This is a genomic window from Montanilutibacter psychrotolerans, assembly GCF_003719825.1.
Classification (GTDB): domain Bacteria; phylum Pseudomonadota; class Gammaproteobacteria; order Xanthomonadales; family Xanthomonadaceae; genus Montanilutibacter; species Montanilutibacter psychrotolerans.
Genome location: NZ_RIBS01000001.1, coordinates 288,358 through 519,043 on the forward strand (window position 1 = coordinate 288,358; position 230,686 = coordinate 519,043).

Below are 230,686 nucleotides of genomic sequence, written 5' to 3' on the forward strand. Positions count from 1 at the left end.
CGTTGTCGACATGGCTGCCGAACGACTGTCCACCGTCGTAGCGGTTGAACAGCGGCGGAAACACCTTCAGCGGCAGCGCCGCGGACATGAACAACGGGCTGCGTTGCAACGCAGAAAGCACCAGCTCGCCAAGTTGCTGGGCGACCGGTGCGTCCTCGGGAAGTTGCTGGTTGTGCTTGGCCTGCGCCGATTGGTAGCCGGCGGTGATCCGGCCGTCCGCCCAGTCCGCGTCGTCGAGGGCCTGGCGGCAACGGGCGACTTCGTCGCTCGTCAGTACATTCGGAATCTGCAACAGCATCGCGGGCTCCGTGGTTGGGATCGGGAACGGCGATCCTCGCAGTTTCCCGTCGGGTCCGCCGGCTGCCGGGCCGCGGCGACCCGCACGGATCGGACCCGGGCCGGGCCAGCCCCGCACGTCCCTGTGCGGCGGGATGCTCCGATCCTTCGGGGCACCCCGTGACGACGCGGCCTGTCACGAGGACAGAGTGCGTCGCCCTGGCTGGATCAGAAGCTGAAATCGGCGCTCAGCATGAACGTGCGCTCGGCACCCGGGGTGTAGTGGCCACCACCGACGCGGTCGACGTACTGCTTGTTGCTGAGGTTGTAGCCATTGAGGCGCAGCGCCACGGCATCGTTGATGCGGTAGCCCAGCATCGCGTCGAACGTGGTGTAGGCCTTGGCTTCGCGGGTGTTGGCGGTGCTGGTGAAGCGCGAGCCCACGTGCTGCGCGCCGAAGCCGACGTCGAACTTCTCCGTGACCTGGTAGCTGGTCCACAGGTTGGCGCTGCGGCGCGGGGTGTTGGGCAGGTCGTTGCCGACCTCGGCCGGGGTCACGCGGTTCTTGGTGGTCTCACCGTCCAGCCAGGCGACGCCGGCGTTGATGGTCCACGCGTCGGTGATCTGGCCGGCCGCGCTGATCTCGAAGCCGTCCACGCGCTGCTCGCCGTCCAGCACGTACAGCACGTTGCTGGAGGTGTCGGCGTCCAGACGCATGTTGGTCTTCTCGGTGCGGAACAGCGCCGAGGTCAGCATCAGGCGGTTGCCGAACAGGTTCCACTTGGTGCCCAGTTCCAGCGTGCGGCTCTTCTCCGGCTCGACCTTCACCAGCGCGGCGTTGAGGCTCATGCCCTCGGCGGACGGGTTGAACGAGGTGCCGTAGCCCAGGTAGATGCTGCCGTTCTCGACCGGCTTGAACACGGCGCCAACGCGGCCGCTGAGCACTTCGTCGGTGCGCGAGTACGTGGTCCACGCGTTACTGGTGCGGTCGAACACGGTGGCCTCGGCCTTGAAGTGGTCCCAGCGCAGTCCGGCCGACAGCTCCCACTGCGGGTTCAGCACCAGCGTGTCGAACACGTACACGGCGGCCGAGTCGGCGCGGGTGCGGGTGTCGCCCAGGGCATCGCGGATCAGCGGACGGAAGCTGCCGTGCGCGTTGGGGTTGAACAGATCCAGCGTCGGCGTCGCCGGTGCGCTGGCGTCTTCGATGCGCGCACGGTTCGAGGACTTCTCGCGGCTCAGCTCGAGGCCGGCCAGCAGGGTGTGCTCGACCGCACCGGTGTTGAAGACCGCGGTGAGGTCGGTGACGTTGGCGACGATGTCGTCAATGCTGTCGCGGGTCTTCGGGGTCGGGTTGATCGCGGTGCCGTTGTCGTTGGCGAAACGCGGCGCGGTAAGCACCGAGTCGCGCGTGCTGCGGCCCCAACGGGTCACGTTGCCCAGGCGCAGCTTGTCGTTGAAGTCGTGCTGGATCGACACGGTGGCCATGTCGGTCTCGGTCTTCTCGTAGTCGCGGCCCAGCAGGCCGTACCAGTTGCTGCGGTCGACCGGCGAGATGAGATCGCGGCTGGCGGGGATCGCATTGTTGGTGCCCGGCACCCACGGCTGGCCGTAGTCGGGAACGTTGTCCTGCTCGAGGTGGAACAGGCTGAACTGCGCGATGGTGCTGGTGCCCAGGCCCAACGACAGGGTCGGGGCGACGCCCCAGCGCTTGTTCTCGACGTGGTCGCGACCGTTGACCTCGGCGTCGTGGCCCATGAGGTTGACGCGGAACGCGCTGCTGTCGCCCAGGACGTGGTTGAAGTCGGCAGTGGTGCGCAGCAGGCTGTCGTCGCCGACACTGATGCCGACGCGGTTGAACGACTCGTTGGTGGCCGACTTGCTGGACAGGTTGATCGAGCCGCCCGTCGAGCCGCGACCGGAGTGGGTCGAGGCCGGGCCCTTCACGACTTCGATCTGCTCGAGGTTGAACGAATCGCGCGAGTAGCCGCCGAAGTCGCGAATGCCGTCGACGAACAGGTCGGTGCGCGCGCTGAAGCCGCGCAGCGACAGGTTGTCACCCGCCGGAACGCCACCTTCACCGGCCTGCATGCTGATGCCCGGCACGTTGCGCAGCGCGTCGCGCAGCGAGGTCACGCCCTGGTCCTTCATCAGGTCGGCCGACACGATGGTCACCGACTGCGGGGTGTCGAGCAGCGGCTGGGTGATCTTGGCCGAGCGGCTTTCGGCGACGCGCTGGCCCTGTACTTCGACCGAATCGAGATCCTGCGGCGCGCTGCCGGTGGCGGTGCCCGACGGTGCGGCGATGGCGGGAAGCGAGGACAGGGCGAGAGCGAGCGCGCCGGCAAGCGGCGAAAGGGCGAGCTTGAGGTTCGACATGGGAATCCGGTGGGAATGGAACGCGACGTGTCGTCGCAGCGCCGCGTATGTTAGTGAGACTGATTCGCATTTGCAACGAAAAGCGAACGAATGCGGTCGGCTAATCCGCTGCAGCGGGCTTGCAGGGCGTCACCTTGGAGTGGGAGCCGGGTGTCGGCCGTCGGCCGTCGCGCTGCGGACGGTGGAGGCGCCGAGGGTCAGCCGATCGCGCGCCGTTCGACGTGACGTCCGCGGGATGTCGATAGCGGCGCCGATGACGCCCACGGCGCGATCGCAGATCGGGCCAGGTTTGGAGCGGGCTCAAGCCCGGCACATGCGGATCGGCAAGCTCCGCACGGTCGGCCAGGGCCCACCCTACGCGTCGCCGCGGCGAGAAGTTGTAGGGCGGGCTCAAGCCCGGCACATGCGGATCGGCAACCGCTGCACGGTGGGCCAGGGCCCACCCTACGCATCGCCGCGGCGAGAAGTTGTAGGGCGGGCTCAAGCCCGGCACATGCGGATCGGCAAGCTCCGCACGGTGGGCCAGGGCCCACCCTACGCATCGGCGAGAAGTTGTAGGCCGGGCTCAAGCCCGGCACATGCGGATCGGCAAGCTCCGCACGGTGGGCCAGGGCCCACCCTACGCATCGCCGCGGCGAGAAGTTGTAGGGCGGGCTCAAGCCCGCCGCATGGGGGATTGCGTGAGAGCGTTGCGCTCCGACGGGGCGTTCACCGAGCCGGGTTGAGCACGGGCAGGGCGCCCGTGGCGGGGGGCTCAGCGGTCGTCGCGGGTCCAGACGCCCACGTCGTCCACCTTGACCGGGAATTTCACCACCGGCTCGTACGCCGGAGGGCACAGGGGACGGCCATCGCGCACGTCGAACTTCGCGCCATGCAGCACGCACTCCACCGTTGCCTCGTCGCCGTCGAACGTACCGGCCGAAAGCTCGAACTCCTCGTGCGAGCAGCGGTCTTCGAGCGCGTAGAAATCGCCGTCGTAGTTGCAGACCATGATCGCCGTGTCGCCGTCCCAGGCCACCGTCGACTCGCCGGGCAGCAACTGCGAGGTTGCGCAGACGAAGACCCACGACGCATCGGCTGCGCCGTCACCGGCCGTGGTGGTGCCGGCGCCGCTCACAGCGACTTCTCGAGGATCTCGAAGCGCAGGTCGTCGCGCTTGGGCTGGCCGAAGCGCGCATCACCGTACGGGAACGGCTTGAGGATGCCGGTGCGGCGGTAGCCGCGGCGCTCGTAGAACGCGATCAATTCTTCGCGGACGTCGATCACCGTCATGCGCATCACCGTCAGTTTCCAGTCGTCGCGCGCGATGCGCTCGGCCTCGGCCAGGACGGTCTTGCCGATGCCCGATCCCTGCAGGCCGGGGGCGACCGAAAACATGCCGAAATAGCCGGTCGGCGTGCCGTCGTCGGCGTTGTCGACGGCGACATGCGCGCAGGCCAGCAGGTCGCGTGCGCCGCTGTCGAGGTCGCGTTCGGCAATCAGCATCAGGCTCTGCGAACGATCGATGCAGGCGCCGATGTCGTCCGGGCCGGTACGGCGGCCGCCGAGAAGATCGGCTTCGGTGGTCCAACCCTGCTTGCTGGCGTCGCCGCGGTAAGCGGATTCGACCAGGGCGACCAGGGCGTCGGTGTCGGCGTGGGTGGCGGCGCGGAACTGGATGGTCTGGGTCATTGCTTCGGCAGAAAAAATGGCGGTTTTGGAAAGTCGGACGCGGTGGCGACGGCACGGCGTGGCACGGCACGCGGCCGTTGCCGGGCATCGCCGCAACGAGGTTATCCGAGCAAGCGGCGCACTTTGTGGATGGCTGCCACGAAGGCATCCACCTCGTCGAACGTGTTGTAGAACGCCAACGACGCGCGGCAGGTCGCAGGCACGCCGAAATGGTGCATCAGCGGGTGTGCACAGTGGTGGCCGGATCGAATCGCGACGCCTTCGAGATCGAGCAGGGTGGCCAGGTCGTGCGCATGCGCGCCCTCGACGAGGAAGCTGATCACCGCGGCCTTCTCGCGTGGCGTGCCAAGGATGCGCAGGCCGTCGATCGTCGACAGCGCCTGCGTGGCGTACGTCAGCAGCTCCTGTTCGCGCGCCTCGATGTTGGCCATGCCGATCGAAGACAGGTAATCGACCGCGGCGCCAAGGCCGATGAAACCGGCGATGTTGGGCGTACCGGCCTCGAACTTGTGCGGCGCATCGTTGAACACCGTGCCCTCGAAGCGCACTTCCTTGATCATCTCGCCGCCACCGAGGAACGGCGGCATCGCGTCGAGGTGTTCGCGGCGTGCCCACAGCGCACCGGTACCGGTCGGGCCGGCCATCTTGTGTCCGGTGATGGCGTAGAAGTCGCAACCGATTGCGGCGATGTCGAGCGCGCGATGGGGCGCGGCCTGCGAACCATCGACGACGGTGACGATGCCGCGCTTGCGTGCCTGGCGGCAGATCTCCCGCACGGGGTTGACCGTGCCCAGCACGTTGGACACGTGCGTGATGGCGAGCACCTTCACTTCCGGGGTCAGCAGCCCGTACAGCTGCGCGAGGTCGAGCTCGCCGCGGTCATCGAGCTCGGCGACCTTGATCACCGCGCCCGTGCGCTGCGCGACCAGCTGCCACGGCACGATGTTGGCGTGGTGTTCCATGCGCGTCAGGACGATCGCGTCGCCCGGCTGCAGGCGCGGCAGCGCCCACGAGTACGCAACCAGGTTCAGTGCGAAGGTGGTGCCGCTGCACAGCACCAGTTCGTCACCGCGCACATTGAGGAATCGCGCCAGCTTGTCGCGCGCGCCTTCGTAGGCCTCGGTGGCCTCGGTGCCGAGCGCGTGCACGGCACGGCTGACGTTGGCGTTGTGGCGGCGGTAGAAATCGTCGACCGCCTCGATCACCGCGCCCGGCTTCTGGCCGGTGTTGGCCGAGTCGAGGTAGACCAGCGGCTTGCCGTGGACCTGACGTTCGAGCAGCGGGAAATCCGCGCGGACGCGCGCCCAGTCGATGCCGCCGGTGTCTGCAACGGGGAGGTGCGACGGTGGTTGCTGCATGTGGCTCATGCGACCTCCAGGCGTGCCAGCGCGACGTCGAGTCGGGCGGCGAGCGCGCCGCGCGCGAGGTCGTCGTCGATCACCGACAGCGTCTCCCGGCAGAATGCAGCGGTCAGCAACGCGCGCGCCTGCTCGGCCGGCAGTCCGCGCGAGCGCAGGTAGAACAGCGCCGTCGGATCGAGCTGGCCCACCGTCGCGCCGTGCGCGGCCTGCACTTCGTCGGCGTGGATCTCCAGCACCGGCTGGCTGTCGATCTCCGCGCCTTCGGTCAGCAGCAGGTTCTTGTTGGACAGCGTCGCGGAGGTGCCGTCGGCGCCCTCGCGGATCAGGATGCCGCCGTGGAACGCGGCCTTCGAGCGCCCCGCGCCGAGGCCGCGCCAGGTCAGCTCGCACGTGCTGTCGCGACCGACGTGGTCGATGCCAAGGCGCGTGTCCAGGTGGCGCTTGCCGGTTGCCAGCAACACGCCGTTGGCGTGCAGCCGGGCGCCTTCGCCGTGCAGGGCGACGTTGAGTTCGTGGCGCGACAGGCCCGCGCCGAGTTCGAGGTCGATGCGCCGGTACTCGGCCGCGCGCGCAAGCACCGCGTCGGTGCGCGAGATCAGCGTCGCGCTGGTGGCTTCGTCCTGGATGCGCGCGTGTCGCAGCACCGCGTCCGGCCCCAGGTGGACGTGCATCACCGCGTTGGCGAGGTGCGCGTGTGCGGCGTCGCCGAGTTGGTGCTCGACCACGGTCAACGCCGCGCCCTCGCGCAGCTCGATGAGGTGGCGAAGGTGCCAGGCGCGATCGCCCTGGCTGGCGGTGCCGACGAACACCAGCTGCACCGGCACCGTGGCCCGCGCGCCGGCTGCCACGCGCAGCACCACGCCTTCATCGGCGAGCGCGGCGTTGACGCGCGCGAAAATCTCGTCGGCGCGATCGAAACGGCGTGCCAGGAAGTTTGCCTCGCGCGTCTCATCGGCGACCAGCAACTGCGACACCGGCTGCAGCGTCACGCCATCGGGCAGGCCGGCGAAATCACTGTGAGTCGCATCGAAGCGGCCGTTGACGAACACCATGCGCGGCGCGGGAATGCCGGCCAGCAGCGCGGCGTCGACGGAGACCGGCGTGGCGTCTGGCGACGCGAACGCGCGTCGCTCCAGCGAGCGCAGCGGCGTGTACTTCCAGGCCTCGACGCGCGCGTGCGGCATGCCGTCGTGCAACGCCGCAGCCAGTGCAGCGCGGCGGCTGTCGCCAAGGCCGGCGGCATCGCGCGCGGTCAGCGCTTCGAACGAGTTTGCGAAGGAGTCGAGCAGGGCACTCATGTCAGGCCGCCGTGCCCGCAGCGCGCCCGGCGGCTTCGGTGATGCCCGGCGCAATGCGGTCCTTCACCCATGCGTAGCCGTGCGCCTCGAGTTCGAGCGCGAGTTCCGGGCCGCCGCTCTCGACGATGCGGCCATCGGCCAACACGTGCACGACGTCGGGCTTGATGTAGTCGAGCAGGCGCTGGTAGTGGGTGATCAACAGGAACGCCCGGCCGGCCGAACGCAGCGCGTTGACGCCGTCGGCGACGGCCTTGAGTGCGTCGATGTCCAGACCCGAGTCGGTCTCGTCGAGGATGGCGAGCTTGGGTTCAAGCAGGGCCAGCTGGAAGATCTCGTTGCGCTTCTTCTCGCCGCCGCTGAAGCCTTCGTTGACGCCACGGTGCAGCAGCTCGTCCTTGAGGTGCAGCACGGCCAGCTTCTCGCGGACCAGCTTCAGGAACTGCATCGAGTCGAGCTCACTCTCGCCGCGCGCCTTGCGCTGCGCGTTGAGCGCGGCTCGCAGGAAATAGGTGTTGTTCACGCCGGCGATCTCGACCGGGTACTGGAACGCGAGGAACACGCCGGCCGCGGCGCGTTCTTCCGGCTCCAGCGCAAGCAGGTCCGCGCCTTCGAAGCTCACCGAACCCGAGGTGACCTCGTAGCCTTCGCGACCGGCCAGGATGTTGCCGAGCGTCGACTTGCCCGCGCCGTTGGGACCCATGATCGCGTGGACCTGTCCGGGCTGGATGTCCAGCGACAGGCCCTTGAGGATTTCCTTGCCGGCGACGCTGGCGTGGAGGTTTTCGATCTTCAGCATGGTGTTAGTCCAGGAACGGCCGCAGGTCGCCGGGAACCGGCATCGGCTTGAAAGGATTGACGTTGGCACCGCCGGTGTTGCCGGTCGGAACCCAGATCAGGGATTTGGTCAGTGCCGCGACGATGCGCGGCAACTGGCCGAGGATTTCGCGGCGGTCGCGGCGGGTCCACCCCAGCCGCAGCATCCGCCAATGGCTTCGCGCGTGCGCCAAGGTGTCGCGCTGGCCAAGGATGTGCGCGCGCTCCAGATGCGCGAACGCCACGTCCAGCGCGCCGCGCGCCTGCGCGGCATCGGTCAGCGCCAGCTCGTTGCGATAGGCCTGCGCGGTGGCGGGGCGCATCGTCATGCCGGCGGGTCCGGGAATTTCTCGTGGCAGAGCTGGCCGCCCATGGCCCAGTTCTCCTTCTTCACCTCATCGATGACGATGTGGATGCCGGCCTCGGTGCAGCCGCAGATGCGCGACATCTCGCGCGTGAACACCTCGACCAGCTCGCGCTTCTGCTCGAGCGTGCGGCCTTCCCACATTTCCACGCGGACGATGGGCATGGCTCAGCCCACCGAGCCTTCGAGGCTGACTTCGAGCAGCTTCTTGGCCTCGACCGCGAATTCCATCGGCAACTCGCGGAACACCGACTTGCAGAAACCGTCGACGATCATCGACACCGCGTCCTCCTCGCCGATGCCCCGGCTGCGGCAATAGAACAGCTGGTCGTCGCTGATCTTGGACGCGGTGGCTTCGTGCTCGACCGTTGCCGTGGGGTGCCTGACCTCGATGTACGGGAAGGTGTGGGCGCCGCACTTCTTGCCGATCAGCAGGCTGTCGCACTGGGTGTGGTTGCGCGCGCCTTCGGCGCCGCTGCCGACCCGCACCAGGCCGCGGTAGGTGTTCTGGCCACGACCGGCGCTGATGCCCTTGCTGATGATCTTGCTCTTGGTGCGCTTGCCGACGTGGATCATCTTGGTGCCCGTGTCGGCCTGCTGGCAGTGGTGGGTCAGTGCCACCGAATAGAACTCGCCGCTGGAGTCGTCGCCGATCAGCACGCAGCTGGGGTACTTCCAGGTGATCGCCGAACCGGTCTCGACCTGCGTCCAGCTGACCTTGCTGCGTGCGCCGCGGCACTCGGCGCGCTTGGTCACGAAGTTGTAGATGCCGCCGACGCCGTTCTCGTCGCCGGGGTACCAGTTCTGCACGGTCGAGTACTTGATCTGCGCGTCGTCGAGCGCGACCAGCTCCACCACCGCCGCGTGCAGTTGGTTCTCGTCGCGCATGGGCGCGGTGCAGCCTTCAAGGTAGGAAACGTAGCTGCCTTCCTCGGCGATGATCAGCGTGCGCTCGAACTGGCCGGTGTTCATCGCATTGATGCGGAAGTAGGTGCTCAGTTCCATCGGGCAGCGCACGCCCTTGGGGATGAACACGAAGCTGCCGTCGGAAAACACCGCCGAGTTGAGCGCCGCGAAGTAGTTGTCGCCGGTGGGCACCACGCTGCCGAGGTACTGCTTGACCAGCTCGGGGTGGTCGTGGACGGCCTCCGACAGCGAGCAGAAGATCACGCCCTTTTCGGCCAGGTCTTTGCGGAACGTCGTGCCGACGCTGACCGAATCGAACACCGCGTCGACCGCGACGCCGGCCAGCTTGGCGCGCTCGTGCAGCGGCACGCCCAGCTTCTCGTACGTGTCGAGCAGTTCCTGGGGCACTTCGTCGATCGAGGCGTACTTGGCCTTCGGCGCGCTGTAGTAGCTCAGCGCCTGCAGGTCGATCGGGGCGATGTTGAGCTTTGCCCAGTTGGGCATCGGCATGGTGAGGAAGTGCCGGTACGCGGCCAGGCGCCAGTCGGTCATCCACTCCGGCTCGCCCTTCTTGGCCGACAGCGCACGGATGACGTCCTCGTCGAGGCCGGGCGGCAGGCTGTCGGATTCGATGTCGGTGACGAAGCCGGCCGCGTACTTGCGGCCGAGCTGCTCGTGGATTTCGACGTTGGTCGACGGGCTGGTTTCGATGATGTCGGTGGCCATGGGGCTGCCTACTGTCTAGATGCTGGCCAGGTGCAGGTCGATGCGCCTGGCACTGGTGGGGTCGGGGGGCGGGCCGGGTGGTTGGAGCATGTGCGCCAGCGTCACGCCGCGCAGGGCTTCGACCACCACGTCATTGATGCGTCGCCAGTTGGCGCGCACCCCGCAGGACTGCTCGATCCCGCAATTGCCTTCGTGGACGCTGCACTCGGTCATGCCCAGCGGCCCTTCCATGGCCTCGACGATCTCCAGCAGGCCGATCCGGGAGGCGTCCCGGGCCAGCCGGTAGCCGCCGTTGGCGCCACGGAAGCCTTCGACCAGGCCTGCCTGGGCCAGCGGCTTGAGCAGTTTGCTGACCGTGGGCGTCTCCAGCCCCGCGCTTTCGGCAAGCTCCGACGCACTCAGCACCTGGTCGGCGCGAGCGGCGAGGACGGTCAGGACGACCGTCGCGTAATCGGTGAGCTTGGTGACGCGGAGCATGGTCAGCGGTGTTCCGGGTGAATCCGTACCGGAATTGTACGTTTTACCGTGGGCGCGGCCAACCCCGCCGCAATGTCGTTCACGGGCGCGAAGACCGGGACAGCACCCCGGAACCCGGATCCAGCGTCGGGCAGCACCGGCTTCAGCCGCCCCAGGTCCCGCGGCCCCGGTTCAGCGGCCTGGCTCCGAGCGCCTGCGCCGGCCCGCCGCCGCCGCCGCCGTGTCCCGGATGGCCAGCGCCGCGGCTTCCGGCCAGAATGCGCGTCCGCGCTCCCAAGGAAACCGTCGCATGCCGCGCAAGATCGTCGCCCGCCGTTCCGCCATCCACGGCAACGGGGTGTTCGCCATCGCCCCGATCGCCAAGGGCGAACGCGTCATCGAGTACAAGGGGCGCCGCCGCACCCATGCCGAAGTCGACGCCGGTGACACCGGCGATGCCGACTCCGGCCACACCTTCCTGTTCACGCTCAACGACGAGTACGTGATCGATGCCAACCACGAAGGCGGCGTCGCGCGCTGGATCAACCACAGCTGCGCGCCCAACTGCGAGGCGGTGATGGAAGAGCACGACGGCGACGACCGCCGCCGCGACCGCGTGTTCATCGAGGCGACCCGCGATATCGCCCCCGGCGAGGAGCTGTCGTACAACTACGGCATCGTGCTGGCCGAGGCGCACACCGCACGCCTGAAGAAGATCTGGGAGTGCCGCTGCGGCGCCGGCAACTGCACCGGCACGATGCTGCAACCCAAGCGCAAATCGAAGTAACGCCAGGCCGGCCGCGCGACGCGGCCGCCCGGCTCCTGCCGCCACTGCGCAACCGGACCAACGGCCAATGGCCGGCGCGACCGGCTGCGCGCGAGACTGGTTGCGACGCGCCGATAGAATGGCGCGATCCGCCAACGCAGGAGTCCGGCATGAGTTCGATTGAAGGCAAGGTCGCCATCGTCACTGGCGCGGCCAGTGGCATCGGCAGGGAAATTGCGCGGGAACTCGCCCGCGCGGGCGCCGCAGTCGCCATTGCCGACCTCAACATCGATGGCGCCAACGCCGTGGCCGCCGAACTGGTGGCGACTGGCGCGCGGGCGATGGGCATCGCGATGGACGTCACCGACGAGGACGCCGTCAACGCCGGCACGGCGACGGTGGTCGAGGCATTCGGTGGCCTCGACGTCCTGGTGTCCAACGCCGGCATCCAGATCGTCAATCCGATCGAGCACTACGCCTACGCCGACTGGAAAAAAATGCTGGCGATCCACCTCGACGGCGCGTTCCTGACCACCCGGGCCGCGTTGCCGCACATGTACCGCGCAGGGGCCGACGGACGCAGTCGCGGCGGTGTGGTGGTGTACATGGGCTCGGTGCATTCGCACCAGGCCTCGCCGCTGAAATCGGCCTACGTCACGGCCAAGCACGGGTTGCTGGGCCTGTCGCGCACGCTGGCCAAGGAGGGTGCCAAGCACGGCGTACGCAGCCACGTGGTGTGTCCGGGCTTCGTGCGCACGCCGCTCGTGGACAAGCAGATCCCCGAGCAGGCCAGGGAATTGGGCATCAGCGAGGACGAGGTGGTCAGCCGGATCATGCTGGGCAACACGGTCGATGGCATCTTCACCACCGTCGAAGACGTCGCGCAGACGGTGCGCTTCCTGGTCGAGTTCCCGACGGCCGCCCTGACCGGGCAGAGCTTCGTGGTCAGCCACGGCTGGCACATGCAGTAGGCGGACACTGCCGGCACGCTGTCGCGCATTGGCCTACGCCGACCGTCTCGCCGGCACAGCACGGCACAGCACGGCACGCACGCACGCACGCACGCACGCACGCACGCACGCACGCACGCACGCACGCACGCACGCATCGCGCGATGCCGGAGATAGGCAATTGGTTAGCATGACTTCCGACAGTCGGTGACCTGGGGTGTGCGCGACTACGCTTTGCGCACCGACGCCCTGGAGCGACGGGCCCGCATGGATGCGGCTCAATCCGACGGAGCGCCACGTGGCGCCCGCGGTCATCAACGCGTTACCGGAACCCGTCATGCGCGCACCATTGTCATTTGCGATTCTCGCGGCCCTGGCCGCGCCCTCCACCGTGTCCGCGGTCGAGATCGACGGACGTGTCGACCCGGCCGAATGGCAGGGCGCTCAGCACATCACCGACTTCCGCATGGTCACGCCGCTGTCGCGCGAACCTGCCCGCTATCCGACCGAAGGCTGGGTGATGGCGACCCCGGACGGCCTGGCCGTCGCACTGCGCAATACCCAGGCGGCCGACGTGCCGCGCACGCGCCAGCGCGCCCAGCGCGATGTCGGCGGCGCCGCCGATCGCGTCAACCTGTATGTCGATTTCGACGGTGACAACCGCGCCGGCTACAACTTCACGGTGCTGCTGTCGGACAGCATCATCGACACCACTATCACCAACGAGAACCAGTTCAACGACGACTGGGACGGCGACTGGCGCCACGCCACCTCTGAGGATGACCAGGCCTGGTACGTCGAGATGCTGATCCCGTGGCACATCGCGCCGATGCAGGGCGGCAACGGCGACACGCGCACGATCGGCCTGTCGCTGGACCGCGTGATCGGCACCACCGGCGAGCGCATGGCCTGGCCGGCGGTGACGTTCACCGAGCAGAGCTTCATGTCGCGCTTCAGCCGCATCGAGGTGCCCAGGTACAGCCAGTCGCTGCTGGCGATCACGCCGTACGTGGTGGGCGTGTTCGACAACGTCAACCACAAGGGCGATTTCGACGGCGGCGCGGACCTGTTCTGGAAGCCCAACGGGCAGTTCCAGCTCAGCGCCACGCTGAACCCGGATTTCGGCCAGGTCGAGAGCGACGAACTGGTGGTCAACTTTGGCGCCATCGAGAGCTTCTTCAGCGACAAGCGACCGTTCTTCACCGAGAACCAGGCCTTCTTCGACGTGCCGTTCGGGTCGCTCAACACCGCCAACCGGCTGATCTACACCCGCCGTGTCGGGGCCCGTACCGATAATGACGACGGCTCGGGCGACGTCACCGCCGCGGTCAAGGTCAACGGCAGCGTCGGCGGCCTCAACTACGGTGTGTTCGCGGCCACCGAGGCCGACGAGGTCGGGCGCGACTTCTACGCCGTGCGTGCCACCCAGGGCTTCGGCGAGCAGGGACTGGGTGCGATGGTCACCCGAGTCGACCGGCCGTTTCTGGATCGCGTGGCGACCGTCTACGAAGTCGATCACCGCTGGGCGCCGACACCGCAATGGAACATCCGCACCACCGCGGTGGCATCGGATGTCGAACAGGCCGGCGCTCACACCCGTGATTCGGGTGCGCAAATGCGCATCGACCACGAATTGGGCGACGGCTGGCGCCAGCAGCTGTACCTGCTGCACCTGGGCGATGGCCTGCAGCTCAACGATTTCGGCTACCTGGAGCGCAACAACTTCAACTACGGCCGCTACGAGATCGCCCGGCGCATCACCGACCTGCCGGAAGATTCGCCGTACCGATCGCACGAGTGGCGCGGCGCGGTGTCGCGGCGGGTCAACGACGACGGCGTCCACATTGCCGACGCCTGGGCCATCAATCGCCAGAGCAACCGCCGCGATGGCGGCGATCAGTTCTTCGAGATCGCCAGCTGGACGGACGGCCACGACGACCTGATCACGCGCGGCAACGGCGTGGTCAACGTGCCTGCCAAGTACTTCCTGTTCGCCGAGCGATTCCGTCCGCGCAAGGCCCACTGGGCGTTCTACGGCAGTGCGCGCTACGCCGTCGAAGGCCTGAGCGGCGATCTCGACAAGGGCGCCGTCACGCTGGAGCTCGAGCCGACCTACCACGTCAACGACTCGCTCAGCTTCGTCACCGGGCTCGAGCTCAACCACAACCCCGACTGGCTGTTGTGGCGTGGCGGCAACCTGCTGGGCACCTACCGTTCGGACTCGTTGTTCCTCAACGCCGGCGCGGTCTGGCTGATCGACAGCAAGCAGGAGCTGCGGGTCAAGCTGGAGGCGATCGGTCTGGACGCGCGCGCGCAGCAGGCCTGGCGGGTGGCCCCGGACGGGCGCGCGTTGGCGGTGGACGAGGACATCCCGGACTTCTCGCTGCGCAACCTGGGCTTCCAGATCCGTTACCGCTACGAGCTGGCGCCGCTGTCGCACCTGTACATCGCCTACGTGCGCGGCGGCTCGATGTTCGACGAGTTCGAGCACGACAGCGCCAACGGCCAGGGCGTCGACCAGCAGTTCTTCGACGCGTTCGACCTGCGTGACAGCGAACAGCTGCTGGTCAAGCTGGCCTATCGCTTCGAGATCTGAGGCAGGGGGCCGGCGCGCGCTTCGACGGGCATTTCGACGCGCGCTGCCGGTGGACGGCTTGCCGCGGCTACAACCGGTTCACAGCCGCCAGTGGTCGGGCGACAGGATCTCGAACAGGCCGGCGCGACACGTGCGACCGGCCAGCGTCAACAGTTCGGCGTCGCGGCTCAGCAGCCAGCGCGCGCCGCTGTCGAGAGCCAGCTGCAGGAACTTCTGGTCGTCCTGGTCCTTGCAACGCGGGAGCTTCGGCGCGTCCGCGGTCGGCGCGGACGAAGGCAACAACCGCACCAGCGCGTCGAAGTCGGCCAAGGCCGCAGCGCGCGCGGGCGGTGGCAGCGCGAGCCGGGGATAGCCGAGCACGCGGACCCATTCGTCGCGGCATTCGGCGACGGTCACGGCCTCGATGTCGCCGCCCTGCAATGCACGCAACACCTGCGCGCAGCGCGGATCGGCGAACACGAACAGGTCCAGGCAGACGTTGCTGTCGAGCACGATCCTCGGAGCCGGACCAGCGCCGCGGGCGCTGCCGGTAGCGGGCGGGTGTGCGGTCATTCCGTCAGGGGGCGTCGGCGCGCGCAAAGCCGACGGTGAGCTGGTCGACCACCACGCGGGTGCCCAGCATCGGATAGCGGGGGTCGTTGCTCATGAAAATCGTGTCGCCGGACGGAAAGTGCTCGGTCACGGCAACGTGGTCGACGCGAAGGCGCGCGCCCCGGCGCACCGGGTCGCCCTCGCGCGGCGCGAGCCGGCCGCCTTTCCAGTCGGTGATCGTCCCGCCGTAATCCCAGTCGAAACCGCTGAACGCCACCGCAGCGCCATTGAGCGCGACCAGTTCGTGCAGTCTCATGCCGATGTGCACGCCGTTGTCGAACCGCCATCGCGATGTCGGCTCGCGCACCAGCACGGTGTCCAGGCCACGCAGACCGGTCTCGTCGGCGAAGTACAGCAGCGCGCTTCGCTGCGGATCGTCGGGGAACAGGGTCACGCCGTTCGCGGTGGTGCCTTCGGGGCCGTCGATCTGGCCGACCCGCACGTTGGCCGCACCGAACAGTCGGCGCAGCTCGTCCACGCCCGTATCGGCGCGCAATGCGCCGGGCAACAGCAATTGCGCCGATGCCTGGGGCGACGTGGAATCGGCAGCAGCCGACGTTGGCGGCGTGACGGCAGGCGGTGCGACAGGTGTGGCGACCGGTGCGGCATCGCGCTGGCAGGCACCGAGCAATGCCGCCAGGGCCAGTGCGAGCGGTACGGCGACGCGTCGGCCGCGGCGGGTCATGGTGGCGCCTCGCGCAAGTCGGCAGTGGCGATGCGCCACGCACGTTGCTCGGGGCTGGCGCCGTCGACCACGGACCGGCGCAGGGTGAACGAACCGGAATAGCGGCGCACGGTTCCATCGCGCTGGCGCGCGTCCAACGCCACCGGCACCTCGATGTGGCGCGAGCCGGCACCGGCGTCGATGCGACCCGGCGGCAGGATTTCCAGCGAGACGCCGGCGGTGTCGCCGAAGCCGTCGGCGAACTCCTGCGGCGTCTGGCCAGTGGCGCGGCCGCCGTCGGACCACAGCGCGTAGGCGTTGGCGAACCGGCCGCCGTTGATCGCGGCGTAGTAGTCGCGCACAACGGTCAGGGCTTCCTGTGCGGTCGGCTCACCCGGAATGTCGGTCGGCCCGACACCGTCGGTGGCCGGGTCGGTGAGCGACGCATCGGCCGGCAACAGGGGGTTGCCATCGGCATCGAGAAGAGGCTCGGCCGGCACGTCGGCCACGGGAGGGCCGACCGTGCCCGGACCGGGCGAGTCGGGCATGCCGGTGATGCTGCCACCCTTGCTGGTGGGAACCGGCAGCGGACTGTCGTCACCGCCCTGTGCCGTCGGACCGCCGGAGGTGGTGCGTTGCTTGTCGTCACAGCCGGCAAGCAGGGCGGTTGCGAGCAGCAGCGCGATGACGGGAAGTCGGTTCGACACAATCATCCTATTGCCCAAGGTGGACCACGACCTGGCCGTCGTTGATCTCGGTGGAGCCGATCCGACGTGCGCCGAGGCGGTCGAGCAGGCTGTTGTCGAAGCGGTACACCGGCTCGTCGCGCGCGTAGTCGACCAGCCAGGTATTGAGCATCTGGCGTGAGGTGGCGTTCATGACGCCCCCCAGCGCACGCACGTCGACATGTTCGATCGCCGGCTCCTGCAGGTGCAGGCCGCGCGTGGAAGGATCGAAGCGCAATGCGCTGGTCAGCGCGAAACTGCCGGTCGGGCGGGAGCTGTCGCTGCCCAGCGCGCCCAGGCCCAGGTCGAAATCCAGGCGCAGGCGGTGGCTGCCCGGCGGAATCGACAGGCGCGGGTTCATCAGGGTCAGCGACACCAGCCCACCGAGCTTGTCGTAGTGCTTGGGGAAGTTGCGGTTCAACGATTGCTGCAGCTGCAGCTGGCTGAACACCACTTCGTTGCCGAGCAGGGCCGACACCGCATTGAGGGTGGAGCAGCCCGCGATCGTGGCGGTGGCGGCGATGGCGACCGACAGGGCGAGAAAACGGCGACGGTTCATCGGCAGGCTCCGAAGGGCAGGCGCGCACGATACCCGGCTGGCGGTGAACCGGGTATCGCCGCGGCCGGTCGAATCACATCGTGCAGTCGTTCTTGCGCTTCAGGTAGTCCTTGATCAGGTCCTGGAATTCCGCGTCGCCCATCACCGAGCAGTTCCAGGTGACCAGACCCGGGCCGTCGCTGGGGGCGAGGGTGATGCTGGATCCGCTGACGAACGGTTCGCCGAAGCTGACGCGGATGCGGCCGCCCGCGCCCAGGTCGATCTCGTTCGCGCCGCCCTTCCACTGGTCGGCGCTGGTGTGCATCTGGTCGAAGCTGTACGGCCACTCGCTGTTGCTGGCGTAGTAGCTCATCACGCTGTCGCGCAGGTTGAACGCGCGGTCCAGCGGCAGCGCCACGGCATCGGCGAGCTGGTCCTTCCGGATCGCACCTTCGAGATTCTTGCGCGCAATCTCGGTCACGCGCGCGTCGTTGGCCATCGCCTCGCGTTCGAGCGGGCTCACCAGCGAGTCGTCGTTCTGCGCGACCGGTGCCGCTTCGGGAGCGGCCTCGGCCTTGGACGAGGTCAGCCAAAGCACGCCGTTGTAGCCCACCAGCACCACGAACAGCACACCCATCCACACCATCAGGACTCGCGGATTCATCGCAACTTCGACCGGGAAAAGGCCGGCGAATGTACCGCACCGCTCAGCCTCGGCGAAGCCCCGGGGGCAACCGCGCCTCCACCGCATCCCAGTCGGCCTTGCGTTGGGCGGTGAACGCCCACCAGGGTCGGCCGTCGTCGTGGTCGGCGAACGCCACCGCGGCCATGAAGGTGTCCAGCACACAAGGGTCCTGGCGCGCCTGGGTCAGCCGGCACAGGCGCAGGTACAGCTCGACCGGGTCCTTGCCGCGCAGTTGCACCGCGCGCTCGATGCCGAGCGCGCGCAGGTCGTCGGCCAGCGACGGTCCGATGTTGGGGATATCGGTCAGCCGCTTTGCGGCATCGGCGGTCGGGGCCTTGGGCATGACGGCAGCGGACCTGGGTGGGCGTGCAGTCGACTCAGGCGGGGAGCAGCAGCTTGCAGCCGCGGATCTTTGCCTGGGCCTGTGCGGCATTGTCCACAAGGCGGTACTGGTAGCCACTGCTGACCATGCCCATCTGCATTTCCTGCTCGATGTAGACGATCTCGCCGGCGGCCACGTTCACCTGCATTGGCCCGGCGCACTTCTTCGAGCCGGCCAGCTCGTGCGTGCCGGGCGCCACTTCCAGGCGGTAGAAGCAATAGCCGCGGGTCTGGCCGATCAGGCGCTGGTCCAGCAGCAGGTCCCTGCCGACCAGCATGCCGACGTACTGCTTGCGGAACACGTACAGCACGCCCTTGTCGGCAACCGGTGCGAACTGCAAGGCGTCCTGCCGTTGCGCGCTGCTGGCCTTGCGCGTGGCCTGGTTCTTGAAGCCCAGCAGCCAGACGACATACACCGCGAAGGCGACCACGATCAGCAATCCCCCCCAGCTCACGATCGCGTGCAGCGACGATCCGCGTGACACGAAGGACAGGGCGATGCCGACGAAGGTGCCGACGAAGATGAAGGGCAGCATCTTGAGCATGCTGGCGCGACCAAGGTTCATGAATTGCCTCACGGGGTTGGGGGAAGTGGGAGGAGGAGCCGGCGAGCGGGGGCGGGATTGCCGGCCGGCCGCGGGGAACGGGAGACACAGGGGCGCGTCGCTGTCGACGCGTCCCGTCAACGCCGGTGCGTCATCGGCAACCGGCCACGTAACGGGCCAGGTTGTCGTCGCCTTCTGTCGCGCAGCGCCACTCGATCATGCCGTTGGCTTTGGCCACGGGGGTCATGACGATACGGCCGGCGGACGACAACGGCTCGCGCAATGCCAGCGCGATCGTGCCCTGGGGACCGATGGTCACCGCCTTCACCGCGCCACCGGCGAGGTCGGCGGTCGAGCCCAAGCCGGCCGCTGAGGCATCGGCGGGCCATTGGTTGTTGGTCATGTAGAACTCGGTGATCGCGACGCGGGGCATGTTGGCGCGCGCCAGGGCATCGTTGCCCAGTTGCCGCATCTGCTGCTCCCGGCTGGTCTGTTCGATGGCCGCCCGGTTCTCGGCAACGCTGCGCTTGAGGTCGGCGTCGAGCTTTCCGGCAATGGCGTCGGCTTCGCTGCGCGCGCTGTCCAGGTCGAGGGCGGCCGGCTGCGCCGCTGGCCTGGCCTGCAGGTCCGCGATGGTGCGCGCCTGGGTGTCCGCGCGTGGCTTCAGCACCCAGTGGTCGTAGCCCAGCAGGGCAAGGAAACCGCCGATCAGCACGGCGACGAAGGTCAGCAGAAGGTGGAGCGGTCGATCCATGAGCGCGCGGCATCCGTCGGCAGTCAGGCCGACCCGGGCAGGGAGGATACCGGTGTCTGCACCGCGCGCGGCGAATCAGCGTCCGCCGCGCCGCCGCGTCGGCTTGGACGTGGCAGTCGGTGGCGTAGTGGAAGCGGGTGCGACCGCGTCCGGCGTGGTGTCGGTCGGCGCCGCCGCGGGCAGCGGACCCGGCGCCGGCGACCCGGTACTGGCTGCATAGCGCCGGTGCTCCTGGAACAGCGCCAGCATGCTCGGGCTGTCGTCGAGATCGTGCGTGGCACCGCCGGGGTCGCGCAGTTTCAGCACGGCGAACCAATGGTTGGCGCCCGCCAGTTCGCCATCGGCCAATGGGCGGCCTTGGCCGTCGGTGGCGATGACCGACAGTGTCACGGCCTGGGCGACGTTGCCGCCGATGCCGTACAGGCGGTGATGCGCCGGGTCGGACTTGACCACCAGGTCGCAATGCATCGCGCCGGCGCCGTTGTTGCGCACGTCGGCGATCGACCGGTAATGCGATCCCGAGCGCGCGGTGCACAGCAGATCGCCGGGTTCGGGCAGTGTCTCGTCGAGGTTGTAGGCCAGGTAGGCGTGATAGGGGTCCTGGCCGTCGCGCGCGTGCACGGCCGCCCGGACGTACTCGTAGTGCGAGCCGCTGCGCCGGAACGCCTGCTGCGACATCCCCGACTCGCAGGCCAGCCACGACACGAATGCGGCCGACCACGGCACCGCCCAGCCGGCGTCGCGCGATCCCAGGTTGAGCAGCGACTGCACGCGCAGCGCGCCATCGCCACCGCTGGCGGCCCAGTACCCGGCGATCGTCGCGCCGACTTCGGGGTCGTCCTCCATCAGGCCCAGCCGCAGCGCACGCCGCGCCACGCGTGGGCCGATCGCGAAGTTGCGGCGCGTATCGAGGATCTCGAACGGATCGGCCGCGGTGCCGCGCGGGACCGCGGTGACCTCACCCATCGAAAGGTCGAGCACGGGCAGCCCGAACCAGGCCCACTCGGCCACGGCCAGGTCGATCATGCGCGCGCGCGCGTTGCCGCCGGGCACGGGCTGCGACGGGCAGGACAGATTGAGCGCACGCCAGCCCGGCGCGCTGACCGGCACGAAATCACCGTTGGCCGTGCGTCGGTACAGCGGCTCGAACGTCCACGCGTCGCTGGCCAATTGCACCGGCAACGCGTTGCCGCGATCCAGCACCACCCGGCGTGCCGGATCGGCGAATCCCGGCGGACGCGGATAGCGCGGGATGGTGCGGTTGTAGTCGACTGGCGCGGTGTACACGTAGGCGCCCGATTGCGCCGCGGCCGGTGGAGCGGCCATCGGCAGGGCCAGGCACAGCAGCCACACTGCAGTGGATTCCGGTCGCATCGCGTTCCCCTTGCACGGATCGCTGTCGCCGTTGCTCGCATCGCGCCTCTTCCGATGCAGGCGCGCGGCGCGCATGCACCGGGACGAAGTACCGCGTCAGTCGGCCCACGCGATACCCCGGCCGGCCCCGGCACAGGTAAGGGCAACGGCAATGCCGCCGCCCTCCGGTCGCCTGCCTCAATCCTCCTCTTGCCTGGGCTTGTAGGCCTCCATGAGCTTCTGCTGGACGTTCGGAGGCACCGGCTCGTAGTGGCTGAAATCGAGCGAGTAGCGCCCGCGTCCGGCGGTCACCGATTTCAGTTCGGCCGCATAGCCTTCCAGTTCCGACAGCGGCACCTGCGCCTTGACCACGATCTCGTTGCGCACCGTGTCGGTGCCGTTGATGCGCGCGCGCTTGCTGGCCAGTCCGCCACTGATGTCGCCCATGTTCTGCTCGGGGGCGTTGACCTCCAGATCGACGATCGGCTCCAGCACCTGCGGACGTGCCTTGCCGATCGCGTCGAGGAAGGCCTTCTTGCCGGCGGCGACGAACGCGATCTCCTTGCTGTCCACGCTGTGGTGCTTGCCGTCGTAGACGATCACGCGCACGTCCTGCATCGGGTAACCGGCCACCGCGCCGTGGTGCAGCACCTGGCGCACACCCTTCTCGACGGCGGGCAGGAACTGCCCCGGGATCGTGCCGCCCTTCACCGCATCGACGAACTCGAACCCGCCGCCGCGCGGTAGCGGCTCGATGCGCAGGAACACCTCGCCGAACTGTCCCGCGCCGCCGGTCTGCTTCTTGTGGCGATGGTGACCTTCGGCGGGGTTGCTGACGGTCTCGCGGTAGGCGATGCGCGGTGGGCGCGAATGCACGTCGACGCCGTGGCGTTCCTTGAGGCGGTCGAGATTGATGCGCAGATGCAGGTCGGACAGCCCGCGCACCACCGTCTCGTTGGTTTCGGTCTCGTGCTCGACGTGGAAGCACGGATCCTCTTCGGCGAGCTTGTGCAGCGCGGTGGCCAACTTCTGCTCCTGACCCTTGCTGGCCGCCTCGATCGCCAGTCCGAACATCGGCTTGGGGAACTCCATCGGCGCGAGGTGGATCTGGTCCTCGTCGTGGCTGTCGTGCAGCACGGCATCCAGATGCAGCTCGTCGACCTTGGCCACTGCCGCGATGTCGCCGGGGATCGCCTGTTCGATCTCGATGTGCTCCTTGCCGCGCAACTTGAACAGATGGCCGACCTTGAACGGCTTCTTGCCGTCGTCCACGAACAACTGGGTGTCCTTGCGCACCGTGCCCTGGTAGACGCGGAACACGCCGAGCTTTCCGACGAAGGGGTCGTTGACGATGCGGAACACGTCGGCCACCACGTGCGCAGCGGGGTCGGGCATGGCGTCGATCGGCTGCGCGTCGTCGCCGCGACCCTTCATGAAGGCCGGCGGGTTGGCCTCGGTCGGGTTGGGGAACAGCCGCTGCGCAACATCCAGCAGCTCCTTGATGCCCACGCCGCTGCGCGCCGAGCAGAACAGCACCGGCACCAGGTGTCCCTCGCGAAGGCATTGCTCGAAGGCATCGTGCATCTCGGTGCCCGACAGGCCCTCTTCGCCGACATCCAGGTAGTGCTCCATCACCGTCTCGTTGATCTCGACCACCTGGTCGATGATCTTCTGGTGCCAATCGGCAACCGCACCCAGGTCGCTGTCGCCTTCGGGACGCCGGTTGCTGCCGTAGCCGAAGCAGTCGACGACCGCCTTGCCACCATCGGCAGGAAGGTTGAGCGGCAGGCACTCGGGGCCGAAGCTGGTGCGCAACTCGTCGAGCACGCGCGCGTTGTCGGCATCGGCGTGGTCGATCTTGTTGACCACGATGACCCGACACAGGTTGCGCGCCTTGGCGTACTCCATCATGCGCCGCGAGCCGTATTCCACGCCGCCCTCGGCCGACACCACCACCACCACCGTCTCCACCGCCGCCAGCGCGGAAAGCGCCGGGCCGCGGAAGTCGGGGTAGCCGGGAGTGTCGATCAGGTTCAGGTGGATCGGCTGGCCGTCAACGACGTGGTCGATGCTGGCGATGGCGGCATCGAGCGAGTGGCCGCGCTGCTTTTCGATGGAATCGAAGTCGGAGATGGTGCTGCCGCGCTCGATCGTGCCTGCTGTCTGGATTGCGCCGCCGGCGTGCAGCAGGGCTTCGAACAGTGTCGTCTTGCCGGCGGCGGGGTGGCCTGCGAGGGCCGCGTTGCGGATGGATGTTGTGCTGTAGGACATGATCGGACTTCTCCCTGGAACCAAGGGTGGGAAGGCCGTCATGGCTGTCCGCGCTTCGCGCCGGAGCGTGGGCGCTCGGCGGGCGGTCATGGCGGGATGCAGGCATTGCGCCAGCACCGCCAGCGTCCCGCGGCGGGGCGCACGGGTCAAGTCCGGCCGGTCGCGATGCCGCGCTAACAAATGCCTGCGTAGCCTGTCGCCTTTCAAATCAACGGAGACCGCCATGGGTATCTCGCGCCATGCCACTGCTCACTGGGAGGGCGACCTCAAGTCCGGCAAGGGCCAGCTCAGCACCCCGCAGAGCGGGTTGATGGACAACACGCGCTACGGATTCAACAGCCGCTTCGGCGACGAACGGGGCACCAACCCCGAAGAACTGATCGCGGCCGCCCACGCGGGCTGTTTCACCATGGCGTTGTCGGCCAAGCTCACCGAGGCGGGCCACCCGCCGGCCAGCCTGGACACGCGTGCCGATGTCGACCTGTCGATGGAGGGCGGGCCGACGCTCTCGCAGATCCGCTTGAAGGTAGTGGCCGAGGTGCCGGGCATCGATGCCGCGCGGTTCCAGGCCATCGCCGAGGACGCCAAGGCCAACTGCCCGGTGTCCAAGGCGCTGGCAGCGGTGCCGGTGAGTCTGGATGCCACGTTGAAGGGGTGAGTGTCACCGGAGCCGTGGGGTAAGGCTGTCGGCCGGTTGAACGCACCGGCCCCGGGCCGGTGCGGTTCAGGCGCAGTTGCCCGGCGCGGCTCGACGATCCGCCGTACGCCATCCCGGCGTCTGGAGTCCACGATGAAGCGCCTGCTCGTTTCCACCCTTGCCCTGGGCCTCGCGGTAGTGACCAGCGTGGCTTCCGCCCAGACCTACGGACAACCGGACTACGGTTACGACGGCTACCCCCGCACCGGCAACGTGTACCCGGACCGCACCGGCAACGATCGCCATGCCCAGTACGACTACGCGCGCGTCGTGCGTGTCGACCCGGTGATCGACGCGCGCTATGGCCAGTCGACCCCGCGTGGCAGCTACATCAACGATCGTGGTCAGCGCTGCTACGAGAACCGCAGCAACGGGTACGACGACAGCTACCAGGCCAGTTACCCCGACAACGGCTACTACGGCGGCGACTACCGCGATCCGCGCCAGGACGGCTACTACGACCGCAACGGCGATTACCGCCGCAATACCGGCGGCACCGAGACCGGTCGCAACGTCGCCACCATCGTCGGTGGCATCGCCGGCGCGGTGCTGGGCAGCAAGGTGGGCGGCGGCAGCGGCAGCTACGCCACCGCGGCCATCGGCTCGATGGTCGGCGGCATGGCCGGGCGCAGCATCTACAACCAGACCCAGCGCCCGCGCAACCGCGTCGGCACGGTGGTCAGCTGCGACTCGTACCCGGACCGCAACAACTACTACCGGACCGGCGGTTACGACAATGGCGACTACGCCACCGGTGGCTCCGGTGTCAGCGCCTACGACGTCACCTACGAATACGCCGGCCGCCACTACACCACGCGCACCGCCTACCACCCCGGTGAGCGCATCCGCGTGCGCGTGGACGTGCGCCCGGAGTAAGACACCGGTCGGCACGCAGACCAGGGGCGGCTGCTGGGGCGGGCCGTGCCCACACGGATTGACCCCGTCTAGAGACCCTCACGCTTCGACGCGGGGGTCTTTTTTTGGGCCTCGGCGCGCGGGCGCGTCAGGGGCTTTGGCGGCGGGTGCGGCCGCCAGGTCGTCTAGGATCGGGCAGGCCGGGCGTTCGTCGCCGTGGCAGTGTTGCGCGAGATCTTCCAGCGTTCGCTGCATCGCCTGCATCTCTCGCACCTTGTTCGCCAGCTCGTCCGCGTGTGCCTGCGCCAATGCCTTGACCTTGGCGCTGGCGCGACGGGGGTTGCCCCACAGATCCAGCAAGGTCTGGATGTGCTCCAGCGAAAAGCCCAGCGTGCGCGCCCGCTTGATGAAGCGCAGTCGGTGCAGATCGGTGTCGCTGTAGAGCCGGTAATTGGCGAAGGTGCGCGTCGCCGGCGCGATCAGTCCGATGGTTTCGTAGTGCCGGATCATCTTCGCCGACAGGCCGCTGAGCCCGGCGGCTTGGCCGATGTTGTGCAGGCCTTCGCGGCGGGCATCGGCCAGTTCGGGGCGGGGCAGGGAACGGGGCATGGCGGGCTCTCGGCGTCAGTGGCGCGCACGCGGCGCCCAGCGCCGCAGCAGCAAGGTATTGGAGACGACACTCACACTCGACAACGCCATCGCGGCGCCGGCGATGACCGGATTGAGCAGGCCGGCGGCGGCGAGCGGAATGCCAATCAGGTTGTAGATGAACGCCCAGAACAGGTTCTGGTGGATCTTGCGGGTGGTGCGCCGAGAGATGTCGATCGCATCGGCGACCAGGCGCGGATCGGGACGCATCAGCGTGACGCTGGCGGCGTGCATCGCCACATCGGTACCGCTGCCCATCGCGAAGCCAACGTCGGCAGCCGCGAGCGCCGGTGCATCGTTCAGACCATCGCCCACCATGCCCACGAGGCCGTCGTCAGCGAGGCGCCGGACCGCATCGGCCTTGTCGCGGGGCAGCACGTCGGCCTGGACGTCGCTATCGGGTATCCCCACCACCCGCGCGACACCGAGTGCCGCGCCGCGATGGTCACCCGACAGCATCACCGTTCGCAGGCCCATTGCCTGCAGCGCGGCGATGGCTTCGCGAGCTTCCGGCCGCGGCGGGTCGCCAAACGTCAGCAGTGCCTGCGCCTGCCAACCCGTCGCCGTCTGGCGGGCGAGCCAGGACACCGTACGGCCGGCCTCGGCGGCCGCCGTGGCGACGGTTGCCCCGACACCACGATCGACGCCCAGCGCATCCAGCCAGGCCCCGTTGCCGAGCACCCAACGCACGCCGCGGACCCGACCATCGACGCCGCGACCGGCAACGGCAATGACGTCCGTCGCCACCTCCCGCGCTACGCCACGCTGCTGGGCCGCATCGAGCACGGCACGTGCCAGCGGGTGTTCGCTGCCAGCCTGAAGCGCGGCGGCGACGCCCAGCGCCTCGGCATCTGCCAAACCAAACGTTTCCAGCCCGGCCAGGGTCGGCTGCCCCGCGGTCAGCGTGCCGGTCTTGTCGAAGGCAATGGTGCGCAACCGGCGCGTGGTTTCGAGCGCTTCCGCGTCCTTGATCAGGATGCCGGCGCGGGCGGCTACGCCGGTGCCGGCCATGATTGCCGTCGGTGTCGCCAGGCCCAGTGCGCAGGGGCAGGCAATCACGAGCACGGCGACGGCGTGCAGAACGGCTTGGCTCCAGTCGCCGTCCAGCAGGCCCCAGCCCAGCAGGGTCGCGACAGCGATCAGCAGCACGATGGGCACGAACACGGCGCTCACGCGATCGACGATGCGCTGGATCGGCGCCTTGCGCGCCTGCGCGTCCTCGACCAGGCGAATGATGCGCGCCAGCGCCGACTCGGCGCCCACGGCCGTCGTGCGCACGCGCAGCCGGCCTTCGCCATTCACCGCGCCACCGGTGACGCGATCGCCTGGGGCTTTGGGCACCGGCAGGGATTCGCCGCTGATCAGTGATTCGTCGCTGTGGCTGCGTCCTTCGATGATCTCGCCATCCACGGGAAGGCGTTCGCCGGGCAGGACAAGCACGACGTCGCCGGGCGCCACCGCGTCGATCGGAACGTCTTCCTCGTGCTCGCCGCGCTGCACGCGTGCGGTGAGTGGACGCAGCGCCTGCAGCGCGCGAATCGCTTCGGTGGTCTGGCGCTTGGCCTGCGCCTCCAGCCATTTGCCGAGCAGGATCAGCGTGATTACGATCGCCGACGCCTCGAAATACAACGGCGGCGCACCGTGGTGCGGCGGGACAGCCAACAGGTGGTAGACGCTCAGGCCATAGCCGGCGCTGGTACCGAGGGCGACCAGCAGGTCCATGTTGCCGGTTCGCGCCTGCACCGCCTTCCAGCCGGCGCGATAGAAGCGGGCGCCCAGCCAGAACTGCACCGGCGTCGCCAGCAGCCATTGCAGCCAACCCGGCAGTTCCCAGTGCGCACCAAACGGCATCGCCAGCATCGGCAGCGCCAGGGGCAGCGAAAGCAGCGCTGCCAGGACGAGGTGCCGAGCCTCGCGCGACGCGGTGGGCCGCTCGACCTTCGGCGACGACGCTCCGGTCGCCGCAGTTTCGGTGCGAACCCCGTAGCCGGCGTCCACGATGGCCTGCTGCAGCGCCGCCCGCGGGGTGCCGGCGAGAACCTGCACGCGCGCCGTTTCGGTAGCCAGGTTGACCGAAGCCGACTGGACGCCGGGCACCTTCGCCAACGCTCTCTCGACCCGGCCGACGCAGGACGCGCAGGTCATGCCGAGGATGCCCATCGCGATTTCCTCGATGGCGACGCCAAAGCCGGCGGCTTGGATCGCCGCGGCCACCGCCGCCGTGGACACCGAGCCGTCGGTGGTGACCGACGCCATCTCGGTGGCCAGATTCACACTGGCGTCCTGGACGCCCGGCAGCTGCTGCAGGGCGCGCTCGACCCTGCCCACGCAGGACGCGCAGGTCATGCCTGTCACGCCAAAGCGGAACTGGGTGGTGCTGTCGGTTGGTGGAAGTGACAAGGCCATGGCGGTCTCCACAATGATGTGGAGGCCACCATCAAGCTTCCCAAGGTGGGAAGGTCAACACCCTGCCGTGGCCTTGACCGTCAGGCTGGCCAGTCGATCTCGCCGCGCACCACGTTGCAGATGTGGCCGCCGGACCAGACCTCGCCGTCGCCGTCGACCTGCAACTGCAGGCGCGCATCGAAGCCGACCTCGCGTCCCTGACTAACCGTGTAGCGACCATCGCGGCCGGGCAGGGCGTCGTTGTGCCGCAGCCAGGCGGCGAGCGTGGCGTTGGCCGCACCGGACGCGGCGTCCTCGAACTGCGCCGGCGCACCAACGAAGGCGCGCACGACCAGGTCGTAATCGTTGCCGGCATCGGCACGCGCGAACGCACACAGGCCCATGGTCTCGGTGCTCTCTGCCAGGTGGCCGATCGCGGCCCAGTCCGGGTGCGCGCCGCGCAGCGCGGCTTCGTCGGACAGCTCGGCCAACCACCAACGGCGGCCGCCGTCCATCAGCGCCGGCGGCAACGGGCCCAGGGTCAGTCCGGCCAGTGCACCGGCCAGGCGCGCGTCCGCGGCGTCGGCGATCTCGACCACGCGCGCGCGCGGCGTGCGCACCGCGATCGTGCGTGCCGTGCCATCGCCATCGACCGACAACGGCAACAGCCCGGCAACGCCTTCCTGCAGCAGGCGGCCGTCGACGGGCGTGGCCAGTCCGGCTTCCAGCACCACGTGCGCGGTGCCGACGCTGGGGTGCCCGGCAAACGGCACCTCGCGGCGCGGGCTGAACATGCGGATGCGGTAGCTCGCCCCCGGCGCGGCGGGCGGGAACACGAAGGTGGTTTCCGGCAGGCGGGTCCAGCGGGCGATCGCCTGCATCGCCGCGTCATCCAGGCCTTCGGCATCGAGCACCACGGCCAGCGGGTTGCCGGCGCCGGGGCGGTCGGCAAATACATCCAGTTGCAGATAGCGGCGTTTCATCGGGGGGTCGACACGCGGTGGGGAAGGGCCGCGAAGGGCGCGCAGCTTACCAAGCAAGCTGGCCGCGGATCACCGGTTGGACCTGTCCGCCGATCCAGATGCCGCCGTCGGCGTCGACGCGGACGCTGACCCGCCCGTCGCGGCCGATCTCACGCCCCTGGCTGGCGACGTAGCGGCCGTCGCGGCCCGGCAAGCGCCCCGCGGCGGCCAAGGCCGCGGCGGCGCACGCGTTGGCGCTGCCGGTGACCGGGTCCTCGTCCATGCCATCTCCAGGGCAGAACGCGCGCAGAACGAGCTGGTGATCGTCGCCGTCGACCCGGGCGAACACCGCCAGGCCGCCGGTATCTGTGGCGCGGCTGAGCGCGGAAATCGCGGCCATGTCGGGGGTGGCGCCACGCACGGCGTCGGCGTCGGCCAGTTCGACCATCCACCACAGCGGCCCGCCATCCCAGGCCGCCGGGGGCAGCGCGCCGCGCGCGAGGCCACCACAGGCGGCGTTGAGTAACGCCTCGTAGCCGCGCGCATCGAACAGCTCCCGCGGACGAGGCGCGCGCACCGACACCGAACCGTAGTCGTCGACGCGCACCGGCAGCAAGCCGGCCGCGCACTCCTGCACCAGCACGCCGTCGCGGGCGCGGGCCAGGCCCTGGTCGAGCACGGCCCAGGCGGCGCCGACGCTGGGGTGGCCGGCAAACGGGTATTCCTGGTTCGGTGTGAAGATCCGCACCCGGTAGTCGGCCTCGGGCGTGGTCGGGGGCAGCAGGAAGATGGTTTCGGACAGGTTGGTCCAGGCCGCGAACGCCTGCATCGCCGCCTCGTCCAGGTCCTGCGCATCGACCGCGACCGCCAGAGGATTGCCGGCGCCGGGGCGGTCGGCGAACACGTCCAGCTGCAGAAAGCGCCGTGCTGACATCGGTCCGGTCCGGATTGGTAATTGGACTAGAATCATCGGCTATTCGCGCCGGCGACGTGCGCGTGATTCCATCCGAGGTTCATTCGCCCGGGGCTACTCCCGGGTTTCCCCGTGCAACACCTTTCAGAGGACAGCGGTAGTGGCGCAAGCGACGCGTTGGATCGTACTCAAGTTCGGCGGCACTTCGGTGTCCCGTCGCAATCGTTGGGACACCATCGGACGTCTTGCCGCCAAACGCATGGCCGCCGGCGACGACGGTGGCACACGGGTGCTGGTGGTGGTGTCGGCGCTGTCGGGCGTCACCAATGCGTTGCAGGCCATCGCCAGCGCGCCGGTCGGCGAGGACATCGCCGCGCCGTTTGCCGAACTGGTCGAGCGCCACCGCGCGTTCTGCGCCGATCTGGACCTCGATGCCGATGCCGTGGTGGGCCAGCGCCTGGCCGCGCTGCAGGCACTGGCCGTCGACCCGCGCGCAACGCCGCGTGCGCTGGACTGGCAAGCCGAGGTGATGGCGCAAGGTGAGCTGTTGTCCTCGACGATCGGCGTGGCCTACCTGGCCGGGCAAGGGCTCGATGTCGGCTGGTGCGATGCACGGCAGTGGCTCGATGCCGTGTCGTTGCCCAACCAGAGCGCCTGGGCCCAGCGACTGTCGGTGAACTGCCGGCACGAACACGACGCGGCGCTGGTCGAGCGCTTCTCCGCGCAACCCACGCGCGCGTTGATCACCCAGGGCTTCATCGCCCGTCACGCTGACGGCGGGACCGCGGTCCTCGGGCGCGGCGGTTCGGACACTTCGGCGGCGTACTTCGGTGCCCTGCTCAAGGCCGAGCGCGTCGAGATCTGGACCGATGTTCCCGGCATGTTCAGTGCAAACCCGCGCGAGGTGCCCGACGCCCGCCTGCTGGCGCGCCTGGACTATGCCGAAGCCCAGGAAATCGCCACCACCGGGGCCAAGGTGCTGCACCCGCGTTCCATTGCGCCGTGTCGCGATGCACGCGTGCCGATCAGCATCCTCGATACCGAACGCCCGGAATTGCCAGGCACGCGTATCGACGCCTCGGCCGTCACCGTGCCGGGCGTCAAGGCCATCAGCCGGCGCAACGGCGTGGTGCTGGTGGCGATGGAAAGCATCGGCATGTGGCAACAGGTCGGTTTCCTGGCCGACATCTTCGAGCGGTTCAAGCGACACGGGTTGTCGGTCGACCTGATCGGTTCGTCGGAAACCAACGTCACCATCTCGCTGGACCCCAGCGAAAACCTCGTCACCGGCAACGTGCTCGAAGCGCTGGCCGCCGACCTGGCCGAGGTCTGCCGGGTCAAGGTGATCGCGCCGTGCGCGGCGATCACGCTGGTCGGTCGTGGCATGCGCTCGCTGCTGCATCGCCTGTCGGACATCTGGGCGACGTTCGGACGCGAGCGCGTGCACCTGATCTCGCAGTCCTCCAACGACCTCAATCTCACCTTCGTGATCGACGAGGCCGATGCCGACGGATTGCTGCCGCAGCTGCATGCCGAACTGATCCGCGGCGGCGCGATGCCGGTGCGCGACGAGAGCGTGTTCGGGCCGAGCTGGCGCGAGATCGCGCACGGCCGTCCGCAACGCGCGGCGCCCTGGTGGGCCGCGGCGCGCGAGCGCCTGCTGCAGCAGGCACAGGCCGGCACGCCCCGGTATGCCTACGACCTGGCAACGGTGCGCGCGCGCGCGGCCGAGCTCGTCGCCACCACGGCGGTCGACCACTGCTATTTCGCCATCAAGGCCAATCCGCACGCGGACATCCTGCGCACGGTGGTAGAGCAGGGCTTCGGGCTGGAATGCGTTTCGCAGGGCGAGCTCGACCACGTGTTCGCCACCGTGCCGGAACTGTCGCCGCGTCGCGTGCTGTTCACACCCAGCTTCGCGCCGAGGCGTGAGTACGAGGCCGCGTTCGCGCGTGGCGTCACCGTCACGATCGACAACCTCGAAGCGCTGCAGAACTGGCCCGAGTTGTTCCGCGGACGCGAGATATGGCTGCGCCTGGACCTGGGGCACGGCGAAGGCCATCACGAGAAGGTCCGGACCGGCGGCATCGCCGCGAAGTTCGGCCTGCCGACGGCGCGGCTCGATGCGTTTGTCGCCGCCGCGCGCGCGCTCGGCGTGCGCATCACCGGCCTGCACGCGCACCTGGGCAGCGGCATCGACGACCCGCGCCACTGGCGCGAGGTCTATGCGCAGTTGGCAGGACTGGCCGACGCGGTCGACACGGTCGAGACGATCGACATCGGCGGTGGCCTGCCGGTGGCCTACATGCCCGACTCGCCGGTGTTCGACCTGGCCGCATGGCGCGCGGGCATCGAGGAGATCAAGCAGGCCTATCCGCGCTACCGTCTTGCGGTCGAACCCGGACGCTACCTGGTGGCCGAGGCCGGCGTGCTGCTGCTGGCGGTGACCCAGGTCGTGGAGAAGGACGGCGTGCGCCGGATCGGTGCCGATGCCGGCATGAACGCGCTGATGCGCCCGGCGATGTACGAGGCCTGGCACGGCATCCACAACCTCAGCCGCGTGGACGGCGCCACCGTCAGCTTCGACATCGTCGGCCCGATCTGCGAAACCGGCGACGTGCTCGGCCGCGACCGCTTGCTGCCGTCCGCGACCGCCGAGGGCGACGTGCTGCTGATCGCCGACGCCGGCGCCTATGGCATGAGCATGGCCAACACCTACAACCTGCGGGCGATGCCGGCAGAGGACGTACTGAATGACTGAGTGGAAATTCCAGCGCGACGCGATCGCCACGTTCCGGTTCGTGCGCTGCGGCTTCGATGCCGCGACCGGCGTGGCGCACCTGGTGTATGCGTTCGACGACGGCCCGGAGCTGGTGGAGACGGTGACCGTGCCGGGCGCACCGTTCACGCTCGACGCCGATCGCGCGGTCGCGGTCGAACGCGCGCTGCGGCTACTGCACCTGGTCACCGGCGTGAGCTACTACAAGGCCGCGGTGCCACCGCGCATCGTCATCGATTCCTACGCCATCGATGCCGACACGGCCGCGTTGCTGGAAACGATCTACGTCAATGGCCTGGGCGAGTTCGCCTACCGCAATGGCCTGAACCTGCATGGCCGGATCCGCTTTCCGCACGACGCCCCGGACGACACCGTCGCACCTGCACTGGGCCTGCGCGAGCACGCACTGGTGGCCATCGGCGGCGGCAAGGACTCGCTGGTCAGCATCGAGTCGCTGCGTGCGCTGGGCGTCGAACAGACCGTCACCTGGATCGGCGGTTCGCAGCTGATCCGCGCCTGCGCCGAGCGCACCGGCCTGGACACGCTCAACGTCGGCCGCGCGCTGGCGCCGCAGCTGTTCGACTACAACCGCGAAGGCGCCTGGAACGGGCACATTCCGGTGACGGCGGTGAACTCGGCGATCCTGGTGCTGGCCGCGGTGCTGGGCGGGGTCGACCAGGTGGTGTTTTCCAACGAGCGCTCGGCCAGCTACGGCAGCCTGATCGAAGGCACCGGCGAGGTGAACCACCAGTGGTCGAAGGGCTGGGCGTTCGAGTCGGCCTTCGGCGATTACGTGCACAAGCACGTTGCCGCCGACCTGCATTACTACTCGCTGCTGCGCCCGCTCAGCGAACTCGCGGTGGCACGCCAGTTCGCGCGCATCGACCGCTACGACGCGCATTTCAGCAGCTGCAACCGCAACTTCCACATCCTGGGCGAGCGACCGGTCAATCGCTGGTGCGGCGTGTGCCCGAAATGCCACTTCGTGTTCCTGGCACTGGCGCCATTCATGCCCAAGCCGCGCCTGGTGGGAATCTTCGGCCGCAACCTGCTCGACGATGCGGCGCAGACCGCGGGTTTCGACGCGTTGCTGGAGTTCCAGGACCACAAGCCGTTCGAATGCGTCGGCGAAGGGCGCGAATCGCGCGCGGCGATGGCCGCGCTCGCCGCGCGCCCGGAGTGGCGCGAAGACGTGCTGGTCGAACGCTTCGTCGCCGAGATTCAACCGCAGCTGGACGCCGCCGAGCTGGCGGTCGACGCGTTGCTGGTGCTCGACGACGAGCAGCGCATCCCGGCCTCGTTGTGGGAACGCCTGCGTGCGCATCTCAGCGCTTGACGGCCGGCGCGTCGCGCTCTGGGGCTGGGGCAGCGAAGGCCGCGCCGCGTACCGCGCGATCCGCGCACGTTTGCCCGCGCTCGCGCTGACCCTGTTCTGCGGCGACGACGAAAGCGACGACGCGCGCGCGCTCGGCGATCCGCGACTGGTGATCGAAACCGTGGCCAGTGCCGAGCGGTTGTCGGCGTTCGAGATCGTGCTCAAGTCACCCGGCATCAGCCCGTACCGCGCCGAGGCGGTGATCGCCGCCGGGCAGGGCACGCAGTTCATCGGCGGCACCGCGCTGTGGTTTGGCGAGCACGCCGACGCCGATGGCGTTGCCGCGGGTACGGTGTGCGTGACCGGCACCAAGGGCAAGAGCACCACCTCGTCGTTGCTTGCCCACCTGCTGCGCATGGCCGGGCATCGCACCGCGTTGGCGGGCAACATCGGCCTGCCGTTGCTCGCGCTGCCCGAAGCGCCGCCGGCGCCGGCGTACTGGGCCATCGAACTGTCGAGCTACCAGACCGGCGACGTGGCCGCGTCGGGCGTGCGTCCCGATGTGGCGATCGCGCTCAACGTGTTTCCCGAGCACCTGGACTGGCACGGCTCGCAACAGCGCTACGTCGAAGACAAGTTGCGCCTGCTGACCGGCGCGCGACCGCGCATCGCCGTGCTGAACGCCAACGACCAGACGCTGGCCGCGCTGTCGTTGCCTGACAGCGAAGTGCGCTGGTTCGGTCGCGAGGACGGCTGGCACCTGCGTGGCGACGCGCTGTGGCGCGGCAACGAGGAAGTGATGGACACCGCATCGCTGCCGTTGCCCGGTCGCCACAACCGCAGCAACCTGTGCGCGGTGCTGACCGCGATCGAAGCGCTGGGCCTGGACGCTCGCCCGCTGGCCGCGCATGCGGCAGCGTTCCAGCCGCTGCCGCACCGGTTGCAGTGGCTTGGCATGCGGGACGGCATCGGCTTCGTCAACGACTCCATCAGCACCACGCCGCATGCCAGCCTGGCGGCGCTCGACTGCTTCCGCGGCCGGCGCGTGGCGATCCTGATCGGTGGCCACGATCGCGGCATCGACTGGGATGCGTTCGTCGCGGCGATGCGCATTGAGGCACCGGTGGCGATCATCACGATGGGACAGAACGGCCCGCGCATCCTCGAACAACTGGCGCCGATTGCGGCGCAGTCGGGGTTCCTGCTGTCGCCGGCGGTGGATCTTGCCGATGCGATGCGGCAGGGCTGCGAGGCCCTCGCCGGCGAGGTGCTGCCCGGTGCGACCGATGGCGATCCCGCGCGTGCGCCGGTGCTGCTGATGTCGCCCGGCGCGCCCAGCTACGGCCCGTATCGTGGCTTCGTCGAGCGCGGCCGGCACTTCGCGCAACTGGCGGGCTTCGATCCGGACGCCATCAGCTCCATCGCCGGGATCGGCATCGCCTGACGCGTGACAAGACCGCCCGACGCGGCGTTGGCTTCACCCGGCGATGACCGTGGCGACGTAGATTGCCAGACCCCTAGCGGAGGATTTCCCATGCGCACAGGCACATCGTTCCGGTTCCGCCGCTGGCTTGCCGGTGGCGCGTTGCTGTTGTCGGCCGTACCCGCCCTGGCGGCGATGCAGACCCGGCCGGTGACGTGGACGGTCGGCGAGGACGCCTTCCAGGGCGTGCTGGTCTACGACGACGCCGGCAGCGCCAAACGCCCCGGCGTGGTGATGGTGCCCAACTGGATGGGCGTTACCGACCTGGCCGTCGAACGGGCCAAGGACGTCGCGGGCACCGACTACGTGGTGCTGGTTGCCGACGTGTACGGCCGCGACGCCCGTCCGGCCGACAAGACCGAAGCCAGGGCGCAGGTCGCCAAGGCCTACGCCGATGGCGGCACCACGCTGCGGGCGCGTGCCGCCGCGGCACTGGCGGCGCTCAAGGCACAGGCCGACAACGCGCCGCTCGACGTGGCACGAATCAGTGCCATCGGATTCTGTTTTGGTGGCTCGGTCGTGCTGGAGCTGGCGCGCGGCGGCGCCGACCTGGCCGGCGTGGTGAGTTTCCATGGCGGCTTGAAGACGCACCTGCCAATCGCGGGCAACGCGTTGCGCGCGCCGATGCTGGTGCTCAACGGGGCCAATGACACCTCGGTGCCGGATGCCGACGTCCAGGCGTTTGCGCAGGAAATGGAAGCCGCCGGTGCCGACTGGCAATTCGTCGACTTCGGCGGCGCGGTGCATTGCTTCACCCAGCCCGAAGACGCCGGCAGCGATCCGGCCAACAACTGCCGTTACGACGAACGCGCCAGCCGGCGTGCCTTCGCGATGATGCGGGCGTTCTTCACCGAACGCTTCGCCGCGCCTGCACCCTGAGGCGCAGCCCGGCATCCGGGCCGCGCATCGGCAACGGGGCCATCGGGCGTCTGGTTGAACGACGCCCGCTGACGGCCGGGGCCGTCAGTGGTCGCGACTGACGGCGTACCGCGCCAGGCCACGCAGTGCGGCCAGATGCGCGTTGTCGCCCAGGCCCGACAGCGCCTGCTCGGCGGCATCGGCGTACGCGCGCGCGCGCTGGCGGCTGTAGTCGAGGCTGCCACTGGCGTTGATGGCCGCCACCACATCCGGCAGCGCTTCGCTGTCGCCGTGCTCGATGGCCGCGCGCAGGCGCTGCGCGGTGGGCGCGTCGGCGTGCGCGATCGCGTGGATCAACGGCAAGGTGGCCTTGCCCTCTGCCAGGTCGTCGCCGAGGTTCTTGCCCAGCGTGTCGGCATCGGACGCGTAATCGAGCACGTCGTCGGCGATCTGGAAGGCGTAGCCCAGCCACAGGCCGTAGTCGTGCATGGCATCGCAGGTGGCGGCGTCGGCGCCGGCGAGCAGTGCGCCCAGGCGGGTGGCGGCCGCGAACAGCACCGCGGTCTTGCGCTCGATCACGCGCAGGTAGGCCGCTTCGTCGGTGTCCGGATTGCGCACATGCAGCAGCTGCAGCACTTCGCCCTCGGCGATGCGGTTGGTGGTGTCGGCCAGGATCTGCATGACCGGCATGCGGTCCAGCTCGACCATCATCTGGAAGCTGCGCGAGTACAAGAAATCGCCCACCAGCACGCTGGCGGCATTGCCCCAGACGGCGTTGGCGGTCTTGCGCCCGCGGCGCAGGTCCGATTCGTCCACCACGTCGTCGTGCAGCAGCGTGGAGGTGTGGATGAACTCCACCACGGCGGCAAGCTGGTGGGCGTCGGCGCCGACGCGGCGGCCCTCGCCCAGCGCACCGGCCGCCAACAACAGCAACATCGGCCGCAAGCGCTTGCCACCGGCACTGACGATGTATTCGGCCACCTGGTTGATCAGCACCACGTCCGATGCCAGCCGGCGGCGGATCAGCGCGTCGACGGCCGCCATGTCGTCGCGGGCCAGCGCCTGGATCTCATGGAGGTCGAGGGCAGTGGGGTTCTGGACGCTCGCGTGCATGGGACAGCCGTTCGTGGGGGATCACAATTATAGGGGCGAGGCGGACCAACCCTGTTTGCCGTTGGCGGTCCGCGACGCGCCTTGCGCCAGGGCAAGGGCAGGGCACGTCGGGCCCGCCCGGATGGCACGGTGCGACGGAACGGTGCGCCGCGCGGGCTCAGTGGCAGGGGCGTTGGGCACGCGTGGGGCAGGTGAAAGTCCGATTGTCCGCTGCGGCGACTGCCCGGGCAGGGGTTCGGGGAATCCGACCGCACGGTGCGAACCGGGCCTATCGCCGGACCGGGGCGACAGAAAGCTATACTTGCCGGCCAGTCGCCAGCTCCAGGCGACCCGTTCGAGGACCTCAATCCCATGGCACGTGGCGTCAACAAAGTCATCCTGGTCGGCAACCTCGGCAACGACCCCGAAGTCAAGTACACCCAGGGCGGCATGGCCGTGACCACGCTGAGCCTGGCGACCACCAGCGTGCGCAAGGACCGCGACGGCAACCAGCAGGAACGCACCGAGTGGCACCGGGTCAAGCTGTTCGGCAAGCTGGGCGAGATCGCCGGTGAGTACCTGAAGAAGGGCCGCCAGGTCTACATCGAAGGCTCGATCCGCTACGACAAGTTCACCGGCCAGGACGGCGTCGAGAAGTACTTCACCGACATCGTGGCCGACGAGATGCAGATGCTCGGCGGCGGCTCCGAGGGTGGTGGCGGCGGTGGTGGCGGTGGTCGTGAGTTCCGCAGCAGTGGCGGTGGCGGCGGTGGCGATCGCGCCCCGCGTCAGTCCGGTGGCGGTGGCGGTGGTTACGGCGGCGGCGACCGTCAGGAATCGTCCGCGCCGCGTCGCGAGGCGCCGCCGGCCAAGACGGCCAGCTTCGACGACAGCTTCGCCGACGACGACATCCCGTTCTAAGCACCGCGTTCCAAGCGCCGCGTTCCAAGCGCCGCGTTCCAAGCACCCCGTAGGCCGTTGCTTGGCTACGCAGGAAGGCAGGAGACCTCGGGTTTCCTGCCTTTTTTGCGTCAGGCCTGACGCCAGGTCTGACGACAGGCCGTTCGGCCTGGAGAGCTCAGTACGCCAGCCGTACCGCCTTGACCTCGGTGAAATGCGCCAGACCGACGAGCCCGTTCTCCCGACCGTAGCCCGACTGCTTCGTGCCACCGAACGGCAGCGTTGCGCCGCCGCTCCCGCCGCCGTTGACGATCACCTGGCCCGACTCCAGCAGGCCGATCAGGCTGTGCACCGTGCCCAGATCACGCGACCAGAGTTTTGCCGACAGTCCGTAGCGGTTGTCGTTGACCAGCGCGGCGATGGCGTGTGGCGATGCGTCGTCGTCGAAGGCGGTGATCGTCAGCACCGGCGCGAAGATTTCTTCTCGTGACACGCGCATGTCGGCCGTGGCGTCGGTGAGGATCGTGGGTTCGAAGAAGTACCCCTCTCCGGTCCGCGCGCCCCCGCCACGCGCAACGCGGGCGCCTTCGGCACGGCTGTGCTCGATCAGGTCGACGGCCCGGCTGCGTTGCGCGGCCGAGATCATCGGGCCCATGTCGGTCGCCGGGTCATGGCCCGCGCCGATGCGTACGCGATCCATGGCCGCGTGGATGCGCCCCAGCAGTGCGTCGTAGGCGCTGCGTTGCACGAACACGCGCGAACCCGCAGCGCAGTACTGGCCACTCTTGAAGGTAATTTCGGCCGCGATCGCGTTTGCCGCCTTGTCCAGGTCGGTGTCGGCAAACACCACGACCGGCGACTTTCCGCCCAGCTCCAGCACCACCCGCTTGAGATTGCTGTTGGCGGCGGCGGCCATGATGGATCTGCCGACCCGCGTGGAGCCGGTGAAGCTGATCAGGTTGACGTCGGGGTGATCGGCCAATGCCTGTCCGGCGCTCTCGCCGGTGCCGGTGACGATGTTGACCACGCCGGCCGGCAGGCCCACTTCCAGGCACAGGTCGCCAATCCACAGCGCCGACAACGGTGCGAGCTCGGCGGGCTTGATCACCACCGTGCATCCGGCGGCCAGTGCCGCGGCCAGCTTCTGCAGCACCATCAGGAACGGCGCGTTCCACGGCGTGATGATGCCGACGACGCCGATCGGCTCGCGCAGGAAGTACTCCATGCTGGACGGCTGCGCCGCGCCCATCGTGACGTCGCCGGCGAGCTTGGTGGCCAGGCCGGCGTAGTCGCGCAGTGAGCGCAGGCCCAGCGGTAGATCGCCCTTGCGTACCGAGCCGATGGCATGCCCGGCATCGAGCGATTCCAGCAGGGCAAACGTTTCCTGGCGTCTTTCGATGGCGTCGGCCAGGGCGTGCAGCAGCGCCGCGCGTTGAAATGCCGGCATGCGCGGCCAGGGGCCTTCGCGGAAGGCGCGCCGGGCCGCCGTTACGGCCTGATCGATGTCGGCATCGGTGCCGGCAGCAATGCAGGCCAGCGGGCGGCCGGTCGCCGGGTCGTCGACGGCCAGCGTCGACGCCGCGCGGCGCCAGACGCCGTCGATCAGCACCGCGGGTTCGCGCTGGCGCATCTGTTGGCGCAGGCGGGCCAGCGCGTCGTCGTCGGCGTCGGTTGCGTTCGGGATTCCGGTCATGCGAGGCGCTCCTGGGGCCGACAGCACCACGGTCCGGGCGCCTGGCTTCTGTGTTGACAAAGTCAACTATGCGAATCGCAGTTGATAAAGTCAACCGATGTTGCGAGACCGTTTCCCAGTCAGCGCAGCGCCCTGGTCCTGTTCCTGCACCTGCTCGTGCTCCGTCGAAGCGCTCAGCGGCATGCGCTGCAACAGGCCCAGGAGCTGGGTGCGCTCGGCGTCATCCAGACCCTCCACGAGGTCTTTCGCCACGCGCGCCCGCAGCGTCTCGGCCTGGGCGTGTGGCGCCGCCCCGGCGTCGGTGAGTTCCAGGCGCTGGCGCTTCTGGCCGGGCTGATCCGCCAGGCGCGCGACGAAGCCGTGCTCGAGCAATGACTTGATGATCCGGGCGATCTGCGCCTTGTCGCGGCCGCTGGCCACGACGATGTCGTTCTGCGTGCAGCCCGGGTGGCGGGCAATGAAGCGCAACGTTCGCGCCTCCATGGCCGCCAGCCCGATCCGTTCATCGCGAAGCGATCGCTGCATGCGCGCGGTCGCCTGGTGCATGGCGGCGTTGATGAGATCGAGTATCTCGGTTTCCCGGTCAGCTGCCATCGTCGTTTCGCAGAAGGGTCGGGACGAAGTGTAGCGACAGTGCCCGCGGCCGCGACCGCAAGGTGATCTGGCTCAGGACCCGTTTTCGCGCGCGGGGCGACGCTTGCCGCCCGCGGCCGGTGGCGTGCTTGCCGACGCCACGGCCGATCGCGACGCGGGCTCGTGAAGCTGCAGGCGCAGGTCGTCCAGTGTCTCGGCGATGTGTTCGGTCAGCAGGCCGGTGACAAGCGCCGCATCGCGCGCCAGCCAGGCATCCAGGATCGCGCGGTGCTCGCTGTCCGCACGGACATCGCGACCTTCCGGCTCAAGGTGCTTGCGCACGTAACGCTCGGCCAGCACGTGCAGACGCTCGACCAGTTGCGCCGTGACCTGCCGCCCGGCCCCGTGCAGCAGCGCCAGGTGGAAGGCACGGTTGAGCGACACCACCGCGACGGCGTTGCCGTGCGACGCCGCTTCCAGCGACAGCAGCGCCGCGCACGCCGCCTCGCGCTGCGCGTCGCTGGCGTCGAGGCTTGCCGCGGCGGCGGCGTCGGGTTCGATCTTCAATCGCAGCGCGAACACTTCCTCGGCTTCCGCCGCGGTCAGCGCCGGCACGAAATAGCCACGGTTGGCGTTGGATCGCAGCAGGCCCTCCTGCTCCAGCCGTGCCAGCGCCTCGCGCAACGGGATCTTGCTGATGCCCAGTTCTTCGGCCAGGGCCTCCTGGCGTACCGGTATCAGCGGCGGGATCCTCGTGGCGAGGATCCGTTCGCGGATGACTTCGAAGGCCTGGTCCGACAAGGTTCGCGCGACGATCTTCATGCGCGAAGTCTACGCGGGACGTTGATAGGTGGTCCTCATCGTGGTGTAGAACGCCCGCGCCGCGCGGCCCTGCTCACGCGGGCCGTAGCTGGAGCTGCCCATGCCGCCGAACGGTGCGTGGTGATCCACGCCGGCGGTCGGCAGGTTGACCATCAGCATGCCGGCTCGTGCGTCGCGCTTGAATGCCTCGGCGTGCTTGAGCGAGCTGGTGCACAGGCCGGCCGACAGTCCGTGTCGCGAGTTGTTCAGTAGCGCCATGGCGGCGTCGAAATCGCGCACGCGGAACATGCCGGCGACGGGTCCGAAGATCTCTTCCTGGGCCAGCAGGCTGTCGGCGCCGACATGGTCGAACAGCGTCGGCGCGAAGTAGCAATCGTCGTCGTCCGGCACCGTGCCGAACGCGGCGACGCGCCCTTCGTTGCGCACCGCGCTCACCTGCTGCGACACGCGCTGTTTCTGCAGCGGCGAGGCGAGGGGGCCGATGTCGGTCTTCTCCAGGCGCGGATCGCCGATGGCGAACTGCTGCACGCGTGAATGCAGCGCCGACAGGAACGCGTCGGCAATCCCGTCCTCGACGATGATCCGCGAGGTTGCCGTGCAGCGTTGCCCGGCGGCAAAGAACGCGCCAGTGGCGACGCAATCGACCGCGATGTCGAGGTCGGCGTCGGCCAGCACGATGAAGCCGTTCACGCCGCCCATTTCCAGTTGCACGCGCGCGCCGCGCGCGGCCACGATCTCGCGAACGCAGCGACCGACGCCTTCGGAGCCGGTGAACGACACCGCGTCGATGCGCCGTTCGGCGCAGATCGCCTGCCCGGTGGGCCCCGAGCCCAGCACCAGGTTGACGCTGCCGGCGGGCATGCGGGCCTCGGCGATGATACGCATCAGCGCCACCGCGGAAGCCGACGATACTTCCGACGGTTTCCACACGACGGTGTTGCCGAACGCCAGCGCCGGCGCGATCTTCCAGGCGGGAATCGCGATCGGGAAGTTCCACGGCGTGATCAGGCCGACCACGCCCACCGGCGAGTGCATGACCTCGACCATCGCACCCGGCCGGGTCGACTCGAAGCGTTCGCCGGCGTTACGCAATGCTTCGCCGGCGAAGAACTCGAAGATTCGCGATGCGCGCATCGCCTCGCCGCGTGCATCGCGCACGGTCTTGCCGGTTTCGCGGGCGATCAGCATCGCCAGTTCGGTCGCGTTGTTGGCGATGGCGCGGCCGATGCGGTTGAGCGCATCGGAGCGCGCCTCGATGCCGGCCGCGGCGACTGGCCCCAGCGCGTCCTGCGCTGCCTTGGCCGCGGTGGCCACGGTGGCCGCGCCGGCCTCGGGGATGTGCACGATCAGGTCGTCGCGATCGGCCGGATTGCGCTGCTCCATCGCGATGACCGCGGGGATGGTCTGACCGGCGACGCGGTGGGAAAGAATCAAGGTTTCGGACATGGGCATCCTCAAGTCACCACGAAGCCGCGACAGAATGCGTCGGCCTCGTCGATCCAGATCTGGTTGAAGCCGGTGGCGATTGCCGAGCCTTCGATGGAAGGCACGATCGCCGCGTGGTCGCCCAACGTGGTCGCCGCTTCGACGCGTCCGATGAAGCGACTGCCGATGTAGCTTTCGTGGACGAAACTGTCGCCGACCCGCAGGCGGCCCTTGCCGACAAGGTGCGCCATGCGCGCGGACGTGCCGGTGCCGCAAGGGCTGCGATCGATGGCGCGTTCGCCATAGAAGACCGCATTGCGACCGTCGGCGCCGTCCCCGCGCGGGGCATCGGCCCACAGCACGTGGCTGACGCCGCGGATGGTCGGGTCGAGCGGATGGACGGGCTCGAACGCCTCGCGCACCAGGCGTCGCACCTGCGTGCTGAGCTCGATGATGCGCGCCGCGCCCAGCGCGTCCAGGCCGCGGTACGCACCCTGCGGTTCGACGATGGCGTAGTAATTGCCGCCGTAGGCGACGTCCACCGTCAGCGGCCCGAAACCGGGGACATCGATGGCGATGCCCTCGGCGGCCAGGTAGCTGGGCACGTTGCGGATACGAACCGAGCGGACGCGCCCCGCCTCTTCGACATAGTCGACATCGATCACGCCCGCCGGCACCTCCACGCGCAGGCGGCCGGGAGTGCGCGGCCGGATCAGCCCGTTTTCCAGCCCAAACGTGAGGATGCCGATGGTGCCGTGCCCGCACATCGGCAGGCAGCCGCTGGTCTCGATGAACAGCACGCCGATGTCGGCGTCCTCGTGCGTGGGCGGGTAGAGGAACCCGCCGGACATCATGTCGTGGCCGCGCGGTTCGAACATCAGGCCGGTGCGGATCCAGTCATAGCGCGCGAGAAAGTCCTGGCGACGTTCGCTCATCGAGGCGCCTGCCAGCAGCGGCGCACCGCCACTGACCAGGCGGACCGGATTGCCGGCGGTGTGGCCGTCGATGCAGAAGAAGGTGTGGCGCATCGCGCAGGCCTCAGGCCGCGGCGGCCAGCAGCGACGGCCGGTTTGCCGCAGCGGCCTCGACCATCTTCACCACCTGCTCGCGGCGCGCGCCGGCCAACGGCATGCGCGGCATGCGCACGCGCTCGGAGCCTCGGCCCATGATCGCTTCGGCCAGCTTGATCGACTGCACCAGGTCGTGGTCGGCATCCAGGTGCAGCAGCGGCATGAACCAGCGATAGATCGCCAGCGCGTGCGGCAGGTCGCCTCGCTGCAGTGCGTCCCACAGCGCCAGCGACTCCTGCGGGAAGGCGTTGGTGAGGCCGGTGACCCAGCCCTTGGCGCCCAGTAGCAGGCCTTCGAGGGCGACGTCGTCGAGCCCGGCGAACAGCGTGTAGCGATTGCCGAAGGCGTTGAACAGATCGGTGAAACGACGCGGATCGGGCGCGCTCTCCTTGATCGCGACCACGTTGGGGACATCGGCCAGGCCGGCGAGGGTGGCCATGGTCACGCTGACGCGGTACGCGGGCGGGTTGTTGTAGAGCATCACCGGCAACCCGGTGCTCTGCGCCACGGTGCGGAAGTGCGTCAGAAGTTCGGCCTCGGACGGCACGTACACCATCGCCGGCAACACCATCAGTCCCGATGCGCCCGCACGTTCGGCGGCGCGCGCGAAGGCCGTCGCCTTGCCGGTGGTCAGTTCCGAAACGCCGGCGATCACCGGCACGCGGCCAGCGGCCGCTTCCACGGCGGCCGACACCACCGCGATCTTCTCGTCGGCATCCAGCGAGTTGTTCTCGCCAACGGTCCCGATCGCGATCAGGCCGTGCACGCCGTCGCGGATCAGCGCGTCCTGCATGCGCTGCGTGGCCTCGATATCAACCGACAGGTCGGCGTTGAACTGGGTGGTTACGGCCGGGATCACGCCGGCCCAGGTGCAGGAACTGGAAGACATCGAACTCTCCGATTGAGAACGGAATGGATGGAAGCGGATGCGTTGGCAACGCATGCGGGACGAGGGGAGGGGTGGGACTGAGGGTGGCGACAGGTCGAGGTGGGTGATTGAACTCGCGGTAATAAAGTATACGATATACCAAATATCCGATTCGTGTGACAGTTGCCATCGGCATTGGGGAGCAGGCATTTGGGTGTGGGACAGGCTCAATCGGCGGTCGTGATCGGCGCCGGCATCGTGGGATTGACGATCGCCCTTCGCCTTCGCCAGGCCGGCGTGCGCGCGACGCTGGTCGACCCGGCGGCGGTCCCGGCCAGCGCGTCGTATGGAAATGCCGGCCACATCGCGACCGAGCAGGTCGAGCCGCTGGCGTCGTGGGCGACGATCCGCTCGGCACCCCGCCGCCTGTTCGCTTTCGGCGGTGCGCTGGATGTGCGCGACGTCGTTACGTTCGCGCCCTGGATGGCGCGCTTCGCACACGCGGCATCGCCGGCGAAGTTCGCTGCCGGGCGGATGGCCCTGGGCGGCTTGTTGAGCCGGGCGCTGCCGGCCTGGCAGGCGCTGGTCGACGACATCGAGCGCCCAGACCTGCTGCACGCGCGTGGCCACACCGTGCTCTGGCAATCCCCCGACGTGGCACGGCGGCAGCGCGCCGCCTGGATGGCGACCGACATCGGCAACACGCGCGTGCGTGACCTGGCCGCCTCCGAACTGGACGCCTACGACGATCTGCTGTCGCACCGGCCGGCGGGCGGCTTGCGGTTCTCGGCGACCGGGCAGGTCGCCGACGTCGGCGAAGTGATGCAGGCATTGCAGGCGTCGTTCGTCGCTGCCGGTGGCGAGCTGCTGCGCGCACGCGTGGCCACGATGGCCATCGAACGCGGCCGCGCGATAGCGGTGCTCGAGGACGGACAGCGACTGGGCGCGGACATCGTGCTTGTCGCGGCGGGCGTGGCCTCTGCCGATCTGATGGCGGCGTTCGGACCGCGTCCTCCGCTGATCGCCGAACGTGGCTACCACGTGCAATGGCCGCAGCACGACTGGCCTTCGGACATGCCGCCGGTGGTGTTCGAGGAGCGCTCGATGATCGTCACGCGGTTTCGTGGCGGCCTGCGCGCCGCGAGCTTCGTGGAGTTTGCGCGCGCCAGGACGCCGGCCGATCCGCGCAAGTGGGCGGCGCTCCGCCGGCACGTGGCCGCCCTGGGGTTGCCCGTCTGCGGCGACGGCGACACGTGGATGGGCGCGCGCCCGACGCTGCCCGACTACCTGCCGGCGATCGGTCGCAGCCAGGCGGCCTCCAACCTGATGTACGCCTTCGGCCATCAGCACCTGGGGCTGACGCTGGCGCCGGTCACCTCCGAAATCATCGCCGCGCTGGTCACCGGACAGGAGCCGCCGATGTCGTTGGCGGCCTTCGATCTGCAGCGCTTCCATCGCAACCACGGAGCAACGCACGCATGACCCATGGCATCGGCGGATCGACCGCGCTGGCAGAACTGGAATCCCTGAGTCCCTGGCCGAACAAGGCCCCGGCGATACAGCCCGAAGAGCGTGCATCGCGGATTGCGCAGGCGCGCACGTTGATGGCGTCGCTCGGCGTCGACGCCCTGATCGTCACGCCCGGCGCCAGCCTGCGCTACTTCAGCGGCCTGCAGTGGTCGTCGAGCGAGCGCTTGCTGGCGTGGGTGCTGCCGCGCAGCGGCGCGCCGGTGATGGTGTGTCCGGAGTTCGAGCGCGGCTCGGTACTTGCCGGGCTGGCGGGCGATACCGGGCTTCGCACCTGGCAGGAGCACGAGAGCCCGTACCGTCTCGTCGCCGATCTCCTGCGCGAGCACGGTGCCAATCGGGTTTCGCTCGACCCGCAGGCGTCCTTCTTCGTGGCGGAAGGTTTGCGCGATGCGCTGGGCGCCGTGCCGATCGTCACCGCATCGCCCGTCATCGACGGTTGCCGGATGCGCAAGTCGCCGGCGGAGCTGGCGCTGATGCAGCAGGCGATGTCGATGACGCTCGAGGTCCACCGTCGTGCGGCCGCCATCCTGGCGCCCGGTATCACCACCACCCAGGTCCGTCGGTTCATCGACGATGCCCATCGCGCACTGGGCGCGGACGGTGGCAGCACCTTCTGCGCCGTGCAGTTCGCCGAGGCGACCGCGTTTCCGCACGGCGTGCCCGGCGAACAACGGCTGGCGCACGGCGACGTGGTGCTGATCGACACGGGTTGCCAGGTCAGCGGGTACCACTCCGACATCACCCGCACCTACGTGTTCGGCAAGCCCAGCGCGGCACAGTCCGATGTCTGGGACCTGGAGCGCGAGGCACAGCAGGCGGCGTTCGACGCGGTGCGCCCCGGCGTCGCTTGCGAGGCCATCGACCGGGCTGCACGCGCGGTGCTGGAGCGCGCCGGCTACGGGCCCGACTACCTGCTGCCCGGCCTGCCACACCGCACCGGACACGGCATCGGCCTGGCCATCCACGAGCCGGCCTACCTCGTGCGCGGCGACACGACGCCACTCGCGCCGGGCATGTGCTTCAGCGACGAACCGATGATCGTCGTGCCGGGCCGGTTTGGCGTTCGACTGGAGGACCACTTCCACGTCACCGAACACGGTGCGGCGTGGTTCACCACACCGGCCGCTTCGCTGGCCGCGCCATTCGGCTGACGCCGCGGACATAGACACCGCCGCGCGGTGGCTCGCCGCGCATCCGTTGCTTCATCGCGCAAAGGAGTGCACGCCCGGACACCGCCACGGCCGTCCGCACCACGACACCGGGATCGACGCGTGCCGCGACCGAGTCGCGCGGCACGAGCGCGGAAGCCACACCCGTCAAAAAAAATCGCACCCGACACCCGATGCAGGCACTGCATGCGGGCGGTGCGGGTGAACCCGAATCCAGAGCGGCAAGGCGCAGGGGGCCGTTGCCGGCGGCGGTGAGCACCGCCGTAAGTCAACCAGGAGATGTGTGATGTCATCAGCACCATCCAGGAATCCCGTGCGTGCCGTTGTCTTGGGGACGATCGTGGCGGCCGTGGCGTTTCTCAGCTACGCCAGCCAGTCGGAAAGCGGCTTCGTCGGATCGCAAGTGCAGCGAATCCTCGCTGCGGTGACGCCAGCGCCTACGCCGCGGCCTGTCGGCATCGCCGGCACCAGCCCGGGCACCAACGTCGTCAGCACTGCTTCGGCGTCGCCAGCCAGGCAGCTCGCGCGCGCGGCGGCGGTACGCAAGTCGCCCGCCACCGAGACGCAGGTCTTCGGCGCGCACCGGCAACAGGCCGGGCTCGACGCCTCGCGGCGCATGCCGCACCAGGTGCCGATCAGCCGTTTCGTCGAAACCGGCTACGACCACGCAAGCGCGCGCAACAACGCACTCAATCGCCCGTCGATCCGCGCGCAGCTGGCGCGGTCGAAGGTCGCGGCAGCAGCGTGCGACGCCGGCCAGTTCGGCAACCTCAGCGGCGGTGCGCTGGTGGCGGCGGTCAAGGGCGCCACCACTGGCTGCATCAACCAGTTGTTCAGCGTGAGCGGTCCCAACGCCTACAACACCTTCCGCGAAGCGCAGATGGTGACCGTCGCCAACGCCCTGGCCACATCGGCCGCGGGCTACGGCGGCAACAACGCCGACAGCACCCTGCAGCTGGTCCTGTTCCTGCGTGCGGGCTACTTCGTGCAGTTCTACGACAGCAGCGTCGGGGCCTACGGCGCGCCGCTGCGCACCGCGATCCGGCCGGCACTGGACGCGTTCGTCGACAACGCCAACTTCGGCCTGGTCAACGACGTGCACGGCGAAGTGCTGGCCGAGTTCGTCATCCTGCTCGACAGCTCGAACGAGAACGCGCGCTACCTGCCTGTCGTCAAGCGGCTGCTGGACGCCTACACCCCCGGTCACAACGCCTTCGGTTTCATGAGGATGGCGGTGAACAACACCTACCTCGTGACCTTCCGCGGCCACTTCAACGACGACTTCAGGGCACTGGTGCAGGCCGATCCGACCATCGTGGAAACGTTGTACGCCTTCGCCGATCGCAACATCGCGATGCTCGGCCAGCCCAATGACTACCTGGTGACAAACGCCGGTCGCGAACTGGCTCGCTTCCTGCAGTACACCGGTGCGACCAAGGTCGCGGCCCAGACACGCGCCAAGTCATTGCTCGACCGCACCTCGGTGACGGGGCCGACGGCGAAGATGTGGGTCGGCGTGGGCGAGATGGTCGACTACTACGACGGCGCCAACTGCAGCTACTACGACCTGTGCGATTTCAGCGCGCGCGTGGCCGCGGCGGCCTTGCCCATCAGCCACACCTGCAGTGCAACCTTGCGCATCCGTGCCCAGGCGATGTCGGCGTCCGAGCTGAGCAGCACCTGCGCGATCGTCAACGGGCAGGAGGCCTACTTCCACCAGAAGGTGGCCACGGGCAACACGCCGGTCGCCGACGACAACAACGTCTCGCTGGAAATGGTGGTGTTCAACAGCAGCGGCGACTACGGCACGTATGCCGGCGCGATCTACGGCATCGACACCAACAACGGCGGCATGTACCTGGAAGGAAATCCCGCGACGGTCGGCAACCAGGCGCGCTTCATCGCCTACGAGGCCGAGTGGCTGCAGCCCGCGTTCGAGATCTGGAACCTTACCCACGAGTACATCCACTACCTGGATGGCCGCTTCAACATGTACGGCGACTTCGCCGCGGCGATGTCGCAGAAGACCGTCTGGTGGGTTGAAGGCTTCGCCGAGTACATGTCGTACTCGTACCGCAACCTGGTCTACGCCAACGCGCAGACCCAGGCGGGACTGGGTACCTACACGTTGAGCCAGATCCACCAGAACGACTACAACAGCGGCTCGACGCGCGTGTACAGCTGGGGCTACCTGGCCGCGCGCTTCATGTTCGAACAGCGCCGCAGCAGCGTGTCGAGCATCCTTGGCTACCTGCGTCCCGGCAACTACACCGGTTACGCCAGCTACATGTCGAGCCTGGGCACCAGCAACGACGCCGCATTCCGCGACTGGCTGCCCTGCATCGCCAACCCCGGCGCGCCGGGCTGCGACACGCCTGGCAACCAGCCGCCGACGGCGAACTTCAGCGCCACCACCAGCGGCCTCACGGCCACCTTCACCGACGCCTCCTCCGATGTCGACGGCAGCATCGGGTCGCGCTGGTGGAACTTCGGCGACGGCAGCTCGTCCGCCGCGATCAATCCGTCCAGGACCTACCGGGCGGCCGGTACGTACACGGTGACGCTGACGGTGACCGACAACCGCGGCGCGACGGCGACGCGCTCGCAATCGGTGACCGTGAGCGCGGGCGCTCCTGCGCAAGCGCTGGTCAACGGCGTGGCCAAGACCGGCCTGTCGACCCGGACCGATCGGTGGCTGAGCTTCACGATGGACGTGCCAGCCGGTGCCAGCAACCTGCGCTTCGCGATGTCGGGCGGCACCGGTGATGCCGACCTGTACGTGCGCTACGGGTCGGAGCCGACCACCAGCGTGTACGACTGTCGTCCCTTTGCCGGCGGCAACACCGAGACCTGCACCATCGGCAACGTGCAGGCCGGTCGCTACCACGTGATGGTGCGCGCCTATCAGACGTTCTCGGGAGTGAGCCTGACCGGCAGCTTCGACGGCGGCGTCGTGTTGCCCGAGTGCAGTGGTGCCGACACCCGCACGCTGGGCAAGGATTGCGCGCGCAGCAACGTGTCGGCGGCTGCGGGTGACTACGCCTACTTCTACGTGGTCGTGCCGCCAGGTACCAGCCAACTGCGGATCGGCGTTTCCGGCGGCACCGGCAACGCGGACCTGTACGTCAACACGCTGGGCGGCTGGGCCACCACGACGGCGCACAACCACCGTTCCACCAATGCCGGCAACAACGAGGCCCTGGTGGTCGCCAACCCGCCCGCCGGCTACGTCTACATCAGCCTTCATGGCGCGACCGCGTTCAGTGGCGCCAGGGTGACCCTGCAGTACTGACTTGGCGGTTCTTCGATGGAGCGGGTCGCCCTGGCCCGCTCCATCCTTTTTCCGCGACGGGTCTATTTCACAAACGGCCTTTTCCGCAACCCGTTCAACTCCCTCCGGGAAGACAAAGGAACGCCATGGTGGTCATCGTCCTGCTTGCTTCGATCTGCGCTCTCGCGATCGCCTTTCTCGTCGCGCTGCTGCGTGCCGCCCATCGCCGCCGTGCGCTGCGTCCCGACACCGAGGCCATCGCGCTGGGCGCGGTGACCAACTTCTTCGACACGCTGGGCATCGGCTCGTTTGCGCCGACGACGGCCTACCTGAAGCTGCGCGGCCTGGTACCCGACAGTTTCATTCCCGGCACGCTGAACACCGGGCACGCGTTGCCCACGGTGGTGCAGGCGCTGGTCTTCATCCACCTCGTGCGCGTCGACCCACTGTTGCTGGCAGCGTGCATCCTCGCGGCCGTGGGCGGCGCCATCCTCGGCGCGCCCCTGGTCGTGCGCCTGCCGGTCCGCATCGTGCAGGCCATTGTCGGCGTGGCGATGCTGATCGCGGCCGGGCTGTACGCGATGGCCAATCTCGACATGCTGCCCGCGGGCGGCGACGCGTTGGCGTTGCGCGGGCCGCTTCTCGTGGTTGCCGTTGCGGTGCACTTCCTGCTCGGCGCGCTGATGGCGTTCGGCATCGGCCTGTACGCGCCGTCCTTGATCCTGCTGAGCCTGATGGGACTCAACCCGGCGGCAGCGTTCCCGGTGATGATGGGCGCGTGCGCCTTCCTGATGCCGGTCACCGGGATGCGATTCGTGCGCACCGAACGCATCGACCTTCGCGTGGTGCTGGGCCTTGCCGTGGGTGGCATTCCGGCGGTATTGCTGGCGGCCTATGTCGTCAAGTCGTTGCCGTTGGCGACGCTGCGGTGGGGTGTGGTGGTGGTGGTGCTGTACGCAGCCGCGCTGCTGTTGCGCGCCGCTTCCAGGCCGACGCCGTCGCCGACCCTGGCGTCGGACGCCGCCTGACCGGCGTGCCTGCGACGATGAAGGACGCGCCAACCAGCGCGGCATCCACAACCCGACCACCAGAAGCCACATGTCCATGAACATTCGGTCCACCATCGCCACCGTCCTGCTGGCTTGGCTGACATCGGGCGTCGTACCGGCGTCCGCCGGCACACCCGACGCGGCATTGCGGCAGCTGTTCGAAGACGAACGCGCGTTTGTCTGGCGCGAAGACCCGTTGGCGGCCACCGCAGACGGCGTGCACCATCACGACGATCGCCTGCCATCGGTGGACGCCGACGCGCAGCGCCGTCGTCTGCAGGCCGATGCCGGCTTCCTCGAACGCCTGCATGCGATCGACCGCACCGGTCTGCCGGCACAGCAGCAGGTCAGCGCTGAACTGTTCGACTTCCTGGTGTCGCAGCGCCTGGCCTTGGCAGCGCATCGCGAGTGGCGCGCACCGCTCAACAGCGACAGCGGCTTCCATGCCGACGTGCTGTTCATGCACGAGCTGGCCGACCCGCGCACGCGTGCCGACTACGAGAACTACATCGCGCGCCTGCGCGACCTGCCGCGCTATTTCGACGAGAACATCGCCAACATGCGGGTGGGAATGCGCGAGGGATTCACGCTGCCGGCGGTGATCCTGGAGGGGCTGTCGGGCGTGATCGCCGCCGAGCAGTTCGCCCGCGTCGAAGACTGCCCGCTGTACCGTCCGTTCGCGACGTTCCCCGACACCGTGCCGCAGGCCGATCGCGCGGGACTGGCCGCACGCGGTCGCGCGGCCATCGAGGAGGGCGTCATTCCCGCCTACGCGCGGTTCCAGCACTTCTTCGAACGCGAGTACCGGCCGTCCGCGCGGCAGACGATCGCGGCGCATGATCTGCCCGGTGGCCCCGCGTACTACGCCGATCTGGTGCGCTACTACACGACGCTTCCGGACGCGACTCCCGATGGCGTGCACCAGACCGGGCTGGCGGAAGTCCGGCGCATCCGCGGTGAAATGGAGGCGATTGTTCGCGAGGTCGGCTTTCAGGGAAGCTTCGCCGAGTTCCTGGCGTTCCTGCGCAGCGATCCGCAGTTCTATGCCACCACCCCGGAGCAATTGCTGCGCGAGGCGGCGTGGCTGTCCAAGCAGGTCGATGGTCGCCTTCCGGCGTTCTTCGGGCGCCTACCGCGCACGCCGTATGGGGTGCGCGCGGTGCCGGACGAGATCGCGCCCAACTACACCGGCGGACGCTACAACCCGGGAGCATTCGGTGGCGCGGGCGAGTACTGGGTGAATACCTATGCGCTGAACACCCGCCCGCTGTACGTGCTGCCCGCGCTGACCCTGCACGAGGCCGTCCCGGGCCACCACCTGCAGGGAGCACTCGCCCGCGAAATGGTCGACGTGCCGGCATTCCGTCGCAACTTCTACCCGCACGCGTTCGGCGAAGGCTGGGGCCTGTACGCGGAAAAGCTCGGTGAGGAGATCGGACTCTATCGAACGCCCTACCAGCGCTTTGGCCGGCTGACCTACGAGATGTGGCGCGCCTGCCGGCTCGTGGTGGATACGGGCATGCACGCCAAGGGGTGGTCCCGTCAGCAGGCGCTCGATTACCTGGCGTCCAACACCGCGCTTTCCACGCACGAGATCCGAACCGAGGTGGACCGCTACATCGGCTGGCCCGGTCAGGCGCTGGCGTACAAGGTGGGCGAACTCAAGATCATCGAGCTGCGGCGCCGGGCGGAGGCCCGCCTGGGCTCGGATTTCGACATCCGGGCCTTCCACGACACGGTCCTGGCCAACGGCGGCGTCACCTTGCCGGTGCTCGAACGGCAGGTGCAGGCCTACCTCGACGCGGCCAGCGACTCGGCGCCGGACGCGGCGCGGTGACCGTAGGCGCGCGCCAACACGGGGCAGGGCAGCGGGGGCTCGAACCGCCGCCTTGATGCCTGACGTCGACCCGTGCCCCGTCGCCGTGCCATGCAGCCTGCCTCCCTCTTCCGGCGTCGATTGGCACCGTGTTTGGCCTGATCGGCGCCGGCCTGCGTTTGACGGAAGTAGCGCGGGGATCGTGTCCTTGCCGATGGGCGGATCGGGGCAGCAAGCGCATCGTTGACAGGTCGGGGGAATGCCCGTATTGGTGACGACGCTTGGCCTGCGGGCTGGGTCATAGGGCCTAAGGAATGGGGGACCTAGCATGGCGGGGATGGACCGCAAGCCAGGCAGGCGATGCAGCGCCACGGCGCTCGTGCTTGTCCCCACGCTTGCCCTCATGGCATCGGCGATGGCGAACGATGAGCCGCCCGTGGATGCCCTGGCGGAGCTGAGCCTGGAGGAGCTGGGCAATATCCAGGTCACCTCGGTCTCGAAACGTGCCGAACGCCTTTCCGACGCCGCCGCCCCCGTCTTCGTCATCTCCAATGAGGACATCCGCCGTGCAGGCGTGACCAGTCTTCCCGAGGCGCTGCGTCTGGCGCCCAATCTCGAAGTCGCACGCATCACCTCCTACTCGTACTCGATCAGCGCGCGCGGATTCAACAACGCGGCGGGAAACAAGCTGCAGGTCCTCATCGACGGCCGCATCCTGTACACGCCGTTGTTCTCGGGCGTGTTCTGGGATACCCCCGACGTGATGCTCGAGGACGTGGAGCGCATCGAGGTGATCAGCGGCCCCGGCGCGACGCTGTGGGGAACCAACGCCGTCAATGGCGTGATCAACGTCATCACCCGGCGCGCGTCGGCAACGCAAGGCGCGCTGGTCAGCGTCAGCGCTGGGGACTTCGAACGCACCAGCGCGGTACGCGTCGGCGGCCAGGCCGGCACGGCGGCCTACCGGATCTACGGCAAGTTCTTCGAGCGCGATGCAACCCTGCGCGTCGGTGGTGCGAGCCAGCACGACGGCTGGAACCGGGGCGAGGTCGGCTTCCGAGCAGACTGGGGCACGGCCGAGAGCGGCTTCACCCTGCAAGGCGCGGCCTACCGTGGCGTGCTCGATACCGCCCGCCCCGAAGATCTGCGGACCTTTGGCACCCACCTGGCCGCCCACTGGGCGCGCCCGCTGGCGTCGGGTGGCAGCGTCCGGGTGAATGCGTACTTCGACCGGACCGACCGCGACATTCCCGGTTCGATCCGCGAGCGCCTCAAGGTCCACCACGTCGAGTTCCTGCACAACGTCGCCGGAATTGAAGGCCACAACCTGGTCTGGGGCATCAGCCACCGTGGCGCCGACGATCGCGTGACCAACGCGCCGCGCATTGCGTTTCTGCCCGCGCAGCGAACATTGAGCTGGTCGAGCATTTTCGCCCAGGACGAGATCGCGTTGCGCGGCGACGCGTTGAAGTTCATCGGAGGCATTCGCGTGGCGCACAACTCCTACACCGGCATCGAGGTCCTGCCCACGATGCGGTTGGCCTGGAAGCCGAGCGCTTCGCAACTCGCCTGGGTCGCACTGACGCGCGCGGTACGTACCCCGTCGCGCATCGATCGCGAACTGTTCAGTCCCGATCAGCCGCCGTTTGCGGTCGCGGGCGGGCCGGACTTCCGTTCCGAGATCGCCAACGTGCTGGAGGTTGGTTACCGCTCGCAGCCGACACCGCGGATCTCGTACTCGGTGGCGGTGTTCCACCAGGACTACGACCACCTGCGCACGTTCGAACTCAGCCCCACCGGCGTTGCCTTCATCGCCAACGGGATGGAGGGCACCAGCACCGGCATCGAGGCGTGGGGCACCGTGCAGGTGACCAGGAACTGGCGCCTGAGCGCCGGTGCCACGCTGCTGGACATGGACCTGCGGCTGAAGGCGGGCAGCGCCGATTTCACCGGTATCCGCGCGGCTGGCAACGATCCCGAGCAGCAATGGGTCGTGCGCTCGTCGTGGAACCTTCCTTGGCGGATGGAGCTGGACGCCAGCGTCCGCCATGTCGGCCTGTTGCCCGATCCGAAGGTCCCCGCCTACACCGCCGTGGACGCGCGCCTGGGCTGGCGGCCGAACGAACGGTTCGAGCTGTCGTTGACCGGTCAGAACCTGCTCGATGCCCGACACGTCGAATTCGGCAGCGGGCCGGCGGCCAGCGACATCGAACGCGAGTTCCGCGTGGGGGCGAAATGGTCGTTCTGAACGCTGCGCCACCGCGTTCCGCCATCGCGCGCCTTGCTGCGCTGTTGGCGCTGGCACTGCTGATGCTCATTGCATTCCTCGATGCCACCGCGGCCGAGCTGCAAGCCAGCGAATACCGCGTGAAGGCGGCGTTCGTCTACAAGTTTGGCGACTACGTCGAGTGGCCGGCGGAAGCGTTCGCAGGCCCAAGCGCGCCGATCACGATCGGCGTGGTCGGCGCCGATGCATTGGCCGACGAGCTGGCGCGCATCTCGGCTGGTCGCGTTCTGGCCGGACGGCCGGTCGTGGTTCGCAAGCTCAGGCATGGCGACTCGCTGGCCGGCATGCACGTGGTGTTCATCGGCCGGGCGGAAGGCAGGCAACTGGCGACGGCACTGGATGCGACCAAGGGGCGTGCGGCGCTAACCGTCACCGAATCGTCGGAGGGCTTCCGCCTGGGCAGCATGGTCAATTTCGTCGTCGTTGCGGACAAGGTGCGCTTCGACGTAGCGCTTCGCCCGGCGGAGGCCAGTCGATTGAAGATCAGCTCGCGCCTGTTGGCCGTGGCCCGAACCGTGGTGGCGCCGCCATGAAACTCGACTTGTCCAGCTCGCTTCGCCTCAAGTTGATCGGCGTCATCCTGCTGACGACGCTCACCGCGCTCATCGTCGCGCTGGTGGCAATGGTGGTTTACGACCTTCGCGCCTATCACCGCAGCTGGACGGCCGACGTGACCACCCAGGCCGAGCTGCTCGGCCGCATGTCGGCATCGGCCATCGCCTTCGACGATGCGCAGGTTGCCAAGGAAAACCTCGAACTGCTCCGGTTGCGGCCGCACATGCAGGCCGCGGCGATCTACACCGCGCGCGGCGCGATGTTCGCGTCCTACACCCGCGCTGGCGACGCGCGCAGCTTCCCGAAACTGCCCGAGGCCGACGGCATGCGCATCGAGGGCCAGGAGCTGGTCCTGTACAAGCGCATCGTCAACGACAAGGAGATCCTCGGAACGGTCTACCTGCGAACCGACTACGAGATGCTGAACCGCATCTGGGACTACGTCGGCATCGCGCTGGTGGCGACCGTCATCGCGATGCTGGTCGCGCTGTTGATGTCCACGCACCTGCAACGGATCGTGACCAAGCCCGTGCTGGCCATCGCCGGCATCGCGCGCGAGGTCGTGGAGCAGAAGGACTATTCGCGGCGTGCCGAAAAGACCAGCGGCGACGAGGTCGGGCTGCTCGTCCACTCCTTCAACGACATGCTGGGCGAGATCGAGCGTCGGACCGGCGAGCTTGAGGTCAGCAACGACGCGCTGGAACGACAGGTCACCGAGCGCACGCGTGCCGAGCAGGAGATCCTGCGGCTCAACGCCGAACTGGAGGACCGCGTTCGCCAGCGCACCGCGCAGCTCGAAGCGGCCAACCGCGAGCTCGAAGCCTTCTCGTTCTCGGTGTCGCACGACCTGCGCGCGCCGTTGCGCCACATCGATGGCTACGCCCACATGCTGAAGGAGGACGCGGGGCCGCAGCTGGACGACGACATGCGCCGCTACCTGGACACCATCGGGGAGAGCGCGCGCAGGATGGGGGTGCTGATCGACGACCTGCTGGCGTTCTCGCGTCTGGGACGAAACCCGGTGTCACGCGTACCTGTGGACATGAACGCGCTGGCCGAACGTGCGCTGCGGGAAGCCGGGGGGTCGGAAGGCGAGGCGCACGTGTCGGTCGGAACGCTGCCTCCGGCGTTTGCCGATCCACTGCTGCTGCATCAGGTCTGGGTCAACCTGCTGTCGAACGCGCTCAAGTACAGCGCCACCCGCGGCGCCGAAGCGCGGGTCGATGTCAGCGGCGAAGCCGACGGGGCGGTGAGCCGATACGTCGTTAAGGACAACGGCGTCGGCTTCGACATGCGCTATGCCGACAAGCTGTTCGGCGTGTTCCAGCGACTGCACTCGCAGGACGAGTTCGAAGGCACCGGCGTCGGTCTGGCCATCGTGCAGCGGATCGTGAATCGCCACGGTGGCCGCATTTGGGCGCAGGCCGAGCCCGGCCTTGGCGCGACCTTCACCATCGAACTGCCAAACACCGTCACCGCCATGGAGGCCACCGCATGAGCTACCAACCCGTCGACATCCTGCTTGCCGAGGATTCCACCGCGGATGCGGAAATGACCCTGCGCACGCTCAAACGGCGCGGTATCGCCAACAACATCGAATGGGTGCGCGACGGCGTCGAGGCGCTCGACTACCTGCGTTCGGAGGGCATGTACGCGGGTCGACCCAGCGGCTATCCGAAACTGGTGCTGCTGGACCTGAAGATGCCGCGCATGGATGGCCTGCAGGTGCTGCAGAAGATGAAGGCCGACGCGCGCACCAAGGCCATTCCGGTGGTGATGATGACCTCGTCGCGCGAAGAGGGCGATCTGGTCAGCAGCTACCAGTTGGGCGTGAACAGCTACGTGGTGAAGCCGGTCGATTTCACCGAGTTCGCCGAGACCGTGGCCCAGGTCGGGATGTACTGGATGATCGCCAACGAGGCTCCGGATTGACGTGGACGCGCTGTCGCCCCTGAAGGTGCTGCTGGTCGAGGATTCGCCGGCCGACGCCGAGTTGGTCCTGCGCGCACTGCGCGAACTCGCCCGGCCCATCGAGCACAGGCGCGTGGCCAACAAGGCCGGACTGGAGGCGGCGCTGGCGGAGTTCCTTCCGGACATCGTCCTCAGCGACTTTTCCATGCCCGGGTTCGGCGGCAGCGACGCGCTGCAGATCGCGCAGCTGCATGCGCCGTCGATCCCGTTCCTGTTCGTGTCGGGGACGATTGGCGAGGAAGTGGCGATCGAAGCGCTGCAACGCGGCGCCGCGGACTACGTGCTCAAGGACAACCTGCGGCGCCTGCCGTCGGCGGTCGACCGGGCGCTGGGCAGCGCCCGCGAACGCGAGGCGCGCCAGCGCGTCGAACTCGCGTTGCGCGACAGCGAGGAGCGCTTCCGGACCATCGTCGAGAGCAGCCAGGACTGGATCTGGGAGAGTGACCTGGACACCCGCACCGTCTACAGCAACGGCGCGATCGAGAACATCCTGGGCTACCGGCCGGAGGAGCTGATCGGCAATCGGGGCGCCGATCTCATGCTGCCCGAAGATCGCCGCGAACTGGAACGTCGCCTGCCGGTACTGGTCGCGCAAGCTTACGGGTGGCAGCACTGGCGGCTGCGTTGGCGGCATCGCGATGGCAGTGTGCGGGTGCTGGAAAGCACCGCCACGCCAAGGCACGACGTGGACGGCACGCTGATCGGCTTTCGTGGCGTCGACCAGGACGTGACCGAGCGCCTGCAGCAGGAGATCCGCATCCGCCACCTGGTTCGAATCCACGGGGTGCTCAGTTCACTGGGAAAGGTCATCCTGCGCGCCAAGAATCGCGCGGTGCTGCTGCACGACGTCTGCACGGTGGCGGTGGAGAAGGGCGGCTTCAAGGCGGCCTCGATCGCGGAGGTCTCCGACGGCGCGCTGGTCATGGCCAGCGCCTGCGGCGACCCGTGCGTGCTGGCGATGATCGATACCTACAGCGCCGCGCCTTTCGATGACGACGGCACCGCATCGCTGTCCGGCGAGCGCGCGTTGCGGCGGGGCGAGAAGGTGATCCTGCGCGACTTCACCAATGCCGAGAGCGTTCCCGAGCGCGAGCGCAGCGACGCGAGACTGGTCGGCATCGCGGCAACGGCCTCGCTGCCGATCGGCAATCCCGCCTGGGGCGTGCTGAACCTGTTCGCCGGCGAGGTGCAGGGGTTCGACGAGGAGGAGATCGCACTTCTCGACCGGCTGGTGGATGAAATCGATTTCGCCGTCGACTTCATTGCCAAGAGCGAGCGGCTCGAATACCTGGCCTACCACAGCCCCGTGACCGGCCTGCCCAACCGGACGGCGTTCCGCGAGCAGCTGCAACCGATGCTCAAGGCCGGCCCCGTGGTGGTGGCGGTGGTGGACATCCGGCGCTTCTCCTACATCAACGACTCGCGCGGACGCGGGTTCGGCGATGCGCTGCTGCGGGAGTTCGGGCTGCGCCTGGAGGAGTTGGCCACCGACGGATTCGCGGCGCATCTGGAAGCCGATGCGTTCGTTCTGGCCTATCCCGCGCACGCCAGCCTGGAGGTGGAAAGCGAGCGCTTCGATGCCTGCGTGCACGAGGCCGAACAACGCGCGTATGTCGTCGAGGGCGAGGAAATCTACGTCACCGTGCGAGTTGGCATCTCACTGGGCCCGTTGCACGGCAGCGACGGCGAACTCCTGGAACGCAACGCGATGGCGGCGTTGACGGAGGCCGGGAAGCGCGGCGTTCGCACCCACACCTTTGGCGAGCACCTGCGTGGCCTGTCGGCGCAGCGGCTGGAGCTGGAAAGCGACCTGCGTCGCGCGCTCGAGCAAAACGAGTTCGAACTGCACTACCAACCCAAGTTCAACACGCTCAGTCGGCGCCTGGTTGGCGCCGAGGCGTTGCTGCGCTGGCGGCACCCGCGAACCGGGCTGGTGTCGCCCGACTCGTTCATCCCGGCACTGGAAGAAACCGGTTTGATCGTGCCGGTGGGGCGCTGGGTCATGAAGCAGGCACTGGAAACCGCACTGCGTTGGCGCCGCGACCACCATCCCACGCTGCGCATCGCGGTCAACGTGTCCGCGCGGGAGCTGCGTCAGACCGACTTCCTTGCCAACTGCCGGACTCTTCTGGAACCGCACCTGGCCGACCAGCCCATCGACGTCGAACTGACCGAGAGCCAGCTGATGGAAAATGTCGAACACAGCATGCACCTGCTCGAGGGCCTTCGTGACCTGGGCTGCCGCGTGGCGATCGACGATTTCGGCACTGGCTACTCCTCGCTCAACTACCTGGCACGGTTGCCGGTGGACGACATCAAGATCGACAAGTCCTTCATCGCGTTGCTGACGCAGAGCCCGGAGACGATGGGCCTGGTGACCAACATCATCACCCTGGCCCACTCGTTGTCGTTGTCCGTGGTGGCCGAGGGTGTCGAGGAAGAGGAGCAGGCGAAACTGCTGCGGCTGCTGCGCTGCGACACCCTGCAGGGCTACCTGGTCGGCATGCCGCTGAACGCAGAGGCCTTCGAGGCGCAGCTGCTCAGCGTTGCCTGATCCTGATCCGATGGCCATCGGCCCGGCCCGAGGGTCGAGCGGATCGACGCCGTTCGGACACTGATCGGCCCCACGAACGAACCATGCCGACCGCGCCCACGGACCGGCCGCGCGAAGGTCCTGCGCGCACGCCCTGGTTGCGCCGCCGGCGACGCGTTCCGGGACGCCGTGCATTGGCATCGGCGCCGGAAAGGACCAAGATGGCGGGTCTTTGGTGCGCGCAGTTTCGTAAGGTATTGAAATCCAACGCTGGACATTTCCGCGGCACGGTGCCTCTCCGCGACGGGCGTCGCGGGTGGCAGGGCCGTTCGTGGGCGGCCTGCGTGCCCATGGGGCGCCGCGTCGGGGCCCCCGGTCCCAAGGCCCCGGCCCCGGCCCCGTTGCGATGCGCGTCGCGACCCAACAAGACTGACGATGGAGTGAGCGAGTGCCGACCTGGCTGGTAACTGGAGGGGCCGGTTTCATCGGCGCCAATTTCGTTCTCGACGCGATTGCCCGCGGCGTGCGGGTGGTCAATCTCGATGCGCTGACCTACGCCGGCAATCGCGCCAGCCTGGTCTCGGTCGAAGGAAATTCCGCCTACCGCTTCGTGCACGGCGACATCGGCGACGCCGCGCTGGGGGCGCAACTGCTGAGTGAACATCGCCCCGACGCGGTGGTGAATTTCGCTGCCGAGAGCCACGTCGACCGCTCGATCGATGGCCCGGCGGCGTTCGTTCGAACCAATGTCATGGGCACGTTGAACCTGCTCGAGCGCTGCCGTGACCACTGGGCCGGACTCGACGAAGCCGGTCGCGAGGGCTTCCGGTTCCTGCACGTGTCGACCGACGAGGTGTACGGCAGCCTCGGCGCGGAAGGCCGCTTCAGCGAACAGAGCAACTACGCGCCCAACTCGCCCTATGCCGCCTCGAAGGCCGCGTCCGACCACCTGGTGCGGGCGTTTCACCACACCTGGGGCCTGCCGGTGCTGACCACCAACTGCTCGAACAATTACGGGCCGTTGCAGTTCCCCGAGAAATTGATCCCGCTGGTGATCGCCCGCGCGCTCGCCGGCGAGTCACTGCCCGTCTATGGCGATGGTCGTCAGGTGCGCGACTGGCTGTTCGTGGCCGACCACTGTGCCGCGATCCGGCGCGTGCTGGAGGCCGGGCAGGTTGGCGAAACCTACAACGTCGGCGGTGATGCCGAGCGCGAGAACCTCGCGGTGGTGACCACCCTGTGCCGGCTGCTCGACGCGCGCCGTCCGCGCGCCGACGGCAGCGCCCACGAAACGCTGATCCGCTTCGTCGCTGATCGCCCGGGTCACGACCGGCGCTACGCGATCGACGCCGGAAAACTGCGTCGCGAGCTGGACTGGGTGCCGGCGGTGGGGTTCGAACAGGGCGTGGCGTCCACTGTGGACTGGTACCTCGACAACCAGGCCTGGGTGCGTGGCGTGCTTGAAACCGGGCAGCACACCCGCCGCATCGGAACCGGCGCATGAGCCGTTACACGCACGCCGTGGCGCGGACCGGCACCGTCATCCATCCGTTTGTCATTCAACCGCACGTCATCGGGGACTTCCGCGCATGAACCGCAAGGGCATCCTCCTCGCCGGCGGCTCCGGCACCCGGCTGTATCCGATCACGCGTGCCATCAGCAAGCAGCTGCTGCCCGTGTACGACAAGCCGATGGTCTACTACCCGCTCGGCGTGCTGATGCTTGCCCGGATCCGTGAAGTGCTGGTCATCAACACCCCGCACGAGCAGGCGCTGTTCCAGACCCTGCTGGGCGATGGTTCGCAATGGGGCATGCGCATCGAGTACGCGGTGCAGCCCAGCCCCGACGGCATCGCCCAGGCCTGCCTGATCGGTCGCGAATTTGTGGCCGGCCAGCCCAGCTGCCTGGTGCTGGGCGACAACATCTTCCATGGCCCGGGGCTCAGCAGCCTGCTGCGGCGCGCCGACGAGCGAAAGCACGGTGCCACCATCTTCGGCTACCAGGTGCGCGATCCGGAACGCTACGGCGTGGCCGAGTTCGATGCCGACGGACGGGTCGTGGACATCGTCGAAAAGCCGGCGCAACCCCGTTCGCGGCATGCCGTCACCGGGCTGTACTTCTACGACGGCCGGGCCGGTGACTTTGCTGCCAGCCTGCGGCCCTCGTCGCGTGGCGAGCTCGAAATCACCGACCTCAACCGCTGCTACCTGGCCGAAGGCACGCTGCATGCCGAGCAGCTCGGCCGGGGCTATGCCTGGCTGGACACAGGTACGCCCGAGTCGCTGCTGCAGGCCTGCAACTACATCGAGACGATCGAGGCACGGCAGGGAATGCGCGTGTGCTGCCCCGAGGAAATCGCCTGGCGCAACGGCTGGATCGACGACTCGGCGCTGGAGGCACTGGCTGCACCGTTGGCCAGGAACGGTTATGGCCAGTACCTGCTTTCGTTGGCGCAGCAAGGGCGTGGCGCGTGAAACGGATCGAGACCGACCTGCCCGGTTGCCTGGTGTTCGAGCCGGTGGTGCACGAGGACGCGCGCGGCGAGTTCTACGAATCGTTCAACCACGCCGTACTCGCCGGACACGGTCTGCAGCCCAGGTTCGTGCAGGGCAACGTGTCGGTGTCGCGGCGCGGCGTGCTGCGCGGCCTCCATTACCAATGGCCGAACCCGCAGGGCAAGTACCTGTCCGTGCTGGAAGGTGAGGTCTGGGACGTGGCGATCGACATCCGGCGCGGCTCGCCACATTTCGGGCGTTGGACCGCCGTGCTGCTGAGCGGCCAGAACCGCCGACAGTTCTGGATCCCGGAGGGCTTCGCCCACGGATTCGTCGCGCTCAGCGACCGGGTGGTGTTCAACTACCTGTGCACCGCCAGCTACGACCCGGCCGCCGATGCGTCGATCCGCTGGGACGATCCGCAACTGGCGATCGACTGGCCCGTCGCGGCGCCGCAGCTGTCTGCTAAAGATGCCGCCGCGCCAACGCTTGCCGATATCGTCGCCGACCGGCTGCCGTTGTACGAACCGTCACCGCACGCATTGCCGTCAGACGCATCGTGGGATCGGCGATGAAGATCCTGCTGCTCGGCGCCGATGGCCAGCTCGGCACCGAGCTGCGTCGCAGCCTCGCGCCGCTGGGCACGCTGGTGTCGGCGACGTGCGACGGAACGCTCCCTGGTGGCGGGCGCTGCGAGACACTCGACTTCCTGCGTCCGGAATCGATCGCGCCGCTGATCGACAGGATCGGCGCCGACGTGGTGGTCAATGCCGCCGCCTACACCGCCGTCGATCGGGCCGAAGGCGAGCCGGACCTGGCTCATGCGATCAATGCCACCGCACCGGCGAGCATCGCTACGGCGTGCGCCGCCCGCGATGCGCTGCTGCTGCACTATTCGACCGACTACGTGTTCGACGGCAGCGCCACGCGCCCATGGCGGGAGGACGATGCCACGGCGCCACTGGGCGTGTACGGCGCAAGCAAGCTCGCTGGCGAACGGTCGATAGCCGCCAGCGGTGTACGCCACCTGGTGTTGCGCACGGCGTGGCTGTACGCGCTGCACGGCAGCAACTTCCTGCGCACGATGCTGCGCCTGGCCGGCGAGGGCAGGGATGTGCGCGTGGTCGCCGACCAGTTCGGCTCACCCACGCCGGCCTGGCTGGTGGCCGACGTCAGTGCCACCGTCCTGGCCGATGGCGTGAAAACTTCGGGCGTACGCCACCTGGCCGCCGGTGGTCGGGCCAGCTGGCACGATTTCGCCATGGCGATCTTCTCCCAGGCGCAACAACGTGGCCTGATCGCGACAACGCCACGGGTGGACGCCATCGAGTCCGCCGCGTATCCCACCCGGGCGGTACGACCGCGCTACTCCGTGCTCGACAGCCGGCGCCTTCGCGACGAGTACGGGCTGGTCCTGCCGGATTGGCAGGACGCGCTGCGGCGGACGTTCGAGTAGACCCACGCGGGGGGCGGCCCTGTGCAAGCCGCAAGGCCCCATTACGCCTGAATCCCGTGGGGGTCTTGCCGGGCCCGCGGTCCGCCTGCGCGACGTTCTCCTTGCCCCCGCGTCGATCGCCGCACCGCCGCGTCCATCTCGCCTGACCTCGATGCTGGGAACTGGGGGGATCGGGTAGGCTCCGCGTTGGGGTTTCTACAGATGGTTCAAAAAATGGGGATGGTTAAGATGACCAAGTTGCACCGTGCCGCGCTCGCGATTGCGTTGGCCGCAGGTTCCGCGCAGGCAAGCACGCCGACACCGATCGAGGAATTCGTCCGTCATCCGACCTACAGCAGCGCCAAGATCTCGCCCAACGGCGAGTACATGGCGATGACCGTCGACCGCGGTGACCAGGATGTGCTGACGATTCTGCGTACCAGCGATCTCAGCGTCATCAAGATCAACCAGCTGCCCGACAAGAAGAGCGTCGGTCGGTTCGAGTGGACCAGCCCCAATCGCCTGATCTTCAACTCGGTCAAGAAGGTCGGCAGCTACGCGCAGCCGTTTGGCACCGGCGAGTGGTACGGCGTCAACGCCGATGGCACGCAGGCGCGGCCGCTGGTGTTCTACGGCACCCGTGATGCCACCCAGCGCGGCAAGACCGTCGGCAACGAACAGTACGACCTGCTCGACACGCTGCCCGATGACGACGCCAATGTGGTCATGGAGATCAACTACCCGCGTTCCAGCGAAGGCGCCGGCACCGAGGTGGTGCTGTTCGACACGCTCAGCGGACGCAGCCGTTCGCTGGGTCGTGCGCCGCGCGAGAATTGCTCGATCGTGCTCGACGCCGGCAAGCAGCCCCGATTTGCCGTGTGCTTCGACACCAAGGACGCCGAAGGCCAGTTCGACGAAGAGAACGAACTCTATCGCCGCGAAGACGACGGCCGTTGGACGCTGCTGAACAGTTCCAAGTCCAGCGGCAAGATGCTGTCGGTCGTGGGCTCCAGCGCCGATGGCCGGATCTACGCCGAACAGAGCGACGGCAAGGCACCGAACGCGCTGGGCACGATCGACACTGCCACGGGCGCGTTCCATCAGCTGTTCAGCGACCCGGTCTCCGAGCCGTCCAGTTACATCCTGTCGACCGATCGGGAGACCATCCTGGGTGTCGTCACCGAGGCCGGCGCGCCGCGCGTGACGATGATCGACGAGGAGCATCCCGACGCCGAGTTGTACGCCTCGGTGGCCTCTGCGTTCCCCGGCCAGTTCGTCGACTTCACCAGCGCCACCACCGATGGCAAGAAGATCATGGTGTCGGTGCGCAGCGACCGTAATCCCGGCGAGCTGTACCTGTTCGATCGCGACAGCGGCAAGGCACGCTTCCTGATGCAGGGCCGGCAGTGGATCGATCCGGCCAAGTCGGCTTCGATCAAGTCGTTCGCCATCAACGCCCGCGATGGCCTGAAGCTGCACGGCTACCTCACGCTGCCGCACGGTTCGACCGGCAGGAACCTGCCGATGATCGTCAACGTCCACGGCGGCCCGATGGGCCCGCGCGACAACTGGGGCTGGAACTGGGAAACCCAGATGATGGCCAGCCGCGGCTATGCGGTGCTGCAGGTGAACTACCGCGGCTCCGGCGGCTTCGGCAAGGGCTTCCAGGACATGGGCTACGGTACCTGGGCGACCGGGATCATGAACGACATCGTCGACGCGACGAAGTGGGCGGTCCAGCAGGGCTATGCCGATGGCGAGCGGGTGTGCGTCTACGGCGGCAGCTTCGGCGGTTACGCCTCGATGATGGCGCCGGTGTCGGCGCCGGGCCTGTACAAGTGCGCCTTCGGTTATGTCGGCATGTACGACCCGCAGATCCAGATGCGCCTGTCCGATACCAGCGAACGCGACTCCGGTCGCCGCTACATGCAGCGCGCCTTCGGCAGCACCCGTGCGGAACAGGACGCGATGTCGCCGGTGCTGCACGCCGCCGACGTCAAGATCCCGGTGTTCCTCGCCGCTGGCGCGCGTGACCCGCGTTGCCCGCCCGAGCACACCGAGGCGATGCACAAGGCGCTGATCGACGTCGGCAATGCCCCGGAAGGCCTGATCGTCCAGTCCGGCGAAATGCACGGTTTCTACGATGAGGCCAACCGCCTGAAGCTGTACAGCGCGATGCTGGACTTCTTCAATCGTCACATTGGTGGCCAGGTCGACACCTCGACCAACTACCGTCCGGAACCGGCCCCGGCGCAGGCCCCGGCTAGCGAGTAAGCGGCAGCGGCCCACCGGCCGGAACCGCGGTTTCACGTCAACGGCCACCCCACGGGGTGGCCGTTTCCGTATCCAGAGGCCCGATCTGGTGCCGCTTTGCGGGCCGGAGAGCAGGGCGTCGGGGCAGGGTGGTCGGGATTTTTGACCCCGTCGTCGCGGGGTTTTCCGACGCTGGCGGGTGGGGGGAATGCCGGGCGCCTGGGGGCGCCCCGGGTAAACTTGGCCGCCAACCGGGCGTTTGCAAGCCGCGTCCCCGCCTTTTGCGGGGCGTCGTGCGCGGCTCGGCTGAACTATTACCTGGGGATTCCAAATGAAGAAGACCGTGTTCGCGGTGCTTTGCCTCGCCTTGTTTGCCGCACCGGCGCTCCACGCATCCGACGTCGATGTCGGTGCCTACGTCCGCCAGGAAAGCTTTCGCGACATCAAACTGTCGCCGACGGGGGAGTACTACGCCACCAGCGTGCCCCTCGAGGATCGCACCATCCTGGCGATCGTGAAGCGCGCCGATAACAAGGTCGTGGGCCGGTTCGCGCTGGAGCGCAACAACCACGTCTCGAACTTCGACTGGGTCAATCCCGAACGCGTGGTGATCTCGGTGGCGCAGAAATTCGGTCTGCTCGACGAGCCCAGCGCGACCGGCGAGTTGTTCACCCTCAACACCAACGGCAAGTCCGACATCCTGGTGGGCTATCGGGTGCAGAGCGCCGGCCCGGGCACCAAGATCCAGGCCAAGAAGGTCGAAGATGTGTTCGCCAGGTTGGTCGACGACCTGCCGCACGACGACAAGTACGTGATCATCTCAACCAGTCCGTTCAACGCCGAGGCCTACACCCAGGCCGAACGCCTCGATGTCGGCACGGGTCATCGCGTGCGCATCACCAGCGCTCCGGTACGTCGCGCCGAGTTCATTACCGACGCGCAGGGTGTGGTGCGCTTCGCCAGCGGCCGCAACACCGACAACGCCCAGCAGCTGTACTACCGCAATGGCGATGGCGACGAATGGACGTTGATCAACGACGAGAACGTCAGCGGGTCGGTGCAGCTCCCGTTGGGATTCAGCGAAGACGGCAAGGTCGCCTACCTGCAGGTCGAACAGGCCAGTGGTCCGGACAAGGTTGTCGCGCGCGACGTCGCCACCGGCGCGATGACGCCACTGCTCGCCGATGACGACACCGATCCGCAGGTCGTGCTGTACCGCAACGCCAGCAGCGTGCCGGTTGGCCTGAGCTACATGGATGGCAGGCCGCGCACGGCCTTCTTCGACACTGCCTCGCACGAGGCCAAGCTGTACCGTAGTCTCGAGCAGGCATTCGGCGGCGATCCGGTGCGCATCACGTCGAGTACCAGCGACGGCAAGATCGCGCTGGTGCAGACCTGGAGCGACCGCAACCCAGGTGACTTCTTCCTGTTCGACACCGTCGCGATGAAGGCCGAGCACCTGCTCAGCCGCAGCGACTGGGTGGACCCTGAGCGCATGGGCACCACCACGCCGATCAGCCTGCCGTCGCGCGATGGCCTGACCCTGCACGGCTACCTCACCCGACCCGTGGGCGCCACCGGCGCGCTGCCGATGGTGGTGATGCCGCATGGCGGCCCGTTCGGCGTGCGCGACGACTGGGGTTTCGACCGTGACGTTCAGATCCTCGCCAACGCCGGCTACGCGGTGTTGCAGGTGAACTTCCGCGGTTCCACCGGCTACGGGCGTGCCTTTAACCAGGCGGGCGCCAGGCAATGGGGCGGCAAGATGCAGGACGACCTCACCGACGCGACCCGTTGGGCCATCGCCCAGGGCCACACCGTCGCCGACAAGATCTGCATCTACGGCGCGAGCTACGGCGCCTATGCGGCATTGATGGGCGTGGCCAAGGAACCGGGGCTGTACAAGTGCGCGGTGGGCTACGTCGGCCTCTACGATCTGCCGATGCGCCATAGCGCGCTGACCCGGGCATCCGATTCCGGTGCAACCTTCGCCAACCAGTGGATGGGCGATGCGGCATCGCTTGCCGCGGTATCACCCAACCGCATGGCCGATCGCATCAAGGTGCCGGTCTTCCTGGCGGCCGGCGGCGAGGACGAGATCACGCCGATCGCGCACAGCGAGAAGATGGAGGCGGCGCTGCGCGCGGCGGGCGTTCCGGTCGAGACGCTGTACGTGCGGACCGAGGGTCACGGCTTCTACAAGCCCGAGAATCGCCAGAAGTTCTACACCCAGTTGCTGGCGTTCCTGTCGCGCAGCCTGGGCGGCGGGGTGGCCAGTACCTCACCGGCAGGTGGCAACGCCACGGCGCGCTGAGCGCCGGCACGGCGGCTGCACCGCAGCCAGTTCCGAAGACGGCGCCTCCGGGCGCCGTCTTCGTTTGCAGACGTGCCCGATCTCGAACAGGTTCGCCGCGAAACCCGTCGCAGGCCACGACGACCGCGACGGCGCGCTGCCGAGGCTGCCCCGTAGGATGGGTTGAGCGCCGCGATACCCATCGCTCGTCACTCCGACCGCGACGGTGCATCGCCTGGCCCTTGAGCCTCGTAGGATGGGTTGAGCGAAGCGATACCCATCAAGCGCCACCTCGACCCCGTCGCCGCCGCTGTCCCTTGGCTATCCGACACGCAACGGATTACCCCGACGCATCGGCTGTCGCCGCGAACCATCGCCTTCGTGTCCGACCGGACCGCGCTCGATGGGTATCGCTGCGCTCGACCCATCCTACGGCGCTGCTCCAACGGACCACGCACCGAATCAGGCCGACGCTCCGGCAATCGCGGAGAACCATCGCCTTCGGCTCCGCCCGGAGCACGTTCGATGGATACGTTGCGCTCAACCCATCCTACGGCGCTCCGACCGCGACGATGCATCGCCGGACCTTGAGTCTCGTAGGATGGGTTGAGCGTCGCGATACCCATCAAGCGCAACCTCGACCCCGACGCCTCCCGTCGCTTTCCCGTTGCAACCGGACAATCAACGAATCAAGCCGAGGCTCCGGCAATCGCCGAAAGCCATCGCCTTCGTGCGTGGCGAGATCGCGGACGATGGGCATCGCTGCGCTCAACCCATCCTACGGCGCTGCCGCCCTCGGCAATCGGACACGCAACGGATTACCCCGACGCGCCGGCAGTCGCCGCGAGCCATCGCCTTCGTGTCTGTCCGGACGGTGGTCGATGGGTATCGCTTCGCTCGACCCATCCTACGGCGCTCCGTCGCCGTCCTGTTGCACCAGGCCACGCACCGAATCACGCCGACGCGCCGGCCGTCGCGGAGAACCATCGGCTTCGTGTCCGACCGGACCGCGCTCGGTGGGTATCGCTGCGCTCGACCCATCCTACGGCGCTCCGTCGCCGTCCTGTTGCACCAGGCCACGCACCGAATCACGCCGACGCGCCGGCCGTCGCGAAGAACCATCGCCTTCGTATCCGAGCGGACCGCGTTCGATGGGTATCGCTGCGCTCGACCCATCCTACGGCGCTGTTCCAGCGGACCACGCACCGAATCAGGCCGACGCTCCGGCAATCGCGGAGAACCATCGCCTTCGGCTCCGCCCGGAGCACGTTCGATGGATACGCTGCGCTCAACCCATCCTACAGCGACCGTGCGATTGCCTCCGACGTGGCGTGCAACGCATCGCCGGGAACCGCTTCCTGCGCCCCATGCAAACAACAACGGCGCCCTCGGGCGCCGTTGTTGTTTTTTTCAGGCCGCCGCACTCATCAGCCGGAATCACTTCACGCCGTGCATCCAGCGCTTCACCAGCGGGGTCAGCAGCAGGAACAGCACGCCGCTGCCAATGCCCACCCAGGCCATCAGCGTGAACAGTTCGGTGTACTTCGCCGCGGCGGCCGCCATGTCGATCGCGCCACCTTCGGGAATTTCGATGGAGGCGAGCTTGCCGAACTGCGCTGCCAGCACTTCCGAGTACGCGGTGCCCAGCCAGAACGCACCCATCATCAGCCCGACCACGCGCGCCACCGACAGCTGCGTCACCGCCGACAGACCGATCGGGGACAGGCACATCTCGCCGAGTTCCAGGATGAAGTAGGCCAGCACCAACCACCACACGCTGGCCAACTGGCCGCCGCCGGCAAACTGCGCGGCCAGCACCATCGGCACGAACGCCAGGCCCGCGAACGCCAGACCGATGGCCATCTTGGCCGGCTTGCTGGGGTTGAGGCCGCGCTTGTCCAGCCACGGCCACAGCCACGAGAAGATCGGCGCCAGCACGACGATGAAGAACGCACCGAGGAAGGTCAGCGAACCGGCCGTCTGCGGAACCAGCACCACGTCGTGCGCGATCGCGACCGCCAGGCCGATCGCCATCAGCCCCACCATTGCCTTGGCCACGCCGGTGCGGCCGCGGTCGCTGGCCATCAGTGCGGCGATCATCAGCGGCGGGCTGGCCGCCAGCGAGAACACCGCCCAGGGCAGTGCCGGCACGTAGCCGCCCGGCGAAACGCCGAACAGGTCCTTGGTCAACAACCGGTCGGTGAAGGTGACCCACGAGCCGTAGGTCTGCTCGTACAGCGTGAAGAAGATCAGCACGCCAACAATCAGCAGCACCAGCGAGATCATCTGCTGGCGCTGGACCTTGTTGCATTGCGTCACCAGGAACCACACGAACCACGCCAGCAGCGCCACCGCGATCAGGTGCATCGCGCCGTGGACGGTCCAGGTGCGCTGGATCAGCTGCCAGACCACCGCCACGCCGCCCAGGCTTCCCAGGTAGATCCACCACTCGCGCGACAGCCCGGCCACGCGCTGCGCCAGTCGCGCCGGGTCGTTGGGCTCGGCATGGCCGTGCAGGTACTTCTGGCCCCACAGGAACATCACCAGGCCGGCGACCATGCCGATGCCGGCCGCGCCGAAACCGTACTTCCAACCGTAGGTCTCGCCGAGGAAGGCGCAGATCAGCGAGGCGAACAGTGCGCCGACGTTGATGCCGGCGTAGAACAGGGTGAAGCCCGAGTCGCGGCGCGGGTCGTTCTCGGCGTAGAGCTTGCCGACGATGGTCGAGATGTTCGGCTTGAGGAAGCCCACGCCCATGATGATCAGCGCCAGCGACAGGTAGAACACCTGCAGCGCGCCGTCGTCGCGCACGGTGACGCCGTTGACCACGCGCGCCGCCTCGCCCTCGTACGCCATGCCCAGGTGGCCCAGCACCAGCAGCACGCCGCCCAGAACCACCGCCTTGCGCATGCCCAGGTAACGGTCGGCCAGCAGGCCGCCGATCACCGGCACCGCGTACACCAGGCCGCCGTACGCGCCCAGCAGGTCGTAGCCGGCGTCATCGCCGAACAGGTGGTACTTCAGGATGTACAGCAGCAACAGGGCCTTCATGCCGTAGAAGGAGAAGCGCTCCCACATCTCGGTGAAGAAGCAGACAAACAGCCCCTTCGGATGCCCGAGGAACTCGTCGGTCTTGGGTATGGCGGTTGCAGAAGCGGTCACGTCGGCTCCGGGCGTGCAGTTGGCTTGCGAAGGGGCCGAGTATAGCCGCGGCCCCGGGGGGCTCCAGAACGGCCACACCGTGCAAAAACCGGGGTGCCACTTCCATGGCCGTCGACCTTTGCCGTGGCACGCCGCCCCGGCCTACCATCGGCGTTTCGTCCGCCCGCACACCCGGAGCTGCCATGTCCCTGCGCCACGCCGTCCTGCCGCTGCTGATCGCGGCCGCGTTGCCCACCCTCGCCATCGATGCCGTCGCCGCGACACGCGGCCTGCAGGCGCGCGACCTCGCCACCCTGGATCGGGTGTCTTCGCCCATCCTGTCCGCCGACGGCCGTCGCCTGGTGTTCGCCAAGCGCGTGGTCGACTTCGCCGCCAACAAGTCCAGCTCGTCGCTGTGGATCGAGGACCTGTTCGCGCGTGACGCGGCGCCGCCCAAGCGCCTGACGCCGGAAGGCTGGAACGTCAACTCGCCCACCTTCTCCGCCGACGGCACCAGCGTGTACTTCCTCAGCAGCAAATCCGGTACCTCGCAGCTGTACGTGATGCCGGCCGCAGGCGGCACGCCCAAGCAGGTCACTGCCTTCCCGACCGATGTGGGTGGCTATCGCCTGTCGCCGGACGGCAAGCGTGTGGCGTTCAACACCGAGGCGTTCGTCGACTGTGCCAGCGATCTGGCCTGCAACAAGAAGAAGACGGACGAGCGCGGCGCCCGCAAGACCAGCGGCGAGATCTTCGACCGCATGTTCATCCGGCACTGGGACGCCTGGAACGACGGCCGCCTCAACCGCGTCTTCGTCGCCACACTGCCGGCCCCGGGCAAGCAGGTGTCCACCGCGACCCTGGTCGGCGCCGACGTGATCGGCGACGCACCGTCGCGTCCGTTCGGCGACAGCAGCGAGTACGCCTGGGCGCCGGACGGTCGCAGCCTCGTGCTGAGCGTGCGCAAGGCCGACGGCCAGGAGCCCGCATCGACCAACTTCGACCTCTACCGCGTTGCCGCCGACGGTACCGGCACGGCCAGCAACCTCACTGCTGCCAACTCCGCCTGGGACAAGGGCGCGACGTTCAGCGCCGACGGCAACACGCTGTATTACCTCGCCATGAAGCGCCCCGGCTTCGAGGCCGACCGCTTCGCACTGATGGCCCTGGACCTCTCCAGCGGCCACGCGCGCGAGATCGCGCCGGGCTGGGACCGTTCCGCCGATGGCATCACCCTGTCGGCCGACGGCAAGACCATCTACACCACCGCCCAGGACATGGGCGAGCACCCGCTGTTCGCGATCGACATCGCCGATGGGTCGGTGCGCAAGGTGATCGGCGAAGGCAGCGTCTCGGCGTTCGAGATTGCCGGCCCCACCCTGGCGTTCTCCCGCAACAGCCTTACCAGTGGCGACCAGTTGTTCACCGGCGGCATCGACGGCGCGCCGGTGCGCACCATCACGCCCAGTGCCGGCGACATGCTCAAGGACGTCGGCTTCGGCGCCTTCGAGCAGTTCAGCTTCAAGGGCTGGAACAACGACACCGTGCACGGTTACGTGGTCAAGCCCTGGAACTACGAAGAGGGCAAGAAGTACCCGGTCGCGTTCCTGATCCACGGTGGCCCGCAGGGCAGCTTCAGCAACGGCTGGAGCTACCGCTGGAATCCGCAGACCTATGCCGGCCAGGGCTACGCGGTGGTGATGATCGACTTCCACGGTTCCACCGGTTATGGCCAGGCGTTCACCGACGCGATCAGCCAGCACTGGGGTGATCGTCCGCTGGAAGACCTCAAGAAGGGTTGGGCCGCGGCCCAGCAGAAGTACGCCTTCCTCGACGGCGGCAACGCGTGCGCCCTGGGCGCCAGCTACGGCGGCTTCATGGTCAACTGGATCGCCGGCAACTGGCACACGCCGCAGTCCGGTGCGTGGAAGTGCCTGGTCAATCACGACGGCGTGTTCGACCAGCGCGCGATGGGTTATGCGACCGAAGAGCTGTGGTTCACCGAGTGGGAGCAGGGCGGTACGCCCTACGACGTGCCGCGCAACTACGAGAAGTTCAACCCGGTCAACCACGTCCGGAACTGGCGCACGCCGATGCTGGTCGTGCACGGCCAGCAGGACTTCCGCATCCCGGCCGAGCAGGGCATTGCCACGTTCACCGCGCTGCAGCGCCGTGGCATCGAATCGAAGTTCCTCTACTTCCCGGACGAGAACCACTGGGTGCTGAAGCCGCAGAACAGCGTGCAGTGGCACGACACCGTCAACGGCTGGTTGAAGCAGCACCTGGGGCAGTGAGCCCCGCGGCCGCGCGGGGGGCGAATGCCTTCCGCGCGGCCACAATCCGCCATTCCAGGAGCACGCCGCGCATGGCGATCGACACCGGCACGGCATCGGCCGCGCTGATCACAAACGACATCGTCGTGTTCGGCCTGATCGCGGCCACACTCGGCCTGATCTTCTGGACCTCCAGTGGACCCACTCGGTTCTTCCGGCGCTTCTACTCGGTCGTGCCGGCGTTGCTGCTGTGCTACTTCATTCCCGGCATCTACAACACCATCGGCCTCATCGATGGCGCCAACAGCAGTCTGTACAACCCGATCGCCAGCCGCGTGCTGCTGCCCGCGGCGCTGGTGCTGCTCACCCTGACGATCGACCTCAAGGGCGTGCTGCGACTGGGTCCGAAGCTGCTGCTGATGTACGCGGCCGCCTCGTTGAGCGTGATGATCGGCGCGGTGGTGGCGTTCCAGGTCATGGCATGGCTGCATCCGTCGACCGTCGCCGGCGACACGTGGGGCGGCATGGCCGCGCTGGCCGGCAGCTGGATCGGCGGTGGCGCGAACATGGTCGCGATGAAGGAAGTGTTCGGCGTCGACGAAACCACGTTCGGGCAGTTCGTGGTGATCGATGTCGCGGTTGGCTACCTGTGGATGGCGGTGCTGATCTTCCTGGCCGGGCGCGCGCCGGCGATCGACGCGCGCAGCGGCGCCGACACGCGTGCCATCGAGGACCTCAAGCACCGCCTGGCCAGCTACCAGGCGCAGCACGAACGCGTGGCCAGCCTCACCGACCTGATGATGATCCTGGGTGTCGCGTTCGGCGCGGTCGGGTTGTCGCACGCGGTGGCCACGCCCGCGGCGGCGTGGTTTGCGACCAACGTGACGTGGGCGCGGCAAGTCAGCCTGCACGAACCGTTCGTGTGGGTGGTGGTGCTGTCGACGTTCATCGGCCTGGGCCTGAGCTTCACGCGCGCACGCACGCTCGACGGCGCCGGCGCTTCGAAGATCGGCACCTTGCTGCTGTACATCCTGATCGCCTGCATCGGCATGCAGATGGACATCCTGGCGGTCGCCGACAAGCCCTGGCTGCTGGCGCTGGGGCTGATCTGGATCAGCGTGCACATCGTGTTGCTGTGCCTGCTGGGCAAGCTGCTGCGCGTGCCGTTCTTCTACTTCGCCATGGGATCGCAGGCCAACATCGGCGGTCCGGCGTCGGCGCCGGTGGTGGCGTCGGTGTTCCATCCGTCGCTGGCGCCCGTGGGCGCGTTGCTGGGCGCGCTGGGCTACGCCAGTGGCACGGTGCTGGCGTACGTGGTGGGTATCACCCTGCGGGCGATGGCGAGCTGACTACGCGCGCACCACTGTGCGCGCTTAGCTTCAATGCAAGAGCGGCACACGGCGCCGTGCTACGGGGTGACGCAACCACCTGTCCCCTGCGAGCCAGCACCACTCGGCCGGACGAGTCAGCAGCATCGCGAACTGCCGCGGGCGTAGCGTGACTGCATGCGTTCGCGGAAGAACGTGTCGCGGTCCATCGGTTCGCGCCCGCGATGGTGGCGGCGCAGGTGGTCTACGTAGACGTCGTAGTCAGGGATGCCGATGGCCAGCCGCGCGGTCTGCGCGGCCGCGCGCCAACAGCTGCGCAAGGCGCGCGCGACGCCAGCGACCAGAAGCACTGCAATCGCGTGCGCCGACGGGCCGGTCGTGCGACCGGCGGCGGCGTGTTCAGCGGGCGAGCGATTCGAGTGCGACATGACTGCTCTCCCGCGCGGTGGGCAGGCTGCTGCGATGCGCCGCCAACGCCGCGCGCAGGCCGAAGAACACCGTGGCCAGCAGCACGCACACGAACAGCGCGGTCAGTCCGGCATCGACGTAATTGTTGAACACCACGCGCTGCATTTCCTCGATGGATTTCGCCGGCGCCAGCACCTCACCGCGCGCGGCTGCGTCGGCGAACTTGCGCGCGTTGGCGATGAAGCCGATCTTCGGGTCGACGTGGAAAAGCTTCTGCCATCCCGCGACCAGCGTGCAGATCAGCAGCCACGCGGTGGGAATCGCAGGCACCCACAGGTACCGGGCCCGCTTCATCTTGACGATCACCACGCAACAGAACACCAGCGCGATCCCGGCCAGCATCTGGTTGGCGATGCCGAACAGCGGCCACAGCGTGTTGATGCCACCCAGCGGGTCCACCACGCCCTGGTACAGGAACCACCCCCAGCCGGCGACGGCCAATGCGGTGCAGGCGATGTTGGCTCCCCAGCTGTCGGTACGCTGGAACGGCGCATAGGCCAGGCCCAGCAGGTCCTGGATCATGAAGCGCGCCACGCGCGTGCCGGCGTCGATGGTGGTGAGGATGAACAGCGCTTCGAACAGGATCGCGTAGTGGTACCAGAACGCCATCATGCCTTCGCCGCCCACCAGACCGTGCAGGATCTGCGCCATGCCGACCGCAAGCGTCGGCGCACCGCCGGTGCGCGAGAGGATGGTGGACTCGCCGATCTCCTTCGCCGTGGTGGTCAGCACGTCCGGCGTCAGCACGAAGCCCCAGGCCGAGATCGCCGCGGCCGCCGATTCGGGCGTGGTGCCGATCAGTGCCGCCGGTGCGTTCATCGCGAAGTACACGCCCGGTTGAAGCACGCACGCGGCGATCAGCGCCATGATCGCGACGAACGCCTCCATCAGCATGCCGCCGTAGCCGATCAGCGGAATATGCGATTCGTTCGACAGCATCTTGGGCGTGGTGCCGGAGCTGATCAGCGCATGGAACCCAGACACCGATCCGCAGGCGATGGTGATGAACAGGAAGGGAAACAGGCTGCCGGAGAACACCGGCCCGGACCCGTCGATGAAGCGCGTGACGGCCGGCATCTGCAGGTCCGGCATCGCGATGAGGATGGCCAGCGCAAGCACCAGCACCGTGCCGATCTTGAGGAAGGTCGACAGGTAGTCGCGCGGTGCCAGCAGCAGCCACACAGGCAGGACGGCGGCAATGAAGCCATAGCCGATCAGCAGCCACGCCAGGGTGGTGCCTTCCAGGTGGAACACCCCCGACCACTCCGGGTGCGCGGCGACCTTGCCGCCCAGCCAGATTGCCAGCAGCAACAGGACGAAGCCGATCACCGAGACCTCGAGGATGCGGCCGGGCCGAAAGTACCGCAGGTACAACCCCATCAACACCGCGATCGGGATGGTCATCGCCACCGTGAACGTGCCCCACGGGCTGGCGGCAAGCGCCTTGACCACCACCAGCGCCAGCACGGCCAGCAGGATCACCATGATCATCAGGATGCCGATCATTGCGATCACACCCGCTGCCGCGCCCATCTCCGAGCGGATCATCTCGCCCAGCGAGCGACCGTCGCGGCGCGTCGAGAAGAACAGCACCAACATGTCCTGCACCGCGCCGGCCAGCACCACGCCGAACAGGATCCACAACGTGCCAGGCAGGTAACCCATCTGCGCCGCCAGTACTGGTCCCACCAGCGGGCCAGCGCCGGCGATGGCGGCGAAATGGTGCCCGAAAAGCACGCTGCGTTCGGTGGGCACGTAGTCCAGGCCGTCGTTGCGTCGCCATGCCGGTGTCGCGCGCGTGGCATCCACGCGTAGCGCGTTGGTCGCGATGTAGCGGCCGTAGAAGCGATAGCCGATGGTGAACACCGACACCGCTGCGGCCACCAACCACATCGCGCTGATGGTTTCGCCCCGTTGCAGGGCGATCGTGCCAAGGCAGAACGTGGCGAACAGGGCAAGCGCAACCCAGGCCAAGCGGGACAGACCCTTCATGACAACCCTCCAATGGACCGTCCAAGTCTCGCCCGGCGGCCAGGCACGGGTCAATGCGCAATGCGACGGAAGGGATGCGACTTTGGTCTAGCCCGCGCGGCCGCTCACAGCCAGCGCGCGCGCTTGAACATCCGGTACAGCACGCCGCAGACCACCACCACCACGCCGATCAGGATCCAGTAACCGGTTGGCGATTTGGTCTCCGGCATCGATTCGAAGTTCATGCCGTACCAGCTGGCGATCAGTGTGGGCGCCGCCAGCAGCGCCGCCCACGCACCCAGCCGCTTGACCACTTCGCCCTGGTGCACGGTGACCAGCGACAGGTTCACGCCAACCGCTGCGGTCAGCATCTCGCGCAGCGTATCGGTGGCCTCGCTGATGCGCTGCGCGTGGTCGTGCACGTCGCGGAAGTACAGCTGGATCTCGCCGTCAATGAGCCCGCCGCGCACGCGTTCGAGCTGGCTGAGGATGTCCTGCAGCGGCGCCACCGCCATGCGCAGACGGGTCAGCTCGCGCTTGAGTTCGTACAGCTTGCGCACGGTGTCCTTGCGGAACTCCTCGGCGAAGATGTCCTGTTCGAGCATGTTGAGCGTGTGGTTGAACTCGTCGACGATCGGCATGAAGTCGTCGACCACCATGTCCAGTACCGCATACAGCGCGGCGCCCGGCCCGTGCACCAGAAGCTCGGGTTCGCGCTCGATTCGCGCGCGGGCGGCGGCGTAGCTGCTCGACGCGCCGTGGCGCACGGTGACGATATAGCGCGGGCCGATGAACACGTGCGTCTCGCCGAAGCGGATGCGCTGCTCGACGGTGCGTGCGGTGTGCATGGCGATGAACAGCGAATTGCCGTAGCTCTCGACCTTGGGACGCTGGTGGGCGTTCTGCGCGTCTTCGACGGCCAGGTCGTGCAGGCCGAACTCTTCCTGCAGCTTTTCCAGGATGCCGTCGGCCGGCTCGTAGAGGCCGACCCAGACGAAACTGCCGTCGTCGACGGCGAGCACGTCGCTGATGGCATCCAGGCTGATGTCGCGGCGGGCACCATCGCGACCGTAGGCCGCGCAGTTGATCACGCAGACAGGCAGGTCCGGGCGGGGCGAGCGGTTGGCGGATTCGGTCATGCGCGGCATCGTGCCGACGGCAGCGCCGCGCGGCAAGCCACGATTGCCGTTGGATGGTCCGGTTGCCTCCACGTGCCTGCGACAGCGCCGCAGATCACTGCGGCGCGCCAACCCTCGGACCGCCTACGAGGATGCGGGCCCCTCGGCGGTCCCGGTCTCGACGGTGCGGCGCGAGAACGCCCACCACAGACCCGCATGCAACGGCAGCAACAGCACGATCCAATGCCCGTTCTGTTGCGGCACCGCCTGTAGCCAGTGGAAGAACAGGCCCAGCACCGTGCCAATCGCCACCAGCGCGAGCGCGCGGCGGAACCAACGCCCGCCGTCGCGTCCGCGCAGTTCACGCCAGCCGCCCAGCAGCAACCACCAGCACAGCGGCGACATCACCAGCAGGTTCTGGTTGGCCCAGCCGAAACGGTGTTCGGTGCCGAACCAGATGAACAGCATCAGCGCACCCAGCGCGCCGCACAGCCACCAGAACGGCAGCGCCAACGCGGCGAGCCAGCGCCGGTGGCGGCGGCCCAGCGTTGCCGCCGCCAAGCCCAGCACCAGCCCGCACGCCGCCCAGCGCCACCAGCGCAGCGGCGCTTCCTGCGGCTCGGGCTGCAGCATGTGCGGCAGCAGGGTGCGTTCTTCGGTCACCAGTGGCCGCCCGTCGGCAAGGCGCGTCTCGCGCAGCGCAGCCGACAGGCGCATCGGTACGAACGCCTCGGCCCACAACGGCTGCGGTTCGTCCGCGGCCGGGCCCAGGCCGACGTCAAAGCCCAGCCACATCCACGGTGCCGGCGACGCCAGCCGGAGTGCCTCGCTTCGGTAGGTGCTGCCGTGCGAGCGGCCCTCGATCTGCCGACGCAGACCGCCATCGATCGTGCGGTCGATCGCGTCGCGCACGCGCGTAGAGCAGTTGTCGAGGAAGTAGTCGTAACGGTACTGCGCGTTTTCCGGTCGTGCGTTTTCGGCCAGCGCGGCGGCCAGTTCACGGGCGCTGGCTTCGTCGAGGTCGAGCCATTGCAGGCCAACGCCGCGGCCGGCCTTGCGGTAATGCGCCAGGTCCTCTTCGAACGGCAGCGCGACGAGGCGATATCGCATGTCGCCGCGGACGAACCGGCCGATGAAGTCCTCCTCGCCCGGATCGAAGAAGCCGAAGTTGTACGAGGTCGCCTGGCCGCTGGCCGGGTCGAACACCACCAGGGCGTCGTGACCGAATCGCTCCCAGAAGATCTCGCCTGGCAGCATCGTGATGATGCCGATGCGCGGCGCATCGCCGGCGTTGGTGCGCCCGGCCGGCGGCACGATCGATGGCCCGGCGAGGTGCGAGGAGTCCAGCAGGGGCGGTCGCAACGGGCCGGAGACGGCCGTCGAGGCGGCCAACAGCAGGGCGGCGCAGGCCAGGCGGCGGACGAAGCGGGCGATGGGGTTCACGGGAACTGCGGCCTGTACCGACGATCGGGAGCCGGCATTCTAGTGGCCCGTCGCGGACACCGGACGCAGCGGGGCGCCCGTGAGCGCGCGGCGGCGCGGCGAACCGGGCCTGTCGCGTGGCAGGGCGCGGCTGGGCTTCAGCCGAACCACGCCGCACCGTGGCCGGTCAGCCCAGCACCCCGACGTGGAACGCATGCACGCGGCGCGCATCGGCACCCGACACACGGAACACGAAGCGGCCCAGCGTGAGTTCCTCGCCGGCCTCGGGCAGGTGCCCGATCGCAGCGGTGACGAGGCCGCCGATGGTGTCGTACTCGTCCTCGTCGAAGTCGGCGCTGAAGCGTTCGTTGAAGTCCGAGATCGGCGTCAGCGCGTCGACCATGTACTGCCCGTCGGCCTGCGCCGCGATCAGCGCGTCGGGATCCTCGGCGTCATCGTGCTCGTCGTCGATGTCGCCGACGATCTGTTCGAGCACGTCCTCGATGGTGACCAGGCCGGCGACGCCGCCGTGCTCGTCGATGACGATCGCCATGTGGTTGCGCAGCTGGCGGAACTCGCGCAGCAGCACGTCCAGGCGCTTGGATTCAGGGACCAGCACGGCCGGGCGCAGCAGGGCATGGATGGTGCCTGGCCCGTTGTCGGCGACGACGCCACGCAACAGGTCCTTGGCGAGCAGGATGCCAAGGATCTCGTCCTTGTCCTCGCCGTGCACCGGGAAGCGCGAATGGCCGGATTCGACGACCTGCTTCATGAGGTCGAGGAACTTGGCGTCGGCGGGCAGGGCGATCATCTGCGAGCGCGGGATCATGACGTCGCCGACGCTGAGGTCGGACACCGCGATCGCGCCCTCCATCATCATCAGCGTGTCGGCTTCGATCAGGCCGTCGGCCTGCGCGTCGCGCAACAGTTCGACCAGGTCCTCGCGGGTGGTCGGCTCGCCGGTCAGGGCCGAGCTGATACGTTCGAGCCAGCTGCGGCGCTCGTTAGGGTGGTGACTACTGTCGTCCTCGGACATGGTGTTCTGGTATCGACGCCCTTGGGGGGTTGGGCGGCTGAACGAGTCTAGCGCGGATGGGCGGCAGGACGGAAACCGCGACGTGTCGAGACTGCCACCGGGGCGTGCCGACGGTCGCGAGAAGGCGCGATGGACGGCGACCGGATGCGATCGTGGGAGAGGGGACTGAGATGTCATGGGAACGTGCGGGCGGCCTGTTCCGCGGGTCCTGTGGAGGCGATTGCGCGGGCATCGCGCCCGCGCGACGCGTGCCACGCCTGCCGGCTTGCGTCAGATCCCGTTCCGGCGGCGGCGACGGCTGTGACGGCGGCACGTGCCGGTGGCGCGACGGCGACGATTCGGGCTGCGGGGATGCCGGGCCGCGCCAGGTGCCGGGTCGGTAGACCGGCGCGGGTTGGTGGGAGTCCGTGCGGCGGTGCGTTCGTCGTCAGTCCGTGCCGTCGTTGTTCGTGCATCGTCGCCCGTCCGGCGGCGATGTTTCGGCAATCCACGCCGCGCGTGCGGCGCAGTCCGATGCAAGAACGCGGACATCCCTGAGGCGCGATTTCCCGATCGCGGTGGAGCGCACCGCGTCGAACGGCAATGCTGTCGTTGCCGGCCGAATGCGTCATCGCAGCAGCACTGCTCGCCCCGCTTGCATCGGCAGCCACCGCTACCCACACGTGCCCACCCGCGCAAGGACGAACCCATGCCCCGCAGGCTTTTCTGTCGCCTCACCTTCATCCTCGCGCTTGCCGCGCTGTTGTCCTCCCTCCCGGCCTTGGCGCAGTCGGCGTCCACCGCGAAAAGGCACGGCGTCACCGCGCGCGTTGCGCCTTCCGCGGGCATCAACGGTCAGGTGGGTCGCTATACGGATGTCGGCAGTTACCTCGTCGACGAGGCGTCGATCGAAGCCTGGTACACCGCAACGCACCGCCTGCGTGAACAGTTCGACGACATCTGCGGCGACACCTTCTGCGAGGGCGACTACAGCAACCTTCAGGAATTGCGCTACACGTGCTCGGTCGACCGCGTGAGCGGCATTCTGGGCCAATGCGTGTGGGGATTCGCCGGCAGCATCGATGAGGTCGATCCGTACAACGGGCGGGTGCTGGTCGATGCGCGTGCCTGGCAATGCGTGACCCCGCTGGCGCCGCGAACCACCGTCGCGCAACTGATTACGGTGTTTGCGGGTGGCTCGCCCTTGTATGCGCTATTGCCGGGAACCGATCGCTCGATCTACGACGGCCTGGTGGACTGCCTGTAGGGGCTTTCGGCGGCGATTGCGCCGTCGGCGTCGGCGGGAGGCATGCGGGCGTGAGACGGGCTGGCGTTAGAACAGTCGTCGGTCGGCGCGCCAATAACCCCATTGGCAGCACCGGTATGGTGTTCAACGCTGCTCCGGCGCTTCCGACTACCGGCCGGTTGCTGGCGGCCGTTGGCGGCCGTGGCTGCAGCGCGCATGCAGACGAAGATGCAGACCGGCGGGTCGGGCAATGGACGTTGGGGGTGTCGCGTCCAGACGCGCCAGCGGGAGGGCCTCTGGGCGTGAGACGGGCTGGTGGCAGGACAACGGTCGGTCGGTGCTGATCCGACTCAGTACGGATCGGCAATGCCCAGTGACGCCAGGATCTCGCGCTCCAGTTGCTCCATGCACTCGGCGTCGCGTTCGTCTTCGTGATCCCAACCCAGCAGGTGGAGCACGCCGTGCACCGTCAGGTGGGCGTAGTGAGCGGCCAAGGCCTTCTTCTGTTCCTTGGCTTCTCGCGCGACCACCGGTGCGCAGATCACCAGGTCGCCGAGCAACGGCATCTTGACGCCCTTGGGCAGGCCCTCGGGCAAGTCCGCCGGGAAACTCAACACGTTGGTGGCGTAGTCCTTGCCGCGGTAGTGGCGGTTCAACGAACGCCCTTCCTTCGTGTCGACGATACGAATGGCCAGGTCCGCTTCGCGGATGCGGCCGGCAAGCGCGGCCGCGACCCATTTGCGGAAGCTCACCGCGGCGGGAATGCCGGTGCGCGGCAGCGCGTAGTTGATGACGACGTCGAGTCTTGCAGGGCCGATGGTCATGGCGGGGGAACCGGATCCACGGGTTGGTTCAGGCCGCCATGGTAGCCCCGCGCGGCAGTGGTCGGGGAGGTTGCGCACGTCGCGCGCCTCGTCTGCACACTCCTGCACGGATGCAATGTCGTACGGGTCGCCCTGTCATTGGCCACGCGCGTCGCGTGGCGCTGCGTCCCGGGTTGCCCGCAGTGTGCTGCTGCCGGCGCGTTCGGTCGCATCGCCGTCCATCCGGCGGACAGCACTTGAGTCGCCGCTGGAACACGTGCCGGCGTCGCCGGCGTGGCGGAAAGCGCTCGGCTCACTTGGCCGGGCCGCTCGCCACGTCCACCGCATCGCGCGCGTCGTAGGCGTTGACGATCCGCGCGACCAGTGGATGGCGCACCACGTCTCGCGATTCGAAGAACGTGAAGCTGATGCCGTCGACGTTGTGCAACACATCCAATGCGTCCCGGAGACCGGATTTCTGGTGCTTGGGCAGGTCGATCTGGGTGAGATCGCCGGTCACCACCGCGGTGCTTCCGTAACCGATGCGGGTCAGGAACATCTTCATCTGCTCGATGGAGGTGTTCTGCGCCTCGTCGAGAATCACATAGGCATCGTTGAGCGTGCGGCCACGCATGTAGGCCAGCGGCGCAATCTCGATGACGCTTTTCTCGAGCAGCTTGACGACCTTCTCGACGCCGAGCATCTCGTACAGCGCGTCGTACAGCGGACGTAGGTAGGGGTCGACCTTCTGGGTCAGGTCGCCGGGCAGGAAGCCGAGCTTCTCACCGGCTTCGACCGCGGGCCGCACCAGGATCAGCCGCTGCACCCGGCCATCGTTGAGTGCCTCGACGGCGCTGGCCACGGCCAGGAAGGTCTTGCCCGTACCCGCCGGACCGATGCCGAAATTGATGTCGTGGGTGGCGATCGCGTGCAGGTACTTGGCCTGGTTCGGCCCGCGGCCGCGGATGGTGCCGCGCTTGACGCGGATGGCAACTTCCTGCGGTTCGATCTCGGTGCTGGCGACCTGTTCGGCGTCCACGCCGGTGAGGTGCAGGTGGATCGCCGCCTCGCTGAGGGTTTCTTCCCCTGCGTCCTTCCACAACTGGCGCAACAGGGTTTCGGTGGTGTGGACGGCCTTTGGCGGGCCGACCAGGCGAAAGACATTGCCTCGGTTGGCGATCTCGACGCCAAGGCGCAGTTCGATCATGCGCAGATGGCCGTCGAACGGCCCGGCGAGGTTGGCCAGCCGCTCGGCCTCGGGTGGGTCGAGGGTGAACTCTGAAATGGTGCGTGTTGGCATCGGCGAAAAAAGTCGTGTCGAAGGCGCGAGTGTGCCCGGAGGACCCGGTACGGTCGTGTGAGCTTGCGCCGTAGGGGGCGTTTTCGCAAAGTGCCGCCGCCGCGCACGACAGCAACGGTGCAGGCGGATCGAGTGCGCGTCACCGCCGCGCGAGACAGTCCAGGTTGCGGCACGCCTGGGCGCAGCCGTTCAAGCGCCGATCCGTGGCCTGCGCAGATCGCCGCCGGCCAGCCACAGGCCGATCACGGCGGTCAGCGCCCCGCCGAACAGATCCCAGGCGTAATGCTGGCCGGTGGTGACGATGCTCGGTGCCAGCAGGATCACCAGCGGCCAGACCCAACGCCGTGCCTGCGGGTATTGCGCGCAGAATCCGGCGGCAACCACCACCGGGATCGTGATGTGGCCGGAGGGGAAACAGTTGTTGTCGCCGTCCAGCGCGAACAACACCTGCCACGCGCCCTGAGTGAGCGGGTCGAGCCCATCGGGCACTCCGTCCCGTGCGATGCGCGTCGGCCACGCCAGCCACACCACCACGTTGCAGCTGATCGCCAGCAGGTAGGCGCGCAAGGTGGCCAGCAGCAGGTGTCGCTCCCGGATCGCGATGGCCAGCAAGGGGTTGATCAGCAACAGCAGCCAGTACGGCCAGATCGTCCAGGCGTGCCGACCCAGCCAGGCATCGACCGCGGTCTGGGGCAGCAGTTGCGGCGCGCGGATCGGGTGGGCGTTGATGCCCAGGTAGATCACGGTGTTGAGGGTGACCAGCGCCAACACGCACGCGACCCGCCAGGACAGCGATACGCGCTGCGCTGGCGCGGCGGCGCGAGGAAAGGGGCTGGCTTGCTCAAGCATGGGTGGGCAACGCGGCGAACGGAACGCCGAGCATCCCGGAACCGCGTCGGCATTGCCAGTCGCTGTGGCGCCTTGTCGCGCCTTGTCGCCTTGGCACCTCGGTGGCTTGGCGCGTTGGCGAGCATGTGGGGCCGCCGCCGTCGCCCGGATGCGCCCCGGAGTGTCCGGCGTCGCAAGGCAAGTGCCACGTCGACGCCTGCGTGCAAAAGACCCCGGCACGGACATCCCCGCGCAGCCCACCTGACACCGCGACGCGACGCTGCCGGTCCGAATGCATCTCGTTGCGAGTGAGCGGCCACCGCCGGATCGTCAGCGTCGATTCCCACCACGCCATCGCGGCGTTCAGGCACGGTGGGCATACTCGGCGTCGAACAGAACCGAGCCGTGCATGTCCAGCGAAGTCCAGGCGTCCCAACGCACTCACCCAGCTCCCCGCGATCTCGACTGGCGCGTGCGCATCGCCGGGCTCGGGCGGTACCTGCCGCGACGCCGGGTGACCAGTGCCGAAGTCGAGTCCATGGCGGGTCTGCCCCAGGGCTGGGCGCTCGAACACAGCGGCGTCGCGTTCCGCCATTGGGCCGATGACGAGGAGCGCGCCAGCTGGATGGGCGCTCACGCTGCGCGCGATGCGTGCCAGCGGGCCGGCATCGAACCGCGCGAGCTGGATCTCATCGTCAATGCCTCCGGTTCGGTCGAGCGCTCGATTCCCGACGGCGGGCCGATGCTGCAGCGTGAGCTGGGCCTTGGCGCGTCCGGCATCCCGAGCCTGTCGGTGCACGCAACCTGCCTGAGTTTCATCGCCGCGCTCGAGCTTGCCGGCGAACGCATCCACCACGGCCGTATCGATCGTGCCCTGCTGGCCAGCAGTGAGATCGCCTCGGTCGGCCTGGATTTCGACAGCCCCGAGATCTGCTCGCTGTTCGGCGACGGTGCGGCGGCCGCGGTGCTGGAGCGCACGCCCGAAGGCGAAGCGTCCGCCATCCATCGCGTCGCGTGGCTGACGATGGGGGACGATGTCGAGCTGACCACGCTGCGCGGCGGTGGCAGCTGGCGCCCGCCACTGGGGGCGTCCACCACGGCGGCCGACGCGCGCTTCTCGATGCAGGGGCCGAAGGTGCTGCGCAATGCGATGCGGCTGGTGCCGCAGGCGTTGCGCAGGATCGGTCTGGACGACGCCGGCGCGCGCCGCGAAGTGCGCTGGATCGCCGCGCACCAGGCCAGCCGCGCGGGCCTGGACTACGTTCGTCGACTTGGCTTCGACAAGGCGCGCTTTGTCAGCACGCTGGAGAACACCGGCAACTGCATCGCCGCGTCGATCCCGCTGACGATCGAGCACGGCGTGCGCGAAGGCCAGATCCGCCGCGGCGAGCCCGGGCTGTTGCTGGGCACCGGTGCCGGGCTGTCGGCGGCGGCATTGTTGATGACGTACTGACATGGGATCGATCGTCACTACCGCTTGGCCACGCGCCGCGGCGCCGACGGCTGCGGCCACCGACACGCGCCGCATCGTCGTCACCGGCGCCACCGGCTTCCTCGGCGGTGCGATTGCGCGCCGTCTGGTGGCCACCCGCCCGCATGCGCGGGTGCTGGGCATCGGTCGCGACAGCGACCGCGGCCGGGCGTTGCAGGCAGACGGCGTCGACTGGCTGGCGCTCGATCTGGACGACGCCGCCGGCGTCGCGCGCGCGCTCGACGGCGCGGATGCGGTCGTGCACTCGGCCGCGTTGTCGAGCCCATGGGGGCGACGGGCGGACTTCGTGCGCGCCAACATCGACGCCAGCGAGCATGTCGTCGCGGCCGGCATCGCCGCAGGGGCCAAGCGGCTGGTCCACGTGTCCACGCCGGGCATTTACCACGACGGCCGCCCGCATCGCGGCATCGCCGAGGACGACCCGCTGCCCGCGCGGGCGGCCAACGACTACGCCGATACCAAGCGCATCGCCGAACAGCGCGTGCTCGCGCACTGCGCGCGGGCCAGCCTGCCGGTGCTCGTGCTGCGTCCGCGTGCGATCTTCGGCCCCGGCGACAGCGCCATCCTGCCGCGCATAGCGCAGGCGATGCGACATGGGCGATTGCGCCGCCTGGGTGACGGTCGCTGCACGGTTGACCTGACCTATGTCGAGAACGTCGTCGACGCCGCCCTGCTTGCGCTGGATGCACCGGCCACGCTGACGGGCCGCGCCTACAACATCACCAACGGCGAGCCGGTGGCGATCTGGGACGTGATCGACCGGCTTGCCGACGCGCTGGACCTGCCGCGACCGGACAAGCGCGCGCCGTTGCCACTGGCGCTGGCGGTGTCGAGCGTCATCGAGAACGCCTACCGGCTGCTGAGGCCCGGCGTGGAGCCGCCGGTGCTGCGCTATGCCGTCGAGCTGCTCAGTGTCGACATGACCCTGGACATCGGCCGGGCACGCGCCGAACTCGGCTACCGACCGCGGATCGGCATGGACGAGGCGCTGGCGATCACCTTCGCCGCCTTGGCGCGAGCGCGGCCTTGAACACTGTCACGAGCGCGGCCCCACGCACGCCATCGGACCCGACGACGCCGGTGCGATTGGCACTGGGCGTCTCCGGGCACAGCCACGCCGATCCTCGTCACCTGGGCCTGGCCGCGCAGGGCGCGCCGATGCGGTTCCCGGCCGGTTGGGCCCTGCTGCAGCATCCGGTGCACGGCGCGGTGCTGTTCGATTGCGGCTACGGCGCGGCCGCGCGTACCGCGATGCAGCGCGGCCTGCGGCGTGTATATCGCCAGGTGATCGGTGCCTGTTGCGAGGTCCACGAGGATCCCGCGCGGCTGCTCGCCGCGCGCGGGCTGCGGGCCGAGGACATCGCGCTGATCGTGATCAGCCATTTCCATCCCGATCACGTCGGTGGCCTGCGCGAGTTCGGCAACGCGCGGCTGGTGGTGCATGGCGATGGCTGGCGACAGGTCCGTCGCGGCGGCTTCCTGCGGCTGTTGCACGCACAGATCTGGCGCGAGCTGCTGCCGGCGGACATCGAGCAGCGGCTGCAGCTGCTGGAGCCCTCGCAGGCGCGCGCGTTGCCCGACGGGTTGGAGGCGTTCGGCGCGGGCTGGGACCTGTTCGGCGACGGCAGCGTCCACGTGCTCGATCTGCCCGGCCACGCGTTGGGGCAGGTGGGCGTGGCGGTTTGCGTCGATCGCGCCGGCGACAGCAGCGCGGCAGATCCCGCCGATCGGTCCGGCCCCGGGTCCGCAGCCGTCCAATACGATGGGGCAGGCGAGGCGGCCGGCGCGACGGAATCGTCGCGCGCCGACGCGCGCGCATCCACCCGGGTGGTGCTGGCGGCCGACGCGTTCTGGCGGCGCGAGCAACTCGGCGATGCCCGGCCGCTGCCGTGGTGGACCCGACTGCTTGCCGTGCACGACAGCGCGGCCTACGAAGACACCCTGTCGCGTCTTCGCGCATTCCGGGCCGCGTGCCCCGACGCCTGGATCATTCCGGCGCATTGCGCCGACACCATCGCCGCCTGGGAGCACCGCCATCCGGCATCCGTGCTGCGAGGCGACGACGCCCGAGGCGCATCGCCGGCGTAGCCAGTTGGGATGCCGAACGACGAGGCCGAATACCCGCCGTCGGACACGCGCTTCGTGCACTACAACCGGACCAGTCGTCGGTCGGCGTTCTCGGCCTGGCCGTGCTCCCGGCGCCGCCGTGTCGCGCTGCCGATTTCATGCGGCACCTCCATGCGGCAAGTTCCATGCGCCGTCGTGCAATCGAGAGCGGGAAGCGGGAAACCGGCATTCGCCCGCCTGGACGGGCTTCGGCCGACCTGGATCGCCGGCGCCGTCGTCAACGCCAATCACCTCCACCCCGAACCGGCGGTCTTGGCCAGCAGTCCGGGCCAGCGTGCCGGCGCCGGAGTCGGTGCCGGCAGCCGATGTCCTCACCGGCACTTGCAAAATAATTAATCGGGGAATTAAATAATCCCATGAGCACGTCACCGCCTCCCACCCGCAAGCCCGGTCGTCCGCGCCAGCCACCGCGCCAGCGACAGCCCGGGCGACCAATGGCCGACGGGCCGGACCTGCGCACGCACCTGCTCGATGCCGCGATCGCCTGCTACGTGCGCGACGGCATCGCCGCCACCTCGTTGCGCGCCATCGCCAGCCAGGCCGCGGTCACGCCGGCGCTGCTGCACTACTACTTCGGCGACAAGGCGCAGCTGCAGCAGGCGGTCATCGAAGAGCGCGTGCTGCCGGCGATGAATGCGCTGCGTGAGGTGCTCGCGTCGGCCGGCGACGACACCGCCGCGCTGGTTGCCGGGTTCGTGCGCGGCATCGGCGATGTCATCGCCCGCCACCCGTGGCTGCCGGCGCTCTGGGTGCGCGAGGTGGTGTGCGAGGGCGGGGCGTTGCGCTCGTTGCTGCTCGAGCGGATCGCACCCGGTGTGCCGCTACTGCTGGCGGCGCGTTTCGCCGATGCGCAGCGCGAAGGCAGGCTCAACCCGGGTCTGGACCCGCGCCTGCTGGTGGTGTCCCTGGTTGGACTGACCCTGTTTCCCGCGGCGGGTGCACCGATCTGGCGACAACTGTTCGCCGCCGATGACCTCGACGCCGACGCACTGCGCGACCACACCATCGCCCTGCTCGACAAGGGACTGGGCCTGGACTGAACCCGTCTGCGCCTGTCGCGGGCGCCTCGTCCGAATCGGCAACCCTGGTGGCTTCCATGCAGACCCATCGAGATCCCCATAGTCCCCAGGCTAGCCGCCACGGCCCAGCGGCGCCACGGTGCCGCGCGCTGCTGGTCGCCTTGCTTGTCGCCACCACGCTCACCGCGTGCAGGGACGAGCCACGCCAGGCGCTGGGAACGCTCGAGTACGACCGCATCTCGCTGCCGGCGCCCGCGGCCGAGCGCATCGTCGCGATCGCGGTGCGCGAGGGCGAGCAGGTCCGCCAGGGGCAGACGCTGTTGAACCTGGAAGCCGTGCGGACACGCTCGGCCAACGACGCGGCGCAGGCACAGGCGCAGCGCCAGCGCGAGGTGCTGGACGAGCTGGAGGCCGGCCCACGGGACGAGGACATCGCCCAGGTCCAGGCCCAGCTGGCCGCCGCTCAGGCACAGGCGCGCGACGCACGCGCGTACTACGACCGATTGCGTCCGCTCGGTGCGCGCCAGCTGGTGGCCGCCGCCGACGTCGATCGCGCGCGTGCCGCAGCTGACAGCGCCGACGCGCAGTCGCGGCAGGCACAGGCAGCACTTTCCGAGCTGCGGCACGGCACGCGTCGCGAACAACTCGCCCAGGGCGAGTCGGCCGTGCGGGCTGCCGATGCGCAGGCGCGGGTACAGCAGGAGACGCTGGCCAAGCTCAGCGTGGTCGCGCCACGGGCGGGCCGCATCGACAGCCTGCCGTTCAAGCTCGGCGACCAGGCGCCGGTCGGCGCGCCGCTGGCGATCCTGCTGGTCGGCGCCGCTCCGTATGCGCGCGTCTACGTGCCCGAACCGATCCGCGCCAACGTGCGCGTCGGGCAGGCGGCGCGCGTGTATCTCGATGGCCGGGACGGCCCGCTGATCGGGCGCGTGCGCATGATCCGCAACGAGGCCGGCTTCACGCCGTACTACGCACTGATCGGCAAGGACGCCGCGCGCCTGAGTTACCTGGCCGAGGTCGAACTGACCGGCAAGGACGCCGAGCAGTTGCCCGCCGGCCTGCCGGTGCGGGTGGAGTTCGAGTGATGTGCCGGCGCGATGCCGCGGTGTCCCGACGGTTGGCCGGCGCACAGGCGGGTGGCGCGTGATGCCTCCCGCCGAGCGCGTCGCCGATGCCGCGCCCGTCGCCGCCGGACTGGCGATCCAGGCGCACGGCCTGAGCAAGCGGTTCGGTGCGCTGCAGGCCGTCGACCGCATCGACCTGGCCGTGCCCAAGGCCAACGTGTACGGCTTCCTCGGCCCGAACGGTTCGGGCAAGTCCACCACCATCCGCATGCTGTGCGGCCTGCTGACGCCCAGCGCCGGGACAATCGAAGTGCTGGGCCTGCGCATCCCCGAACAGGCCGAGGAACTGCGTCGGCGCATTGGCTACATGACGCAGAAGTTTTCGTTGTTCGAGGACCTCAGCGTGCGCGAGAACCTGGAATTCCTCGCCGCCGTCCAGGACATTCCGAAGGCGCGCGCGCGGCAGCGCATCGACGCGTTGATCCAGCAATACGACTTCGTCGATCGCCAGAAGCAACTCGCCGGCACCATGAGTGGCGGCCAGAAGCAACGCCTAGCGCTGGCGGCGGCGGTGATCCACGAGCCCGAGCTGCTGTTCCTGGACGAGCCCACCAGCGCGGTCGATCCCGAATCGCGGCGCGACTTCTGGGAGAACCTGTTCGAACTGGCCGATGCCGGCACCACCATCCTGGTGTCGACGCACTACATGGACGAAGCCGAGCGCTGCCATCGCCTGGCCATCCTCGACCAGGGCCGCCTGGTGGCCGACGGCACGCCGGGCGAACTCACCGGCGCGCTCGCCGGGCGCACGCTGGCGGTGCACGCGCAGCAGCCGCGACGGGCGCAGCAGGCCTTGCTGGCAGTGGCCGGGGTGCTCAGCGTGGCGCAGATCGGCAACACCCTGCGCGTGCTTACCAGCGAAAACGGCGACGCCGTCGGTCGCGTGCGCGACGCCTTGCGCGCGGCCTCGCTGCAGGGCGAGGTCGAACCCGTCGATCCGAGCCTGGAGGATGTGTTCGTGGCGGCCACCGGCAAGCGCGGCCTGGACGCGGAGGAAGGGCGATGAAACTGCGCCGGTTGTGGGCGGTGGTGCTCAAGGAGTTGCGCCAGCTGCGGCGAGACCGCGTGACGCTGGGAATGATCCTCGGTATCCCGGTGATGCAACTGGTGCTGTTCGGGTTTGCGATCAACACCAACGTGCGGGGCCTGTCGGCCGGCATCGTCGATGAGGCCGGCACGGCCGGCTCGCGCGCGGTGGTGATGGACATGATCGCCACCGGCGTGATCAAGCCGGTGGCAACGGCCGACACGCCCCAGGAACTCATGACATTGATCCGCCGCGGCGAGATCCGCGTCGGCATCCACGTGCCGGCCGACTTCGAGCGGCGTCGCATCGACGGCCGCGAAGCGCTGCAGGTGATGGTCGACGGCAGCGATCCGGCGGTGCAGGGCGCGGCCGCGCAGCTCGCGCAGATGCCGCTCGACGGCACCGGCAACCTGCGCCGGGCGTCACCGTCGATCAGCGTGGTGAGTTTCTACAACCCGGAGCGTCGCTCGGCGGTCAGCATCGTGCCGGGCCTGGTCGGCGTGATCCTGACGATGACGATGGTGCTGTTCACGGGCGTGGCGATCGTGCGCGAGCGCGAGCGCGGCAACATGGAGCTGCTGATTGCCACGCCGTTGAGCCGCGCCGAGCTGATGGTGGGCAAGGTGCTGCCCTACATCGCGATCGGCCTGGTGCAGACCACTGCGGTGCTGGCACTGGGGCTGTCGCTGTTCGCCGTCCCGGTGCGCGGCAGCATGTTCGATGTGTACGTGGCCGCGGGCCTGCTGATCCTGGCCAACCTCGCGCTGGGCCTGCTGATCTCGACGCGTGCGCAGTCGCAGTTCCAGGCGATGCAGATGACGTTCTTCGTGTTCCTGCCGTCGATCCTGCTGTCGGGATTCATGTTTCCCTTCGACGGCATGCCGCGGGTCGTGCAGTGGATCGCCGAGGTGCTGCCGCTGACGCATTTCCTGCGCATCATCCGCGGCGTGATGCTGCGCGGCGCGAGCCTGTGGGAGCTGTGGCCCGACGTGCTGGCGCTGGCCGCCTTCACCGTGGTGATGATGACGCTGGCGATCAGCCGGTTCCGCAAGCGTCTGGATTGAGCGGGCGCCGCGCGTGCGACGCGCGGTGACTACAGCGCGCGGTGCATCACCAGGACATCGGTCGGGCCGTGCACCGCATGACGGAACGCGCCCGGCACACGTCCAACGATCGCGAAGCCGTGGCGTTGCCACAGACGGACCGCGGCCTCGTTGCTGCTGACCACATAGTTGTATTGCATGGCGACGAAACCCGCCTCGCGTGCTTGTTGCAACGAGTGCTCGCACATCGCCGAGGCGACGCCTTGCCCGCGCGCGGCCGGCGACACCATGTAGCCGGCGTTGGCGACGTGATCGCCCAGCCCGCGCGGGTGGTTCGGCCGCAGCATGTACAGGCCCAGGACCTCGCCGTCGCGCTCGGCGACGAAGCAGCGGCTGGGCGGATCGGTCCACATCGCCTGGGCCTGCTCCGGGGACAGGTCGGGCGGATAGCTGTAGGTGTCGCCGCCGGCGATCACGTCCCGGAAGATCGGCCAGGCGCGCGGAAATTCGCCAGCGTCGATCTGGCGGATCTGCAGCGCGTTCACGGCGTGGCTGGTGCGTCGTCGCCGTCGGGCAGCACGACGCGCCCGCGCAGCGAGTTGCTCATCGCGTCGGTAATGGCCACGTCGACGAACCGGCCGATCAGGCGCGGGTGGCCGGCGAAGTTGACCGAGCGCATGTTCTCCGTTCGGCCGGTCAGTTCGGCCGCATCGCGGCGGGAATGCCCCTCGACCAGCACGCGCTGGACGCTGCCGACCATCGACTGGCTGATCTCGCGCGACTTGGCGTTGATGGCCGCCTGCAGGCGCGACAGGCGCGCGTGCTTCTCTTCGCTGGTGACGGTGTCCTCGATGTCCGCGGCCGGCGTACCGGGGCGGCGCGAGTAGATGAAGGAGAACGACTGGTCGAAACCGACGTCCTCGATCAGCTTCATGGTCTTCTCGAAGTCCGCGTCGGTTTCACCCGGGAAGCCGACGATGAAGTCCGAACTGATGGAGATGTCCGGGCGCACCGCACGCAGCTTGCGGATCTTCTGCTTGAACTCCAGCGCGGTGTAGCCGCGCTTCATCGCCGAAAGCACGCGGTCGCTGCCGGCCTGCACGGGCAGGTGCAGGTAATTGGCCAGCTCCGGCACGTCGCGGTAGGCCTCGACCAGCGAGTCGGAGAACTCCAGCGGGTGCGAGGTGGTGAAACGGATGCGGTCGACGCCGTCGATCTGCGCGATGGTGCGGATCAACAAGCCCAGGTCGGCGACCTCGGCCTGGCCACCGTCCTCGGCGGCCATCGGGCCGCGGTAGGCGTTGACGTTCTGACCCAGCAGGTTGACCTCGCGCACGCCCTGGGCAGCCAGTTGGGCAACCTCCACCAGCACGTCCTCGAACGGCCGGCTGACTTCCTCGCCACGCGTGTACGGCACCACGCAGAAGCTGCAGTACTTGCTGCAGCCTTCCATGATCGACACGAACGCGGTCGGGCCATCGGCCCGCGGCTCGGGCAGGCGGTCGAACTTCTCGATCTCGGGGAAGCTGATGTCGACCTGCGGCTTGCCGGTTGCGCGCTTGGCGGCGATCAGCTCGGGCAGGCGATGCAGGGTCTGTGGGCCGAACACCAGGTCCACGTGGGGCGCCCGCTTGACGATGGCCTCGCCCTCCTGGCTGGCCACGCAACCCCCGACCCCGATCAGCACCGGCCGGTCGCCCTGCTTGAGCGCCTTCCATCGGCCAAGCTGGCTGAACACCTTTTCCTGGGCTTTTTCGCGAATCGAGCAGGTATTGACCAGGATCACGTCGGCTTCTTCGACGTTCGTGGTCAGTTCCAGGCCGTCGGAGGCCGCCAGCACGTCGGCCATCTTGGCCGAGTCGTACTCGTTCATCTGGCAACCGTGGGTTTCGATGAACAGCTTTCCGCGCGGCGTGCCGGTGGCGGGCGCAAAGGCGGGAGGCGAGGGCGGGGCGAGCGTGTCGGTCATGATCTTGTCCGGGAAGGGCGGTGGGTAGTCCGCGCCGGAAGGGGGCGCAGTGTACCGGCAACCGTCGGTCGGGGCCGAAAATGGGCGCGCGTCTCGTTTCCGAATCAAGAACTTGGCATTGGCCGTCGAAGAGGACACACTCGCCGTCATGGGGAGGGGACACACACTTTTGTTGGGGGTCTGCTTGCTGGCCAGCGCGCCGGCAATGGCTGGCACCATCTATCGTTGCGACACCGCCGATGGCGGCCGCAGCTATGTCAGCAAGCGTGTCCCGGGCGCCAAGTGCACGGTCGCCAGTTCCTATACCTCCAGCCGCCAGCCATCCGTCCAGGCGGCGCCGGCCGCGGCCGGTAGCGCGGCACCCGCCAACACCGTTGCCGGCTCGCCCGCCTCGATCCATTCCGGCGCACCGGCCACCTTCTTCACCCCGGCCTCCGCTCCGGCGGGTTCGGCGCCGACGGTCGCAGTGGCGGCTCCCGCCGCACCGGCGCCGGTACCGGTGACCGTCGCCTCCCGTGGGCCCCGGCTGGTGCAGGGACAGGTCTACTCGTATATCAAGGATGGCGTGCGCCACTACACCAGCGCGCCGCCGCGCGGCGTGGCCAACGCCAGTGCAGTCCGCACCATCCGATACAGCTTCATGGAGACGTGCTACGCCTGCGGCGTCAATCCGGGCGTGAACTTCGGCAACGTGCGGCTCAACACCGCCGCGTTCCAGGCCGAAATCAGCTCGGCGGCGCGCGAGTTCGGGGTCGAGGAATCGATCGTGCGCGCCATCATCCACGCCGAATCGGCCTACAACCCCAATGCGCTATCCCGCGTGGGCGCGCAAGGCCTGATGCAGCTGATGCCCGCCACCGCGCGTCGGTTCGGCGTGGGCAACGCGTTCGACCCAGGGCAGAACATCCGCGGTGGCGTGCAGTATCTGGGTTGGCTGCTTCGTCGGTTCAACGGCAATCTCACCCTTGCTGCCGCCGGCTACAACGCGGGCGAGGGTGCCGTCGACAAGTACAAGGGCGTGCCGCCCTACAACGAGACCCAGCGTTACGTGGTCCGCGTGGCACAGCTGGCCGAGCGCTACCGCGGCGCAACCGTCGCGCGTTGACGCGACCCGGGCAGCAATCGGGCCTCCTGGAGGCCTTGATCCAGCTCGATCCCTCAGTTCTACGACGTGGCGGATTGTCGGTTCGTTAACCGTTCCGTTACACTTCCCCGTCTTTTGAGCCGCGAGCCGTCGCCAGTGGCGTTGGCGGCGCGGCGAAACTTCGTTATTCAAGCTTTACGGAGTGCCGGATGGCCAACCAAGGGGTCAATGATCCTATCAATACGGGCCGCCGTCGGTTCCTGACCGCGACCACTGCTGTGGTCGGTGCGGTTGGGGCCGGTTTCGTGGCGGTACCGTTCATCAAGTCGTGGAACCCCAGCGCAAAGGCGAAGCTCGCCGGTGCGCCGGTGACTGTCGACATCAGTGCCCTGCAGGAAGGCCAGCGTCTGGTCCAGGAGTGGCGTGGTCAGCCGATCTGGATCGTCAAGCGCTCCAAGGCGATCCTCGAGGCGTTGCCGACCCTGGACGTGCACCTGCGCGACCCGAAGTCGGACAACGCCGACCAGCAACCGGGCTACGTGAAGCAGGCCAGCCCGGAGCTGCGCTCGATCAAACCCGAGATCTCGGTGCTGGTCGGTCTGTGCACGCACCTGGGCTGCTCGCCGGAAATGAAGGCCGAGATCCGCCCCGAGCCGTTCGATCCGGAGTGGAAGGGTGGCTACTTCTGCCCCTGCCACAAGTCGCGTTTCGACATGGCCGGACGCGTGTTCCAGGGCGTGCCGGCGCCGACCAACCTGGTCGTACCGCCGCATTACTACCAGGACGACAACACGATCGTGATCGGTGTCGACCCGAAGGGAGTGGCATAAGCCATGTCGAACATCTTCACCCGCACCGCCAACGGTGTGATGGATTGGGTCAACGCGCGCACGCCGGGCATGATGCCGGCGTATCGCAAGCACATGACCGAGTACTACGCGCCGAAGAACTTCAACCTCTGGTACTACTTCGGCTCGCTGGCGATGCTGGTGCTGGTCAACCAGATCGTCACCGGCATCTTCCTGACGATGCACTTCAAGCCGTCCGCGGCGGAAGCGTTCTCGTCGGTCGAATACATCATGCGCGACGTGGAGTGGGGCTGGCTGATCCGCTACATGCACTCCACCGGTGCATCGCTGTTCTTCATCGTCGTCTACCTGCACATGTTCCGCGGCCTGCTGTACGGCTCGTACCAGAAGCCGCGCGAGCTGGTGTGGATCCTGGGCATGCTGATCTACCTCGTGCTGATGGCCGAAGCCTTCATGGGCTACGTGCTGCCGTGGGGCCAGATGTCGTTCTGGGGCGCCAAGGTCATCATCTCGCTGTTCGGCGCCATCCCGTACATCGGCAACGGCCTGACCGAGTGGATCATGGGCGACTACCTGCCCGGCGACGCCACGCTCAACCGCTTCTTCGCGCTGCACGTCATCGCGCTGCCGCTGGTGCTGTTGCTGCTGGTGGTGCTGCACCTGGGCGCGCTGCATGAGGTGGGTTCCAACAACCCCGACGGCGTCGAGATCAAGTACGGCCCGAAGGGCAATCGCTGGGACAAGAACAAGCCGGCCGACGGCATCCCGTTCCATCCGTACTACACGGTCAAGGATCTGTTCGGCGTCGGTTTCTTCCTGACCATCGCGGCGTTCATCATCTTCTTCGCGCCCGCGTTCGGTGGCTGGTTCCTTGAGCACGACAACTTCACCGAGGCCAACCGCCTGGTGACGCCGGAACACATCAAGCCGGTCTGGTACTACACGCCGTACTACGCGATGTTGCGCGTGGTGCCGCACAAGCTCAGCGGTGTGATCGTGATGTTCGCAGCGATCGCGGTGCTGTTCCTGGTGCCGTGGCTCGATCGTGCCAAGGTCAAGTCCTACCGCTACCGCGGCTGGATCTCGAAGCTGGCGCTGGCAGTCCTGGCGATCTGCTTCGTGTGGCTGGGCAAGATCGGCGCCGGTCCGGGTACCGATCCGGTCGAGACCGACATTGGTCGCGTGCTGACGTTCCTGTACTTCGTCTTCTTCATCACCATGCCGCTGTGGACCAAGTTCGACAAGACCAAGCCGGTGCCGGAACGGGTGACGATGCATGACTGATTCCAATTTTTCCGGCAGCCAGCCCTTCCAGAAGAAGAACATCGTGAAGAAGCTCGCCACCTTCGCCGTTGGCCTCCTGGTTTCCGCCTCGGCGTTCGCGTCCGGTGGCGGCAACCTGCAGCAGTCGGGCACCGACCTGGGTGACCGTGCGTCGCTGCAGCGTGGCGCCCAGCTGTACATGAACTACTGCTCGGGCTGCCACTCGCTCAAGTACCTGCGTTACTCGCGCATGGCCGAGGACCTGGGGCTGACCGAAGACGAGGTGATGAAGAACCTCAACTTCACCGGCGCCAAGTTCGGTGAGCAGATCGGCGTCAGCCTGACGCCCGCGCACGCCGACAAGTGGTTCGGCAAGATGCCGCCCGACCTGAGCATCATTTCGCGCGTGCGTGGCAGCGACTGGGTCTACACCTACCTGAAGTCGTTCTACCTGGACGAGTCGCGTCCGCTGGGCTGGAACAACCAGCTGTTTCCGAACGCTTCGATGCCCAACCCGCTGTGGGAGCTGCAGGGACTGCAGCACGCCGAGTACGGCGAGCCCGACGCGAAGACCGGCGACCGTCCCGTGCACGGGCTGAAGATCAGCCAGCCGGGCAAGCTGGACGCGAAAGCCTTCGACCAGGCCACCCGCGACATCACCGCATTCCTCGAGTACGCCGGTGAGCCGGCTGCCCTGAAGCGTCAGACCCTTGGCGTGTGGGTGGTGCTGTTCCTAGCGATGTTCACCTTCCTCGCCTATCTGCTCAAGACCGAGTACTGGCGAGACGTCGAACACTAAAAGGGGCAAGGCCGCTCCGGTGTAAAGAGCCCGCGTTTCGACGCGGGCTCTTCCAAGCACAGGCTGGACGGTGCGAGACTCGAGGCCGTGACGACCGCCCGCAACGGGTGGGCGGCGTCTTGCGACCGGCGGAAAGCGGTCGCCAGAGAGGTCGACGATGGCGGCGAGTCCACGTATGCGTAATGCCCTTACCCTGTTTTCCTCGACAGACTGCGTGTTGTGCCATCGCGTGCGCCTGGTGCTCGCGGCCAAGGGCGTTACCTACGACCTGATTCCGGTCGATCCGCAGAACCCGCCCGAAGACCTGGTCGACCTCAATCCGTACCACTCGGTGCCGACCCTGGTCGAGCGCGACCTGGTGCTGTACGCGGCCAGCGTGGTCAGCGAATACCTCGACGAACGCTACCCGCATCCTCCGTTGATGCCGGTCGACCCGCTTTCGCGGGCGCGCCTGCGCCTGGCAACGCTGCGTCTGGAGCACGATTGGGTGCCGCAGGTGCAGGCGATCCAGCTGGGCAACAAGACCCAGGCCGAAGCCGGACGCAAGCGCCTGAAGGAACTGCTGACCGCCTCGGTGCCGCTGTTCAAGGCGTTCAAGTTCTTCCTCAACCCCGAGATGAGCCTGGCCGATTGCGCGATGGCCCCGATCATCTGGCGCCTTGACGCACTTGGCGTGCCGCTTCCCAAGGACGGCAAGGCGATCGAGGACTACGGCAACCGGATTTTCCGCAATCCCGGGTTCACCCGCAGCCTGACCGACCAGGAGCGTCGCCTTCGCGACATGCCCACCTGACCGGCGTGGCCGCGGTGGCACGCCGATGCAGCGGGTGCCACCGTTCTCCAGCCGGTTTGGGTAGCCGGCCGCGACCTTTGCGACACAGGCGCGGCCGACCGCTGCGGCAGGCTAAAATGCCGGCATGAGTGAAGACAGCAACACGATGACCAGTCACCGCCCGTACCTGCTGCGGGCGCTGTACGAATGGATCGCCGACAACGGCATGACCCCGCACCTGCTGGTCGACGCGACGCGTCCCGGCGTGCAGGTTCCGGCGCACGCCGTCAACGATGGGCGCATCGTGCTCAACGTGGCCGAGCGCGCGGTGTCGCGCCTGCAGATGGACAACGACCTGATCCGTTTCAGCGCCCGTTTCGGTGGCGTCAGCCACGCGATCTCGGTGCCCGTGGGCGCGGTGCTGGCGATCTATTCGCGCGAGACCGGGCAGGGCATGGCCCTTCCCGACGATGGGCTGGCCGGTGATGCGGCCGAGGCCACCGAAATCGGCGAAGACGATTTCGACGCCACGCCGCCGACCGTTCGACGCGACGGACCGGGACCGGTGCTCGCGCCGGTTCCCGACCAACCCGCGCCCTCGGCCGAAGGCCACGCCGAGGACGCCAGTGGCGATGACGATGGCCCGGCTCCGCCGCCCAGGCGTGGTCCGAATCTGCGGATCGTGAAGTAGGCGATCGGCCCGCGTCGTGCGGGCAGGGTTACAGGAGCGATGACGGCGTCGGCGGCAACGGTCCGCTGAAGGCCATCAGGCGATCGCCGCGCAGCACCATGCGGCCGATGTGGCGATCCTGCCCGTCCAGCGAATAGTCGAATCGGAAGGTGCGCTCCCAGCCCAGCCAGCCGCTTTCATGGCGGCAAACGCGCAGGCCGATGGCATGCACGCTGTGGTCGAGCCATTGCACACCCGCCACTCGGCAGGCGTCACGGCCAAGGGTTTCAGCACGTTCCGCGGCAGCGCGGCCCGAGCTCCAGAATGCGAACGCGGTCGCGGCCGCGATCATCAGGAAAAGTAAAGTCGGCATGCTCGTACTGTGGTGACGCAAGGCGTCGCAGACAAGCATGGGCCAGGGGTTTTTCAGGGGGACCCGCGTCAATGAAGCTAGTTTTTCCGGGGGGAGAGCACCCCCAGGTCCTGCTTGGCCAGGGCGTCAGCCGGATTGGCTCCGATCCGGATGCCAACATCGTCATCGAACGTCCCGGCGTGATGCCGCAGCACTGCCAACTGCACGTCAGCGAGCAGGGGGTCACGCTCGACGTGCGCCCCGGTAGCGCGGTCACCGTCAACGGCCGTGTGGTGGACGGACTGATCCGGCTTCGTCCGGGCGATACCGTGGCCTTCGACCAGGTGCAGGCGTTGCTCGCGTCGATGGAACTGGTCGCGCCGGTGGGAAAGATCGAACTGCCTTCGAAGTGGATGCCGCCAGCCAACGAGGACCCGGGTGTGACCGCGGTGCGGGCCGTGTTGCCGCGGTACGTGCTGCGCGGGCTCGGTGGGGCAGTGGACGGTCGCAACGTCCCGTTGCATGGCGTGCTCAACGTCGGCCGGTCTGCCGAATGCAACTTCAAGCTCGACGATCCCAGCGTTTCGCGGACCCACGCGCGCCTGGAACTGACCGAACTGGGCGTGCAGGTCGTCGACCTGGGCTCGATCCACGGTTGTTATCTCAACGGTCGTCGCGCCGCGCGCTTCGAGGCGCACGCCGGCGACGACATCGGCTTCGGTGACTTGCGCTTCCGGCTGATCGCGCCGGCCGTCCCGCCTTCCGCGTCACCGCCGCGTCGCGCACCCATCCGGGCGCCGGCACCGGCCGCCGGACCCGCCGCGGGCACGTTGGCCAGCCTCGCGCCCCGCGAGCGCTGGAAGGCGCCCAAGCAGGTTTCGCCCGCCTTGCAGCTGGGGTTGATCGTGCTGGCGGCGGTGGCCGCGCTGGCAGTGGCGGTCGCGCTGTTGCGCTGATCGCACCGGCCGGGTTCAGCCGCCTGCCGGCGGTGGACCGAGCTTCAACGAGAGGTCGATCGCGCGCACGTGCTTGGTCAGCGCGCCGATGGAGATGCAGTCAACGCCGTCCTCGGCGATCGCGCGCAGGCCGGCCAGATCGACCCCGCCCGATACCTCCAGCGGAATTCGCTTGCCCGAGTGTGCCGCGGCGATGCGCACGGCCTCGCGCCGCGTCGGGGCATCGAAATCGTCGATGAGGATTCGGTCGCAACCCACCGCCAGTGCCTCTTCCAGCTGCGCCAGCGTCTCCACCTCCACCACCAGCGGCAGGCCCGGGTGCATCGACTTCGCCGCGTGCACGGCGGCGGTCAGCGAGCCCGCCGCGCGGATGTGGTTCTCCTTGAGCATCACCGTGTCGTACAGGCCGATGCGGTGATTGTTGCCGCCGCCGACGCGGACCGCGTACTTCTGCGCCAGGCGCAGGCCGGGGATGGTCTTGCGGGTGTCGAGGATCTTGGCGCCCGTTCCACGCACGGCATCGACATAGGCGGCGGTGACCGTCGCGGTGGCCGACAGCGTCTGCATGAAGTTGAGCGAGGTGCGCTCGGCGCTGACCAGCGCGCGAGCACGGCCCTGCAGGGTCGCGAGCACGGTGCCGGCGACCACGCGGTCGCCCTCGGCGACATGCCAGTCGATGTACACGTCGGGGTCGAGCGCGCGATGGCAGGCATCGAACCACGGCCGTCCGCACACCACGGCGTCTTCCTTGCACAGCAGGTAGGCGCTGTCGGCGACATCGGGCAACAGCGCGGCGGTCACGTCGCCGCTCCCGAGGTCCTCGCCCAGTGCCTGGGCGATGTCGGCGTCGACCTGTGCGGCGGAGGGCGGTGCGAACGTCGCCGCGCCACTCATGCCGGGAAGCCGTCGACCTGGGCCGTGGCGATCCCTTCCTCGACCAGCAGCACCGGGATGCCGTCGTCGATGCGGTAGACGGTCTTGCGATCGCGCGTCAGCAGCGCCTCGCGAACGGCGGCGGTCTGCGCGCCGCCGTCGCCACGGACCACGCCGCCGGCTTCGATCGCGGCGTTGAGCGCCTGCAGGCCGCGGCTGTCGAGCAGAGCCAGCGGCTGGCGGGTGGCGGGACAGACAAGCAGGTCGAGCAGTTTGCGATCCATGGGGCAGGGTTCTCCGGGAACCGTCGGTGTCGGCGGGGCGGTGCCGCCCCTTGCCGGGGTGCCGTAGGGGCGACGTGTGGACGTGGCGCCGGCGGATTGGGCGCGCCGCGCGTGGCGTCGGCGTGCCGGGCCGGTAGAATACCGTTTTGCCGCAAGGGCGAGCCATGACCCAACCAGCCACCCCGCCGGATACCGGCACCGCGCCGCTGGTCGGCATCGTGATGGGCTCGCGCTCCGACTGGGAGACGATGCAGCACGCTGCCGCGAAGCTCGAGGCGCTTGGCGTCCCGCACGAAGTGCGCGTGGTGTCCGCGCACCGAACACCCGACGTGCTGTTCTCGTACGCGGCCAGTGCCGCGGGCCGTGGTCTGCGCGCGATCATCGCCGGCGCCGGCGGCGCCGCCCATCTGCCGGGCATGATTGCCGCCAAGACCGCCGTCCCGGTGCTCGGCGTGCCCGTGCAGAGCAAGGCGCTCAACGGCATGGATTCGTTGCTGTCCATCGTGCAGATGCCGGCCGGCATCCCGGTTGGCACGTTCGCGATCGGCAATGCCGGCGCCGCCAATGCCGCCCTGTTCGCCGCCGCGATGCTGGCGCACGACCACCCCGCAATCGGCGCGGCGCTCGATGCCTTCCGCACCCGCCAGACCGAAGACGTCACCAACAACGACGACCCCCGACAATGACCACCGTAGGCATCCTGGGAGGCGGGCAGCTGGCCCGCATGATGGCGCTCGCCGGCGCGCCGCTCGGCCTGCGTTTCCTGGTCATGGACACCGCCGCGGATGCCTGCGCCGGGCAGTTCGCGCCGATGGTGGTCGGCGACTACACCGACCAGGAGGCGCTGGCCGAATTCGCATCGAAGGTCGATGTCGCCACCTTCGATTTCGAGAACGTGCCGTCCGAATCCGCGCAGTGGCTGACCGACCACGTCCCGGTGTTTCCGAATCCGCGCGCGCTGGCGACCGCCCAGGACCGCCTTGCCGAAAAGACCCTGTTCCGCCAGCTCGGCATCCCGGTGCCGGAGTTCGCCGCGATCGACAGCCGCAACCAGCTCGACGCGGCGATTGCCACGATCGGCACGCCGTGCATCCTCAAGACCCGCCGGCTGGGCTACGACGGCAAGGGGCAGTTCCGCATCCGGACTGCGGCCGATGCCGCCGCCGCCTGGGACGCGCTGGGTGCGCAGGCCGGCAAGGTCGGCCTGATCCTCGAGGGCTTCGTGCACTTCGAACGGGAGTTGTCGGTAGTCGCCGTACGGGGCCGCGATGGCGAGTTCCGCACCTGGCCGCTGACCGAGAACTGGCACGTCGACGGCGTGCTGTCGGCCAGCCTGGCGCCGGCGACGGTCGATGCGGCATTGGCCGAGCTCGCCGCGTCGCATGCCAGGAAGCTGGCCGAGGCGCTGGACTACGTCGGCGTGTTCGCACTTGAACTGTTCTGCCGCAACGGCGAGCTGCTGGCCAACGAGCTGGCGCCGCGGGTGCACAACTCCGGCCATTGGACGATCGAAGGCAGCGAGACCAGCCAGTTCCAGAACCACCTGCGTGCCGTGCTTGGTCTGCCACTCGGCGACACGCGCATGGTCGGCCACGCGTGCATGCTCAACTGGATCGGGCAAATGCCCGATGCCTTGGCGCTGCTCGGCGAACCCGGCGGCCATTGGCACGACTACGGCAAGCTGCCGCGCGAAGGCCGCAAGGTGGGGCACGCCACAGTGCGCGCCGATTCGCCGGCCGCGTTGGCCACCGCGCTGGGCCGTGTCGGCGAGCGGCTTGGCCGCCAGTCGCAGGTGGCGCCCGTCGTTGCGGCCCTGGACTGACCCGCGATGACGCAGGCCGCCATCGGCGTCGATATCGGCCGGTGTCGCGCCGTCGAACAGCCCGACCCGGTCGCTGGTCATCGCACCGGCAAGCCGTCGTCTTCGGCCGTTTTGCGGCGGTGTGTGTTGCTGTTGCTGCTGTCATTGGCCGCATGCGGCGAATCGCCCGCACCGGCAACCCTCGCCGAGCGCGCGCAGGCCGACGAGGTGGCGCTGGTGTCCGCCGAGGATGCGGGCATGCGCGCGGCGTTCGCCCAGGCGCGCGCGTCGCTCGATGGCTTCCTGGCGTTGGCGCTGGCCAAACCGGCACCTGCGGGCTTGGGTGATTTCGCCGTCAAGGTGCCGATCAGCCAGGACGGTGCCACCGAATATTTCTGGCTGAGCGATCTGTCCGTCGATGGCGACGGATACTCGGCCCTGATCGCCAACCGGCCGGAAGTCGTGACCCGCGTCGCGCAGGGCCAGCGCCATCGGTTTGCCCGTGCCGACATCGTCGACTGGACGTACACCGACGCCGACACGCGGCGCATGCACGGCAACTTCACCGCCTGCGCGTTGCTGGCCAAGGAGTCGCCCGCGCAGGCCGAGGAGTTCCGCCAGCAGTACGGGCTGGACTGCGCACGCTGAGCGCGTTGTGGTGGACCCCGATCGCGCGAAAACCGATCGGTCCGCACGCATAAGCGCAAACGCAAACGGCCGGGTCGCCCCGGCCGTTTTTTCTTGCGCGTGCGACGTGCCGCTTACTTCATGTTCGAAGCGACGAAGTCCCAGTTGACCAGGTTCCAGAACGACTCGACGTACTTCGGGCGGGCGTTGCGGTAGTCGATGTAGTACGCGTGTTCCCACACGTCGCAGGTCAGCAGCGGCGTGTCCTCGCCGGTCAGCGGGGTGGCGGCGTTGGAAGTACTGACCAGCGCCAGCGAACCATCCGGGCGCTGCACCAGCCAGCCCCAGCCCGAACCGAACGTGCCGACGGTGACCTTGGTGAACTCTTCCTTGAACTTGGCGAAGTCGCCGAACGCCTTGTTGATGGCATCGGCCAGCTTGCCGGTCGGCTCACCGCCGCCGTTGGGCGACAGGCAGTTCCAGTAGAACGTGTGGTTCCAGATCTGCGCGGCGTTGTTGAACACGCCGCCCTGCGACTTGCGGATGATGTCTTCCAGCGACATGTCCGCAAACTCGGTGCCCGGGATCATGTTGTTGAGGTTGGTGACGTAGGCCTGGTGGTGCTTGCCGTAGTGGAAATCGATGGTCTCGCCGGAGATGTGCGGCTCGAGCGCGGTGCGGTCGTACGGCAGGGCGGGCAGTTCGATGGCCATGGTGGTTCCTTAGCTGGCAGGGAGGCTGGCGGGATGTTCCCGGGGGAGGGTGCCGGTGTCGCGAGGGCCGCAGGGGCCGCATCGGCGGGGTGCTAACGCTTACAATGTCGCATTCTACCAAGCGTCACCCAATCCCACGCCCACGCCTGGCCCACGGCCGGTGATGGGCCTCCGCAGGAGTTGCACCATGTCTGTGATGGAACGGATCCAGGCCGAAGTCGAAGCCCATCCGGTCGTGTTGTTCATGAAGGGCACCGCGCAGTTTCCGATGTGCGGTTTCTCCAGCCGCGCAGTCCAGGCGCTGAAGGCCGCCGGCGCGACGCAGCTGCACACAGTCAACGTGCTCGAAGACCCGGAAGTGCGCGCCAACCTGCCGCGCTACTCCAACTGGCCGACCTTCCCGCAATTGTTCATCCACGGTGAGCTGATCGGCGGCTGCGACATCACGCTCGAGCTGTTCGAATCGGGCGAGCTCGCCCGCATGATCAGCGAGACCCAGCGCCAGTGAGCCCGGCGCAGGAAAGCCCCGGTGCGTTGGCCGGGCGTGTGGTGCTGGTCAGCGGCGCGCACGGTGGGCTGGGAAGCGCCGCGTCGCTGGCGTGCGCCGAGGCTGGCGCGACCGTCGTGCTGCTGGGTCGCAAGCTGCCCAAGTTGAACCGCCTCTACGACGCGCTGGCCGCGGCCGGGCCCGAGCCATTGCTGTATCCGTTGGACCTTGAAGGCGCGAGCCCGGACGATTTCGCCGAACTTGCCAGCCGCATCGAGTCCGAGCTTGGCCGCCTCGACGGCGTGCTGCATTGCGCTGCCGAGTTTCGTGGCCTGACACCGCTGCTCACCACCGATCCGGCGGCGTTCGCGCGCGCGATCCACGTCAACCTCACCGCGCCCTGGTGGTTGTCCCAGGCCTGCCTGCCGTTGCTGGCGAAGGCCGAGGATGCCGCGTTGGTGTTCGCGATCAATGACCTCGCGAAGGCCGGCCAGGCGTTCTGGGGCGGCTACGGTGTTGCCCAGCAGGGGCTGGCCTCGCTGGTGGCGATGCTGCATGCCGAGCTGGGGAGCTCGCGCGTGCGCGTGTCGGGCCTGCAGCCCGGGCCGATGCGCACGCCGTTGCGATCGCGTGCCTATGTCGACGGCAACGATCGTGGCGCACGGGAACCCGCGCTGTGTGCCCCCGACTGCGTGACCCTGCTGTCGCCCGCGGGCGCCGTTTACCGCGGACAGGTCTGGGTGCCCCCGCGCTGACCCTGCGCGGGCGCCCGCCGCCCGCACCCATCCACGACGCCATCCCGCTGCCCGGCTCGCGGCTGGGGTAACGTTGGCCTGCTCGGGGCGGCACGGTGCTGCGCCAGGGGCCATTCGAGGTTTTCATGACCATTGCTTCGGCCGCGCTGCTGCTGTTCCTGATCCTCGATCCGCTCGGCAACATCCCCATCTTCCTGAGCCTGCTGCGCACCTTGCCGCCGAAGCGGCAGCGGATCGTGCTGGCCCGCGAGCTGCTGATCGCGCTTGGCGTGCTGATGGTGTTCCTGTGGGGTGGCAAGTACGCCCTGGAGGTCATGCACCTTCGCCAGGAGTCGGTGTCGATCGCCGGTGGCATCGTGTTGTTCCTGATCGGCATCCGCATGATCTTTCCGCCGCCGGAAGGCCTGATGGGCGAGCTGCCCGACGGCGAGCCCTTCATCGTGCCGATGGCCATTCCGCTGGTGGCCGGGCCCTCGGGCATGGCGGCGGTGATGCTGATGGGCAGCAACGAACCCGACCGCCTCGGCGAATGGAGCATCGCGCTGCTGGCGGCCTGGTTTGCCACCGCCGCGATCCTGTTCAGTGCCACCTATCTGTACCGCTGGCTGGGCTCGCGCGTGCTCACTGCGGTCGAGCGCCTGATGGGCATGCTGCTGGTCGCGATTTCGGTGCAGATGGTCATCGATGGCCTGGGCACCTACCTGCAGATTTCCGCGCCCTGAGCGATAGGTCGAGCTTGTCCTGTGGGGTGGGGCAAAGCCCCCAGGCCCCGCGCCGCATTGCGCACGGCGTTTGACAGTGGTCACAGGGCTGAAACACATGCGGCCTAGTATGTTAATCTGTTGTTAACCCGGCGGGGCGCTGCCCGTTGCCCGGGTATGGGGTACTCCACCACCACCCGGCCGGAACCACGTCGCCGTCAGGCGACGTCGTGTTCCCGCCCTGCATTCCACGTACCGAGGCCTTTGCAATGACCCATCCGAATCGTGTCCGGTTGTCCAAGCTCACGCTTGGACTGCTCGCCGTCCTAGCCACCGCTCCGGTTTTCGCGCAGAGCACCTCCGCCGGTGTCGGCGGTACGGTTGTCGGCACCGACGGCCAGCCCGTCGCGGGCGCAGAAGTCACCATCACGCACACCGAGTCGGGCACCGTCAGCCGCGCCACGACCGACGCCAGCGGCCGCTACACCGCCCGCGGCCTGCGTGTCGGTGGCCCGTACACGATCGTGATCAACAAGTCCGGCGCCGGCAGCACCACCGAAGACGGCGTCTTCCTCAACCTGGACAAGGTCAACCAAGTCGACGTCTCGCTCGGCGGCGAAGTCACCCAGCTGGAAACCGTGCAGGCCGTCGTGGCCTACGGCTCGGACGTGTTCAGCGCGACCAAGATGGGCGCCGGCTCGAACGTCACCCGCCAGCAGATCGAAGCGTTCCCGTCGATCGAACGCAACCTGCAGGATTACGCGCGCCTCGACCCGCGCGTCAGCCAGACCGACAAGTCGCGCAACGAGATCTCGGTGGGCGGCCAGAATCCGCGCTACAACGCCATCCGCGTTGACGGCATCAGCACCAACGACGCGTTCGGCCTCGAGTCGAACGGCTTGCCGACCCCGAAGCAGCCCTTCTCGATGGATGCCATCGACGAAGTGTCGATCGACGTCGCCAACTACGACGTCACCATCTCCGGCGGCACCGGCGGCGTGATCAACGCGGTCACCAAGTCGGGTACCAACGAGTTCCACGGTTCGGTCTACGGCCTGTACCGAGACAACTCGATGGTCCGCAAGAACGAAGACGGCAGCAAGTTCTCGGGCTTCGAGGACGACACCACCTACGGCGCGACCTTCGGTGGTCCGCTGATCCAGGACAAGCTGTTCTTCTTCTTCAACTACGAGAAGTCCGAGCAGACCGCCGCCGGCCCGACCTTCGGTCCGGTGGGTTCGGGCGCGTCGAACACCGTCAACGTCACCCAGCAGCAGATCGCCGACATCCAGCGCATCGCGCGCGGCTACGGCTTCGAGTCCGGCGGCTACGGTGTTGGCGGAGCCGATACCACGTCGGAAGAGTACGGCCTCAAGATCGACTGGAACATCACCGACAACCAGCGCGCCAGCTTCCGCTACGGCACCTCGGACCAGAGCGTGGCGGTGTTCCCGGGCTTTGGCAGCACGCAGATCGCGCTCGACAGCTACGCCTACCAGCGCGACTTCGAGTTCGATACCTACACCGCGCAGCTGTTCAGCGACTGGACCGAGAACTTCTCCACCGAAGCGAAGGTTTCCTACCGCGACTACTCGGCCGTGCGCACCCCGCGTGGCGATCTGCCGTCGGTCGCCGTGCGCGTCGGTAACGCCACGGTGAACTTCGGTACCGAAGAGAACACCCACGCCAACATCCTGCAGACCGAGACCTGGAACGCGTTCTTCGCCGGCAACTGGTATGCCGGTGACCACGAGATCAAGTTCGGCTTCGATTACGAAGACAACGACGTCTACAACCTGTTCGGTCGTCGCAGCAACGGCGTCTACGTGTTCAACAGCATCGCCGAGTTCGAAGCCGGTACGCCGGCCTCGTTCCGCTACTTCCATCCGACCAATGGCGATCTGGACAACACCGCCGCCATCTGGGGCATGCGCAGTGTCGGCGTGTTCGTGCAGGACACCTGGGCCGTCAACAGCAACCTGACGCTGAACTTCGGCCTTCGCTACGACCGCCCGATGGTCGACGACAAGCCGACGTACAACGCGGCCGCGCAGGCGGCGTTCGGCTACGACAACAGCCGGACGATCGACGGCAACGGCCTGGTGCAGCCGCGCTTCGGCTTCAACTACACCTTCGACAGCGAGCGCTCGATGCAGGTGCGTGGTGGCGTCGGCCTGTTCCAGGGCGCCGCGGCCAACGTCTGGCTGTCCAACCCGTTCACCAACACCGGCTTCGGCTACGTCGACTACAACCTGTCGAGCGGATTGACGGGTCCGTGCAACACGCCGGACGGTCGCTGCTTCGTCGCCGACCCGGACGGCCAGCTCGTGCTGGTTCCGTCGGGCCAGCGCGCCGGCACTCAGTCGGTCGACTTCATCGATCCCGCCCTCGGCCAGCCGTCGGTGTGGAAGGCCAACCTCGCGTTCGAACACGAGCTGCCGTGGTGGGGCGTCGTGGGCTCGGCCGAGCTGGTGCTGACCTCGGTCAAGGAAGGTCTCTACTACGAGCACCTGAACCTGGGCGCGGCCACCGCGATTGGCCAGGATGGCCGCGCGATCTACTGGGATGCCGCCGGCCGTGATCGGGCCAGCTGGAACCAGTCCGGTTCGCAGCCGTCCGGCGTGCGCGTGAAGGCGCGAGCCAACGCCAACTCCGCCTTCAGCGACGCGCTCATCGCGCGTCCGACCAGCAAGGGCGAGTCGCAGCAGCTCACGGTCTCGCTCAACAAGCCGTTCAACGACAGCGACTTCACCTGGATGCTGGCCTACACCTACACCAACGCGAACGAGGCCAGCCCGCTGACCAGTTCGACGTCTGCGTCGCAGTGGGGCAACAACAACACGTTCCACCCGAACGAGAACGTTTCGGCGACCTCGAGCTACGAGATCCGCGACCGCTTCACCGCGGCGATCAGCTGGAAGCACGCGTTCTTCGGCGACTACAACACCACCGCGTCGATGTTCTACGAGGGGCGTTCGGGCCGTCCTTACAGCTACGTGTTCGACAACGACGCCAACGGCGACAGCCGCTTCGGCAACGACCTGCTGTACATCCCGACGGGCCCGGGTGACGTGCTGTTCGGCAGCGTTGCCGAAGAGACCGCGTTCTGGAACTTCGTCTACGGTGACGAGTACCTCTCGACCCACCGTGGCCAGGTGGCCGAGCGCAACGGCGCCCGTTCGCAGTGGGTCAACCAGTTCGACGTCCGCATCTCCCAGGAACTGCCGGGCTTCATGACCGGTCACAAGTCCGAGATCTGGTTGGACATCCTCAATGTCGGCAACCTGCTCAACAAGGACTGGGGCAAGATCGACGAAGTCGCGTTCCCGGGCAGCCTGGGCGTGGTCGAGTACGGCGGTATCGACCCGACCACCGGCAAGTACGTCTATCGCTTCAACACCCCGGATACCAGCCGTGTCTACGACGACCGCGGCATCTCGCGCTGGTCGCTGCAGCTGGGCTTCCGCTACAAGTTCTGATCGATTGATTGGAATCGCCACATCGAACGGCCGGGGCTTGCCCCGGCCGTTTTCTTTTGTGGGGGCCGCTGCGCTAGAGTCGCCGCGGATAGCGATACGAATGACACGACACGAAACACCGACAAGAGACTGCGAATGACCGACCAGATCGATACACGCCTGCCGACCGTCGACGCGCGCATCTACGCGCGCGGCGGACTCGACATCCTTTCCCGTGGTGAAGTCGCCAAGCTGCGCGATGCCTCGACCGGCATCCACGACCTGCTGCGCGGTTGCGCGCTGGCGGTGCTGACCAGCGGCAGCGCTTCGGACGACCCGCGTGCCGCGCGTGAGCTGTATCCGGACTTCGACATCGAAGTGCAGCAGCAGGACCGCGGCGTACGCATCGAGCTGCGCAACGCGCCGGCGATGGCCTTCGTCGACGGCGAGCTGATCCGCGGTGTCGCCGACCTGCTGTTCGCGGTGGTGCGCGACCTGGCCTACACCACGATCGAGCTGCGCGAAGGTGGGTCTCGTGACCTGCTGTCGAGCGAAGGCATCACCGACGCGGTGTTCGGCCTGCTGCGCAACGCGCGCATCCTGTACCCCACCGATCCCAACCTGGTGGTGTGCTGGGGCGGCCACTCGATCAACCGCGAGGAGTACGTCTACACCAAGCAGGTCGGCTACGAGCTGGGCCTGCGCTCGCTCGACATCTGCACCGGCTGCGGCCCGGGCGCGATGAAGGGCCCGATGAAGGGCGCGACGATCGCGCACGCGAAGCAGCGTCGTCGCCGCACGCGCTACATCGGCATCACCGAGCCGGGCATCATCGCCGCCGAATCGCCGAACCCGATCGTCAACAACCTGGTGATCATGCCGGACATCGAGAAGCGCCTCGAGGCATTCGTGCGCCTCGGTCACGGCATCATCGTGTTCCCCGGTGGCGTGGGCACTGCCGAGGAGATCCTGTACCTGCTGGGCATCCTGCTGCGCGAGGAGAACGCCGACCTGCCGTTCCCGCTGATCCTCACCGGGCCGACGTCGGCCGCGCCTTACTTCGAGCAGATCGACCGTTTCCTGCGCCTGACACTGGGCGAGATCGCCACCTCGCGCTACGAGATCATCGTCGCCGATCCGGCCAAGGTGGCCACGCGCATGGCCGAGGGCATCGCCCGCGTGCGCGAGCACCGCAAGGCCCACCGCGATTCGTTCTTCTTCAACTGGTCGATCGACATCCCGCTGGCATTCCAGCAGCCGTTCGTGCCCAGCCACGAGGCCATGGCCGCGCTCGACCTGCACCACGGCCGCAAGCCGCACGAGCTGGCGGCTGACCTGCGCCGAGCGTTCTCGGGCATCGTCGCGGGCAACGTCAAGGAAGACGGCATGCGTCGAATCGAAGAGTTCGGGCCGTTCGAGATCCACGGCGACGACGACATGATGCAGTCGCTCGATGCGCTGCTGCGTGCGTTCGTCGAGCAGCGGCGCATGAAGATCGCGGGCGAGTACAAGCCCTGCTATCGCGTGGTCACCTGACGCTCGATCCGGTCCAGGCCAGGCAGACGGCCGAACGACATGGGAGCCGGCATGGCGCAACGCCTGCCGGCGGGGCAGGGTGCCTCAGCGAACGTCGGGAGGCCGCGCCGGTCTCACCCGGCGGTGTTGAGCGGCAAGCGCACCGTGGCGATGAAGCGGCTGCCCTGGAGCTGCGTCTGCACGCTGCCGCGCCCGCCGGTCAGGGCCTCGATCCGCACCTGCGAGGCGTTGAGCCCGACTTGATGGCCGGGCACGGCAGGGCCGCTGCGCGGCACCGGATTGCTGATGCGCAGCACCACCGTATCGACGGTGGTGGTGACGGTGACTTCGACATCGCCACCGCCGGGCAGGTGTTCGATGCCGTGGCGGATCGCGTTCTCGACAAGCGGCTGCACCGACAACGCCGGTACCGTTACCGGCGGCAGCTCACGCGGCTGCTGCCAGTTGATCCGAAGGCGATCGCCAAAGCGCAGTGATTCGATCTCCAGATACCGCCGCACCAGCGAGAGTTCGTCTTCGAGCAGGATCTGCCGCGGGCCCGCCAGCGCGGCGCGAAACAGATCGGCCAGATCCAGCAGCAGACGTTCGGCTTCTTCCGGCCGTTGGTGCACCAGTGCCGCACCGGTATTGAGCGTGTTGAACAGAAAGTGCGGGCGAATGCGCGCCTGCAGCGCCTGCAGTTCGGACTGCTTCGCCCTGACCGCATGCAGGCGTCCGCGCCAGTGGTTCTGGAATGCCGCCAGACCCAACAGGCCAACTGTGAGCACGATCACGGTCAGGCGAAGGAACAGCGCTTGCCAGCTTCCGTCGGTCATTGGCCACAGGTCGCCCAACAGGTACCAGGCCGCACCGGCCACCAGCCAGGTGTTCAACACCAGCAGCGCCAGCGCCACGTAGGCAAGCTGGTGCAGGGTCAATGGCGCAAGCAGCCGGCGCAGCACGTACAGCCCGGCCAGGGTCAGCAGCGACACCCACTGCACCATCATCGAGGTCAGTCCGAAGTACACCAGGCGGTCGACGTTGACGCCGGGCGCGAGCGAGAGCACGACGGCAAGCCCCTCGCCGGCAAGCAATACCCACACCAGCGTCGACGTCTGCCAGAGCGCATCCAGTGGAAGGGGACTGACCGAGCGCGGGGAGGTGGGCAAGGGGCTCATCTTCGAGAAGACCTGGCAACTAGGGCCTGTTGACGCCATGGGCGCATGCCTCGCCGGGCCTGAGGCCGTGCGAGGTATGGAAGAGTGAGGGCGCGCATGTCCATACGCAACCGAGCGACGCCGCCGCGTCGCGCGGCCTTATGCCCGGGCCCCGCACCATGCCTTGGCGGCGCTGGTTCCGGCGACCCGTGCCGCTGGCACCCGCCGCCCGGCCGCCCATCGGGCATGTCTGGCAAGCAACCGGACCCTGACCTACCTTTCATGAGCCGCTTGTCCGGGAACTCCCAATGCTCTCCTCCAAGAACCCATCCCCGCCGCTCCGTCGCTCATTGCCGGCACGCCTCGCGGCGGGCTTCACGTTGGTCGAGCTGCTGGTGGTCATCATCATCCTGGCCGTGGTGATGGCGATCGGCTTCCCCAGCTTCACCGCGGTCTTCAACAACAACCGCCTCAGCAGCACCGCCAACGAGGTGGTGGCCTCGGTCCAGATCGCCCGGATCGAAGCGGTTCGCCGCAATACCCGCGTCATCTTATGCAACAGCGCCGACGGCGCTACCTGCACGAACGTCGCGGCGGGAGTCGCCTGGACCGGTTGGATCGTGCTGGTGCCCGATGGCAATGGCGACGGCACGGCCAACGACCCGCTGCTGCTTCGCCGGGGCGAGCCGCCGCCGCGCGTCCAGCTGCGCGCCAGCGACGCGCTCGCCACCGGCCAGCTGGTGTTCCGTTCGGATGGCTATGCGCGCAATGGCACGGCCGGCAACGCGCCGCTCGCCAATGGGTCGGTCGCCGTTTGCATCGTGACCACCCGGCCTGCGCAGAACGAGCGCATGGTCGCCGTCGCCGCCGGCAGCCGCATTTCCACCCGCGTCCTGAACGGCGCCGGCGCCTGCGACAAACCAACCGACGCCTGATGACCAGCACCAGCGTGACCCTGATGACCTCCCGGAGTCCTGACATGCCGTTCCGACGGAACCCCTATCGATCTCCAGCGAAAAGCCGCGGCGCCAGCCTGATCGAAGTGCTGATCGCCGTGCTGATCATGGCCATCGGCCTGCTCGGCATCGCCGCGCTGCAGGCGACCACGCTGAAGAACTCGCAGAGCGCGCTGCAGCGTAGCCAGGCGGTGGTGCAGACCTACGCCATCCTCGACTCGATGCGCGCCAACGCAACCGTGGCCCGTGCCGGGGGCTACAACATGGGAAAGGTGTGCGCCACGCCCGCGGCCGCCGCCAGCCTTGCCAGCCAGGACATCAACGCGTGGTTCCTGTCCATGAAGGGCGCGCTCGGCGACTTTGCCTCCACCTGCGGCCAAGTCAACTGCGCGGCCAACGTGTGCACCGTCACGGTGTTCTGGGACGACTCCCGCGGCTCCGGTGACTCCGCCACCCTGCAAGCCCACAGCATCGCGACGACGACACAGATATGAATACTCAACCTTCGTACTCTGGCCCCGCCTCGCGGGACATGCGTGGCTTCAGCCTCATCGAGTTGATGATTTCGCTGATCCTGGGCCTGCTCGTCGTGGGCGGCGCGATCGGCATGTTCATGTCCAACAAGCGGACATACAACACGACGGAGAATCTGGGCCGCATCCAGGAAAACGCCCGGGTCGCCTTCGAACTCATGGCCCGCGAAGTGCGCGAAGCCGCCGGCACCCCCTGCGCCAAGAACCTGCCGGTGGCCAATGTCCTCAACGGCGCCGGTACCGATTGGTGGAACAACTGGGGTCGGGGCGTGTTCGGTTTCGAAAACGGCGCACTGGCCGGCAGCGTGCCGGGCACCGACGCGATCGAGCTGCTTTCCGGCGAGTCCACGGGCGTGAGCGTTGTCGATCACGTCACCAGCTCGGCGCAGTTCAAGGTCAATACGGTCAACCACGGCATCGAGGACTTCGACGTCCTGATGGTGTGCGACTACAGCCAGGCGTCGATCTTCCAGGTCACCAACGCCAGCGACACCAACGTCACGATCGTCCACAACACCGGCAACGTCAGTGAAGGCCCGGGCAACTGCACCAAGGCGCTGGGTCTGCCGGTGAACTGCACCGCGCCCAACCCGCAGCAGCCGTACAAGCTGTATGCCAAGAATTCCCAGATCGTGAAGCTGCACGCCGCGCGCTGGTATATCGGTGCCAACACCAACGGTGGACGGTCGCTCTACCGCATCACCATGCGGCGCGGTGTGGCGCAGCCGGCAGAGGAAGTCGCCGAGGGCATCCAGGACATGCAGATCACCTACCTGGTCGGCGGCGCGACGTCCTACGTGGCGGCAGCGGCTGGCACCAACTGGGCCAACGTGACCGCGGTGCGCATCGTGCTGACGATTGAGACTGCACGCGGCGGGCAACAGGGCCGGGAATTGCGCGACACCAGCAACAACATCCTGACGCGAACGCTCACCCACACCGTCACCCTGCGCAACCGCATGTCGTGAGTACAGCAGCCATGAATGCAAAATCGTATTTCCGTTCCAGGGGCAGGAGCGCGATCCGCGCGCCGCAGCAGCAGCGCGGCATCGCCCTGGTGGTGGTGCTCATCCTTCTGTTGGTGATGACCCTGCTCGGGTTGGCCAGCCTGCGCGGCACCCTGCTCGAGGAGCGCATGAGCGCCAACCTCTTTGACCGCAGCCTGGGATTCCAGGCGGCCGAAGCCGCGTTGCGCGTGGCCGAAACCAGCCTGACGCTTCCGGCTACCCGCTCGGCGTTTCCCAGCAGCGGCTGCAGCAACGGACTGTGCGCCACGCCTGACCCGGAGACGGCGCCCACGCCGCTCTGGCAGGACGCCAGTTTCGCGGGATGGCGGACCGTCACGGTCGATCTGGGTGACCTTGCCGTCGATCCGTCGTACTACATCGAATACATGGGCGAATCGCCGAAGGATTTCTTCTGCGATCGCAAGCGGCCGCGTCAGCCCGATTGCATGACGCCTCGCTACCGAATCACCGCGCAGAGTGCTGGTACCGATCGTGCGCAGGTCCTGCTGCAGTCCAGCTACGCCGCACAGTAAGCGGAGAACCGACATGACCAACAACAAGACCCGTGCACAGCAGCGCTTCCCCGCGTTGCCACTGCTTTCCGCCTGCATCGCGACCGTGCTCGGTCTGCCGGTGCATGCCGCCATGACGTTGCCGCCCACGCCGCTGCAGTTCGCGGACCCGGTGGCGCCGAACGTGCTGTTCATCCTCGACGATTCCGGGTCGATGAACTGGTACAGCATGCCCGGCAGTACAGGCACCAGCTCCGAAGCAGGCCTGTCGGACAGCATCGCGATGCGTTCGTCGATGCGCAATACGGTCTACTACAACCCGGCGATCACTTACACCGGCTGGAAGAAGGTCGACAGTGCCGGCACGGTGACGACCCTGGCCAGCACGCCGCGCACCGCGGTGTACTCGGATGCCAATCTCGCCTCGGGTTCGACGATCAACCTGTTGGCCCAAGGGCGCGACTACACGTTCTATGTGTACAACGGCGGTTCCATCACCACCAACTCGAGCTACACGCGCTACGTCCTCGACGCCAACGGAACGGGCAGCGGCACCGATGCCCGCAGTTGCACGTGGGACGGAAGCAGCTGGATCTGCAACAGCATCACCACGTTCCCGTTCGGCAACACGCTCGACTCGATCGCCGAGCAGTGGACCAATTTTGCCAACTGGTACTCCTACCACAGCACCCGCATGAAGGCGGCCAAGGCGGGCGCCAGTCAGGCGTTCTCCGAACTGGAGGGCGCCAAGTACCGCACCGGCTTCAGCACGATCTGGAACGGCACCAACGGCTACAACAGCACCACCCAGATGCGCATTCCGGTGGGAACCGATGACGGCAAGTTCATCGGCAACAACCGCGCCACCTGGTTCAACAACCTGCACGCGACGCGCGCCAACAACGGCACCCCGTTGCTTCCGGCGCTGACCCGGGCGGGTGATTACTTCAAGGAAACCGGCGCCGACGGCCCGTATGGCGGCACGCTCGACGTCAACAACAACCAGCTGCAGTGCCGGCAGAACTTCTCGATCCTGACCACCGACGGCTACTGGAACAGCGGTTCCAGCAGCGTCGGCAACACCGACGGCACCGACGGCGTCGACATCGCGCGTCCCGACGGTACAACCGACAAGTACGTGGCCGCGGCACCGTTCAGCGACACCAACTCGACCACGCTGGCCGACGTCGCGATGTACTACTGGAAGAACGACCTGCGTCCGGACTCGGCGATGAGCAACATCGTCCCCACGTCGGCCAAGGACGGGGCGTTCTGGCAGCACATGGTCACCTTCGGCATCTCGATCGGCCTGAAGGGCACGGTGGACCAGTCCTCCGTCGCGCAGGTGCTGGCAGACGGCAGCCCGAAGATCGGCGGGACCAACGTCGCCTGGCCGAACCCGATGGACGCCGAGGACGACGAGCGCATCGACGACCTGCTGCATGCGGCGGTCAACGGTCGCGGCGAGTTCATCGCAGCCACCAACCCGACGGCGTTCACCGCCGGCCTGCGCGATGCGCTGGCGGCGATCAACAACCAGCAGGCCTCGCGCTCGAACCTCGCGGCCAACAGCTCGTCGATCAATGGCAACACCCGCGTCTACGTGGCCAGCTACACCGGTGGACAGTGGACGGGTGAGCTGGCAGCGCACTCGATCACCGCACCGGCCGGTACGACCAACCCGCCGCTGTTCAAGGCGACGATCCAGATGCCGGCGTACACCTCCCGCCAGTTCTTCACCTGGGGGACCACCGGTACCTCGTTCCCCACGACGGCTCAGGCCACCGCGCTGGGCGGCACCAACATCGTCAACTACCTCAAGGGCGACCAGTCGCTCGAACAGGGCGGCGGCACGGGCACGTACCGTCAGCGCCTCACCGTGCTGGGCGACATCGTCCACAGCTCGCCGGTCTTCGTGCGGGGCATGAGTGCGACGGGCACACCGGACCCGACGCGCGACACGATCTACGTCGGCGCCAACGACGGCATGCTGCATGCGTTCAATGCCGACCTGACCGAGCGCTTCGCCTACGTTCCGGGCAGCACCAACATGACCGCGCTGGCCTCGTTGAGCTCGCCGGCCTACGTGCACAAGTGGTTTACCGACGGCCCGCTGGTCGTTTCGGATCGCCTCGACACCAAGTCGACGACGTACCCGAACGGCCGCGACATCCTGGTCGGCTTCATGGGCCGCGGTGGCAAGGGGCTGTACGCCCTGGACGTCACCAGCCCGACGACGTTTGCGGCCACCAACATCCTGTGGGACCGCTCCGAGACGACGTCCGCCTGGTCCACCCACGCCAACGATCTGGGCTACATGGTAGGCCGGCCGTTCATCGCCAAGCTCAACAACGGCAAGACCGGCGTGGTCTTCGGCAATGGCGTCAACAGCACCAATGACACCGCGTCGCTGTTCGTGGTCGACATCGAAGACGGCACCATCCTGAAGAAGATCTCGGTGGCGGGCGCCAACAACGCGATGTTCACGCCCAAGGGCTGGGACAACGAGGGCGATGGCGACATCGACGTGGTGTACGCAGGCGACCTGCGCGGCAACATGTGGAAGTTCGACCTGAGCGACAGCAATCCCAACCAATGGGGTAACGCGATCAGCGGCAACAACCCGTTGTTCAGCGCCACCGACAGTGCCAACAAGGCCCAGCCCATCGTTAGCGTTCCCGAGATCGCGATGGATCCGACGACCTTCAAGCGCTGGGTGTTCTTCGGTACCGGCAAGTTCCTCGAAGCCACCGACCCGGGCAATCGTGACGTCCAGACCTGGTACGGCATCATCGACGCAGGCGCCAACATCGGTGCCCGCGGCACCAACCTCAGCCTGCGCAAGCTCAACGTGGCCGGCACCGGCACCAACGGTCGCCCCGTGCGCGGTTTCGAGGCCAACAAGCCGCTCGATACCGGCAAGGAGAAGGGCTGGTTCATCGATCTGCTCGATCCCGCCAGCACGCCGCCCAAGGCGGAAGGCGAGCGCATGATGGGCGTGAACCAGGAACGTTCCGGCGTGCTGATCGCGAGCAGCGGTATTCCCAGCGACAATCCCTGCAATCCGACGGGTCGCGGCTATCTCTATGCGCTGGATGCCTTCACCGGCACCTCGCTCAAGGAGAACTACTTCGATCTGGACGGTGATGGCAACTTCACCGACGATACGGTCGGCTCCGGTGGTAACCAGGTCGGTGTCGGCGGCGTCGATCTCGGCGTTGGCATGGTCGGAGACCCGCTGGTGCAGGACGGTCTGGTGACGGTCCCCGGCTCGACGAGTGGCACCGGATCGGCGCCGGTACGCAACACCGGACAGATTGGTCGTATCTCCTGGCGTGAACTCTTGAAGGATTGAGAAAAATGACCGTATCCGTCGCCAACAAGCGCTCCCGGACCTCGCACCACGGTGGTCGGGCCAGCCGAGGTTTCTCCTTGCTCGAACTGATGATCGTGGTGGTGGTGATTGCCATCCTGGCGGGCATCGCGATGACCCGCTACGAGGACTCGATGGTCCGATCCAGGCGGGCGACCGCGTCGGCCTGCATGTTGGAGGCGGCGCAGTTCATGGAGCGCTTCTACACCACCAACCTGCGGTACCACCAGACCGTCACCGGCGTTGCGGTTGCGTTGCCGGCGCTGACCTGTGCCAACGACCTGCGGGGGCACTACACCATCGCCCTGAATGCCGTGGCGGCGCAGACCTACACGATTCGGGCGACACCGCAGGGACGTCAGGCCGCAAAGGATACGAAGTGCGGCAATCTGTCGATGAACCAGGCGGGCACCAAGTCGGCCTCTGGCACTGCCGGCGACTGCTTCAAGTAACCCCTTCCTGCACGATCTGAAGTACAAAAAAAGCCCGGGATCTCCCGGGCTTTTTTTGTTTGTGACCAGGGGGCGGCGGGCGACCACCGGGGCATCTGCCGACCGCCGACCGAACCTCCGAACTTCGCAGTTCCAGCGTGGCGCGCCGGCATCCGGAGGCCGGACCGCAATGCCCTCGGTCGCCACGTCGGCCCGGAAATGCAGGGGGCAGTGGCGGTCGGGTAGCGAGGCAGAGGGCGCCTTGGCTTGCGTCAGGCGGGGAGGCGCGCCGGCCGTTGCTCGCGTACGGCGCGGGTTCACGTGCGGCGCAATGCCCGGCCGCCCGTGTTGGAGGGCAATGGCGGGACGCCCGCGGGCTTCCGATCGGCGCCCCGCTGACTGGGCCGATGCTCACAAACCAGGCATTGTCCTAGGGCGCGCCCTGGCGTTCAGCCGAAATCGCACGCAAAAGAAAACGGCTTGCATCGCTGCAAGCCGTTCTCGTAAAACAAATCTGGCGCCCGAAGTTGGACTCGAACCAACGACCCCCTGATTAACAGTCAAGTGCTCTAACCGGCTGAGCTATTCGGGCGGGGTGCGTATTGTAGCCCGGCTTCGGCCACGGTCAACCCTCTTTTCAAAGATTGAACGGACATCGTGTGCCGGGCGCATCGGGACGCTCGATCCGCACGCGCCCGGCGTTGTTGATCACGACCTTGCCGACGGACTGCCCGTCGGCGCGCCGGCACAGGGCGAGTGTGGTGTTGCTCCCGGAAGCGCGCCCATCGGGCAGGTAGCGCACACGGCGACGGCCATCGCTGCCGCGCACGCTGATCGCGCCGTCGCGCTGGCTGTGCTCCAGCACCCGCTCGACCGACGCCGGGTCCGGATCGCGACCGGGGTCCAGATAGACGATCCAGCCGGCATCCCAGGTTGAATCGCGCCTGCAGTGCGAGCCGTCATTGCTCGGACAGACCGTGACCGCATGGCCGCGATCAATGGCGGCCATGCGCGCGGTGGCCAACGCAACGGTCAGTTGGTGCGAAGCGCTGGCGGCCTGTGCGTTGCGCATCACGGTGGCAAACGCAGGGATTGCCGCAAGCAGGGTGATGCCAACCACGGCGAGCGTCGTGGCGAGTTCCACCAGCGTGAAGGCGGCATCGTTGCGAGCCATAGGGGTTGGGGTTCGTGAGGGGGCTACAGCTTCCTTGCACGTGCACCGCGCCGCGAGCGGCGATTCCGAGATCTGGGGGTAGGGAAATGCCGTGACAGTCCCCATCTCCATGCCGGAATACACTCGCCATTAGAGCCCACGGATCCCATGCCGAATACGATGAGCGACAGCCAGGAAGCCGAAACGAATGCTCCCGTCCAGTCCCGGTTCGCACCGGGTCATGTGCTGGCCGGCGACGGCAGGTTCGAGCTGGTGTCGCCGTACTCGCCGGCGGGCGATCAGCCGGCGGCGATCGAGAAGCTCGTCGCGGGTTTCGAGGGCGGCCTCGCGCACCAGACCCTGCTGGGCGTGACGGGCTCGGGCAAGACCTACACGATCGCCAACGTGATCCAGCGGGTGCAGAAGCCGACCCTGGTGATGGCGCCAAACAAGACGCTGGCCGCGCAGTTGTACGGCGAGTTCAAGGCGTTTTTCCCGCACAACGCCGTCGAATACTTCGTCAGCTATTACGACTACTACCAGCCCGAAGCCTACATCCCCTCGTCGGACACGTTCATCGACAAGGACAGCTCGGTCAACGAGCACATCGAGCAGATGCGCCTGTCGGCGACCAAGGCGCTGCTCGAGCGTCGCGACGCGATCATCGTGTGCACCGTCTCGGCGATCTACGGGCTGGGCGATCCCAACGAATATTTCCGCATGGTGCTGCACATGGTGCGGGGCGAGCGCATCGACCAGCGCGAGCTGATCCGCCGCCTCACCGAGATGCAGTACAGCCGCAACGACACCGAACTGCGCCGCGGCACCTACCGCGTGCGCGGCGAGGTCATCGACGTGCATCCGGCCGAGAGCGATTCGGAGGCGGTGCGCATCGAGCTGTTCGACGGCGAGATCGAGGCCGTCACCGCGTTCGATCCGCTGACCGGCGAAACCCTGCGCAAGCTGCCGCGCTACACGATCTATCCCAAGTCGCATTACGTGACGACACGCCGCACCGTGCTCGACGCGGTTACGGCGATCAAGGACGAACTGCGCGTGCGCCTGGAGCAGCTGTACGCGCAGAACAAGCTCGTCGAAGCCCAGCGGCTGGCGCAACGCACCCAGTTCGATCTGGAGATGCTGGCCGAGGTGGGCTACTGCAACGGCGTGGAGAACTATTCGCGCCATCTGACCGGGCACATGCCCGGCGAGCCGCCGCCGTGCCTGTTCGACTACCTGCCGCCGGACGCATTGCTGGTCTGCGACGAGTCGCACGTGACCGTTCCGCAGATCGGCGCGATGTACAAGGGCGACCGGTCGCGCAAGGAAACGCTGGTCGAGTTCGGTTTCCGCCTGCCATCCGCGCTCGACAACCGCCCGTTGAAGTTCGAGGAGTGGGAAGGGCGGTCGCCGCGCGCGATCTTCGTGTCGGCGACGCCGGGCTCGTACGAACTCAACAAGGCCGAGAACGAGATCACCGAACTGGTGGTGCGCCCGACCGGACTGATCGATCCGGCGGTCGAGATCCGCCCGGTGGCGACCCAGGTGGACGACGTGCTGGGCGAGATCAACAAGCGCGTCGCGATGGGCGACCGCGTGCTGATCACCACGCTGACCAAGCGCATGTCCGAGAACCTTACCGACTACCTCGGCGAGCACGGCATCCGGGTGCGCTACCTGCATTCGGACATCGAGACCGTCGAGCGAGTCGAGATCATTCGCGACCTGCGCCTGGGCAAGTTCGACGTGCTGGTCGGCATCAACCTGTTGCGCGAAGGCCTGGACATGCCGGAGGTGTCGCTGGTGGCGATCCTCGACGCGGACAAGGAGGGCTTCCTGCGCTCGGCCGGTTCGCTGATCCAGACCATTGGCCGCGCCGCGCGCAACGTGCGCGGCAAGGCGATCCTCTACGCCGATCGCGTCACCAACTCGATGCGCAAGGCCATCGACGAAACCGACCGGCGCCGTGCCAAGCAGGTCGAGTACAACGCCGAGCACGGCATCACGCCGACGTCGGTGATTCGCCCGATCGTCGACATCATGGAAGGCGCCCGCGCCGAACCCGATGCGAAGGCGCGCGACAAGAGCCGCAAGGTGGCCGAGGACGCCCGCGAGTACGCCGCGCTGACCCCGGGCCAACTGGCGGCCCGGATCAAGGCGCTGGAGCAGAAGATGTACCAGCACGCCCGCGATCTCGAATTCGAGCAGGCCGCCGCCGTCCGGGACCAGCTGCGTCAGCTCAAGGATGCGAGCTTCAACGCCTGAGTGGCGTGGTGGCGGGCCGTCGGAGCGGGCCCGGCAGGCCGCCGCGACCGGCCCCGCCGCCGGGATGCAATTTCGTGCATCGAAAGTGTTGTCGACGGCTGCGGGCTGGGCTACACTGCGCGCCCCTCGCCGGGTGATGTGAAGTACGGATTCCGGCGAAATGGGCGGTTAGCTCAGCGGTAGAGCACTACCTTGACATGGTAGGGGTCACAGGTTCGAACCCTGTACCGCCCACCAATTAAATCAACGGCTTCAGCCGTTTTTTAGTTGAATGTCCTTCCGGCTAGTACGGAAAACCACGAAAGACCGTCCTGTCAAAGGGGCGGTTTTTTCGTTTCTGAGGGTGGTCCGGTGCCGCCCGCAGCTCAACTCGCTCGCTTCTCTCCAGGGCCAATAGTTGGGCTGATCTGCTGATATGGGTGTTAAGTCAACGCCAGGTCGCGGTATCGCCGACTCGCGACCGCCTGCTAAACCTGAAGTAAGGGAGGGTTCGAGACTCCCGTCAGCCTCCTGTATGGCAAGCCGGTCCAGCCGCGGCTGCGGGCCGCGACCTTCACGATGGTTGCTGCTAGTGTCCATTCGAATTGCGCAGCTAGTGCTCGCGCTCGACCGCGACAGGCGGGGCGATTCAACCTTCTCGTGACAGATCATCAAGGATGGAAACTTCATGGCGAAGACGAGGACCGCAGCGCACTGGACTTCAAAATCTACAAAAGCTATCGCGCACGTAGACGATGGCTTGAAGGTGGTAGACAGCCTGATGAGCTACGTGAAGGCAGGGCAGGGAAAGCCATCCACGAAGGAGAGGGCGCTCTTCGCTGCCTCTGTCGTGTTCACGTATGGAATCTGGGAGAACTATGTCGAACAGCTTGCATTGGAGCTGGCCGGACACGTCGCGACGATCATACGGCCGGAGAACGTCCCAGAAGAGGTCAAGAAGGTCCTGGAGAAGAAGACCGCATGGGAGTTGGCCATTTCTCCCGGGTGGAAGGAGTTGTGGCTCGCGTACGTCCGAGAAAAAGCCATCGGCGACGACTCAGACAAGTTCGGCATGAATACCGCGCGTGCAGGTCAGGTCAAGCACCTGCTGAGCTTGGCCGGCGTGAAGAATGCCTTTGACGGGGTCGAGGATGGTATCGCTCCACCCCACTTAGACTCGAAGAAGCGAAACGCGATAGATGCGGTAGAGGCATTGGTCACGCTCAGGGGTGAGATAGTGCATACCGGCAAGGTGCCCGATGAGCTGTCGAAGGGGCGTGTTATCGAATGGCGAGGGTTCATCGAACAGCTGACCAAGAAGATTGATGCCTCATGTAGAACGCAGTGCCAAGCGATCCTCTCTTAAGGAGGCATCGCGCCTAATTGGGCGTATGCGGACGCCTGACCATCCCGTCGACGCCATCGATCCCCTGTGCTTGCGCTTTCACCAGGCGATCCCTCGAACGCGCCAGCGTCCACAACACCGCCAGAGCGGCACTAACCAGCACCATCGTGATCAAGGAAGATTCCGGGCCAAATCTTCCGCCGGTCAACCAGTCGGGTCCTTGGTATCGGCTGGCAATCGGCGCCAGTGACACCCAGTCGCCAAGACCGGAAAGCGGCACACCCGTCAGGATGATCGAGAAATTCCAGGCGGCATGGTTGGCCGCCACTACCCAAAGATTGCGCGAGAGCACGAACACCAAGGTCCAGAAGGCGCCGACCAGCGTGACCGAGACGACGGTGGTGATCAGCTCCACCGTGCTCGCACCGTCCTCGATGTTCTCGAGGTGCCCCAGCCCGAACAGCAACGACTGCAGGAACAGGGCGATGGCGGTGCCCCAGGCGTTCTCCAGCACGCGAAAAAGGATGCCGCGGTAGACAACCTCTTCGAGCATTGCCGCGACCACGATCAAGCCGGCAGCACTCAGTAACCCGTCTTGCATGCCTCGATAGGCGGTGACTTCGTAGGCGCCCAGTGCGAACAGAAGCAGTGCGGCGAGCAGGATCAGGCCGGCGCCGGTTAGTCCGCCAATGGCGATACCTCGCGGCGTTGGACGAAGCTCGTCGACCTTTCGCTTCTCGTAGAAGCGCACGTAGGCCCAGTACGACAACAGCAGGAAGGACAGGATGCCGATGCGCCGCAGGAAGCTGGTCAACGCCTCTCCCGGATGAAACACGGACACGATTGCCGGCAACAGCAGGAGCCGGAATGCCTGCACGCCCGCCACGATGGCTGCCGATGCCAGCAGCAAGCGCAGGCCAACCTGTCCTGCCAAGCGAAGTTGAAACATTGGTCACCATCCCTAGTCTGTCGCTACGACGAATCACCGCGACTGGCGAATGCGCTCGGCGGCTCAGGTGGCAACGCTAGGGAACTCAGGAATGCATGAATAGGCGCGATGCGACAGATCGCCCTTTTGGGGTGACAGACGCGGGAATAGCGCGACGTACGTACTGGCCCGCGTTTGCCGATGTCGGTACCTGCGAGCATCGCGGATTGCGGCCTGGGCCACCCTGCCCAGGCGACCGTCCGCCTCTCATGACGTTGTGCGAAGCAGGCGACCGTGCGAGGCGTCGGGTGCCAAACACATGACACGTCCCAGAGGGATGCCTCGACAGCGGCGATGTGTCGTTGCAGTCAACGACCCGACGCAAGCGTTTGTCGCCTCACGTGGGCTGCTTGCAGTGGCCAGCCGCTAGGCACGTGAGACCAGCGCGACGACTTCCTCGCGCAAGGTCATCGAGTGGCCGCTGATGCGCTCCAGCAGTTTAGCGGTCGACAACATCGCGGCCAGATGGCCTGGAACCTCGCCGCGTTCCGCGACGTCGTCAAAGCATTCCTTCAGCAACAGCTCGTACCAGTTGTCGAGCTCGATGTCCCGTTTCAAGGTGCGTTCGGCAAGGGAATCGACGCGGGCGGCCAACGCTTCCTGCGCAGTGGTGAACTGCAGAAGGGCGAGTTCCGCCATGTGATGCAGTTGGCCCGCCAGTTCGTCTGGCAGGTTTGCGTTCGCTATCGCCATGGCGGAACCGCCCAATTGGTCTGCCATGCGATCAACGTGGCGCAGGCTGGCGCTCATCTGGACAACTGAGATAGCGAACTGTGTGACGTCATCGGCATTCGCCGATCGTCCCGCAAGGCCGACAGCATCGCGTTCAAGGCTATGCAGCTCTCCTTCGATGCGGCTCTCTTTACGATGGACGTCACGGGCCAGTCGAGCATCGTTGCGCTCCAGCGCGCGGACGGCATCAGCAAGCTGCTGCTGAACTTCACGAAATGCTGCGGCCAGTCGGGCCCGCAGTGCTTCACGTTCACCATCGAAGTTGGTGTTCATGGCGACCTCCTTGCGGACGCCCTAGGAGAGATCCCTCGCGGCCGACAGGGACTCGGACTCGTCTTCCGTACGCTTCTCGGAAGGGGCCGGCACTGCGGCGGGCGCCTCAACGTCGACAGGCTTCAACCAACTGGCGGCTGCACAGCCGGCGAGCATGCCGATCAACTGGGCGCCGACGAACCCCAGTACGTCGTCCGGGCGAATGCCAGCGAACGTCTGAGTCAGCGAACGCGCCAGCGTCACGGCAGGATTGGCGAACGACGTGCTGGCGGTGAACCAGTAGGCGGCGAAGATGTAGCTGGCCACCAGCACCGGAATGGCCGCGGGGCGGTGGCGAATGCCTAGCAGGATGGTCAGAAGCAAGCCAAAGGTGGCGACGGCTTCGCTGATCCACTGGGGCACACCGGTTCGCACGTGCGTGCCCGGCTGGATGAGCGGGAGATCGAACATGGCATGGGCCAACAACACGCCTGCGATCGCCGCGACGACCTGCACGGCGATGTAGGCCGCCGCTTCGACGTTGCCCAGTTCGCCGCGAAGACGCATGGCCAGGGTTACGGCCGGATTGAAGTGCGCACCGGAGATCGGTCCAAACAGAACGATCAGAACGTACAGGGCGCCTGCAGTGGCGCCTGCGTTGGCAAGCAACGCGATGGCATCGTTTCCACCCGCGAGTGCGACACCCATGATGCCCGAGCCGACCACGGTGGCCAGAAGCAATGCCGTGCCGATGAATTCGGCGACCAGTTTGCGCGACAGGTTCATCACAGCGCCGCCAGCAGCGATTTCACGCGAGACGAGATGTCATCGCGAACCGCGCGATAGGCTTCATCGTCCATATGCTTCGGATCGGGCAAGCCCCAATCCTCGCGACGCTTGGCCGGCACCCAGGGGCAGTTGTCACCGCAGCCCATCGTGATCACGGCATCGAATTCGCCATCGATCTCGTCGAGCGACTTGGAGTCGTGCGTCGTCAAGTCATAGCCGAGCTCCGACATGAAGCGGATCGCCTTGGGGTTGATGACGCCGGAGGGCTTGGAGCCGGCGCTGAGGGCATCCACATGATCGCCACCATGGATGTGGGCAAAGGCCTCCGCCATCTGGCTTCGGTTCGAGTTTTCGACGCAGACGAACAACACACGCTTCATGGGATTCATCGAAAGGGTTAGGTTTCTTGGGCGATTTGGCGCAACTGCTGTTCTTGGGCGAGGCGGTCAAGCTTGTCTAAAGGCAACGCCAGCAGTAGTTCGATGCGACGACGCAGCGTCAACCACGCGTGCTTGAAGGCTTGCGTATCGTCAGGGGTCAATGCCGGATCGGGAACGCCCCAGTGCGCGATCGCGGGGTGCCCAGGCCACACGGGACAGGTTTCGCCGGCCGCGTTGTCGCAAACGGTGATGACGAAATCCATTTCGGGCGCTCCGGTCGCGGCGAATTCGTCCCAACTCTTGGTACGCAACGACTCGGCGGAAACGCCCAGGTCGGTGATGAGCTGAGCGGCCAGCGGTTGCACGTGGGTGCCTGGTCGGCTCCCGGCGCTGTAGGCACGGATGCGACCCTTGCTCATGTAGTTGAGCAACGCTTCAGCCATCTGGCTGCGCGCGGAATTGCCGGTGCAGAGGAACAGGGCGTTGTAGGTGCGTTCGGTCATGGCGCGATCTGGTGGCAGTTAGAGCGAAGTGGTTGACTTGCCGGGTACGCACACAGCAACGGGATCGCAGCTCGCGGTGCCGCCACAGCAGTTCTCGGTGAGATAGGCCAGCAGGGCGTTCATCTGCAGGTAGTTGGCGCGCACCCGGATCACGCGACCCTCGCGCTGGTCGTGGACCAGGGCGGCGGCGCGCAGCACGTTGAGTTGGGCCGTCAACGTCGCCGGCGGGAGGTCCATCTTTTCGCGCAGCTCGCCGACCGACAGCCCGTCGGCGCCGGCCTGGATCAGGTGGCGATAGGCGGCCAGCCGGGACTCGTGGCTGAGGGCGCCGAGGGCGTGGACGGCGTTCTTCATCTCCATGATTCGAGTATTCCGGAATTGACGAATAGATTCAATCCCGGCGCTCATAGCGGCTTGACACGGTCGGCGTGGCGTCGATATGGTTGCGACTGACAACTGTATTGCGTCCATGACCAAGACCGCCACCAAGCCGCTTCCCCGCACCCCCAGCCTCCAGAAGGAGGCTGAGGCGCTGCACGCGGCCGTGTCGGATCTTGTCCGGATCTACCAGTTCCGGGACCGCGACAAGATCTGTTGCTACGACATCTCGGTTACCCAGTGCTACGCGCTCGAGGTTCTGGTCGAACGCGGCCCCTGTCGGAGCCAGGCCTTGGCCGAAGCGCTCCGCTTGGACAAGAGCACGACCACCCGCGTGGTCGATGCGCTGGCACGAAAGGGTTACGTGGAACGCCTGCCGGATTCGGAAGACGCTCGAGCGGTCTCGCTCCGTGTCACCTCCGAGGGGCGCACGCTGTACGAGCGGATCAACAGCGAGCTCATCGCGCAGCAGATCGACCTGATCCAGGACCTCGACCCGGACGTTTGCGCGGCCGCGACAGAGATTCTCAAGCGCCTCGCGCGTGCTGCCAAAGCCCGCTTCGTGTCCGGCGTCAGCGTCGGTAGCTGCGCGCCCGCCTGCGGCACCGACGGTAAGTGCGGGTGAGTGTTCTTTTGTCCGATTGGTTGCTACTAACAACAGGTGACGCATGATTGAGATTCGCCCTGCAGTTCCCACCGACGCGCCGGCCATCACTGCCATCTACAACCAAGGCATCGCCGAACGCTCCTCCACGTTCGAAACCGTCCCGCGACGGGTCGAAGACATCGCCCTGCGTCTGGGCGAGATCGAGCGCTATCCCCTGTTGGTCGCTGTCGATCAAACAGGCGCCGTAGTTGGTTGGGCCGGGTTGAGCAGCTACAGGCCGCGGGACTGCTACGCCGGTATCGGCGAGTTCTCCGTGTACCTGGCTGCCGATGCTCGCGGCCGGGGCATCGGTCGCCAGTTGCTCGCGGCGTTGATCCAGGTGGCACGAGATCGCGGCTACTGGAAGGTGCTGTCGCGCATCTTTCTGTTCAACACCGCCAGCCGGGCGCTGTGCCGTTCGGTCGGCTTTCGCGAAGTGGGGATCTACGAGAAGCACGGGCAGCTCGAAGGCCGCTGGCTTGACGTCGTCATCGTCGAGCGGCTGATCCCGGAAAACATCCCCGCAACTGCGCCGGCGGCTGAAGCCGCCACATTCGTCTGAAGGAGACCGCGATGAATGCTGCACTCCCTGTTGTCGTGATTGGTGCCGGCCCGGTGGGGCTGGCGGCCGCAGCTAACCTGCGTGAGCGCGGACTCACGCCGCTCGTCCTGGAGGCCGGCAACTCGGTCGGCGCCGGCATGCTGCGCTGGGCACACGTGCGGATGTTCTCGCCGTGGGAATTCGCTATCGATCGCGCGTCTAGCAGTTTGCTGGCCAAACACGGCTGGACCGCTCCGGAGCCGTCGCAGTTTCCTACCGGTGGCGAAGTGGTCGAGCACTATCTGAAGCCGCTCGCTGCCACGCCCGAGATCCAGCCGAACATTCGCCTCAATGCTCGTGTCGTTGCGGTGAGCAAGCAGCGGCGCGATCGGATGAAAGACACCCAGCGAAACGAAGTTCCGTTTCTGGTGCGCTACGTCGATGGAGCGGGTGAGCACGAAGTTCTGGCGCAGGCGGTCATCGATGCTTCGGGAACGATCGACACGCCCAATCCCATGGGGGCCTCCGGTGTGCCCGCCATTGGCGAGCGCGCAATGCAGGATCGGGTCTTCTACGGGATGCCCGACGTGCTCGGCGCCCATCGCGAGCGGTATGCCGGCAAGCGCGTTCTGGTGATCGGCAGCGGGCACTCCGCGTTCAACGTGCTCAGTGATCTGGCGCGCCTGACTCGCCAGGTTCCCGGGATGCAGATCGAGTGGGCGATTCGCCGCCCGTCGTTGCACCGCGTGCTGGGCGGCGGCGAACACGACCAGCTCAAGGAGCGCGGCCGTCTGGGTTTGACGATTGGCAAGCTGGTCGACGATGGCGTGCTGCACGTGACGACCAACTTCCATCTCGATCGACTGGAAGCTGCCGCGGATGGCATCGTGGCGCACGGAGAAGGCAAGCAGATCCGTCCCGTCGACGAGATCGTCGCATCGACCGGCTTCCGCCCTGACCTGAGCGTGCTGTCCGAGCTGCGCATCGCCCTGGACCACGGCACACAGGCGCCGGTCGCGCTGGCGCCGTTGATCGATCCGAACCTGCACAGCTGCGGCAGCGTGCGGCCGCACGGCGCCGAGGAACTCAAGCACCCGGATGCCGGCGTGTACATCGTTGGCATGAAGAGCTATGGCCGGGCGCCAACGTTCCTGCTGATGACCGGTTATGAGCAGGTACGTTCGGTGGTTGCCGCTGTCGCCGGCGACTGGGAAGCCGCACGTCGCGTCGAGTTGGTACTGCCGGAGACCGGCGTGTGCATCACCCAGTTCACGGAAGAAGACGCGATCGAAGCGAAAAATTCCTGCTGCGCTCCAGCACCCGTTGCGAAAGCGCCCATCCCTGAAGCTCAATCCCGCAATGGTTGTTGCGGCGGTCCGGCGCCAAACAACGTCGATGCCTGCTGCGCCATCGACGCAGACGCCAAGGCCGAAGGCAAGTCTGGCTGTGGCTGCGGCTCGAAGGCCGCTCCAGTTGCAGGACCTCGCGCGGTGGCGTGCTGCAAGTGACCGACCTGCGAATGAAGTGGCTGATTTCACGAACCCTGTTGGGCGCCGTTGTTGTCGGCAATGTGGCGCTCTTCCTTCTGGCCCGGCAATCGGGCTGGAACCTGGAGCTGGTGGTGCTGCTGGGCACGTTGGGGACGCTGGTCTTGGCATGCGGGTTGGAGCACGTGCTGCCGCATGACGGACGATGGGGCGGCTTGCGGAAAGACACCGCCACCGACCTGGCCAGCGCCGCCATCATCGTGGCGATAGTCGATCCCGCGCTCAAATACGGTGGGCCGCTGGTGGCGGTCTGGGGCTGGCAGCTATTCGGCTGGTCGACCCCATTGGGTGACTGGCTGACCACGCAGCCCTATGTCCCGCAGCTGCTCGCCGTCATCGTGCTGAGTGAGCTGGGGCGGTACTGGGCGCATCGCTGGCATCACACGCACGGCTGGCTGTGGAAGCTGCATGCGTTGCATCACAGCAGTGAGCGTCTGTACGCGCTCAACAACTTTCGTTTTCACCCGCTGAACTACCTCAACAACTTTCTCCTGGGTGTGTTCCCGCTACTGCTGTTGGGCGTTCCCTCTGACGTCTTGCTTGGCTACCTGGCCGTGAGCCAGCCGGTACTGATGCTGCAGCACGCCAATCTGGACCTGCGCAGCGGCTGGTTGAACTACCTTTTCAGCACCAACGAAGTGCACCGTTGGCACCACTCCACGGTGCCGGCCGAAGCGAACCGGAACTACGGATATGCATTGGTTCTCTGGGACCACGTCTTTGGCACTTTCCATTACGCGCCGTCGCGAAATGCTCCGCGCCGGATCGGACTGTTTGCCCAGAGTGCCGGCTTTCCCGCACACGCCGGCTACCTGGCCCAGTTGGCGGACGCTTTCCGGCCTGGCTGCTGCGAACTGCGCAAGTGACCTGGAGGGAGACGCGGGCGGTCCTTCAAACCGTCACCGCGGGCAGAGGCCAGTTGGCTTCTGAGAACCTCTTCTCGTTTGTCGTCCGGGTGCAATGCCACCGCAATAGAGGGGCAGCAGGCTGGGCCGCCATCCTCCAAGGCGGATACCGCGATGCGTTACCTGGGTCTTGTATTGAGTTGCGCCGTTGTCACGGCGCTGGCCGCCGCACCCGGCATGGCCGAGAGCCCGCAGCAGTGGTACCGCGAGGGTGCCAAGGCCGCACGCGATGGCGCTGCCTTGCGTGGCAACGAACGTCCCGCCAAGAACGTGATCTTGTTCGTTGGCGACGGCATGGGCATCTCGACAGTGTCCGCTGCCCGCATCCTCGAGGGCCAGTTGAGGGGGCTCAATGGCGAGGAGAACGCGCTGAGCTTCGAGCGCTTCCCGTACCTGAGTCTCTCCAAGACCTATTCGGTCGACGGCCAGACTGCCGACTCCGCGCCGACCATGAGCGCGATGATGACCGGCATCAAGACCAACCAGGGCGTCATCAACGTCACCCAGAACGCGCGTTACAACGACTGCGCTTCGTCGCGAGGTCAAGGCGTCGCCACGCTGCTGGAGTTCTCCGAAGCGATGGGTCTGGCGACGGGCGTGGTCAGTACCGCTCGCATCACCCACGCGACGCCGGCTGCGACGTTCTCGCACACGCCGAACCGTGATTGGGAAAGCGACGCCGAACTCACCGCCGAGGCCAAGGCGAGCGGCTGCAAGGACATCGCCTCGCAGCTGATCGACTTCCCGTTTGGCGACGGCATCGAAGTGGCGCTCGGCGGCGGTCGCGGCTACTTCCTTCCGAACACCGTCAATGATCCGGAAGAACCTGGTGCCAAGGGTCGCCGCAAGGACGGCCGCAATTTGCCCGCCGAGTGGGCCAGCCAGCCGCAGTCCGCTTACGTGTGGAACAAGGCGCAGTTCGACGCGATCGACCCGCGCAGAACGCGCCACCTGCTGGGCCTGTTCGAACGTTCGCACATGGAGTACGAGTACGACCGTCCGGTGGACGGCGGCAAGGAACCAAGCTTGGCCGAAATGACCGGCAAGGCGATCGACATCCTCAACGCCAGCGGCAAGAAGGGCTACTTCCTCATGGTAGAGGCCGGCCGCATCGACCACGCCCACCACGCCGGCAATGCCTCGCGTGCGCTCAGCGACACGATCGCGCTGTCCGACGCGGTGCGTGTGGCCACCAGCAAGTCGTCCGCGCGGGACACGTTGATCATCGTCACTGCCGACCACAGCCACACCTTCACCATTGCCGGCTACCCGGATCGTGGCAACGACATTCTTGGCAAGGTTGTCACGGACGGACAGATCGCGCGTGATCGCAACGGCAGGCCGTACACCACGTTGGGCTACGCCAACGGCCCGGGCTACCGTGCGCCGGGTCCGCGCCCGGATCTGTCGCTGGTGGACACCACCAATCCGAACTTCCTCCAGGAGGCCACCGTGCCGCTGGACTCGGAAACGCACGCCGCGGAAGACGTTGCCATCTATGCGCGCGGCCCCGGTGCGCATGCCTTCCAGGGCGTGGTCGAGCAGAACGTGATTTTCCATGTGATGGCGCAGTCGGAACAGGGTGTCAGCAGCTTCCTGTGCTTCCTGTACGGCAGCTGCGGCAAGAGCGCCAAGACCGTGACGCCACCGTTGCTCGTCGATGACCTGCGCGCGGGTATGACGAAGGCCGCTTCACGCTGATGCTGATGCGCTTGGGAGCGTTGGCCGTACTGTGCCTCGCCGGTCCGTTGTGGGCCGGCGAGACGGCAGGAGATGTGGCCGATCAGGGTCTGGTCTGGGTCGCTGAGTATCAGTTGCATGACGCTCAAGGCGATCGCACGCTGGTCGTGGCGCGTGATGAGAAGCGCGTGGAATATCGCACGCCCGGTGAGCCCATTCGTGCGTGGCAGCAAGGGAGTGATGGCGTGGTCCATCGCCAGATCTTCCCCGCGGATCGCAAGGTGGTGGTCTACACCCCCGGCGACCTGCGCGCATTGGGGCATGTGGTTGCGTGGCCGAAGCTGAGCGGACTGGTCGATCCGACGCTGCTCGACCAGATGCAAGCCGTGGGCGATACGCGGATCGCAGGTGAGGCTGCCCAGCGCTATCGGGGTGCGAAAGATGGGCTACGGATAGAGCTGTCGTGGCTATCGACGGCTGCCCTGCCGGCGCACTACCAAAGCGGCAGGGGCAAGGGCCGGTTCGAACTCACGCTGCGGAAACTGGAGCGTCGTGCGGCTGACGAGGCATTCACGGCAACGGACGAATACCGCGAATTGGATTTCGCCGACATCGGTGACATGGAACTGGACCCGTTCGCCAAGCGCTACATCCTTCAGGGCTTCTAAGGGCGGCTTCGTCGCGCGCTCACCGTCAGTCGGTGAGCGCGGCCGCGTTGCCGGCGATGTCCCGCGCGTGATCGCCCATGCGCGCTCCAAGGTGCGAGCCATTCAGTAGCGGCATCAAGTCCGCCGGGCCGCCGCCGCGATCCACTGCGTCGCCGAATCGGCGGGCGATACGTTCTTCGGTGGCTTACGCGATTCCTCGTCGGCGTCCAGCGCCGCCAGACACTCGCATACCGGCCGCATCTGGGACGACTCTCGATCCCAGTTCGCTTCAAGGGTGCCGGTGTAGCTCGCGCGGAGCCGGCCCGGGGAAGAACATTCGTGGCGCGAGCCGACGAGCGGCTCATGGCCGCAAATTCCGACGACGGCCGTGAAGTAATGGGTCGGTGCCGTTCCGCCGCGTTGGTACCAGAGGTGCGGTGGGTCCCTCAACGACTGGCCCGGTTCGGCCAGGCGCCGATGCATGCACGCGCGACATGGTGATGTCGAGTGGGCAGGCGTATCGTCGGCGGGCGGCATTCTGGTCTGCATTGGATGATGCAGGCGGCTGTGGCGACGTGCTGCGGTGGCGTGTTGGCCGCCACTCTCTGGTTCATCATGGACGTGAATGGAGAAGCCTCATGATCGGCCGATCGCCAGCCTTCGTCAGGGCGTTGGAGCGACTGGAAAAGATCGCGGCCTGCGATGCCACGGTGCTGATCGAAGGGGAGACGGGAACCGGAAAGGAGCTCGTCGCCCGCGCCATCCACTATCAGGGCCTACGGCGCGAACAAGCGTTCATTCCGGTCAACTGCGGCGCACTTCCCGACAGCCTGCTTGAGAACGAACTGTTCGGCCACGCGCGCGGCGCCTACACCGATGCGCGCAGCGACCAACCCGGGCTGGTCGAGCTGGCCGAGGGCGGCAGCCTCTTCCTCGACGAGATCGACGCGCTGACGCCGAAGGCGCAGATCACGCTGCTGCGTTTCCTGCAGGATCAGCGCTATCGTCCGCTTGGCAGTCAGCGCGAGCGTTCGGCCAACGTGCGCATCATCGCGGCCAGCAACCGCTGCCTGGAGGCGTTGTCGGTGGATGGCAGCTTCCGCCTCGACCTGCTGTACCGCCTCCGCCTGCTGCACCTGCAGCTGCCCCCGCTGCGCGAACGCCACGGCGACGCGGCACTGCTGTGCAGTCACTTCATCGATGCGGCCAGCCGGCGGTTTGGCGGGCCGGTGCGACCGCTCGATGCCGACACGCTGGCATGGATCGACTTCCACGCGTGGCCCGGCAACGTACGCGAGCTCGAGAACCTGGTCTTCCAGGCGTTCCTGGTGTGCGATGGCCCCAGCATTTCGATCCCGCGACCGGCGGGGCTCGATGCGGTCGAGCCCGGCGGAATTGGCGGTATTGGCGAGCTCAGCTACCGATGTGCGAAAGACCGCGCGATCGCCGCGTTCGAGGCGTACTTCCTGACACGCGCCATGCAGCGCGCCAGCGGCAACGTGTCGGCCGCGGCACGCCTGATCGGCACCGAACGGCGGCACCTCGGCCGATTGCTCAAGAAGCACGGCATCGAGCACTGAGGCGATGTCGCCAGATGCTGCGTGACGGCGCCTGGCGACGCACGCTGGCAGCGCCGTTTCCCATGCCCTGAAGTCCCGCCATCCGGCGCTGCGCGTCGGATCGCCTCGTGCTGGCTGACGCCGGCCACGAAGGCGCACGCGCTCGGACGCGGGTGCACGCACGGTCCACGCCGATGACGACCCGTACCCGTGACGGCGTGGCGCGGCCCGCCGAATGCCCGATGTCGGCTGGGCGATGTGCCGACAACGGGGTGGGGGCGGGGACACCCACCCCGGGTGCGCGCGGCCTCACCCGCGCGAACGTTGATGCGAGATCGAAACCTGCGCCTGTGCGGCGTTTCCGCCTGGGCGCCGGCGCACCCGCCCGGTCCGTCGCTCGGCGCGGCAGCCCTTTGCGGGCGGGCCTTTGCGCGCCTTTCGACATTGGCACGGCGTTTGCTTCGGTCAACCTGTGGCCGATTCGACGACAGCGTTCGAGAACGGCGAAGCGGGCGATGCGAACCGGGTGCGCAAGGCGGCGGTCCGAGAGGCCGTGCAGCGGTACCTGCTCCGGCATCCGCAGGCTTCGGACACGAGTGCGGGCATCGGTGCGTGGTGGCTCGTCGAGGCAGGTGTCGAAGCCGCCCCGGCGTTGGTCGAACAAGTGCTGGAGGCGATGGTGCGGGAAGGGCAGATAGGCAGGATCCGGTTGGCAGACGACACGGTGATCTACACCCGTCGTCCGGCATCCGACCAGATCCAGGGATAGCAGTGATCCACGGACGGAGCGGCAGGCATGGCGAATGTCTTTGCGATCCATTCGGTCGGTAACTCGATCGCTGCGTTCCTGCGCAACACCTATCCGCAACAGATCAACGGCACCGACATGCCGACCTGCAGTTTCGAGCTGGTGTCGAGCGGGCAACTGGCGGGCGACATCGATGAGAGCACCCGCGTCACGCTCTATCTGTACCGCCTCACCATCAACGAACACAGCCGACAGGCGCGCCGTAGCGGCTCCGAGTCCCACGCCGCGTCGTTGACGCTGGACCTGCACTACCTGCTGACTGCCTGGGCGGCGAACCCGCTCGACGAACAGGTCGCCATGGCCTGGGCGATGCGGCAGTTGCACCAGGTGCCGGTGCTCGATGCATCCGCGTTGTCGCCCGATGGCGGCTGGGCTCGCGACGAAGTCGTGCAGGTCATGCCGGCCGAATTGTCGAACGAGGACGTGATGCGGATCTGGGACGCGCTGGACCCGGCCTACCGGTTGTCCACCTCGTACGTCGCGCGCGTGGTGCGACTTGACCCGGACATCGACGAAGCGGCATTCCGCCCGGTGGTGGCGCGTCGTCATGCGTTTGGCGAGGAGGCGGGGGCATGAGCGCTCCCTTGTTCCAGCGCCAGATGCGCGACCTCGAACGCGTGGAGTCGCGCGTCCTGGCAGCGTTGCGCTTCATCGACGCGGCCACCGAAGCGGCCATTTCAACGCCATTGCAGCTGGAGTCGCTCGACGGTCGCGCCAATTTCATCCGCAACCAGCGCGGCATGGTCGTGCTCGATCACTGGTCCGGGTTGAGCGCGCACCGCGATGCGTTCGAGGCGCCACCGGCGTTGCCGGCAGTGGGCAGCCTGACACTGCGCGTCGCCGTCACCGATCCCGCCGGCGCCTACCTGCCGCGCATCGTGTCGCTGGCCCTGCCGCGCGATCCGACGCTGGTCGACCCCGATCCCGCGTCGTCGCTGTTCGAGGCCGTGCGCGTGCCGATGTATCCCACGTCGGCCGCGGCCACCGGCGCCAATTGGTCGCTGCTGCGCGTGTCGCTGGCCGAGGACGGCAGCGGCGATGCGCTCGGTGGCGCGCTGCTGCGCGTGCGTCGCAACGGCGACGTGATCGCGCGCGGCATGACCGACTGGCGTGGCGAAGGACTGGTGGCCGTGGTCGGCGTGCCGGTGATGACCTTTGGCGACGACGAGGAGGCGGTGGTGGTCGAGGCCATCAACGTCAGCCTGGAAGTCGTGTTCGATCCCGACAGCGGTTCGCGGTTGTCCGCCGACTCGCTGCGTGACCGCCGCCTGCCGCCGCCGCAGGTGCTGGTCGACCCGGTCGCGATGGAAGCGGCCGCCGCGGAACTTCCCCATAGCGCGCGATCGCTGTCGATAGCGGCGCGTCGCACCCAAAGCGTTGCGATGACGCTGCAACTGCCATGACGCCCTCTGACGTCCATGTGCGCCAAGCCTGACAGGAGATAGTCCCATGCCCGAGTACCTTGCCCCAGGCGTATACGTCGAAGAGACCAGCTTCCGCGCGAAGTCGATCGAGGGTGTTGGCACCAGCACCACCGCGTTTGCCGGACCGACCCGAAAAGGTCCGGTCAGCGGTGGTGAGGAAGCCCCCGAGCGTCCAGAGATGCTGACCAGCTTCGGTGACTTCGAACGCCTCTACGGCGGCCTTGCCGACCTTGTTCTGGGCGGCCAGCCCGTGACCAACTACCTCGCCCACGCGGTGCTTGCCTACTTCAATGAAGGCGGCTCGCGGCTTTACGTCGCACGCGTGCTGGTGCCTTCGGCCGAAGCCGACGACGGCGGCGCGACCGTCGCGCGGATTGCCGTCGGTGACGGCGCGGACGACGAAAGCATCGCTTTCGTCGCGCGCTTCGCAGGCGCCGCCGGCAACGGCGTGGTGTCGGTGATCGAGGTCCTGTCGCCTGCCGCGGCCAGGACGATGGCCACCGCGCCCCCCGGCACGTTGCTTCGCACGGGCGAGGACGACGACATCGAGCATCACCTCAAGGTCGGCGACGGGTGGTTGCCGGCGGACGACCCCGATGGGGACCCGGCCGATGCCGACACGCTTGCCGGCGCGACGCCGCGCATCGTCAGCCTGGCGGTCGTGACCCGCGACGGTGACGGCAACGAGCTCAGCTGGAGCGACCTGGGCTTCGATGCGCGTCATCCGCGCTGGGTGGGACACGTGCTGGCCGCCGCGCCGTCGCGCCGCTCGGACCACTTGCAGAATCCCTTCGCCATCGCGATCGGGGCCGACGTCGATGCGCTCGGCCTGCGCGGGGAACTGTTCGACGGCGCCGCCGCCAACGCCCAGGGCCAGCAGCAGCGCAACTGGGTGCTGGCCGGCGGAAGCGATGGCACCGTGCCCTCGGCAAGCGACTACACCCATGCCTTGTGGGAGCTGGCCGGGCTCGACGACGTGGCGATCGTCGCCGCGCCCGGGTCCAGCGACTACGGCGACGACGACAACGCGCGCGGCATCATGGGCGCGCTGATCACGCACGCCCACCTGCGACGTTCGTACCGCATCGCGGTGCTGGACACGCCGCCGGAGCAGACCCCGGGGCAGGTCCGCGCGTTGCGTGGCCAGGTCGATTCGACCTATGCGGCGATGTACTACCCGTGGGTTGTCGTGCCGAACCCCAACGCCCGCCCGGGGCGCGAGGACATCCCGCGCGAGATCGCGTTGCCGCCATCGGGTTACGTGGCCGGCATCTACGCGCGCAACGACATCCAGCGCGGCGTGCACAAGGCGCCGGCCAACGAGGTGGTGCGCTCGGCGCTGCGCTTCGAGGTCGACGTCAACTTCGCGCAACAGGAACTGCTCAACCCGTTGGGCGTGAACTGCCTGCGGCTGTTGGCCGGGCGCGGATACCGCGTCTGGGGCGCGCGCCTGATTTCTTCCGACCCGGAATGGAAGTACGTGTCGGACCGGCGCTACTTCAACTACCTGGAAGCGTCGATCGACCGCGGTACGCAATGGGCCGTGTTCGAACCCAACGGCGAGCGGCTGTGGGCAAACGTGCGCCAGACCATCAGCGACTTCCTCTACAACGAATGGCGTAGCGGTGCGCTGCTGGGCACCACCACCGAGGAGGCGTTCTTCGTGCGCTGCGACCGCAGCACGATGACCCAGAACGACCTCGACAACGGACGCCTGATCTGCCTGATCGGCGTGGCGATCATCAAGCCGGCCGAGTTCGTGATCTTCCGCATCGGCCAGAAGACCGCCGACCAGCGCGCGTGACCCACCGCATCGAAGGAGCCTGAGCCATGGCCAACCGCACAACGCCCTACGGGGCCTTCAACTACCTCGTCAACTTTGACGGTGGCGACATCTTCGGCGGCTTCTCCGACGTGTCGGGCATCGGCACGGAGATGACGGTCGCCGAGTACCGCAACGGCAACGAGAAGGAGAACCACGTTCGCAAGGTGGGTGGCGTCCACAAGGTGTCCGACGTCACCTGCAAGCGCGGCATCGTCAACTCCAAGTCGTTGTGGGAATGGATCGCCAAGACCCGCGTGCAGGGGCCAGCGGCGCAGAAGACCGTCACCATCACCTTGCTGGACGAGGCCCAGGCCCCGGTGCAGTCGTGGGTGCTGCGTGGCGTGATCCCGCTCAAGTACACCGGGCCAACGCTGGCCGGCAAGGGCGGTGGCGACGTGGCGATGGAAGAGCTGGTGTTGTCGGCCGAAGGCCTCGAGATCAGCGCCTGAGGCCGGCCATGCTGAGCGCCCTGCACTTCGAAGCGGTTGCACCGACCCTTGGCACCGCGCCCAGCCGTGCCGACGTGGCCTGCTTCATCGGTCACGTCGCGCGGCGGGTGGGTGTGCCGGTGCCCGAACCGGTGAAGCAGCAATGGCGCGCAGCAGGCTGGCTGGGCGGGCCGTGGACGATCGACGAACAGCGGTACGACGACCTGTTGCAGTTGCCTGTCGTGCTGGATTCGTGGGAAGCGTTCGACCGCCTGTACGCCTGGGAGACGCGGACGCTGGCCGACGGACGCGTTCAGCGTTGCGCGAGCTATCTGGGTGCGTCGGTACGCAGTTTCTTTGCCAATGGCGGGCGGCGTGCGGTGGTGGTGCGCACCGGCGATCCCTGGGCGTACCTGGGCGGCAACGCGCGCAGTACGCGCCGCGTCGAGCGCCTGTCGCGCCTGCTGCCGCGTTTCGATCCCACGCTTCGGCCGTTCGACCCGATGGCGCCGGACAGTTGGCGCGGCATCGAGCACCTGTGCGGATTGCCGGAAGTCAGCCACCTGTGTTTCCCCGACCTGTCCGACATCTGCGCAGGTGAACCGCCGTTGCCGGATGTCGAACGCGCACCGCCGGTGCCGCCGGAAGTGTTCGTCGAATGCAGCCACGATGAGCCACCCGATCCCGTCGACGACGCACTGCGCTTCGTCCAGGCCCCGCAACTGGACGTCGACGGCTTTGCTGCGTGGTCGCGCGCGATCGCGGGGGTATGCGCCTTCCTCGACCAGCACCGGCGCGACGTGTTGCTGATCGGCGCACTCCCGATGGCGCAGGCCAGTGCGGTTTCCGTTGGCAGCGGCGTCCATTCCGGCGCCGACTGGCTAGGCTTCCTGCGCGATGTCGGCGTGCTCGAACTCGGAGCCGGCGCCGATGCGCAGGGCACGGCGGCAAGCGCGTTCGTGCAACTGGGCTGGCCGTGGCTGCGCAGCTCGCGTTCGCGGGATCTTCCGCAGCAGCTCGAACCCGCGGACGGACTGCTGGCCGGCGTGCTTGCGGCCAATGCCCTCACCCGTGGCACGTTCCGATCGGTGGCCGGCACGCGATTGCCGGACCTGTCCACGGTCGAACCCATGCCTGCATTCGGGCTGGGGCCCGACAGCCCGACCGCGCAGCTGGCACAGCGCGTTTGCCTGCTGGGACCCGAGCCCGGCGGCTTCGCCGTGCTGTCCGATGTCACCACGTCGGCCGACATCGCCTGGCGGCAGGGCGGCAGCCGTCGGCTGATGGCCACCCTGCGCCGCGCCGCGCGACAGCTCGGCGAGGAACACATTTTCGAGCCGAACGGTCCGGCGCTGTGGGCGCGCCTGCGCGATGGCATCGAATCGCTGCTCGATGCATTCCGCGCCGCCGGCGCACTGGGCGGCAACAGCGCCGAAGAGGCCTACCGGGTGCGTTGCGATCGCAGCACGATGAGCCAGAACGATCTGGACAACGGCCGCGTGCGCATCGAGGTCAGCGTGCTGCCGGCGTTCGCCGTCGAGCGCATCACGTTCGCGCTCGATCTGGCCGCTGGCGGCAGCGCTGCGAGCCGACTGGACGAGGTGGCGTGATGGCTGCCGAACTGGCCGAAAACCTGCTCGCTCCGCTGCACGTGTTCCGCTTCCACGTGACGTTCAAGCGCGACACGCTGCGCGGCACGCCCGACGGCAGCGACGTGGCGCTGTGCAGCGGCGCGTTCGCCGAATGCAGCGGGCTGGAGGCGACCATGGAGCCGAAGATCATCAAGGCCGGCGGCGCCAACTACGGTGCGGCGCAACGTGCGGGACCGGTGAGCTTTGCCACCGTGGTGCTCAAGCGCGGCATGACGCCCACGCGCGATCTCTGGCAGTGGTTCCAGCAGGTTGCCGGCGGTGGCTACTCGGTGAGGTTGTCGGTGCGCATCGAGATGCGCGACGCCGCAGACAACACCGTCCTGACCTGGGCGCTGCTGCGGGCGATGCCGATCAAGTTCAAGGCGGCCGATCTCAACGCCAAGGGCACCGAGGTGGGCATCGAAGAACTGCACCTGGCCCACGAAGGCCTGCAATTGCTGGGCAAGGGCTGAGGACGCCGCCATGCCGACCACCCCCGACCTGTCGCAGAAGATCGAGCTGGCGTACTTCAAGGCGCTGCCGCCCGCGCAGGGCGAGCGCATCGAGGTGCACTTCAATCCCGCCACGCTGCAGTACACCGTCGCCAACACGCTCAAGGAAGAGGGCAGTGGCGACCAGAAGAAGCAGTACGTCGACAAGACCAGCGCCAAGCTGACGATGCAGCTGGTGTTCGATACCACCGACAGCGGCGAGGACGTGCGCGTCCACACCGATCGCATGGCGCAGCTGCTCAAGCCCATGGCCGAAGGCAGCAAGCAGGTGCCGCCGAACGTCGAGTTCGGCTGGGGGCTCTACCGCTTCACCGGCATGGTCGAGCAGTACAAGGAAACGATCGATTTCTTCGCGGCCAGCGGCGTGCCGTTGCGCGCAAGCGTCGACATCACCCTGTCGAGCCAGGATGTCAGGTTCGAGAGCGCGAAGAATCCGTCGGCGTCGGTGGACCGCAACCTCGCGCCGGAACCGGTGGTCGCTCCCGGCGGTGGCGGCCCATCGGGCCTGGCCAACTCGCTCGGCGATCCGCGCGCGGCGCGGGCTATCGCATCGCTGAATGGGTCGGCATCGCTGCGCTTCGGCGCCGAAGCGGGCCTGGCGCTCAGCGCCGGTGTGGAATTGCGCGCCGAGGCCGCGTTCTCGGCCGGGGCCAGCGCGGGGCTGTCCGCCGGCATTGGTGCGGGCATTGGTGGCGGCATCGGCGCAGGCATCAGTGGGGGCATCGGCGGAGGCCTGGGTATCGGCGGCTCGGCCGGTATCGGCCTGGGTGCAGGCGCCGGCATTTCGGCCAGTGCCGGCGCGTCCGCTTCGGCGGTCGCCGGTGGCGCGTTCGCGGGGCTGCGCGCCACCGTCTCGACCGGGACGTCGATGCCCAGCGGGCAGGCCCTGCTCGTGACGCCGGGCGCCTCGCTTGCTGCCGGAAGCGGCGCCAGCTTCGGCATCGGCGGGCGCGTGCAATCCAAGACCGACAGCAGCCTGGGTGCCGACGTCGGCGCGCGGGCCGACCTCCATGCACTGATCCGGTTCGGGTGACGCCATGCCCATCCTGTTCGACCACGTCAGCGCCGAAGTCAGTCCGCGAAGCAGCGGCGGCGAAGCTCCCCCGAACGAGCGCGCGGCATCACCGCCGGCGCGCGTCGAAGAACAACTGCGCGCGTTGCTTGATGCCGAGCAACGCCGGCGCGAACGCCTTTCGGACCAGTAGGAAGCGCCATGCCCGACGGTTCCGCCAGCCAGGATGCGATCTACCGTGCACGCCCGACACTGCGCTTCGGCGGGCAGTTCGACGAGCGCGCGGGCAACCTCGTGCAACGCATGGTGATGGACGAATCCGAAGGCGGATTGCGCGCGCTGGAACTGGTTCTCTCCAACTGGGCAAGCACCACTGACGGCAGCGCCGAACTCGCGTTCGATCAAAGCCGGAATGTCCGGCTGGGTGGTCCGATCGAAGTGTTCGGCGGTGAAGTGGCGCGGCCCTGCGAGCTGTTCCGCGGCCACATCACCGCCATCGAAACGATCCTCGAGCGCGGCAAGCCGCCGGAGCTGCGCCTGTGCGCCGAAGACGCGCTGCTGTCCGCGCGTTTGGCGCGCCGCAGCCGCGTGTTCACCGACCAGGCGCCGTCGGCGGTCGTTCGCGCACTGTGCGGTGACCTCGGACTGACGCCGGTGCTGAGCGGGCTGGATGCGCCGACGGCCAGTTGGGCACAGATCGACGAAACCGACCTGGCGTTCCTGCGTCGCCTGCTGGCGCGCTTCGACGCCGATGCGCAGGTGGTTGGCACCGATCTGCACGTGTCGCCGCGCGCCGATGTGCAGCGCGCGCAGATCAGCATCGATGCCGAACACGACCTGCGCGCCATCCGGGTCTGTGCGGATCTGGCCGAGCAGGCCACCGCGGTCGTCGTGCGTGGCTGGGATCCATCCAGCGGTCGTGCCGTCAAGGCCCAGGCCAGTGCGATCAGCAATGCCGGCCCGGGGGAGGGGCGCGACGGCGCGGGCCTGCTGCGCGATGCGTTCGGCGATCGCCCCGACAACCTTGGCCACCTGGCCGTGTCGCAACAGGAAGAAGCGCAAGCACTCGCGGAGGCCGCGTTCGACCGGCGCGCACGACGCTTCGTTCGCGCCGTCGGCGTCACCGAAGGCAATCCCAACCTGCGGGTCGGCGTTCGTCTGGTGATGCGTGGCCTGGGTGCGCGTTTCGACAACGAGTACTACGTGGTGCGCACGCGCCATTGCTACGACACGCAGCAGGGATACAGCACCGAATTCTGCGCCGAGTGCGCCTACCTCGGAGGCAGCCAGTGATGGACGGAAGCCCGCATTTCGCGCCGCTCCTCGGTCGTCCGCAAGGCTGGCTGCACGCCGCGCACCTGGCGGTGGTGGTCGCCATCGACGACCCGCTGTCTCTGGCGCGCGTTCAAGTGCGGCTGGTGGGCTGCGACGACAGCGACCGCCAGGACGCCGCGCTGTGGGCGCGCGTGGTGTGTCCGTTCGCGGGGAAAGACCGCGGCGCGTTCCTGATTCCGGATGTCGGCGACGAGGTGCTGGTGGTGTTCCACAACGGCGATCCGTCGTATCCGCTGGTCCTGGGCGGACTGTGGAATGGCGATTCCAGCGCGCCGGCGCAGATCGAAGGCGGTGCGAACCGCTACAAGCGCATCCAGTCGCGCAACGGCGTGATCGTGACGCTCGACGACCAGCAGGGCCAGGAAGCGTTCCTGGTCGAAACACCGGGCGGGCAGAAGCTCACGCTCAAGGACGGCCCGGGCTCGATCACCGTCGAGGACAGCAACGGCAACTCGATCAAGCTCGAAACCCAGGGCATCACGGTGACGGCGGCGGCGACAGTCAAGGTGCAGGCGGCGAAGGTCGAGGTGTCGGCGGGCATGGTCCAGGTCGACAGCGCGATGGCGAAGTTCTCCGGCGTCGTCCAATGCCAGACCCTTATCGCGACTTCGGTCGTGTCCTCCAGCTACACGCCCGGTGCGGGCAACGTCTGGTGAGGTCGCGATGAACCACCACCATGCCATCACCGTCGCCGCGCCGCGCAACCTCGCGCCGCCGCACAGCGGCCGCTCCGCGCCATGGCTGCTGCAGCGCGACGACGACGACTTCATCGCCGCGGTCATGGCCGAACTGGGCAGCGTGCCGGGTCGGCAGAAGCTGCAGGCCAGCCGCGCCGCCGAGCGGGATGGACTGCAGCAGCTCAAGCTGTTCCAGCCCGTGCAGCGACGCTTCCATGTCGCATTGATCGAAGCCTGGTGCGAGACCGCCGGGCAGCCGCGCATCGATCCGCAGCGCGTGGACGCGGCCGGACTGGTCCTGCGACGTGTGCGCGACCGCAACGGCACGCGCGTGCTCGAAGGCTGGATGCGTGCCGACGGTGTGGTGCGTGGCTGGCTGCCGATCGAGCAACTCGGCGACGAAAGTGCTGATCCAGCCCCTGCGGTGCGCATGGCCAGGCGCGACACCGGCGTCGTGCAGATCGACCGGGCGCTGCGCCGGCTTGCGGGCAACGACCCCAACACCGCGCTGCAGGAGGACGTCTCGCCGATGTTCCTCGCGCCGCCCGAGGTGTGTTCGCGGGCGGCCCAGACGCTGTACTACGGCGTGGTGCCCACCGCGAGCAGCGAGCTTGCGCAGGCCGCGCCGGACCTGGCCGAAACGTTCGCCGGCTTCGAGGCGGACAGCGATGCGTTCCGCGCGCACCTGGTGCAGCCGCTCAAGGGCATGGCGTTCGATTTCCCGGCCCCGCCGCTGGTGGGGCGTCGCTTCGACCAGTCGTGGCTGGCGCAGCTGCTGAAAGCGCGTGTCGATACCGACGAGCATCGCTTCCTGCAGTTGCTGCGCCAGGTCGCGGTGGAATTCGATGCCTTCGGCGGAAGCCCGTCGGCAAGCGCGGTGCTGTCCGAACTCGCCCAGGTGCGGCTGCGCTACGCGCTGCGCAACGGCGAAGGCGAGGCAAGTCGCCGGACCATCGATGCCGCCGAGTTCCTGCACGCGGCGACCTTGCTGTTGCTGGACGGCGAGAGCGGCTTGCTGGAACTGCCCGAGAGCTGGCCGGAGCTGCCTGTCGCGCACCGCCAGCGTCTGCACCAGGCGATGTCCGGCGCGATGCGCGCGCGCTTCGCCAGCGTGAAAGGACGCAGCGGCCGGTTCGACGAGCCCGGTGCGCGCTACGTGCTGCGTGCGTTCGTGCGCCTCAAGGCCGAAGGAAAATGCCCCGCCCGGACCAGCTGGAGCGATTACACCGAGCCGTTCGTGATCGCGCCCTGGTACGAGGGCGCCGGCGACCCGGTGCAGGTCGCGCTGCCGGACCTGTCCAACCGCGCGGTGCTGCGCGCGCTCAAGCCGAACGTGTCGTTCCTGGTGCCGCCGTCGCTGCAAGGGCTGCTGGCAGGCGATCCAGAGAAGCTCGGCAAGGGCCAGGGACAACTGGACCCGTCGCTGACACTGGGCTGGATCTGCAGCTTCAGCATCCCGGTGATCACGTTGTGCGCGTTCATCGTGCTCAACATCTTCCTCGGCCTGTTCGACCTGATCTTCCGCTGGATGATGTTCATCAAGATCTGCATCCCCTTCCCGAAGTTGAAGCCGGGAGGTGAGCCGTGAACGCGCTTCCGCGTCCGCTGCTGGGCTGGCCATTGCTGCCGCTGCCCGATGAGCATGGCCGCCTGCAGTGGCCGGGCCTCGAGGCTAGTGTTCGCGAGCTGGTGCGCGTGGTGCTGAGCACGCGCCCGGGCGAGCAGCTGATGCGTCCGGACTTCGGCGCAGGCGTCGAACTGTTGCTGCACGAACCGGACACGCTGGCCACGCGGCGCAGCATCCGCGATTGCGTGCACGAATCGCTGGAGCGCTGGGAGCGTCGGATCCTGATCGACCGGGTCGATGTGCGCGAGGTCGAGGGGCAACCCGGTCACCTGCGCGTCGAGATCGCCTACCGGCTGGCCCGTAACGGTGCGGCGGCGCAGATGGCGCTGACCGTGCAACTGGAGGGATGAGCGTGCCTATCGTCACCCCGAGTCTGGATGACCGCCGCTTCGACGATCTCGTCGAGGAACTGATCGCCCGTATCCCGGCGCACACGCCGGAATGGACCAACCCGCGGCTGGGCGACCCCGGCCGGACGCTCGTCGAGTTGTTCGCGTGGCTGGGCGATACGTTGTTGTACCGCGCCAACCTGATCCCGGAACGGCAGCGGCTGGTGTTCCTCAAGCTGCTGGGCCAGCAACTGCGTGCGGCGCGTCCGGCGCGCGCGGTGGTGGGGCTGTCGTTCGCGCAGGAAGACATCGCGTTCGCGACCCATCTCGCGCCGGGGGCGCGCGTCGCCGGGCCCGTGCCGTTCGAGACGTTGGCCGAGTCGACGGTGCTGCCCGTCACCGCCGAGGCGTACTGCAAGCGCCTGCTGGATGCCGCCGAAAGCGCGCGCATGGCGACCGTGCTGCAAGGACTGGCCAACATTCACCGGCTGACCGGCGCGCCACGTGGTTACGAAGCGTCCCCGGTGTTCGACGGTGGGCGTGCGTTGAGCGAGGGCATCGACGTGTTTGCCGCCAGCGCCGACCGCGCGCTGTGGCTGGCGCTGTTCGCTCCCAAGGCGCCGTCGGGCACCACGCAGGCGGACTTCAACGTCACCGTCCGCAAGGCGCTGGGGGGCGGCGACAGCCGCGTGCCGGAGCTGCTGTCGATTGGCGTGGTGCCGGCGCTCAGCGTCCCGGCCGCGTTCGAGGACGCCGGGCCGCGCGCACGCGTGCCGGTGCTGTGGGAGATCGCCACGCACGGCCGCGGCAGCCAGGACGTCGACTACCTCACCCTCGATCCCTTGCCCGGGTCGGATACCACCGCCGGCCTGACCCGCTCGGGCGTGTTGCGCCTGCAACTGCCCGACGAGCGCCAGATCGCGGTGCCCAGCAACGACGTGCTGGCCAACCCGCGTGCCGGTGTCGGCGACACGCCGCCCAGGCTGGACGATGCCGAGAAAGCCGCGCGCCTGGTGGCCTGGCTGCGCGTGCGACCGGTGCCCGGCGAGCCGGACGTGAAGCTGCGACTGTCGTGGATCGGCATCAACGCCGTCGAAGTCGACCAGCGCGTCACGCTCGGGGGCCGCGTGCTCGGCGTGTCCAACGGCGGCGCCGACCAGGAATTCCGGCTGCCGCAGGGCTCGGTCGATGGCGACGCGCTGCAGGTGCAGGTCGAGGAGCCCGGACAGGGCTACCGGGTCTGGCAGCGTGTCGACGACCTGGCGGCGATCAGCAGCGATCCCCAGGCCGCGCGCATGGCCGCGGCGTTCGAACTGGATGCCGAGGCCGGCACGTTGCGGTTTGGCGACGGCGTGCGCGGACGCGCGCCCGAAGCGCAGATGCGCGTGCGGCTGGCGAGCGGCCGCTTCGGCGGCGGACGGGCCGGCAACCTGCCGGCAGGCACCTTGGCCGAACTGGCGGCGCAACGCGTCGAGGGCGGCAAGGCGCCGCCGCTGAAGATCCACCAGCCATTGGCGACCGAGGGCGGCGAAGACGCCGAGACGATCGCCGAGGCCGAAAAGCGCATCCCGCAACTGCTGCGTCACCGCGAACGCGCGGTGACCACCGAGGACTATCGCCGGCTGGCGTTCGAGACGCCGGGGCTGCAGGTCGGGCGGGTCGAACTGTTGCCCCGCTTCAAACCGCGCGACCGTCGCTTCGAGGTGCCGGGCGTGGTCACCGTGATGGCGTTGCCGTCGCAGGCGTTGTCGCTGTCTGCTGCCACGCCTGCCGGCGCGGCGAATCCGCGGCCCGATCGCCCGTTCATCGAAGCACTGCATGCCCATCTGTCGGAACGCGTGCCGCTGACCACCGAACTGTATGTGATCGGTTGCGAATACGTGGCGCTGGGGTTGGCGATCGGCATCTCCATCGTCGACGGGCACGGCCGCGACAAGGTGCTGCACGACGTGCGCGAAGCGCTCCGGCGCCTGCTGTGGCCGCTGCCGCCCGGCGGTGGCGAGGGCCGCGGCTGGCCATTGGGACGCGCCGTTCGCGATCGCGAGCTGGAGGTCGAGATCTCACGCGTCGCCGGTGTTCGCGAGGTCAGCGGCGTGCGTCTGTTCGAGCGCGCGCCGTTGCCCGGCGGAGACGACTGGCGGCTGGTCACGGTGATTCCGCGCGACGCCAGCCAGAACCTGACGCTTGCCGCCTGGCAGTTGCCGGAACTGCTGTCGGTGGTGGTCATCGATACCGGCAGTGGCGGCGTGTTGCCCGACAACCTGCGCGCGCTGCCCAATCCGTTCGCCGACGCGCAGGCGGTTGCCGTGCCCGTGGTGCCCGAGGTCTGCTGATGGACTGCAACGGCCAGCGCTTCTGGTTGCTCGCCGATGCCGGCCACTGGCGCTGGCGCGAGCATGCGCGCTGGGATGCGGGGTGCCGCGCGCTGTGCCTGGCCAGCGAGCGCAGCCTGCCCGAACCGGCGCAGCCGGCAGCGGCGCACGCGGCAGCCAACAGCGCGCTGGAAGTCGTGCCGCGCACCGTGGACGCCGACGACGGCGTGGCCTACTGGCATGCGGGCAGCAGCGCGGTGGTCGCGCGCAGTCACTTGCCCGGCGAGGCCGTGCGGCTGCCGTTGGCCGAGGCACCAAGCGACATCGTCGTGGGATGGGATGGTGTGCTGTACGCGATCGTGGCCGGCAGTATTCGGCTGCACGATCTGCGCGGTCGCTGGAGCGACGTCAACGTCGGCGCCGCCGGATTTGCACCCTGGCGCGCTGCGGCCGATCCCGATGGCGGCCTGTGGGTCCTGGAGCGCGCCAGTGGCCGGCTTGCGCGCCTTCGCGGCATGCCGATGACGGTCGGACCGTTCGGCGGGTACGCCGGAACCACCTTCCGGCCAGATCCGGAGAACTGCCACGAGCCCGAGCTGGAACCACTGGCCGATCCCGCGTGGCCCGCGGGCGAACGGCCGGTCGCGCTGGCGCTGCATCGCGAGCGCGGGCTTGCGCTGCTGTCGTGGGCGGACACCGACGGCCACGCGCGGTTGCGCTTCTGGGATGCGCGCACGAGTCGGCTCGGGGCGCCGTTCGATCTGGAAGGGGCGCGCTACGCGTATGCCCTGGATTTCGTCGACGAGGCCGGCCAGACCCGCGCCGTGGTGCGCATCCCCGATCGCAACGACGCACCGGCGTTCGTTGTCGACAGCGACGACGCGGATGGCGATGCGCCGGTGCCGCTGCAGCCCTGCGGCGACATCTATCCGTTGGCGGCGGAAGCCATCGAGGCGCCATTTGCGCACCGGCTAGACGGCCCGCCTCGCTATCCGATCGCACTCGACGCGCCGGTGGCGGGCTTGCCCGCGCGTGGTGTCGAGAGCCTGCACCGGCTGTCGCTGTCCAATCTCGCGCGGCATGGCGAAGCGCGCCATTTTCGCGACGACGGCAGCGCGCCGCACCTGATCGACAGCGGCGCGCAACAGACCGTCTGGCATCGCCTGTACGCCGAGGCGCTGTTGCCCGCGCGCGCCGGATTCATCGCCTGGTGCGCGGCCACCACCGAGCCGCAACCGCCGGAGATCGACGACGTCGACGCCTGGCTGCCGCACCGCTTTGGCGATGTGCCCGGCGACATCGCGATCGACGCCGCGCACGCGCCGCGTGCTGCGTGGGAGTCGGCGCCGTCGGAGCTGCCGCACCATTCGGGCCTGGCGCCGTGGCCACGCGAAGCGCAACGCGCCGGGCTGTGGTCGGTGCTGGTGCAGGATTCGCGACGCCGCGTGCGGCGCCTGGTGGGACGTTACCTGTGGCTGCGCTTGGAGTTGTTCGGCGACGGCCTCGTCGGACCGGAGATCGCGGCGATGCGTGCGTGGGGCAGCCGCTTCTCGTACCGCGACCACTACCTGCCTCGGCTCTACCACGAAGACCACCACGGCGTGCCGGCGTTGTTGCCGGGCGAGGCGATCGCGCGGCTGGCACCGTCGCACGGCGGCACGCTCGACGACGGTGGCACCGCCAGCGGCACGCTGCTGCAGCAGTTGCGCGATGGCGGCGTCGACGTCGGCGATGCGAACCGGATCGCGGTGATCGAGGACGGCCGGCGCTGGTTGCTGCGCGACGCCGCCAGCCAACGTGCCTGGCGTCTGCGCGCCGATGGCGACGCACCGGCCAGCACGACGGCCATCGAGGTGTACCGACCGCAGGCAACGCCGGCGGATTTCCTGGAACGGCTGCTGTGCAATTTCGAGGGCGTGTTGACCCCGCTCGAGGAACGCATCGCCAGTGCCCACCTGCTCAGCGATCCGACGACAGTGCCGGAGCCGCAGCTCGATTGGCTCGGCAGCTGGGTCGGCGTGGCGTTCGATCCCGCGTTGCCCCAGGCACGTCGTCGCGCGTGGTTGCGGCACGCGCCGCAACTCGCGCGCGATCACGGCACCCGGCGCGGCCTGGAGCTGGCGCTGGAGATCGCCAGCGATGGCGGCGTGTCCGGCGGCGAGATCGTGGTGATCGAGGACTTCCGGCTGCGCCGACTGCTGGCGACCTTGCTCGGCGTCGACCTCAACGAAGCCAACGATCCGCTGTTGCCGGGTCTGATCGTGAGCGGCAATTCGGTGGTTGGCGACACCCTGGTGCTCGGCGAGGAGGCAACGGGCGAAGAGGGCACGTTGCGTGCAGAGCTGATGGCGCTGTTCCGCAACGAAGTCGCCACGCAGGCCGAGAACGACGCCGTGCGGGAATTCCACGGCCGCCTGGCGCATCGCGCGACGGTGCTGGTGCACCAGCAGGTCAGCCCGACCGATCTGGGTCTGCTGCGGCGCATCGTCGAGCTGGAGACGCCCGCGCACACGCAGGTGCGCGTGGTCGCGGCGACATGGCCATTCCTGGTGGGCCTGGCCAGCCTGGTGGGCATCGACAGCTACCTGGGCCGGCGCCCGCCGCGGCGGCCGGCGCGCGTCGATGTGTCCACCGCCGGCGGCGGCGACTTCGTGCAGGGCAGCGCATCGCTGGACCCGCGCGTGTCGGGCGCCTCGGCGGCGGTACCGACCGATCCGCCAACTGCCGACGCGGGGGACGACATGCAGGTCCGCTCGGGCCTGTCGTTCGATCTCGACGGCAGCCGCTCGCAGGCCGCACCCGGACGCCGCATCGACAGCTACGTGTGGCGCCGCCTGCCGCCTTCTGGATAGCCACGCACACGGCGCATCCCTTCCTTCGATCCCACCACACGCCACACCAACCCGTTGCCGCCAGCAGGAGAACGACATGGCCGAATTCATCATCAACGAGCCCGTCAAGACCGAGGCCCCGAACGTCGAGGTCACCATCACCGAGGCCAACACGCTGCCGCCTGGCCGCCATCGCTTCCGACTGGTGGTGGTCGACGATGCCGGCAACGAATCGCAGCCGGACGAGGTGGACGTGATCGTCGCCGACCAGGATGCGCCGACCGCGGTGCTGGACGCACCGGGCTCGGTCCCGACTGGCCGCAGCTTCGGTCTCGACGGCAAGAGGTCGTTCGATGCCGGCGGTGGCCAGGTGGTCACCTGGCTGTGGACCTACCTCGGTCCGAGCCAGCGCTGAGCCACGCGCATGGCCACGTTCGCCATCGGAGAGACCATCAAGTCGCGCGAGCCCGGCATCACCGTCGATGCCGGACTCAAGCCGGGCGTGCACCGCTTCCGCCTGGAAGTGATGACCGCCGACGGCCGCACCAGCGCGCCCGTGGAGATGCAGGTGGAAGTGGTGGAGCAGACGTTGCGCCCCGTCGAACCGGCACCGGCACCGACGCGCCCCGTACTCACGCGCCCCGATGCGATCCGTCGCGATCCTGCGCCCGTGCCCGCACCCGTCGTCCGTCGCGAGGTGGTGCGGCCGGCGGTCGTGCAGCCTGCCGTCGTGCCGCCCACGCTCAAGCCCGAGAGCAAGCCCACGGCGGTCACCACCACCGTTCGCCCGACCCTCGTCAGGCGGCGCGCCGGCAAGGCGCCCGCCCGTCGCGCCGATGTCGCGCCGACCACCGCCACGTCCGTGGCGAGCACACCAGATACGACCGAATCGACCCCCACCCATCCTGCCGACGCCACGTCCGGCACGTCCCGTCCCGTCCGTCCGCCGCGTCCGCGCCGCGATCCCCCGGAGTGAAGCCATGAGTGCGACTACCCGCCGCAAGGACGCCGATCCGCTGTACGTCGGGCCGGCTCCCGATCGTCCGTTCTACGCGACCGGGATGCTGCTCGACGCCAGCGACTTCCTCGACGAGCAGACCTACCACCGTGGGCGCCTGGCGCACGCGCTCGCGTTCCTGAGCGGCGGTGGCACGCTGGCCGGACTGCGTGTCAGCCACGCGCCGGCCGCGGCCGATCACGCCGAGGAGATCCGTGTGGCGGCGGGCCTTGCGGTCGATCGCATCGGCCGCCTGATCGAGCTGCCGCGTCCCGCCTGCCTGCGCCTGGAACGTTGGTGGGAAGCGCCCGGCGGCCGCGACGCGGGCGATGTCCTGACCCAGGCGGCGTACGACGATCCCGGCCGTTTCGTCAGTGCGCGCGCGGTCGCCGAAGCCGGCGTCGGCGGCGCACCGGCGATGCCGACGCGCGCGATCGTCGCCGACATCTACCTGCGCTTCGTCGCCTGCGAGCGCGGCTACACGCAGAGCTTCGCCAGCGGCCCGTACGACGCGCTCGACTCGGTGGCGACCGCGCGACTGCGCGATGCCTACGAGTTGCAGTTGTTGGTGCGCCATGGCTTGGACACCGACGATCCGGATGCACCGCACCTGGGACTGCCGTCGACGGGCGTGGTGCTGGAAGGCAGCGAGGACGAACGCCGCGCGGCGATGCAGGACGCCGTCCTCGCCGCCTGGCCAGAACGCGGGCACGCCGGGCAACCAGACGAACTTCCACCGCTGGCCGAACACGTCACCGGCAACGACCCGACCTCGCAATGGCTGGCACGCGTGCTGATCCCGGTGCTTGCCGGCGACCCGCCCGAACGCGATGGCAGCGGCGTGCTGGTCGACAACTGGCCCCGCCGCTTCGTGCCATCCAGCCAGCTGCTGCAGCGCTGGGTCGGACTGTGATCGAGGAGAACGCAGATGGATTTCACCCAGGGCTCCAACCGTGAACTGATCTCCGCCAGTGATGCCGACACGTTGCGACGCGTCGGCGCGCTGGTCACCGACGATCGGCGTGAGCGTACGCGCTGGTTCGACGGTCGTTTCCTCGCCGCACGCGACCTGATCCGCGAGCAGCAGTACTTCCTCGCGCGCGAAGCGGACCTCGGGCGCGCCTGCGGCAGTGGCGCGGCGACCGGCCTGGCCGTTGCCGCCGGCGATGGACCACAGACGCTGCGTATCGACTCCGGCCACGGCATCACGCCCTCGGGCGAACTGGTGCTGCTGGAGCGTTCGATCACGCTCAACCTGGCCGACATCCCACGCAGCGAACTGCTGTCGGGCAAGTTCGGCCTCGGCCGCATGCCCTTGCCGCCACCGCGCAGCCGCAGCGGACTGTTTGCGCTGGCACTGCGTCCGGTCGAGTTCACCGCCAACCCCATCGGCGCGTACCCGACCTCGCTGACCGGGCAGCGCACCGTCGAGGACGGCGACATCATCGAGGCCACCGCGGTGGTGCTGGTGCCGTGGCCCGACGATGGCGGCGACGGCAATCTGGAGCGCCGGCGTGGTCGCGCAGCGCGTGCGATCTTCGTCGATGGCAACGAGCGCGGGCTGTCGGCGGACGTGCTGCCGCTGGCCATGATAGCGCTCGACAACAACAGCCTGGCGTGGATCGACGCTCCGATGTTGCGGCGCGAACTGGGCGCCGATCGCGACGACCTGCCGGGGCTCGGGCTGGCGCCGCGCGCACTGCGATTCGCCCACCTGCTGCAGCACCAGCAGCACCTGGCGGACGTGCTGGTGGGCAACGGTGGCCGCGGTTTCAGCGCGCAATCGGTGTTCCCGGCGCTGCCGCCGGCGGGTCCGTTGCCGCCGGGCGTGGTCGATCCGTCCGACTTCACCCAGAACTATTTCCCGGCGGAGGTTGCCGTTGATTTCGCGATCATTCCCGAGGACGAACTGCCGGCACTGATCGAGGAGTCGCTGGCGTTGCCGGGCTTCGATCTGACCGCCGCCGACGAGACGCTCGAATCGAGCGCGGTGCTGGTGCTCGCGCCAGTGCCACGCAACGAGTGGCGCGCGGTGCAGGCACGATTGAACACGCTCACGCGAGCGGTACGCCCGGCCGCGCTCAACCGCATCGCCGCCCGTCGCCCGTTGGAGATCCTGCAGCGCCTGCGCCTGCCCACGCTGGCGGCACCGCCATTGGACCCCAGCAGCCCGTCGGACGCCGAGTGGCAGCGGCTGTCGCGCATGGAAACGCTTTGGTACGTGCGGCGGCGCAACCTGGCCTATCGCGAGGACGTGACCGGCAGCGCGGTGCGCTTGTCGGGACGCGAGCTTCTGTTGGACCGCAGCGTCTTCGATCGATTCGACCGCCTGGGCCTGCGCACCTTGCTCGACACCACGCTCGAACGTGCCAGCCCCGGCGCGCGCAGCGAGATCACCCAACTTCTGGTCAACCCGCGCATCGCCAACTCGCCGACGTTGACCGCGGCGACGCTGGGCGAGCTCGCGCGCGCCGACACCCTCGACCAGGCCGCCGCGCTGCGCGCCAGCGCCGCGGTGACCGCGCCCGAGACCGGGCTCGGCCTGGAGCGGCTGGATGCCGGCGACGCGCCGCCATCGAAGGATGCACTGCGCAAGCTGGCAGCGAACCCGAACTGGGCCGTGCTGGATCGCGAGGCGAGGGTGGCTCCGATCGATGCGTTGCCGACCTTGCGCAAGCACCTGGGCGGCGAACTGGTTCGCCCGGCGCCGGTGCCTGTACCCGCGCCAAGACCGGCGCCGACGCCCGAACCGACACCTGCACCCACGCCTGCACCGACACCCGAACCGGCCCCCGCGCCAGCGCCAGCGCCTCGGCCCACGCCGGCCCCTGCGCCCACACCCGCGCCCGCGCCTGCGCCCGCGCCGCGTCCGACCCCCAGGCCGCTCCCGACGCCGGCGCCTACACCGCGCCCCACGCCGATCGACCGACTCAACGTGCCGGTCGAACGCGAAACGGTTCGCAAGGTCCCGGTCGTGCGTCCGGTGGGCAGGGCAGGGGCAGGTGGCGCGAAGGCCGGCACCGCCAAGGCGGCCAAGGGCACGATCAAGAAGGCGGCCAGCAAGACCGCCAGCAAGGCCGCGTCCAGGAAGGCGTCAACCAAACGCACGGCCGCCAAGGCACCGGCGGCAAAGACCGCAGCGGCGAAGGTACCCGCGGTAGCGAAGAAGCGGACCGCGGCGAAGAAGGCCGCGACCAAGACCGGCGCGACACCGGCAACCCGTCCCGCGGGCAAGAAGGCGCCCGCGGCTCGCAAGGCCACCGGCAAGCGCGCTGGCTAACGAAGCGCGCTTCACGGCCAGGCGCGGCACACAGGCATCAGCGGAGCGACCATGAGCATCAACGTGATCACCCATCCCCTGCCAGGCGAGCGCGTGCTCGACCTGTCACCGCCGGACGCGATCGCCGCTGCCGTGGCTTGGCGCAAGCGCCCGAACCTGTTCGCCGGCCGTGCGCTGACGGCGCCGACCCTCGAATCGCGCGCCCAGTGGACCGCCGGACGCATCGCCCAGCGCGGCCAGGCATTCACCGCCGGCGTGCTGCGCGGATTCGAAGTCGACTACTCGATCGACCCGCCGCCGGCCGCGGACAACCGCGCACGCGTGCGCCTGCAGATATCGCCCGGACAAGGGCTCGCCCAAAGTGGCGAGGACGTGGTGTCGATGCGGGCGCTGGACGTGGATTTCTGGGGGCTGCCGGTGGTGGCGCCGCAGCAGGTGCTCGATGGCGATGGCGGGTTTGCCAGCGGCGCGTTGCAGCCGCGCGTGATCGGCGACAGCCTGCGCGAGGTGCTCGACGACCACCCCGGCACGTTGCCGCGCGTCGGCATCCTGGTGCTGCAGCCGGCACGGATCGAGCGTGCCGACATCGACCCCGACGACCCCTGCGACCGATGCGCCTGCGATGGCAATGTCAGTTACGAGGACTGGCGCTATGCCGACGCGAGCCGGTTGCTGTGGTACGCGTGGCCGGAGGACTGGGCGCCGCTGTCGCCGCTACCGCCGATGGCCACCGCCGATGACCTGGCGATGCTGCGCAACCGGCTCGCCTACCAGGTGTTCGACGCCGAGCGCGGCCTCGCGATCGACGCGTTGATGCCGTGGGAGTCGTTCGGCGTCGCGATCGCGCTGGTGGCCGTGGATGCCGACTTCCAGCCGACGTTCGTCGACCGCGCCAGCGTCGTGCGGCGTGGCGGCCGCTCGCGACACGAATGCCTGCAACTGGGCACTGCACCGCGACTACCGCGACTGCAGCAGGCGCACCTGCAACGCCTGCTCGTCCGACTGCGCGCCGCCGGCCAGCCGGTGCCATCGGCGGCGCTGGTCGACGAACATCTCGCGCCGTTGCTCCGGCTGACCACCGGTGCCCCGTGGACTGCCGCGTCCACCGGCTTGCCCGTGCAATGGCAACGTCAGCTCGACGCGCTGCTGGACGAGCTGGGCGACCTCGGCGAACCCGCCCCGTCGATGGCCTCCCTGGTGGGCTATTTCCGCGAGCTGCTGGGCGTGATGGCAAGCAGCGTGCGCCTGCCGACCCTGTGGCAGGCGCAGATCGAACAGCTCGCCGAGCACCTCAATGCGCTGGGCGAACCCGCGCCGGAGCCGGCCGCGCTGGCCCGGCATTTCGACAAACTGCCGCCGTGCGGCCTGCTGCCGCGCCACGCGTTGGACCTGCCGACGCGTCGCAGCCTGGTGTTCCCCGCCGGTTGCGACCTGGACGCGGTCCCCGTTCCGGTCGAACAACTGGACTTGGCGATCCGTGAGTGCGCGTCCATGGCACCACTGGACCTGGTGCGCGGCGAACGCATTCGTATCCTGGTGCCGGTGAGCCAGGCATCGTTCGAGCCGCGCCTGCTGCTGGTCGAACAGCTCGATCCCGAATTCAATGCCACGCTCGACCGCTTCGTGCTGGCGCGCGCCGACGCGCTGGCAAACCGCCAGCACCTGCGCGAGAAAGCTGCGGTGCTGCTGACCGCGTACCACGGCAGCGCGCCGCCGGTGCCGGCGCTGGGCGACGATCCGCAGGCGCTGGAGCCCGAAACGCTGGGCGATTGGGGCCCGCCGCCGGGGCTGGGTGGCCACCGTGGCGAGCGGCGCGCCGGCGTGCACGAACACCGCTTCGTCGGTGCGACCGCGATGCTGACGGTCACCGCCAGTGACCGCCTGTACAGCTGGGTCTACCTGGATCCCGAACACCCGCCACGCGCGCTGATGCTGGAATGGCAGAACCCTGGCGCGACGTGGCGCGCGTACTGGGGCGAGGACCTGATCGACCGCGGCGAAAACGACACGCCCAGCCGCCAGCGGATCGGCGATCTGCCGGCGACCGGCCGCTGGCTGCGGCTGGAAGTGCCGGTTTCGCGGCTGGGCAACCAGGCCATCGAATTCCAGGGCATGGGCTTCGTGCAGTTCGACGGTCGCGCCGCGTTTGCCGGCAGCGGCAAGATCGTCGACAACCGCGAGGTCGCGTGGTTCGACTCGCAACTGCCGGCCTCCGCCACGACCGAAGGCGACGAACCGTTCAAGCTGCTGGGCAGGCCGGCGTTGATGGCACCGTTCGAGCCCGACCACGGCGTCGCACCGGCATCGACGTCCAGCACCACGGTGGGCGTGAGCCTGACGATCGAGAAGCTGATGGCCGAGCCCTTGCTGGAACAGGTGCTGTCGCCACACGAACGCACGCAGTTGCCGGCACGCGGTATCGACGGCTTCATCACCTACCTGCGTACGCGCGCGGACCGCGCCGACGACCTGGTCGACTACGGCTTCGTCAAGGTGCACACCGACATGTACCGGATCCGCCAGTTGGTGCTGGGCAACACCGAGGCCTCGCGCCTGACGGTGTCGCCGACCCTGGCGGCGATCGCCAAGGCCGAGACCGCCGTGGCATCGCACGAACGCATCAACGATTTCCTCGAGAAGCTGCGAAAGGGCACCGGCACCACGCCGCCTCCGACGCCGTTGGCACCAGCGCAACCGCGCACCGGCGGGTCGGGAAGCTTCGCCGCCGCGGCCGCGACGCCGCAGTTCGATGCGATCGGCGCGTTCGCGGCCACGCCGGCCACCGCGACCTTCCGCGAGGCGTCGTTCAGCGCGTCGGCCATCAGCGGGCCGATCTTCAGCGGACCCATCCTCAGCGGGCCCATCCTGACCAGTCCGATTCTTACCGGGCCCATCCTCAACCTGCCCACCCGCACCCTGCCTGTGCGCACCCCGCCGCCGCTGGTTGCGCCCACCAAGGCCTTCACCGCCTACATCCCGTCCGACATCAGCAACTCGGCGCCATTGGTGGGCAAGGTGAACCTGCGCACCACGCGCATCGCCGAGCGACTGGAACTGCCCAAGACCCAGGAAGCGCGCGACTACTCCACCTCCACTCGTCACCAGGCGGTCGAGGCACTGGTGCGACTGGCCGATGAGCTGACCGCGCAGGACAGCGGCATCGTTCCGGGCCTGTTTGGCGACATCGACGTCTGGGGCCTCGCCGGGGACACCTTCCTCGACGGCTTGCCGACCACCGATCCGCCGCGGCGCAAACTTGCCGACTTCATCAATCCCACCACCCGCGGCCGGTTCCTGCCGATGCTGTTGACGCCGCCGTTGCGCAACACGGGCATCAACAACCAGTTGGTGTCCGGCGACGAGGCGAGTCTGTTCTCCGACAGTGCCGACCTGTCCGATCGCACGGTGGCGCTGTTTCGCCAGGTGGAGGGACGCATCAAGCGCTATCGCGACGTCATCGCGCTGTGCGAGATCGCGCGCACGGCACTGCTGATCGACCTGGCCGCATTGCGCTCGCGCGAAGCCGCGGTTTCCGAACGACTGGCCGAAGCCCGCCACGACGTGTCGGTGACGCGCGCGCTGATCGCCGAAGAGCTGGCGCGCATCGCCGCCATCAACGAGCGCCGCGCGAAGGTGCTCGAGAACGAAGTCCGCTTCATCGCCTACATCCGCCCGCGCGCGACCGATGCACTGGCCAACGCGCCGTCGCGGTACCTCGATCCGGGCCTGCTCGAAGCGCCGGTGCCCAGCTGTCTGCAGGCGCACGCCGACCTTCCCGACGAGCTCTCGGCGATTCTCGCCGTGGTGCGCGAGGCACCGGCGTCGTGGTTCATCGAGGGACCGAAACTGTTCGACCGGCTCGATCGGCTTGACCTGCTGCTGCAGTCGGTGCGGACAGCGCAACTGCGTACGCAGATCGCGCAACAGCGCTTGCCGCTGCAGTTGCAGGCCAGCAGCCTGGCCAGCGTCGGCCTGGCATCGGCGATGGCCAAGGTGCAGGTTGCGCAGCGCCACAGCGTCACGTTGGCGCGAAGCGCGAGCCTTCAGCTTGACGTCTCGCGGCTGGCACTGGCCAGCTGGCAATCGGTTCGCGCCGAAGCCGTTCGCGTGGTGTCGCTGGGCGATCTCATCGACGGCGAGCACGGGCAGGGCAGCGTGGTGCGAAATGCCGCGGCCGTGTTCGATCGCATCGCCCACGTCTGCGGTTGCCTGCACGCCGGGTTCTCGACCGTGCTGCCATCGATACGGCTCGACTGGGCCGAGGCGATGTCGCAGTTCGACGAAACACCCAACCTGCGCAATCTCGCCAGCCTGATGCGATGGCCCGAGATCGACTACGCCGACCGCCATCGCCTCCAGGGCCTGGTCGATTGGTTGTTCGACCAGGTCGATGCGCGCGAACCGCGTGCACTGGAACTGGTTGGCGAGCTGGTGCGCATGTGCCTGCTGCTGGCCAGTCACGCGCCGGTCGGACGGATCATCGCCGGACGCCTGCCGCGGCCGGTCACGGTGCGTCCGGGTGTGCGGCTTCCGCTGGTGGCGCTGGAGCCTTCCCGGCTGCGCATCGGCATGCAGGCGCTGGTGTATCGCGGCAACGCGGTGGTGGCGCGTGCGATCGTCGAAGACCTGGGGGCCACCGAATTGTCGGCGCGGGTGATCCAGACGGCGACTGCGAGCGTCGATCTGGACGAGGGCGTACGGGTGCAGTTTGCCGAAGCGACCACCGTCAGCACCTCGACGGTGACCGTTCGTGCCAGCACCGCGCAGGCGGCCAAGGCACGTGGCCGGGTGAGCTGAGCCATGGGCGCGACTCGCACCGTGCGCCACCTGCGACTTCGTGGACCGGACGAAGCCGGCTTGCGGCGCGTGGCATGCAAGCTCGAAGACGCACTGCGCACCGCCAGCCTGCCCGGCGACGGCGGGCGACTGGTGCTGGTGAGGCACTTGCAATTGGGGCGTGTTGACGCCGATGCGCCGGCCGCGACATTGGCCCTGGCGTGGGAGCGCGAGTTGGCGCGTACCGGTTGGCGTTGCGTGCACGGCGGCGACGCCGGTGCGGGCGCCGCCGACGCGGTCTGGTTTGCCGATGCCGTGGAGGCGCACATCGCCCTCGCGATGCGCGTGCTGCGTGGGCCGTCGCCGGTCGAGTGGTTCTGGTCGCTTGCGGTGCGCGGATGGCGGGTGGATCCCACCGGGGCACCGCCCCTGCGTGACATTGCCCGGTCGTTGCTGACCAGCGAAGCCGCGGCACGTGCGTTGCCGGCGTGGTGCGCCGCGCTGGCGCGCGCCGGCCACGTCGCGCCGCTGGTATCCGCGTTCCACGACGGCGATGTGCCGGCGTTGCGGGGATTGATCGAAGCCTCTGGTGACGTTGCTGCGCGGCGGGCGCTGCGGCAACCGCTGCCGCTGTCGTCGGCACGACACGCAGGCCCGGACGCGTTGGTGGAGCATCCGGCAACGGGTTTGCGACGGTGCCTGGCCGCAATGCTGGTCGCTGGCGGCGCGCCGGATTGGGGCCGCCGCCTGTTGGACGACCTGTCGGCTGCCGTCGGATCGTACGGCGTGCGTGGGTCTGGTGACCCGTTGCATGCGGTGGCAGCGCCGGTGGCGATCATGTCGCCTACATCGATCGCTTCCGTCGGGCCCGGTCCGCAGGCTGGCGATGCCGACGCCGCAGGCCGCTTCGACCCGGTGCCGATGAATCCGCCGTTGCCTGGCACGGCGCCGGCGCCCTTGGCGGAGGTGCCTGCGTCGCGGGGCCACGCGTTACCCGCGCGTGGCACATCGCTGCCGCAATCCCGTGATGCCCAGCGTGCCCCAACCCCAAACGTGTCGGCGGATGCCGCGCGCGAATGGTCCGGTGTTCCGGGTGAGGCGACAGCGGCTGGCGGCATCGCATTCGTGTTGCCGGGATTGTTGCGGTTGGGCTACCCGCAATGGCAGGCGGCGCACCTGGCCTGGTCGCGACAGGATGTCCTGGCGCGTGTATTCGCCACGGTGCTGGGGCACGTGGGCAATCCGCCGGACGATCCGGCGTGGGCCCTGGCGAGCGCCAGCGCTCATTCCCGTCGCATGCCGCGCAGTTTCCTCGCGCCGCCGTGCTGGCACGGCCTGCTGCGTGGCACGCCCGTCGTTCACCTTGATCACGAAGGCCGGAGCGGGCAGCTGCGCGACGCGTCCGGACGTGTGCTGCTGGCCGCGTGGCGCGGCGCGCTGCCGCGCCGCATCGGCGATGCGCGGTGGTTCCGCGAAGCGGTGACCGATCGGCCGGAGTGCGTGTCGCTGTCGACATCAAATTCGACATCGAGCGGCACCGTCGGTCCGGACAACGCAGGTCTCGTCGATGCCGTGGCGCAGGCATGGATCGTCGCCCTGCGCCGCTGGCTGCGTCGCCACGCGCGCATCGGCCTGGCCGACCTCGTGCGGCGTCCCGCGCATCTGGCCTTGAGCACCACCCATCTCGATCTCTGGTTCGACCCCGTGCTGGCGCAGATGCGTTTGCGCCGCAGCGGCCTCGACCTCGACCCGGGCTGGCTGCCGTGGTTCGGTCGGGTGGTGGCGTTCCATTACCAGCGAGCACAGTGGCCATGAACGCACCGGACCGACGCCCGTTGCAGACCGGCTTGCCGTTGGCGGGCCTGGCGTTCGCCGTGTTGGCCGACGGCGTGGACGGCGACGGTGCCGAGGCCCGTTGGCTGGCGGGTTGGCGGGCGCGCTTCGGTGCGTCGCTCGACGACCCGCTGCAGTTTCTGCGCGATTGGGTGCAGGCGCCGAGCGAGGCCGATCGCGGCCTGCACGAACTGGCGCGTTCGCTCGGCCTGGCCATCGCCGAGACCGTCGCACTGTCGTTGACCGCCGAGGTTGAACGCGAGCCTATGGCCGGGCGCTGCCTGGCCTGGCTGCAGAGCCCGGTCGGCGGCTCGCGGCCGACGCTTGGCCTGGTGGCCAGCGTCGTCGCACAGATCGAAGGCGGTGCGCCGGCGATGGCGCTGGCGCGCATCGCCAGCGGCCGTGCGCTGGCGGCCGGCGTGCTGCGATTGGACGCCGAACAGCGTACGTTGCCCGAGGCGGCATTGCGCACGCCGGCGCCGCTGGCATTGGCGCTGGCCGGCCTGCCATCGGCCTGGCCCGGCGTCGAGAGCGGCCTGGAGGGAGCCCCGCCGTTGCCGCCTTCAGTTCACGCGCAGGCGGCTCGGTTTGCTTCCATGCTGGCCACCGAAGGCGGTGCGCTCGCCATTCGCAGCGGGTACCCGCGCGAGGCCCGCGCCGCCGCGGCGGCCTTCGCGCGCGTGTTGCGTACCGAACCCGCGTTCGTCGGCGCCGACGCACCGCCCGGCATCGGCAGCTGGCTGTGGTTGACCGGGCATATCCCGGTGTTCTCGATCGAACTGGCGCCGGGCGAATCGCGCAACCTGCCCAAGCTGCCCGGCTACCACGGACCGGTGCTCGCGGTGACCGGTTTCGAGGGCAGCGTGTTGCAAGGCGATGCGCCGGCGACGCGCTGGGAGCTCGCGATCCCGGCGTGCGACGAACGCATCGCGCTGTGGCAGACGGCGATCGACGATCCGGTGCTGTCGGCGCAGCTGGGTCGGCAGCACCGGCTGCCTGCCGCCCGCATCGACGACCTCGCGCGTGCCAGCCGCCGCCACGCGCGGCTCGACGGCCACGCACGCCTCGACCACGACATCATCGCCGCGGCGGCACGCGGCAGCGGCGCGGTCGACCTGGGCAGCATGGCGCAACTGCGCCCGCACGCCATCGACGACGACGCGCTGGTGCTGACGCCCTCGGTGCGACAGTCGCTGGAGCAGGTGCTGGCGCGATGCCGCCAGCGCGACGTGCTCGACCAGCCGCTCGGTCCCGCAGTGCGCGCGCGCTATCGCGCCGGCGTGCGTGCGTTGCTGGTCGGTCCGTCCGGCACCGGCAAATCGCTGGCCGCGGCCTGGATGGCGACGCGACTGGGCCTGCCGCTGTACCAGGTCGACCTGGCGTCGGTGAGCAGCAAGTACATCGGCGAGACCGAGAAGAATCTCGCGCAGTTGTTCGAGCGGGCCGAGAACGCCGAGGTGGTGTTGTTGTTCGACGAAGCCGACGCGCTGTTCGGCAAGCGCACCGATGTGCGCGACGCCAACGATCGTTACGCCAACAACCAGACCAACTACCTGCTGCAACGCATCGAGGCTTTCGACGGCCTGGCGATCCTGACCAGCAACAGCCGTTCGCGATTCGACAGCGCCTTCTCGCGACGTCTCGACGCGATCATCGAATTTCCCGCACCGGCACCGACCGAGCGGCGCGAGCTGTGGCTGGCGCACCTGGGCAACCACCATCGGCTCGGCGCGGGCGATCTCAACCAGCTTGCGGGCGCGTGCGACCTGGCCGGTGGCCACATCCGCAACGCCGTGCTCGCGGCCACCGTGGCCTGCGATGGGCCGGTGGATTTCGCAGCGCTGCGGCAGGCGGTGGAGAGCGAGTACCGCAAGCTGGGCCGGACCCTCCCGGCGGGGCTGTGAGCATGGACCGCGCCGCGCCGACGCCGCAGCACAAGCCCGGGCATGGCACGCGCCAGGGGCAGGATCGCGGCCACGCCAAGCCGCGCGAAACGATGTGGCAGGCCGAGCAGGAGTCGCAGGAGGAGCAGGCGCAGGATGCCGAGGCCGACGCGCCAAAGGTCGGCGTGCCGGTCTACCTCGGGGCGGTGCAGCGCAAAGGCGGCGATGGCGGGGACGCGCCGTCGGAAGGGGCGTCCGGTGCCGGTGCGGCGGGGGGCGCGGGGCAAGCCGGCGGCGCGGCCGCTTCGGGGGCAGCCGGTGAGGGAGGCGGACTTCGCGGGCCAGCCGGCATCCGCGCGATCGCCGACGGTGGTGTGTCCCAGGCGGGGCAGGCATTGCCCGGTCTCGACCGCATCCAGGCCTCGTTCGGTCGTCACGACGTGTCGGGTGTGCGCGTGCAGGTGGGCGGCGTCGGTGGCGATGCCGCAGCACGGCTCAGCGCACGTGCCTACACACTGGGCGACCGCATCGCTTTCCGCAGTACGCCGGACCTCCGCCTGGCCGCCCACGAAGCCGCGCATGTGATCCAGCAGCGGCGCGGCGTCAGCCTCGCCAACGGCGTGGGGCGCCATGGCGATCGCTATGAGCAGCACGCGGATGAAGTGGCGCGGCGGGTGACGGCGGGCGAGTCGGCCGAGGACCTGCTCGATGCCGGTGGCAGTGGCGGCGCGGCCGTCCAGCGCGAATGCGATTGCGGCGGGGCCGGGTGTTCGAAATGCGGCGAGGCACAGGAAGAGGACCAGGAACCGGCCGGAGTGCAGCGGGAAGTCGATCCATCGGCCATCGCTGACACGGGCGCCGGCACCGACGTGGCGGTCCAGCGCGAGTGCGATTGCGGCGGCAGCGGTTGCTCGGCGTGCCGCGATGAGGAGGCGTCTGCGCCGGCCGGCGTGCAGATGGAGCTCGACGTCAACGCCACGCGCCAGTTCGAGGCGATGGCTGCGGGCGGGAACTACGATTTCGATTTCTCGGTGGGCGGCGGTGGCGGGGGCGCGCCGGGCGCATCGGCCGAGTCCGCGTCATCGACCTCTTCCGGAGGCGAGGGGGCTGCCGAATCCGCCAGCGACGGCGAGGCCGCCGGACCGGAAGCCGCCGCCGATGCCGGCGGTGGCGGCGGTGGTGCGTCCGCTGATTCCGCGCCTGCCGCCGCCGACGGCGGTGCCGCGGGCGAAGCGGATAGCGCGCCCGGGGCGGTCAGCGCCTCCTGCTACAACGCCGACATCGAGGAGCCCGACGAGGAGCGCGAAAGCGAACCGGCCGAGCCGCCGAAGGGCGACGTCAAGGAAGATGTCGACGCCGAACTGCCCGAGCCCGAGGGCGGAGACGATTGCCCGGTGGGCGATGCCGTTGCTGCTGCCGCGCCGCCCGCCGGGGGAGCGGCGGGCGGCGGCGAGGGCGCAGCCGCTGGGGCTCCCGCCGGTGGTGGCGACGCGGCCGCACCTGCCAGTGGCGACAGCGCCGGAGAGGCCACCGGAGAATCCGCTGGCGACAGCAGCGCGGGTGCGGGTGCGGGTCCGGGTGCCGGCGGACCGGGCGGCGGCGATGGCGGTGAAAGCGCCGCGCCAGCTGAAGGCGGCGCGGTGGCCAGTCCGGCTGGCGGTCTCGATGCGGCCATCGCCGGCGGCGAAGCCGGCCGCGATGGGGCAGTGGCGGGCTATGCCGCCGCCAAGGCGCGGCTTGGGGAAGTCGGCATGGCGGCGCGTCCGAACGCCGCGCCGATCGGCATGGCCCAGGCCGAACCCGGCCAGCGTGAGATCGCCGCGGCAGCAAACGGCTTCTTCTCCTCGGCGGCCGGTCGCCTGGACAGCGTCGTCAGCGAAGCCCTGTCCACCGTGCCCGCGCGCCTGGGCGGACTGGCCGAGTCGATCAAGGGAGGCATAGGCGCAGCGATCGAGGCCGAGAAGTCGGCCGTGTCGGGGCGCATCGCCGCGGCACGCGCGCAGGCATTCGGAAGCGCCAGCTCGGCGGTGGCGCGGGTGCTCGGCGCGCATTCCGAAGCGACGGGACAGATCAACGCCGCCGCCGACGCCGCGCTGGCCGCGTTGGACGGTGCGTATCCGGACATCCTCGGCCGCATCGACGATGCCGAAAGCAGCGGCCTGGACGACATCAGCCAGGCTTATGCCGACAGTCGCACCAACCACAATGCGATCGGCAAGCGCATCGGCGGCGAAGCCACGGCTCGCGGTGCCGAGTACGTGGCGCAGTACGACCAGTGCAAGATCCACCGTCGCGACAGCTGGACGGCGGGCTGGTTGACCGACCGCCGCGCCGAAGCGCAGCAGGAGGCCGCAACCAAGACCGCCGACGGCTACCGCAGGAGTCTCGAAGACGCCGGCAAGAAGGCCGGTTACGACCTCGTCGTGCAAGGCCGTCCGCGCGACCGCTGTGGCCTGATCGCGATCGCGAACCGCGCGCGCGACAGCCTCGACGCGCAGTACACATCCCTGGTGGGTGCGATCGAGGCGGGCCGTGGCTCCGCCATCGGCCAGGCCGATGCCGCGCGCGACCAACTGCTGCGTTCGGTGGGTTCGGCGCTTGGCGACGCACTCGGCGCGCTCGATGCACAGGAGGCCGAACAGCGCCAGGCCGCCAACGACACCGGTTACCTGCAGCAGGTGGCAATCGAGCAGGCCGCGCACGCCGCGGCCGCCAGCGTGCTCAGTGCGATCGCGGATGCGGTCGATGGCGTCTCGGGCCTGCTGCGCAGCACGCGTGGGGAAGTCGCCGGCCTGGCCGATGCCGAACCGGCCGCCGCCGCGCGACAGTTCGACGCGATGCGCGGCGCCGTCGACGCCGGCATGGGCCGCCTGATGGTGCAGGCCCTGACCGGCGTGGCGATGGCCGAAGCCAGTCTGCTGGGCAGTGCGGCCTCCAGCTATTCGGCGATGGCGCAGCTGTCGGAGAGCCATTCCACCCAGACGTCACAGTCCAGCGAGGGCACGGCCAGCGGAATGCGCAGCCTTGCCGACAGCGGCTGCGACACGCTCTCGCAACAGGCATCGCAATACGCCCAACAGACCGCGAGCATGGCCGAGCAGGGCCTGGCCGGGTTCGAGACGATCGCCTCGGGCGCCGAGACCGGCGCGACCACCATGGTCGGCAACATCCGCACCACGCTGGGAAAGGCCGAAACGGATCTGGAGAAGGGCCTGCGCAAATCGCTGGGCGAGCTGGACAGCCCCGCCAAGGGCATCCCCAAGCACGCCCGCGTGGCGGCATCCAAGGAGCAGCCGGCGTGGAAGTCGGTGGTCAAGTGGGTGCTGATCATTGCGATCATCGTCGTGGTGGCATTGGTGATCGGTCCGGCGGTGATCGGCGCGGTCGGCGCTGCGGCCGGCGCGCTGGGCGCCAGTGCCGCCGCGGCCAGCGTGATCGGCACCGTGGTGGGCGGCGCCATCGTCGGCGCCGCGACGTCGGCCACCATCCAGGTCATCAACAACGCCGCGGCCGGCGAATCGCTGCTCAAGGGCGTTGGTCGCGCGGCGATCATGGGCGCGATCGGTGGTGCGTTCGGCGGTGCCGCCGGACAGCTGATCGGCAAGGCCGCGCAGGCCTACCAGCTCAGCGGCGTCACCCAGTTCGCGCTCAACGTGGCGGCCGACACCGTGCTGGAGATCGGCACCTCGATCGTGACTGGCGAGTTCTCGTGGGACGCACTGGGCATGTCGGTGCTGATGTCGGTGGTGACCGGCGGGTTCGGCGAGGTTCCCAAGGTCAAGGCGGTGCAGGCCCGCGTCCAGCATGGCGCGGCGTCGAGCGTGCCCGGCAGTGGCGCGGCGCGCTTTGCCGATTCGATCCGTCCGCCCGCTCCCAGCGTGGCGCCACGCACCGCGGCCGATGTCGAGGTTGCCGGCACGCCCAAGTCGACCGCGTCGGGCGAGACCGGACCCACCGCGCCGGCACGTCCGCACGAATCGGCCGAAGCGCCCAAGGCGTCGGATGGTCGTACCGCCGCGCCGGACGAGCCGGGCGTGCGACCCGCCGACGCCGATGCCGACGCGCCGGCACCGCGTCCGGCCGATGCCGATGCGCCGGCAAAACGTCCGGTGGCGGGTGAGCCCGATGCGCCGAGCAGCAAGACCGACGAGGGCGGTGCGCCGCACAAGCACGAGGATGTCGATGCGGCGGCCGGTCGCGCCGGCTCGCAACGCGCCGAAGGCCCGGAGCTGGCGGCACCGGCCAAGGGCAAGAGCGACACCGAGCTGGTCGAGTCCACCGCCAAGCGCAGCAAGGTGGGCGAAGAAGACCACGTCAACGCCTTCCGCAAGAACGGCGATCGCGTCGAGTGCGAGATCTGCAGCCTCGGTTGCGGCCGCGTGCGCGACCGGATCCAGCAGATGGAGGATGCCTTGCCGGTCGGCCATCCTGCGCGCGCCAAACTGGAGGCATTGCGGGCGGAGGTCGCGCGCGTCGAGGCGGCAATCGAAGGCCGCGGCATGTCGCTCAAGGACGTGATCGACGCCAGCGCCGGCATCGCCAACAAGTTCCGCGAGATCGGCGCCGCGCACCCCGAAGTGGGCAAGGGCATCGACAACCCGCGCAGCCTGAAGGACGTGTACGACCTCAGCACCGGCGCCAAGCCGGGCTTCGAGCCGATCCGCACGGACAACCTGGGCGTGAAGTCGGACCCGCCGGAAATCGTACCGATCGGCAAGGCGCCCAGCCTCAAGGCCAAGCCCGGCGAACAGGTCATCTACGTGCTGCGCGATGCCACCACCGGCGCGGTGCTCAAGGTCGGCAAGGTGCGGCCAGAGAAAATCGCCGCACGGTTCAACGTGTACAAGAACGCCGGCGTCGAGGTCGGCCTGAAGCTCGAGATCGAAGTGACACGCGTGCGCGAATTGGGCAGCACCAAGGTCGAGCAGTTCGAGAATGCCCTGCGCATGCGGCTCGAACAGGAAGGGCACATCATGCCGTTCGACAACTCGCCCGAGTCGGGCCGGTTGCGCCCGGCCGGGACGGACCTTCCGACCACCGGTCCCATCACCCGGCAAGGCCGCCTGGGCTTCGCCGGGCCGGGCACGCCGTACGATTCACGCAGCGCAAAGCTCAGGAAGTCGCATGATTTCCTGCGCGATGGCCCGCGCAAGGGCATTCTCGATCCGAGATCCGGTGGAGGTTCGCCATGAAGTTCGCAAGCGCCGATCCCCAGAAGCCGACGGCCGCGTTCTGGGAACTGGTCGACCTGGGGCGACGCAAGCCCGACGCCTGCCTGGCGCGGCTGGCCGAGCTCGACACGCCGGAGCTCGTCGACCTGTACTGGGCCTACAAGGACGCGGCAGACCTGCTGCGTGAGCCGGAGTACTACGAGTACATGACCGGCATCACGTCGGAAGACGGGATCGCCGACCTGGCCTCGTGGATCGTGGCGCAGGGCAAGGAGTACTACCAGCGGATTCTCGCCCACCCCGAGAAGGTGCCGACCGAGGAGCCGGAGCCGTACTTCGATCTGGAAAGCGCAGCGGTCGAAGAACACATCGAGCGCCACGGGGACGGCATCCCCTGGCGGGATCCTTCCTGAGCGGAGTTCGCCATGGCCCATCCTGTTCTCATGGCAGGCCAACGCCTGCGCAATACCCGCTGCGGCGCCGTCCAACAGGCCGGCTGCCACTTGCGGGGCCTCCGGCTGGAGAACTGCGAACTCCGCCGTGCAGACCTTTCCGACACGGACCTTTCCGATGCGGTGATGCGGCTGGTCGAGCTGGACGGTGCAAACCTGCAGGGCGCGCAGCTCGCCGGGGCGCGCATCGAGGAGTGCAGCGCCGAGGCCGTCGACTTCTCGCGCGCCCGACTGACATCGGCGCACATGCACCAGAGCGAGTTCGCCCGCGCCGTGTTCGACCATGCCGATCTGTCCGGCGCACTGGCCGATGGCGCAGGTTTCCGCGGTGCGAGTCTGCGCGGCGCGATGCTGCTCGGCGCGCACCTGCACGACGCCGATTTCCGCGGTGCCGACCTGGAGGGCGCCGATTTCGCCGATGCCGACCTGACCGGCGCCGATTTCCGGGGCGCGTTGCTGGCCAATGCCTGCTTCGATCGCGCCTGCGTCGACGGCTGTCGCTTCGACGTTGCGGTACCCATTACCAATCGGACGGACGCCGACGCTTCACCGTCGGCCGACGACGGCCAGGAGCAACGCGCGCGCGCGCTGTTGCAACGGCTGTTCGTAGGTGTTCCCTCCATCGAGGGCATGCACGTCGACCGGTTCGTGCCGGCGTTGGATGCGTTTGCGCGTGAGGATGGCGATGCGGCTGCGGCGATGCAGGAGTTCGCGCGACGCCTCGGCGCCGGCGGACTGATGCCGTCGGCCACCCTGCAGCCGTTGGTCGGCATGCTGCATGCGCTCGAATCGGCGCCGGACAACGACGAAGCCTTCGCGCAGTGGCAACCGTTGCTGGAGCACCTGTTCCCGGAACTCGTCGATGGCAGCGTGTCCTACGAAGCGCTGGCGCAACGCCTTGCCACGGGCAAGAGCACGGCGCGGTGACAATCGCCCCGCCAGCGCCGGCGATCGACGGGCGCGCTCGGTACCGGTCGTCGTTGCCGGCACGACCGCGCTGACCGATCACAAGGAGGTCAATCGTGTATTCCCGCCGACCACGCAACTCGGAATCGCAGGCCGAAACCGAACCGGCACCACCGCCAGGCACCGGCAACGCCGTGGGCATGCCGCAGTTCCTGCGCGAGAACGAAGGCGCCGAGTCCGAAACCGGCATGGATGCCGGCACGGGAATGGACGCCAGCACCGGCATGGACGCGGGCGTGACCGATGCCGCGCCGGCGGAGGCAGGACCGACGGACGCCGGTGTTCCGGCCGGTGTCGGTCCGGCCCTGCCGACCGGCCCGAATGCCTGCACCACGGTCGAGGAGGAGGAGCGCAAATCGCGCTTTGGCGCGCGTTCGTTCTCGGCACTGGATTTCCGCCCGTCGGCGGGCTACGGCAAGTTCGATGCGTACTACTGGCCGGACGTCTCGCTGATGGCCGCGATCGTCAAGATGAAGTTCAACTACGTGCAGGCCGACAACACGCCCACGCTGAACGTGCTGATGCAGATGGCCATGGCCGGGCAGGACATCAGCCAGTTCTTCTGGACCGAGGCCGAGAAGACCCAGTTCGCCACCGACTACGTGCAGCGCGTGTCGAGCCAGTGGTCGTTCGCCCACACGTTCCGCTCGACGAAGGCCTGCTGGCCGTTCACCGCGCGACCGCATGTCACGCCGCGAGTGGTCGACGACGTGGCCGATGCGCATTTCAACGTGACCGTGCACAAGACCAACACCTTCCGCGGATCGGCATTCCGCGCGCGCAATCCCGGGACACCCGGCTGGCAGGGGACCGGCGATCTGGATTCGCTGGACACCACGGACCTGAACAACCGCATGAGCACCGACGTTGCGCGCTCGGAACGGCAACGGCTGGAGCGCGCCGTCGCCAGTGCCACCGCCTCGCCGGTGCAGTTCGCCAGGGGCAGCGACACGGTCGAGGCGGCCGATCGCGCGCGCCTGCTCACGCTGGCCGACGCCATGAAGGCCAAGAACCCTTCCGACCCCGCGGTGCCGATGGTCCTCAATGGATTTGCCAGCGCCGAGGGAGGCGCGACGGACAACCGGACACTGTCGCTTCGGCGTGCCGAGGCAGTGGCCAGCGAACTGCGCGCAGCCGGGGTCCCGCAGCCGATGGTAATCGCCGGCCTCGGCCCCACCGGCGCACCCAACGATGCGGCCAACCGCAAGGTCGAACTTGCGCCCAGTACCACCTTCGAAGGCACCTACACCGGCAACCGTTTCGCCCCGGACGCGCACGAGTTCGGCCACGCACTGGGCATGCCCGACGAGTACGACAACCACACCACGGGCCTGCTCGGCGACAAGCAGACGGCGTTCGTCCAGCTGGCGCAGGCCGCCGGTGTCGCGCCGCCAGACCAGTGGGGCGACCGGACCTCGAGCGTGATGGCCAACGGCGTCGATGTCCTGCCGCGCCATTACCTGACGATCTGGGAGGCGCTGGGCAGCATGACCGCGCCGGACATCACCCGTAACGAGTGGAGCATCGATTGATGGCCCTCGAGCTCGAATTCCGGCGAATCAGCCTGCAGCCGGGTTGCCTGGGCAACGAGCGCATGCGGGTCGGTGCCGATGGCGCGCTGGACTACTCGCAGAACCTGGCCGAGTGCGTGCCCGGCCAGCAATGGAACAGCCAGTGGCAGCACCTGGGCCAGCTCGGTGCAGACGAGTTGTCGCGGCTTTCCGGTGCCGTGCTCGACAGCGGCCTGCTGGAGCTGGAGCAGATCAGCGTCGACGAGTCGGTCGAAGGCGGGTCTCGCGAGGAGCTGGACCTCCGGTTTGGCGATGACTCGTGGCATTTCGTCGTGCAGAACACCCGGCCCCCGGCGTTCGTCAGCGTGACCCGCGTGATCCGACAGATCGTCGCCGACCGGCAGTTCCGGCCGAACTAGACACCTTCGCCGTGGTTCGATGTCTGAACGGCGTGGGCGGTAGCGCCGGTCTGGCGGCCAATGCCGCTGGCCGTGCCCACCGTCGGTCGCGGTTGGTCCGTGGGCGCTGACGGCGTGCTACCCCGGCGGCGGCCGACGCGCTGCCGGGTGTGGTCGGATGGACCGGGGCGGCATCGGGCCGTTGACTTGGCCCGCCGCGTCGCCAACCATGGGAGCCCTGATCGTGGCATCCGGCCGCGACCGAGCCCGAGGTGGCCCGCGGCAATACCGCCGGCCGAGCGTGTGACATGAGCACTACCACCGCCCAACGCTAGAAACCCCCGAGGCTTCCGCATCCCGCTGGCGCCCTCGTGGCGCCTTTTTGTTGTCCTTCGGCTCCTGGGAGCGGTTCGCGCCGCTGCAGGCGAACCGGTTCGCGGCTGACGCCGTTCACAAACGTCCAGAAAACCCAGACCCATGATTGCAATCACGCTACCCGACGGCAGCCGCCGTGAGTTCGACAACCCCGTGACCGTGGCCGAGATCGCCATGTCGATCGGTGCGGGCCTGGCCAAGGCCGCGCTGGCTGGCAAGGTCGACGGCACTCTGGTCGATGCCAGCTATCGCATCGACGGCGACGCCTCGCTGGAGATCGTCACCGACAAGCACCCCGATGCGCTCGAGGTGCTGCGTCACTCCACCGCCCACCTGCTGGCCCAGGCCGTGCAGCGCCTGTTTCCGGGCGCACAGGTCACCATCGGCCCGGTCATCGACAACGGCTTCTATTACGACTTCGCCTACGAGCGCCAGTTCACGCCCGAAGACCTGCCGGCCATCGAGGCCGAGATGCTCAAGATCGTCAAGGAAGCCTTGCCGGTCAGCCGCAGCGTGAAATCGCGCGACGACGCCGTGGCGTTTTTCCAGGGCATCGGCGAGGCCTACAAGGCCGAGATCATCGCCTCGATCCCCGCGGCCGAGGACCTGTCGCTGTACAGCCAGGGCGAGTTCACCGACCTGTGCCGCGGCCCGCATGTGCCGGCGACCGACAAGCTGCGCGCGTTCAAGTTGATGAAGGTGGCCGGTGCCTATTGGCGCGGCGACAGCAACAACCAGATGCTGAGCCGCATCTACGGAACGGCCTGGCTCAACGACAAGGACCTCAAGGCCTACCTGACCCAGCTCGAAGAGGCCGAGAAGCGCGACCACCGCAAGATCGCGCGCCAGCAGGACCTGTTCCACCTGCAGGAGGAAGCACCGGGCCTGATCTTCTGGCATCCCAAGGGTTGGTCGATCTGGCAGGTCGTCGAGCAGTACATGCGCCGCGTCTACCGCGACAGCGGCTACCAGGAAGTGCGCTGCCCGCAGATCCTGGACGTGTCGCTGTGGCAGAAGTCCGGCCACTGGGACAACTACCAGGAGAACATGTTCTTCACCGAGTCGGAAAAGCGCACCTACGCGCTCAAGCCGATGAACTGCCCGGGCCACGTGCAGGTCTTCAACCACGGCCTGCACAGCTACCGTGACCTGCCGATCCGCTACGGCGAGTTCGGTGCCTGCCACCGCAACGAGCCCTCCGGCGCGCTGCACGGCATCCTGCGTGTGCGCGGATTCACCCAGGACGACGGGCACATCTTCTGCACCGAGAACCAGATCGAGGCCGAGGTCAGCGCGTTCCACCAGCAGGCGCTCGATGTCTACGGCGCGTTCGGCTTCGGCGACATCCAGATCAAGATCGCGCTGCGCCCGGACAAGCGCCTGGGCGACGACTCCACCTGGGACAAGGCGGAGGACGCCCTGCGTTCGGCGCTTCGTTCGGCCGGCGTGGAATGGGAAGAGCTGCCGGGCGAGGGCGCGTTCTACGGACCGAAGATCGAGTACCACCTCAAGGACGCAATCGGCCGCACCTGGCAGCTGGGCACGATGCAGGTCGACTTCATGATGCCCGGCCGCCTGGGCGCCGAGTACGTCGACGAGAGCAGCCAGCGCCGCCACCCGGTCATGCTGCACCGGGCCATCGTGGGCTCGATGGAACGCTTCATCGGCATCCTGATCGAGCACCATGCCGGGCAGTTCCCGGCCTGGTTGGCTCCCGTGCAGGCAGTGGTGATGAACATCACCGACGCGCAGGGCGACTACGTCGAGGAAACGCGGAAATCCCTTGCAAATCAAGGATTCCGCGTCCAGGCCGATTTGCGGAACGAAAAGATCGGCTATAAGATTCGCGAGCACACGCTGCAGCGCGTGCCGTACCTGCTGGTGGTTGGTGACCGCGAGAAGGAAAACGGCATGGTCGCGGTGCGCACGCGAGGAGGGGAGGATTTGGGGTCGATGACCGTCTCCGAGTTCACCTCGCGTTTGCGCAACGAGGGCGTCCAGTAAAGCCAGGCAGCGCACACAAGGCCCGGCCCCGTTAGCTCGGGGCCGGCATGTTCCATACCGGAGAATGCAACATCAGTACTCCCGAAAAGCCGAATCGAAAGAACAACGAAATCCGCGTGCCGCGAGTGCGCGTGATCGGCAGTGATGGCGAGATGATCGGCGTGTTGACGCGCGATGAGGCGTTGGCAATGGCCCAGGACGAGGGCATGGACCTCGTCGAGATCCAGCCCAACGCCGATCCGCCGGTCTGCCGCATCATGGACTTCGGCAAGTTCAAGTTCGATGCCCAGAAGAAGGCCAACGCGGCCAAGAAGAAGCAGAAGCAGGTCGAGATCAAGGAACTCAAGTTCCGCCCGGTCACCGACGAAGGCGACTACCAGATCAAGCTGCGCAACATGCGCCGCTTCCTGGAAGAGGGTGACAAGGTCAAGGTCAACATCCGCTTCCGTGGCCGCGAGATGAGCCACCAGGAGCTTGGCCGACAGATGGCGGCACGCATCGAGGCCGACCTGGGCGAGGACATCGTCATCGAGTCGCGCCCGCGCCTGGAAGGGCGGCAGATGGTCATGATGATCGCGCCGAAGAAGAAGACCTGAACAAGGCCAGGAAGGACCGCTTCGGCGGTCCTTTTTGCTGGCGCCGGTTGGCCATGGGTCCCGGGGCCTCGTCAGTCGCCGCTTCGCTCCCGTCATTGCCGGGGCGAAGCGTGTGCCGGTCCATGCGGCTGGCGGCCGCGGCGGGCAGGGTGGTCGAGAGATCCGCCCGTTAAGGCGCTGATTTGCATGGACTTCCAAGTCCCGGCATAATGCGCGGCCCGGTTCGCCGGGTCTGCAGCACGCAACATTCAGGACCGGTTGCTGATTCCGTTTGGGATCAATGACTTATAGCCGGCAAGGGCAGGACGGAAAGCGTGGCGCAAGCCACCGCCCAGGCCAGTGACATAACCCCGAAAGGACATTCGCAATGCCCAAGATCAAGAGCAGCCGGGCGGCAGGCAAGCGCTTCCGCAAGACGGCCTCCGGCAAGTACAAGTGCGGCCACGCAAACCGTAGCCATATCCTCACCAAGAAGGCGACCAAGCGGAAGCGCAACCTGCGACAGACGAACCACGTCCGCGCAGAAGACGCCGGCCGTATCGATCGCATGCTTCCCTACGCCTGAGGAGACTGACCCATGGCACGAGTTAAACGTGGTGTGCAGGCGCGTCGTCGCCACAAGAAGATCCTCAAGCTGGCCAAGGGCTACTACCACGCCCGCCGCAAGGTCTTCCGCGTCGCCAAGCAGGCGGTCACCAAGGCACTGCAGTACGCCTATATCGGCCGCAAGCAGAAGAAGCGCAATTTCCGTTCGCTGTGGATCACCCGCATCAACGCGGCTGCCCGCATCAACGGCATGAGCTACAGCCGCTTCATGAACGGCCTGCTCAAGGCCGGCATCACCCTCGACCGCAAGGTGCTGGCCGACATCGCCGTGCACGACGCGGCGGGTTTTGCCGCGCTGTCCGAGAAGGCGAAGAGCGCGCTCGCGGCGTAAGTTTTTCGACTGCCCGGCAGCCTGCCTCGCGCATGCTGCCATCGGCGTCGGACAACTAGGTACACGCATGGGGAAGGGCGCAAGTCCTTCCCCATTGCTTTTTCCGGCCTCCGGAAGCGGGGCCAGGTTCTCGAGGTTCGATAGCGAATGAGTGGAATCGAATCACTGACGCAGCAGGCCATGGCGGACATCGCCGGCGCCGACAGCCCCGATGCGATCGAGGCGCTGCGCGTATCCCTGCTCGGCAAGTCCGGCAGCGTCACCGCCCAGCTCAAGCAGCTCGGCACGCTTCCGCCGGACCAGCGCAAGACCGCGGGCGAGGCGATCAACAAGGCACGCGACACCCTTGGCGCGGCGCTGGCCGAACGCAAGTCGGCGCTCGACGATGCCGCGCTCGACGCCCGCCTGGCGTCCGAATCGATCGACGTCACCCTGCCGGGCATCCACGGTGCGCGTGGCGGGCTGCACCCGGTCAGCCGCACCCTCGAGCGCATCGCCGACATCTTCGGCCGGCTCGGCTTCGAACTTGCCGATGGTCCCGAGATCGAGGACGACTGGCACAACTTCGAGGCGCTGAACTTCCCGCCGCACCATCCGGCGCGCGCGATGCACGACACCTTCTACTTCGATGACGGACGCCTGCTGCGCACGCACACCTCGGGTGTGCAGGTGCGCTACATGCAGGACATCATCGCCAGCGGAAACCAGCCGCCGCTGCGCATGATCGCGGCGGGCAAGGTCTACCGCAGCGACAGCGACCAGACCCACACGCCGATGTTCCACCAGGTCGAAGGTCTGCTGGTGGACGAGCACGCCAGTTTCGCCGACCTCAAGGGCACCCTGGCCGAGTTCGTTCGCGCGTTTTTCGAGCGCGATTTCGAGATGCGCTTCCGGCCGAGCTACTTCCCGTTCACCGAACCCTCGGCCGAAGTCGACATCGCCTGGCAGCAGCCGGACGGCTCGACGCGCTGGCTCGAGGTGCTGGGCTGCGGCATGGTCCACCCGAACGTGCTGCGCAACGTCGGCATCGACCCGGAGAAGTACACCGGGTACGCGTTCGGCCTGGGAGTCGAGCGCTTTGCGATGCTGCGTTACGGCGTCGACGATCTGCGCAGCTTTTTCGAGAACGACGTGCGCTTCCTCAGGCAGTTCGCCTGAGGCGAGATTCGGGGTGGGAAGTTCGGGGTCAGTTCCGCCCGATGCCCAACCCGAACGATCGGCAGGAGTCAGCCAGCTCAGGCCCCCGCCGGTGCTGGCCCCACCGAGTCCCGAACCCCCATTTCCGGCTTCGAATCCATGAAATTCTCCGAAAACTGGCTGCGCCAGCATGTGCCGACCACCGCCAGCCGCGATGAACTCGTCGCGACCCTGACTGCCATCGGGCTTGAGGTCGAGGACGTGACGGCGCTGGGCGAATCGCTCGACGGTGTCGTGGTCGCGCACATCGTCAGCACCGAGAAGCACCCCGAGGCGGACCGCCTGCAGGTCTGTCAGGTCGACACGGGCAACGGCCTCGTGCAGATCGTCTGCGGAGCGCCCAATGCGCGCGCCGGGTTGAAGGCGCCGCTGGCACAGGTCGGCGCCGCATTGCCCGGCGGCATCGAGATCAAGGCCGCCAAGCTGCGCGGTGTCGAGTCGTTCGGCATGCTCTGCTCGGCCAAGGAATTGGGCGTCGATCCCGATGCCTCGGGCCTGCTGGAGTTGCCGGCCGATGCGCCGGTGGGCGCGGCGCTGGCCCAGTTCCTCGCGCTGCCTGATGCCAGCATCGAGATCAAGCTGACCCCGAACCGCGCCGACTGTTTCGGCGTGCGCGGCATCGCCTTCGACGTCGCCGCCGCCTCCGGCAGCGAAGTTGCGGCCTTCGCCGCTGCGCCGGTCGCAGCCGCAATCGACGCCAGCGTGTCGGTGGAGCTCAACGCCGCCGGCGATGCGCCGCGTTATTGCGGGCGCGTGATCGAGGGCGTCGATGCCGCCGCGCCGACGCCGGTGTGGATGGCCGAGCGCCTGCGCCGCAGTGGCATTCGCCCACTGTCGTTGCTGGTCGACGTGACCCAGTACGTGATGATCGAGCTCGGTCAGCCGATGCACGCGTTCGACCGTGACACCCTCACCGGGCCGATTGGCGTTCGTCGTGCACGCAAGGGCGAGGCCGTGACGCTGCTCGACGGGCGCGAAGCCGCGCTGGACGAACAGTTCCTCGCGATCACCGATGCCGATCGCGTGGTGGCGTTGGCCGGCGTCATGGGCGGCCTGAACACGCGCGTCACCGAGACCACCCGCAACGTGTTCCTCGAGGCAGCGCACTTCGCGCCCGAGGCCATCATCGGGCGCGGCCGCAAGCTCGGCCTGCACACCGATGCCGCCCACCGCTTCGAGCGCGGCGTCGATCCCGAGCTGCCACGCGTTGCGATCGAGTACGCCACGCAGCTGATCCTCGATGCCGCCGGCGGCAAACCCGGTCCGGTCGTCGAAGCCGCGCTGCCCGAGCACTTGCCGCAGCCCCAGCCGATCGTGCTGCGCCGCAATCGACTCGCACGGGTGCTTGGTCTGGCCGTCGCCGATGCCGAGGTCGAACGCATCCTGCGCGCCCTCGGTCTGGCGGTGTCCAGCACCGCGGAGGGCTGGAGCGTCACGCCACCCAGTCGCCGCTTCGATATCGCCATCGAGGAAGACCTGGTCGAAGAGGTCGCGCGCATCCACGGCTACGACCGCATTCCGACCACCTTGCCGGCCGGCGCCGCGCGCCTGGTCGCGCCGAGTGAGGGACGTGTGGACGCTGCCACCGTGCGTCGCCAGCTTGCCGCGCGCGATTACCTGGAAGCCATCAACTACGCCTTCGTCGACGCCCACCTGCTGCAGCAGTGGGGTGTCACCGACGGCGCGGTGGCACTGGCCAACCCGCTGAGCACCGAGCTGGGCGTGATGCGCACCTCGTTGCTGCCCGGCCTGGTGGCGGCGCTGTCGCGCAATGCCGCGCGACAGCAGACGCGCGTGCGCCTGTTCGAGCTGGGCAACGTGTTCCACGCCGTCGCCGGCGATGCGCCGCTGCACACCTTGCGCGTCGCGGGCGTGGCCTGCGGCACGGCAGCCGCCGAACAATGGTCGCTGGACGGGCGCCCGGTCGGCTTCCACGACATCAAGGGCGACCTCGACAGCCTCGCCGCGCTTGCCGGTGCCCGTCTGGACTACCGACCGAGCCAGCCCGGCTGGGCCCATCCCGGCCGTTCGGCTGACGTCTGGCGCATCGCCGGCGATGGCAGCGAGGTGAGGCTGGGCTGGATCGGCCAGCTGCACCCGCGCCTCCAGCAGGCGCTGGGCCTGGATGTCGACGTGGTGGCGTTGGAGCTCGACCTCGACCCGCTGCTGGCGCGCGCGATCACGCGGGCCGGATCGCAGTCCAAGTACCCCTCGGTCCGACGCGACCTGGCGTTCGTGGTCGCCGAGACGGTGGCCTGGGGCGAGTTGGCTGCCAGCGTCCGGGGTGCCGCTGGGGCGTCGCTCAGGGACCTCGTGCTGTTCGACCGGTACCAGGGCAAGGGCGTCGAAACCGGCTTCAAGAGTCTGGCTATGGGCTTGATTCTGCAGGAAGAATCACGCACGCTCACAGATCGTGACGTGGACGCAGCAGTGACGGCGGTGATGGCCGCGTTGCAGCGCGACCACGGCGCGGTGATTCGGGGCTAGGCGCGTGCGTCGAGCTCCGGCCATCCGTGGCCGCACTTTTCCAAGGGTTTCCACAGGGGGAAACGGATGGCACTGACCAAGGCTGAAATGGCCGAACGTTTGTTCGATGAGGTCGGCCTCAACAAGCGCGAAGCGAAGGAATTCGTCGATTCGTTCTTCGACGCCCTGCGCGAAGCGCTCGAGCACGGCCGGCAGGTAAAGCTGTCGGGCTTCGGCAATTTCGACCTGCGCCGCAAGAACCAGCGGCCGGGCCGCAACCCGAAGACCGGCGAGGAAATTCCGATCTCGGCGCGGACGGTCGTGACCTTCCGCCCGGGCCAAAAGCTCAAGGAGCGCGTGGAAGCCTATGCTGGATCCGGGCAGTAACCGCGAACTTCCGCCGATCCCGGCGAAGCGTTACTTCACCATCGGTGAGGTCAGCGAGCTGTGCGACGTCAAGCCGCACGTGTTGCGTTACTGGGAGACCGAGTTTCCCTCGTTGAACCCGGTCAAGCGCCGCGGCAACCGTCGCTACTACCAGCGCCACGAAGTGCTGATGGTGCGGCAGATCCGCGGCTTGCTGTACGAGCAGGGCTACACCATCGGCGGCGCTCGACTGCGCCTGGAAGGCGAAGCAGGTCGCGACGAATCGGCGCTGAGCTCGCAGATCATCCGCCAGGTGCGGATGGAGCTGGAAGAAGTACTGCAGCTGCTGCGTCGCTGAGCCCGCGTCGCCAAGCCCGGGACGTTGCCGGCGTCGTCAAGCCAGTGTCGCCAAGCCACTTCACTAAGCCAGCGTCACTGGGCCAATGTGGCTAAGCAAGTAGCGTCGATGCCGGCACTGCACCTTGCGGTGCAGTAGGCAGTGTGGTGCAGCAGGTCGTCTGGTGACGCAGGGCTCACACACACCGGGCTTACTTGGCCAGGTCGTCCAGCCCGTTCGCTCAACCAATTCGCTTCGACGTCGCAATCAATGCGCGCAAGGTGGTTGGGATCACCGAAACTCAGGCTATACTTGCCGCCCGCTTCACAGCGGGGCCGCCGGAATGGCGGGCAATCGCAACACGTCGGGGCGTAGCGCAGCCTGGTAGCGCATCTGCCTGGGGGGCAGAGGGTCGTCGGTTCAAATCCGGCCGTCCCGACCATTGCGATCAACGAGTTAAGTGACGGTGTGTCGGCCCGTCACTCACCCTATTCCTTCTATTCCTTCGTCGTCTTGGTCCCCTGGTCAGGGTGGGCTATGTTGCGTGCTCAATTCAGGCGTTAGGCACCACACCACGCATGCAACTCAACGTTGGGAAGGTCAGCCAAATGGCGAGTGGCGGCAGCCATGTCGTCATCTGTGAGGCGGACCTCGAGTTGCTTCGTGAGCCGCACACCGTCGTGGAGGTGGATCGGGTTCAGCCGCCTGATTCCGATCCGGAGCTGATCGAGATGGCTCGCTTGGCCATTCTTCGGGGGGCGGAGCACGTTCTGGGACCGCGCGGTCAGGGGGCAACCATCAAAGTTCGTCGATTGGTAATCAACCCGATTGACTTCAAACCCGACCGCTTCATGGCATTCACCGCCGAAGAACTTGAGCGCCATTCTTCGCATGTACCACCGCTGTAGCGATGGAATCATGTAGGTGAGTTGGATGGCGTACAGCGGTCTGGAGGGCTTCTGGAAGAAGCAGTCCGGGCACGCCCATGGCGTCGTCCGGTGAGGACGTAAGAGGCATCGCCTCGGGGCGCCCGTACGCACGTCGGTATCGGCTCACGCGGCTAAGGGCGTGCCGCGCGTGAGCCCATGATTTCCTTATCTGGAATCCGCCTTGACGGCGTTCCGGTGCTGCCTGAGCCCAGGTGGGCAGTTGCGCCAATTCTTCTTATTTGATTGGCGTACTGTTTGCCGTACTGAGCACGTTCTTAGCTCAGTATCGAGAGATCAAGCGCCGGGACGAGGCGGAGAAAAATGAGCCTCCACCGCAATTCAGAGTCCTTCTGTGGAGCTGGGTCTGGAACTGGTTAGGCCTGGCTGCTTTCGTTCTGGCGTCGGTCTTCTGTCTTTGTTTTATTGCCAACACATAGGACCAGCAATTCATTCAAACCGACGCTGCTTCCCGGCTCGCATCAACTCAGGTGTTTGACCTTGGGACCAACATGCCCGCAGAAGCCGCAGCAACTGCACTGAGCATTCCGACGATTGTTTGGCCGGGGGTTGTCGCGTCTTTCATCGCTCTGGCTGGTGTTGTTCTATCAAATCGGAGCAGCCTAAACTGATTGAATGAACAGCTGCGGCACGATTCTGGCGAGAAACACAGGGATCGCATCTCGGAGTTAAGGAAGGAAGTTCATCTCGAACTCCGCACGCAAATGACATTAGCCGGTGCCCGCCTAGACGCAATGGAGGGGCTGGTATGGCGTTCGTTGCTGATGAATTGGGAGGAGTCGAAGAAGTCTCTGAAGGTCGGCCGGTGCAAAACGGCTCGCTTATTAAGGTCTACTATTCATCTGAATAAGGGCAGTAACTGCGGATAAGGTTGTGATAGTCGATCAAGGCTGCGAGTTTTCGTGGAGACTGTGATTCAAGTCGCAACTCTCACTAGTTGCTGCCACATCTTCACAATCCAGCTACGTTTCCCAACGTCAGCTGAAGGCGGGTCATGACTCCGGCAAAAAGGCGGCTATATTTCCGATACCCCCAGACGAAGGAGTATTGGAATGTTTCTGACCAAGCAACATCAGGTGATGGCGCGAACGCTCGGCGTGGCGATCGTCGCCCTGGGCCTTGCCTCCTGCGCCACCTACGATGACGAGTTTGCAGGGATCAACTCACGTCTCGATCAGATCGACACGAAGGTGCAGAACGCGGCCCAGAGCGCCGAATCCGCCAATCAGTCCGCACAGCAGGCCAACCAACGGCTGGATCAAATGGAAGGCCGCGTCCAGAGGCTCGAAGCGGCGCCGCGCCGCGTGCCGCGCGGTTAGTCGCTCTTGCACAATTCGCGACGAGCGGTCTGAACCGTGAATCCGGTGGCCTTTGCTGGCCACCGGGCTCCTTAATCTTCGCCCAGTCTTCGTTCTAAGGAATCGTCCCATCCGTACTTGCACACACCCTGCGATCCGGGCCGTTCATGGTGCGCTGGTGCTGGCGCTGACGTTCGCGAGCTTCGGCGTGGCCAGCGCCGAGGATACCGCCGCGCAACCGGTCGCCGCCGTCGACCAGCTTCCGCGAGGCCAAGATGTATCCGGCACGGTGATTGAGCTCGCGGGCTGGGTTGTCGCCGCCAAGGACAGCCAAGGCTATCCGTTCGCGGTCATAGACAAGGCCGCCGCACAGATCTTGGTGTTCGGCGGCGACGGCCGGCTTCGCGGCGCGGCACCTGGGCTCTTTGGCTCGGCGATCGGCGATCATACGGCGCCCGGCATCGCCGGTCTCGCGCTTCGCGAGATTCCGGGCCGGGATCGCACGACACCTGCTGGTCGCTTTGTGGGCGGTTTCGGTCCGTCAATCGACGCTGGGCGCGTGCTGTGGGTGGACTACGATTCCGCGGTCTCCATCCACCCTACCGCTACTGGCGTCCCGGCCGAGAGACGCGCCGAACGCCTTGCATCGCCTTCGCCGGACGACAACCGCGTCACTCATGGCTGCATCAACGTCTCGCCCGAGTTTTACGAGCAGATCATCCGTCCGACGTTCGAGCGGGGCGGGGTGTTCTACATCTTGCCGGATGCGGCGCCGATAGCGGAGACCTTCCCGGAGTTCCCGCAAAGTCGCGCGACTACGCAACGCAACGGTGGAAGACGCGCACGTTGAACCCGCAATCCGAAGCGGACGTCTGGTACCAAGCGGGCGCCATCCCGTCGACGAGGCTCGTCGTCCGGTTCCGTTGACCGAGGTCGCGGGAGTCGTCCGCCATCGCTAAGCCTCAAGGAAGTCCCGTTCGCGTCACCCTACTGCGCTGCATGTCGTTGATCCGCAATGGTCGGAATTGCGCGATTCGTCAGGGCAGGGCAGGCCGGAAAGGCTTTCTAGATCAGTGATATAGCCTGGGCGCGACCCATGCCTGGGGCAGAGGGTCGTCGGTTCAGATCCGGCCGTCCCGATCATTGCGATCAAGTGCCTAGGTGACGGTGAGTTTTCCCGTCACCCGATTCCCTATTTCGCTGCCACCGAATCAGCGCTGACCTTCGCGCTGCTGCTCGAGCTCGGCGTCGAGCTTGCGTTCGGCACTGTCTGCGTAGTCGCGGCATGTCATCGGATTGGCATGCGGCGCTGCGGTCGCCGCCGGCGCCCAGCCGCTGGCGTCGGGATGCGGCGTCAGCAGCAGGTCGCAGGGCAGTGCGCGCACCGTCGCGAAAGTGCGGCGGTAGTCGTCAACGAGATGCGGGTAGCGCGGGTTGTCTATCAACCGGTAGCCCGGTGCGCTGAGGCTATCGACGTAGGCGACGCGCAGCGTCTTGGCGTCGCGACGGTCGTCCCAGGTCCAGCTGATGCTGCCCGGCGTATGGCCCGGCGTGAAATGCGCGGTGAAACGCACGCCACCCAACTCCACGACCTCGCCGTCCATGACGATGCGGTCGACGCTCACCGGCGAAAATGCGAGGCCTTCGCCGAAATGGATGTCGTCGCTGCCGCCGCGCGCCAGCAACACGGCCGTTTCGGCATTGCCGACCACGCGCGCGCCGGTGGCCCGCTTCAATTCCGCGATCGGGCCGGCGTGGTCGATGTGCGCATGGCCGTTGAGGATCAGCTTGAGGTCGCCGGGCTGCACACCGAGTTCGTGCATGCGCAGCAACAACATGTTCGCGGCCTGCGGAAGGCCGCCATCGATCAACACCGCGCCCTGCGGCGTCTTCACCAACACCGCGCTCAGTGCCTGGGTGCCGATGTACCAGCTGTTGTCCGCGAGAGCGAACGACGGCACGGGCTGCCGCCAGCTGTCTTCCGTCTCGTAGGCCTTCAGCTGTGGCAGCACCGGTTCGGCAGCGAGTGCGCAGGTGGAAAGCAGCAACAGGCAGCAAGCAGTCAGAGGACGGAACAGGGTCATTTTGGCGCGCGCGAAGTAGGGGGCTGCAGTATCGGCGATCGGTGGTCGCCTGGAACAGCTCGCCCCAGCCGCTCCTCGTGCTCCAATCTGTGTTTGCCCTGGGCTGATCTTCGGCGAGCTTGCTGGTCGCCGGCCTGGCGTCGTAGCCTCGCGCCAAAACAATTCATTCAAGCCCAGACCGCTTCGCGGCTCGGCTTAGTTCAGGCGTTAGGCCGCACAAGCTGCTGCCCTACACTCAGCGAGACCACTGAATGCCAAGAATCGAATCCCATGATGTCCCAAGCACAATCGATCTCACGTCGCCCGATGTGGCCACAGAGTGGGGACACACGATGAGCGTGTCATCCAAATCCCTTGTCGCTAGGACGCTGCTGCTCGTCTTCGCTTGCCTATTTCCTGTAGCTGTTTCAGCCGTCGAAGACACCTCCCGCGTCCGCACCGCCGTTGACGCCGCGATCCTGCCCTTGATGTCCGAGAATGACATCCCCGGCATGGCTATCGGGCTGATCCTCGATGGTCAGCCCTATGTCTTTACGTATGGTGTCGCCTCGAAGGAGACCAACGTACCGATAACGGAAACAACACTGTTCGAGATCGGCTCCGTCAGCAAGGTCTTCACCACAACGCTGGCCGCATACGCGCAAGTCACCGGCAAATTGTCCCTGGACGACCATCCGGGCAAGTACCTGTCCCAATTGAAAGGCAAGCCGATCGACCAAGCCACGTTGCTCCACTTGGGCACCTACACTGCCGGCGGGCTGCCGCTGCAGTTCCCTGAAGAAGTGACGGGAGAGGTGGAGACGATGACTTACTTCCGCAATTGGAAGCCGCTGGCTCCTCCGGGCACACGGCGTGAGTACTCCAACGCAAGTCCGGGCCTGCTCGGGCTTGTTACGGCCAGCGCAATGAATGACGATTTTGCGACGTTGATGCAATCATCGGTATTCCGCGCATTCGGCATGGCGAACAGCTTCATTCACGTACCAGACGACAGGATGGCGGACTACGCGTGGGGTTACCGCGAGGGCAGGCCAGTCCGCGTGAACAAGGGTCCGCTCGACGAGGAGGCCTACGGCGTCAAGACGACGGTGTCGGACTTGATTCGCTTCGTCCAGGGGAACATCGACCCCGGTACGCTCGAGCCGCAGATGCGTCGTGCCGTCGAAGCAACGCAGATCGGATACTTCCGCGCGGGGCCTCTGGTGCAGGGCCTCGGGTGGGAACAGTATCCGTATCCGGTCTCGCGCGAGTGGCTGCTCGGTGGTAACGCCAGGGAGATGCTTTTCGATCCGCAGCCCGCCTATCGGCTGGCAGACCAGACCGCAGACGGACAGCGCCTCTTTAACAAGACGGGATCGACCGGCGGCTTCGCCACTTACGTGGCGTTCGTACCCGCCAGGAAGATCGGCATCGTCATGCTGGCAAACCGGAGTTATCCAATCCCTGATCGCGTCGAGGCCGCCTGGATGATCCTGGAGCAACTTGCAGCGGGCTCCGACCCCAATTGAGCGTGCGGTAGTGGTTTGCGGGCGGCATCGGCCGACCCCAAGCGGACATCGTCGAAGAGCACCAAGGAACGCTGTGGGCTGGCCTTGGCGCCGGTCGCGGGGCTCGGTTATACGTCGATCACCGGAACCGCCTACGCGACCCACGCGAACTCGCTTCCACTCGACCCAGAGGGAAATGCATCAATGAAGGTGGCCATCAACGGAGCCGGGATTGCAGGTACGGCGCTCGCGTACTGGCTGAGCAAGTTGGGCCACGAGGTGTTGCTGGTGGAGCGTGCGCCCGAGCTGCGCACCGGCGGGTTCGTGGTCAACCTCTGGGGCATCGGATACGACGCTCTGGAAAGGATGGGTCTGCTGCCACGACTGCTGGAACTGCAGCACCACTCCGACGAGTTGCGCATGGTGGACCGGTCGGGGCGAACCCGTGGCGGGTACCCCTCCAGCGTCCTGTTGAAGCTCGCCAAAGGACGCATGGCCACGCTGGCGCGATCCGACATTGCCGCGGCCATCTACGGTTCATTGGATGGCCGGGTGGAGACGCTGTTCGGCGACGGCGTCACCGCGATCGACGATGACGGGACGCGGGTGCGGGTGGAGTTCGAGCATTCGACGCCGCGGGAAGTCGACCTCGTGATTGGTGCTGACGGTTTGCACTCGCGCGTTCGCCAGCTCGTCTTCGGGCCTGACGCCAGGTTCGAGTATCCGATGGGATGCCACGTCGCTTCGTTCGAGGTCGCCGGCTACCGGCCTCGCAACGGCAATGCCTACGTGGCGCACACAGCGCCCGGCCGGTACGTGGCCCGCTTCCCGATGCGCGACGATCGAATGCTCTTTTTCGTGTTGCTGCGGGACGAGCACCTAAAGGGGCGGGCTCCCACCAACCATCTCGAGCGCAAGGCGGCGTTGACTGGCGCGCTCGCCGACATCGGCTGGGAATCGGCTGCCATCCTGTCGGCAGTCGGGCAGGTAGAAGACATCTATTTCGACAGCATCAGTCAGATCTGCATGGATGCATGGGCCAAGGGCAGGGTCGCGTTGATCGGCGACGCCGCGGCCTGCCCTTCCCTCATCGCGGGAGAGGGTGCGGGCTTCGCACTGGCGAAGGCCTACGTGCTTGCTGGCGAATTGCATCGACATGGCGGTGACACCGGAGCAGCCACCGCCCGGTACCAGACGCGCCTGAAGGCGGTCGTCGCTCGCAAGCAGAAGCACGCGGAAAGCCTGGCGGCCTCATTTGTCCCACGAACTGCGCTAGGCGTGCGGGTTCGTGACTATGCCACGCTCCTGATGCGCCTTCCGGTATTCCCGAGAATCCTGATGGGGCGCTACTTCAAGGATGAGATGGCGTTGCCGGAGTATGGGATCTGATGCCAAGCGGCAGGTGTCCACATAGTGGGGAACCGCTTCATTCGGGCCATTAAAACAGCCCACCGTCGCGCAAAGGGCGCGCCAACAACATTCCATCTGGCGCGTTGCCCGGCGCGAAGCGGTGGGCTTGTGAGCCGCGCTGCGGTGCTTACGGCTTAGTTTGACCGCTCCACGATTTGCTCACGATCATCCATTTTCCGTCGATCTTCGACAACGCAAGGTAGTCCAGCCCGATCCACTTGGGATAATCCAGCATCACTTTGACGACCGCAGCGTTTTCGTTCACATCCACGATTTCGTAGCTGCGCGTGCGCTGGGCCTCGTCGTCGGCCGGCTTGCCTTGGAATCCCTTGGCCCATTCTTCCGTGGTTTGCGCGACCACGGCGCCTCTGGATGCCGAGTAGCCGAGCACCATGCCGTCTCTCCTGAGTACTTCAAACGCCAGATTGGCGTCGCCCGTTTCGAATGCGCGCATCATCTTCTGCATGACTTGATCAACCGCATCGCGCTCGGTGCTTTGTGCCATGGCAGAGGTGGAAAGAAGGAGGAGGAGAGCGCCTGCGAAAACGGCGGATCGGATCGATATTTTCATTGTTGTCCCGGGTTTGATTGAGTGCGTGATTGCGGTTCGAAACCGCCTGGCAATTGACGATATTCCGGAAGATTCAGCCGTTCGCTGCGTCGCGGCCTGGTTCGGCCAGTTTGCGAAGGATGTCGACAACGGCTTCCGCCACCTGCGTCGCGGACGCGTAGTTCTGGCCTGTCACCACCCTGCCGTCGACTTGCGTGTTCGGCTGGTCGCCGGCCAGTACATGGAACGAGCCACCGCGGGACTCGACCGTTTTCCGGATCAGGAATGGGAATTCCTTGAAGTAGGCAGCGTCCTGCTCTTCGTGTTCTTCGGGAAATCCGGTGATGCGCTTGCCTGCGACCAGGTTCTGGCCGTTGGCGAGCTTGAGGTTCACGATCCCCGCCGTGCCGTGACAGACGGCCGAGATCACCCCGCCATTGCGCTCGTAAACGTGCATGGCGATGTTCTGCAGGACGGGGTGCTCGGGCACGCCGTAGATGGCATTGCTACCCCCGACGTAGTACACCGCGCGGTATCGGGAGGGGTCGACCTGCGCGGGTGTGGCGGTATTCCGCAGCCCGTTCATGATGCGGTCGTCCTGCAGACGGGCCTCCATGTCCTCGCTGACATACCTGTCGAGGATCGGCACGGCCCCGCCATCGGGCGAGGCGAAGTCCACCGAATACCCCGCTGCGTGAAACGTGTCCCACGCATTCACGACCTCGCCGAAGCTGATGCTGGCCGGGAGAGTCGATGTCCCGTGGACCTTGCTGCTGGCGAGGATGAACAGGATGCGCCCCCCGCTGCCGGGGGCACTGCCGCGGGCGGACGCCCGGACGTTGGTCTGCGCGATGGGTTCGACCGTGCCAGCCCGCTCTGCGGGCGTGTCGGTCAGCGGACGGTCGACGGCGACATACCCGGCGATGTCATGGGCGGCATGAGCGTTGGAAATGCCGCCCAGCCAGGCCGACAGCATGAGTACCGCGATGGATCGGATGACGCGGGGTGTGTGCATGAGCGCTGGCTCGTAGGGAGGAGCCAGCACACTATTGGATCTCTTTCAAATCAATGTGTTGCAATGTCTCTCAGGAGTGCTGGAATCGCTTCTCGGAGTCGGTTTTGTCCGCCCGGAACGCCGCTGGCGTGGCCCCCTGCAGCTTTTTGAATGCGCTGTGGAAGGTCGACATCGATTGGAAGCCTGCTTCCTGGGCCACGACTTCGAGCGGTTTCGGGGGGAGCTGTCGCAGCAACGCCTTCGCCTCAACTACGCGCAGTTGCGCCAGGTACTGTTTGAACGACGTCTGGTTGTTGTCATTCAGCAGCTGCGACAGCCGGGTCTTGGGCATGCCGAGGCGGCGAGCGAGGCGGGGCAGGGTCAATCCGGGGTCCAGATGCAACCGCTCACGCGTCATCAACTCGGCCAGCGCCTGCAGCTGTGCGGCGGCCTCGGAATCGGGAATCCGCCGATCCTGATAGGGCTCGATCGGGGCCTGGCCAGACCGCAGGCGCAGATAAACCAGGACGCTCGCAGCGAGGACGAAGGTGAAGGACAGCGCGCCGACGATGTAGGAGGTGTAGCCGGAGGTGTAATACGCGATCCAGATGAACCAGGCGCCCACCACCGCTCCCAACAGCAGCGGGTCAGATGGCGTCCCTGGATGCCCCTTGCGATGGAGGTAGACCTGCGAGGTGGCAAGCAGGAGATAGCCCAGCCACGAATAGGTGATACCCGGCGTGATGACCTGTTGCCACAGGTCGACATGGTCGGCGTAGGGCAAGAACACGTTCACGGCGACGGCGACGGACAGCAACCCGGCGATGTGCCAACGGTCTGCCCGCCCGGGGCCGGGAGTATCGCCCTGGCTTGAGCGCACCAGAAAAAACAGACACGGCCCGATCAGGAAACAGGCGGTCAGGCCGATCTGGATGACGATCTTGGGAATACCCGGCCAGAAATGAAAGGCCACGGATTTTCCCGTTCGCACACCGACCACCAGGATCAGCAGCGACAGCCAACGCTGCGTGGGTTTGCCCTTGGACTGCCACCAGAGAAACGATGCCGCGCCGATACCATTGAAGGCGCCGAGCATGCCGAAGAAGAACAGGAAATGTTTGGTCAGCATGATCGATGCATCGAATCCATCGGTATTTCGTCGAGTTGCGACCACACAGCGAGATGGCGACCCCGCGCTTGCGGCAAACGGCCGGGAGAAATTTCTTGCATCACCCGATCCGGTGCGTTCGTGTGCGTCTCGACAAGGGTGCGCGATGGTACACGCTTCCCCCTCATCCTTTCGGGATCGCTGTTCATGCCTGCGAGATCAGCAATATAGGACGGACACTACACATGCCTGGGGGCAGAGGGTCGAGCGAAGCCGCTTCGCGACCTGGAGGCTGATTGCCGGGGTCGCACGCAAGGCTGCCGGCAGAGGCGCGGTCATCCGCAAAGATCGGGCTACCCGCGCTGCGCACGGGATGCCAGGTGCGCACCCGGTAGGGGCAAGCCCTCGACGCCTGATTGTTAAGGCCGCTACAGGCTGTACAGGATGTTGTAGAACGAGGTTTGATCGTCCTTTATCAAGGACAAATCCTGCCCTGTGGGTACCTTTTCGAATAGTGCCTTATTGACTCCCATTCGGCGAGTGATTATTGCTTCCAGTAGCTTGCCGAACAGCGCCTCATCGCTGATGTACCTTCTCAGTTTCAGGATTTCGCGAGGCTTGTTCTTCAGGACATGGAACGAGTAGTTCATCAGGACAACATTTGAGACAAACAGGTTTTCCGTTGATTGAAGCGGATTGACCGCGTCGATCAAGGCATCAAATATCTGCTTGTTGTTCTGATCATATGCCTGCAGAAATACATCGGGATACATGAGTTCGCTGTGGCGATCATTAAGCCTGAAGCGGTGAATTGTGCCGTCGGGCTCGGTCAGCAGCTTGACGACGCTTGTTTGATAGTTCTTCAGTGTGCTGGGTAACTCGTGTTCTCTTCTGTCATTAAACTCGATCACTTTGTAGGCCAGATCTATGACATCCAAAAAGGCCACGGGCCCCAAGGTGTCGGTAGCCATCGTCAGCTGATTATCCTTGATGCTGAACCGGCGATACGCCTCGTCGTCAATGCTCAATTCGAAAAGCAGAAACCTGATCATGTGGTTTCTGAGCCGTGCATCCGCGTCGAGAGGGCTGTTCTTCAGGCTGATCAACTGAATCAGATAGAAGAAGATGAAGTAATCCTTGTTGGCTCGTTGGCGGTTGTCGATTTCAAGCAGGTGACCAAAGCGGGACAGGACCAAGAGAATGGCGTAGCAGTCCGGCTCCGTGAAGCCGACCTTTGACATGGAATCTTCGAAGGCTCTTTTGGAAAACAGGTCCTGCCAGCGGCTCAAGTAGACGGTTGCCCCGTCGTGCTTTCTGGCAACGACAGACAGCAGTGAAGGCTCGTCCTCTTCGTAAAAAACGGTGCCCAGCTCCTTCGGGAATGGCCGGATATTCAGGAAATTTTCAAGTTTGTATGAAAGGAGATTGAATATGGACATTCGACGCTATCCGCGGGCGCAGTTGATCTGATTCGGGTCAATCGTACCAACCGCAGCGGCATTCCCCGACTGCGTTCGCCGACCAGGTTGGGCATGCGCCCCGATCGCTAGGCTTCGACGCGTTGCGCACGGTTCCGCGTGGATGTTCTAGAGGGTCGGGGCGTCCGCTTCCCGCTATGTGCGATGCATCAGGGACCGTAATCGCCCTGTGACCTCTGTTGCCAGAATCACGCCGAGCCGCCACGCGGCTGGGACTTCCTTCAAAAGGTGGACACCACCTGGTTTGGCACCTATGCGCTCGTAGTCGGCCGGTGCGTTGTAACCGAGCACCGAGTGTAGGCGCTGGTGAATAGGGAAGTCGATGCAACTTCGGATGGCAGCCTACAAGGCGTGATCTCGGTCGAACGTCCGCCGATGGAGAGGTCTGACTTCATCGGAACCGCCTACTTCCGATCCTTCGCCAAGCGCTGCGGACGCATGCGAGCAACAGTCGCTTGGCAGGATTTGACCGCCTAATGTCGTTTACGCGGTCGCGCTGCGTTCCGACAATCGATCACACCTTCGCCTCCGATGTGACCGTATGTCCGAGTTCAATCGCTTCCTCCCGACCCTCGCTGCGATAGTCGCAGCGGCCGGCCTCGTGTTCGCGCCGCCGTCCGCAGCCTTTGCACAGTCGGCTTCGCAAACGGCTGCATCCGGGGAGATCGCGCCCTATCACGCCAGGTTCGACCGCGGTCGTCCGGTGGTGGCCGTCATTGGTGAGAACACTGGTACGGAACTGACCGACTTCGTGATTCCCTATGGTGTGCTGCGGCAGTCGCAGGCCGTCGATGCTTTCGCCATCTCGACACGTCCCGGCCTGCTCAAGTTGCGGCCGGCACTGCAGATCCAACCCGACGCTACCATCGAGGAGTTCGATGCGCGTTTCCCCGACGGCGCCGACTATGTGATCGTGCCCGCCATCATCAAGCGGGACGATCCGGCGCTGTTGACCTGGATCAGGGCGCAAAGCGCCAAAGGCGGCAGCATCGTGAGCATCTGCGACGGTGCACTGGTAGTGGCCAACGCAGGATTGATGAAGCAGCACCGCGCCACGGGGCACTGGGCCACGCACAAGCTGCGCAGCAACACCTATCCGGACACGCAATGGCTGACGAACGTCCGTTACGTCGCCGACGGCAACATCGTGTCGAGTGCTGGCATCAGCGCCGCCATTCCCACCTCATTGGCATTGGTGGAAGCCATTGCGGGCCACGATAGAGCCGCTGCCGTGGCTGAGCAGCTCGGTGTCGCTGCATGGGACACGCAACATGACAGCGCTCGTTTCCACCCTCGCATCGGCAATCTCCGGTCGTTTGCCGCGCCTCTGGCCAACCGCTGGTTCCATCGCATGGAGCACGTCGGCGTACCAATTGCGCCGGGGGTCGATGAGATCGCAGTGGCGCTCACGGCCGATGCCTACTCGCGTACCGGACGCAGTCATGCCCTCACGGTGTCGGCGACCCGCGAGCCGCTGCGTACACGCAATGGCCTGACGGTGGTGCCGGATACCGTCACGGGCGAGTTGCCTGGCGTCGACCGGGTCCTGCCCGAATTCGACGCGATACCCTCCGCACGAATGCTGGACGAAGCATTGGCCGGCATTGCGCGTCGCTATGGACGCGCGACGGCTCGCGGCGTCGCCCTGCAATTCGAATACTCGATCAAGCACTGAAGTGACGGCGCTGAAGTGAGAGCGAAGACGATGACTCCCCGAACACCCCGCCGCGTCGTACTGCTGGCCTACGACGAGATGAACCTGCTGGATCTGTGCGGACCGTTGCAGGCCCTGGCGACAGCGGGACGTCGCGCGGCGGGCAACGGCGCAAACGCGTACGAAACGATTGTGGCTTCGGTCAACGGCGGGCTCATCACCACCAGCGCAGGCCTGCCGGTGATGACCGTGGCGTTGTCGGCACTGGAGACTGTGGCGATCGATACGCTGATTGTCCCCGGCGGCTGCAAGGGCGATGAGTTCCACGCGCCGCCCCGTCTCGTTGCCTGGATCGCGCAGCGCGCTCCCACCGTACGGCGCCTATGTTCGGTTTGCACGGGCGCCTTCTTGCTGGCTGCCGCCGGGCAATTGGACGGAAAGCGCGCGGCAACGCACTGGGACTGGGTTGGGCGCCTGGAAGCGCGCCATCCCGCTATCCGGGTCGACGCGGACAAGATCTTCGTCCGCGACGGATCGATCTGGACCTCGGCCGGTGTCAGCGCCGGCATCGATTTGACGCTGGCACTGATCGAAGAGGATTTCGGTCACCAGGTGGCGATCGATACCGCTCGCCAGCTGGTGATGTTCATCAAACGCTCCGGCGGCCAATCGCAGTTCAGCGTGCCGCTGGCTGCGCAGGCACACGACGACGCGCGGTTCACCGATCTGCATGCATGGATTGCGGCGCATCTGACGGGTGACCTGTGCGTGGAACGATTGGCCGAAATCGCCGGCATGTCGCCACGCACGTTCGCCCGCGTGTACGCCGAACGAATGGGACGGACGCCGGCGAAAACCGTGGAAGCCATGCGCCTGGAAGCCGCGTGTCGCGCACTGGAAGAAACCGACCTGCCGCTCAAGGCCATTGCCGTCGCTACTGGTCATGCCGAAGAACAAAACCTGCGTCGCGCCTTCCAACGTCAGCTCGGCATCACTCCGACGCAGTATCGCGAGCGCTTTTCTGCGCATGGCTAGAGAACAGGGGGCGACGACAAGTTCAAAATGTACTCTTACTCTTGTTTTGCGGCGTCCTTGATTCTTGTTTCGTCGCTTGCTCCTGCTGCTGATATCGTCCCGGTTAACCTGCGCACCTGCCATGAGCGATGAACCTGCTCGTGGCAATCAATGAACCAGCGTCTAGGTGCGCTCAAACGTATCGCTCAGCCGGAAGAAATCGCAAAAGGCTGTGATCCATCCTGACGCAGCAGCATCATCCACTACGGGAAGTGCCTTCCCGGCGGACGGCGGAAAAATTCATCAATCGGTGCTGATTGACATGCCCAACCGCGCCGGAACACTGGCCAGGGGGTCACATCATTGCGCGATTGAAATAGGTCGCCCGCTCGAACTCGGCGATGTTCGCGGCAATGCGAGGAAGTAGCGGAAACATCTCAGCCAGCTCGCTGACGATGGCCTTCGACAAGGCAGCGCGTTGCTCGACACTGCGCCCCTGCATGATCCAGGCGAAGGTGTGGATGAAATCTTCCCGCCCGCCGCCGACGGCATAGATTCGGAAAGGGTGTATTCGGATCTTGATGTCCGATTCTTCGAACAGCCCTGAAGAATTCACCACTCGATGCAGTCGAGCGATGATCGATTCTTCGTCATGAACCTGAAGTATTCCCTGGGAACAGTCGACTACGAAGTGCGGCATGATGGCTCCATCGGTTGAAACGTGAGTCGAGGGCGAGATCGCCTCCGAACGGAAATGCGGGAGGGGCTACTTGAGCCGGTGCCACACGGAAACCGGAATGCTCCCATCCGCCCGGGGCGGCACCTTGTAACGCAGCTCGGCGCCGTCCAACTGGTACTGGCGCCTCTGGGTCGTGCCTTCCCAGTTGGGGAAGGACGCGCCTTCGATCGAGAACACCAGCACTCCTGCCCGTTCGTCGATCTTCATCGTGCCGTAGTGGGTGCTGCTGCCCATGACCGCGGACCTGAATTCGTCGACGCTGCCATCGGCCTTGCTGTCGCTGGCGAAATGCGGGCGTTCGGACTTGAAGATCTGCAGCGAGTACCGCCCCTGGACATCGACGACGAGCCTGCCCTTCGGGTTCTCGCCGTAGTCCCGCGTCGTCTCGCCATCCGGCAAGACCTTGTCCGCGGCGACCAGGGTCCAGGTGCCTTGCAGTGGGAACACGCGTGTCGGCACCGGCGCGTCACGAGCGGCCAGCCCCGCCAGCATTGCGACGAGTGTGCCGGTCAGTAGTTTCATCGCGGTGAGTCCTCGTGGATCGGGAATCGAATCCTAGGCCGCTTGATCGATATGAAAAATGCCTTTACAAAGATAGCTGGCATTTCAAAATCGAATCCATCCAGATGAAGGCGATGGACGTGGATGCGGTCAGGGCTTTCCTGCTGGCGTCCGACTTGCAGAGCTTCACCCGGGCAGCCGACGTGCTGGGCACCACCCAGTCCGCAGTGAGCCTCAAGCTGCGGCGCCTGGAAGGGCAACTCGGCCGCCGCCTGTTGGAACGCACGCCGCGGCATGTACGGCTGTCGGTCGAGGGACTGGCCTTTCTCGGCGTGGCGCGCGAACTGGTGTCGTCCCACGACCGCGCGGCCGCCGCCTTCGAGACCGAACAGCGTCGGTTGGCGATCGGCATCAACCAGCAACTGGTCGGTAGCGAATTCCCGTTGCTGTTGCGCCGGATGCGGGACCACGATCCGAACCTGCTGGTCGAAATGCGCATCGCCGGCACCAACGAACTCATGCGGAGCCAGGAACAGGGGGAACTCGACGCCGTGCTGGTGCTGCGCCCCGAGGATCGCGGCAAGCGGGGCAAGATTGTGTTCGCAGAATCCTTTTCATGGTTCGCGGCGGCCGATTGGGAGCCGCGCGCCGGCCAGCCGTTGCCGCTGGCGACGCAAGGCGAGTCGTGCCGCATCCGCATCGAGGCGGTACGCACGCTTGACCGGGCGGGCATCGAATGGCGCGAAGTCTTCGTCGGCAAGGGCGCCGCGATCCTGGGTGCCGCCGCCGTCGCCGGCCTCGCGGTGGCGGTACTGGCGCGGCGCGCGGCGCCGCCGGGCACGGTCGACGTCAGCGGGCTGATGTCGCTACCGCCGATTCGCTCGCAGGACGTGATGCTCTATAGCAACCTCAGCGACCGGCGAACGCGCGATGCATTGCGCGTCCTCACGCTAGCCTTCCAGTGAAGGAACTGAGTCACGGGGCAAGAGTGGGTTGAGTTGACAATAAGTTCGCTACCCATATGGAACGGCAACGACAATTGCTCTTTTGTGGACTGATCGCGCCGCCATCAAACCGCAATGACCGCTCCTGGCCGAAACCGGTCGTTGGGCGCGCTTGACAGAGTTCGACCCTCCATCACGGGCCGCTAGCAACCATCACCAAATACCCGAGGTTCTGCCGATGCGACACATGGCCCTGGCGGGCTTGCCTGATGCGCCAGCATAGCCACTAGCGGCGTCAGCCACGATAGGAGGCAGACGCCGACCTGCAGGCCGATCCACATCCACTTGCGGTGCCCGGGGGCCTACTCGGCCGCCGCGCTGCCCGGAGTATGGGAGGTCATTTCCCCTGGCCGTCGGCCGGCTGCAGTGCTTTCGGTAGCGGCGCGGACGCCGTCTCGATCACGCCGACATTGGACACGATCCACCAGCGCTCGCCGTCGTTGAGCAACTGGAAATGGTTCAGGCCGCGCATCAGCGGTTTCTCGTCACTGCGGCGCAGGCGGATTTCGAAGCTACTCATTACCGAGGCCAGCAAGCCGTGCTGCTCGACCCGCGTGACCAGCGGGATCTCGTGGAAGCCGGTCGCGGCGTAGGTCGATTCGGTCTGGGCGATGAGATCTTCGGGGCTCATGCCCAAGATGCCGCTGGCCACCTTCGAGTCCATCGCCACCGACAGGCGGGCGCCGTCGAGGAACAGGGCGCGGTAGCGATTCCAGTCGCGCGTAGCGCCGGCATCGGCCGAAATCACGTCGTACAGCGCGTGGACGATCGCTTCGGGCGATTCCCCATCCTGCTCTCCGGCGGTTGCGGAGGGTGCCAGGCCCGGCGCCAGGCAGGCGGCCAGCAGGCAACGGATGACGGTTCGCTCGAACGGGTGCTTCATGTTCATTCTCCCTTGAGTTGATCGAGTGCGTCGGCGCCGAGGAACTTCCCGTTGAGAACTACAGCGTGGATGGCGCGGGTGTGCTTGATGTCGGTCAATGGGTTGGCGTCGAGGACCAGCAGGTCGGCTTCGAACCCCGGCGCGATACGCCCCAGGCGATTGCCTGCACCCAGTGCGTCGGCCGCATTGCGGGTGGCGGAGAGCAGGATTCGCGACGTGGGCACGCCGGCATCGGCCAGCAACTGCATTTCGCTGTGCAGACTGATGCCCGGCGCGATCCACGGGTTGCTCATGTCGGTGCCCAGGGTCATGCGCGCATCGGTCGCGTACAGACGTACCGCCATGCGCTGCACCTTCGGCCAGATGGCGCGTGCGCGGACGAAGTCCTCCGGTTTCCAGCCGACGGCGAAGGTGAACCAGTCGTGCCAGTTGGCCAGCAGGCGCGGGTGCGCGTAGCGACCGGCATCGTCCTTGTAGGTGGTGTCCCGGTCCTGGACGAAGGCCGCGTGGAACGCCACCAGCGTGGCGTCGAACACTGGGCGATGTTGCTGGAACGACGCCACCAGGCGGTCGGCGGCGGGGCCGTCGGGATCGAAATGCTCCCACCACTCGAAGAAGGAGTACGTGCCGCCCCGCGCTCTGGCCTGCCACGACTTGCGTGCATCCGGATCCAGCAGGTTCGGGCTGATGGGCATCAGGTGGACAATCCCGTCCAGCCTCATCGCGAGCGCGTCGGGCCAAGCGACACCATCGAGGTGGGCCACCGCAGGACGGCCATGACGGTGTGCCGCGTCGATGCCGGACTTCAGCCGCTCCGGCGAAAGCCCGGTGTAGAGCTTGATCCAATCCGCGCCAGCTTCGACCTGCTCGCGCACCGCGCGTTCCATCTCATCGGCAGTGCGCGCCGCTATGGCCACGCCGGGCAGGTCGGCGTTGTTGATCACGGGACCGGCGTTGAACGTTTCCGGCCCGACCAGACTGCCGTCAGCCACCCGTGCCTTGAAACGGCTTGCGGCCGCCAGGTCGCCGCCGGGGTTGCGCAGGGTGGTGACGCCGAAGCCGATCAGGCGGCGGGCATTGTGCTCGGCGATGGTGTCATCGGCCTGAGCCTGCATAACCGCACGGCCGCGCTCGCGCCTGAACTCCAGCGGGCCCAGAGTTAGGTGGGCGTGCATGTCGATCAGTCCAGGCATCAGGTAGCGCCCGCGCAGATCGACGACGCGGGCATCCCGCCGGCAGGACTTGCTGCCGGCAGCGTCGATGCGGGTCAGGCGCTCGCCTTCCACGCGCACGCACATTAGTGCGCTCGTGCGAGCGTGCTCGGCCTCCACGATGTGCACATTGTCTAGGGTCAGCGCGCCTTCGGGGCGCTGGGCGGTCACCTGCGCGGAGGCGAGGGCGGACGCCAACAGCAGCCTTGCCAAGATGGAAGGTCGCATCTGGAATGGTTCCTTTCTGGTGGGCTTGTTTCCTTAGTCGGCAGGGGGGCCGGGCTTCTTACGAATGAGTTCCTTTTTTTCAGCTGTAAGGAATTGCCCGCCTGCAACGACTAAGGGTTGCTGACCCCGATAGTCAGCACCTGACCGCCACCTGCCATCCCACCTGCATGCATTCACTTTGGCCCAAAGTCGAAGCCTTCCACCCGCAGTTGTGGCGTGCGGTGTGCGGCTATGAGCTCAATCACGCCATGCGCGAGGAACTGCTGCAGGACGTGTTGCTTGCCATCTGGGAAAGTCTGCCGCGCCTGCGGGAGCCAGACATGCTGCTACCGTTCTTGCTGCGCATCGCCCACAACCTGGGGGCCAGTCATGTGCGCTCATCCACCCGGATGCCGACGCCCGTGCCGTTCGATGAGAAGGTGCATGACGTCCCGGATCGTGCCGCAGGCGGTGGTGCCGCGTGCGCGCGCGCGCAATGGCTGTTCGAGGCGCTGGCGACGCTGCCGCTCAACCTGCGGCAGGTGGTGATGCTGCAGTTGGAAGGATTCGACTACCAGGAAATCGCGGACATGCTGGGCATCACCGCAGAGAACGTTGGGGTGCGGTTGCACCGCGCCCGCGAACGGCTCAAGGCGTTGTCCCAGAAGGAGAAGACCCGGTGAACTTTGATGGCCTCCTGAAGGATGCGTGGCAAGGCGTGAACCGCCCGGCCACGCCAGGACGACTGGCCCCGCACATGCGCCGGCACCAGTTGCGTCATCGCCTGCAACGGGCGATCGAGATCGCCCTGACGCTGGCGGCCGTGCTGGTGTTCGGCCGCTCGCTGATGACCGGCAGCATCGAGCCGTCGCACTGGCTGCTGCTGCCGTTCTTCGTGGTGTACCTGCCTATCGCCTGGGCCTTCGTCCTGCGGGTGCCACGGCAACGCAACGACGACGTGACCGAGAACACCCGCCTCTATGCGCAACTGCGGATGGCGCAACTGCGGGTCAACCTGCGCGACCTGTGGCTGGCGCGCACCTCTGCGTGGATCTTGGTGGTGTACGCGTTCATCGCGAACACAGGGGTGTGGTTGATCGGCGGCGCCAGCTGGCAGCGCGCTGCGCTGACATTGCTGGGCTTTGCCTTGGCATGGGGCGCCGGCACGCTCTGGTTTGTCCGGAAGCTGCGCCGTACGCGGTTCAGGGAGTATCGCGCCGTGAGGCGCCTGACGGGCGCGTGAGTGGGAGTGAACCTGGTGCTTGTCACTGTCCGCTTCTGTCCGAGAGTGGGCATGCGATTAGCAGAGAAGGTACGTCTGTCCGCTCTCGACCCAAAGCGGACACCAGGTCGCCGCTCGACTCCTGAGGCCAATTAGACGTCAAAGGTGACCGCACAGCTGACTTAGGCTTGGGTTGCGTCTGCTCGCTGCTCCATATGGGCTGCTGTCCAGACTTCTTTCGCGGCATCGGCATTCATGTAGGCGATACCGAGTCCCACCACGACATCCGGCCAGACGGAAGGGTAGAGCGCGGTGAGGAGGCCGGCACCGATGATCGCAACGTTCGCGAAGGCGTCGTTGCGTGCGGACAGAAAGGCCGCTTTGGTCAGGCTTCCACTATGGTGCCGGTAGTGCGACAGCATGAACGCGCACGACAGATTGATGACCAGGGCGCCCAAGCCGGTGACGCTCAGCGAGAACGGTTCGGGCGGGGCTGGCGCATTGAACTTGCTCCACAGTGCCCAGAGCATTGCCACTACCGGCAGCAGCAGGATGCCCGACAGAGCTATACCGACACGCGCTCGCTGCTTTGCGCTCCAAGCCAGCGCCATGAGGATCAGGAGATTGACTGCCGCATCCTCAAGGAAGTCCACGCTGTCGGCGAACAGCGAGACCGAGCCGATGGCGAGTGCGACCGTGAACTCGACGCCAAAGTACGCCAAATTCAGGAGGGCGACGAGGCCGACGACCTTGCGGAGCGCGCTGCTCGCTGGCGTGCTCATGCCGCGCTACACGTACGCGTTACAAGTAGAAGGCCGAACTCGACCGGCATGCGCTCCCAGAATGGTCATGGCTCAACCCCAAGGGAGGGAAGGTCTCGTCACCTTATCGCGCTGTATGTCGTTGGTCCGTAACGGTTGGAACTGCTGTTTCATCACGTCCGTGAAGCACTCGGCGGTCAGGGCATCTGCTTCTGATTGAGCGATCTGTTTGACCTACGACTAGTAGAGCTTGATCTCGAGGACCGCCTCGGTGAGGCGATGAGGCACGCCGACGTCGTGAAGCGCTCGAGAGAGCTCGGCGATGGGCTGCGACTTCTTGCCGGATTGAAATCCATCAGGGCTGACGCGGTCCCAGTAGAAGTGAGCGGGAACAATGACGTGCGCAAGCTGATGGTATTCAAAGGGCTGACCCCACGTGCCGCCGTCGGCGATGTACGACGCGCGCAGTTCTGAGCTGTCGGGGAAGCCGCACGTCCAATAGCCAGCGTCACACTGCAGGCGGTCGAATGTGGTCCAGGAGCACCAGCTCGAGCTTTGCCAGGCATTGCGTGAGCCCATTCCGAGGACACGCGCGCACGTGTCGAAAAAGGACTTCCAGAGAACGTCATCCATAGATCAGATCCATGAGTTTGCCCGAACCGCAAGTGGCTTCGGCTTGAATGAATTGCTCGATGCCATGCGTCGAGCCTACTCGTTGGCGGGACTAAACTCTTCTACTTCGGAGCGATCCGCAAGCGTGGGCGCTGCAACGTTCGCCTCCCCATCCACGGGCCGCTACCGGCCATCACCAAATACCCGAGGTTTGCGATGCGACAGATTCACCGCTGGTGGCCGCCGATCCTGGCACTCGTGCTGCGCCCGGGCTTTGCCTGTGCGCTGGCGCTCTTGCTGGTGTCTGCGACAGGACGGGCGGAGGATCAGCTTCGCGAATCCTTCGATCTGCATGTGCCGATTGCGCCAACTCCGGTCACGACCGAAGGGCGCGTGCGCCTGTTCTACGAACTGCATCTGACGTCGTTCTCCGCGAAGGCGCTGACACCGGTGCGAATCACGGTCCTCGATGGCCAGGGCCGCAACCTTGCGAGTTTCGCAGGGGCGTCGTTGACCCAGCGTCTGGTGCCGGTATTGCCCGAAACCGCAGCGCCAGCGGATGCGCCGCTATCGATCGGTCCCGGCCGGGCGGGCGTGCTGTATGTCGAGCTGGCGCTGGAGCCGCAGGTGCTGCCGCAGTCCATCGCACACGCAGTGGAGTACAAAGTCGGCGACGGAACAGAGCTCGACACGGTCGAAGGCGGGCGCTCGGTGGTGCAGGCCGTGCCAGCGCCGGTGCTCCATCCGCCACTACGTGGTGGACCGTGGGCCGCGGTGTTCCATCCGGATTGGGCGCGCGGCCATCGCCGCGTGCTGTACGCGGTGGAAGGGCGTGCGCGCATCCCGGGACGTTTCGCCGTCGACTGGGTCAAGCTCGATGCCGACGGGCGCATGGCTCGAGGCAACCCGGACAGGGTGCGCAATGCCTACGCCTACGGTAACGAGGTATTGGCCGTTGCCGACGCCACCGTCGTGACGTTGCGCGACGACTATCCGGAAGCCGCCCGGATTTCGTCCAACGGCCGGCACCGCATGCGCGACGCCAGTGGCAACTACGTCGTGCTGGACCTCGGCGATGGTCGCTACGCCTTCTACGAGCACCTGCGCCCCGGCAGTGTGCGCGTGGCGCCGGGGCAGCGTGTGCGGCGGGGTGAGCCCATCGCGCAGGTTGGTTACAGCGGAAGCGGCAACTGGCCGCATCTTCACTTTCACTTGGCCGACGCGCCCTCGCTACTCGGCGCCGAGGGTCTGCCTTTCGCGCTGTCGCGGTTCCGCAAGCTGGGTGCGTACGAGGATTTCGCCGCGCTCGGGAAGTCGCCGTGGGTGCCGCACGCTGATGCCACCAGTGCGTCGCGCGAGGGCGAACGACCCGCCGACAACGCGGTGATCTGGTTCGGGGATGAGCAAAAAGTCGTCCCCTGATGTGTCGGGCTTGCCTTGCGCCCGCTGCACACCGGGAGTTTGTGGCGGGGCACCAAGTCGCGGGCGAGCAAGGTGGGCCGTCCGCTCAAGTCGGCTGTGTCGGGTGGCCAGCCGTTTGGTACAGCCTGAGGTCGTTTGTCACGCCTCGTGGTGCAGACCCGACGGTACCGGCTCATAGCCGTTTCCTCTCCCGCTGAGCCAGCGCAAGTGCACTTTGCCCGCGCCGTGCAGATGCGCCTGGGCTGCAAGAAACAACGGGCGAGCCAGGTCGGAATCGGTCATGGGTCGCGGTGTTCCGTCCAGCTCGATGCGGAGGAAGTGCGCCTCGTCCGGCTCATCCGTGTAGCTGCGTGCGACGAAGCAGATCGCTCCGTCAGTGAAACGATACATGTCGTACTCGTAGTAGTACTCGTAGTTGCCCGAAGCGTCCGGGTCACTGGCATCCAATTGACGGGTGCACTCGATGTGCATGGGCTGGCGCCTGAAATCGGTTGGGTTTGAATGGCACGCGGCGGCCGGCCAGGCCGCCCACACAAGCATCGGTTAGGGTTTGTCGAATTCGCAGGTCGCAGAGCGGTCATTCCATTTCGCAACGTCGACGCCCCTGACAAGCAGCCACAAGGCTAGCGAAATTGCGGCGACGCTCATCGGCGCTAGAAGGAAGTGGGATGCGTGCGCCGGCGCCAGCTTCAGGCAGAACGTTCACCGAGAGCTTCCTTCCGCAACCAGCGGCAGAACGCATCGCTGGCAGGGTTGGCATCTGCGCGGTGGCTTCGGACGATCCAGAAGGCGTAGGCGTTGTCCAGCGAGTAGTCGAATGGTCTGGTCAGGCGACCGCGCTGCAGGTCTTCCTCGACCAGTGGGCCCACGCCCAGCGCGACGCCATGTCCGGCCACCGCCGCCTCCTGCGCCAGGTAGATGCTCGCGAAGACCGGCCCAGGGGCCGCATCCACCTGCGTTGAACCCGCGGCTTCCAGCCACGTTTGCCAGTCCGGTACGCCGTTGCGGCCTGCGGCGCTTTCGTCGTGGAGCAGTGTGTGGTGCGACAGGTCGTCGGGCACCGTCAGCGGATGCAGTTCGTCGTTCGACAGCAAAGGCGCGCAGACCGGAAATACCGGTGCATCCAAGAACCGCTCGACGCAGACGCCCGTGTAGCCGCCGGCTCCGTAGCGGATGGCGACATCGATACCGTCGCGGACGAAATCAGTGTGCTCGTTGCCGGTCTCGATGCGCACCTTGAGGTCGGGGTGGTCGCGGTGGAAATGGTGCAGCCTGGGTGCGAGCCATTTCGCGGCGAAGGACTCCATGGTGCTCACGCGCAGGACCCCGGCCGCGGGTGCGATGGCCCGGTCCAATGCCAGATCGATCAATCCGAACACCTCGCCCAACGACGTGGCCAGCGCTGCGCCCTCGGCGGTCAGTTCGACCGACCGATGGCCACGATGGAACAGCTTCACTCCCAGGTAGGCTTCCAGGTGCTTGACCTGATGGCTGATCGCGGCCGGGGTCACGAACAGCTGTGCGGCGGCCACCTGGAAACTCAGGCATCGCGCGGCCGCTTCGAAGGCCCGCAGGGCATTGAGCGGAGCAGGGTGGCGAGGCTTCACGGTCTCTCGGCGCGCAGGTAGAGGTGCATCCTATCAAGTTATTTTTTCTAACGCGGCCGCAAAAACATCTCGTTTGTCGGTGCCGGTGCTGCTGGCAATGATGGGTCCATAGAAACGACGGACGATCATCATGCGATTCGAAGAAGTGGGCCCCAACGTGGTGATGTTCGTCGGCGACGACCTCGAGTCGGTCGCCACCGCGTTCCTCGATGGCGACGACGCGCTGCTGGTCGACTCGCTCGGCAGCGAGGAGGACTCGGATTCGTTACGGCGCGTCCTGTGCGAGGACATGGGCAAGACGGTGCGAGTGATCGCCGCGACCCATTTCATGTGCGACCACATCGCCGGGATGTCGCGGTTCCCGGACGCGTTGACGATTGCGCACCGACATTACCGCCACACCTTCCTGTCGCAGAACCGACGGGTGGATGCGTTCTATCGCGAACCCAAGGTGGTGTTCGACAGTGCGATGACCATCCAGTGGGGACAACACGAACTGCGCTTGCTGCACAATCCCGGCAAGACCATGGACCACGTCAGCGTGGACGTGCCCACCGCCGATCTGGTCTGTGCCGGCGACAACATCGTCGGCAACACCGTGTACCTCTCGAAGGCCGACCCCGCGCTGATCCGCGCCGCGATCGGCCGGATGCGCCAGTTCGGTCGGAGCACCGTCATCGGCGGGCACATGGGCCGGTTTCCTGCCACCGTGCTCGACAACGCGATCCATTACCTGGACCGGCTGCAGGATGCCGTCATGCGGATCCGCGTCGACGCGACATCGCAGGAGATCGACGACCGCATCGCGGCGATCCCCATCGAAGCCTGTCTGGCACCGCGGGTCGAAGCGGCCGGTTTCGAACGCGAATGGCACCAGCACAATCTGGAGGTCATCGTGGCGCAGTCGGTCTTCGCGCTCGATACCGCGATCGCGTCGCGGGCCGGTCGCGCATGAACAACCACGACCGCATTTCCAGACACCGCGTCTCGCGCCGGCAATTCCTGTCCGGCTGCGCTGGCCTGGCGGCCGCTGCATTGATTCCGGGCGGGCGCGTCTTCGCAGCCGCCCACGCGGAAGGCTTGCGAATCCAGCGGCTGGCGTGGGCGGGCATCCGTCTGCAGCTTCCGCAGGCGACGTTGTTCATCGACCCGCTGGTCAACCCGGAAGCGTGGGGCCCCGCACTCAGGGACTCGCTGATTCCCGTCGACGATGCCGTTGGCGAACCCTCTGTCCTCATCACCCATGCGCACCCCGACCATTTCGACGCGAGGGCCGTGGCGCAAGCGCTGGGCAAGGGCGGCACGCTGGCGCACCCGGCCGGAACGAACCCGCTGCCGATTCCACAAGGCGCGCGGGCAAGGCCCAGTGCGCTCTGGGAGCCGCAACTACTCGGCGACTTCACTGCCACCCCGGTGCCCGCCTCGGATGGCTATGGCGACCCGCAGGTCTCCTGGGTGGTGTCGGCGGGAGGTCGTCGCATCTTCCACGGCGGCGACACGCTATGGCATGGCCACTGGTGGCGGATCGGCCGCCAGTTCGGCCCGTTCGATGCGGCATTCCTGCCGGTCAACGGTGCGCGCTTCGGCTGGCGCAAGCCCGTCAGCGACCAACCGGGAGTGTTGACGCCCGATCAAGCGGTGGCGGCCGCGACCATCCTGGGTGCGCGTCGCCTGGTGCCGATCCATTACGGCGTATCCGGCATGGAGGAATACGTGGAAGTCGAAGACCCGATCGAACAGTTGCACCAGGCTGCCCGCAAAACGCCCATCGACATCCAGGTGATCGCGCCGGGTGCTTGGGTGGACTGGGGGCAATGACAGGCCGCCCTTGGTGCCTTCTACAGCGCGGGCTGCGAGTTGGACGATTCGGATACCATGCCTGAACGACGACAAATCGAGCGCCCGGCATGAAGATGGCAATACTTCTTTCCACCATTTTTGCCACGGCGCCAGCTTTCGCGCAGAGCGCGGAATTGGAAGCGGCGAAGGTTCCGCTGCAAAACTACATTCGCGCACAGGAAACGGGTAATGCCGACTACGTGCGCGAGGCGTTTACCGCGGATGCGAGAATTACCGGAAACATGGCCGGGAGAACCATTTCGTGGAGCTTGGAACAATACGCTGACCGCTTCACCGGTGAGCCTGCGGCGGACGAATCGCAGCGCAAACGCCACATTGAGATCCTCGAACTCACCGGGGATGCGGGTGTTGGCAAGGTGACGCTGGATTATCCGGCTGTCAGATTTGTGGACTACATGTCGCTGGTAAAGGTTGATGGCGTGTGGAAAATCGTCGGCAAGTCATTCCATGCGCTAGCCAAGCCAAAGCCATGAAGGCAGGGCATGGAGCGCGTTGTCTCGCTCGAATCAATCGAGCGCGATGCCCGGCTTCCATCCGCTCTTGGCGAGAAATACCTTCGGGTCCTTCATGTCGAAGATGTCGCGAAGGGCTTGGCGTTTGTCGTCGGCGTGGTGGTAATAGGCTTTGACGATGCGATAGCCCACCCAGTAGCCCAGGTCGGCTGGCGCATCGGGCTTGCTGTTGTAGAGCCAGTTGGAAAGATCGGTCTTGTCGATGTCGGCAACGAACGCCGTCTCGATTTCCGATTCACGCCCGGCGGTCAGCCTGGGCATGTACGAGTAGGCGATGGAGCCGGTGGTCAGCTCGGTGACGAACTCGGCCGCGCCTTCCTCGAGCGATGCCGAGAGGACGGTGGCGCCTTCCATCTCGGAGAAGGCCACGGCCTGTTGTACGTGGGCGAACTCGTGTGTGATGACACGGACGAACCGGTCTTCGATATCGGGTTCGATCCAGGCAGTCGCGCACAGTGTCTCAGCGCCAATCTGCACCCCGGTTTCGCGTCCGCCGACACCGGCGGACCTGCCTCGGCCAATCGCGATCGTGATGGCCGGAAAGCGCGCTTCCGGATAGAGATTTTTGAGCTCGCTTAGCGCGCCCGTCAGCCTCGTACGCACGCGCGGCAGGACACCGACGCAATCCCGGGCCTCCGAATAGATCTCTGGCCGCTTGGCGATGGCCTGCGCGATCGACTCGCCGGTGACGTTGCGCAAGCGCGCGAGCTGGTGCAGTCCTTCCGAACCGGGATCGACATAGTCACGTTGCAGCGTCTCGGCGGTCGGGCGCCCGCCGGCCGCGTCATAGACCCGGTAGAAGCGTTCGATGTCGCCCATCTCGATGACAGGGCCCGCGGCATTGTCGGCGGGCGCTGCGTCCATGCCGGATGCGCCTGGGCTGGCCAACAAGGTGGCAATGACCGCGATGCTGAAACTGGCCTTCATGGCGCTTCCTCCTGATCCAAGCGGTTGTTGATCGCGAAGCCTAGCAGCGAAGCGGCATCGGCCGGAACGGTCGTCGGTCACGGTGTGCTGATCCCACGCTCGTCGCTGTGAGGCACGAAAGCGCTCAGCGCCGCCAGCGCGCGCCCTGCCGGCGATGGGGGCGACGCGTCATCCTCTGCGTTGCCCATGGCGACTGGGCGACCGCCGGAGTGGGCGGATGACTATTCCGTCATCGGTGCATCCAACCTCGTAACTGTTTCTTTCCGGGGGTTGCGATGAATCCAGAGGTTCGCTCTACGCGTGCGTGTTTGTTGGCGGTTCTGATGTTGGCTGAAGGCATTGGCAGTTCGGCCGAGGCCGCCATCCTGGTGGACGGAAAGCTCGACGAGCCCGAGTGGGCACAGGCACGCCGCTACGACGACTTCAAGGTGACGGAGCCCTTTCGATTGAGTGCGCCAGACGCTGGCACGAGCACGCAGGCGCGCATGATCTCCACGCCCGACGGCATCGCGGTGGCGTTTACCGTCGAGCAATCAGCGGCAACCCCCCGGGTCAAGCCGCGGCTGGAGCGCGATCAGGGCAACGCGGCCGACATCGTCAACTTCATGATCGACTTCGACGGAGACGGGCGCACGGCTTACAGCTTCACCGTGGGCTTGTCGGGGTCGATCCAGGACGAGGTCATCAGCAACGAAAACCAGGTCAATCTCGACTGGGACACCGACTGGACCTCGGCGGTCACGGAAAGCGAAGCCGGCTGGCAAGTCGAGCTGCTGATTCCGTGGTCGGTTGCGCCGATGCGCGGCACCGACACGCCTACCCGCACCGTCGCGGTCTACTTCGGCCGGGCGCTGGGCAGCAACGGCGAATGGCAGGCATTTCCGGCGGTGACGCCCGCGCGCGGCCGTTTCGTCTCGGGGTTCGAGCGGATCGAAATACCGCAGTACCGCAAGGCGCTGTTCCACTACTGGCCGTACCTCACCGCGCGCCACGACCTGATCGAAGGCAGGGCCTACTACAAAGGAGGCGTCGACGCGTTCTGGAAGCCTTCGCCGAACTTCCAGCTCAGCGCCACGGTGAACCCGGACTTCGGCCAGGTCGAATCCGACGATCTGGTGATCAATTTTGACGCGGTGGAGACCTTCTTCGGTGACAAGCGGCCGTTCTTTACCGAGAACCAGAGCATCTTCGATCTACGAACCCCCGACTCAGGGCGGCTGATCCACACCCGACGCATCGGCGGCGATGCCGACGACGGCTCGGGAGCCAGCGACATCGACGCGGCGATCAAGCTCAATGGTTCGCTCGGGGCGCTCGGCTACGGTCTGCTGGCGGCCAGCGAAGACGGCGAGGGTGGACGCGACTTCTATGCCGCGCGTCTGCAATATCCCATCCGCCCCGGCTTGAACATTGGCTGGCTGGGCACCCACACCGAGCGCCCCACTCTCGACCGCAGCGCGCAGGTGCAGGCGTTCGACCTGAGCTGGAAACCCAACGAGGCGCTGATCATCAACGCCCAGGTGTTGGCCAGCTTCATTGATCTGCGCGGGGTCGAGGTCGATGACAGCGGTGGCTGGATGCGCGTGAACTGGACGCCCTCCAACAGCTGGAGCTACGAACTGGAAGCGACGCATTTCGGCAGCCAGTTGAACTTCGACGACCTCGGCTTCCAGCGCCGAGCTGGCCTGAACGAGGTGGAGCTCACCGGCGTCTACATCCACCGGGTCGAGGATCCGAGCGCGCGCTTGCGCAGCAGCCAGTGGTCGACGGAACTCCAGGCCCGCAGCAATGACCACGGTGACCGCCTGCCGACCTACCTGCTCCTGGGCAACAACTACAGGTTTCGCAGCGGCAACCGCGTCAATCTCTACGCGAGCCTGATCAGTGCCGGCTGGGAGGACCTGATCTCGCGTGACAACGGCCTGTGGCGGAGTTCGGGCCGGTATCGCGCCGAGGCCGAGTTCGTCAGCCGTCGTTATGGCGACTGGACGTTTGGCGCGTCCTTCACCCTGCCACCGCTGGGCCTGTCGGCCACGCCGGCGCGCGAGCTCGCGTTGAGCGCCAACTGGTACCCCAGCGATGCCTTCAATGCCTCGTTCGCATTCGGGCCTGACAGGACCCGTGACTGGCTGGTTTGGGAAGGGGGCCGCAATTTCGGCCGCTACTCGCGTCGCGGCGATTCTGCCAGCCTCAACCTGAGCTGGTTTCCGGGGCTGAAGCACGAGTTGCGGCTGAAGTCGGAATGGCTGGCGATCCGTGCTGACAACGGTGAGCGTTATCAACTGCAACCGTCCGGGCAGATGCTGGCCACGGGCCAGGCGAGGCCGGACTTCGATATCAACAATTTCGGCCTGCAACTGCGCTATCGCTACCTGCTAGGGCCGCAGTCGGACATCTTCCTGGCGTACTCACGCGGTGGCTTCCGCCGCCAGGACCGGGATGAGGCGGGCGCTGCCGATCTGTTCGACGACGCACTGGGCTTGCGCGACTCCGATCAGTTGCTGGCCAAGATCCGGTATCGGTTCTAGGGTGATGACGACCGATGCGGATTCGAACATGAGGCGAAATCGTTGCTAACCGAACGCCGTTGGCCCGCATCCTAGTCGGGATGGACGGTGGCGAACCCCAATGGATACCCCGCGCCCGGGCTGGCGACGAACAGGCGTTCCGACGCCTGGTCGAGGCGAACGCGCGCGCGGTGTTCCAGTTGTGCTTCCGCATCACCCGCGATGCGGCACTGGCCGAGGACGCGGTGCAGGAGGCGTTCTACAAGGCCTGGCGCGCGATCGGCGAGTTCGACGGACGCGCGACGTTCTCCACTTGGCTGCACCGGATCGCGGCCAATGCCGCGCTCGAGCAACTGCGGCGCAACGCCCGGCACCGTCGCGAGCTGACCGATACACTGGCCGACGAGGGCGCCGAGGACACCGAGCCGGATTTTCTCGCCGGCCTCGCCGACGATGCACCCGGCCCGGAGGCGCAGGCGTCCGGCACGCAGATTGGCCAGCGGATCGGCCTGCATCTGGACCGGCTGAGTCCGGCCGAACGTGCGGCCTTTGTCATGCGCCATTGCGAAGGCGAACGGCTGGAGAGCATCGCCGCTGCCTTGTCGATGAACACCGGGCAGTGCAAGCAGGCGATTTTCCGCGCCGTGCGCAAGCTGCGTGGCGCGCTGGAACCATTGAGGTAAGCCATGTCCGACATCCGCGACGACGATCTGATCCTGTTCCATTACCGCGACGGCCTGCCGTCCGAACGCTTGCGCGCGATCGAACAGGCGCTGGCCGCGTCGCCCGCCCTGGACGCGCGCTACCAAGCCCTGCGGCGCCTGCTGGCCGAGGCCGATCGCGATGTTCCGCCGCGGCCCGATGCGCAGTTCGAAGCGCGCCTGTGGCAACGGCTGCAGACGCGCATGGAAACGCAGCGCCTTGATGGGCCGGGTGCGCCGGATGCGCCAATCGTCGCAACCGCGCCGCCCATGCGGGCCGCAGCGCGGCGCAGCGCACGCCCGCGTCGTCGACTGCGGCCGTGGAGCGTGGGCCTGGCCTCGGCCGCGGGCCTGGCCTCACTGGCGATGCTGGCGGTGACGCTGTACTTCCCGGCCGCGCGTAACGACGCGCCGATGCAGCCGCCGTCGGTGCAGCACGTTGCGGCACAGGCGGCGATGGCCGACCGCGTGCTCGCTGACCGTGTCGCCACGCATCTGCGCAGCACCGAGGGCTTGCTGCTGAGCGTGATCAACAACGACAGCGCCACGCTGATGCCGGCAGACGACGCCTTGGTGCGCTCGCTGGTCGACGACAACCGGCTCTATGCCGCCGCCGCGGCCCAACGCGGCGACAAGGCCCTGACGGGCTTTCTCCAGACGTTGGACCCGGTGCTGATCGAGCTTGCTAACCAGCTGCGCACCGGCGACATCCAACAAGACCAAGGGCTGCGAGATCTCGTACATGGCAGCGATATGTTGTTCCAGGTACGCGCGGTCGAAGCGCGTCTGCAATCCCGCGGCAACATCCGCGTCAAGACGAGAGGAGCCATGACATGAACGCGCGGACGACGGCCATCGCAGCCATCGCGGCGATCGCAGCCATCGCGATCGCGATCTCGGCGCTACTCGTCCGCGGCAGCGTATCCGCCGCGTCGGACGAGACGCGCACGACGCCTGCCACCGCTGGACTGGAATCGCTGTACTGGCATGGGCACGCAGCCCTGGGCAGCGGCGACTGGAGTCTGGCGTTGCAGCGCTTCGTCAATCTGGAACGCCGCCTGCGCCAGAGCGAACCGACTTCGGTCGATGCAGCGATCTACTGGCAGGCTTATGCCTTGATGCGCGCCGGGCGCTTCGCCGAGGCGCGCGCGATGGTCAAACGCCTGCAGACCGAGTATCCGAACAGCCGCTGGAGCCGCGATGCCGTCGTTCTGCTCCGCAGTGGCGGCGCGGCGGCAGACAGCAAGGCCGGTGGCGACGAGCAGGCCGAGGAAGCGCTCGAGACGCTGATGTCGCAGCCTCCAGCCCAAGCTATCCCGAAGCTGGTCACGCTGCTGCAAGGCCGGCATCCGTTGCAGCTCAAAAAGCGTGCACTGTTCGTTCTCAGCCAGATGGACGATCCCGGCGCCTTGGCGCAGGTGGCGGTGGTGGCGCGCGGCAATGACCCCGCACTCGGCGCCGAGGCCGCGCGGATGCTCGGCGTCTGCGGTGCCACGGAAGAGTTGCGAAAGGTCTATTTCGCAGCGCGCGACAACGCCCGCAAACACCAGGTGCTCAATGCCATGGGCGTGGCCGGCGACGACGATACCTTGGCCGAAGTGGCGCGCAGCGATGCCGACACCGGATTGCGTCGTAGTGCATTGCAGGCGCTGGGCGTGTCGGGTAACACCCAGGTTCTGGCCGAAGTGGCGGGCAGCGACACCGACCTGCAGACACGGAGTGAAGCGATCAAGGCGTTGGGCGTGGCCGGCGGATACCGTCCGCTGCTCGCGCTGTATCCAAAGGTGATCGGCACTCCCAAGCTGCGCGACGATGCATTGAGAAGCCTGCTAACCGCAGCCGACGAGAAGGTGTTGCTTGTTCTCCACCGCAGGGCCGAAACGCAAGAGGAGAAGCAAGCGGTGCTGCGGGTGTTGCTGGAGGCAGGCCACAACCCGAACACAGGAAGTTGAGAGCGGCCAACGCACCACAAGGAGCCAAGCAAATGCACAAGCGTCAAGTAGGAAGCTCTCGGTCATTGCTCTTCTGCGCTGCCATCGCGCTGCTGGCCTTCCCCGTCATTCTGCCGGCGAATCCGCCGGCCGCGATGGTCAAGGCCGCGCGGTACGGCGACGGTGGCGGACCGTTGCTGATCGCGGCAGTCAAGGCCGGTCGTGTGGATGAGATCCGCGCATTGATTGGCGACGGCGTCGACATTGACGCGACGGTTGCAGGCGAAGGCACGGCACTGACGACTGCCTCGCGCGCGGGTGACCTCGACATCGTCAACGAATTGCTTCGACTGGGTGCCGACGTCAATCACGCAACGCGCGGCGACGGCAACCCATTGATCATGGCTGCCTCCAGGCCCGGCAACCTGGAGGTCGTCGAGCGCCTGGTAGTTGCAGGCTCCGATGTGAATGCCATCGTGACAGACGACGAAACGCCGTTGATCAATGCGGCACGAAGCGGAGATCTGCGAATCGTCAAATACATGGTCGAACACGGAGCCAACGTTGAACTTGGCGTCACGGTGACGTTGAGTTCGCAAGCAAGGGTCTGGCGTTCTCCCTTGAACCAAGCACGAACGATGGCGATCAGGAGCTACCTGATCGGCCAGGGCGCAAGGCGATAGTTCACGCGACAGAAGCCTTGGCGGCGACGGATGTTGCGCGGGCCTGGTCACGGGTCGCTTCACTCACCGACTTTTCGTCGCGTCAGTCGGGTCGCCCGGTCTCCGGGCACGAATCGGCGAGCGTCGCGAGATCGGCCGTGACGGTTCTTCGGGAACGTCGAATGCCCGGGTATCGCGTCCTCCAGACAGGAGTACGTCGGCGCGCCGCCTGCGGCGTGCGCGCCAACGCACAAATGGACGGCTACGTCCTGGAAGCGCTTTCGCTCCGGAGCGACGTCACGTCGCCGCAGGCACGGTACGCAGCATGGCCACGCCGGCCACGACCAGCACGATGCCCAACACCCGCATCGCGTTCAGCGGTTCGCCGAACACCACCGCGCCCAGCAGCACCGTGCCGGCCGCGCCGATTCCGGTCCACACCACGTACGCACTGCCCACGGGCAGCACGGCCAGCACCTTGCCGAGCAGCACGACGAAGCCGATCAACGCCACGATCGAAACCGCCGTCCAGCCCGGGCGGGTATAGCCCGCAGAGAGCTTCATCGATGCCGCCCACAACACGTCCAGGCCGCCGGCGATGAGCAACAGCCACCATGCGAGCGCCGGTTTCATGCCGCCAGCGCCCGCTTCTCCGCCGCGAGCGCTGCGCGGATGCTGTCGCGCTGGCCCAGGCGTTCGAGATAGCCCGCAAGCGCTGGCCACGGTTGCAGCGAAATCTTCAGCGGCTTGCACCAGCTGACCACCGCGAACAGGTACGCATCGGCCACAGTGAACGTGTCGCCGGCGATGAACGCGTGGCGCTGCAGCTGTCGTTCGACCACGTCCAGCCGCGGGTTGAGGCGGACGCGCGCGACGTTCATCGCCTGCTCGCCGTACTCGGGATGAAACAGCCATGGGCTGAAGGTCTTGTGCAGTTCCGAACCGATGTATCCCAGCCAGCGCTGCAGCTCGTAGCGTTGGTGCACATCGGCGGGGGTTGCCAGCGGCGAGTCCGGGCTGCTGTCGGCGAGCCACTGCAGGATCGCAGTGCCTTCGGTCAACACGCGGCCAGCGTCGAGTTCCAGCGCCGGCACGTAGCCAAGCGGGTTGACCTTCCGGTAGTCCTCGCCGGTAGACAGCACCGTGGGTGCCGGCCCCAGCTGCACGCGTGCCAGCTCGAAGGGAATGCCGAGCTCGTGCAGGAGGATGTGCGGCGCGAGTGAGCAGGTGTGCGGTGCGAAGTAGAGTTTCATGATCGCGATTCCTCGGGTGGCGGGACGCGGTCAGAATGTGTGCTGCGACCGGCGGCGACCATCCGGCAACTCTGCAAGGAAACTGTGCACATGAGACCAGAACGCTGGTCGTTGGAAGATCTCGCGCTGGTACGCGCCATTGCCGAGGCCGGCAGCTTGGTTGGCGCGGCGCGCGCACTCGGGCTCGATCATTCCAGTGCGTTCCGGCGCCTTGGCGCGCTGGAGGAGCGGATGGGAGCGACGTTGTTTCGCCGCAGCCGCCGCGGATATGCGCCCACCGAAGCGGGCGACATCGTGAGACGCGCGGCCGAGCGAGTGCAGCACGAAACCGACGCGCTGGCCCGGCAATTGGCCGGTCACGACCGGCAACTGCAGGGATCGTTGCGCGTGACGGTGCCCGACACGCTGGTCGAGCTGACGCTGGAGCTGTGTTCGGAATTCGCGGCCCACTATCCAGCGGTCTCGGTCGACCTGGTAGTGTCGAATGCGTTCCTCACGCTGCAGCGGCGCGACGCGGATATCGCGCTGCGCCCGGCGCGGAACGCGCCGGACGGGATGTCGGTTCGACAGCTCGCCACGATCGGTACGGCCGTCTATGCGCCGGAGAGCGAAAGCCCCAGCGAGCACGGCGATGCCCGTCGGGTGATCGGCTTCGGCGAGTCGCTGGCGCACCTGGACTCGGCGCGATGGATCTTCCGCAACATCGACCCGCAACACATCGCGCTGACGGTCGACACGTTGCCGGCCGCGTTGGCGGCCTGCCAGGCGGGGTTCGGTCGCGCGCTGTTGCCGTGCTACCTGGGCGAGGGAAAGCCTGGCATCCGACGGATCGGTGACGTGTTGCCGGAGGTGTGCACCGACCTGTGGTGCGTGATCCATCCGGACTTGCGCAGCTCTGCGCGCGTCCGTGCGTTTCGCGACCTGGCGGTGCAGTGGGCGCGGCAACGCCAGGCGCTGTTCTCAGGCGCGTTGCAGGCGGCCGTCGAATAGCCGCAGATCCCCCACTTGGGGGATGCAGTCCTGAAGCAATCGCCAGACGCGTTGTTCAGCGATAGAGATTTGGTCTTCTTGCCCAACCAGCGTCAGCGCACTTGGCTCGTCGAATGCGGCCAGGAGGTGTGCAACCAGGAAGCACCCGGTTGCGGATCACCGGAGCAGTGATGACTACGATGCATGCAGAACCAGACCGGACTGTGCGTCCAGGCGCAGCCTCTTGTGCGGCACCGCTAGGCCTCGGGGAGTTCGGAGGCTCGGCGACAGCCATCACGGTCATGACCGCTTCCGACTGCCAGGCCCTGCAAGCGGCCTGGCAGTCCATGCTGGCGTGCGAGTCCGGCATCCAGATCGAGGGAGAGCCGGTCACGGACGTGACCCGCCTGGCGACCTCTTTGAGCCGGTACCAACCCAAGGTGCTGCTGCTCGACAAGGCGCTGTTTGACCGCCTTCACCCGCTGGCGCTGCGAAAGATTCGCCAGTGCTGTCCTCATGTTCGCGTGCTCCTCGTGGCCGAGCAGGCTTGTCGCGGTGCCGTAGCCGACGTGTTGCGAAACCGGCTCCACGGGCTCCTGCTGACGACGAGCCCGCCCGATCTCTGCCTCAAGGCAATTCGCGCCGTCAGCAATGGCGAACTCTGGCTGTCGCGTCGAATGATGGCCAACGCCATCACCGACCCGACATGGGCATTGGCCCGTGCGGACGCTTCCGCATCGTTCGATCCGATCCGCCGGCACGCCATGGAAACGCTCACGCAACGGGAGTTGCAGGTCGTCGGACGACTGCATCAGGGTCGCAGCAACAAGGAGATCGCACGCGACCTCGGGATCATGGAAGACACGGTCAAGAAGCACCTGAGAAGCGTCTTCACCAAACTCGGTGTGCGCCGCCGCGCGCTGGTGGTCCTACAGGCGTCGGCTGCTGCGTGATCCTGAACTGCCTGGTCGGGTGCCGATGGTGCGGGCGCGCGCGGTCCAATAGCCGGCAGGTCCGCCTGTACCCACTGGATGCAGGCGCAGCGAGATCACCGCTGCGCCTGTGCACGCCGACCTCCGGCTCGGCCTGGTCAGTTGCCAGGCTCGGGCGGCTGCGGGTTGACCCGCGTTGCAAGGCATTCCACGTTGGACGCTCGATGTGGGCCTATCACCGAGGCCAGGTGCAGCGGTGGCTCGAAGATGACCAGGGCGGCGCCGTCGCCATGGGCGATGTGGGCGGCCCGCGAGGTGCTACTCGCGCCAATCACGATTCCCAGGTACTGATTCGGGCCAAAGGTAAGCAGCGATTCATCGGCCAGCAGGACAGTGCAGTTGCCGGTGGCTTCGCAATTGGCGCCCAAGTCTCGTGGCCCACCAATGTTGTGACACAACGGCCCTACCGGCGGAGGCTTCGTTTCGCCGGCGAAGGCCGAGCCGGCAATCAACGTTGCGCCGATGCCGAGCGCAGCGGTCCTGAGCGATTTCTTGAGCAGCCCAATCATGTTCTGTCTCCAAGTCTCAACTGGTTGAACATGCGTCCGTGCCCGGGGGAGGGGACTGGCGTGCAATGATCCGACGCCCGCGTGTTCGTCATGTCCCAATCGCACCGTGCCAGAGCCGACATCGCGGGACCATTCCACTGAAGGGGAATTCGCTCCCGAGGCAGGGTCACTTCGCAAGGCTCGGTAGCGTCGCGCGCTGGTGGTGCGGCAGCCTCGGTTTGGCTGCCGCGTCCGGCTGCCGCATTCGACTACCGCGTGACCGTGAATCCCCGGGCCAGAACGCCGCCGTTGCCCACACGCACGTTCCAGACCGGATTCCGGCCGGGCTGCTTCTTGTAGGGCACCGTCACGGTCGCCGTGATCCGATCCACCGATTCGGTGTTGGACGTCAGCTGCACGTTGCTGGCAACCGGCCGTGGGCCGGTGCCGCCATCGAAGCTGACGCCCATGCCGGCCGTGAATCCGTATCCGGTGATCGAGACCTGAACGCTGGTGCCCGTGCGCGCCGAACTCGGGGTGATCGATGCCACCGATGCGCAATGGCCGCTGCTGTCGAGCACGCTGACGGTGCTCGGCTTCTTGATGTTGAGCAGCACGCACGACACGTTGTCGTTCTCATTGTTCTCGACGAGCACCTTCTTGGGATCCACTTCGACCTTCAGCTGGTAAATGCCGTCAGCATTAGCGGTGAAATCGATCTCCTGGCCGGCGAGATGGGCGCCGTAGGTATCGCCCCAACCGACCGAAATGCCCTGCAGGTCGCGCCCGCACTGGGTGTAGAACGCACGGGCCGGTGCGCCCTGCAATCCCAGGTTGATCGCCGTGGTATCCATCACGCAGAACGTGGTCTTGACGCCGGTGCGCAACGACCCGCCCGGTGCATTGACCGGCTGCAGCGTGTACAGCGCGAAGTCGTTGAAATGCATGTGGTTGTGCGCCGGGTGGTACTCGAAGGCGCCCGCGAAGTGCAGGGCCGGAGGACCGCTGCTCTGGTACACAACCTGGTACACCCGCAGCTTGCCCGATCCGGTTTCGACTTCGCCGGCGGCAAGCTCCAACGGCCCTGCGCCGCCGTTCCAGGAGGTGGTGCTAAACCGCAGCGTGGAACGGCCGCCCGTGTCTGTCGCCAACGTCGTGTCAAAGACACCCAACGGAATCAGATTCGGTGGCATGGCCGTCTGCGCGGCGGCGGTGCCAGAGAGCGACAACGCACCGACGATTGCCGCTGCCAGCCAAGGCCCGCGATTGCGGCGAAGTGAACTCGAAATCATGGCAGCACCTCCAACGATGGCGGCAGGCTGCGGGCGATGGGCCCTGGGTGCCTTGTTCATGCGTCGTCTCCTCGTGCCCGGGTCATGCCAGCCTTGTCGAACAAACCGATGGCCGGTGGGGCGACGCCTTCATGCCGACGAACCGGGCGGCTCCACGCCACTGCCCAGCGGCCAGCGCGCCGGATCGGCGGTTTGGTTCATCCAAGCTGTCAGGGTCGGCCAAGGCCGGCAATTCCACTAAAGGGGAGGTTCGGGATGCCGGCGGAGCGGGCCCCGGCGCACCGCCACTGAATCAGGGGGCGGCTGATGCCAGGCGTATCGGGCAGGCGCACCGGGCTCCCGACGTCTAAGCTACGGAGGTTCAAAGACATAGGGCGTTAGAACCCATGGACCTACGCTGGACTGCCTTTGCAGCCATCTGCCATGAAGAGTTTCACCGGTGCGCCTTCCCGGCCGAGCTTGTTGCGGCTTGCGGGGGGCATGAGGATATTGCCTGGGCTACCTACTTCCATTTGCGCGGCGACGCCTTGGCGTGGCTCTCTCGCGAGGTGCCCGCCCTTGATGGGGACACACCAGAATCCTTGCTTGGGGCCGACCAAGCCGATGCCGTCCGGCATTGCCTCTGGTCAATGCCGTGCTGAGTTCAAATGCCTTCGCGGCTCGGCTTGGATCAGTCGAAAGCGCTCAAGTCATGGCGCCTCGAAAATCGATAGGCCTGGTTGGCCTCGCGTGCATCCTTGCGAGCCCTTCGGTTTTTGCCGATTGGCGGTACGAGAACATCGTCGGCGCTGAGCATGCAGTCGTAACCTCTGACAACACCGTCGAGGTCAAGAGCTACGTCGATGACTCTGTCGTTTCGCTTCGAGCGGAGCTTCGCCTTGTCAATGGGCCGCACGGAACCCGTTCCTGGCTTGCACTTGATCCGACGGATGACGGATTTGCGCAGATCTACTGTGAAGGATCCAGCCTCTGTCAGATCTCGGTGGCATTTGACCAGGGGCAACCCGCCGACATTGGATCGTGCTACTCCGATGGGCCTTATTCGACTGGCCAGGCGGTCAAGTTTGACGCAAGCAAGTACCTGGTGGATGGACTGCACAAAAGCACATCCGTTGAGATCATCGCACCTGTTTCGGACGGCGACTCGACCAGCCAGGTTGCTTTTCGTTTTTCGGTGGGCGCATTGAAATTCAAGGCCTCCCATCGCCGGGATGTGTGCGAAGGCGATTTCGCTGGAGACCATGGCGCGGTTGAGCGCTGACGTTGATTCGCGCCGAAGCTCGCGCCGCGCTTGTGCGGATACCGATCGACGATAGTGGATCTCCGCGTGGCCGGCACCAAGCGCGTCCAACTGACGGACGGGCAGGGACCCCGAGGGTCGGGGAGTACGATTTCCGGGACAGCGTGAAGCCGGAGGCTCGTCATGAGTATTTGGGAGATCAAGGGCCGCGAGCTCGTCAACTGTAGCTGCGAATACGGCTGCAACTGCCAGTTCAACGCATTGCCGGACAAGGGCCACTGCCACGCGGTGGCCGGCATCCAGATCGATGAAGGCCATCACGGTGAGACCAGGCTCGATGGCCTGCGTATCGCGGCGATCTTCAAATGGCCCGGCCCGATTCACGAGGGCAACGGCGAGGCCATTGCGTTCGTGGATGCCAACGCCAGCGACAAGCAACGCGAGGCGCTGCTGAGGATCATGACGGGGCAGGACACCGACCCGTTCGCCACGATGTTCGCCGTCTATGCCTCGACAGTGACCAGGATGCACGATCCGGTCTTCACCGATATCGACCTTCAGCTGGACATCGATGGACGGAAGGGCCGGATCGCCGTCAAGGATTACATCGAAACGGTCGGCAAGCCGATCGTCAACAAGGCCACGGGTGTCGAATCCCGAGCGCAGATCGTGTTGCCGGATGGATTCGAGTACGCCGTGGCCGAGATCGGCAGTGCGTCGACCACGACCACAGGGCCAGTACAGATCGCGCTGACCGACACCTACGGACAGTTCGCGCGACTGCACCTCAACGGTCACGGCGTCGTTCGAGCCTGAGTTGCGGTGAGCCCTGCCGTGTCGTTCTTCGAGCGCCTGCTCAAACGGGACGGCGCAATCACGATCGCCGGCTTGTTCGCGCTTTGGGTGCTCACATGGGCGTACCTCGCGGCGGGCGCGGGGCTGGGCATGAGCGCGTGGGACATGACCCGGCTGGCGCTGTTGCCTTATCAACCCATCGAGGGCTCGACGACGGCGATGTCTTCGATGCCAGCAATGTCTGATATGCCCGGCATGGCGATGGATTCCATGGCGCCGGCATGGGACTCCGCGCACTGGGGCCTGATGGTGGCCATGTGGTGGGCCATGATGATCGCGATGATGACGCCGAGCGCCGCGCCGACCATCCTGTTGTACGCGCGGGTGCATCGCCATGCCCAGACGCAGGGGCAGATGGCGACTCGTCCTGCGACCGCCGCCTTCGTCGCCGGCTATTTCCTGATCTGGCTGGCGTTCTCGATCGCCGCCACTGCGGTGCACCAGGCATTGGAAAGCGCAGGCGTCGTCTCGGCGATGACGATGGGATCACAGGTGCAGTGGTTGTCCGGCACGGCCCTGATTGTTACCGGCCTCTATCAACTATCCCCGCTGAAGAATGCCTGCCTTTCGCATTGTCGCGCGCCGGCGGAATTTCTCTCGCGGCATTGGCGTCCCGGACCCCGTGGCGCCATCCGCCTGGGCGTGGTGCATGGCGCGTACTGCATCGGTTGTTGCTGGATGTTGATGGTTCTGTTGTTCGTGGGCGGAGTGATGAACCTGGCCTGGATTGCCGCGCTGTCGCTTCTGGTGCTGGCCGAGAAGGTTCTGGCAAAAGGGCGATGGGTGGGCTACTGCGCAGGGGTTGTGCTGATGGCATGGGGCGCGGTGATCTTGCTGCAGTGACCGAGGCGCCGCAGATGGGTCGATTCGGTTCGATGGACCTGCTGGCGGCGCGCCTGATCGGGGATGCTCAACGCCTGAAATCAAGTCGAGCCGCGAAGCGGCTTCGGCTTGAACTAATTGTTAGCCACCGGCCTGCGGTTGCGAGGACATGTTGCTTTCAATCCAGTCGACGTAGTGGCTGATCCGGACGTTACAACTGGACTGACCATAGAGCCCCAGGCGCAAAGTCCTGGCATCGCCTGAGGCAGCGGTCCAAGAAGGAAGTCCGGCCAGCAGCCATTGGTCGTTGACTTGAATGAGTGTTGGGCCGCCGCTGTCTCCGTTACCGGTCATTCCCTCAAGAGGTAACGCCGAGGGCGCTTTGTCGAACACGTAGCAAAACCAGCGGCCGTGAGCGCTGGTGATCTGGTTGAAGGCGCGACGAAGCTCGGTGCGGTGGGAGTCGTGGGCTGCGTACCCAATAGCTCCGGTGCCAGTGGCGCCTTTTCCTATGATCTTTGCAATCTGGCTTAGCTCGTCTTCGCCTTCGTAGAGTGCCACGGGAGAAACGTCGGTAACGGGTTCCACCAGCTTGAGAAGCGCGATGTCGTCCGACGAGGCGAGCAAGACCCTTAGCAGAGTCGCATCCCCAGTGGTCAGTATCTGATTGATCAGCTCTTGCGGTGGCTTTCTGTATCCGGGATGGATTACGAGGTGCTCCACCTCTCGGGAGATCCCGTTCATGACCACCGCCTTGATCTCGGTCTGCCATGTCACAGCGTGGGCAGCTGTAACAACCCATTGGGGCGCAATCAGAACGCCGTGTCCCTCACCAGGCATATCAACGAGGGCAGGAAGCTCAGATGCCGGAACTCGGTACTTTGAGTCATCAAGGTCATGCCGGATCACAACGGCACTAGAGGTTGATGACACTGCCAACAGTGCGAGCAGCAAAAATCGAGTCATGTGTGATTCCTTCAAGGGGGCAGCGCATGAATTGCGCCGAACCGCAACGCGCGCTCCAAGCCTGCACGGGCGCGAGAAACCCACCAACGATTTGGCAGCGAACCGGTGGCCTGTGGCAGTGAAGCGGTCATAGCTGGCGGTAGAGCGCGTAGCCGCCAGCCGGTTCACCGGACCAGCCGCACGAGCGGTGGACGACCGTCAGCGGCGCATGCCGAGCAAGGCGAATCGCGCTTCGAACCGGGCGCGTCGATCGCGGCTCAGCTTCAACATCGTGCCGTCGGTCAGCTTGAGTTCGCAGCCGCCGCGGAACAGCGGGTGGACTTCCCGCACGCGCGCCAGGTTCACGATCGTCCCGCGGTGAACGCGCACGAACTGTTCCGGATCCAGTTGGCGTTCCATCTCTTCCATGCTTTCGCGCAGCAGATGGCTGACGCCACCGCAATGCAGACTCACGTAGTAGTCGGCCGCACCAATCCAGTCGATCTGATCCGCCTCGAGCACGATGTTCTTGTCCCGGCCGGGAATCAGGAAACGGCTGCGCGGCGCCTGCCGAGCCTGCAGCAATGCACTGATGCTGGCATCCAGCCCACCCTGACGATGGCTGTGGGCCTGGGATTTCGCGCGGGCCAGCGCGGCCTTGAATCGAGCGTCGGTGAAGGGCTTGAGCAGGTAGTCCAACGCATGCACTTCGAATGCGTGCAACGCGTACTGATCGAATGCCGTCACGAACACGACCGCCGGAACCGCTGCTGGGCCGACCAGGTCCAGCAGTGCGAACCCGTCGAGATCCGGCATCTGGATGTCGAGAAACAGGATGTCGGGACGCAGGCGGGCGATGGCGGGCGGTGCGTCGAGGCCAGTGCATTCGCCAACGACCTCGACTTGAGGGTCGGCTGCCAGCAGCACGCGAACGTTCTCCCGCGCCAATGGCTCGTCGTCGACCACCAGCACTTTCAGTGGCGTCTGGCCGGACGCGCTCATGGCTGCAGATCGAATGGCAGATCCAGCAGCGCCAGCACGTGGTCGCCGGACGCTGTCAGGGAAAAGCGGGCGTCGTTGCCGTACAGGGTGCGCAGGCGCTCTCGCGTGTTTTTCAAGCCGATGCGCTCCACCACTGGAGTGGCAATGCTGCCACTGTTTCGTACCTGCAGTTCCAGCCGGTCGTCGGTGCGCTGCGCGCGCACCTCGACACGACTCGCCGAACCGGTCCGGTCGATGCCGTGACGCACGGCGTTCTCCGCCAGCGGCTGCAGAATCAGGATCGGCACCGCAACCTGCCGCAGCGTCTCATCCATGGTCACCGTGAACGACATGCGATCCGGAAAACGCGTCTGCTGGATTTCCAGGTAGCGTGTGAGCATCTCGACTTCCTCGCCAAGTGCCACGCGCTGGCGGCCGGCATGGTCCAGCGAATAGCGCAACAGATCCGCCAGTCCGACGATCATGCCGATCGCCTCGTCCTTGCGGCTGACCCGCACCAGTCCCGAGATCGCATTGAGCGTGTTGAACAGGAAATGCGGCTGGATCTGCAACTCCAGCGCATGCAGCCGCGCATCGGTGAGCGAGCGCCGCAGATCCGCCGCCTCGATAGCGTGTTCGCGATAGCGTTGGCTGTATTCCAGTGCCAGCACGGCGCCAAGCACCAGCAGATAGAGGATCCACGCCAGCGGAATCTGCGCCAGCAGCACTTGGCCGATCTGCACCTCGGACGCTGACGCGGTCATCTGGTCGTACGGGCGCAGCCACAGCAACAGGCCCAACGCGTACAGCGTATGCAGAAGACCGATCGTGGTGGCCGCCAGCAGATGGACCGCCACCCCCAATGGCCGCGGTGGCACCACCGGAAAGCGCCGCGCCAACAAGACCACCAGCGCAGTCGGCGCCAGCCAGACCAGCCAAATCGCAACGTGATAGCCGAGCAACAGCGGAATGTGGTGGCCGTGCGAAATCATGCTGATCCACACCTGGATTCCGGCCACCAGACCGAACAGCAGCCAGAACGCGGCAGCGACGAGCAGGAATTGACGTGCAGTCATCGGCCCAGTATGCCGCAACAACAGAGGGAAGCGACCCGAAGCGGACGTCATTCAAAGGGGACGCGAGCATGCCCGAGATGCGGCCTGCGCTCGGATCGACGTGCGGAACGCTCGCCTTTCCGTGGCCTTCTTGAGCCCTTCTTTCGTCCTGCCCCATAGCTGGCGTCTTAGCTCCTGAGACGGGGCAATGTTTTAGTCAAAGGCCACGGAGACGTCGCGGCTAGAGTCAACATGGCACAGCGCGTGCAGTCACCGGAGAATGCGCCCCATCCGAGCACCCCATACGATCAGCCATGACCCTATCCAACGTCGATCCAAAGCTCGTCTTTGCCTGGCAGGCAGCGCATTCCATCGCACGGGGTTCCCCGCCCCCTGTTCTCGATCGTGGGGGCTTCCGAGTGGATACCCACTCGGAAAAGGAAGTGAAACGCTGGGTATTCCCGCAGCCTTGTGCTGGGTTGCGCGCAATCGCGCAGGACATTACGGCTCCACGACACTACTTGAAGCTGTGCGGCTCTGACGAGGAACTTCGAAGCGCACTGCCGGTACGCTGGGAGGTTCAGCCAGCGAACTATTTCATGATCGCGGCAGCGGCAACCCTCGAAACAAGGCCTCTGCCGGTTGGCTACAGGATGGAGCTTCAACAAGCCGGGCCCGTCACCCGGGCTTGCGTCATCGCGCCCGATGGCGATCTGGCCGCTAGCGGATACACGGCGGAGACTGCAGATGTCTGCATCTATGATCGAATCGAGACCGCGCAGGACCACAGGCGGAAGGGATTGGGTGTCGCGGTGATGATCGCCCTTGGAGCTGCCAGGAGAACCCTTGCAAGTCCGCAGCTTCTGGTCGCGACAGAAGACGGCCGCAACCTCTATGCGAACCTCGGTTGGGCGGTGCTCGCACCATTCGCGGCTGCAACCATTCCGGAAGGTTGAATCCGTACGCTGGACTGATCTGCCGTTGAATCCGGTCGAGCACGCACGGCTAGCGGATGCCAATGCCAGCTCAGTGATCCGGAAGCAGACCGGTCTCTTGAAGCGACCGACGAAGTCCGTCGGGGACGGTTCCATCGACGTTCCATCCCCGGTGACTCGCGACGATGCGCCCATCGACGTAAACATAGGTCGTCGGGATCCGCGCGAAGTCAACGCCGACCCATGCGGCGTTGTGTGCCGACACCATCATGGGTTGCCCTGGATGTGCGCGGTTCCACGCTTGGATCTGCCCGACGTCCAGGTCTTTGGACGCGGGGGCGAGCCACAACGCGCTCCCCTTTTCGAACGCTGATCGCAGCTCGGGGTCTGCCCACACGCTGGCGGCAGCGCGCTCTGCATTCTTGCAGCCAGACACGATGACGATCCGGATGCCGCGGGTGAGATCAGTCGTGCGGAGTGTTGCGCGGTCCCCAGAGCGGCCGAGATCGACATAGGCTGGCGCCCGCGGGCTGACGGGCCTACTGGCGAGCTCCGGCACGACAACACTCGCCAATTGAGGGAACCGCGCTTGAAGGGCTTTCGCTTTGGCTGCATACCACATCGACAGCTGTACCCCGAGGAGGATGCGAGCTTCGGAATCGGTGACTGCATCGCGACGCCCAAGTTCGTCGAATGTCGCTTCGAGGCGTGCCGCATCGGATGCCACGGCAGGATCGCCGAGCACCAGCGAGTAGCTGAACATCAAGTCCGCTGCCTGGAACAGTGTGCGGACATCGTGCAGATCGAGCGTTCTGAGCCTGTCGTAGTCATCTCGCGCCAGCACAAAGTGTGTGCGCAGCAGGCGCAACTTGTCGGCATTGGAGATATCCCGGGCACGGCTCGCCTGCACGAGCTGTTCGTGCCAGCCACGAGCGTTCGGAGTGACGTGTTGCCCAGCAAACCCGGAAAGGGTTGCGAAGGTAAGGGACATCATCAGGGCGTATAGACCCATGAGCGTGTTCTCCTGTCAGCGGTGTCCCGGCTTCGCGCCGGGACACCGAAAGGAGCGAGCAAGTCGCGACACGCTAACACCACCAGCAAGTGGCGAACTTCCGAGGACTTTTTCCCCGCCGAGCAGACCGTGCAGGCGTTGCTGCGGGCTCTTGTCAGCTCACGCCACGAAGCAGACTTTCACGGACAACGTGAGCGTGTATCCCGGCAGCACGCCCATGCCCGGTGACGCAGCCGCCGATCAATCGTGTGTATCACCCGACAACGGCGTGCTGCGCATGGACGCGCGTTTGGCGAATGCGTC

204 protein-coding genes and 3 tRNA genes (2 of these 207 running past the window's edge) are annotated in these 230,686 nt (G+C 67.2%); 128 read left to right on the plus strand and 79 right to left on the minus strand.

What is annotated here, in order from left to right:
• The 11 genes from EER27_RS01195 to EER27_RS01245 form a co-directional block, all read right to left on the minus strand.
• Positions 1-298, minus strand: partial view of a Fe2+-dependent dioxygenase gene (locus EER27_RS01195; RefSeq protein WP_123086201.1) — the 5' end (the start) only. 383 nt of this gene lie to the left of the window's left edge; only the first 298 of its 681 coding nucleotides appear in the window; the start codon lies at positions 296-298; its stop codon lies off the left edge, out of view.
• A 206-nt stretch (positions 299-504) separates the two neighbouring features.
• Positions 505-2,655, minus strand: coding sequence for a TonB-dependent receptor (locus tag EER27_RS01200; protein ID WP_123086202.1), 2,151 nt, complete (start codon positions 2,653-2,655; stop codon positions 505-507).
• A 754-nt stretch (positions 2,656-3,409) separates the two neighbouring features.
• Positions 3,410-3,772: a non-heme iron oxygenase ferredoxin subunit gene (locus EER27_RS01205; protein WP_123086203.1), complete on the minus strand. Its 363-nt coding sequence runs from the start codon at positions 3,770-3,772 to the stop codon at positions 3,410-3,412.
• Positions 3,769-4,326 (minus strand): GNAT family N-acetyltransferase, encoded by a 558-nt coding sequence (locus EER27_RS01210; RefSeq protein ID WP_123086204.1) that lies wholly within the window; start codon positions 4,324-4,326, stop codon positions 3,769-3,771. The genes EER27_RS01205 and EER27_RS01210 overlap by 4 nt, the downstream gene beginning before the upstream one ends.
• 101 nt (positions 4,327-4,427) lie before the next feature.
• Positions 4,428-5,684 (minus strand): cysteine desulfurase, encoded by a 1,257-nt coding sequence (locus EER27_RS01215; RefSeq protein ID WP_123086645.1) that lies wholly within the window; start codon positions 5,682-5,684, stop codon positions 4,428-4,430.
• A gap of 5 nt (positions 5,685-5,689) precedes the next feature.
• A complete protein-coding gene (sufD, locus tag EER27_RS01220; protein ID WP_123086205.1) occupies positions 5,690-6,985 on the minus strand; it encodes a Fe-S cluster assembly protein SufD in 1,296 nt (431 codons plus the stop codon).
• A 1-nt stretch (position 6,986) separates the two neighbouring features.
• Positions 6,987-7,781, minus strand: a complete 795-nt coding sequence (gene sufC / locus EER27_RS01225) for a Fe-S cluster assembly ATPase SufC (RefSeq protein WP_123086206.1) — start codon at positions 7,779-7,781, stop codon at positions 6,987-6,989.
• A gap of 4 nt (positions 7,782-7,785) precedes the next feature.
• Positions 7,786-8,127 (minus strand): DUF3703 domain-containing protein, encoded by a 342-nt coding sequence (locus EER27_RS01230; protein WP_223807113.1) that lies wholly within the window; start codon positions 8,125-8,127, stop codon positions 7,786-7,788.
• The gene (locus EER27_RS01235; RefSeq protein ID WP_123086208.1) at positions 8,124-8,327 is read right to left on the minus strand and encodes a 2-hydroxymuconate tautomerase; all 204 of its coding nucleotides are present in this window, start codon (positions 8,325-8,327) and stop codon (positions 8,124-8,126) included. Before EER27_RS01235 ends, EER27_RS01230 begins: the two co-directional genes overlap by 4 nt.
• Before the next feature lie 3 nt (positions 8,328-8,330).
• Positions 8,331-9,794, minus strand: coding sequence for a Fe-S cluster assembly protein SufB (gene sufB, locus EER27_RS01240; protein ID WP_123086209.1), 1,464 nt, complete (start codon positions 9,792-9,794; stop codon positions 8,331-8,333).
• A gap of 15 nt (positions 9,795-9,809) precedes the next feature.
• Positions 9,810-10,271 carry an SUF system Fe-S cluster assembly regulator gene (locus EER27_RS01245; protein ID WP_123086210.1) on the minus strand — a complete coding sequence of 154 codons (462 nt, stop codon included), beginning with the start codon at positions 10,269-10,271 and terminating at the stop codon, positions 9,810-9,812.
• Positions 10,272-10,560: 289 nt separating this feature from the next.
• Here EER27_RS01245 and EER27_RS01250 point away from each other — a divergent pair, with 289 nt between their 5' ends.
• The 3 genes from EER27_RS01250 to EER27_RS01260 all read left to right on the plus strand — a co-directional run bounded on the left by EER27_RS01250 (position 10,561) and on the right by EER27_RS01260 (position 14,562).
• On the plus strand, positions 10,561-11,037 hold the full coding sequence (locus tag EER27_RS01250; protein WP_123086211.1) for an SET domain-containing protein: 477 nt from the start codon (positions 10,561-10,563) through the stop codon (positions 11,035-11,037).
• A gap of 149 nt (positions 11,038-11,186) precedes the next feature.
• On the plus strand, positions 11,187-11,987 hold the full coding sequence (locus EER27_RS01255; RefSeq protein WP_123086212.1) for a 3-hydroxybutyrate dehydrogenase: 801 nt from the start codon (positions 11,187-11,189) through the stop codon (positions 11,985-11,987).
• A 316-nt stretch (positions 11,988-12,303) separates the two neighbouring features.
• Positions 12,304-14,562 (plus strand): DUF5916 domain-containing protein, encoded by a 2,259-nt coding sequence (locus EER27_RS01260; RefSeq protein WP_123086646.1) that lies wholly within the window; start codon positions 12,304-12,306, stop codon positions 14,560-14,562.
• Positions 14,563-14,640: 78 nt separating this feature from the next.
• Here the strand turns inward: EER27_RS01260 and EER27_RS01265 are convergent, their stop codons facing one another.
• The 10 genes from EER27_RS01265 to fusA all read right to left on the minus strand — a co-directional run bounded on the left by EER27_RS01265 (position 14,641) and on the right by fusA (position 23,069).
• Positions 14,641-15,114 (minus strand): putative toxin-antitoxin system toxin component, PIN family, encoded by a 474-nt coding sequence (locus EER27_RS01265; protein WP_123086213.1) that lies wholly within the window; start codon positions 15,112-15,114, stop codon positions 14,641-14,643.
• A gap of 4 nt (positions 15,115-15,118) precedes the next feature.
• Positions 15,119-15,838 carry a hypothetical protein gene (locus tag EER27_RS01270; protein WP_123086214.1) on the minus strand — a complete coding sequence of 240 codons (720 nt, stop codon included), beginning with the start codon at positions 15,836-15,838 and terminating at the stop codon, positions 15,119-15,121.
• Entirely contained in the window at positions 15,835-16,524 is a 690-nt protein-coding gene (locus EER27_RS01275) for a hypothetical protein (protein ID WP_223807114.1), read from the minus strand. Before EER27_RS01275 ends, EER27_RS01270 begins: the two co-directional genes overlap by 4 nt.
• 7 nt (positions 16,525-16,531) lie before the next feature.
• Complete coding sequence (locus tag EER27_RS01280) at positions 16,532-17,101, minus strand: DUF1439 domain-containing protein (protein ID WP_123086216.1); 570 nt, start codon at positions 17,099-17,101, stop codon at positions 16,532-16,534.
• 73 nt (positions 17,102-17,174) lie between these two features.
• Complete coding sequence (locus EER27_RS01285; protein ID WP_123086217.1) at positions 17,175-17,744, minus strand: pilin; 570 nt, start codon at positions 17,742-17,744, stop codon at positions 17,175-17,177.
• Between the two features lie 43 nt (positions 17,745-17,787).
• Positions 17,788-18,108, minus strand: a complete 321-nt coding sequence (locus EER27_RS01290; RefSeq protein WP_123086218.1) for a helix-hairpin-helix domain-containing protein — start codon at positions 18,106-18,108, stop codon at positions 17,788-17,790.
• 34 nt (positions 18,109-18,142) lie between these two features.
• Positions 18,143-18,712: a hypothetical protein gene (locus EER27_RS01295; RefSeq protein WP_123086219.1), complete on the minus strand. Its 570-nt coding sequence runs from the start codon at positions 18,710-18,712 to the stop codon at positions 18,143-18,145.
• Positions 18,713-18,842: 130 nt separating this feature from the next.
• Positions 18,843-19,445, minus strand: coding sequence for a pilin (locus EER27_RS01300; protein ID WP_123086220.1), 603 nt, complete (start codon positions 19,443-19,445; stop codon positions 18,843-18,845).
• Between the two features lie 75 nt (positions 19,446-19,520).
• Positions 19,521-20,819 (minus strand): DUF2272 domain-containing protein, encoded by a 1,299-nt coding sequence (locus EER27_RS01305; RefSeq protein WP_148040886.1) that lies wholly within the window; start codon positions 20,817-20,819, stop codon positions 19,521-19,523.
• Between the two features lie 177 nt (positions 20,820-20,996).
• Positions 20,997-23,069 (minus strand): elongation factor G, encoded by a 2,073-nt coding sequence (fusA, locus tag EER27_RS01310; protein ID WP_123086222.1) that lies wholly within the window; start codon positions 23,067-23,069, stop codon positions 20,997-20,999.
• Between the two features lie 223 nt (positions 23,070-23,292).
• On the opposite strand from fusA, the gene EER27_RS01315 reads away from it, so the two are divergent.
• Both EER27_RS01315 and EER27_RS01320 read left to right on the plus strand, forming a co-directional pair.
• Positions 23,293-23,727: an OsmC family protein gene (locus EER27_RS01315; RefSeq protein WP_123086223.1), complete on the plus strand. Its 435-nt coding sequence runs from the start codon at positions 23,293-23,295 to the stop codon at positions 23,725-23,727.
• Positions 23,728-23,859: 132 nt separating this feature from the next.
• The gene (locus tag EER27_RS01320; RefSeq protein ID WP_123086224.1) at positions 23,860-24,642 is read left to right on the plus strand and encodes a glycine zipper 2TM domain-containing protein; all 783 of its coding nucleotides are present in this window, start codon (positions 23,860-23,862) and stop codon (positions 24,640-24,642) included.
• Between the two features lie 78 nt (positions 24,643-24,720).
• Here the strand turns inward: EER27_RS01320 and cueR are convergent, their stop codons facing one another.
• The 4 genes from cueR to EER27_RS01340 form a co-directional block, all read right to left on the minus strand.
• Positions 24,721-25,230 carry a Cu(I)-responsive transcriptional regulator gene (gene cueR, locus EER27_RS01325; RefSeq protein WP_123086225.1) on the minus strand — a complete coding sequence of 170 codons (510 nt, stop codon included), beginning with the start codon at positions 25,228-25,230 and terminating at the stop codon, positions 24,721-24,723.
• Positions 25,231-25,245: 15 nt separating this feature from the next.
• Positions 25,246-27,675: a heavy metal translocating P-type ATPase gene (locus EER27_RS01330; RefSeq protein WP_123086226.1), complete on the minus strand. Its 2,430-nt coding sequence runs from the start codon at positions 27,673-27,675 to the stop codon at positions 25,246-25,248.
• A gap of 80 nt (positions 27,676-27,755) precedes the next feature.
• Positions 27,756-28,637: a PhzF family phenazine biosynthesis protein gene (locus EER27_RS01335; RefSeq protein ID WP_123086227.1), complete on the minus strand. Its 882-nt coding sequence runs from the start codon at positions 28,635-28,637 to the stop codon at positions 27,756-27,758.
• A 46-nt stretch (positions 28,638-28,683) separates the two neighbouring features.
• Positions 28,684-29,550, minus strand: coding sequence for a PhzF family phenazine biosynthesis protein (locus tag EER27_RS01340; protein WP_123086228.1), 867 nt, complete (start codon positions 29,548-29,550; stop codon positions 28,684-28,686).
• A 139-nt stretch (positions 29,551-29,689) separates the two neighbouring features.
• Here EER27_RS01340 and EER27_RS01345 point away from each other — a divergent pair, with 139 nt between their 5' ends.
• The 4 genes from EER27_RS01345 (at position 29,690) to EER27_RS01360 (ending at position 35,985) form a co-directional block, all read left to right on the plus strand.
• Positions 29,690-32,290: a bifunctional aspartate kinase/diaminopimelate decarboxylase gene (locus EER27_RS01345; RefSeq protein ID WP_123086229.1), complete on the plus strand. Its 2,601-nt coding sequence runs from the start codon at positions 29,690-29,692 to the stop codon at positions 32,288-32,290.
• Positions 32,283-33,644, plus strand: coding sequence for a UDP-N-acetyl-alpha-D-muramoyl-L-alanyl-L-glutamate epimerase (murL, locus tag EER27_RS01350; protein WP_123086230.1), 1,362 nt, complete (start codon positions 32,283-32,285; stop codon positions 33,642-33,644). Before EER27_RS01345 ends, murL begins: the two co-directional genes overlap by 8 nt.
• Complete coding sequence (murD, locus tag EER27_RS01355; protein ID WP_123086231.1) at positions 33,625-35,067, plus strand: UDP-N-acetylmuramoyl-L-alanine--D-glutamate ligase; 1,443 nt, start codon at positions 33,625-33,627, stop codon at positions 35,065-35,067. The genes murL and murD overlap by 20 nt, the downstream gene beginning before the upstream one ends.
• Before the next feature lie 90 nt (positions 35,068-35,157).
• Positions 35,158-35,985 carry a dienelactone hydrolase family protein gene (locus tag EER27_RS01360; protein ID WP_123086232.1) on the plus strand — a complete coding sequence of 276 codons (828 nt, stop codon included), beginning with the start codon at positions 35,158-35,160 and terminating at the stop codon, positions 35,983-35,985.
• Between the two features lie 84 nt (positions 35,986-36,069).
• Here EER27_RS01360 and EER27_RS01365 read toward each other — a convergent pair whose 3' ends face one another.
• Positions 36,070-37,077: a polyprenyl synthetase family protein gene (locus EER27_RS01365; protein WP_123086233.1), complete on the minus strand. Its 1,008-nt coding sequence runs from the start codon at positions 37,075-37,077 to the stop codon at positions 36,070-36,072.
• 351 nt (positions 37,078-37,428) lie between these two features.
• Here EER27_RS01365 and ssb point away from each other — a divergent pair, with 351 nt between their 5' ends.
• Positions 37,429-37,977: a single-stranded DNA-binding protein gene (gene ssb, locus EER27_RS01370; RefSeq protein ID WP_123086234.1), complete on the plus strand. Its 549-nt coding sequence runs from the start codon at positions 37,429-37,431 to the stop codon at positions 37,975-37,977.
• 157 nt (positions 37,978-38,134) lie between these two features.
• Here ssb and EER27_RS01375 read toward each other — a convergent pair whose 3' ends face one another.
• The 6 genes from EER27_RS01375 to EER27_RS01400 all read right to left on the minus strand — a co-directional run bounded on the left by EER27_RS01375 (position 38,135) and on the right by EER27_RS01400 (position 44,428).
• Complete coding sequence (locus EER27_RS01375) at positions 38,135-39,649, minus strand: aldehyde dehydrogenase family protein (protein WP_223807115.1); 1,515 nt, start codon at positions 39,647-39,649, stop codon at positions 38,135-38,137.
• 90 nt (positions 39,650-39,739) lie between these two features.
• Positions 39,740-40,243: a MarR family winged helix-turn-helix transcriptional regulator gene (locus EER27_RS01380; RefSeq protein ID WP_123086235.1), complete on the minus strand. Its 504-nt coding sequence runs from the start codon at positions 40,241-40,243 to the stop codon at positions 39,740-39,742.
• A gap of 72 nt (positions 40,244-40,315) precedes the next feature.
• Complete coding sequence (locus EER27_RS01385; protein WP_123086236.1) at positions 40,316-41,044, minus strand: GntR family transcriptional regulator; 729 nt, start codon at positions 41,042-41,044, stop codon at positions 40,316-40,318.
• A 9-nt stretch (positions 41,045-41,053) separates the two neighbouring features.
• Entirely contained in the window at positions 41,054-42,490 is a 1,437-nt protein-coding gene (locus EER27_RS01390; protein ID WP_123086648.1) for an aldehyde dehydrogenase family protein, read from the minus strand.
• An 8-nt stretch (positions 42,491-42,498) separates the two neighbouring features.
• Positions 42,499-43,497 (minus strand): 4-hydroxyproline epimerase, encoded by a 999-nt coding sequence (locus EER27_RS01395; protein ID WP_123086237.1) that lies wholly within the window; start codon positions 43,495-43,497, stop codon positions 42,499-42,501.
• A gap of 10 nt (positions 43,498-43,507) precedes the next feature.
• Positions 43,508-44,428 (minus strand): dihydrodipicolinate synthase family protein, encoded by a 921-nt coding sequence (locus EER27_RS01400; RefSeq protein WP_123086238.1) that lies wholly within the window; start codon positions 44,426-44,428, stop codon positions 43,508-43,510.
• Positions 44,429-44,647: 219 nt separating this feature from the next.
• Here EER27_RS01400 and EER27_RS01405 point away from each other — a divergent pair, with 219 nt between their 5' ends.
• The 16 genes from EER27_RS01405 to EER27_RS01480 all read left to right on the plus strand — a co-directional run bounded on the left by EER27_RS01405 (position 44,648) and on the right by EER27_RS01480 (position 69,085).
• A complete protein-coding gene (locus tag EER27_RS01405; RefSeq protein WP_223807152.1) occupies positions 44,648-45,889 on the plus strand; it encodes an NAD(P)/FAD-dependent oxidoreductase in 1,242 nt (413 codons plus the stop codon).
• Positions 45,886-47,088 carry a M24 family metallopeptidase gene (locus EER27_RS01410; protein ID WP_123086240.1) on the plus strand — a complete coding sequence of 401 codons (1,203 nt, stop codon included), beginning with the start codon at positions 45,886-45,888 and terminating at the stop codon, positions 47,086-47,088. Before EER27_RS01405 ends, EER27_RS01410 begins: the two co-directional genes overlap by 4 nt.
• Before the next feature lie 331 nt (positions 47,089-47,419).
• Positions 47,420-50,398 carry a collagenase gene (locus EER27_RS01415; RefSeq protein ID WP_190285587.1) on the plus strand — a complete coding sequence of 993 codons (2,979 nt, stop codon included), beginning with the start codon at positions 47,420-47,422 and terminating at the stop codon, positions 50,396-50,398.
• Between the two features lie 125 nt (positions 50,399-50,523).
• A complete protein-coding gene (locus tag EER27_RS01420; protein WP_123086241.1) occupies positions 50,524-51,405 on the plus strand; it encodes a sulfite exporter TauE/SafE family protein in 882 nt (293 codons plus the stop codon).
• Positions 51,406-51,487: 82 nt separating this feature from the next.
• On the plus strand, positions 51,488-53,263 hold the full coding sequence (locus EER27_RS01425) for a DUF885 domain-containing protein (RefSeq protein WP_317843115.1): 1,776 nt from the start codon (positions 51,488-51,490) through the stop codon (positions 53,261-53,263).
• Between the two features lie 415 nt (positions 53,264-53,678).
• Complete coding sequence (locus EER27_RS01430; protein WP_123086649.1) at positions 53,679-55,490, plus strand: TOL_0244 family TonB-dependent receptor; 1,812 nt, start codon at positions 53,679-53,681, stop codon at positions 55,488-55,490.
• On the plus strand, positions 55,478-56,062 hold the full coding sequence (locus EER27_RS01435; RefSeq protein ID WP_123086243.1) for a TOL_0243 family YfiR-like periplasmic protein: 585 nt from the start codon (positions 55,478-55,480) through the stop codon (positions 56,060-56,062). Before EER27_RS01430 ends, EER27_RS01435 begins: the two co-directional genes overlap by 13 nt.
• Positions 56,059-57,582 (plus strand): sensor histidine kinase, YfiR-like protein-associated, encoded by a 1,524-nt coding sequence (locus tag EER27_RS01440; protein ID WP_123086244.1) that lies wholly within the window; start codon positions 56,059-56,061, stop codon positions 57,580-57,582. Before EER27_RS01435 ends, EER27_RS01440 begins: the two co-directional genes overlap by 4 nt.
• Positions 57,579-58,016, plus strand: coding sequence for a response regulator (locus EER27_RS01445; protein WP_123086245.1), 438 nt, complete (start codon positions 57,579-57,581; stop codon positions 58,014-58,016). Before EER27_RS01440 ends, EER27_RS01445 begins: the two co-directional genes overlap by 4 nt.
• 1 nt (position 58,017) lies before the next feature.
• Entirely contained in the window at positions 58,018-60,609 is a 2,592-nt protein-coding gene (locus tag EER27_RS01450) for an EAL domain-containing protein (RefSeq protein WP_123086246.1), read from the plus strand.
• Between the two features lie 427 nt (positions 60,610-61,036).
• Positions 61,037-62,092, plus strand: coding sequence for a dTDP-glucose 4,6-dehydratase (gene rfbB / locus EER27_RS01455; RefSeq protein ID WP_123086247.1), 1,056 nt, complete (start codon positions 61,037-61,039; stop codon positions 62,090-62,092).
• Positions 62,093-62,177: 85 nt separating this feature from the next.
• Entirely contained in the window at positions 62,178-63,062 is an 885-nt protein-coding gene (gene rfbA / locus EER27_RS01460) for a glucose-1-phosphate thymidylyltransferase RfbA (protein ID WP_123086248.1), read from the plus strand.
• Positions 63,059-63,658, plus strand: coding sequence for a dTDP-4-dehydrorhamnose 3,5-epimerase (rfbC, locus tag EER27_RS01465; RefSeq protein WP_123086249.1), 600 nt, complete (start codon positions 63,059-63,061; stop codon positions 63,656-63,658). Before rfbA ends, rfbC begins: the two co-directional genes overlap by 4 nt.
• Complete coding sequence (gene rfbD, locus EER27_RS01470; protein ID WP_123086250.1) at positions 63,655-64,539, plus strand: dTDP-4-dehydrorhamnose reductase; 885 nt, start codon at positions 63,655-63,657, stop codon at positions 64,537-64,539. Before rfbC ends, rfbD begins: the two co-directional genes overlap by 4 nt.
• Before the next feature lie 228 nt (positions 64,540-64,767).
• Complete coding sequence (locus EER27_RS01475) at positions 64,768-66,792, plus strand: alpha/beta hydrolase family protein (protein WP_123086251.1); 2,025 nt, start codon at positions 64,768-64,770, stop codon at positions 66,790-66,792.
• 310 nt (positions 66,793-67,102) lie between these two features.
• The gene (locus EER27_RS01480; RefSeq protein WP_123086252.1) at positions 67,103-69,085 is read left to right on the plus strand and encodes an alpha/beta hydrolase family protein; all 1,983 of its coding nucleotides are present in this window, start codon (positions 67,103-67,105) and stop codon (positions 69,083-69,085) included.
• A gap of 1,416 nt (positions 69,086-70,501) precedes the next feature.
• Here the strand turns inward: EER27_RS01480 and EER27_RS01485 are convergent.
• Positions 70,502-72,226 (minus strand): peptide MFS transporter, encoded by a 1,725-nt coding sequence (locus EER27_RS01485; RefSeq protein WP_123086253.1) that lies wholly within the window; start codon positions 72,224-72,226, stop codon positions 70,502-70,504.
• Positions 72,227-72,408: 182 nt separating this feature from the next.
• Here EER27_RS01485 and EER27_RS01490 point away from each other — a divergent pair, with 182 nt between their 5' ends.
• Together EER27_RS01490 and EER27_RS01495 are read left to right on the plus strand one after the other, a co-directional pair.
• Positions 72,409-74,499, plus strand: coding sequence for a S9 family peptidase (locus EER27_RS01490; protein WP_123086254.1), 2,091 nt, complete (start codon positions 72,409-72,411; stop codon positions 74,497-74,499).
• 71 nt (positions 74,500-74,570) lie between these two features.
• Positions 74,571-75,827, plus strand: coding sequence for a DUF819 family protein (locus EER27_RS01495; RefSeq protein WP_123086255.1), 1,257 nt, complete (start codon positions 74,571-74,573; stop codon positions 75,825-75,827).
• 116 nt (positions 75,828-75,943) lie between these two features.
• Here the strand turns inward: EER27_RS01495 and EER27_RS01500 are convergent, their stop codons facing one another.
• The 5 genes from EER27_RS01500 to EER27_RS01520 form a co-directional block, all read right to left on the minus strand.
• Positions 75,944-76,162, minus strand: coding sequence for a YbdD/YjiX family protein (locus tag EER27_RS01500; RefSeq protein WP_425480810.1), 219 nt, complete (start codon positions 76,160-76,162; stop codon positions 75,944-75,946).
• A gap of 43 nt (positions 76,163-76,205) precedes the next feature.
• Entirely contained in the window at positions 76,206-78,266 is a 2,061-nt protein-coding gene (locus EER27_RS01505) for a carbon starvation CstA family protein (protein WP_123086257.1), read from the minus strand.
• 104 nt (positions 78,267-78,370) lie between these two features.
• Positions 78,371-79,384: a magnesium/cobalt transporter CorA gene (corA, locus tag EER27_RS01510; protein ID WP_425480803.1), complete on the minus strand. Its 1,014-nt coding sequence runs from the start codon at positions 79,382-79,384 to the stop codon at positions 78,371-78,373.
• A gap of 123 nt (positions 79,385-79,507) precedes the next feature.
• The gene (locus EER27_RS01515) at positions 79,508-80,806 is read right to left on the minus strand and encodes a lipoprotein N-acyltransferase Lnb domain-containing protein (RefSeq protein WP_223807117.1); all 1,299 of its coding nucleotides are present in this window, start codon (positions 80,804-80,806) and stop codon (positions 79,508-79,510) included.
• Positions 80,807-80,972: 166 nt separating this feature from the next.
• Positions 80,973-81,821 carry a CorC family transporter gene (locus EER27_RS01520; protein ID WP_123086258.1) on the minus strand — a complete coding sequence of 283 codons (849 nt, stop codon included), beginning with the start codon at positions 81,819-81,821 and terminating at the stop codon, positions 80,973-80,975.
• A 688-nt stretch (positions 81,822-82,509) separates the two neighbouring features.
• Between EER27_RS01520 and EER27_RS01525 the strand changes: the two genes are divergently transcribed.
• Complete coding sequence (locus EER27_RS01525) at positions 82,510-83,067, plus strand: hypothetical protein (RefSeq protein ID WP_123086259.1); 558 nt, start codon at positions 82,510-82,512, stop codon at positions 83,065-83,067.
• A 329-nt stretch (positions 83,068-83,396) separates the two neighbouring features.
• Here EER27_RS01525 and ybeY read toward each other — a convergent pair whose 3' ends face one another.
• From ybeY to EER27_RS01540, 3 genes are all read right to left on the minus strand, one after another.
• Positions 83,397-83,870, minus strand: coding sequence for an rRNA maturation RNase YbeY (gene ybeY / locus EER27_RS01530; protein ID WP_123086260.1), 474 nt, complete (start codon positions 83,868-83,870; stop codon positions 83,397-83,399).
• Positions 83,871-84,162: 292 nt separating this feature from the next.
• Complete coding sequence (locus EER27_RS01535; RefSeq protein WP_123086261.1) at positions 84,163-85,149, minus strand: PhoH family protein; 987 nt, start codon at positions 85,147-85,149, stop codon at positions 84,163-84,165.
• A gap of 189 nt (positions 85,150-85,338) precedes the next feature.
• Complete coding sequence (locus tag EER27_RS01540) at positions 85,339-85,998, minus strand: phosphatase PAP2 family protein (RefSeq protein WP_190285588.1); 660 nt, start codon at positions 85,996-85,998, stop codon at positions 85,339-85,341.
• A gap of 388 nt (positions 85,999-86,386) precedes the next feature.
• On the opposite strand from EER27_RS01540, the gene EER27_RS01545 reads away from it, so the two are divergent.
• The 7 genes from EER27_RS01545 (at position 86,387) to EER27_RS01575 (ending at position 93,830) form a co-directional block, all read left to right on the plus strand.
• Entirely contained in the window at positions 86,387-87,430 is a 1,044-nt protein-coding gene (locus EER27_RS01545) for a 3-oxoacyl-ACP synthase III family protein (protein ID WP_190285589.1), read from the plus strand.
• Position 87,431: 1 nt separating this feature from the next.
• Positions 87,432-88,499 (plus strand): NAD-dependent epimerase/dehydratase family protein, encoded by a 1,068-nt coding sequence (locus EER27_RS01550; protein WP_123086264.1) that lies wholly within the window; start codon positions 87,432-87,434, stop codon positions 88,497-88,499.
• Complete coding sequence (locus EER27_RS01555) at positions 88,496-89,557, plus strand: MBL fold metallo-hydrolase (protein WP_148040887.1); 1,062 nt, start codon at positions 88,496-88,498, stop codon at positions 89,555-89,557. Before EER27_RS01550 ends, EER27_RS01555 begins: the two co-directional genes overlap by 4 nt.
• Before the next feature lie 395 nt (positions 89,558-89,952).
• A complete protein-coding gene (locus EER27_RS01560) occupies positions 89,953-90,636 on the plus strand; it encodes a TetR/AcrR family transcriptional regulator (protein ID WP_123086266.1) in 684 nt (227 codons plus the stop codon).
• 140 nt (positions 90,637-90,776) lie between these two features.
• Complete coding sequence (locus EER27_RS01565) at positions 90,777-91,700, plus strand: HlyD family secretion protein (protein ID WP_223807118.1); 924 nt, start codon at positions 90,777-90,779, stop codon at positions 91,698-91,700.
• A 115-nt stretch (positions 91,701-91,815) separates the two neighbouring features.
• Complete coding sequence (locus tag EER27_RS01570) at positions 91,816-92,745, plus strand: ABC transporter ATP-binding protein (protein ID WP_123086652.1); 930 nt, start codon at positions 91,816-91,818, stop codon at positions 92,743-92,745.
• The gene (locus EER27_RS01575; protein ID WP_123086268.1) at positions 92,742-93,830 is read left to right on the plus strand and encodes an ABC transporter permease; all 1,089 of its coding nucleotides are present in this window, start codon (positions 92,742-92,744) and stop codon (positions 93,828-93,830) included. Before EER27_RS01570 ends, EER27_RS01575 begins: the two co-directional genes overlap by 4 nt.
• A 29-nt stretch (positions 93,831-93,859) precedes the next feature.
• Here EER27_RS01575 and EER27_RS01580 read toward each other — a convergent pair whose 3' ends face one another.
• Positions 93,860-94,354, minus strand: a complete 495-nt coding sequence (locus EER27_RS01580) for a GNAT family N-acetyltransferase (protein ID WP_223807119.1) — start codon at positions 94,352-94,354, stop codon at positions 93,860-93,862.
• The gene (miaB, locus tag EER27_RS01585) at positions 94,351-95,778 is read right to left on the minus strand and encodes a tRNA (N6-isopentenyl adenosine(37)-C2)-methylthiotransferase MiaB (protein ID WP_123086269.1); all 1,428 of its coding nucleotides are present in this window, start codon (positions 95,776-95,778) and stop codon (positions 94,351-94,353) included. Before miaB ends, EER27_RS01580 begins: the two co-directional genes overlap by 4 nt.
• Before the next feature lie 148 nt (positions 95,779-95,926).
• On the opposite strand from miaB, the gene EER27_RS01590 reads away from it, so the two are divergent.
• From EER27_RS01590 to EER27_RS01615, 6 genes are all read left to right on the plus strand, one after another.
• Positions 95,927-96,883, plus strand: coding sequence for a lytic transglycosylase domain-containing protein (locus EER27_RS01590; protein ID WP_123086654.1), 957 nt, complete (start codon positions 95,927-95,929; stop codon positions 96,881-96,883).
• A 188-nt stretch (positions 96,884-97,071) separates the two neighbouring features.
• Positions 97,072-97,692: a ubiquinol-cytochrome c reductase iron-sulfur subunit gene (gene petA / locus EER27_RS01595; RefSeq protein WP_123086270.1), complete on the plus strand. Its 621-nt coding sequence runs from the start codon at positions 97,072-97,074 to the stop codon at positions 97,690-97,692.
• 3 nt (positions 97,693-97,695) lie between these two features.
• The gene (locus EER27_RS01600; RefSeq protein WP_123086271.1) at positions 97,696-98,955 is read left to right on the plus strand and encodes a cytochrome b; all 1,260 of its coding nucleotides are present in this window, start codon (positions 97,696-97,698) and stop codon (positions 98,953-98,955) included.
• Positions 98,948-99,733 carry a cytochrome c1 gene (locus EER27_RS01605; protein WP_123086272.1) on the plus strand — a complete coding sequence of 262 codons (786 nt, stop codon included), beginning with the start codon at positions 98,948-98,950 and terminating at the stop codon, positions 99,731-99,733. Before EER27_RS01600 ends, EER27_RS01605 begins: the two co-directional genes overlap by 8 nt.
• A 157-nt stretch (positions 99,734-99,890) precedes the next feature.
• On the plus strand, positions 99,891-100,526 hold the full coding sequence (locus EER27_RS01610) for a glutathione S-transferase N-terminal domain-containing protein (RefSeq protein ID WP_123086273.1): 636 nt from the start codon (positions 99,891-99,893) through the stop codon (positions 100,524-100,526).
• Positions 100,527-100,650: 124 nt separating this feature from the next.
• Entirely contained in the window at positions 100,651-101,196 is a 546-nt protein-coding gene (locus EER27_RS01615) for a ClpXP protease specificity-enhancing factor (RefSeq protein ID WP_123086274.1), read from the plus strand.
• Positions 101,197-101,224: 28 nt separating this feature from the next.
• Here the strand turns inward: EER27_RS01615 and EER27_RS01620 are convergent, their stop codons facing one another.
• A complete protein-coding gene (locus EER27_RS01620; RefSeq protein WP_123086655.1) occupies positions 101,225-101,548 on the minus strand; it encodes a DUF3301 domain-containing protein in 324 nt (107 codons plus the stop codon).
• A gap of 71 nt (positions 101,549-101,619) precedes the next feature.
• On the opposite strand from EER27_RS01620, the gene EER27_RS01625 reads away from it, so the two are divergent.
• Positions 101,620-102,483: an FHA domain-containing protein gene (locus tag EER27_RS01625; RefSeq protein ID WP_190285590.1), complete on the plus strand. Its 864-nt coding sequence runs from the start codon at positions 101,620-101,622 to the stop codon at positions 102,481-102,483.
• 15 nt (positions 102,484-102,498) lie between these two features.
• Here EER27_RS01625 and nadC read toward each other — a convergent pair whose 3' ends face one another.
• Together nadC and EER27_RS01635 are read right to left on the minus strand one after the other, a co-directional pair.
• Positions 102,499-103,377 (minus strand): carboxylating nicotinate-nucleotide diphosphorylase, encoded by an 879-nt coding sequence (gene nadC, locus EER27_RS01630; protein ID WP_123086276.1) that lies wholly within the window; start codon positions 103,375-103,377, stop codon positions 102,499-102,501.
• Positions 103,374-103,640, minus strand: a complete 267-nt coding sequence (locus tag EER27_RS01635) for a Trm112 family protein (RefSeq protein ID WP_123086277.1) — start codon at positions 103,638-103,640, stop codon at positions 103,374-103,376. The genes nadC and EER27_RS01635 overlap by 4 nt, the downstream gene beginning before the upstream one ends.
• 164 nt (positions 103,641-103,804) lie before the next feature.
• Here EER27_RS01635 and purE point away from each other — a divergent pair, with 164 nt between their 5' ends.
• The 3 genes from purE to EER27_RS01650 are packed head-to-tail and all read left to right on the plus strand — an operon-like array spanning position 103,805 to position 106,089.
• On the plus strand, positions 103,805-104,326 hold the full coding sequence (gene purE / locus EER27_RS01640) for a 5-(carboxyamino)imidazole ribonucleotide mutase (protein WP_123086278.1): 522 nt from the start codon (positions 103,805-103,807) through the stop codon (positions 104,324-104,326).
• A complete protein-coding gene (locus tag EER27_RS01645) occupies positions 104,323-105,462 on the plus strand; it encodes a 5-(carboxyamino)imidazole ribonucleotide synthase (RefSeq protein ID WP_123086279.1) in 1,140 nt (379 codons plus the stop codon). The genes purE and EER27_RS01645 overlap by 4 nt, the downstream gene beginning before the upstream one ends.
• Before the next feature lie 6 nt (positions 105,463-105,468).
• On the plus strand, positions 105,469-106,089 hold the full coding sequence (locus tag EER27_RS01650) for a YegJ family protein (protein ID WP_123086280.1): 621 nt from the start codon (positions 105,469-105,471) through the stop codon (positions 106,087-106,089).
• A 113-nt stretch (positions 106,090-106,202) separates the two neighbouring features.
• On the opposite strand, the gene sodB is transcribed toward EER27_RS01650, so the two are convergent.
• Positions 106,203-106,781, minus strand: coding sequence for a superoxide dismutase [Fe] (gene sodB, locus EER27_RS01655; protein ID WP_123086281.1), 579 nt, complete (start codon positions 106,779-106,781; stop codon positions 106,203-106,205).
• 187 nt (positions 106,782-106,968) lie between these two features.
• Here sodB and grxD point away from each other — a divergent pair, with 187 nt between their 5' ends.
• The 5 genes from grxD to ppnN all read left to right on the plus strand — a co-directional run bounded on the left by grxD (position 106,969) and on the right by ppnN (position 113,718).
• Positions 106,969-107,289: a Grx4 family monothiol glutaredoxin gene (gene grxD / locus EER27_RS01660; RefSeq protein ID WP_123086282.1), complete on the plus strand. Its 321-nt coding sequence runs from the start codon at positions 106,969-106,971 to the stop codon at positions 107,287-107,289.
• Positions 107,286-108,023 (plus strand): SDR family NAD(P)-dependent oxidoreductase, encoded by a 738-nt coding sequence (locus EER27_RS01665; RefSeq protein WP_223807120.1) that lies wholly within the window; start codon positions 107,286-107,288, stop codon positions 108,021-108,023. The genes grxD and EER27_RS01665 overlap by 4 nt, the downstream gene beginning before the upstream one ends.
• Positions 108,024-108,148: 125 nt before the next feature.
• On the plus strand, positions 108,149-108,745 hold the full coding sequence (locus EER27_RS01670) for a YhgN family NAAT transporter (RefSeq protein WP_123086283.1): 597 nt from the start codon (positions 108,149-108,151) through the stop codon (positions 108,743-108,745).
• Positions 108,746-108,993: 248 nt separating this feature from the next.
• A complete protein-coding gene (locus EER27_RS01675; RefSeq protein WP_123086284.1) occupies positions 108,994-112,203 on the plus strand; it encodes a TonB-dependent receptor in 3,210 nt (1,069 codons plus the stop codon).
• 135 nt (positions 112,204-112,338) lie between these two features.
• Entirely contained in the window at positions 112,339-113,718 is a 1,380-nt protein-coding gene (ppnN, locus tag EER27_RS01680) for a nucleotide 5'-monophosphate nucleosidase PpnN (RefSeq protein ID WP_123086285.1), read from the plus strand.
• Between the two features lie 113 nt (positions 113,719-113,831).
• On the opposite strand, the gene EER27_RS01685 is transcribed toward ppnN, so the two are convergent.
• Positions 113,832-114,875, minus strand: coding sequence for a sensor histidine kinase (locus tag EER27_RS01685; protein WP_425480804.1), 1,044 nt, complete (start codon positions 114,873-114,875; stop codon positions 113,832-113,834).
• 287 nt (positions 114,876-115,162) lie between these two features.
• On the opposite strand from EER27_RS01685, the gene EER27_RS01690 reads away from it, so the two are divergent.
• From EER27_RS01690 to EER27_RS01715, 6 genes are read left to right on the plus strand one after another with little or no spacing between them, the layout of a single operon-like run.
• Entirely contained in the window at positions 115,163-115,789 is a 627-nt protein-coding gene (locus EER27_RS01690) for a GspH/FimT family pseudopilin (RefSeq protein WP_123086286.1), read from the plus strand.
• Positions 115,789-116,304, plus strand: a complete 516-nt coding sequence (pilV, locus tag EER27_RS01695; RefSeq protein WP_223807121.1) for a type IV pilus modification protein PilV — start codon at positions 115,789-115,791, stop codon at positions 116,302-116,304. The genes EER27_RS01690 and pilV overlap by 1 nt, the downstream gene beginning before the upstream one ends.
• A 38-nt stretch (positions 116,305-116,342) precedes the next feature.
• Complete coding sequence (locus EER27_RS01700; protein WP_223807122.1) at positions 116,343-117,311, plus strand: PilW family protein; 969 nt, start codon at positions 116,343-116,345, stop codon at positions 117,309-117,311.
• Between the two features lie 11 nt (positions 117,312-117,322).
• Positions 117,323-117,883 (plus strand): pilus assembly PilX family protein, encoded by a 561-nt coding sequence (locus EER27_RS01705; RefSeq protein ID WP_123086287.1) that lies wholly within the window; start codon positions 117,323-117,325, stop codon positions 117,881-117,883.
• Between the two features lie 13 nt (positions 117,884-117,896).
• On the plus strand, positions 117,897-121,217 hold the full coding sequence (locus tag EER27_RS01710; RefSeq protein ID WP_123086288.1) for a pilus assembly protein: 3,321 nt from the start codon (positions 117,897-117,899) through the stop codon (positions 121,215-121,217).
• 5 nt (positions 121,218-121,222) lie between these two features.
• Positions 121,223-121,687, plus strand: a complete 465-nt coding sequence (locus tag EER27_RS01715) for a type IV pilin protein (protein WP_123086289.1) — start codon at positions 121,223-121,225, stop codon at positions 121,685-121,687.
• A 494-nt stretch (positions 121,688-122,181) separates the two neighbouring features.
• Here the strand turns inward: EER27_RS01715 and EER27_RS01720 are convergent.
• A tRNA-Asn gene (locus EER27_RS01720) sits at positions 122,182-122,258 on the minus strand.
• Positions 122,259-122,303: 45 nt separating this feature from the next.
• Entirely contained in the window at positions 122,304-122,840 is a 537-nt protein-coding gene (locus EER27_RS01725; RefSeq protein WP_190285592.1) for a GspH/FimT family pseudopilin, read from the minus strand.
• 159 nt (positions 122,841-122,999) lie between these two features.
• Here EER27_RS01725 and uvrB point away from each other — a divergent pair, with 159 nt between their 5' ends.
• The 3 genes from uvrB (at position 123,000) to EER27_RS01740 (ending at position 126,429) form a co-directional block, all read left to right on the plus strand.
• Positions 123,000-125,084, plus strand: coding sequence for an excinuclease ABC subunit UvrB (gene uvrB, locus EER27_RS01730; RefSeq protein ID WP_123086291.1), 2,085 nt, complete (start codon positions 123,000-123,002; stop codon positions 125,082-125,084).
• 162 nt (positions 125,085-125,246) lie between these two features.
• A tRNA-Val gene (locus EER27_RS01735) sits at positions 125,247-125,321 on the plus strand.
• A 523-nt stretch (positions 125,322-125,844) separates the two neighbouring features.
• Entirely contained in the window at positions 125,845-126,429 is a 585-nt protein-coding gene (locus EER27_RS01740; RefSeq protein ID WP_148040888.1) for a HEPN domain-containing protein, read from the plus strand.
• Between the two features lie 13 nt (positions 126,430-126,442).
• Here EER27_RS01740 and EER27_RS01745 read toward each other — a convergent pair whose 3' ends face one another.
• The 6 genes from EER27_RS01745 to EER27_RS01770 form a co-directional block, all read right to left on the minus strand.
• A complete protein-coding gene (locus EER27_RS01745; RefSeq protein ID WP_190285593.1) occupies positions 126,443-127,294 on the minus strand; it encodes a CPBP family intramembrane glutamic endopeptidase in 852 nt (283 codons plus the stop codon).
• 468 nt (positions 127,295-127,762) lie between these two features.
• Positions 127,763-128,401, minus strand: coding sequence for a PhoU domain-containing protein (locus EER27_RS01750; RefSeq protein WP_123086294.1), 639 nt, complete (start codon positions 128,399-128,401; stop codon positions 127,763-127,765).
• Positions 128,402-128,422: 21 nt separating this feature from the next.
• Positions 128,423-129,166: an MIP/aquaporin family protein gene (locus EER27_RS01755; protein WP_123086295.1), complete on the minus strand. Its 744-nt coding sequence runs from the start codon at positions 129,164-129,166 to the stop codon at positions 128,423-128,425.
• A complete protein-coding gene (locus EER27_RS01760; protein WP_123086296.1) occupies positions 129,166-129,549 on the minus strand; it encodes an arsenate reductase ArsC in 384 nt (127 codons plus the stop codon). The genes EER27_RS01755 and EER27_RS01760 overlap by 1 nt, the downstream gene beginning before the upstream one ends.
• Before the next feature lie 17 nt (positions 129,550-129,566).
• The gene (locus tag EER27_RS01765) at positions 129,567-130,052 is read right to left on the minus strand and encodes an arsenate reductase ArsC (protein ID WP_123086297.1); all 486 of its coding nucleotides are present in this window, start codon (positions 130,050-130,052) and stop codon (positions 129,567-129,569) included.
• A gap of 18 nt (positions 130,053-130,070) precedes the next feature.
• Positions 130,071-130,406, minus strand: a complete 336-nt coding sequence (locus EER27_RS01770; protein ID WP_223807123.1) for an ArsR/SmtB family transcription factor — start codon at positions 130,404-130,406, stop codon at positions 130,071-130,073.
• Positions 130,407-130,521: 115 nt separating this feature from the next.
• Between EER27_RS01770 and EER27_RS01775 the strand changes: the two genes are divergently transcribed.
• From EER27_RS01775 to EER27_RS01990, 46 genes are all read left to right on the plus strand, one after another.
• Positions 130,522-131,055 carry a MarR family winged helix-turn-helix transcriptional regulator gene (locus EER27_RS01775; RefSeq protein ID WP_123086660.1) on the plus strand — a complete coding sequence of 178 codons (534 nt, stop codon included), beginning with the start codon at positions 130,522-130,524 and terminating at the stop codon, positions 131,053-131,055.
• A 43-nt stretch (positions 131,056-131,098) separates the two neighbouring features.
• Entirely contained in the window at positions 131,099-131,638 is a 540-nt protein-coding gene (locus EER27_RS01780) for an arsinothricin resistance N-acetyltransferase ArsN1 family A (RefSeq protein WP_123086299.1), read from the plus strand.
• 11 nt (positions 131,639-131,649) lie between these two features.
• On the plus strand, positions 131,650-133,125 hold the full coding sequence (locus EER27_RS01785) for an NAD(P)-binding domain-containing protein (RefSeq protein WP_123086300.1): 1,476 nt from the start codon (positions 131,650-131,652) through the stop codon (positions 133,123-133,125).
• 11 nt (positions 133,126-133,136) lie between these two features.
• Positions 133,137-134,030: a sterol desaturase family protein gene (locus EER27_RS01790; RefSeq protein ID WP_148040889.1), complete on the plus strand. Its 894-nt coding sequence runs from the start codon at positions 133,137-133,139 to the stop codon at positions 134,028-134,030.
• A 60-nt stretch (positions 134,031-134,090) separates the two neighbouring features.
• Positions 134,091-135,770, plus strand: coding sequence for an alkaline phosphatase family protein (locus tag EER27_RS01795; protein WP_425480811.1), 1,680 nt, complete (start codon positions 134,091-134,093; stop codon positions 135,768-135,770).
• Entirely contained in the window at positions 135,770-136,417 is a 648-nt protein-coding gene (locus EER27_RS01800; RefSeq protein WP_123086303.1) for a hypothetical protein, read from the plus strand. The genes EER27_RS01795 and EER27_RS01800 overlap by 1 nt, the downstream gene beginning before the upstream one ends.
• Positions 136,418-137,034: 617 nt before the next feature.
• On the plus strand, positions 137,035-137,976 hold the full coding sequence (locus EER27_RS01805; protein WP_123086304.1) for a sigma 54-interacting transcriptional regulator: 942 nt from the start codon (positions 137,035-137,037) through the stop codon (positions 137,974-137,976).
• A gap of 451 nt (positions 137,977-138,427) precedes the next feature.
• Positions 138,428-138,724 (plus strand): hypothetical protein, encoded by a 297-nt coding sequence (locus EER27_RS01810; RefSeq protein ID WP_123086305.1) that lies wholly within the window; start codon positions 138,428-138,430, stop codon positions 138,722-138,724.
• Positions 138,725-138,751: 27 nt separating this feature from the next.
• On the plus strand, positions 138,752-139,339 hold the full coding sequence (locus tag EER27_RS01815; RefSeq protein WP_123086306.1) for a Pvc16 family protein: 588 nt from the start codon (positions 138,752-138,754) through the stop codon (positions 139,337-139,339).
• Positions 139,336-140,166, plus strand: a complete 831-nt coding sequence (locus EER27_RS01820) for a hypothetical protein (RefSeq protein WP_123086307.1) — start codon at positions 139,336-139,338, stop codon at positions 140,164-140,166. The genes EER27_RS01815 and EER27_RS01820 overlap by 4 nt, the downstream gene beginning before the upstream one ends.
• A gap of 46 nt (positions 140,167-140,212) precedes the next feature.
• Complete coding sequence (locus tag EER27_RS01825; RefSeq protein ID WP_123086308.1) at positions 140,213-141,991, plus strand: phage tail sheath family protein; 1,779 nt, start codon at positions 140,213-140,215, stop codon at positions 141,989-141,991.
• A 26-nt stretch (positions 141,992-142,017) separates the two neighbouring features.
• Positions 142,018-142,461, plus strand: coding sequence for a phage tail protein (locus EER27_RS01830; protein WP_123086309.1), 444 nt, complete (start codon positions 142,018-142,020; stop codon positions 142,459-142,461).
• 8 nt (positions 142,462-142,469) lie between these two features.
• Complete coding sequence (locus EER27_RS01835; RefSeq protein WP_123086310.1) at positions 142,470-144,050, plus strand: phage tail sheath family protein; 1,581 nt, start codon at positions 142,470-142,472, stop codon at positions 144,048-144,050.
• On the plus strand, positions 144,050-144,544 hold the full coding sequence (locus EER27_RS01840; protein WP_123086311.1) for a phage tail protein: 495 nt from the start codon (positions 144,050-144,052) through the stop codon (positions 144,542-144,544). Before EER27_RS01835 ends, EER27_RS01840 begins: the two co-directional genes overlap by 1 nt.
• Positions 144,545-144,554: 10 nt before the next feature.
• Complete coding sequence (locus EER27_RS01845) at positions 144,555-145,616, plus strand: CIS tube protein (RefSeq protein WP_123086312.1); 1,062 nt, start codon at positions 144,555-144,557, stop codon at positions 145,614-145,616.
• A gap of 4 nt (positions 145,617-145,620) precedes the next feature.
• On the plus strand, positions 145,621-145,788 hold the full coding sequence (locus tag EER27_RS17010) for a hypothetical protein (protein ID WP_190285594.1): 168 nt from the start codon (positions 145,621-145,623) through the stop codon (positions 145,786-145,788).
• A gap of 8 nt (positions 145,789-145,796) precedes the next feature.
• Positions 145,797-146,888, plus strand: a complete 1,092-nt coding sequence (locus EER27_RS01850; protein ID WP_123086313.1) for a phage late control D family protein — start codon at positions 145,797-145,799, stop codon at positions 146,886-146,888.
• Positions 146,888-147,586: a phage baseplate assembly protein V gene (locus EER27_RS01855; RefSeq protein ID WP_123086314.1), complete on the plus strand. Its 699-nt coding sequence runs from the start codon at positions 146,888-146,890 to the stop codon at positions 147,584-147,586. Before EER27_RS01850 ends, EER27_RS01855 begins: the two co-directional genes overlap by 1 nt.
• 7 nt (positions 147,587-147,593) lie before the next feature.
• Positions 147,594-149,195: a hypothetical protein gene (locus tag EER27_RS01860; protein WP_223807124.1), complete on the plus strand. Its 1,602-nt coding sequence runs from the start codon at positions 147,594-147,596 to the stop codon at positions 149,193-149,195.
• Complete coding sequence (locus EER27_RS01865) at positions 149,192-149,584, plus strand: GPW/gp25 family protein (RefSeq protein WP_123086315.1); 393 nt, start codon at positions 149,192-149,194, stop codon at positions 149,582-149,584. The genes EER27_RS01860 and EER27_RS01865 overlap by 4 nt, the downstream gene beginning before the upstream one ends.
• Positions 149,585-149,586: 2 nt before the next feature.
• Complete coding sequence (locus tag EER27_RS01870; protein ID WP_123086662.1) at positions 149,587-151,896, plus strand: putative baseplate assembly protein; 2,310 nt, start codon at positions 149,587-149,589, stop codon at positions 151,894-151,896.
• Positions 151,896-154,727: a phage tail protein gene (locus tag EER27_RS01875; RefSeq protein ID WP_123086316.1), complete on the plus strand. Its 2,832-nt coding sequence runs from the start codon at positions 151,896-151,898 to the stop codon at positions 154,725-154,727. Before EER27_RS01870 ends, EER27_RS01875 begins: the two co-directional genes overlap by 1 nt.
• A 76-nt stretch (positions 154,728-154,803) precedes the next feature.
• The gene (locus EER27_RS01880) at positions 154,804-155,121 is read left to right on the plus strand and encodes a hypothetical protein (RefSeq protein ID WP_123086317.1); all 318 of its coding nucleotides are present in this window, start codon (positions 154,804-154,806) and stop codon (positions 155,119-155,121) included.
• A 9-nt stretch (positions 155,122-155,130) separates the two neighbouring features.
• Positions 155,131-155,682 carry a hypothetical protein gene (locus EER27_RS01885; RefSeq protein ID WP_123086318.1) on the plus strand — a complete coding sequence of 184 codons (552 nt, stop codon included), beginning with the start codon at positions 155,131-155,133 and terminating at the stop codon, positions 155,680-155,682.
• A 4-nt stretch (positions 155,683-155,686) separates the two neighbouring features.
• A complete protein-coding gene (locus EER27_RS01890) occupies positions 155,687-156,616 on the plus strand; it encodes a hypothetical protein (protein ID WP_123086319.1) in 930 nt (309 codons plus the stop codon).
• Positions 156,617-156,631: 15 nt separating this feature from the next.
• Positions 156,632-158,983 carry a hypothetical protein gene (locus EER27_RS01895; protein ID WP_190285595.1) on the plus strand — a complete coding sequence of 784 codons (2,352 nt, stop codon included), beginning with the start codon at positions 156,632-156,634 and terminating at the stop codon, positions 158,981-158,983.
• Between the two features lie 51 nt (positions 158,984-159,034).
• Entirely contained in the window at positions 159,035-163,780 is a 4,746-nt protein-coding gene (locus EER27_RS17015) for a hypothetical protein (RefSeq protein WP_190285596.1), read from the plus strand.
• 3 nt (positions 163,781-163,783) lie between these two features.
• Entirely contained in the window at positions 163,784-165,574 is a 1,791-nt protein-coding gene (locus EER27_RS17020; RefSeq protein ID WP_190285597.1) for a hypothetical protein, read from the plus strand.
• A complete protein-coding gene (locus EER27_RS01905) occupies positions 165,571-167,496 on the plus strand; it encodes an AAA family ATPase (protein WP_190285598.1) in 1,926 nt (641 codons plus the stop codon). The genes EER27_RS17020 and EER27_RS01905 overlap by 4 nt, the downstream gene beginning before the upstream one ends.
• Before the next feature lie 2 nt (positions 167,497-167,498).
• Positions 167,499-172,667 carry an eCIS core domain-containing protein gene (locus EER27_RS17235; RefSeq protein ID WP_223807125.1) on the plus strand — a complete coding sequence of 1,723 codons (5,169 nt, stop codon included), beginning with the start codon at positions 167,499-167,501 and terminating at the stop codon, positions 172,665-172,667.
• Positions 172,664-173,059, plus strand: a complete 396-nt coding sequence (locus EER27_RS01915) for a DUF4240 domain-containing protein (protein WP_123086321.1) — start codon at positions 172,664-172,666, stop codon at positions 173,057-173,059. Before EER27_RS17235 ends, EER27_RS01915 begins: the two co-directional genes overlap by 4 nt.
• Before the next feature lie 12 nt (positions 173,060-173,071).
• On the plus strand, positions 173,072-174,025 hold the full coding sequence (locus EER27_RS01920; protein ID WP_123086322.1) for a pentapeptide repeat-containing protein: 954 nt from the start codon (positions 173,072-173,074) through the stop codon (positions 174,023-174,025).
• 95 nt (positions 174,026-174,120) lie between these two features.
• Entirely contained in the window at positions 174,121-175,596 is a 1,476-nt protein-coding gene (locus EER27_RS01925; protein ID WP_123086323.1) for an OmpA family protein, read from the plus strand.
• A complete protein-coding gene (locus EER27_RS01930; RefSeq protein ID WP_123086324.1) occupies positions 175,596-175,994 on the plus strand; it encodes a hypothetical protein in 399 nt (132 codons plus the stop codon). Before EER27_RS01925 ends, EER27_RS01930 begins: the two co-directional genes overlap by 1 nt.
• 456 nt (positions 175,995-176,450) lie before the next feature.
• The gene (thrS, locus tag EER27_RS01935; RefSeq protein ID WP_123086325.1) at positions 176,451-178,352 is read left to right on the plus strand and encodes a threonine--tRNA ligase; all 1,902 of its coding nucleotides are present in this window, start codon (positions 176,451-176,453) and stop codon (positions 178,350-178,352) included.
• A 47-nt stretch (positions 178,353-178,399) separates the two neighbouring features.
• A complete protein-coding gene (infC, locus tag EER27_RS01940; RefSeq protein WP_123086326.1) occupies positions 178,400-178,948 on the plus strand; it encodes a translation initiation factor IF-3 in 549 nt (182 codons plus the stop codon).
• 367 nt (positions 178,949-179,315) lie between these two features.
• The gene (gene rpmI, locus EER27_RS01945; protein ID WP_123086327.1) at positions 179,316-179,513 is read left to right on the plus strand and encodes a 50S ribosomal protein L35; all 198 of its coding nucleotides are present in this window, start codon (positions 179,316-179,318) and stop codon (positions 179,511-179,513) included.
• A 12-nt stretch (positions 179,514-179,525) separates the two neighbouring features.
• Positions 179,526-179,885, plus strand: coding sequence for a 50S ribosomal protein L20 (gene rplT / locus EER27_RS01950; RefSeq protein WP_123086328.1), 360 nt, complete (start codon positions 179,526-179,528; stop codon positions 179,883-179,885).
• A 147-nt stretch (positions 179,886-180,032) separates the two neighbouring features.
• Positions 180,033-181,043, plus strand: coding sequence for a phenylalanine--tRNA ligase subunit alpha (pheS, locus tag EER27_RS01955; RefSeq protein WP_123086329.1), 1,011 nt, complete (start codon positions 180,033-180,035; stop codon positions 181,041-181,043).
• Between the two features lie 138 nt (positions 181,044-181,181).
• The gene (gene pheT / locus EER27_RS01960) at positions 181,182-183,569 is read left to right on the plus strand and encodes a phenylalanine--tRNA ligase subunit beta (RefSeq protein WP_123086330.1); all 2,388 of its coding nucleotides are present in this window, start codon (positions 181,182-181,184) and stop codon (positions 183,567-183,569) included.
• Positions 183,570-183,635: 66 nt separating this feature from the next.
• Entirely contained in the window at positions 183,636-183,935 is a 300-nt protein-coding gene (ihfA, locus tag EER27_RS01965) for an integration host factor subunit alpha (protein WP_123086331.1), read from the plus strand.
• Positions 183,916-184,272 carry a MerR family transcriptional regulator gene (locus tag EER27_RS01970; RefSeq protein ID WP_123086332.1) on the plus strand — a complete coding sequence of 119 codons (357 nt, stop codon included), beginning with the start codon at positions 183,916-183,918 and terminating at the stop codon, positions 184,270-184,272. Before ihfA ends, EER27_RS01970 begins: the two co-directional genes overlap by 20 nt.
• A gap of 344 nt (positions 184,273-184,616) precedes the next feature.
• Positions 184,617-184,693: transfer RNA gene (locus EER27_RS01975), tRNA-Pro, on the plus strand.
• Between the two features lie 136 nt (positions 184,694-184,829).
• Positions 184,830-185,159: a hypothetical protein gene (locus EER27_RS16795; protein WP_148040891.1), complete on the plus strand. Its 330-nt coding sequence runs from the start codon at positions 184,830-184,832 to the stop codon at positions 185,157-185,159.
• A gap of 1,091 nt (positions 185,160-186,250) precedes the next feature.
• Positions 186,251-186,517, plus strand: a complete 267-nt coding sequence (locus EER27_RS01985) for a hypothetical protein (RefSeq protein ID WP_123086334.1) — start codon at positions 186,251-186,253, stop codon at positions 186,515-186,517.
• A gap of 160 nt (positions 186,518-186,677) precedes the next feature.
• The gene (locus tag EER27_RS01990; RefSeq protein ID WP_123086663.1) at positions 186,678-187,346 is read left to right on the plus strand and encodes a L,D-transpeptidase; all 669 of its coding nucleotides are present in this window, start codon (positions 186,678-186,680) and stop codon (positions 187,344-187,346) included.
• A gap of 361 nt (positions 187,347-187,707) precedes the next feature.
• Here the strand turns inward: EER27_RS01990 and bla are convergent, their stop codons facing one another.
• Positions 187,708-188,580 (minus strand): subclass B3 metallo-beta-lactamase, encoded by an 873-nt coding sequence (gene bla, locus EER27_RS01995; RefSeq protein ID WP_123086335.1) that lies wholly within the window; start codon positions 188,578-188,580, stop codon positions 187,708-187,710.
• A 332-nt stretch (positions 188,581-188,912) separates the two neighbouring features.
• Between bla and ampC the strand changes: the two genes are divergently transcribed.
• Positions 188,913-190,088, plus strand: a complete 1,176-nt coding sequence (ampC, locus tag EER27_RS02000; RefSeq protein ID WP_190285599.1) for a class C beta-lactamase — start codon at positions 188,913-188,915, stop codon at positions 190,086-190,088.
• A 183-nt stretch (positions 190,089-190,271) separates the two neighbouring features.
• The gene (locus EER27_RS02005) at positions 190,272-191,456 is read left to right on the plus strand and encodes an FAD-binding domain (protein ID WP_123086337.1); all 1,185 of its coding nucleotides are present in this window, start codon (positions 190,272-190,274) and stop codon (positions 191,454-191,456) included.
• Between the two features lie 148 nt (positions 191,457-191,604).
• Here EER27_RS02005 and EER27_RS02010 read toward each other — a convergent pair whose 3' ends face one another.
• The 4 genes from EER27_RS02010 to EER27_RS02025 form a co-directional block, all read right to left on the minus strand.
• Complete coding sequence (locus tag EER27_RS02010; RefSeq protein ID WP_123086338.1) at positions 191,605-192,048, minus strand: nuclear transport factor 2 family protein; 444 nt, start codon at positions 192,046-192,048, stop codon at positions 191,605-191,607.
• A gap of 73 nt (positions 192,049-192,121) precedes the next feature.
• Complete coding sequence (locus tag EER27_RS02015; protein ID WP_123086339.1) at positions 192,122-193,042, minus strand: type 1 glutamine amidotransferase domain-containing protein; 921 nt, start codon at positions 193,040-193,042, stop codon at positions 192,122-192,124.
• Positions 193,043-193,112: 70 nt separating this feature from the next.
• Complete coding sequence (locus EER27_RS02020) at positions 193,113-194,150, minus strand: helix-turn-helix domain-containing protein (protein ID WP_123086340.1); 1,038 nt, start codon at positions 194,148-194,150, stop codon at positions 193,113-193,115.
• Between the two features lie 407 nt (positions 194,151-194,557).
• Positions 194,558-195,568 carry a hypothetical protein gene (locus tag EER27_RS02025; RefSeq protein WP_123086341.1) on the minus strand — a complete coding sequence of 337 codons (1,011 nt, stop codon included), beginning with the start codon at positions 195,566-195,568 and terminating at the stop codon, positions 194,558-194,560.
• 580 nt (positions 195,569-196,148) lie between these two features.
• On the opposite strand from EER27_RS02025, the gene EER27_RS02030 reads away from it, so the two are divergent.
• Both EER27_RS02030 and EER27_RS02035 read left to right on the plus strand, forming a co-directional pair.
• Positions 196,149-197,282 (plus strand): DJ-1/PfpI family protein, encoded by a 1,134-nt coding sequence (locus EER27_RS02030; RefSeq protein ID WP_123086342.1) that lies wholly within the window; start codon positions 196,149-196,151, stop codon positions 197,280-197,282.
• Positions 197,283-197,312: 30 nt separating this feature from the next.
• Positions 197,313-198,296 carry a GlxA family transcriptional regulator gene (locus tag EER27_RS02035; RefSeq protein WP_123086343.1) on the plus strand — a complete coding sequence of 328 codons (984 nt, stop codon included), beginning with the start codon at positions 197,313-197,315 and terminating at the stop codon, positions 198,294-198,296.
• Between the two features lie 334 nt (positions 198,297-198,630).
• On the opposite strand, the gene EER27_RS02040 is transcribed toward EER27_RS02035, so the two are convergent.
• Positions 198,631-198,975 (minus strand): 5-carboxymethyl-2-hydroxymuconate Delta-isomerase, encoded by a 345-nt coding sequence (locus EER27_RS02040; RefSeq protein ID WP_123086344.1) that lies wholly within the window; start codon positions 198,973-198,975, stop codon positions 198,631-198,633.
• Positions 198,976-199,041: 66 nt separating this feature from the next.
• A complete protein-coding gene (locus EER27_RS02045) occupies positions 199,042-199,536 on the minus strand; it encodes a lipocalin-like domain-containing protein (RefSeq protein WP_123086345.1) in 495 nt (164 codons plus the stop codon).
• Positions 199,537-199,640: 104 nt separating this feature from the next.
• On the opposite strand from EER27_RS02045, the gene EER27_RS02050 reads away from it, so the two are divergent.
• Entirely contained in the window at positions 199,641-200,480 is an 840-nt protein-coding gene (locus EER27_RS02050; protein WP_123086346.1) for a LysR family transcriptional regulator, read from the plus strand.
• 376 nt (positions 200,481-200,856) lie between these two features.
• On the opposite strand, the gene EER27_RS02055 is transcribed toward EER27_RS02050, so the two are convergent.
• Together EER27_RS02055 and EER27_RS02060 are read right to left on the minus strand one after the other, a co-directional pair.
• Positions 200,857-201,402, minus strand: a complete 546-nt coding sequence (locus EER27_RS02055) for a hypothetical protein (protein WP_123086347.1) — start codon at positions 201,400-201,402, stop codon at positions 200,857-200,859.
• Between the two features lie 2 nt (positions 201,403-201,404).
• The gene (locus EER27_RS02060; RefSeq protein ID WP_123086348.1) at positions 201,405-202,841 is read right to left on the minus strand and encodes an amidohydrolase family protein; all 1,437 of its coding nucleotides are present in this window, start codon (positions 202,839-202,841) and stop codon (positions 201,405-201,407) included.
• Between the two features lie 167 nt (positions 202,842-203,008).
• Between EER27_RS02060 and EER27_RS02065 the strand changes: the two genes are divergently transcribed.
• On the plus strand, positions 203,009-203,503 hold the full coding sequence (locus tag EER27_RS02065; RefSeq protein ID WP_123086349.1) for an RNA polymerase sigma factor: 495 nt from the start codon (positions 203,009-203,011) through the stop codon (positions 203,501-203,503).
• Positions 203,500-204,063, plus strand: a complete 564-nt coding sequence (locus EER27_RS02070) for a hypothetical protein (RefSeq protein ID WP_123086350.1) — start codon at positions 203,500-203,502, stop codon at positions 204,061-204,063. The genes EER27_RS02065 and EER27_RS02070 overlap by 4 nt, the downstream gene beginning before the upstream one ends.
• A gap of 161 nt (positions 204,064-204,224) precedes the next feature.
• On the opposite strand, the gene EER27_RS02075 is transcribed toward EER27_RS02070, so the two are convergent.
• Positions 204,225-204,824 (minus strand): cation efflux transmembrane domain-containing protein, encoded by a 600-nt coding sequence (locus EER27_RS02075; RefSeq protein ID WP_123086351.1) that lies wholly within the window; start codon positions 204,822-204,824, stop codon positions 204,225-204,227.
• A gap of 219 nt (positions 204,825-205,043) precedes the next feature.
• On the minus strand, positions 205,044-205,436 hold the full coding sequence (locus EER27_RS02080; RefSeq protein ID WP_123086352.1) for a hypothetical protein: 393 nt from the start codon (positions 205,434-205,436) through the stop codon (positions 205,044-205,046).
• A 237-nt stretch (positions 205,437-205,673) separates the two neighbouring features.
• Between EER27_RS02080 and EER27_RS02085 the strand changes: the two genes are divergently transcribed.
• The gene (locus tag EER27_RS02085) at positions 205,674-206,837 is read left to right on the plus strand and encodes a M23 family metallopeptidase (protein WP_148040892.1); all 1,164 of its coding nucleotides are present in this window, start codon (positions 205,674-205,676) and stop codon (positions 206,835-206,837) included.
• Between the two features lie 138 nt (positions 206,838-206,975).
• On the opposite strand, the gene EER27_RS02090 is transcribed toward EER27_RS02085, so the two are convergent.
• Both EER27_RS02090 and gcvA read right to left on the minus strand, forming a co-directional pair.
• Positions 206,976-207,308: a hypothetical protein gene (locus tag EER27_RS02090; protein ID WP_123086354.1), complete on the minus strand. Its 333-nt coding sequence runs from the start codon at positions 207,306-207,308 to the stop codon at positions 206,976-206,978.
• Between the two features lie 218 nt (positions 207,309-207,526).
• Entirely contained in the window at positions 207,527-208,444 is a 918-nt protein-coding gene (gene gcvA / locus EER27_RS02095; RefSeq protein WP_123086355.1) for a transcriptional regulator GcvA, read from the minus strand.
• Positions 208,445-208,574: 130 nt separating this feature from the next.
• Between gcvA and EER27_RS02100 the strand changes: the two genes are divergently transcribed.
• From EER27_RS02100 to EER27_RS02110, 3 genes are all read left to right on the plus strand, one after another.
• The gene (locus EER27_RS02100; protein ID WP_123086356.1) at positions 208,575-209,399 is read left to right on the plus strand and encodes an MBL fold metallo-hydrolase; all 825 of its coding nucleotides are present in this window, start codon (positions 208,575-208,577) and stop codon (positions 209,397-209,399) included.
• Positions 209,396-210,262, plus strand: coding sequence for an MBL fold metallo-hydrolase (locus tag EER27_RS02105; protein ID WP_123086357.1), 867 nt, complete (start codon positions 209,396-209,398; stop codon positions 210,260-210,262). Before EER27_RS02100 ends, EER27_RS02105 begins: the two co-directional genes overlap by 4 nt.
• 89 nt (positions 210,263-210,351) lie before the next feature.
• Positions 210,352-210,777 (plus strand): nuclear transport factor 2 family protein, encoded by a 426-nt coding sequence (locus tag EER27_RS02110; protein ID WP_123086358.1) that lies wholly within the window; start codon positions 210,352-210,354, stop codon positions 210,775-210,777.
• Between the two features lie 33 nt (positions 210,778-210,810).
• Here EER27_RS02110 and EER27_RS02115 read toward each other — a convergent pair whose 3' ends face one another.
• Positions 210,811-211,743 carry a DUF2268 domain-containing putative Zn-dependent protease gene (locus tag EER27_RS02115; RefSeq protein ID WP_123086359.1) on the minus strand — a complete coding sequence of 311 codons (933 nt, stop codon included), beginning with the start codon at positions 211,741-211,743 and terminating at the stop codon, positions 210,811-210,813.
• A gap of 323 nt (positions 211,744-212,066) precedes the next feature.
• Between EER27_RS02115 and EER27_RS02120 the strand changes: the two genes are divergently transcribed.
• From EER27_RS02120 to EER27_RS02140, 5 genes are read left to right on the plus strand one after another with little or no spacing between them, the layout of a single operon-like run.
• A complete protein-coding gene (locus EER27_RS02120) occupies positions 212,067-214,271 on the plus strand; it encodes a DUF5916 domain-containing protein (protein ID WP_148040893.1) in 2,205 nt (734 codons plus the stop codon).
• Positions 214,272-214,330: 59 nt separating this feature from the next.
• Positions 214,331-214,933 carry an RNA polymerase sigma factor gene (locus EER27_RS02125; RefSeq protein ID WP_148040894.1) on the plus strand — a complete coding sequence of 201 codons (603 nt, stop codon included), beginning with the start codon at positions 214,331-214,333 and terminating at the stop codon, positions 214,931-214,933.
• 3 nt (positions 214,934-214,936) lie between these two features.
• The gene (locus tag EER27_RS02130) at positions 214,937-215,788 is read left to right on the plus strand and encodes a hypothetical protein (RefSeq protein WP_123086362.1); all 852 of its coding nucleotides are present in this window, start codon (positions 214,937-214,939) and stop codon (positions 215,786-215,788) included.
• Positions 215,785-216,903, plus strand: a complete 1,119-nt coding sequence (locus tag EER27_RS02135) for a tetratricopeptide repeat protein (protein WP_123086363.1) — start codon at positions 215,785-215,787, stop codon at positions 216,901-216,903. The genes EER27_RS02130 and EER27_RS02135 overlap by 4 nt, the downstream gene beginning before the upstream one ends.
• 32 nt (positions 216,904-216,935) lie before the next feature.
• Positions 216,936-217,565 carry an ankyrin repeat domain-containing protein gene (locus tag EER27_RS02140; protein WP_123086364.1) on the plus strand — a complete coding sequence of 210 codons (630 nt, stop codon included), beginning with the start codon at positions 216,936-216,938 and terminating at the stop codon, positions 217,563-217,565.
• Between the two features lie 276 nt (positions 217,566-217,841).
• On the opposite strand, the gene EER27_RS02145 is transcribed toward EER27_RS02140, so the two are convergent.
• Entirely contained in the window at positions 217,842-218,177 is a 336-nt protein-coding gene (locus EER27_RS02145) for a DMT family transporter (protein ID WP_123086365.1), read from the minus strand.
• The gene (gene gstA / locus EER27_RS02150) at positions 218,174-218,797 is read right to left on the minus strand and encodes a glutathione transferase GstA (protein WP_123086366.1); all 624 of its coding nucleotides are present in this window, start codon (positions 218,795-218,797) and stop codon (positions 218,174-218,176) included. The genes EER27_RS02145 and gstA overlap by 4 nt, the downstream gene beginning before the upstream one ends.
• Positions 218,798-218,887: 90 nt before the next feature.
• Here gstA and EER27_RS02155 point away from each other — a divergent pair, with 90 nt between their 5' ends.
• Positions 218,888-219,787, plus strand: coding sequence for a LysR family transcriptional regulator (locus EER27_RS02155; RefSeq protein WP_123086367.1), 900 nt, complete (start codon positions 218,888-218,890; stop codon positions 219,785-219,787).
• Positions 219,788-220,068: 281 nt separating this feature from the next.
• The gene (locus tag EER27_RS02160) at positions 220,069-220,719 is read left to right on the plus strand and encodes a response regulator transcription factor (protein ID WP_190285600.1); all 651 of its coding nucleotides are present in this window, start codon (positions 220,069-220,071) and stop codon (positions 220,717-220,719) included.
• A 137-nt stretch (positions 220,720-220,856) separates the two neighbouring features.
• Here the strand turns inward: EER27_RS02160 and EER27_RS02165 are convergent, their stop codons facing one another.
• Together EER27_RS02165 and EER27_RS02170 are read right to left on the minus strand one after the other, a co-directional pair.
• Positions 220,857-221,267: a hypothetical protein gene (locus EER27_RS02165; protein WP_123086369.1), complete on the minus strand. Its 411-nt coding sequence runs from the start codon at positions 221,265-221,267 to the stop codon at positions 220,857-220,859.
• Between the two features lie 248 nt (positions 221,268-221,515).
• Positions 221,516-222,538 (minus strand): lysyl oxidase family protein, encoded by a 1,023-nt coding sequence (locus tag EER27_RS02170; RefSeq protein WP_190285601.1) that lies wholly within the window; start codon positions 222,536-222,538, stop codon positions 221,516-221,518.
• Between the two features lie 616 nt (positions 222,539-223,154).
• Between EER27_RS02170 and EER27_RS16800 the strand changes: the two genes are divergently transcribed.
• The 3 genes from EER27_RS16800 to EER27_RS02185 all read left to right on the plus strand — a co-directional run bounded on the left by EER27_RS16800 (position 223,155) and on the right by EER27_RS02185 (position 225,476).
• Positions 223,155-223,799 carry a hypothetical protein gene (locus tag EER27_RS16800; protein ID WP_190285633.1) on the plus strand — a complete coding sequence of 215 codons (645 nt, stop codon included), beginning with the start codon at positions 223,155-223,157 and terminating at the stop codon, positions 223,797-223,799.
• A gap of 162 nt (positions 223,800-223,961) precedes the next feature.
• Positions 223,962-224,594, plus strand: a complete 633-nt coding sequence (locus EER27_RS02180; protein WP_123086372.1) for a DUF1326 domain-containing protein — start codon at positions 223,962-223,964, stop codon at positions 224,592-224,594.
• Positions 224,595-224,600: 6 nt separating this feature from the next.
• Positions 224,601-225,476, plus strand: a complete 876-nt coding sequence (locus EER27_RS02185) for a DUF2182 domain-containing protein (protein WP_223807126.1) — start codon at positions 224,601-224,603, stop codon at positions 225,474-225,476.
• 120 nt (positions 225,477-225,596) lie between these two features.
• Here EER27_RS02185 and EER27_RS02190 read toward each other — a convergent pair whose 3' ends face one another.
• From EER27_RS02190 to EER27_RS02200, 3 genes are all read right to left on the minus strand, one after another.
• Positions 225,597-226,421 (minus strand): trypsin-like serine protease, encoded by an 825-nt coding sequence (locus EER27_RS02190; protein ID WP_123086374.1) that lies wholly within the window; start codon positions 226,419-226,421, stop codon positions 225,597-225,599.
• A 198-nt stretch (positions 226,422-226,619) separates the two neighbouring features.
• Positions 226,620-227,402 (minus strand): LytR/AlgR family response regulator transcription factor, encoded by a 783-nt coding sequence (locus EER27_RS02195; protein ID WP_123086375.1) that lies wholly within the window; start codon positions 227,400-227,402, stop codon positions 226,620-226,622.
• Positions 227,399-228,457 (minus strand): sensor histidine kinase, encoded by a 1,059-nt coding sequence (locus EER27_RS02200; RefSeq protein WP_190285602.1) that lies wholly within the window; start codon positions 228,455-228,457, stop codon positions 227,399-227,401. Before EER27_RS02200 ends, EER27_RS02195 begins: the two co-directional genes overlap by 4 nt.
• Positions 228,458-228,750: 293 nt before the next feature.
• Between EER27_RS02200 and EER27_RS16805 the strand changes: the two genes are divergently transcribed.
• Positions 228,751-229,392: a GNAT family N-acetyltransferase gene (locus tag EER27_RS16805; RefSeq protein WP_148040896.1), complete on the plus strand. Its 642-nt coding sequence runs from the start codon at positions 228,751-228,753 to the stop codon at positions 229,390-229,392.
• A gap of 70 nt (positions 229,393-229,462) precedes the next feature.
• Here the strand turns inward: EER27_RS16805 and EER27_RS02210 are convergent, their stop codons facing one another.
• The gene (locus EER27_RS02210; RefSeq protein WP_123086378.1) at positions 229,463-230,383 is read right to left on the minus strand and encodes a hypothetical protein; all 921 of its coding nucleotides are present in this window, start codon (positions 230,381-230,383) and stop codon (positions 229,463-229,465) included.
• A gap of 240 nt (positions 230,384-230,623) precedes the next feature.
• Positions 230,624-230,686 carry the end of a glutathione S-transferase family protein gene (locus EER27_RS02215; RefSeq protein WP_123086379.1) on the minus strand. The gene runs 555 nt beyond the window's last position, so 63 of the gene's 618 nt are visible here — the last part of the coding sequence; the start codon falls outside the window, past its right edge — the gene reads right to left on this strand; it ends in the stop codon at positions 230,624-230,626.

Bases quoted from the DNA above. Each gene is read 5' to 3' on its own strand.
- EER27_RS01200 (WP_123086202.1), bottom strand. From the start codon at position 2,655: ATGTCGAACCTCAAGCTCGCCCTTTCGCCGCTTGCCGGCGCGCTCGCT.
- EER27_RS01210 (WP_123086204.1), bottom strand. From the start codon at position 4,326: ATGACCCAGACCATCCAGTTCCGCGCCGCCACCCACGCCGACACCGAC.
- EER27_RS01215 (WP_123086645.1), bottom strand. From the start codon at position 5,684: ATGCAGCAACCACCGTCGCACCTCCCCGTTGCAGACACCGGCGGCATC.
- sufD (WP_123086205.1), bottom strand. From the start codon at position 6,985: ATGAGTGCCCTGCTCGACTCCTTCGCAAACTCGTTCGAAGCGCTGACC.
- sufC (WP_123086206.1), bottom strand. From the start codon at position 7,781: ATGCTGAAGATCGAAAACCTCCACGCCAGCGTCGCCGGCAAGGAAATC.
- EER27_RS01230 (WP_223807113.1), bottom strand. From the start codon at position 8,127: ATGACGATGCGCCCCGCCACCGCGCAGGCCTATCGCAACGAGCTGGCG.
- EER27_RS01235 (WP_123086208.1), bottom strand. From the start codon at position 8,327: ATGCCCATCGTCCGCGTGGAAATGTGGGAAGGCCGCACGCTCGAGCAG.
- sufB (WP_123086209.1), bottom strand. From the start codon at position 9,794: ATGGCCACCGACATCATCGAAACCAGCCCGTCGACCAACGTCGAAATC.
- EER27_RS01245 (WP_123086210.1), bottom strand. From the start codon at position 10,271: ATGCTCCGCGTCACCAAGCTCACCGATTACGCGACGGTCGTCCTGACC.
- EER27_RS01250 (WP_123086211.1), top strand. From the start codon at position 10,561: ATGCCGCGCAAGATCGTCGCCCGCCGTTCCGCCATCCACGGCAACGGG.
- EER27_RS01255 (WP_123086212.1), top strand. From the start codon at position 11,187: ATGAGTTCGATTGAAGGCAAGGTCGCCATCGTCACTGGCGCGGCCAGT.
- EER27_RS01260 (WP_123086646.1), top strand. From the start codon at position 12,304: ATGCGCGCACCATTGTCATTTGCGATTCTCGCGGCCCTGGCCGCGCCC.
- EER27_RS01265 (WP_123086213.1), bottom strand. From the start codon at position 15,114: ATGACCGCACACCCGCCCGCTACCGGCAGCGCCCGCGGCGCTGGTCCG.
- EER27_RS01270 (WP_123086214.1), bottom strand. From the start codon at position 15,838: ATGACCCGCCGCGGCCGACGCGTCGCCGTACCGCTCGCACTGGCCCTG.
- EER27_RS01280 (WP_123086216.1), bottom strand. From the start codon at position 17,101: ATGAACCGTCGCCGTTTTCTCGCCCTGTCGGTCGCCATCGCCGCCACC.
- EER27_RS01285 (WP_123086217.1), bottom strand. From the start codon at position 17,744: ATGAATCCGCGAGTCCTGATGGTGTGGATGGGTGTGCTGTTCGTGGTG.
- EER27_RS01290 (WP_123086218.1), bottom strand. From the start codon at position 18,108: ATGCCCAAGGCCCCGACCGCCGATGCCGCAAAGCGGCTGACCGATATC.
- EER27_RS01295 (WP_123086219.1), bottom strand. From the start codon at position 18,712: ATGAACCTTGGTCGCGCCAGCATGCTCAAGATGCTGCCCTTCATCTTC.
- EER27_RS01300 (WP_123086220.1), bottom strand. From the start codon at position 19,445: ATGGATCGACCGCTCCACCTTCTGCTGACCTTCGTCGCCGTGCTGATC.
- EER27_RS01305 (WP_148040886.1), bottom strand. From the start codon at position 20,819: ATGCGACCGGAATCCACTGCAGTGTGGCTGCTGTGCCTGGCCCTGCCG.
- fusA (WP_123086222.1), bottom strand. From the start codon at position 23,069: ATGTCCTACAGCACAACATCCATCCGCAACGCGGCCCTCGCAGGCCAC.
- EER27_RS01315 (WP_123086223.1), top strand. From the start codon at position 23,293: ATGGGTATCTCGCGCCATGCCACTGCTCACTGGGAGGGCGACCTCAAG.
- EER27_RS01320 (WP_123086224.1), top strand. From the start codon at position 23,860: ATGAAGCGCCTGCTCGTTTCCACCCTTGCCCTGGGCCTCGCGGTAGTG.
- cueR (WP_123086225.1), bottom strand. From the start codon at position 25,230: ATGCCCCGTTCCCTGCCCCGCCCCGAACTGGCCGATGCCCGCCGCGAA.
- EER27_RS01330 (WP_123086226.1), bottom strand. From the start codon at position 27,675: ATGGCCTTGTCACTTCCACCAACCGACAGCACCACCCAGTTCCGCTTT.
- EER27_RS01335 (WP_123086227.1), bottom strand. From the start codon at position 28,637: ATGAAACGCCGCTATCTGCAACTGGATGTATTTGCCGACCGCCCCGGC.
- EER27_RS01340 (WP_123086228.1), bottom strand. From the start codon at position 29,550: ATGTCAGCACGGCGCTTTCTGCAGCTGGACGTGTTCGCCGACCGCCCC.
- murL (WP_123086230.1), top strand. From the start codon at position 32,283: ATGACTGAGTGGAAATTCCAGCGCGACGCGATCGCCACGTTCCGGTTC.
- EER27_RS01360 (WP_123086232.1), top strand. From the start codon at position 35,158: ATGCGCACAGGCACATCGTTCCGGTTCCGCCGCTGGCTTGCCGGTGGC.
- EER27_RS01365 (WP_123086233.1), bottom strand. From the start codon at position 37,077: ATGCACGCGAGCGTCCAGAACCCCACTGCCCTCGACCTCCATGAGATC.
- ssb (WP_123086234.1), top strand. From the start codon at position 37,429: ATGGCACGTGGCGTCAACAAAGTCATCCTGGTCGGCAACCTCGGCAAC.
- EER27_RS01375 (WP_223807115.1), bottom strand. From the start codon at position 39,649: ATGACCGGAATCCCGAACGCAACCGACGCCGACGACGACGCGCTGGCC.
- EER27_RS01380 (WP_123086235.1), bottom strand. From the start codon at position 40,243: ATGGCAGCTGACCGGGAAACCGAGATACTCGATCTCATCAACGCCGCC.
- EER27_RS01385 (WP_123086236.1), bottom strand. From the start codon at position 41,044: ATGAAGATCGTCGCGCGAACCTTGTCGGACCAGGCCTTCGAAGTCATC.
- EER27_RS01390 (WP_123086648.1), bottom strand. From the start codon at position 42,490: ATGTCCGAAACCTTGATTCTTTCCCACCGCGTCGCCGGTCAGACCATC.
- EER27_RS01395 (WP_123086237.1), bottom strand. From the start codon at position 43,497: ATGCGCCACACCTTCTTCTGCATCGACGGCCACACCGCCGGCAATCCG.
- EER27_RS01400 (WP_123086238.1), bottom strand. From the start codon at position 44,428: ATGTCTTCCAGTTCCTGCACCTGGGCCGGCGTGATCCCGGCCGTAACC.
- EER27_RS01410 (WP_123086240.1), top strand. From the start codon at position 45,886: ATGACCCATGGCATCGGCGGATCGACCGCGCTGGCAGAACTGGAATCC.
- EER27_RS01420 (WP_123086241.1), top strand. From the start codon at position 50,524: ATGGTGGTCATCGTCCTGCTTGCTTCGATCTGCGCTCTCGCGATCGCC.
- EER27_RS01435 (WP_123086243.1), top strand. From the start codon at position 55,478: ATGGTCGTTCTGAACGCTGCGCCACCGCGTTCCGCCATCGCGCGCCTT.
- EER27_RS01440 (WP_123086244.1), top strand. From the start codon at position 56,059: ATGAAACTCGACTTGTCCAGCTCGCTTCGCCTCAAGTTGATCGGCGTC.
- EER27_RS01445 (WP_123086245.1), top strand. From the start codon at position 57,579: ATGAGCTACCAACCCGTCGACATCCTGCTTGCCGAGGATTCCACCGCG.
- rfbA (WP_123086248.1), top strand. From the start codon at position 62,178: ATGAACCGCAAGGGCATCCTCCTCGCCGGCGGCTCCGGCACCCGGCTG.
- rfbD (WP_123086250.1), top strand. From the start codon at position 63,655: ATGAAGATCCTGCTGCTCGGCGCCGATGGCCAGCTCGGCACCGAGCTG.
- EER27_RS01475 (WP_123086251.1), top strand. From the start codon at position 64,768: ATGACCAAGTTGCACCGTGCCGCGCTCGCGATTGCGTTGGCCGCAGGT.
- EER27_RS01480 (WP_123086252.1), top strand. From the start codon at position 67,103: ATGAAGAAGACCGTGTTCGCGGTGCTTTGCCTCGCCTTGTTTGCCGCA.
- EER27_RS01490 (WP_123086254.1), top strand. From the start codon at position 72,409: ATGTCCCTGCGCCACGCCGTCCTGCCGCTGCTGATCGCGGCCGCGTTG.
- EER27_RS01495 (WP_123086255.1), top strand. From the start codon at position 74,571: ATGGCGATCGACACCGGCACGGCATCGGCCGCGCTGATCACAAACGAC.
- EER27_RS01505 (WP_123086257.1), bottom strand. From the start codon at position 78,266: ATGAAGGGTCTGTCCCGCTTGGCCTGGGTTGCGCTTGCCCTGTTCGCC.
- corA (WP_425480803.1), bottom strand. From the start codon at position 79,384: ATGACCGAATCCGCCAACCGCTCGCCCCGCCCGGACCTGCCTGTCTGC.
- EER27_RS01520 (WP_123086258.1), bottom strand. From the start codon at position 81,821: ATGTCCGAGGACGACAGTAGTCACCACCCTAACGAGCGCCGCAGCTGG.
- EER27_RS01525 (WP_123086259.1), top strand. From the start codon at position 82,510: ATGCCCCGCAGGCTTTTCTGTCGCCTCACCTTCATCCTCGCGCTTGCC.
- ybeY (WP_123086260.1), bottom strand. From the start codon at position 83,870: ATGACCATCGGCCCTGCAAGACTCGACGTCGTCATCAACTACGCGCTG.
- EER27_RS01535 (WP_123086261.1), bottom strand. From the start codon at position 85,149: ATGCCAACACGCACCATTTCAGAGTTCACCCTCGACCCACCCGAGGCC.
- EER27_RS01540 (WP_190285588.1), bottom strand. From the start codon at position 85,998: ATGCTTGAGCAAGCCAGCCCCTTTCCTCGCGCCGCCGCGCCAGCGCAG.
- EER27_RS01545 (WP_190285589.1), top strand. From the start codon at position 86,387: ATGTCCAGCGAAGTCCAGGCGTCCCAACGCACTCACCCAGCTCCCCGC.
- EER27_RS01550 (WP_123086264.1), top strand. From the start codon at position 87,432: ATGGGATCGATCGTCACTACCGCTTGGCCACGCGCCGCGGCGCCGACG.
- EER27_RS01560 (WP_123086266.1), top strand. From the start codon at position 89,953: ATGAGCACGTCACCGCCTCCCACCCGCAAGCCCGGTCGTCCGCGCCAG.
- EER27_RS01575 (WP_123086268.1), top strand. From the start codon at position 92,742: ATGAAACTGCGCCGGTTGTGGGCGGTGGTGCTCAAGGAGTTGCGCCAG.
- miaB (WP_123086269.1), bottom strand. From the start codon at position 95,778: ATGACCGACACGCTCGCCCCGCCCTCGCCTCCCGCCTTTGCGCCCGCC.
- EER27_RS01590 (WP_123086654.1), top strand. From the start codon at position 95,927: ATGGGGAGGGGACACACACTTTTGTTGGGGGTCTGCTTGCTGGCCAGC.
- petA (WP_123086270.1), top strand. From the start codon at position 97,072: ATGGCCAACCAAGGGGTCAATGATCCTATCAATACGGGCCGCCGTCGG.
- EER27_RS01600 (WP_123086271.1), top strand. From the start codon at position 97,696: ATGTCGAACATCTTCACCCGCACCGCCAACGGTGTGATGGATTGGGTC.
- EER27_RS01605 (WP_123086272.1), top strand. From the start codon at position 98,948: ATGACTGATTCCAATTTTTCCGGCAGCCAGCCCTTCCAGAAGAAGAAC.
- EER27_RS01610 (WP_123086273.1), top strand. From the start codon at position 99,891: ATGGCGGCGAGTCCACGTATGCGTAATGCCCTTACCCTGTTTTCCTCG.
- EER27_RS01615 (WP_123086274.1), top strand. From the start codon at position 100,651: ATGAGTGAAGACAGCAACACGATGACCAGTCACCGCCCGTACCTGCTG.
- EER27_RS01620 (WP_123086655.1), bottom strand. From the start codon at position 101,548: ATGCCGACTTTACTTTTCCTGATGATCGCGGCCGCGACCGCGTTCGCA.
- EER27_RS01625 (WP_190285590.1), top strand. From the start codon at position 101,620: ATGAAGCTAGTTTTTCCGGGGGGAGAGCACCCCCAGGTCCTGCTTGGC.
- nadC (WP_123086276.1), bottom strand. From the start codon at position 103,377: ATGAGTGGCGCGGCGACGTTCGCACCGCCCTCCGCCGCACAGGTCGAC.
- EER27_RS01635 (WP_123086277.1), bottom strand. From the start codon at position 103,640: ATGGATCGCAAACTGCTCGACCTGCTTGTCTGTCCCGCCACCCGCCAG.
- purE (WP_123086278.1), top strand. From the start codon at position 103,805: ATGACCCAACCAGCCACCCCGCCGGATACCGGCACCGCGCCGCTGGTC.
- EER27_RS01645 (WP_123086279.1), top strand. From the start codon at position 104,323: ATGACCACCGTAGGCATCCTGGGAGGCGGGCAGCTGGCCCGCATGATG.
- EER27_RS01650 (WP_123086280.1), top strand. From the start codon at position 105,469: ATGACGCAGGCCGCCATCGGCGTCGATATCGGCCGGTGTCGCGCCGTC.
- sodB (WP_123086281.1), bottom strand. From the start codon at position 106,781: ATGGCCATCGAACTGCCCGCCCTGCCGTACGACCGCACCGCGCTCGAG.
- grxD (WP_123086282.1), top strand. From the start codon at position 106,969: ATGTCTGTGATGGAACGGATCCAGGCCGAAGTCGAAGCCCATCCGGTC.
- EER27_RS01670 (WP_123086283.1), top strand. From the start codon at position 108,149: ATGACCATTGCTTCGGCCGCGCTGCTGCTGTTCCTGATCCTCGATCCG.
- EER27_RS01675 (WP_123086284.1), top strand. From the start codon at position 108,994: ATGACCCATCCGAATCGTGTCCGGTTGTCCAAGCTCACGCTTGGACTG.
- ppnN (WP_123086285.1), top strand. From the start codon at position 112,339: ATGACCGACCAGATCGATACACGCCTGCCGACCGTCGACGCGCGCATC.
- EER27_RS01685 (WP_425480804.1), bottom strand. From the start codon at position 114,875: ATGAGCCCCTTGCCCACCTCCCCGCGCTCGGTCAGTCCCCTTCCACTG.
- EER27_RS01690 (WP_123086286.1), top strand. From the start codon at position 115,163: ATGCTCTCCTCCAAGAACCCATCCCCGCCGCTCCGTCGCTCATTGCCG.
- pilV (WP_223807121.1), top strand. From the start codon at position 115,789: ATGACCAGCACCAGCGTGACCCTGATGACCTCCCGGAGTCCTGACATG.
- EER27_RS01700 (WP_223807122.1), top strand. From the start codon at position 116,343: ATGCGTGGCTTCAGCCTCATCGAGTTGATGATTTCGCTGATCCTGGGC.
- EER27_RS01705 (WP_123086287.1), top strand. From the start codon at position 117,323: ATGAATGCAAAATCGTATTTCCGTTCCAGGGGCAGGAGCGCGATCCGC.
- EER27_RS01710 (WP_123086288.1), top strand. From the start codon at position 117,897: ATGACCAACAACAAGACCCGTGCACAGCAGCGCTTCCCCGCGTTGCCA.
- EER27_RS01715 (WP_123086289.1), top strand. From the start codon at position 121,223: ATGACCGTATCCGTCGCCAACAAGCGCTCCCGGACCTCGCACCACGGT.
- EER27_RS01725 (WP_190285592.1), bottom strand. From the start codon at position 122,840: ATGGCTCGCAACGATGCCGCCTTCACGCTGGTGGAACTCGCCACGACG.
- uvrB (WP_123086291.1), top strand. From the start codon at position 123,000: ATGAGCGACAGCCAGGAAGCCGAAACGAATGCTCCCGTCCAGTCCCGG.
- EER27_RS01740 (WP_148040888.1), top strand. From the start codon at position 125,845: ATGAGCTACGTGAAGGCAGGGCAGGGAAAGCCATCCACGAAGGAGAGG.
- EER27_RS01750 (WP_123086294.1), bottom strand. From the start codon at position 128,401: ATGAACACCAACTTCGATGGTGAACGTGAAGCACTGCGGGCCCGACTG.
- EER27_RS01755 (WP_123086295.1), bottom strand. From the start codon at position 129,166: ATGAACCTGTCGCGCAAACTGGTCGCCGAATTCATCGGCACGGCATTG.
- EER27_RS01760 (WP_123086296.1), bottom strand. From the start codon at position 129,549: ATGAAGCGTGTGTTGTTCGTCTGCGTCGAAAACTCGAACCGAAGCCAG.
- EER27_RS01765 (WP_123086297.1), bottom strand. From the start codon at position 130,052: ATGACCGAACGCACCTACAACGCCCTGTTCCTCTGCACCGGCAATTCC.
- EER27_RS01770 (WP_223807123.1), bottom strand. From the start codon at position 130,406: ATGAAGAACGCCGTCCACGCCCTCGGCGCCCTCAGCCACGAGTCCCGG.
- EER27_RS01775 (WP_123086660.1), top strand. From the start codon at position 130,522: ATGACCAAGACCGCCACCAAGCCGCTTCCCCGCACCCCCAGCCTCCAG.
- EER27_RS01780 (WP_123086299.1), top strand. From the start codon at position 131,099: ATGATTGAGATTCGCCCTGCAGTTCCCACCGACGCGCCGGCCATCACT.
- EER27_RS01785 (WP_123086300.1), top strand. From the start codon at position 131,650: ATGAATGCTGCACTCCCTGTTGTCGTGATTGGTGCCGGCCCGGTGGGG.
- EER27_RS01790 (WP_148040889.1), top strand. From the start codon at position 133,137: ATGAAGTGGCTGATTTCACGAACCCTGTTGGGCGCCGTTGTTGTCGGC.
- EER27_RS01800 (WP_123086303.1), top strand. From the start codon at position 135,770: ATGCTGATGCGCTTGGGAGCGTTGGCCGTACTGTGCCTCGCCGGTCCG.
- EER27_RS01805 (WP_123086304.1), top strand. From the start codon at position 137,035: ATGATCGGCCGATCGCCAGCCTTCGTCAGGGCGTTGGAGCGACTGGAA.
- EER27_RS01815 (WP_123086306.1), top strand. From the start codon at position 138,752: ATGGCGAATGTCTTTGCGATCCATTCGGTCGGTAACTCGATCGCTGCG.
- EER27_RS01820 (WP_123086307.1), top strand. From the start codon at position 139,336: ATGAGCGCTCCCTTGTTCCAGCGCCAGATGCGCGACCTCGAACGCGTG.
- EER27_RS01825 (WP_123086308.1), top strand. From the start codon at position 140,213: ATGCCCGAGTACCTTGCCCCAGGCGTATACGTCGAAGAGACCAGCTTC.
- EER27_RS01830 (WP_123086309.1), top strand. From the start codon at position 142,018: ATGGCCAACCGCACAACGCCCTACGGGGCCTTCAACTACCTCGTCAAC.
- EER27_RS01835 (WP_123086310.1), top strand. From the start codon at position 142,470: ATGCTGAGCGCCCTGCACTTCGAAGCGGTTGCACCGACCCTTGGCACC.
- EER27_RS01840 (WP_123086311.1), top strand. From the start codon at position 144,050: ATGGCTGCCGAACTGGCCGAAAACCTGCTCGCTCCGCTGCACGTGTTC.
- EER27_RS01845 (WP_123086312.1), top strand. From the start codon at position 144,555: ATGCCGACCACCCCCGACCTGTCGCAGAAGATCGAGCTGGCGTACTTC.
- EER27_RS17010 (WP_190285594.1), top strand. From the start codon at position 145,621: ATGCCCATCCTGTTCGACCACGTCAGCGCCGAAGTCAGTCCGCGAAGC.
- EER27_RS01850 (WP_123086313.1), top strand. From the start codon at position 145,797: ATGCCCGACGGTTCCGCCAGCCAGGATGCGATCTACCGTGCACGCCCG.
- EER27_RS01855 (WP_123086314.1), top strand. From the start codon at position 146,888: ATGGACGGAAGCCCGCATTTCGCGCCGCTCCTCGGTCGTCCGCAAGGC.
- EER27_RS01860 (WP_223807124.1), top strand. From the start codon at position 147,594: ATGAACCACCACCATGCCATCACCGTCGCCGCGCCGCGCAACCTCGCG.
- EER27_RS01875 (WP_123086316.1), top strand. From the start codon at position 151,896: ATGGACTGCAACGGCCAGCGCTTCTGGTTGCTCGCCGATGCCGGCCAC.
- EER27_RS01880 (WP_123086317.1), top strand. From the start codon at position 154,804: ATGGCCGAATTCATCATCAACGAGCCCGTCAAGACCGAGGCCCCGAAC.
- EER27_RS01885 (WP_123086318.1), top strand. From the start codon at position 155,131: ATGGCCACGTTCGCCATCGGAGAGACCATCAAGTCGCGCGAGCCCGGC.
- EER27_RS01890 (WP_123086319.1), top strand. From the start codon at position 155,687: ATGAGTGCGACTACCCGCCGCAAGGACGCCGATCCGCTGTACGTCGGG.
- EER27_RS01895 (WP_190285595.1), top strand. From the start codon at position 156,632: ATGGATTTCACCCAGGGCTCCAACCGTGAACTGATCTCCGCCAGTGAT.
- EER27_RS17015 (WP_190285596.1), top strand. From the start codon at position 159,035: ATGAGCATCAACGTGATCACCCATCCCCTGCCAGGCGAGCGCGTGCTC.
- EER27_RS17020 (WP_190285597.1), top strand. From the start codon at position 163,784: ATGGGCGCGACTCGCACCGTGCGCCACCTGCGACTTCGTGGACCGGAC.
- EER27_RS01905 (WP_190285598.1), top strand. From the start codon at position 165,571: ATGAACGCACCGGACCGACGCCCGTTGCAGACCGGCTTGCCGTTGGCG.
- EER27_RS17235 (WP_223807125.1), top strand. From the start codon at position 167,499: ATGGACCGCGCCGCGCCGACGCCGCAGCACAAGCCCGGGCATGGCACG.
- EER27_RS01915 (WP_123086321.1), top strand. From the start codon at position 172,664: ATGAAGTTCGCAAGCGCCGATCCCCAGAAGCCGACGGCCGCGTTCTGG.
- EER27_RS01920 (WP_123086322.1), top strand. From the start codon at position 173,072: ATGGCCCATCCTGTTCTCATGGCAGGCCAACGCCTGCGCAATACCCGC.
- EER27_RS01930 (WP_123086324.1), top strand. From the start codon at position 175,596: ATGGCCCTCGAGCTCGAATTCCGGCGAATCAGCCTGCAGCCGGGTTGC.
- thrS (WP_123086325.1), top strand. From the start codon at position 176,451: ATGATTGCAATCACGCTACCCGACGGCAGCCGCCGTGAGTTCGACAAC.
- infC (WP_123086326.1), top strand. From the start codon at position 178,400: ATGTTCCATACCGGAGAATGCAACATCAGTACTCCCGAAAAGCCGAAT.
- rpmI (WP_123086327.1), top strand. From the start codon at position 179,316: ATGCCCAAGATCAAGAGCAGCCGGGCGGCAGGCAAGCGCTTCCGCAAG.
- rplT (WP_123086328.1), top strand. From the start codon at position 179,526: ATGGCACGAGTTAAACGTGGTGTGCAGGCGCGTCGTCGCCACAAGAAG.
- pheS (WP_123086329.1), top strand. From the start codon at position 180,033: ATGAGTGGAATCGAATCACTGACGCAGCAGGCCATGGCGGACATCGCC.
- pheT (WP_123086330.1), top strand. From the start codon at position 181,182: ATGAAATTCTCCGAAAACTGGCTGCGCCAGCATGTGCCGACCACCGCC.
- ihfA (WP_123086331.1), top strand. From the start codon at position 183,636: ATGGCACTGACCAAGGCTGAAATGGCCGAACGTTTGTTCGATGAGGTC.
- EER27_RS01970 (WP_123086332.1), top strand. From the start codon at position 183,916: ATGCTGGATCCGGGCAGTAACCGCGAACTTCCGCCGATCCCGGCGAAG.
- EER27_RS16795 (WP_148040891.1), top strand. From the start codon at position 184,830: ATGCAACTCAACGTTGGGAAGGTCAGCCAAATGGCGAGTGGCGGCAGC.
- EER27_RS01985 (WP_123086334.1), top strand. From the start codon at position 186,251: ATGTTTCTGACCAAGCAACATCAGGTGATGGCGCGAACGCTCGGCGTG.
- bla (WP_123086335.1), bottom strand. From the start codon at position 188,580: ATGACCCTGTTCCGTCCTCTGACTGCTTGCTGCCTGTTGCTGCTTTCC.
- ampC (WP_190285599.1), top strand. From the start codon at position 188,913: ATGAGCGTGTCATCCAAATCCCTTGTCGCTAGGACGCTGCTGCTCGTC.
- EER27_RS02005 (WP_123086337.1), top strand. From the start codon at position 190,272: ATGAAGGTGGCCATCAACGGAGCCGGGATTGCAGGTACGGCGCTCGCG.
- EER27_RS02010 (WP_123086338.1), bottom strand. From the start codon at position 192,048: ATGAAAATATCGATCCGATCCGCCGTTTTCGCAGGCGCTCTCCTCCTC.
- EER27_RS02015 (WP_123086339.1), bottom strand. From the start codon at position 193,042: ATGCACACACCCCGCGTCATCCGATCCATCGCGGTACTCATGCTGTCG.
- EER27_RS02020 (WP_123086340.1), bottom strand. From the start codon at position 194,150: ATGCTGACCAAACATTTCCTGTTCTTCTTCGGCATGCTCGGCGCCTTC.
- EER27_RS02025 (WP_123086341.1), bottom strand. From the start codon at position 195,568: ATGTCCATATTCAATCTCCTTTCATACAAACTTGAAAATTTCCTGAAT.
- EER27_RS02030 (WP_123086342.1), top strand. From the start codon at position 196,149: ATGTCCGAGTTCAATCGCTTCCTCCCGACCCTCGCTGCGATAGTCGCA.
- EER27_RS02035 (WP_123086343.1), top strand. From the start codon at position 197,313: ATGACTCCCCGAACACCCCGCCGCGTCGTACTGCTGGCCTACGACGAG.
- EER27_RS02040 (WP_123086344.1), bottom strand. From the start codon at position 198,975: ATGCCGCACTTCGTAGTCGACTGTTCCCAGGGAATACTTCAGGTTCAT.
- EER27_RS02045 (WP_123086345.1), bottom strand. From the start codon at position 199,536: ATGAAACTACTGACCGGCACACTCGTCGCAATGCTGGCGGGGCTGGCC.
- EER27_RS02050 (WP_123086346.1), top strand. From the start codon at position 199,641: ATGAAGGCGATGGACGTGGATGCGGTCAGGGCTTTCCTGCTGGCGTCC.
- EER27_RS02055 (WP_123086347.1), bottom strand. From the start codon at position 201,402: ATGAAGCACCCGTTCGAGCGAACCGTCATCCGTTGCCTGCTGGCCGCC.
- EER27_RS02060 (WP_123086348.1), bottom strand. From the start codon at position 202,841: ATGCGACCTTCCATCTTGGCAAGGCTGCTGTTGGCGTCCGCCCTCGCC.
- EER27_RS02065 (WP_123086349.1), top strand. From the start codon at position 203,009: ATGCATTCACTTTGGCCCAAAGTCGAAGCCTTCCACCCGCAGTTGTGG.
- EER27_RS02075 (WP_123086351.1), bottom strand. From the start codon at position 204,824: ATGAGCACGCCAGCGAGCAGCGCGCTCCGCAAGGTCGTCGGCCTCGTC.
- EER27_RS02080 (WP_123086352.1), bottom strand. From the start codon at position 205,436: ATGGATGACGTTCTCTGGAAGTCCTTTTTCGACACGTGCGCGCGTGTC.
- EER27_RS02090 (WP_123086354.1), bottom strand. From the start codon at position 207,308: ATGCACATCGAGTGCACCCGTCAATTGGATGCCAGTGACCCGGACGCT.
- EER27_RS02100 (WP_123086356.1), top strand. From the start codon at position 208,575: ATGCGATTCGAAGAAGTGGGCCCCAACGTGGTGATGTTCGTCGGCGAC.
- EER27_RS02105 (WP_123086357.1), top strand. From the start codon at position 209,396: ATGAACAACCACGACCGCATTTCCAGACACCGCGTCTCGCGCCGGCAA.
- EER27_RS02110 (WP_123086358.1), top strand. From the start codon at position 210,352: ATGAAGATGGCAATACTTCTTTCCACCATTTTTGCCACGGCGCCAGCT.
- EER27_RS02115 (WP_123086359.1), bottom strand. From the start codon at position 211,743: ATGAAGGCCAGTTTCAGCATCGCGGTCATTGCCACCTTGTTGGCCAGC.
- EER27_RS02120 (WP_148040893.1), top strand. From the start codon at position 212,067: ATGTTGGCTGAAGGCATTGGCAGTTCGGCCGAGGCCGCCATCCTGGTG.
- EER27_RS02130 (WP_123086362.1), top strand. From the start codon at position 214,937: ATGTCCGACATCCGCGACGACGATCTGATCCTGTTCCATTACCGCGAC.
- EER27_RS02135 (WP_123086363.1), top strand. From the start codon at position 215,785: ATGAACGCGCGGACGACGGCCATCGCAGCCATCGCGGCGATCGCAGCC.
- EER27_RS02140 (WP_123086364.1), top strand. From the start codon at position 216,936: ATGCACAAGCGTCAAGTAGGAAGCTCTCGGTCATTGCTCTTCTGCGCT.
- EER27_RS02145 (WP_123086365.1), bottom strand. From the start codon at position 218,177: ATGAAACCGGCGCTCGCATGGTGGCTGTTGCTCATCGCCGGCGGCCTG.
- gstA (WP_123086366.1), bottom strand. From the start codon at position 218,797: ATGAAACTCTACTTCGCACCGCACACCTGCTCACTCGCGCCGCACATC.
- EER27_RS02155 (WP_123086367.1), top strand. From the start codon at position 218,888: ATGAGACCAGAACGCTGGTCGTTGGAAGATCTCGCGCTGGTACGCGCC.
- EER27_RS02160 (WP_190285600.1), top strand. From the start codon at position 220,069: ATGACCGCTTCCGACTGCCAGGCCCTGCAAGCGGCCTGGCAGTCCATG.
- EER27_RS02165 (WP_123086369.1), bottom strand. From the start codon at position 221,267: ATGATTGGGCTGCTCAAGAAATCGCTCAGGACCGCTGCGCTCGGCATC.
- EER27_RS02170 (WP_190285601.1), bottom strand. From the start codon at position 222,538: ATGATTTCGAGTTCACTTCGCCGCAATCGCGGGCCTTGGCTGGCAGCG.
- EER27_RS02180 (WP_123086372.1), top strand. From the start codon at position 223,962: ATGAGTATTTGGGAGATCAAGGGCCGCGAGCTCGTCAACTGTAGCTGC.
- EER27_RS02190 (WP_123086374.1), bottom strand. From the start codon at position 226,421: ATGACTCGATTTTTGCTGCTCGCACTGTTGGCAGTGTCATCAACCTCT.
- EER27_RS02195 (WP_123086375.1), bottom strand. From the start codon at position 227,402: ATGAGCGCGTCCGGCCAGACGCCACTGAAAGTGCTGGTGGTCGACGAC.
- EER27_RS02200 (WP_190285602.1), bottom strand. From the start codon at position 228,457: ATGACTGCACGTCAATTCCTGCTCGTCGCTGCCGCGTTCTGGCTGCTG.
- EER27_RS16805 (WP_148040896.1), top strand. From the start codon at position 228,751: ATGACCCTATCCAACGTCGATCCAAAGCTCGTCTTTGCCTGGCAGGCA.
- EER27_RS02210 (WP_123086378.1), bottom strand. From the start codon at position 230,383: ATGGGTCTATACGCCCTGATGATGTCCCTTACCTTCGCAACCCTTTCC.